Source organism: Sinomonas gamaensis (genome assembly GCF_005876955.1).
In the GTDB taxonomy this organism is placed as follows: domain Bacteria; phylum Actinomycetota; class Actinomycetes; order Actinomycetales; family Micrococcaceae; genus Sinomonas; species Sinomonas gamaensis.
Genome location: NZ_SSCL01000003.1, coordinates 1 through 230,145, shown reverse-complemented (window position 1 = coordinate 230,145; position 230,145 = coordinate 1). Strand labels below are relative to the sequence as shown.

Here is a 230,145-nt window from a genome sequence, read left to right as displayed (position 1 = left end):
GAGCTCCTCGCCGAGGCCTTCGAGAAGGTCGGGCAGGACGGCGTCATCACGATCGAGGAATCCTCGACGACGCAGACCGAGCTCGTGCTCACCGAGGGCATGCAGTTCGACAAGGGCTACCTGTCGCCGTACTTCGTGACCGATGCCGAGCGTCAGGAAGCTGTCCTCGAGGACGCGCTGATCCTCATCAACCAGGGCAAGATCTCGTCGCTGCAGGACTTCCTCCCGCTCCTCGAGAAGACGCTCCAAGCATCGAAGCCGCTCTTCATCATCGCCGAGGACATCGAGGGCGAGGCCCTGTCCACGCTGATCGTCAACAAGATTCGCGGCACGCTCAACGCGGTTGCGGTCAAGGCCCCGGGCTTCGGCGACCGCCGCAAGGCCATGCTCCAGGACATCGCGACTCTTACGGGCGCTCAGGTCATCTCCCCGGAGGTCGGGCTGAGCCTCGACCAGGTCGGCCTCGAGCAGCTGGGCACGGCGCGCCGCATCACCGTGACCAAGGACACGACGACGATCGTCGACGGCGCCGGTTCGGCCGAGGACGTTGCCGCTCGGGTTGCCCAGCTCCGCGCTGAGCTCACCCGCACCGATTCCGACTGGGATCGCGAGAAGCTCCAGGAGCGCCTCGCCAAGCTCGCCGGCGGCATCGGCGTCATCAAGGTCGGCGCGGCCACCGAGGTGGAGCTCAAGGAGAAGAAGCACCGCATCGAGGACGCCGTGTCCTCGACCCGTGCCGCTCTGGAGGAAGGCATCGTGGCCGGTGGCGGTTCCGCTCTCGTCCACGCCGTGCGCGCCCTCGACGAGGACGAGACGGTCAAGGCCCTCTCCGGCGAGTCCGCGGTCGGCGTGGGGATCGTGCGCCGCGCGCTCGTCCAGCCGCTGCGCTGGATCGCGCAGAACGCCGGCTTCGACGGCCACGTCGTGGCCGCTCGGGTCGAAGAGGCCGAGGTGAACCACGGCTTCAACGCGAAGACTGGCGAGTACGAGGACCTCATCGCCGCCGGTGTCATCGACCCGGTCAAGGTCACCCGCTCGGCTCTGCGCAACGCGGCATCCATCGCGGCTCTCGTCCTCACGACCGAGACGCTCGTGGCGGACAAGCCCTCCGACGAGGACCACGCGGGCCACAGCCACTGATCGGCTTCTGAACCCCGCATCGAGGGCCGCCCCGGGATTCCCCGGGGCGGCCCTCGTGTCTCTGCTCACTTTCCGTTCGCTCACATAGGCCCTTCACACCATTCACAAGTTCCGCACAGGTCGCAGGGCGGAAATGGAGGGCAGGCGAGGGAGACGGAGGGACCGGGAGAGCGATGACGGAGACGACGACGGAAGCGGAGTCGGCAGCCGAGCGGACGACGGCGGGCGGCCACCGCCGCGAGGGCCCTCCGGAGGGCGACGGGCGGAAGTTCCGCCCAGAGATCCAAGGTCTGCGGGCCGTGGCCGTGCTCCTCGTGGTGCTCTATCACGTGTGGCTCGGGCGCGTCTCGGGAGGCGTGGACGTCTTCCTCATGATCTCGGCGTTCCTCATGACGGGCCAGTTCGTCGCGCGGCACCGGAAGGGCCAGCGGACCAAGCTGTTCAAGCATTGGGCCCATGTCTTCCGCCGTCTGCTGCCCGCAGCGGCTGTGACGATCGCGGGGACGGTGCTCGCCACCGTCGTCTTCCTGCCGGCGACCCGATGGGCCACGGTGCTCGAGCAGGGCGTGGCGTCGCTCGTCTACGCGGAGAATTGGCTACTGCAGCGGGACGCCGTGGACTACTACGCGCAGGATCATTCGCTGGCGAGCCCGTTCCAGCATTTCTGGTCGCTCTCGATCCAGGGCCAGATCTTCGTGCTGTTCCCGATCCTGTTCGTGCTGCTCGGAGCCTTGGCGCGGCGCTTCCGGCTCCGGTACGAGCGGTTGCTCGCCCTCGCCTTCGGCATGATCTTCGCAGCTTCGCTCGTGTACTCGATCGTGGACACCGCGCTGAACCAGACGCAGGCGTACTTCTCGCTCTGGGCGAGGATCTGGGAGTTCGCATTCGGCAGCCTTCTGGCGCTCGCGATCGACCGGGTGCGCGTGCGGCCCGTCGTCGCTGTGGTGATCGGCTGGGCGGGCCTCGCCGCGATCGTCGCCTGCGGCCTCGCCCTCAACGTCGAGACGGCGTTCCCGGGGGCGATCGCCCTGTGGCCCACCCTCTCGGCTGCCGCGGTGATCCTCGCGGCCGAGCACGGCGGCGCCCTTGGGGTCCACCGGTTCCTCTCGTCCCGGCCCCTCCGCAAGCTCGGCGACATCTCGTACGGCCTCTACCTGTGGCACTGGCCTGTGCTCGTGATCGCGCTCGTGTGGCGGGACAAGGACCGCGCAGGATGGCTGCTCGGCACCGCCGCGATCGTCGTCTCCCTCGTTCTGGCGTACGTGACGATCCGCTTCGTGGACCGTCCGTGGCGGGCCTGGAAGTGGCCCGAGCGGCGGCTCCGGAACGCGGTCCTCGGCATTGCCGCCTGTGCGCTGGTGGCGGTCCTGCCGATTGCGTCGGTGCAGCTGAGCATCCAGACGAAGTCGAACGCCGCGGAGGCCAAGGCCAACGTCGACAACCCGGGGGCCGCGGCGCTCACGCCGGGCTTCACGAGCCAAGCCTCGCCGACCGCCCAGGTCCTCCCGCTCGCGCAGAACCTTCCGGACGACTGGTACGGACTGCCTTCGAAGTGCTCGTCCGATCTCCACGTGCCCTCGACGCTCACGAAGAACTGCTCGATGGACAACGCGGGGCCGGCTGCATCGAAGACGATTGTCGTGGTCGGTGATTCCCATGCCGAGCAGTGGATGTCAGCCCTCGAGCCGGTCGCCCAGCAGCACGGGTGGCGCGTGGTCGCCCTGCTCCTGGGAGGGTGCATCTACACGCCTAGCGTCCAGACTCCCAACACCCCATGCAACACCTTCAACAGTCAAGTGTCCTCGTACCTCGCGGCGAACCCGCCCACGGCGGTGTTCATGGTCGGCACGGTGGCGGCGCCGTCGTCGTCCGAGGAAACCCTCACCCCCGGTCTCGGCGCGACGGTGTCGAGCCTCACTGCCAAGGGGGTCGACGTTGTCGCAGTCCGCGACAATCCCCGCTTCACGTTCAATATGGCCGACTGCGTGGTGCGGAACGGCGGGACGAGCAGCGAGTGCAGCCCCTCGCTCGCGAGCGTCCTCGCGCCGCAGGACCCGCTGGCAGCGTTCGCGGCGCAGCACGCCGACCGCTTCACGGCGATCGACATGACGGATCTGATCTGCCCGAACGGGATCTGCGGCGGTGTGATTGGAAACACCTACGTCTATCTCGACGACAACCACCTGACCAAGACGTACGCCGCCACAATGTCCGCAATGCTGGGAGAACGGCTGCTCTCGGGCACTGGGTGGACGAGCTGAGTCCACTGAGGGAACGCTCCCACAGCACTGAAAACCGCCTCAGGGCCACGGAGATGATCGCCTAGGATTGATACCTTGCCCCGCACCTAGGAGTTCCACACCGTGACGCCCACGAGCCGCGCGACCGCGGCAAGCCCGACCGAGGCCAGCTCCCTGCCCCAGCGGAAGTTCAGGCCGGAGATCCAAGGGCTTCGGGCGGTGGCTCTCGGCCTCGTCGTGGCGTACCACGTCTGGCTTGGGCGGGTATCGGGCGGCGTTGACGTCTTCCTCCTCATCTCGGCGTTCCTCATGACCGGCCAGTTCGTGGACAGGTACCGGACGGGCGCCCGGGTGAGCCTGCCGAGACACTGGCTCCACACGTTCCGCCGGCTCCTTCCGGCGGCGGTCGTGACGATCGTGGGCACCGTGATTGCGTCCCTCGCGATCCTCCCGGGCACGCGGTGGGCCACGATCCTCGAGCAGGCGTGGGCTTCGCTGTTCTACGCCGAGAACTGGGTGCTCCAGCGCGACGCGGTGAACTACTACGCACAGGACCATTCGACGGCGAGCCCCTTCCAGCATTTCTGGTCCCTGTCGATCCAGGGGCAGGTCTTCCTCGTGTTCCCGGTGGTGTTCCTCATCGCAGCGGCGGTGTGCCGGCGGGCGCGACTCAACTACGAGCGGGTCCTGTTCTGGGCGTTCGCAGCCCTCTTCCTCGTCTCCCTCGTGTACTCGGTCTACGAGACCGCGGTGTCCCAGTCCGAGGCCTACTTCGATACCGGTGCCCGCCTGTGGGAGTTCGCGCTCGGTGCGCTGCTCGCCATCGTTTCGGGCAGGGTGAGGCTTCCAGCGCGTGCGGCCGCTGCCGCGGGCTGGGCCGGGCTTGTGCTCATCATCGCGTGCGGGCTCGTCCTGCAGGTCGACGGCGTGTTCCCCGGTTTCGCGGCGCTCTGGCCCACGCTGGCTGCCGGCGCCGTCATCCTCGCCGGGGAGGACGGCGGGACCCGGGGCGTGCATCGGCTCCTCGGCCTGGCGCCGTTCCAGCGCCTCGGCAATGTCTCCTACTCGCTCTACCTTTGGCATTGGCCGGTTCTGGTGCTCGCGACCGAGGTGCGCGGCGGGGAAAGCCCGGGCTGGCTCGCCGGGAGCGCGGTCATCCTGGCCTCGCTCGCCCTCGCGTACGTCACGACGAGATTCGTCGACAAGCCGTGGCGCGCTTGGCGCTGGCCCGAACTGCGGGTCCGGCAGGGACTCGTCGCCGTCGCGGCCTGCGTCGCCGCCGTCGCGCTTCCAGTCGGAAGCATCCAGGCCTCCATCCAGATCGCGAACCACAAGGCCATCGCCAACGCGCCGCGCAACAACCCCGGCGCGGCGGCGCTCGTCCCGGGCTACAGCGGGACGCCGGACCCGAAAGCCAGCCTCCTGCCCCTTCCGTCGAAGCTCGAGCAGGACTGGGCGAGCCTGCCGCAGCAGTGCGATGACGATCTGGGTCTCTCTGCAAAGCTCCGGGGCAACGGCTGCTCCCAAGTCGGACAGTCTGGGGCGTCGAAGACCGTGCTGGTGGTGGGAAACTCGCACGCCCAGCAGTGGCTCGGCGCGCTCCTGCCCGTGGCCGAGCAGCACGGCTGGCGGATGTACCAGCTGCTCAAGGGAGGCTGCGTCTACCAGCCGCCGTCGTCCGACGTCGGGGACGACTGCAACGAGTTCAACCAGGAAGTGTCGTCGCAGATTGCCGCCCACCGTCCCGACGCAGTCGTCCTCGTCGGCACGGCGGCGGCACCGTCGTCGTCGGATGAAACCCTGACTCCGGGGCTTGAGCAGCTGGTGGAAGGCTTCACGAAGGACGGGATCGACGTCGTCGCACTCCGCGACAACCCCCGCTTCGCCTTCAATATGTCTGAGTGCGTGGTCCAGCACGGCGAGGCCGACTCGGCGTGCCGAGCGCCGTCGTCGTCCGTCCTCGCGCCTGAGAACCCGCTCACGGCGCTCGCGAGCCGCTACCCCGACCGGTTCCACGCGATCGACATGACGGATTTCCTGTGTCCGGGAGGCGAGTGCCGCGGCGTGATCGGCAACGTATTCGTGTACTTGGACAGCAACCATCTCTCGCGCACCTACACGTCTTCGCTCTCGCCGATCCTTGAGCAGCGGATCATCGCGGCCACCGGCTGGGCGTAGCTGTGGAGTTCGTCACGCTGAGGTCATGGCGGAATACCGGCTTGCGCGCGGGAAGTTTAGGATAGAAAGCACCGCAGCAGACCACGCCCGTAAGCACTGGCTGGTCATCAGCACTTCCCGTCAGTTAGCGCCCATCCCCCTGGCGCACGGCCAAGGAGCACTCATGACCACCCCCGAGCACGATCCCTTCGGCTTCCTCGGACTCACCTACGACGACGTCCTCCTGCTGCCCGGCCCCACAGACGTCATTCCCTCGGACGCCGACACGTCCACGAGGCTCTCGCGCCGCATCCGACTAGGCATTCCGGTGCTGTCCGCCGCGATGGACACCGTCACCGAGGCGCGCATGGCCATCAGCCTCGCGCGACAGGGCGGAATCGGGATCCTCCACCGCAACCTCTCCATCCAGGATCAGGCGGACCAGGTCGATCAGGTCAAGCGCAGCGAGTCCGGCATGATCACGAAGCCGGTCACGGTGGGTCCGGACGCGACGCTCAAGGAGCTCGACGACCTCTGCGCCCACTACCGGGTCTCGGGCCTGCCCGTCGTCGACGGCGACCGCCGCCTGCTGGGCATCATCACGAACCGCGACACGCGCTTCATCCCGTACGAGGAGTTCGCCAGCCGCAAGGTCCACGAGGTCATGACCCCCATGCCCCTCGTGACCGCGAAGGTGGGCGTGGCCCGCAACGAGGTCATTGGCCTCCTCGGCAAGCACCGGATCGAGAAGCTCCCACTCGTCGACGACGAAGGCATCCTGCAGGGGCTCATCACCGTCAAGGACTTCGAGAAGGCGGATCAGTACCCCAACGCGACGAAGGACGACGCGGGGCGCCTGCGCGTGGGCGCGGCCGTGGGCTTCTTCGGCGACGGGTACGAGCGCGCCATGACGATGGTCGAGGCCGGCGTGGACGTCCTCGTCGTGGACACCGCGAACGGCCACAGCCAGGGTGTCCTCGACATGATCTCGCGGCTCAAGAAGGATCCGGCTGCGGCGCACGTCGACGTCATCGGCGGCCAGGCTGCGACGCGCGAGGGCGCTCAGGCGCTCATCGATGCGGGCGCGGACGCGATCAAGGTCGGCGTGGGTCCGGGCTCGATCTGCACGACCCGTGTGGTCGCGGGCGTCGGCGTGCCGCAGATCACCGCGATCTACGAGTCGGCAAAGGCTGCGATCCCCGCGGGCGTCCCCGTGATTGCCGACGGCGGCCTCCAGCACTCGGGCGACATCGGCAAGGCCCTGGTCGCAGGGGCCGACTCGGTGATGCTCGGCTCGCTGCTCGCGGGCACCGCCGAGGCGCCGGGCGACCTCGTCTTCATGAACGGCAAGCAGTTCAAGTCGTACCGCGGCATGGGCTCGCTCGGGGCGATGCAGACGCGCGGCAAGAACACGTCCTACTCCAAGGACCGGTACTTCCAGGCGGACGTTCCGAACGACGAGAAGCTCATCCCCGAGGGCATCGAGGGCCAGGTGCCCTACCGCGGCCCGCTCGGCGCCGTGGCGCACCAGCTCATCGGCGGCCTGCGCCAGACCATGTTCTACGTCGGCGCGCACACCATCGAGGAGCTCAAGGCGAAGGGCAAGTTCGTCCGCATCACGTCGGCCGGCCTCAAAGAGAGCCACCCGCACGACATCATGATCACGGCCGAGGCACCGAACTACCGCCGGTAGCCCGACCCGTCCCTGCGAAAGGCCTCTTGCCCGGCTCCGGGCGAGGGGCCTTTCTGCTGGGTCGACTGAGGTGTCGACTAAGGTAGAGGCCGTGACCTACGAGATCGAAATCGGCCGCGGCAAACGCGGACGGCGTGCCTACTCCCTCGACGACATCGCCATCGTTCCGACCCGGCGCACACGTGACCCCGAGGATGTCTCCGTCTCGTGGCAGATCGACGCCTACCGGTTCGAGATGCCGGTCATCGCCGCCCCGATGGACTCCGTGATGTCGCCGGCCACCGCGGTCGAACTGGGCCGCCTCGGAGGCCTCGGCGTCCTCGATCTCGAGGGCCTGTGGACGCGCTATGAGGACCCCGAGCCCGTTCTCGCGGAAATCGCCGGACTCGAGGGGGAGCCGTCGAGCCCTGCGGTCACCCGCCGTCTCCAGGAGCTCTACGAGCGGCCCGTGGATCCTGAGCTCATCACCTCGCGGCTCGCCGAGATCCGTGCATCCGGGGTCACGGTCGCGGGTGCCCTCACCCCGTCGGGGACCGTGCGCCACTACAAGACCGTGCTGGCCGCAGGCGTCGACCTCTTCGTGATCCGCGGAACCACCGTCTCTGCAGAGCACGTCTCCAAGAACCAGGAACCGCTCAACCTCAAGAAGTTCATCTATGAGCTCGACGTTCCGGTGATCGTCGGCGGGGCCGCCGGCTACACCCCTGCGCTGCACCTCATGCGGACCGGCGCCGCGGGCGTCCTCGTGGGCTTCGGCGGGGGAGCGACGACGACGACGCGCCGCGCCTTGGGCATCCATTCGCCCCTTGCGTCTGCGATCAGCGACGTGGCGGCCGCGCGCCGGGACTACATGGACGAGTCGGGCGGCCGGTACGTCCACGTCATTGCCGACGGCGGAATGGGCACCTCGGGCGACATCGTCAAGGCGATCGCCATGGGTTCCGACGCAGTCATGCTCGGTTCCGCCCTGGCGCGCGCCGCGGAGGCGCCCGGCCGCGGCTGGCACTGGGGCGCCGAGGCGCACCACCCCGACACGCCCCGTGGCGAGCGCGTGAACGTCGGGACGGTCGGCCCCATGCAGGAAGTACTGTTCGGGCCGGGACACCACGCTGACGGAACGTCGAATCTCGTGGGGATGCTGCGCCGCTCCATGGCCACGACCGGCTACTCCGACCTCAAGGAGTTCCAGCGGGTCGACGTGGTGGTCTCGCCCTACGCGGGCCTCTGATGACTGCTTGACGGTCTGCCTAGACTCGGAGGATTACACGATTCTCGCTGGCTGAGGGGGCGGATCATGGCAGGACGATTGGGTCCGGAGGGACGCAGTCAGGCGATCGGGCGGCTGCGGGAAACCGTCTCGCGGGGTGGCGAGCTGGACGTCCTCATCGTCGGGGGCGGCGTGGTGGGAGCGGGCGCCGCGCTGGATGCGGTGACGCGTGGTCTCGACGTCGGCATCGTCGAGCAGCGGGACTGGGCGTCGGGGACGTCGTCGCGCTCGTCCAAGCTCATCCACGGCGGCCTCCGCTACCTTGAGATGCTCGACTTCCGACTCGTGCAGGAGGCCCTCCAGGAACGTGGGCTCCTGCTGCAGCGCATCGCCCCGCATCTCGTCAAGCCTGTGCCGTTCCTCTATCCGCTGTCCCACCGCTGGTGGGAGCGGCCGTACGTGGGGATGGGCATGGTCCTCTACGACGGCCTGGGCCTCTCGAACGGGCACCGAACCGGCCTGCCCGTGCACAAGCACCTGTTCCGCCGTGGCACGCTCCGCGCCGCTCCGAGCCTGCGGGACGACGCGATGGTCGGTGCGATCCGCTACTACGACGCCCAGGTCGACGACGCGCGAATGGTCACTGCGATCGTCCGGACGGCGGCACATTATGGCGCGCACGCCGTGAACCGAATGCGGGTTGTGGGGTTTGTCCGCGAGGGGGAGCGGGTCGTGGGGGCCCACGTCCGAGACCTCGAGACGGGCGAAGAGTTCGACATCCGGGCAAAGCAGGTCATCAACGCGACCGGCGTGTGGACCGATGAGACGCAGAGCATGATCACTGACCGGGGACAGCTCAAGGTCCGGGCCTCGAAGGGCGTCCATCTCGTTGTCCCCAGGGACCGCTTCCAGTCGACGGTGGGGCTGATCCTGCGCACTGAGAAGTCGGTGCTGTTCGTCATCCCCTGGGGCAGGCACTGGATCATAGGGACCACCGACACCGACTGGCAGCTCGACAAGGCCCACCCGGCCGCCTCCAGCAAGGACATCGACTACATCCTCGACCACGTGAACCAAGTCCTGCGGCGCCCCCTCACGCGGGAGGATGTCGAAGGCGTGTACGCGGGCCTGCGTCCCCTGCTCGCGGGCGAGAACGACTCGACGGCGAAGCTCAGCCGGGAACACGTCGTGGCGCACCCCGTGCCGGGGATGGTGGTCATCGCCGGCGGCAAGTTCACGACGTATCGGATTATGGCCCGGGATGCCGTGGACGAGGCGGTGCGCAGCATGGACGTGCTCGTCCCCGCAAGCGTCACCGACCGGGTGCCCCTCGTCGGAGCCGACGGGTTCAAGGCGATGTGGAACCGGCGGCACCGCTTGGCCGCGGGCGCCAGCGTGCACGTGGCGCGCGTGGAACACCTGCTGAACCGCTTCGGATCCTTGGCCACGGAGGTGCTGGACCTCATCGCCGATGACCCCTCACTCGGCGAGCCGCTGCCCGGTGCCGACGACTACCTTCGGGCCGAAGTCGTCTACGCCGTTACGCACGAGGCGGCGCGCCATCTCGAGGACGTCCTCACCCGGCGTACCCGGATCTCGATCGAGGCATGGGACCGCGGCGTGTCGTCAGCCCCCGTTGTCGCCGAGCTCATGGCGCCGCTTCTGGGGTGGAGCGAGGTCCAGCGGGAGAATGAGATTGCACACTACCTCAAGCGTGTCGAGGCCGAACGGCTGAGCCAGGAACAGCCGGATGACGCGACGGCCGACGTCGCACGGCTGGGTGTCGCAGACATCATTCCGGTCAAGTAGCCGGGCCGCGGCGGCGAGGTCCGTAAAATGGCCCCATGCCCCAGCCTTTCGATCGCTATGACGCGCAGCTGACCTCGCCCGGGCTCGTAATCCTCGAGATGGAGGCTGCCGATCGCGGGGACGCTGCGCGCCAGCTCGCCGGGCGGCTTGCCGCCGAGGGCCGGGTCGACGATCTCGACGCGTTCCTCGCGGACGTGGGAGCGCGCGAGCATCAGATGGCCACGGGCCTTCCAGGCGGGATCGGCCTTCCCCATGCCCGGAGCGAGCACGTCCTCCAGCCCTCGATCGCCGTCGGCGTCGCGAGGTATGGGCACGCCGTCGATTTCGGGGCCGTCGATGGGCCGGCCTACGTCGTCCTGCTCGTTGCCACTCCCGCCTCGAGCTTCTCGGAGCATCTCGAGGTCCTCGCGACGATGGCGCGCTCGCTGTCGAAGGCGGGATTCCGCGAGTCGCTCCGCCGAGCCAACGACGCCGACATCATCGCCGAGCTCATCAATTCCTCCCTCGTGTTCGGGGACTAGCGGCTGCGCCGGGCGGCCTTGGCCGTTTCGGTTTTCTACAGCTTGTCGGAGTACCGTGGAATGGTGCTTCGGACCGCCCTCAAACCCCGCTGGATCCTCGCGCTCATCGGTGCGCTCGCGATCTCGGGCGTGTTCGTGCTCCTGAGCCAGTGGCAGTTCTCCCGATCGACCTCGGATGCCCCTCCCGTCGTCACAACCACCGAGACGCCCCAGCCGCTGACCAAGACCCTGGAGCCGGGAACGACCTTCCCGGCCACTGCTGCCGACCAGATGGTGACCGCCGCGGGCCACTTCGATCCGTCTCGCCAAGTGCTCGTGCCCAACCGGCTGCGCGATGGCGCCAGCGGCTGGTGGGTGGTCACCGCGTTCGCTGTCGACGGCGCTCCCGCCGTGGGCGCAGACCGCACCGTGATGATCCCGGTAGCGCGCGGCTGGATCTCCGATCCGGCTCAAGCCGGCCCGCCGCCGTCGGGCGCTGTCCAGCTCACCGGACGACTCCTGCCGTCCGAGGCCCCGGAGCCCATGAAGAGCCCGTCCCCCGGTCAGGCCTCGATGGTCTCCGTCGCCGAGCTCATCAACATCTGGGACACCGCGAGCTATCCGGGCTTCGTGAGTTCCACGCACGAGGTGACGACCGCCGGAGACCAGGCTGCCGCTGCCGTGGGTGGCGCACTCAAGCCGCTCGGCATCGCCGCGCAGCCGCCTTCGGCCCCGGTGAACTGGCTCAACATCTTCTACGCCGTGGAGTGGGTGGTGTTCGCCGGCTTTGCGATTTTCCTGTGGTGGCGACTGGTCCGCGATGACTACGAGCGCGAGCAGGAGGCTCTCGCTCCCTCCCACGAGACCGGTCCCGCCCACGAGCCCGACATCGACCAGCGATCCGAGACTGATCATCGATCAGAGACTGACCAGCGATCCGAGACCGGAGGAACACCGTGATCGACCCCAAGCCCGCCGCCGGGCGGACTCCTCAACGCCGTTTTGGCGGAACTGTCGCCCAGATCCGCTCGGCCCTCGGCTTCTACCGCGTCATGGCGTACGCCACCGGCAGCATGCTGCTCCTCCTCTGCGTCGAGATGATCCTGCGCTACGGATTCGGCAAGTTCCTCTTCGCCGGCGGACGAGACGCGTTCACGGGCGCTCCGTTCGGCTTCGGGCTTGCGGATGCCGAGCCCGCAGGCGTCGTCGGCGGCGTGAATGTCTCCCTCGCGATCCTCATCGTTCACGGCTGGATGTACGTCCTGTACCTCATCTCCAACTTCCGGCTGTGGTCGCTTCTGCGCTGGCCCTTCCGGCGCTTCATCCTCATGGCCCTCGGCGGCGTGGTCCCCTTCCTCTCGTTCTTCGTGGAGCGCCGCATGCACGCCGAGGCGGAGCGCGAGCTTCTCGCTCATCCAGACGCGGGGGCGCGTTACTGACCGTCCGGGGAGGGGGAGGCCGGAAGGCGCCAACACTGACTTCCGGTAGGCTTGACGGGTGACAAAAGCATCCCAGAGCACTGGCTCCCAGACAGCCCACAGGCCCGTGCTCGTGGTGGACTACGGTGCCCAGTACGCGCAGCTCATCGCGCGACGCGTCCGCGAGGCGAACGTCTATTCCGAGATCGTCCCGCACACCCTCACCACTGAGCAGATCCTCGCCAAGAATCCGGCCGCGATCATCCTCTCCGGCGGCCCCTCGAGCGTCTACGCCGAGGGAGCGCCCAGCGTGGGCGCAGACCTGTTCGAGGCTGGGGTTCCGGCGTTCGGCATCTGCTACGGGTTCCAGGCGATGGCAAACGCCCTCGGCGGCGTCGTCGCTAAGACCGGCCTGCGCGAATACGGAGCCACTCAGGTGTCCGCCGTGGGCGAGCCCCACTCGATCCTCGCGGGAACCCCGGTGCTCCAGAGCACGTGGATGAGCCACGGCGACTCGGTCCAGGAAGCGCCCGAGGGCTTCGAGGTGCTGGCGACGACTCCGGGTGCACCAGTCGCGGCCTTCGTGAACACGCAGAGGGCGCTCGGAGGCGTCCAGTGGCACCCCGAGGTCAAGCACTCGGAACACGGCCAGACAGTGCTCGAGAATTTCCTCTTCGGAGTGGCAGGCCTCGAGCGCAACTGGACCACGGGGAACATCGTGGACGAGCAGATCGGGCGCATCCGGGATCAGGTGGGCGACGCGCGGGTCATCTGCGGCCTCTCGGGCGGAGTCGATTCCGCCGTGGCGGCCGCACTCGTCCAACGAGCTGTCGGCGACCAGCTGACGTGTGTCTTCGTTGACCACGGCCTGTTGCGCGAAGGCGAGGCCGAGCAGGTTGAGCGCGACTTCGTCGCCGCCACCGGCGTCAACCTCTACGTCGCCAATGAGCAGGATCGCTTCCTCAACGCGCTCGCCGGGGTGACCGACCCCGAAGAGAAGCGGAAGATCATCGGCCGTGAGTTCATCCGAGCCTTCGAAGAGGCAGAGCGCGCCATCATCGAGAAGGCCAAGGCTGAGGGGGAGCAGATCCGCTTCCTCGTTCAGGGCACGCTGTACCCGGACGTGGTCGAGTCGGGCGGCGGCGAGGGCGCCGCGAACATCAAGAGTCACCACAACGTCGGCGGCCTGCCCGAGGATCTGCGCTTCGAGCTCGTCGAGCCGCTGCGCACCCTGTTCAAGGATGAGGTGCGGGCAGTGGGCCGGCAGCTCGGCCTGCCTGCCGAAATCGTGGGGCGCCAGCCGTTCCCCGGACCGGGTCTTGGGATCAGGATCGTCGGCGAGGTCACCCGCGAGCGTCTCGAACTCCTGCGCAAGGCCGATGCGATTGCCCGGCACGAGCTCACCGCCGCCGGTCTCGACGACGAGGTCTGGCAGATGCCGGTCGTCCTCCTCGGCGATGTCAGGAGCGTGGGCGTCCAGGGCGACGGCAGGACGTACGGGCATCCCATCGTGCTCCGCCCCGTCTCGAGTGAGGACGCGATGACGGCCGACTGGTCGCGGCTTCCGTACGATCTCGTCGCGCGGATCTCGAACCGCATCACGAACGAAGTCGACGGCGTCAACCGGGTGGTGCTCGACGTCACGAGCAAGCCGCCCGGCACCATCGAATGGGAGTGATCTCACGCTGATTTGGCCCCCGGCTGCGTTGCTGCCGGGGGCCTCGGCGTGTGAACCGCTACGCTCGAAGTTATGCCGATAAGGTCCATAGGCAAACGACGGAGCGCCCTCGACGGCGCAGAGGAGAGCAGCGACGTGCCCCACGAGCCGAGCACGCACCCTGACGAGGCACGCCTCGAGGCGTGGCTCTCGTCGCTGCCCCCCGTCACCGGCCCGGACACCATGCTCGGCTTCTTCCCCCGTCCGGAAGGCATCATCGACCTCACATCCGCGCACGCCTCCGGGCTCGCCCAGCTCCTGGCCGGACGCCGGACCAGGCTCTCCACCCTCATCCGCGAACGCCACGACTACACGACCGCCGCGCGGGCCGCGAGAAATCTTCGCGCGAAGATCTACGAACTCGCCAATGAGCGCGGCCTGGACGCGGGCCACCTGGCCGCTGGCCTCGCCACGTGGACCTCGGCAGTCGGAGGCAAGCCGCGCCGCGTCAGCGCTCCGCTCCTGTTCGCCGGAGTGGAGCTCACAGTCCGCCCGGAGCACGACGACTTCGAAATCAAGCTCACCGAGCAGGCACACCTGAACCCCGCGCTCGTGCGGCACCTGCGCAGCGTCCACCGCATGGAGATCGACGTTCCCGCGGTCGAGAGGCTTGCGTACAGCACAGCCCGTCTCGACCCGCATCCCGTCATCGAACGGTTCCGCACGCTGCTCGCAGGGATCCCGGGCGCGGCGGTCGAACCCCGGCTCCTTGTCTCGACGTTCGCGGATCTTGAACACGCGCTCGACGACCCCGCCATCACGAGTGCCGTACCGGTCATCTCGGCGCTCGCCGGGGCCTCTCGCGCCGTCCACGCGGCTCCTGCCCCGCTCGACTCTGCCAGATTCACGCCGGTCGATGAACGGGATCCGAGCGAGGAACTCCTCGTGCTCGATGCCGACCGCGATCAGCAGCTGGCCGTGGACGCGGCGCGGGCTGGCGATTCCCTCGTCGTGGACGCCCCGCCGGGGACCGGGCAGACCCAGACCGCCGTGAACGTCATCGCCAACCTCGTCGACGAGGGGCGTTCCGTGCTGGTCGTGGCGGAGCGCCGGGCCAGCCTCCTTGAGCTCAGCCGGGCCTGCGAGCACCTCGGGCTCGGGTCGATGCTCCTCCAACTGAGCGCCGGCGTCACCCCAGGACAGCTCAAGCAGCAACTCGTCCGCGCAATCGTCCGCAACGAGAAGGCCGAGCCGCCCCGTCTCGAGGGCATTCACCGCTCCCTCGTCGAGCGACGCCACCAGCTCATAGAGCACGTCGAATCGCTGCACAACGTGAGGGAGCGCTGGGGCTGCTCGCCCTACGAAGCGATGCAGTCGCTGGCGGAGCTGACCTCTATTCAGCCAGCACCCGCGACCACTGTCCGCCTCAAGCGCAGTGTCCTCGACAGCATTCGCGAACGCCGGGAACTTGCCGAGCGGCTCCGGCGCGCCGCCGAACTGGGCAGCTTCAGCCGGGAGGCCACATCGAGCCCTTGGCACGGTTCCCGCATGCTGACTCGCCGGGAGACGGAGGACGCCCAAGAGCTCGTCAGGACGCTGGTCGCCGACCTCCCTGCCCTCCGCGAGCGCATGGCTACGGTGGCCGCTCATTCGGAAATCCGAATGGGAGCGTCGGTGGAGGAATGGGGCCAGCAGATTGACATGCTTGTCGCAGTGCGGGAGAGCCTGGACAAGTTCACTCCCGACATTTTCGACCGTCCGGTCACGGATCTGATCTCTGCCACTGCAACTTCTTCCTGGCGGCGCGAGCGCGGGATCGACATTCCGACCATGCAGCGTTCTCGACTGCGGCGCGTGGCCAAGGAGTATGTGAGGCCGGGGGTTCATCTCGCCGACCTGCACACCTCGCTCATCCTGGTTCAGGAGCAGCGTGCTCTGTGGGCCAACTACGCGACGTCGCAGCGGCACCCTGTAGTGCCCTCCGGCCTCGCGGACCTGCGGGAGGACTATCGAGCTGTCCGCAAGGGCCTTGAGCGCCTCGGCGCCGTCCTCGCGTCGACGCGCGAGGGCGGCGATCTGCTCGGAGCGCCCGTTGTCTCCGTTCAGGGCCGGCTCCAAGATCTCTCGGACACCTTCGATTCCCTGCGGTCGCTGCCAGAGCGAACGCTCCTCGAGGACGAGTTGCGTGAACGCGGCCTCGGCGAGCTCCTCGCGGACTTGGCCGCACGGGAAGCGTCCCCAGAGGTTGTGGCATCGGAGCTGGAGCTGGCCTGGTGGCAGTCGGTGCTTGAGGCCATGATCAGCGGTGACGATTACCTTGCCATGTCCGACGGCGCCCAGCTCCGTCAGGCAGAGGAAGAGTTCCAACGGGCCGACCGAGCGCACATCGCGTCGGGACCTGCGAGGGTCCGCTGGCACCTTGCTGAGGAATGGCAGCGGGCTATTGCCCAGCACCCTCGCGAGGCTGAATCGTTGCGGATTCTCCTCAAGGACGGACGCGTGAGCCTTGCGGCGATCGAGTCGCAGGCACCAGACCTCCTGCGGCCGCTCGTTCCCGTCTGGACCGCCAGTCCATATGCCCTCGCTGCAGCTGCCCCCCAGAAGCGCCGCTTCGATGCCGTCGTCGTTCTTGACGCCGACTCCCTGCCACTCAAGGCAGCTCTTCCGGCCTTGGCGCGTGCCGCCCAGGTCATTGCCTTCGGCGACACCCAGGTCGCGAATCCCCGGCCCTTCACAGTAGGCGTTGGCGCCACGCCAGCCGGGACTGACCCGGAAACTCCTGTGGAGAGCGCGTTCGACGCACTTGCGCGGGTCCTGCCGACGGTTCGGCTGACCACCCTGTACCGAGGTGTAGACGAAGATCTTGGCCTGCAGCTCAGCCATCGCTTCTACGGCGGGGCGCTGCGCCGTCTGCCTGACGGGCAGTCGGTCACTGGGCTTGATCGAGCGCTGGTCGTCGAGTACTTGCCAGATGGGACTGGTCTGCCGTCGGGGCAGGACGGCAATGTCGAATCCGTCGCAGCCGAGGTGAACCGGGTCGTGGATCTCGTGTTCGAACATGCCGCCCATCGGGCAGGGTCCTCGCTTGCTGTGGTGACGGCGAGCGCCCACCACGCTGCGCGAGTCGGCGAGGCGATCAGGCTCCAGATGGCCAACCACTCCGACGTGCAGGAGTTCTTCAGCGGCGGGGAGGAGCCGTTCCGTGTGGTGCCTGTCGACCGCGCGGGGGGCCTGGTGCGGGACCACGTCATTTTCTCGCTCGGGTACGGTCGCACGCCTCACGGCCGTGCGATGCACCATTTCGGTCCGCTCAGCGAGCCGGGGGGCCGGCGCCGGTTCGCGCTCGCCATGAGCCGAGCGAGGCACACGTTGCACGTCCTCAGCTGTTTCCAGCCTGCTGAGCTCGATGGCTCGAGGCTGAGCGAAGGCGCCAAGGACTTCCACGAGCTGCTCGAGAGGGAACTGGCAGGGCGTACCGACCTCGGAACCAGGGCGACTCGGGCCGCGGCGAGTGCCGAGGCCTTGGGGGCGGATCCTCTGGTGACCGACCTTGGTGAACGGCTCGCCTCGCGCGGCGCCCGAGTGTGGCACCACTATGACGGAGCGATCGACATGGCCGCGGCCGTCGACCCGCTGGTGACCCTGGCCCGCGACGACCACGAGGTCAGCGTTCCCGTCGCCGTCGAGAGCGACGGAACCAGGCGGTACCGCGAACTGAGCGTCCGCGAGCGGACGCGCCAACGTCCTGAGCTTCTGGAACGCATGGGGTGGCGCTCCTTCACCCTCTGGACGATCGAGGTGTTCACCGACCCCGGCAGCTGCGCCGATATGATCGTCGAGCTGCTTGGGCTGGACGGCCAGACCGAGGACGGATCCGGGGCCGGATTCCTGAGCGGTGCGGTCGGCCCCGTGACCTCCTCCTTCGAGGCAGTCCTTTCGGCGTCCTATCCGTTGGCCGACGGATACCGCCAGGAGGAGGCCGCGTCTGACCTGTATCGGCATCATTCCCTGGACCCCGAGTCCCGTGAGGAGGCAACCCCCGTGGCAGCGAGAGATCACCTGAGCTCGCATCGCCGGGTCACCGCGCCGGCAACAGGAGGGCAGGAGGCGAACTCTTCGTCCGAGGAGGATTCTCAGGACGAGAGCGCCGAGGAGAACCGCACGCAGGAGCATGGCCACGAGCCGCCGCTCATCCCTGACCGGGCGGCCGAGGACGATCCGCGATCGTGGGGCGACCGGGAGCCGGACGACGAACGAGACCAGTGGCTCAGGGAGCAGCGTCCACCTCATTGGGGCTGAGCTGAACTGCGACACGTCTGACTTCCGACTCATCGGCTGTCCGTCAAGGTGAAGAAAACTTTGCCTCGCGTGGACGCCCCCGCGAGGGCTGGCGCTCGCTCGGAGCTTGTTGCTACGACTACGAGGCCCGCCGAGCCTTGGCCCTGGCCCAGCCACGAGCCCCGTTCGTTCTTCGCGTTCTCAGTCCAGAGCACGGTGACGGCTGAGGCGAGGAGGGAAGTGGCCTTCGTTCCGCCGCCCGGGGCGTCTTCCGACAGGACGAGGTCAATCGTCTGGCCCGTGCGGATGAGTTGCAGCGAGTCGGGGTCGGCAATACGTACGGGCACCGCAACCGTGCCGGTGGCTGCGCCCGCGAGGAGTCCCGGACCTACGGTTGCCGCGTCGGTGAAGACTTCTCCCCGTCGGAGCGGTCCTGCAAGGCGCTGGCCCCGGACCGCTTCGAGCGAAGTTGCGGCATGGTCGGGAACCGAGTCTGCCGGAAGTCGGGCCATCCGGAGCTGGCCTGCGTCCACCGTGGATCCTGCTGGGAGGTCGGCCGCTGCAACGACGACCGGGGAGAGAGCAGCCGTCGGCGGCGTGAGCTGGTAGACCGCGACGGCGACGGCGGCGCAGAGGAGCGCTGAAGCCACCGTCCTGCGCCGGCGCTCGAAGAACCGCATGAGCCGAGGGCGCTCGGGAGCGGCCCAGTTGCCCGCCCTCGGATCATGCCCGCGCTGAGCTGAGGGCGCGTGGCGTCTGGCGCGTGGTGCGGTAGGGCTCATGTCCTCGACGCTAAACGTGAGGACTGACAAACTGGGACGCGCTGCCCTCCCTATGTGGACGACACGCCCCAGCGATTCTTGGGGAGGAGAAGTTCCCTAGCTTGCGGCCGCCGAAGTTGCCGGAGCAGGAGCGGCTGCCGGCGCCGAAGGGGCGCTCTTGGAGGCGCTTGCGTCCGAGCCGGAGGAGCCTGAACCTGAAGCCGCACCAGAGCCGGCCGGAACGGTGCTCGAGCTACGCGAGTCGGTCCGGTAGAAGCCGCTTCCCTTGAAGACGACGCCGACGCTGTTGAACTTCTTCCGCAGGCTCCCGCCGCACTCCGGGCACACGGTGAGGGAGGCATCGCTGAAGGACTGGACGATGTCGAAGGCATGTCCGCAGTCTTTGCAGCCGTAAGCGTATGTAGGCACTGTCACTCCTTGCAGAACGAGGGGACCTTAGCAGTCCATGACCCCGAGTGCTAATTCTAACAGGGACGATCTGCAGAGTATTCCGGAATCCTATGCAGGCCGCTCGGCGTCATCACCGCGTCGACACGATGGTCGAGCGGCTCATCCGGGACCTCGCCCGGGGTGAGGAACTCGTCGTCGAACACGACCGCGGCGTTCGGCAGCGGGCGGACGGATGCTTCAAGCCGCGCGAGGAAGCGGTCATAGTAGCCGCCGCCCTGTCCGAGCCGCCGCCCGTCGCCGTCGACCGCGGTTGCCGGGAGGAGGACAGCCGCAAGGGGAGGCCGCAGGGGCGAGCCCGCCAGCAGTGCGTGAACGTCGAGTCGGGGACCCACGGGCTCTTGGAGCGGGGCATACCGACTCCGCTCGTAGCCGATGTCCGGCCGCCACTCGACCCAGGAAAGCTGCCGTTCGGGCTCGCAGACGGGCAGGATCACGTGGAACCCCTCCCGGTGCAGTTCGGAGAGCAGGCGGAGCGTAGGCGGCTCCGCTGCCACCCCTAGATATGCCGTGAGGGTTCCCCCGGGAGGCACTGTTTCCTTGACCCAGGCCAGGCCGTGGGCGGCGATGCCCTCCTCGGCGTGGGCGAGTTCCTCGACGCTTCGGGCCCTGCGATGCGCGCGGACCTTCTTGCGCAGGTCGTCCTTGCGCTCGGCTGCAGTGTGCACCCTCCTGAGCCTAGCGGCCTAGGGGCGATGGGGATCGGTAGGGCCGACGCAGTCGTATAGAGTGGCAGCGTGTCGACCACGAAGCCAGTCAGGAAAGCCGTCATCCCTGTTGCCGGGCTGGGCACCCGGTTCCTCCCGGTGACGAAGGCCATGCCCAAAGAGATGCTGCCCGTGGTGGACAAGCCAGCCATCCAGTACGTGGTCGAAGAGGCCGTCTCGGTCGGCCTCAGCGACATCCTCATGATCACCGGACGCAACAAGCGGGCTCTCGAGGACCACTTCGACCGCGTTCCCTCGCTCGAGGCGACCCTCGAGGAGAAGGGCGACGAGAAGAAGCTCGCCGCCATCCAGGAATCGAGCAACCTGGGCGATATCCATTACGTGCGCCAAGGCGATCCGAATGGCCTGGGGCATGCTGTGCTGTGCGCGGAGCGTCATGTGGGCGATGAGCCGTTCGCGGTGCTGCTGGGCGATGACCTGATCGATGAGCGCGACGAGCTGCTGGGGGAGATGATCCGGGTCCAGCAGGCCACGGGCGGGTCGGTAGTGGCGCTGATGGAGGTGCCGGCCGAGGCGATCTCGGCGTATGGGTGCGCGGATGTGACCCCGGTGGAGGGGGAGTCGTACGTGCAGGTGCACGGGCTCGTGGAGAAGCCGGCGCCGGAGGATGCGCCCTCGAACCTGGCGATCATCGGCCGGTACGTGCTGCACCCTGCGGTGTTCGAGGTGCTCAAGGAGACGGGCCCGGGCCGGGGCGGGGAGATCCAGCTCACGGACGCGCTGCAGACCCTGGCCAAGCGCGAGGGCGAGGGCGGCGGGGTGTACGGGGTCGTGTTCCGCGGGCGCCGCTACGACACCGGGGACAAGCTTAGCTACCTCAAGGCCGTCGTCACCCTCGCCTGCGGGCGGGAGGAATTCGGTGACGACCTGCGTTCCTGGCTCCGGGACTTCGTGGCGGACGGCGCGGGCGTTCCCGCATCCGCCGGCGCCTGACCAGCATGTGGGGGCCCGGCATCTGGCCGGTGACTTTGCAGTCCGGCGACATTGGGCTACGCCCCATCCGGCAGTCGGATCGGACCGAGTGGATGGGCCTTCGGGCGCGCAACGCCGATTGGCTTGCGCCGTGGGAGGCGTCGAATCCGCAGCCGGGCGGGGGATTGCCGACGTTCCGGCAGATGGTGCGTTCCCTGAATCAGCAGGCACGCGAGGGCACGGCGCTTCCGTTTGTCATTACCCTTGACGAGGGGCCGGAGCATCGCGCCCCCATCGTGGGTCAGCTCACGGTCTCGTCCATCATCTGGGGCTCGGCGCTCATGGCGACGCTGGGCTACTGGGTGGACCGCGAGCACGCGGGACGCGGGATTGCGCCCACAGCCGTTGCCCTGGCCACCGACCATTGCTTCTTCACACTCGGGCTCCACCGCATGGAGATCAACATCCGGCCCGAGAACAAGCCCAGCCTCCGGGTGGTTGAGAAGCTCGGTTTCCGGTACGAGGGCCTGCGCCCCAAATACCTTCACATTGCGGGCCAGTGGGCCGACCACGAGTCCTTCGCGTTGACTGCTGAGGAGGTTCCGGAGGGGCTCACTGCCCGCTGGCTGGCGTCTCGAGCGTGAAGTGTGGCGACACACCGACCGGAATCCGGCCGGGTGCGGCGCTGGCCTCCTACGGTTTTGTCATGGACTTCGCCCTCAGCAGCTCGACGGTGCTCGGCGCGGCCGTGCTTCTGTGGCTGTTGTGGGGTGCCCCGTATCTCCTGCGCAAGGCCCGGCCCGCTTCGGATGCCTCGGTGCTCCTGTCCGAGGAATCGACGGCTGCGCCCCGTCCTTCGCACCATTCGATGCCAGACGCGCGCACCTTCCCAGAGCCCGCCCGCCAATCCCCCGAGGAGGGGCAGCACGTGTCCAATCGGAGTTCCGGTACCGGCAGGCTCCGCATCCGCTGGGGGCGGTGCGCACTCGCCCTGGTGGGTGTTGCAGGGCTTCTCCTGGCCATCGTCGGGGGCGTGCTCGCCGCGGTTCTGGTGGTCCGTCCGGCCATTCCGCTGGCCGGTCTCGCAGCGACTGTCCTGGCCGTCGTCGTGCTCCGCCGCCTCGCGGTGCGTGACCGCCGTCGTCGGTCTCGAGCTCGCCCGCGAATGTCGACTCCAACTCAGCAGCCGGTGGCGCAACGGGCCTCGGCCCCGCGCGCGGCCACGGAGGTTTTCAACCACCAGCCGGAGCCCGAGCCCGCAGTGCCGTCTCTGAGCCGCGAAGATCTTCGGGCGGCTGCCCTCGAAGTCGCACGTGCCGCCCAAGCGGCAGCCGCGGAGGCGGCAAGTGAGAGCGGGGACGACCAGGGTTCGACGTGGGAGCCGGTCGACGTCCCGAAGCCTTCGTACATGGATGCGGCCAAGGCCGAGCGCGAGGCGCCTGAACCTATCGAGACTCCGCAGGAGCCTAAGCCGGCCGGCAAGGTCACCATCAAGCCGAAGCCGCAGCCGGGAGAGGCCTCAGGCGTTCCCACGGTCCCCGGCGCACGACCAGCGGCCCGGGGAGCTCTCGGCAACTTGGACGCGGTGCTCCAGCGGCGCCGCGCATAGCCCGCTCCAACCATCTGGGATCTGGGCGGAAACTATGACGCTCATTGTAGTGGCAGGCGGGACCGGGCAAGTCGGTTCAGCAGCCGTGCGCGATGCCGCGGGTCGCGGTCTTGGGGTGCGATCCTTCAGCCGCCGGCTTCCCAGCCCCGAGGACAGGGTCGACGGCGTGGAGTACCTCGTTGCTGACGCCTCGACAGGGGAGGGGCTCGCCGCGGCACTGGACGGAGCGGACGCGGTGATCGACGTGCTCGGCGCGAGAACCGTCAGATTCCAGACGGCGTTCCCGGAAGCTGGGCGAAGGCTGCTCGCGGCGGCTCACGGTTCCAGGGCGCGCCGGGCTGTCGCCCTCTCGATCGCTCAGTGCGACCAGGTTGGCTTCAGCTACTATCGCGCGCGCCTCGCCAAAGAGCAGTTGTACGACGGCGCCCCGTTCCCGACCGCCGTCGTCCGGGCCTCCCAATTCCATTCGCTGCTTGCCCGGATCTTCGCGTCTGGCCAGCCCCTCCGCCTGATCCCCTCGATCCGCCATGCGCGCGTGCAGCCGATCGACGTGCGGGACGTGGCACGAGCGCTCGTGGACGAGGCGCTCGTGGAGGGCAGCGGGCGCGCCCACCGGACGGTGAGCGGGCCTGAGGTTCGGTCGGTGAGAGAGTTCGCGGAGGAGTGGAAGGCTTCCGTCGGATCCTCCGCGCCTATCGTCGACCTCCCCCTCCTTGGAACCGGGACGTTCTTCTCCGAAGGCCGCAATCTGGCGCCGGAAAGCGCCTTCGGAACCATCACTTTCGGGCAGTGGCTCAGGGAGCAGAGGGGCGGCACAGCCGATTTGTCTTGACGCTCCCGGGCCAGTAAGGTTGAACCCGCATCACGCACCGCGGGGTCTTAGCTCAGTTGGTAGAGCGCTTCGTTCGCATCGAAGAGGTCAGGGGTTCAAATCCCCTAGGCTCCACTTTTTACGGGACGTCCTTTGGAGGACGTCCCGTTTTGCGTTGCCGGTCGTGATGCAGTTCGCTCACGCTTGCGGGGGATACGGTTGCTCCGGGTACGGCGGGTTCGGCGGATACGATTGCGCCGGAAAACGGTCAAAGCGCTGGCCAGCGGGGTTCGGCGGCAGGATCATCATCACGAGGAGCGCGATCCATCCGAGGACGGGGATCAGCGCCAGGAGCAGGAGCAGCGCGCTGAGGTTCGCGTCGTGCAGACGCCTTGCTCCTACGGCCAGGGAGGGGACGATTGTCGCGAGGAACCAGAGGCCGCTCAGGCCAGCCGAGGTGGCCGCCCGGCCGTCTGCGGTCGAGCCAGCGGCGTTGAGGATGCCCGACACGATGGCGGACGCCAGCGCCCACCACCAATACTCGCTGCGGCTCGCGCGACCGGCGAAGACCGCATACTTCTTCCAGAAGCGCTTCACCGCTTCCACCGGCGGTGCCCCGTAATAGGGGAGCTCGAGGGGAACCGAGCTCGGCGCTCCGTATGCGGGCTGATAGCTGCTCATGGCTCAGGCCTCTCACCGACGGTATTGGCGTCGACCACAGATCGACGTCAACCATGCTAGGAATGCCGGTTGGCGACAGCCAGAGCACAAAGCCCCACGTCGAGGCCGGGACTGTTTCAGCCGATCAGACCCAGCGAACGCACGGCTTCGCGCTCCTGTTCGAGTTCTCTCACCGAAGAGTCAATCCGTACTCGCGAAAACTCGGGGATCTCGAGCCCCTGGATGATCTCCCACCTGCCAGCCGTCGAGCGCACGGGGAATGAGCTCACCAGTCCTTCGGGGATGCCATACGAGCCGTCGGAGACGACGGCCGCCGAGGTCCAGGAAGAAGAAGTCCCGAGCACCCAGTCATGGACGTGATCGATGGCGGCGCTGGCAGCGCTGGCAGCCGACGATGCGCCCCGCACCCCGATGATCTCCGCCCCGCGCTGCGCCACTCTCGGAATGAACTCGGCTTCGACCCATTCCTGGTCGACCAGCGAGGCCACCGGCTGGCCGCCCGCCGTCGCGTGTGTGAGGTCCGGATATTGGCTCGCGGAATGGTTGCCCCAGATGGTCACCCCGTCGAGGTCCGAGGTGCGGCAGCCGAGCTTCGCCGCGAGCTGGGCGAGGGCGCGGTTGTGGTCGAGTCTGGTCATCGCAGTGAACCGCTCCGGGGGAATATCCGGGGCGTTGGCTGCGGTGATCAGGGCGTTGGTGTTGGCCGGATTGCCCACGGCGAGCACCCGGACATCATCGGCGGCGTGCTCGTTGAGGGCACGGCCCTGAGGGCCGAAGATGCCACCATTCGCTTGAAGGAGGTCGGCCCGCTCCATGCCCGCAGTCCGCGGGCGCGCGCCCACGAGAAGGGCCACGTTGGTGCCGTCGAACGCTTTTTCGGCGCGGTCGGTGACCTCGACGCTCTCGAGAAGGGGGAAGGCGCAGTCGTCGAGTTCCATGGCCGTTCCCTCGGCAGCCCTGAGAGCCGCCGGGATTTCCAGCAGGCGGAGACGGAGCGATGTCTCGGGGCCGAGCATGGCTCCGGCAGCGATGCGGAAGAGGAGTGCGTAGCCGATCTGGCCGGCCGCGCCGGTCACGGTGACAGTGGCGGTCTCAGGCATGCGCCTCAGTCTACGGTCAGAGCCATTTCCGCCATCGGAACACAAGCCACAGGATGAAGCCGGCCACGACCATGAGCGCAAGCGCGTACGGGTATCCGAGGTCCCAGTCGAGCTCTGGCATGACCTTGAAGTTCATGCCGTAGATGCCGGTGACGAGTGCCGGCGCGAAGAAGATTGCGGCCCACGAGGAGATCCTCTTGACTTGTTCGTTCTGGGCGAGGCTCGTCTCGTTCTGGCGGTTCGCCGTGAGGGTCCCATCGAGGACAAGGGCATTCTGGAGGATGTCGCGGAAGGCGTCGGCCCTCGAGATGACCTGCTCCACATGGTCCCGGACATCCCGCAGATTGCGCTGCAGCTCGAGGTCCACGTGGTATTTCTCGAAGCCACGCTCGAGTCCCTCGATGAGGGGACGGAGCGGGTGGATGGCGCGCTGGAACTGGATGACCTCGCGAGTGAGGTCGTAGATCCTCCGGGACACTGCCGACCTGCCTTCGAACAGCTGGTCTTCGATCTCGTCGATGTCGTTCTCCAGCCCGGAGATGACCGGTCCGTAGTCGTCCACAACGCGGTCGAGGAGGGCATAGAGGACAGCCTGGGGCCCGCACGCGAGGAGCTCGGGCTCGGCCTCGAGACGCTTCCGCACCTGCCCGACCCCCGCGGTCTCCGCATGCCGGATGGTGACCACGAAGTTCGGACCGGTGAAGATATGCAGCTCGCCGAACTCGACCGTCTCGCTTTCATCGACGTAGCGGGCGGGCCTGAGGACGGTGAAGAGCACCTCGCCGTACCGTTCGGCCTTGGGGCGCTGGTGCGCGTGGACAGCGTCCTCCACAGCGAGGTCGTGAAGCCGGAATTCGTGCGCCATTTGGGCCATCTCTTCCGGGGTCGGCCGGTACAGGCCGATCCACGCCATGCTGCCGCCCATGGCTTCGAGCGTTTCGAAGGTCTGCTCGAGGCTTTCGGGCTTGGCGGCCCGACGGCCGCCCACGTACACCGCGTTGTCGATGATTGTCACCGGGTCATTATGCCGGTGGCGCCTTCGACGTTCCTGAAGCTTCCTCAACAAGCAAAGAGAGCTTTGCAAAGAAACCATTGCAAAGATTTCTTTGTAACTCTATGCTCTTTCCATGCCCGAGAACGATCCGCAGCCCGTACCGCCGAGCAGAACCGTCGACGTTGCCTCGCTCAAGGGCCTCGCGCACCCGCTGCGGATCCAGATTCTGGAGACGATCTCGCGCTACGGACCCCAGACCGCCGGAACCCTTGCCGACCGTCTGGGAGAGTCGACCGGCGCCACGAGCTATCACCTCCGGCAGCTCGCAAAGCACGAGTTCGTCCGCGAAGTCGAGGGCAGGGGGACGAAGCGGGAACGCTGGTGGGATCGGCCGAAGGAAATGCTGACGATCGTCACCCGGGAGCTCGCGGACAATCCCACAACCCGCGAGGCGGCTCAGCTGGTGAGCCGCGAGTTCGAGCACAGCCGCGCGGCCGCGCTCGCGGACTTCACGGAGCACGGCTGGCTCGAGGACGAGCCTGAATGGTCCGAGGCTGCTGCCGTCGACACAACCAACATTCGCCTGACCGCCACGCAACTGGCCGAATTCTCGCACTCCGTCGAGAAGTTCATCGCGCAATCAGTGGAGCGACTCCGAGCAGCCGGCGTCCAGGAAGGCGCGCGCCCAGTCCAGATCCATTTCAACGCCTTCCCCCTTCGGGAGGACACCGCGCCCGCACCGCGAGGTCGGAGCCGGAAGCCACGAGGAGAACAGCCATGACCACATTCCATGCCGCCTTCACAGGCCCCCGCCGGACGGGGCTCTTCGACAGCCTCGTTCATCGGGTCGGCGCAGCCCTCGTCGCGTGGTCCGAGCGCCCGCGCGTCGTTGATCCACGGGTCAGCCGCCTCGAAGAGCTCGACGCGCTGCGTGAGGACGCCCGCGCCCAGCTCCGCTTCTGAACCGCAGCCCCTGCGCGAATGCGAGTTCAGTCCGGCAGCGGCCCTCGGCCCGGGATCTGCTCGAACACCAGAGTTGTCTCGGTGTGGCCGACCACGGGGTCGGTGGTGAGATTGTCGAGCACCCAGTCGCGCAGCTCTTCGGTGCTTCCCACTGCGATATGCAGCAGATAGTCCACGGCGCCGGAGGTGTGGAACGTCGCCAGCACACCAGGCAGCTGGGGGACGCGGGACGTGAAGGAGTCGATCTGGTCGCGATCGTGGGCGCGGAGGCTCACCGAGATGAGCGCCTGGACGCTGCGGCCCACGGCGCTCAGGTTGACTTTCGCCTCATAGCCCGTGATGATGCCGCGGTCTGAGAGGGCACGGGTCCGCATGAGCGCCGTCGACGGGGCGATGCCCACGAGTTCAGCGAGCTGCTTGTTGGTGATGCGGGCGTCCTCGACGAGAGCGGCGAGAATGCGGCGGTCGACCTCGTCGAGCATTTCGGCCATGGCTATGGTGGCTCCCTCCTCGGGCGATCTCCTGCGGCGATGACGACAGCCAGCCCATCCTACCGGCCAGTTGCACTCGCTTACCGAGCGGGTTGCGAGGAGTGGACGACGGCGGCAATCGCCGCGGTGAGGACGGCCAGCACCGCGATTCCCGCGGCGAGTGGGGCCCAGCCGAAGCTCTGGTACACCAGGCCGCCGAGCCATCCGATGAGGCTGGACCCGGCGTAGTAGCCGAGATTGTAGAGGGAGGCCGCCTGGGCCTTCCCCGTCGCCGCGAGCGCCCCGGTCCACCCGGAGCCCAGGCCGTGTGCCGCGAAGAAGCCTGCCGTGAGGGCGATGAGCCCGAGCAGGATCGCCGGGAGGGACTCGAGAGCTGTCAGGAGGACCCCGGCCGCCATGAGCAGCATGGACGAGACCATCACGGTCCGCCGTCCGAATCGTTCGCTCAGTCGCGCCGCGTAGCCCGAGGAGGCAGTTCCTGAGAGGTAGGCGAGGAAGAGCAGGCTCGTGATCGCGGCGGGGAGGAGGAAGGGCGCCTTCTCGAGCCGGTAGCCGAGGAAGTTGTAGACGGCCACGAAGCCGCCCATGAGCGTGAACGCCTGCAGATAGAGGGCGAGCAGCCGTGGGCTTCTGAGCTGCGCTCCGAGCAGCCGGAAAGCTTCGGAGAGAGTGCCGCGCTCGGCGTGTCCGGGCCGTTTCCGCACGGGAACGAAGCCCTTCTGGGTGGGAGCCAGGGCAACGAAGGCCGCGGCGGCGACGGCACCGAGAACCGCGACGGCGAAGATCGCCGCCCGCCAGCCCCAGACGTCCGAGAGCGGCCCCGCGACGAGCCGGCCCAGAAGGCCGCCGATCGTGGTGCCCGCCACGTAGGTGCCAGCCGCTACGGCGGCATTCGCGCGGTGGATCTCCTCGTTGAGATAGGCAACCGCGAGGGCGGGAACCGCGCCGAGCGCGGCCCCCTCAAGGCAGCGCAGCGTGAGCAGGACCACGATGCTGGGCGAGAACGGTGCGAGGAGCCCGAGGACAGTCGCGGCCGTGACCCCCGCGGTCATGGCCGGCACGCGGCCGATGCGGTCTGCGACGAAGGACCACGGAAGCACCGCCACGGCGAGGCCCAGCGTCGCCAGGGACACCGTGAGCGCAGCCTGAGCGGCGTCGACGTGCAGGTCCGCAGAGATGCGGGGGAGCAGAGCCTGAGTCGAATAGAGCTGGGCGAACGTGGCGACACCCGCACACGCGAGGGCCGCGAGAAGCCGCCGATATCCGCGGCTGCCCTTCGCATGCCCGGCCCACTCGCGAGCGATCGGCAGAGGCGTTGAGGTCACCTTTCCACGGTAGGAGCCGGAATTTCATGCGTCCAATACATTATGATACGGCTCATATGACGGATACGTATGATTCGGCTGTTCACGGGGAGCTCGCCCGCCTGCTCCCGCTTCTGCCGGTGCTCGACGCCGTGGGGCAGACGAGGCACGTCACGGCCGCCGCGGAGCTGCTCGGTGTTCCGCAGCCCACGGTGAGCCGCGCGCTCGCCCGGGCGGCCGCCGTCGTCGGCGCCGAACTCGTGCGGAAGGAGGGCCGGGGGATCCGGCTGACCCCGGCCGCCGAGCAGCTGCTGCCAGCGGTGCGCGCCGCGCTCGACGGACTGCAGAGCGCGCTCGACGAGCTGCACGAACGGCGGCAGGAGGCGCGCGGAGTCGTTCGCCTGAGCTTCCAGATGACGTTCGGCGAGGCCGCCGTGCCGGCGCTCATCCGCAGCTTCCGGCAAGGCCATCCGGACGTGCGCTTCGAGCTCATCCAGGGCTCGCGGCAGCGCTGCCTCGATGTGCTCGTCTCGGGGGACGTCGACCTGAGCATCGTCTCGCCGGCCCCAGCGCCGGGGCGGCAGCTCGATGCGGCGACGCTGTGCGTCCAGCCGCTTCGGCTCGCTGTCCCGGCCGGCCACCGGCTCGCGCGCCGGGGCCGTGTGCGCTTTGCAGAGGCCGCGGGCGAGCCGTTCGTGGCGCTCGAGCGGGGTTATGGGATGCGGAGCATCATGGATCGGCTGTTCCGGGAGGCGGGAGTGCGTCCCAACATCGCGTTCCAGGGTCAGGACTCGCGGACACTGTTGGGGCTTGTGAGCGCCGGACTCGGGATCGCGCTCGTACCCCCTTCCCGGGCGACGCATTCGGCCGTGCACGCGCGTGAACTCGGCTGGGTCGAGCTCGAGATCCAGGACTCGGACGCCGTACGCGACATCGGGCTGGTGTGGCCGAAGATCGTGGGCGAGCCCTTGCAGGTGCGCCTCTTCCGTGAGCACATCCTCAGAGAAGAGCCTGCGGACCTGCTCGACGCGTTCGGCCTCTGACGAGTCCTGCTCAGCTCGCGAAACGCGCAACGACCTCCGCCGCCGGCTCCTCCCGGGCGAACCTCCAGCCCGTGCCGGCCCAGAGATTGGTTCCGTGCGCGTCGCCCGCCGCGACCGCAGCCGCGCGCAGAGGCGCAGTCAGATAGTGGATCACGGGGTAGCCGCTCGGGGCGTCCGGGAATTCCCGCATGAACCGGTTCTCAAGCCCGCGGGCGGTCTTCCCCGAGAAGGCCCGCGTCTGCGCGGTCTGTTCGAATGCCGGATCGCCAAGCGCGGCCCTGTGGACGGGGTTCGTCCCGGCTTCGGGGGTCCGCAGGAACACCGTGCCCAGCTGGACCCCGGAGGCGCCCGCGTCACGGGCATTGAGTGCGTCGGCCGGGGTGCCGATCCCGCCGGCGGCGAGTAGCGGAAGCCCGACGACGGCGCTCACCTGTGCCACGAGCTCGGGGAGCGTCATCCCGGCAGGGGAGGAGGTTGGGCCGGAGAGGAACGCCCCCGAATGCCCTCCCGCCCCGGAGTGCTGCAGGACGACGGCGTCGACGCCCAGCTCCTCTGCTGCCTTCGCTTCGTCCGCGTTGGTCACGGTCTGAACGGTGAAGACTCCGCGCGCCCGGAGCCGCGCGACGTCGTCGGCCGGCGGAAGCGCAAACGTGAAGGACACCACGCCGGGCGCGTTCTCAAGGAGGAGCGCGAGCTTGGCCGGGTATCCGTCGTCGTCCGCCCAGCGTGGTTCGGGGAGGTCGACGGCGAGCCGGTCCGCCATCGGCCGGAGTCGCTCGCGGTAGGCGAGGATCGCCTCCCGGTCGTACTCCTCGGCCTTCGGCACGAAGAGGTTCACGCCGAAGGGGAGGCCGGTGGCAGCCATGGCCTCGAGCTCATGGGCGAACGCGTCCGGCGCCTTGTAGCCCGCGGCGATGAACCCCAGGCCGCCCGCCCGGCTCACGGCCTCGGCAAGCTGCGGGCGGCTCGGGCCGCCTGCGAGGGGCGCGGCGACAATGCCGGATCCGAACAGTTCTGCGGGAAGCGCACGGTCCATGGCCACTACTCTAAGCACGTGAGCACAGCGACGACCCGGGGCAACGCCATGATCGGCCTCGACATCGGGGGCACCAAGACGCGCGGCATCAAGGTAGTCGGCGGTGAGGTGGTCGACGACCGCGAGGCCGGGAGCGCGAACGTGCAGAACGTGTCCCGCGAGCAGGCGGCCTCACACCTCGCCGAGCTGTTCGCGGTCCTCGACGGTTCCGACGTGTCCCGGGTCTTCGTCGGATCCGGGGGCATCGACACCGAGGCGGACGCCGAGGCGCTCGCGGCACTCATCCGTCCGCACGCGCCAACGGCAGAGATCACGGTGGTCCACGATTCCCGGCTCCTCCTGGCTGCTGGCCACGCGCGCGCCGGCGTCGCCGTCATCGCCGGCACCGGGTCCGCCGCCTGGGGAACGAATGACGACGGCGATGAGGCCCGCGCCGGCGGGTGGGGGTACCTACTGGGCGACGAGGGCAGCGGGTACTGGCTGGCGCGCGAGGCGGTCCGCTATAGCCTTCACCGCATGAACCTCGGACTCGACCCCGACGCGCTCACACAGTCCCTCCTCGAGAGCACGGGCCTCTCCGAGCCCGGCGAACTGATCGCGCATTTCCATTCCGCTGAGACGGGCCGGCGGTATTGGGCCCAGAGGGCGCGGGTTGTGGTCGAGGCGGCGGACGCCGGCCACGCCGGGGCGCGGTTCATGATCGGGCAGGCGGGGCACGACCTGGCGCGCATGGCGGCCCAGGTGGCCCGCCAGCTCGGGCTCGAGGGCCCGGTGATCTTGGGCAGCGGCCTCGGCATGAATGTGGTGCCGCTCCAAGATGCGTTCCGCGCAGCGCTTGCGGAGCAGGGAATCGAGGACGTCCGGATCCTGGACCGCGACCCCGTTTTTGGAACGATCGACCTCGCCGAACGGGAATCCTGACGGTGTCATGACCCGCTGATAGGCTCGGCACAGCCAACGGAGAACAGGCCCGGAGCGAGGTTCGGAAGTGCCCGAAGCGATGATCGAGTTCCGCGAGGTCAGCAAGGCCTATGGGGCGTCGATTGCAGTGGACCGGTTGAGCCTTGACGTGCCCCGGGGGCAGATCACCGTCTTCGTGGGTCCCTCGGGCTGCGGCAAGACGACGTCCTTGCGCATGGTCAATCGCATGGTGGAACCCACGTCTGGGACGATCCTCGTCGACGGCCGTGACGTCTCGACGCTCCCCGCCGCCCGTCTGCGCCGCTCGATGGGCTATGTCCTCCAGGCCGCCGGCCTCATGCCGCATCGCACCGTCGTGGACAACATCGCCACGGTTCCACGCCTCAACGGCGTCTCGCGGCGCCAGGCGCGCGCCCGCGCGCACGAGCTGCTTGACGTCGTCGGCCTCTCCCAAGGGCTCGCAGACCGCTATCCGGCCCAGCTCTCGGGCGGCCAGCAGCAGCGAGTGGGAGTCGCGCGCGCCCTCGCGGCCGATCCGCCGATCCTGCTCATGGACGAGCCATTCAGCGCGGTGGATCCTGTGGTGCGCCAGGAGCTTCAGCGTGAGCTCCTCCGGCTGCAGCAGGACCTCGGCAAGACGATCGTCTTCGTCACCCACGACATCGACGAGGCCGTGCTCCTCGGCGACCGCATCGCCGTGTTCGCGGTCGGTGGCCGGCTCGCTCAGGTCGCGGACCCCGAAGAACTGCTCCGCGCTCCCGCGGACGAGTTCGTGGCCGGCTTCGTGGGACGGGATCGGGGATTCCGTCACCTCGGCTTCTATGACGACGGCGGCCTGTCGCTTGACGAAACGCCTACCGTAGCGCTGTCCCAGCTCGGTGCCATGGCACCCGCCGAGTGGACCGTCATCCTCGACGGTGCTGGCCGGCCCGCGGGCTGGGCGTCGCCGGTCTCTCCGGGCACCGTGGTCACGGGGGGATCGCTTCACCGCGCGGGGGGAACGCTGCGCAGTGCCCTCGACTCCGCCCTGTCCTCTCCATCCGGCCGCGGCGTGGTGGTGGACGACGACGGCCGCTTCCTGGGGACCGTCGCCGCCACGGCCGTTCTCGCAGCGGCCGAGCGACGGCGGGCAGCTGTGCCCGAGGAGGCGTAATGGAATGGGCCGCGGGCAATCTCGGCCGCATCCTCGGACTCGCGGGCCAGCACTTCGTGCTCGCTGCCGTGCCCCTTGTGCTCGGCCTTGTCATCAGCCTCCCGCTCGCCCAGCTTGTCCGACGGCACCGCGCGTGGCGCACCGCACTCCTGACGGTCAGCTCCGTCCTCTACACGGTTCCCTCGCTCGCCCTCTTCATCATCCTGCCCGTGGTCCTCGGCACGAAGATCCTCGACCCGGCGAACGTGATCGTCGCTCTGACCGTGTACGCCGTGGCGCTGCTGGTGCGCGCATCCCTCGACGCGCTCGACTCGGTCGACGCTGAGCTGACGCTCGCCGCCCAAGCGCTGGGGCACACGCCGGTGACCCGGTACTTCCTCGTAGACCTCCCACTCTCGCTGCCGGTGCTCGTCGCTGGGCTGCGGGCCGTCTCCGTGAGCAACGTCTCGCTCGTGAGCGTTGCAGCGCTCGTGGGGATGCCGAACCTCGGGATCCTGTTCACCGAAGGGCTTCAGCGGGACTTCGTGACCGAAATCGTGGTGGGCCTCGTCGGGATCCTCGTCCTCGCGCTACTCATGGACCTCGCGCTCGTGCTCGCCGGGCGGCTGCTCTCGCCGTGGGCCCGACTCGTGCCCGCGTCAGTGCCGCGGAGGAGGTCACGGGCATGAGCCTCATGGAGCTCACCTGGGCGTGGCTCGTGGATCCCGCCCACTGGACCGGCTACTCCGGAATCCCGGCCCGATTGGGGGAGCACGCCTTCTATTCCGTCCTGACGCTCGCCATCGCCTGCGCGATCGCCCTGCCCATCGGGGCCTACGTCGGCCACACGGGCAGGGGGAGAACCGTCGTCGTCGCGCTCGCCGGCGCCCTGCGGGCAGTCCCGACCCTGGGCCTCCTCGTGCTCTTCGTCCTCCTGGCCGGGATCGGCCTCATGCCGCCGATCTGGGCTCTGGTCATCCTCACGGTGCCGCCGATCCTGGCCGGCACCTACTCAGGCATCGCCGCCGTGGACCCCGTGATCGTCGATGCCGCCCGCGCCCAGGGAATGCAGGAGCATCAGGTGCTCCTCCGCGTCGAGCTGCCCAACGCGCTCCCGGTGATCTTCGGGGGCATCCGTGCCGGCGTCCTCCAGGTCATTGCCACGGCGACCGTCGTCGCCTACACCAACCTCGGCGGCCTCGGACGCTACATCTTCGACGGGCTGTCCCTCTCGGACTACCCCCAGATGCTGGGCGGGTCGGTCCTCGTCGCGGGGCTCGCCGTCGTCGTCGACCTCGCCTTGGGGACCCTGCTCAGGCGGCTCGGTCCCCGCATGCCCTCCGCCCGGGAGCTGCCCGCTCCCGAGGCGATGCACGAACTGCAACAGGAAGGACTGTCATGACACCTCTGGACACACCGATCTCCCGCCGAAGGGCGGTTGCCGCGGTCGCGGCCGGGCTCGGGCTGAGCCTCGCGCTGAGCGCGTGCGGCAGCTCGTCCAACCCGCTCAGCACGGGTGGCGGCGCGAGCTCCGGCTCGGCCTCGGGCAAGGCCCTCGTCATCGGCTCGGCCGACTTCACCGAGAGCCAGATCATCGCCGAGCTCTACGCCGGCGCCCTGAACGCGGCCGGCGTCTCCGCGACGACGAAGCCGAACATCGGGGCCCGCGAGGTCTACTACAAGGCGGTGCAGGACGGTTCTGTGGACGTGGTGCCGGACTACACGGGCAATCTCCTGCTCTACGTGGACCCGAAGGCGACCCAGGTCTCGGCCTCGGACATCGCCTCGGCCCTGCCCAACAAGCTGCCGAAGGCCCTCGCGATCCTCGACCCGGCCAAAGCCGAGGACAAGGACGCCATGGTGGTCACCAAGGCGACGGCCACGAAGTACTCGCTCTCGAGCATCGCGGACATGTCCAAGGTATGCAGCGACTTGGTCATCGGTGCCCCGGCGACCTTCGAGCAGCGCGCGTATGGTCTCCCCGGGCTCAAGGACAAGTACAACTGTGTCCCGAAGCAGTTCCAGCCGTTCAACGACGGCGGCGGCCCGGTGACGCTCAAGGCGCTGCTGTCCAACGACATCCAGGTCGCTGATATCTTCACGACCACGCCGTCCATCGCGGACAACGACCTCGTGGTGCTGGACGACCCGAAGAACAACTTCATCGCCCAGCAGGTCGTTCCGCTCGTCAACTCCGCGAACATCTCGGACGCTGCGAAGAAGGCCCTCAACGCCGTCTCGTCGAAGCTCACCACGACCGACCTCATCAACCTGAACCGGGCTGTGAGCGGGAATCAGAAGCAGAGTCCCGCCGATGCGGCGAAGGCGTGGCTCAAGGACAAGGGACTCGCCTCGTAGCCCCTCCCGGCCCTCAGAAGCACACCGCAGGGTGTGAGCGGAATCTCAAAGAGCGCGCTCACACCCTGTGGCATATTTGTTGAATGGCCGAGTTCAAGCAGTCTTCCAAGCTCCACAACGTCCTCTACGACATTCGGGGACCGATCTTGGAAGCTGCCCAGCAGATGGAGGCCGAGGGCCACAAGATCCTCAAGCTCAACATCGGCAACCCGGCGCCCTTCGGCTTCGAGGCTCCGGACGCGATCCTCGTGGACATGATCCGCCACCTCCCGCACGCGCAGGGCTACAGCGACTCGCGAGGCATCTTCTCGGCCCGGACCGCCGTCTCGCAGTACTACCAGACGCGGGGGATCCAGAACATCGGGGTGGACGACATCTACCTCGGCAACGGGGTGAGCGAGCTCATCACCATGTCCCTCATGGCGCTGCTCGAGCATGGTGACGAGATCCTCGTCCCCACCCCGGACTACCCCCTGTGGACGGCATCCGTCTCGCTCGCGGGCGGCAGCGCCGTGCACTATCTGTGCCGTGAGGAGGAGGACTGGGAGCCGGACCTCGAGGATCTCGAGTTCAAGATCACGCCTAGGACCAAGGGCATCGTGGTCATCAACCCGAACAACCCCACCGGTGCGGTCTACTCCGATTCCACGCTGCGGCAGATCGTCGCGCTCGCCGAGAAGCATGGGCTCATCATCTTCGCGGACGAGATCTACGAGAAGATCCTCTACGACGGGGTCACGCACACCAACATGGCCGCGTTCACGAACGAGGACGTGCTGTGCCTGACGTTCAGCGGCCTCTCGAAGGCGTACCGGGTGTGCGGCTACCGCGCGGGCTGGATGGCGATCTCCGGGCCGAAGAAGTCCGCCGCCGATTATCTGGAGGGCATCAACCTGCTCGCGAACATGCGCCTGTGTGCCAACGTGCCAGCGCAGCATGCCATTCAGACCGCGCTGGGCGGGTACCAGAGCATCAACGACCTCATCCTCCCCGGCGGACGTCTGCTCGAACAGCGCAACAAGGCGTACGAGATGCTCAACGCCATGCCAGGCGTCTCCACGACCCAGGCCAAGGGCGCGCTGTATCTCTTCCCTCGCCTCGATCCCGAGGTCTACCCGATCAAGGACGACGAGAAGTTCGTCCTCGACCTCCTGCGCGAGCAGAAGATCCTCCTTTCCCACGGGCGCGCCTTCAACTGGCACTCGCCCGACCACTTCCGCATGGTCACGCTCCCGGCCGTGGCGGACATCGAGGAGGCCCTGGGCCGTATGGCAGACTTCCTCAGCAGGTACGAGGGGAACTGACACCAGCGGAGGTTCGATGTCGAAGCAAACCGAAGAGAACGGCTTCACCGGCGCCCCACAGGACCTGCTCGTTGTCCGGCCGGAGTTCCGACTCGCGGACATCGATCCTGGCTCCACGCCCGGGTTCAAAGGCGGCAAGTCGGACGGCCAGGCCATTCTGGCGAAGCGCGACTCTCAGCTCGCCGACCTCCAGGAACGACTCTTCGCCGAAGGAAAGGGCGGAGGGAAGCGCTCGCTCCTCTTGGTGCTCCAAGGCATGGACACCTGCGGCAAGGGCGGAATCGTCAGCCACGTGGTTGGGGCTGTCGACGTCCAGGGCGTCCGTCATGCCGCCTTTGGTGTTCCCACCGAGGAGGAGCGGCGCCACGATTTCCTGTGGCGCATCGAGAAGCAGCTGCCGGGGCCGGGCATGCTCGGGTGCTTCGACCGGTCGCACTACGAGGATGTCCTGGTGCCGCGCGTTCACGGCCTGATCAATGATGACGAGCTCGAACGCCGCTTTTCGTCAATTCAGGATTTCGAGTCCCGCCTCTTCGAGAACGAGACCCGGATCATCAAGGTGATGCTGCACCTCAGCAAGGAGGAGCAGAAGGAGCGTCTTGCTGCCCGCCTCGACAATCCTGCGAAGCACTGGAAATACGACCCGGGCGACATTTCCGCCCGGCAGCAGTGGGACGACTACATGGCGGCGTACGAGGCGGCGATCCTGCGGACGAGCACGGCTTACGCTCCGTGGTACGTGGTGCCGGCAGACAACAAGTGGTACTCACGCATGGTCGTGCAGGAGCTCCTCGTCGCGGCGCTCGAGGGCATGGACCCGCAGTGGCCCTCCGCGTCCTTCGACGTCGACGAGGAGAAGGCCCGACTCGCCGAGAGCTGAGTCCCCTACTCGGTGACCGCCCCGCCCTCAGCGGGCTGACGACGCGCGGCATCCAGCCGCCGTCGTGCGCCCTCGAGCCACTCCTCGCACCGCTGTGCGAGGGCCTCGCCGCGCTCCCACAGCGCGAGCGACTCCTCAAGGCTCACTCCGCCGGCCTCGAGTTTGGCCACGACCGCCACGAGCTGCTCGCGAGCTTCCTCGTAGTTCAGGTGCGCGAACTCGTCCTGCAGGGACTCACTCATGTGCGGTTCCTTCCTCGCCGGTGTGGGTCTTGTGGATCTTGCCCGCGCGTGTCGCCGTGAGCTCGCCTTCCGAGCGGGCAACCAGCGCCCCGCGCGCGAGCCGGACCCGCAGGGGAGTGCCCTCCGGGGCGTCCTCGGGGGCGCGGATCACGGCGGCGGCCGGCCCGTCGAGCACTTGGACCACCGAGTAGCCCCGGTCAAGCGTCTGCTGCGGGGAGAGGGAGCGGACTTGGGCGCGGAGGTGCCGGACAGCGTCCTCGCCGCGGACGACGGCGCCGCTCACTGCGTGGTGCGCGCGGGCCACGAGCCGATCGACGTCCTGATGCCGGGCCTGCAGCATCTCCTCCGGCCGCGCCAGCACGGGCCGGGTGCGCAGGAGCGCGAGCTGCTGTTCCTCGCGGTGGACGTGCAAGGCGATCTGCCGTTCGAGCCGATCCCGGCACTGCCGGACTCGTGAGAGCTCCTCGGCCACGTCCGGCACGATGCGCTTGGCAGCGTCGGTGGGGGTCGAAGCGCGGAGGTCGGCGACGTCGTCGAGGATGGGACGGTCTGCCTCGTGCCCGATCGCACTGACCACGGGCGTCTCGGCCGCGGCGACGGCGCGGACCAGCCGCTCGTCGCTGAACGGCAGCAGGTCTTCAAGCGAGCCGCCACCTCGAGCGATCACGATGACGTCGACTTCGGGCATCGCGTCCAGCTCTCGGAGCGCCCGGATGACCTCGCCAACGGCGCCACCTCCCTGGACGGCGACCTCCCGGATCTCGAAGTGAACGGCGGGCCACCGCAGCGCGGCGTTGCGGAGCACGTCCTTCTTCGCGTCCGAATCCCGTCCGGTGATCAAGCCGATCCGATGGGGGAGGAGGGGCAGGCGCTTCTTGAGCGACTCGGAGAAAAGGCCTTCCGCGCCGAGGGCGTGCCGGAGTCGTTCGATCCTCGCCAAGAGGTCCCCGAGGCCGACCGGCCTGATGTCGCGGACCTGCATGTTCAGGCGCCCGGTCTTGAGCCACATCTCCGGCTTGACGAGGGCTACAACGCGCGAGCCGCGTTCGAGGGGCTCCTTGAGGCGCCCCATGACCTGGCTCCAGGCCGACGCCGACAACGAGATCTCGTCCTCGACGTCCCGCAGCGTGAGATAGGCGTTCGTCCCGCGGCGGTTGAGCTCGATGACTTGGCCCTCGATCCACACCTGCGGCGCACGCTCGATGTGCTCCTTGAGCTTGCGCGAGAGGAGGGCGAGGGGCCACGGATTGTCCGGCGTCGTGTCAGCGGCGCGCTCGGGCAGGCTTGCGGGGGCTGTCTCGTCCGCACTCTGCGCGGGGGTGTCCCCTGCGGCCACGGTACCCATGGCATCGATCATCTCCGCTGCGTCAGGCATGTCGTCCCCCTCTCCTGCGCGCTCGGTCATGTCTCAGATCTATCACGGCCCGCCGACAGTCCTGCCGGGAACCTGGATCCCCTCCCCTCTACGATAGGTGGGTTGCCGCCTCACCTTGGGAAGCCATGCGTACCGTCCTCTCCGCACTCTCCGTGCTGCTCGCCGTCGTCCTCGCAGCAGTGGCGGTGCCCGCGCTCTGGCTCGACCGCAACGTGGTCGACGAGTCCGGTTTCGTCCACCTGCTCGAACCGATGGGAAACGACAAGGACATCCAGTCGACCCTCGTGTCCAATCTGGACGCCGCGGTGCTGTCCTCGGCGGGGATACCGGAAGCCCTGAAGCCGATCGCGCAGCAGGCAGTCGACGCCGTCGCCAAGGGGCTCGTTTCCGACCCCGGATTCCCGCAGGCGTGGAGCGACACCCTGCGTGCGACCCACCAGGTGAATTTCAGTGCGGACCGGGCCTCGGCCAACGCCTTCGAACTCGAGCTCCGTCCCCTCGCGGACCTTCTCGCTCGGAAGCTCGGGGCCTCGCTGAACGCCAACATCGCCGGTCCTCCGTCACTGACCGTTCAGGTGGGCACTGCGCAGCAGCGTTCCTGGCTCACGAACGCTCAAGATCTCGCCCGACTGGGGCTTCCCCTCGCGTTCGGTGCCCTGCTCGCCCTCGTTCTTGGGCTGCTGTGCGCACGACGGCGGGGAGTCGCCTTGGCGTGGGCCGGACTCGGCCTGCTGGTGGTCGCCGCCTTGTTCCAAGGCGCCGACGGCCTGATTCCTGCGGCCGGTTCCGCCCAGGGGAACGCAGGATCGATGTCCTCCACTTTCGGCGCGCGCGCTGCCGAACTCGCTGCAGCGAACTTCGAGTCGTGGATTGTGGCGCTTGCGGTCTGCGGCGCAGTGCTGCTCGTCGTCGGCGCCGTCCTCGGGGCCGTTCGCCGGCGGCGGAGACGAGCAGAGGCCAGTTTCTGACTCGATAGCATAGATGCATGACCTCTTCCCCCGTCGCTCTTTCCATGCCCTCGGTTCCGCGCCGACGCCGGGCACCCGAGGATGTGGCCTCTGCTGCGCCGATCGTCGGGGAGAAGCGGGTTCTGCTCGCCGCGCCGCGCGGGTACTGCGCAGGGGTGGACCGGGCGGTCATCGCGGTCGAAAAGGCGCTCGAGCACTACGGTCCTCCCGTCTACGTCCGCAAGCAGATCGTGCACAACCGCCACGTCGTCGAGACACTCGAAGAGCGCGGCGCGATCTTCGTCGACGAAACGGACGAGGTGCCTGAGGGCGCGCTCGTCGTTTTCTCCGCGCACGGGGTGAGCCCCGCCGTCGTCCGCTCCGCCGAGGAACGCGGGCTGCGCACCATCGACGCGACCTGTCCGCTGGTGACCAAGGTGCACCGTGAGGCTGTGCGCTTCGCGAAGGGCGACTACGAGATCCTGCTCATCGGTCACGAGGGGCACGAGGAAGTCGAAGGCACCTACGGCGAAGCGCCCGAGCACACCCAGATCGTGAACTCGCCCGAGGAGGCCGACACGATCGAGGTCCGCGATCCCGACCGTCTCATCTGGCTCTCGCAGACCACGCTCTCGGTCGACGAGACGATGGAGACCGTTCGGCGCCTCCGCGAGCGGTTCCCCAACCTCCAGGACCCGCCGAGCGATGACATCTGCTATGCGACGTCCAATCGTCAGGCTGCGATCAAGAAGATCGCGCCTCAGGCGGACCTTGTGATCGTGGTGGGATCGGCGAACTCGTCGAATTCCGTTCGCCTCGTGGAGGTGGCCCTCGAGTACGGGGCGAAGAAGGCATACCGGGTGGACTTTGCGAACGAGGTCGACGAGTCCTGGTTCGAAGGCGTAGCTACCGTGGGCGTGACTTCCGGGGCATCAGTTCCCGAAGTTCTCGTGCAGGACGTTCTGAGGCTTGCAGCCGAGTACGGCTATGCGAATGTTGAGGAGGTCGTGACGGCCGAGGAGGACATTCTGTTCTCCCTCCCGAAGGAGCTCCGCGCGACCCTCAAGGACGTCGGCGACGGCAGCCGCGGCCTGGGCGGACGGGGCCAGCGCCCGCGCGGCTGACCGCCGAGATCGGGCCCTGTGGCGCCGAGGTCGGGGCGTGTGGCGGCGAGGTCGGGGCGTGTGGCGCCGACGTCGGGCCCTGTGGCGGCGAGGTCGGGCCCTGTGGCGGCGACGTCGGGCCCTGTGGCGGCGACGTCGGGTAGTAGAGCTCGCGCATCAACAACAGCGGACGACGGCGGGGCCCCCAGCGAGCGGGCATGCTCGCCGGGGGCCCGCTGTCGGCGTCAGGAGGCCCGATGTCGGTGTTGGAGGGCCCGATGTCGGCGTCAGGAGGCCCGATCTCGGCGTTGAGGGGCGACGCCGGCGGGCAGACCCGGCAGGCCGCTGTCCTCGAGCTGTTGCGCGTCAAGCAGTTCGCCCGCGCTCAGGACCCGCGGAGTGCTGGCTAGCGGCGGCATGTCGGGCAGGGTTTCCGGTGCCCCGGGGTCGAGGGCGCTGATGCGCCGAGCGGTCGGCAGCACGCGTGATTCGAGCGCCCCGACGAAGGCGTTGTATCGCTCGACGGACGACTTCAGCGAGCTGCCCAGCTTCGCGACATGTCCGCCCATCGTGCCCAGCCGGCCGTAGAGCTGCTGTGACAGCTCGAACAATTCCCGGGCGTTCTCAGTGAGGAGCTCCTGCCGCCATCCGAAGGCCACGCCCTTGAGGAGGGCGATGAGCGTTGCGGGGGACGCGAGGGCGACGTTCCGCGAGAACGCGTAGTCGAGGAGTCCGGGGTCTTCAATGAGAGCCTCCGCGAGAAATGACTCGGCGGGAAGGAAGCAGACGACGAGTTCGGGGCTGGCGCCCAGCGATTCCCAGTACTTCTTCGTTCCCAGCGCGTCCACATGAGCTCGCAATGCCCGAGCGTGGTCGGCCAGGTGGCGCTTCCTCGTCTCGACGGCGGCAGCGCTCGGGTCCTGCGCGATGCCCTGAGCCTTGAGATACGCCGCGAGTGGCACCTTCGCGTCGACGATGATCTGCTTCGCGCCCGGAAGATGGACCACGAGGTCTGGCCGCACGGCGCCGAGATCGCTCGCGGCGGTGACCTGCTCGCTGAAGTCGACCCGGTCAAGCATTCCGGCAGCTTCGACAACTCGCCGGAGCTGGACTTCGCCCCACGTGCCGCGGGAGGCGTTGTTGGCAAGGGCGGCGGTGAGGGCGTGCGTTGTCCTTAGGAGGGCAGCATCAGACTCCTGGGCCGACTGGAGCTGCTGGGCGAGCTGCCCGTACTGCTCGACCCTGTCGCGCTCGAGCAGGGCCACCTGCCGCTGGACTGCGCCCAGCTTCTCCGCGACTGGCCCGAGTGCTTGGAGCACAGCGTTCTCCTGCTCGTCGAGGCTCGTCAAAGCTTGGTTCTGACGCGCCAACAGGTTCCGCTCGGCCGTCGCGGCCGCGAGCTGCGCCTCTGTCTCCGCAAGGCGGGCTCGAAGCGCAGGGCTAGTACCGCCGTCGTCCGCGTTCTTCCTCCGCGCATAGCCGAAGCCCGCCAACGCGCCGACAAGCAGGGCGAGCGCCGCCACCAGCACCATCACGAGAAGCTGTGTTCCGTCCATGGCTCCCACGATGGCATGGGGCTCCGACAATTCTGGGCGACATTCTCGAAAGAGCGTCGACGGTATGATGGATGACCGTGGCTCTCACTATTGGCATCGTCGGACTCCCCAACGTCGGAAAGTCGACGCTCTTCAACGCGCTGACGCGCAATCAGGTGCTCGCGGCGAACTATCCGTTCGCGACGATCGAGCCGAACGTCGGCGTAGTGAGCCTCCCCGACCCCCGTCTTGGCGAGCTCGCCAAGATCTTCAACTCGGAGCGGATCCTCCCTGCCACCGTGTCGTTCGTGGACATCGCTGGCATCGTGAAGGGCGCATCCGAGGGCGAAGGACTCGGCAATCAGTTCTTGGCGAACATCCGCGAGGCCCAGGCGATCGCCCAGGTGGTCCGCGTCTTCGACGACCCGGACGTTGTGCACGTCGAGGGGCGCGTCGACCCCCGTTCTGACATCGAGACCATTCACACCGAGCTGATCCTGGCCGACCTCCAGACGGTCGAGAAGGCGCTCCCGCGCGTGGAGAAGGAAGTCAAGAACAAGAAGCGCGACGCCTCCGAGCTCGCTGCCCTCGAAGGAGCCAAGAAGGTGCTCGAGCGGGGCGACACGATCATCGCTGCGGCCGCGACCGACAAGCTGGACATGGACGCGCTCAAGGAGCTCAATCTCCTCACGGCGAAGCCGTTCATCTACGTCTTCAACTGCGACGAAGGCGTGCTTGGCAGCCCGGAGAAGCAGGCCGAGCTGCGCGAACTGGTCGCTCCCGCAGACTGCATCTTCCTCGACGCCAAGCTCGAGGCGGACCTCGTGGAGCTCTCCGAGGAGGAGGCCCGAGAGATGCTCGAGATGAACGGCCAGGACGAGTCCGGCCTTGACCAGCTCGCGCGAGTCGGCTTCCATACCCTCGGCCTCCAGACCTATCTCACGGCCGGTCCCAAGGAGGCCCGGGCCTGGACCATCCGCCAGGGCGACACTGCGCCGCAGGCCGCCGGTGTGATTCACTCCGACTTCCAGCGTGGCTTCATCAAGGCCGAGGTCGTCCACTTCGAGGACCTCGTCGACGCCGGGTCAATGAACGAGGCGAAGGCGCGCGGCAAGGTGCGGATTGAGGGCAAGGACTACGTGATGGCCGACGGCGACGTGGTCGAGTTCCGTCATGGAATCACCTCTGCAGGCCAAGGCAAGAAGTGAACGCCCCTCCCGTTGCAGATGATAACGATCGTGACCATCTGCTCGACGACATCGAGGAGATCCTCCACGGGTTTGAGGTCGAAGACCCGTCCGTGGAACCTTCCAGGCAAGCGTCTTCGCGGCTTCGAATTGACGCTGTGCGGATTCGAAACTTCAAGAAGATTGAAGACACCCGTATCGAGCTCGGCCCCATCACCTATCTTGTGGGAGGAAACAACTCTGGCAAGAGCAGCGTTCTCCAGGCGATCCATACCGCCGTCAGCTGTGCGCAAGCCTCGGTGGAACTCGGCCAGCAGGTGGTAGCTGAGGCTAGCCTCCGTTACTCCCCAGTCGCCCAGTTTTCCTTGCTCGGGCATGGTGCCCCGTATGGGAACCGAAGCCACGGCCAACGCGGCGTCGTTGACTTCGAAGGCGTTGCTGCAGATAGCGCTGTAGCCTCTGAGTACCGAATTGAGATGTACAAGGCGCGAAACCACAACAACGTGGGCGTCGACCGCTCGGGAACATCGGCCGGTTTCGGCCAGGTGGTAAGCGATCCTAAGAAGCTGTTCAGCGTATATGTTCCAGGTCTGGCGGGGGTTCCGCATCGCGAGGAGATGAGCGGCTATGCAGCGGTCTTCCGAAAGGCTGCGAGCGGGGATGCAAATCTGGTGTTTCGGAACATCATACGTTTGCTGGCCGAGCGCTCGCTTTTGGAGGAACTGGAGCGCCTTCTTGAATCAGTCCTGAAGGCGCCGGTGTCATTCCGTGTGGAGTACGACCCAGACCGCGACCTATATGTCGACGTTCGCCTCGCAACCGGCGAAGCGGGCCCCAAGGACCACTTGCCCGTGGATCTGTGGGGCACGGGTATTTTGCAGGTCACGCAGATCTTTGCGTACGTTCTTCTCTTCAAGCCGGCTCTACTCTTGGTCGATGAGCCCGACAGTCACTTGCATCCATCTCGTCAGAAGGCGCTTGGCGTGGCGCTCGAACGCGTGGCCAAAGAGTTTGAATGCAAAGTCATAGTCAGCACGCACAGTCGTCACTTGATCACCGGCGCGTCGGATAGCGTCAAGGTCGTGTGGATGAAAGACGGAAAGGTGGAGTCCGACAGCCACAAGGAACTGACGGCAATGCTCATGGACCTCGGGGCGCTAGATCAGCTCGACCTGTCGAGCCGAATTATCCTGTGCACTGAGGATGAGGATCCATGGGCTCTGCAACTTGCACTGCAGGAAGCCGGATATGCTGCAGATGACGTTAAAATTACTTCATTTAATGGGCTCAACAATGTCTTTGCAGCCGAGGCCTTTCGTGAGATGGCGGAGCTTATGGTCAACACGCCGCGAGTCATCATTCATCGAGATCGCGACTTCTTGACTAAAGAGGAGCTGGCGAAATGGTCCAAGGTTTTCTCTGACCGCGGTATCGAGGTCTTTTGTCCCACTCTGTGTGATACAGAGGCGTATCACGCGACAGTGGATCACATTGCGGCTGTCACTGGGCTTCGGGAGTCGGAGGCAGCGACCATTCGGGATCAGGTGATTGATGAGTGGCTTCCGCAGCTGCGTAACAAGCATCGCGACAAGCGGCGGACAGTGAACTGGACCTATCTCGACGGCGGTGCTCCGCGGACGGACGAGATCTGGCCCGATGACGCTAAGCCTACCGAGGAAGTACTGTACGGGAAGCTGCTGCTGACGCAGCTGGAAAGACGTCTGCGTGAGAGAGGGCACCTTTCCGGCCCCGGCTCGTTAGCAAGCCACGCAAGTGCTCGACTAGTACATGAGTTACGCGAGCAGCTGGACGGAAACCGGTGACGTAACCGCCTCATGAACATCTCCTAGATGAGACGAGACCCGTCGCCCGGCAATGCACCGGGTGAACGGGTCTCGGAATGCTGTCTCCAAAGTCTCCGGCTCAAGTGGGGGTTTACGAGACCCGGCGCCGCTACATACGTTGAACAGCAGCTGACCCATAGGGTACCTACGGCACGTACGATCGGCTCGTCACCCATCCGACACCAGGGGGAACCACCTTTCAGCTCCGCAGTACCCGAACCCGCAGTACCAGCCTCCGCAGTACCCGTCTCAGGCGCCGGCCGGCTACCAGGGCGAGCCGCCGCTGTGGGCGCCCTGGTACGGTGCACCGCCCAAGGCCGCCGTCAGCGCGTCTTCAAGAAGTACGCAGTGTTCAATGGCCGCGCCAGCCGTGCCGTGGCTGGCCTGCTTCGCGGCGATCATGTGGTTGTAGGCGTACCGGGCGGCGCCGGCCCACTGGGACAGCTTCTGGGCCTGCTGCGGTGACGGGTCAAGGGTGAGCCGGTAGGCGCGGCGAATGACAGTCGCGGTCTGGGGGTTCGCCGGCTGCATGCTCATGGAGGAGGAACCTAGCCCAACTGATACATCGCCAGGCACTCGCGCGAACCGCTCGAGCTCGTCTGCTTCCTCCCCATCGAATATCTGACAGTCGAGGCCCCGACACACTTGCTGGGCCTGCAACTCCTGCCCGTCACCGATGCAAGCATTCCAATCACGACCGCACCCTGGTTCGACTTAACGCCGCCCATCGGCAGCGTGGCCGCCGTCCCCGTTAAGGGCACGAATCTAGGAAAGATGGCTGAAAGAGCGCAGCACTCTTGGCACACGCCCTCCGCGTCGCGCGCGTTGGCCTCCGAGACCACAACGGGATCAACGACCGACAGCTTCGCTTCCGACTTGGCATCGCCTACGCATTCAGCAACAACCTGTCGGGATGGCGATCTCGAAGTGATGCTGCCTACGACCTCGGGTTGGGGGCGTCCAGCCTCGACAACCTCAGTGGCCGGCCAGTTTGGGCGATGTCAGCGACGCCCGTTACGGACATCCAGAAGAAAGCTGACCTTGCGCTGCGCTGGATGGAGCAGTCCCGGTGTCCGTACCGTGTGATGTGATGCTGGTGTGAACCGACACGACCCGTACCTTCGCGCAGCGCACGGCAAGGGGGATTCCTTCCTGTGAGTGGCGTCGATACCGTCCGCGGCATCAACTATCAACACGGCCAGGCGATTCTGATCGCTCTGGAGGTGGCTGCTGACGACTCGGTGCTCGGGATCCGCGTCGAGGGGGCCGTTGACGCCCTGGACCTGGAAGTCATCGCGGATGACCCGGGCGGGGCCGGACCATTCGTGGCTCGCGGATTGCAGATGAAGTCTCGTCTGCAGCCTTACACGTGGGCGCGGGCCGAGCTGCTCGCCATCGTTCACCGGTGGGCCGAACTGCAGGTAAGCGCGGACTCGGAATTCTCCTTGCTCACGGACGGCGCTCTCGGGCCTTCGGGGCACGCAGTTGCTGCTGCGTTGGACGAGGCTCGCGAGGGCAAGTACGACGCCGTCGCAGAGCTTCTAGGGGTCGATATTAAAGACCCCTTGTGCGCGGTGATGGGGCGAGCGCGAATTGTTTCGGAACCGGGCGCGGTCGAGGCGCTGCTCCGCTCGGCCGAGATGGAAGTTAAGGCCATGCTTGAAACTGGACCCGCTCATCCAGACGCCGAGAAGGAAGCTTCGGACCGGGTCAATGAGCTGTTCCGGGTCATCTCAACTCGCTCTGGTCTGCCGGACTCGGATGACCGCTTCATCTCCAGGGACGAAATTGTGGGTATTGTCGGTGACATCGCTCGAATCGCGGAAGTCGACCGCTGGACTGGTCCGCTGGCGGGGGAGTACCTTGCGGCGGTGGCGTCCGAGCAGATCGACGACCTCGTGGTGCCGACGTTGAGTGCCAGCTGGCAGAGGCCGCCTATTCGGTTGGAGGACCTCGCTCTTGTCACTGGCCCACTCCTGATGACCGGACGGACCGGGTCGGGCAAGTCCACTCTGTCGCGTTTGTGGCGTCGCGGTGCGGCACGTGCCGGTGGGAAGGTTATCGTTTGTCACGCTGAGGCGTATCTGGCGCGACGGCTAGACCGGTTGGTGGCTGATGCCGTGGGTACAGCCGTGGGTCGAGCGTTGTCGCGCAGGGTGGGCCGCCAGGTACTGGGGGATCCGAGTGTGACTGTGATCCTTGATGGGGTTTCGGAGATTCCGCAGCAGGAGAGGTCCGAGCTCGCCGCAGACCTTCGCGCACACCTTGCAGGGGCCCATGGGTCCCGGGTCGTCGGGGTCGCGCGCGACGAGGGGGTGGGCGCGACCGTTTTCCCGTCCTCAGTATCGGTGCAACGGCTGTATCCGCGCGCGTTTGATCTCCCGGAGAGGCTCGCGTTGACTGCGAAAGTGCTGGGCGCACCGGAGAGCGCCGTCTCTTCGCCCGTTACCGTCGACGGTATGGGGCCAGCCGCTTTGGCTGGATCCGGTGGAGGCGAGATGGAGACTTTTTCTCGTCGCTGCCATGAGGCCTTGGCGCAGGTTGAACATGCGTTGGGCGATGCCGCCGGCAACCCGATGCTGCTTGAGCTAGCGCTGCAATTGGTGGCCGGTGGAGTCCCGTTCACCGACCGCGCTTCGGTATACGAGTTGACCGTCTCGCGAATGTCTCACCGCGCCAATGCCGGCGACCTGCGTCTGGCGGTCGCTGTGCTCGGCGTCGTGTTCTCTGAGCTCCTGAATGAGGGGCGGCGGTACGCAAACCCGCTCGAGTGGGAACGTATGATCGCCGGAGCCACAGCGTTTCTTGAGGAGCGCGGCGTTGCGATCGATGTCGCCGCCATTCGCGAGGCGGTCGCTCGAAGCGGCCTGATCAACGCCGTGATCACCGGGATTGGGCACACAACGCTCCGAGTTCCTGTTCACGACTCATTCGCTGACTACTTCGCCGCTCGCGCACAGGCAGACGGACTGGTCCTCCTACCAGAGACCTTGCTCGAAAATGACGAGAACCGGGTGTGGCTATCCTCCCAGATGCGAATGCTCAGCGATTCAGAGGTAATGGCAGTGGCCAAGCACCTGCCATTTTCCTTGGTGCGGGTCAGCGAGTCGGACCACAACACCATTAGCGATCAGACCCCCGGAATGGTGGCCGCTCTGCTGAACGCTGTCCTTCCCGATGAAACGGCCGTCGACGTGACAATGTGGCGGACGGCGAACGGGGAGACGATGGCTCAGGCCGGAACTGGGGCCACGAGGTGGGTCGACCCGGCACAGGCTCCGGCCGTCTTCGCGGGTCCGACCGTGGTGGTCGAGGACAGTGATGGGCCTACAGCGGTCGCGGTGCGACTGTGGCGACTTATCCTCGGGCAGCGGCTACGACGTCGCGATCGTTGGCTGCGGCCACGAGACCCTCGGTCGCGTCAGGAAGCCTGCGACCAGCTGAGCGCACATTGCCATGAGGTGATCGCTGCAGTGAAAACAGTCCTAACTGAAGTCGCGCCAACCGGCACGATCAACCGATTGCAGGAGACCATCGGCCCACTCGGCATGACCGGCGTGGTCTACGAACGTCAGGGGCGCTTCCGTCTAGACGGGTGGCCGGTTAGGTATCGGCACACAGAAGCCGTCCACTTGGCCGCCGCGTATCACTCCTCCCCGCCGCCTGAGGAGCGAACCGGTGAATACTCCGCGTGGACCGACGTGGTGTCCCAGGTCTCAACGTCACCGGAAATCACCGCTGCCAAGGCTGTCGGTGAGGCGGTCACGAAACTGACACGAAGCCACTGGCTGTGAATCAGACAACTTGTGGAAGGCACATCACGTGAACCCTGGCGAAGACACCTCTCCTGAACTGTGGTCCGCCATCTGGAGGTTGGCCGACGCATGGTCGCAGACCCCTGTAGTACAGGAGTTCGCTGCGACGCTGCCCCGAAACCTTCCGTTGCACGAACGAGGAGACAAAGCGGTCGGCATCCCTGCGCTCGTGGAGCACCTCGAAGGTCATGCCCGCATGATGATGAAGCCCCTGATGTACGCGAGCCGTATCCCTGCGCTCCTTGATCAGCCTCTCCTCGCTGGGTTCGGGATGCCTGTGGTCGACCAGGGTGAGTTGGACAAGTGGTTACAGATGGCTGCGAAGTTGGAAGGCGCGCACTGGAGCACATTGGGTTGGTTGCGCTCTTCACTGGCGGGCTACCCGATTCTTCGTGCGCCGCAGCTGGCCCCCAGCACCCCATTGACGACCGGAGAGATGACGCTGCGGTACATCTGGCGCAAGCAGGAGTTCGCTTCCGGCCTGAACCAGAGGGCCGCGCCGCCTTCAGTGCCGGACCTGCTCGGCGCGGACTCGATGGGTGCTTCACAACTAGACCAGGCTGCCCGCGAAGTGAGCCAGGCGCTGACGAAGTCCCAGGCTTGGGTCGACTTTGACGCTGCACTGGCTGCCTTGGATGAGGACGCGAAGGCCGCGTTGCGAGCTGCTCGGCGCGAACTCAAGGAGCGCCTGTCAGCCGACGCCGTGGATGACCACGAGCCGAATCTCGCTCTACCGCGTGCCGAGTACCGCTCCCACACGATGAACGAGGTCGTCGAGTCGCTTTTGGGCCCGGCACGGGTCTACGCCGATGCGTTCGGCGAGGTGGATCGGCTGCTAGACCTCACTATGGGTGACATCTTTGGCGAACTGGTTCTGTTCGGCGAACCATGGCAGATTTCGGTGTTTAATGTCGAGACTCCGGTGCCCGGAGAACCCATCGTCGGATTCGAGACCAAACCCATCGGGCCGTTCCTGGCCACCGGTCAGATTCTTTGGCTTACCACTCAAGCAATTGCGGATGCCGCCAGGATCGAGTCGCACACAATGAACATGGACCAAGTCGAAGGCATGCAAGATCGCTTCGAAGCGCGCATCCTTGTCAATACGGGCGAGGCGTGGCCAGCGCCGACCACCCAAATATCGAGCAAAGACGACCCGCAGTAGCCGAACATCCTGCCGACTCGGCGTATCAACGAGATCGTGTGGGCAAGCGGGGGTCACGGTCCGACGCCGCCCTGCTGCGGGTCGGCACTTCGGGGTGGACTCGCAGTTCTCGCCTAATACGCAGACCCGTTGAGGCCTCTTCGCGTTCCGCGGGAACACGAAGAGCCCCTTAACCTGTGGCCCGGTTCTTCACCTCAGATCTGACACAGCTACGCGTGACAATATTCGGCTTCGTAACGTGGGGAAATTTGGGTTTGCGCTCTAACCTCCGGTAACGACGGCGGTGAAGGGCCCTTCAGGGTTGGGCTCGGTCTCGTTGTGCTGACTGAAGTTGCCAATGACGTTGCAGCCCCCTCCACTCGGAAGCGGTCGAAGGCAAGGACATGTGATAAAACGTCCAGCACGTGCTTGCTTGCTCGCGAGGGCGATGGTGCATCCTGAAGGAGGCAGTGTGGCGGGGGAGAAGCTTCCGGACATCATGGGCCCTGATCTTGACGTTGTCTTCGTTGGCACCTCCGCCGGGAAGAGGAGCGCCGAAGCCGGGCATTACTATAGCAGCGGCGGCAACCGGTTTTACCGCTGGCTGCACGAGGCCGGGTTCACCCCAAATCTGCTGAAGCCGACCGACGACCACCTACTGCCTGTCTTTGGGATCGGTCTGACCGACCTCAGCAAGACCCATGCCGGCATGGACGGCAGCGAGGAGCAAAGTGGCAGCTTTGATTGTCAGAGCCTGATTCACCGTCTGACACCCCTCCGGCCCAAAGTCGTAGCTTTCACCGGGAAGCTTGGTGTGGAAGCATCCTTCGGTCCATTCATCGGGCATTACGGCGATGTCTACTTCGGCCCGCAGGATTGGGCAGTGGGCGAAAGCCTCGTGTTTGTCCTGCCGTCAACTTCCTCAGCCAGCCCCGCTACGAGGCCCCTCAAGGGAGTGGATGGGGTCGAGCGGCTGCCTGTCGATTACTGGCATGAGCTGGCGGCGGTACTGGACCGCTAACGCCACGAACCGATCCCGGAGTGAGTCATGCAATTGACGGATAGCTGGTCAAGATGGAAGTCCGCGATCTCCATGGGAAGGCTTCTTCACCGACGCAACTAGGGGCTGCCGTTCAGATCGACGTGATTGAGGTCTACCTTGAGGTGGTCGACGGCGCGCGCACCAGAAAGACCAAGGCCAAGGCCCGCGCATTCTTTCGCGAACCCGCGGGTGTAGATATAGCGATCGAGCGCCGAGTCGACCTTGACGAAACCCAAATTTGAAATGCAAAGCGGAGCGCAGTTAGCGACGCCTGAGCGGTAGATGGGCTCCTGTTTCGTTTGGCGAGCCCACAGGCAGCAAAGTATCAGGCGGTCGTTGTGTGCTGTCCTCACTTGACAGTCGGCGCGAGCTACCCGCGCGGCACGACACGATCCAGGAAGCCCGAAAGCCTTCCTGTGTGGACGAGGCCCGCTGGCACTGTGAACTCTTCGAACTTGAGGGCATCGACCATCGTAAATTTCATGGCATTCGTATGCGTTTTGATGAAGTCACCTCTTGCAGCGTGCAGTTCCGTTCCGCGCGCGTCGAGGTTGACGAAGAATATGACCCCGCCCAGCATCATGCGATAGAAGTTGAGGCCATGGGCCTGTCGTCGCGAGGCGCACGGTACGCAAACACGTCAGCGTCATCCGCGTATCGGAGCGGACGGAGTACAAGCACGTCGAGTTCTGCTGGGCAGGGAGCGCCGGCATGGAAGAGAAAGTGTCTGAGCGATTCTTGGTACCTACCAAGTTCCACTCTCCCGTTTTCCGTGCTGGTCAACTGAACTTGTATAGAATCCCTGCGCAGAACTTTAGAATCATCGTGACGTCCACATCGGCAAGTGTCCGCTGCTGCCACGGTTTCGCATCTTCTGTCGCACGGACGCGTCTCGTTACTCCATGAGCGTAGTTCTCGTAGTTCCCGAGCACTCCGTCACACTCAGCGCACAGAATTGTATTGTCCGAAATTCCAGACTGGGTCTGCCGGTAAGTACCGCTCTCCGAGACGTTCGCCGCGAAAGATTTCCCCACCTTCACTTCGACCGCGAAAACGCGTGGGATTAGATGTGCCTTGATTAAGGAGTCGGATCCACAATTCGAACATGCCATGGCGGTGACCCCCCTCCAAGCAACCCCATTGGCGCCGCATTTCCGGATACCCTTGGGAAGAGTTCTCTCCGACCCGGTGGTAGGAGGTTAGCATAAGCGCCAGAGCGCCCCGGAACTGCAAGTGACTATGGAGACCGCAGAGGTTATTTGGTTACGAAACGTGGTCGAGTTCCGCTTCAATGTCTAGAAATGGCGTCTGACCAAGCCTCTCGACCTAGGACTCGATAAGTCCAAGAAGGGGGCTCGAAGAGTCGCCGCGCGCTCGGCCCTCAGAGCCGCTGGTCGCAGATGGAGTTGACCATCCCGTGCAGGGACGCCTCCAGGAACTGCACGATGTCGTCGGCGCTCGTCTCCCGCTCGATTGCCAAGCTGATCAGGGTCTCCTCGGCGAACGCGACCCAGGACCGCAGGGCGACGCGCAGCAGCGTGGTGTCCGCCAGGCCGAGCTCGATGAAGGATTCGTGCAGGCGCTCGGCGTTCAGGTCCCGTGACTCGTCCACGATCCTCCGCACCGCGGGGTCGCCGCTGGCAGTGCCCCTGACCAGCGAGTAGAAAGTTCCGCGGTGCTCCTGCACGAACTCGACGATTCTCAGCAGCGTGTCCCGGATCCGCTCGCGCGGCGCGAGGTCTTGGCGGGGAACGCTGGCGACGAGCAGGCTGTCCCGCGCCGTCGTGACCACTGCGCGGTGCATGCCCTGCCGGGTCTCGAAGTAGTGGAACACCAGTGGGCGCGAGACGCCTGCCCGGCGGGCGAGTTCGTCCATGGTCAGCTCGTCCAGCGCGTGATCGGTCAGGAAGTTCACCCCGACCGCGATGAGCTGCGCCCTCCGGTCCTGAGGGCTGAGGCGGGCGCGCTGCGGCTCGGACACAGCAGAAAGTCTACTGATCGGCGGGACTCCGTACCGGATGCCTATTGACTAGCAGTCAACAGGCTCGGTATCTTCGACCGAGTTCCGCCGCTCGGGGCGGGCCCTGTTCCAGGAGGATCGATGAAGTTCCCCATCTCGCAGCGTGTCCGCAGGATGCGCGCGTCCCACGCAGGCCGCATCATGCTCGTCGCCGTGCCCTCGGCCCTCGCCGCCTCACTCCTGATGGGCGGCGTCGCCGAGGGAGCGGTGCCCGTCTCCTTCGCCGTGTCCGGCAGCCAGTTCCAGATCGGCGCCTCCAAGCTCGACGGAACCGGGTTCTCCCAGTACGCGGGCGTCGCCAAGGACACCGAAGGCAAGGAGCATCCGGTGGCGATTGCCAACATCAAGAGCGCCACCCTCTCCGACCTGTGCCAGTCCGTGGTCACAGACACTCCGCTGGGCAAGGTGGGCGTGCTCATCAAGGCCGGCGGCGGCGGCAGCCCCGCATCGGCCTCCGACCTGCAGATCGGGATGACCGGGCTGAAGGGCGATGCGGCCTTCGGCAACATCCGCATCGGCGTGGACGCCTCGACGGTCAACACCGCGGCGAAGGGCTCTGCCGGCGACTTCGCGCAGGACTCCGGCAGCATCTCGATCACGAACCTGCAGCAGACGGCTTGGAGCACGCAGGCCTCGGTGTTCACCCTGACCGGGATGAGCATGCAGCTGACTGATGGGTCCATGGGATGCTTCTGAGCGGCCGCGCGTCGACGAGCAGAGAGGGCGGCATGCCCCTACAGTCTCGGAGCGCCACGGCACCCGCACGGGCCGCCGGGTTCCGCGACTGGCGCCGCAGTCGACCGTCCATCGGCGGCCTGCTGGCCGCCCTCGGGGGGATAGAGATGTTCTTCTCCGGGCAGCTCGATCTCGGCCACCTGCACGTCCAGCTCGGGATCGAAGGGCTCCAAGCCACCGTCATCCCGATCGCTTTGGTGCTGCTGGGAGTCCTCTCAGTCACCATGCCGACCCACCACGTGTTCTACGGAATCCTCACGCTCGTGGTGGCCATCTACTCCCTCGTCGGTGTGAACATGGGCGGCTTCATCATCGGCATGCTCCTCTCCGGTGTCGGCGGAGTCCTGGTCGTCGCGTGGATGGGCCCGCCGGGCACCAAGCGAGAAATGAGGGCGGAGTGAACGTACGCCGCCTCCGCGGCCCGGCCGCCGTCCTGACCGGCGCGGTCCTCGCGTTGCCCTTCACCCTCGGAGCCGCTCGGGCCCCTGAGAGCGCCCCGACGGAGCTGTGCATGCCGATCCTGGTCTCCTGCGCCGCCTCGACGCAGAGCCCCTCGGAGCCGGGGCCGGGGACTCCCATCCCGGGGCCGGCCGCCCCCGGGCCGCTCCCGACCGTCCCCGGCACGCTGCTGCCGGACCTGGGGTCCAGCCCCAGCGCCCCGGCGGTCCCGGGCGTCGGGTCGACGGCAACCCCGGACCCCACCACGACCCCCGAGCCGGCGTCCAGCGCTCCGGTGGCGGCGCCCCGGGACAGCGGGACGACGGTCTTCACCAAGACGCCGGCCTCGATGGGTTCCCAGAGCCTGTCCTTCGCGGGCCTCAGCTCGGTCAGCATCGTGACCGTGCCGACCGCCGACGGCAGCGGCCAGCGCGCCCTGAAGATCACCGCGGACTCGATCACCATCACCGGCTTCACCCTCACCGTGCGGCACGCCGACGGCCCCGGCCTCGTCACGTCGGCGGACAAGATGGTGCTCAGTGGGCACGTGAGCGTCTACCTGGGGTCGGTCACCGGCACGACCTCCGACGGGCGCACCCTGTCGCTCGGCACCGACACGCCTCCACCGCTCGACGACGTCGCGCCCGGGCTCCTCAGGGTCACCATGGGCCTCGTCGGGGCCACGGCAGACTCGATCAGCTACACGAACACCGACCAGCGAATGGTGCAGCCCTAGCCTTCCTGCCGGGATCAGCCGCGGCGCCCGGCGGGAACGGCTGCCGCTTCTCAGCAGCCGTTCCAAGGCGCACGACGGCGGCGCCACGCCTCGTGTGGGCAGCGACCGTCTCGCCGTCGCACGCCATCAGGTCCCCGAGCGCGTCGCGTAGCATCGTGCTGCTGCCCCACTGGCAGAGTGGAGCACCTCACCAGCGGGAGGTAGAAGTGGTCCGAATGGGTTTTCCGTGCCGGAGTCTGGTCGAGTTTCGCTTCAACGTCTGAGTGGGGTGCAGCGCGAGATGGACGAGCGCGGGGAGGTGCTCGCCGCCGCAAGGGCGCGGGCCGAGGCATTGGCTGCTGCTGACGGCGCTGCACTCGCCCGGCTCCTGCACCCCGCTTTCCGCTGGATCTCCCACACCGGGGAGCAGTTCGCCCGCGACGCCTACATCGTCCGGAACACTTCTGGGCGCGTGCAATGGCATCGCCAGGACCTCGGCGACCCCGAGGTCGAGCTGTTCGGCGATGTTGCCATCCTGCGGGCCGTGGTGACGGACAAGATCGTCCGGGGCGGGGAGGTCGAGTCCTTCTGCATGCCCATGACCCAGATTTGGGTCCGGACGGACGGGGTGTGGCTGTGCGCGGGTGGACATGCCGGCCCCCGCCTCTCCCCGGGCCCACCCTCTGGCTAGCCCTTCGGGCGATTGGCCTCGGTCGGCCTACCGGGGAGTACTCCCAGCAATGGCGCGGCACAACCGATTGGCATTTCCCAATCGCACGGCTCTTTCTGAGATGAATCTGAAAGATATGTTGCAGCTCGGTAACAACCTGAATCTGAAACGTCGCTTTCGTAGCCAGCGCGGCGTGGCTGTGCATAGGCTGTGTGCCATGTGAGGCGCGCCACGTCCCCTGTGTCTTGGGGGCAGGGCCGCCGCCGGATGGGTCCGGCACTGACATTCACGGAAAGAGGAGGCGGAATGCGTTTCGGGCGTATTTCGAAGGTGGTAGGGGTTGCAGCTGCGGCTGTTCTTGCCCTGAGCGCCTGCGCAACCCAAGGCGGTGGGTCCTCGTCGTCATCGTCGAGCGCCGCGGCCACCAAGCAGGGCGGCAGCGCCACCGTGGTCGAGGTGAACGCGTTCAACACGTTCAACTCGAATACGGCAGACGGCAACACGGACATCAACTCGAAGATCAGCCTGGCGACCCACTGGGGCTTCTACTACGTCGACAACCAGCTGAAAGTCGTCCACAACGAGAAGTTCGGCCACTACGAGAAGACCTCGGACAACCCGCTGACCGTCAAGTACACCCTCAATGACGGCGTGAAGTGGTCCGACGGCACCCCGGTGACGGCGTATGACATCGCCCTCAGCTGGGCGGCCAGCTCGTCGTACTTCGACGACCAGGACTCCAAGGCGAAGACCGGTACGGCTTATTTCTCGACCGCCGGGGACCCCACGGGTCTGAACAATACGAAGTTCCCCGACGTCTCCTCTGACGGCAAGACGTTCACGCTGACGTACACCAAGCCGTACGCCGACTGGGAGACCGCGATCGGCAGCAACAACGGCACGATCGACATCCCGGCACACGTTGTGGCCAAGAAGGCCGGCCTCGCTGACGCCAAGGCCCTCTACGACCTCATGAAGGGGATGAAGAAGGGCGATCCTTCGAGCCCCCAGCCGGCCAACGAGACGCTGAAGAAGGCGGCCGACTTCTACAACACGGGCTTCGACACGAAGACCCTTCCGACCGACACGAGCCTGTTCCTCTCGAACGGCCCGTACGTGGTCAAGGACATGGTCGCCGACCAGTCGATGACCCTCGTCCGGAACAAGGACTTCACCTGGGGCCCCACCCCGAACCTCGATCAGATCGTGGTCCGGTACATCGGCTCCAGCCCGGCACAGATCCAGGCGCTCAAGAACGGCGAGGCTGACATCATCGCCCCGCAGGCGTCGTCTGACACCATTCAGCAGCTCAAGGCGATCCAGGGCGTGACGGTGGACCAGGGCCACCAGCTCGCGTACGACCACATCGACTTGAACTTCTACGGTGTGTTCGCCGACAAGGACGTCCGCACGGCGTTCATGCTCACGGTTCCGCGTCAGGACATCGTGGACAAGATCATCAAGCAGATGGACCCGAACGCGAAGCCGCTCGATTCGCAGATCTTCGTGCCGGACCAGGCGCCGTACGCAGACTCGGTCAAGAACAACGGTTCGGCTGACTACCAGCAGGTCAACATCGACAAGGCGAAGCAGCTCCTGAACGGCAAGACTCCGGAGATCCGGATCATGTACAACAAGGACAACCCGAACCGTGTTGACGCCTACACGCTGATCGCAGCGAACGCGACCAAGGCTGGCTTCAAGATCGTCGACGGCGGTCTCGGCAAGTCCGACTGGGGCAAGGCGCTCGGCAAGGGTGGCTACGACGCAACCATCTTCGGCTGGATCAACCCGGGTGTCGGCGTCCAGGGCGTTCCGCAGATCTTCAAGACCGGCAACGGCTCGAACTTCAACAAGTTCTCCGACCCCTCGGCGGACCAGCTCATGGACCAGCTCATCCAGACCACGGACCAGAGCAAGCAGGTTGATCTCGAGAAGCAGATCGACCAGAAGATCTGGGCGTCGTCCTACGGCCTCCCGCTGTTCCAGTCGGTCGGCGTGGACGCCTACAGCGACCGCGTGACCGGCGTGAAGTACATGCCGAACAACAGCGGCGTGTGGTGGAACTTCTGGGAGTGGGCAGCGAAGTAGCCCCCACAGAGTTCTGATGCTGACGGAGCGCCGGGACCGAACTCCATGGTCCCGGCGCTTCTCAGCGCCAACGGCACAACCTGCCCTCCGCCGTCGGGCTTCCGCAGACCGCGGGCCACGCCCCAGGCCCCCTTTTCGGGCCGCCCACACCTATCCGGCGGCCGACCATCAGAGGTACAACGAAACATGGTGACTTACGTCGTCCGGCGCCTCATCACCGCAGCATTGATCCTCCTCGGCGCATCCTTCCTGGTGTACAACCTCACCGCGCTGTCCGGGGATCCGCTCGAAGAGTTCCGCGCCAGCAATCTCCCCAACGCCGCCGCGCTGATGCAGGCGCGCACCCAGCTTCTCGACCTGAACACCCCAGCCCCCATCAGATACTTCAAGTGGCTCGGCGGGGCCGCGGGCTGCGTTGTCGGCCAGTGCGACCTCGGCAAGACGCTCGCCGGCCAGCCCGTCACGCAGGCACTCGGCCAGGCGCTCGTCCAGACGCTCACGCTTGTCACCGGCGCGACCATCCTCGCGATCCTCGTCGGCGTCGCCCTCGGCATCGTCACCGCACTCCGCCAGTACAGCGCCCTCGACTATGGCGTGACGTTCATGGCGTTCCTCTTCTTCTCCCTGCCGATCTTCTGGATCGCCGTCCTGCTCAAGGAGTACGGCGCCATCGGCTTCAACAACTTCCTGGCCCATCCGGACATCCCGATCCCCGCCGCCCTCGGCATCGGCATCATCGCGGGCGTCATCGCCGGAGTCGTGGCCGGGGGAGCGCTACGGCGCAAGGCGATCGTGGGCGCGATCGCGTTCGCGTTCGTCACGCTGGTGCTTGTCGTGGCGAGCCTCACCCAATGGTTCCGCTACCCGGGCCTCGGTCTGGGGGTCATCCTCATCGCCGGCGTCGGCCTCGCGTTCGGGATCACGGTCCTCGCCGCAGGCCTGCAGAACCGGCGAGCCCTCTACGCCGGACTCACGACCGTCGTGATCGGGGCGGCCGTCTATTTCCCGATCCAGCCCCTCCTGGATCTCGCGACCCCGCTCATGATCGTGATCCTCGCGGTCGTCACCATCGCGGTGGGCGTCGCCGCGGGATATTTCTGGGGGGGCTACGACCGTGGCCAAGGCATGAGGGTCGGCGGAATCACGGCCTTCGTCGTGGCCGCCATGATCCTCCTCGACCGCTTCATGCAGTCGTGGCCCGCCTACTTCGACAACGGGAAGATCCGCGGCCGACCGATCGCCACCATCGGCGCAGCCACTCCGAATCTCCAGGGCGACTTCTGGCTGTCCGGGATCGACGCGTTCACGCACCTGATCCTGCCGACGATCGCCCTCGTGCTCATCTCCCTCGCGAGCTACACGCGCTATACGCGCTCGTCCATGCTCGAAGTCATGAACATGGACTACATCCGCACGGCTCGGGCGAAAGGCGTGAGCGAGCGGTCCGTCGTCATGCGCCACGCGTTCCGCAACGCACTCATCCCGATCGCCACCATCGTGGCGTTGGACATCGGGGCTCTGATCGGCGGTGCCGTCATCACCGAGACGGTCTTCTCGGTCCGCGGCATGGGCTTCATGTTCCTCGACGGCATCTCGCACGTTGACCCGAACCCCGTGATGGGCGTCTTCGTGTGCGTCGCGATCACGGCCCTCTTCTTCAATCTCGTTGCGGACCTCATCTACTCCGCACTCGATCCGCGCGTAAGGGTGAAGTGACATGAGCCAGCAGTCTCAGCAGGAAGATGTCGCAACCGGCACCCAGGCCGGAACGACGCAGTCCGCGGAGCCGGTGGCCGGCGTCGAGCCCGTGCTCGAGACGAAGGGCCTCAGCCTCGGGCAGATCGTCCGCAGGCGGTTCTTCGGGCACTCGGGCGCTCTGGCGGGCCTTGTCGTCTTCGCGATCATCTTCATCCTCGCCTTCTCCTCGGAAGGCTGGGGGCCGTTCCCGGGCTGGTGGAAATACCAGCACGATCAGGTGACGCCACTCGTCAACGAGGGCGTGCCCACGTGGACCTTTGCGCCGTTCAGCTTCGGCGATCACCCGTTCGGGCAGGATCGGATCGGCCGCGACCTGTTCGCGATGACCATGCGCGGCGCACAGCAGTCCATCGTGGTCATGATCATCATCGGCCTCGTCGCCGGCGTGATCGGCGTGGTGGTCGGCGCCCTTGCCGGCTACTTCCGCGGCTGGGTCGAGACGATCCTCATGCGCTTGACGGACATCATCATCATCATTCCCGTGCTGCTCCTTGCCGCCGTCATGTCGCAGACCGCCGGCCGGCGCGACGCGGGCACGTGGTTTGCGCAGTTCGCGGCAAGCAACGGCGTGGTGGTCCTCGGCATCTTCCTGGGCCTCGTGCTCTGGGTGTCGCTCGCCCGCCTGGTCCGCGGCGAGTTCCTGTCCCTTCGCGAGCGCGAGTTCGTCGACGCGGCACGGATCTCCGGGGCCTCGAACTTCCGCATCATCTTCAAGCACATCCTGCCGAACGCCGTCGGCGTCGTGATCGTCAACGGGACGCTCATCATGTCCTCGGCGATCCTGCTCGAGACCGCACTCAGCTACCTCGGCGTCGGCGTGAAGGCGCCCGACACCTCCCTCGGCCTGCTCATCTCGCAGAACCAGGAGGCGTTCTCGACGCGCCCGTGGCTGTTCTGGTGGCCGGGTCTCTTCATCGTGCTGATCTGCCTCAGCATCAACTTCATCGGCGACGGCCTGCGCGACGCGTTCGACCCGCGCCAGAAGAAGTTCAACGCCAAGAAGGCGAAGGATTGGCGCCATCGGAAGGCGGTTCCCGCGGTGGCAGCCCCGGGAGGGGAGGCCAAGCTCGAGGTGGACGCCACGATCATCCCGGCTATCGGCGTGGTCCCCGATCCCGAAGCGCACGGCGGGGCCGACCGGTCCGAGCGCGGGAAGCCCTGACATGGACGCCGCGCCCGCCCGCGGCCAGAGCCGCGGGCGCCTACGCGATCAGGGTGACGACGGTCGCGACGGCGAGTACCGCCGCCGCGGCCACAACGCCCCACGCGGTGCTTCGGAGCACCGGCGTCTCGGCGCTCTGGCCGCCCTCGACCGCCCCGCGCTCGACTCTCTCGGCCCAGCGCCGGCGGACCAGGAGCGCGGCCTGCCCGGACACCGTGTTCCGCAGGTCGCCGGGCCGGACGGATTGGGCGGGACCATAGCTCGTCGCGGGGAGGCCGGAGACGTGCTCGGGCCGGGCGTTGCGCGCGCCCCACACGCCGGGCGCCGGGGCGGCCCAGGCGCTGTAGCGGGCCCCGCCGGTGCCGAGGGTGAGCGCGTATTTCGTGTCGACGAAGGCGAGCGCTTCCCACGGCACGCCGATGCGGCGGACTGGATTGACGAGTTCGACGCCGGCATCGCTCACGACGACGGCGGGTCGCCAGAAGAGCGCCCAGCCGACGAACGCCATGAGCACCAGAGGGGCGGCGAAGCGCAGCCCGACGAACCCGGTCTGCACGACCGTGACGACCAGCCCGAGGGCCGCGAGCACCCACAGGAGGATCGCGAACGCCTTGTTGCTGCGGGCTTTGAAGACATCGAGGGAACCGGCGTGCTGCAGGGCATTCATGCCCTCATGATGCCGGAAGGCCCGGGATATTCGCAGACGGCGTCCGAGCGGGCCGCGAGGCAGCTTCGGACGATGATGGAAGGAACAGCAGAGGATGACTGAGAACCTCGGCATGGCGGGAAGGCCTCGTCGGCGCTCCGAGAAGGGGGCGATGGTTGCGGGCGACCTGGTCAAGGGTCAGATGGTCCTCGAGGTCAGGGACCTGAGCGTGGACTTCGGTGTCGAGAAGGAATGGGTTCCGGCCGCCATCGACCTCAACTACGAGGTGCGGGCTGGCGAGGTCCTCGCGATTGTGGGCGAATCCGGCTCGGGCAAGTCGGCGAGTTCGATGGCGCTTCTGGGCCTCCTGCCGACGAACAGCCGGGTGTCGGGCAGCGTCAAGCTCGCGGGCCAAGAACTCCTGGGCAAGGACCGCTCGGCGATCCGCCGGGTGCGCGGCAACGACGTCGCGGTGATCTTCCAGGAGCCCATGACGGCTCTCAACCCCGTCTACACGATCGGGAACCAGATTGTTGAGACGATCCGCCTGCACAATCCGATTTCCCCGGACGAGGCGAAGACCCGCGCGCTCCGCATGCTCGAGCTCGTCGAGCTCCCCGACCCTGAGAAGGCCTTCAAGTCCTACCCGCACCAGCTCTCGGGCGGCCAGCGCCAGCGCGCCATGATCGCGCAGTCGCTCTCCTGTGACCCCAAGCTGCTCATCGCGGACGAACCCACCACGGCGCTCGACGTCACGGTGCAGGCCGAGATCCTCGATCTCATGCGCCACCTCAAGGACAAGCTCAACAGCGCCGTCATCCTCATCACGCATGACATGGGCGTGGTGGCAGACCTCGCCGACCGCATCGCGGTCATGCGCCGCGGTGTCATCGTCGAAGCCGGCTCGGCGGAGCAGATCTTCCACAGTCCCCAGCACGAGTACACCCAAGCGCTGCTCGCGGCGGTGCCGCATCTCGGCCAGGGATCCGAGGAGGAGGCCGAGGTGGACATCACCGCGGCGCTCGCCGCGGCTACGGGCACCGAGCTCGAGGCAGTGGACGCGGAGGAGCTCGCCAAGCGGGAGCAGGAGAACCTCGCCGCCCTCGCGGAGGCCGCCGAGGCCGAGGCGAAGCTCCGGGGTGCGCCGGTCCTCGAGCTGAGTGGCGTGGCGATCGAATACCCCAAGCAGGGCCGCGTTCCTGCCTTCCGTGCGGTGGAGGGCGCGCAGCTGAAGGTCTATCCGGGCCAGGTGGTGGGACTCGTCGGGGAGTCTGGGTCCGGCAAGACCACCATCGGCAGGGCCGCCGTCGGGCTCCTGCCCGTGGCGGAGGGCTCGCTCAAGGTGGTGGGGCAGGAGATCTCCGGCCTCAAGAAGAACTCCAAGGAGCTCCACGAGATCCGCCGCTCCGTGGGCATGGTGTTCCAGGATCCGTCGTCGTCGCTCAACCCGCGGCTCCCGATCGGCGAGTCGATCGGCGAGCCGATGTTCCTCGCGGGAGTCGCGAAGGGTGCGGACCTGCAGAAGCGCGTCGAGACGCTCCTCGATCAGGTCGAGCTCCCGAGGTCGTACCGGAACCGGTACCCGCACGAGCTCTCGGGGGGCCAGAAGCAGCGCGTCGGCATCGCCCGGGCGCTCTCGCTCAAGCCCAAGCTCATGGTGGCGGACGAGCCGACCTCGGCGCTCGACGTCTCAGTTCAGGCGAAGGTCCTCGAGCTGTTCCAGGCGCTCCAGAAGGAGCTCGGGTTCGCGTGCCTCTTCGTCACGCACGACCTCGCCGTGATCGACGTCCTCGCCGACCACATCTGCGTCATGCAGCGCGGCAAGATCGTGGAGCAGGGTTCGCGCGACCAGATCCTGCGCAACCCGCAGGAGGCGTACACGCAGCGGCTCCTCGCGGCTGTCCCGCTACCGGATCCCGAGAAGCAGCGGGAGCGGCGAGAGCTGCGCGAGCTCCTCCTTGCCAGCGGCATCGACTGACGCGGCCTTCGCCGCGGCCCGGCACTCCGCTCGTGGGTGCCGGGCGCGGGCGGGCAGTCAGCCGAGCGCGAGTCCCCGGTCTCTGAGGGTCTGCGCGAAGGACGGGGCAAGCCGTGCGCGGCCCGCCGGCGTGAGGTGCACGCCGTCCGCCAGGTCCTGGGCCAGCCCGTAGCGGGAGATCCAGTCTCCGCATCCGATGAACGGCAGGCCCATCAAAGCCGCTGTCCGCCCCAGGAGAGCATCGACCTGCGTGCGGCGACCTCCGCCGTCGGCCGCTGATCTGGCGAGCGTGCCCACCACAAGGAATTTCGACGCCGGGTAGCTCTCCTTGAGCTCCGAGACAACAGTCTTCGCGCCGTCGACGATCGCCGCGTCAGGCGAGTTGCGCGACGCATCGTTGCCGCCGCCCTGCACCACAACGAGCGCGGGATTGCCGTAGGGAAGGAGCCAGTCGCCGAGCCGGAGCGCGTGGGCGTAGTCGTGGACCTCGGGCGTTCCGACCGAGAACCCCGTACCGCCCCAGCCGGCTACGTACACCTTGTACCCAGCCTGCTCGAGGCCCTTCCGCAGCCAGCTGTCCGTGGGCTGGGCCTGCGAGTCGCCAATGAGCACCGCAGTCTTCGCAAGGCTTCCCAGCACCAGTTCTTGGCGGCCGCTTGCAGGATTCAGGTAACGGGCCCCGAACGGGAGCTGGGCGGGGGAGACGCTCGTGTAGCCGAAAGGCGCGTGAGGGCTGTACGGCCTGATGATGCCGGCAGTGGGAGTGGCGCTCGGAGTGGGCTCGGAACCTGCGATCGGCGCCCCCGGGTCGGCGCATCCCGCCAGTGCGAGGGCGCTCAGCATCACGACGGCGGCCCGCGCCAAACGTAGGCCGTGTGGGCTGCCGTGGTCCATCCGGCCCTCCGCGCGAAACAACACTGACGCATCCATCGTAGAATAGAAACACTGGCCCTTCCGAGGGTCTGTTCCGTTGTGCCGCCAGCGCGTCGCGTCAGAGGCCGAGCCGCGGACCATCACGACCCATCGAATCGAGCCCAAACCGTATGTCTGAAACCGTGTCCACCGTCTCCCGCACCGACCTCCGCAACGTCGCCATCGTGGCGCACGTCGACCATGGCAAGACGACGCTCGTCGACGCGATGCTCAAGCAGACCAACTCGTTCGCCGCCCATGGTGAGATCGAGGACCGCGTGATGGACTCCGGCGACCTCGAGCGCGAGAAGGGCATCACGATCCTCGCGAAGAACACGACCGTGCACTACGCTGGCCCTGCCGCGGCCGAGGTGGGCGAGCCCGAGGGCATCCTCATCAACGTCATCGACACCCCGGGCCACGCCGACTTCGGCGGCGAGGTCGAGCGTGGCCTCTCGATGGTCGACGGCGTGGTGCTCCTCGTCGATGCGTCCGAGGGACCGCTCCCGCAGACCCGCTTCGTCCTGCGCAAGGCCCTCGCCGCGCACAAGCCGGTCATCCTCGTGGTCAACAAGACCGACCGTCCCGACGCCCGCATCGAGGAGGTCGTCCACGAGACCATGGATCTCCTGCTCGGCCTCGCCTCTGACCTTGCGGACGAGGTCCCGGACCTCGATCTGGACAAGGTCCTGGACGTCCCCGTCGTCTACGCGGCCGCGAAGGTCGGCGCCGCCTCCCTCGAGCAGCCCGCCGATGGCGCCGTGCCCGATAACGACAACCTCGAGCCGCTGTTCGAGACGATCGTGAAGCACATCCCGGCGCCGACGTATGACCCGGAAGGCGTCCTCCAGGCGCACGTGACGAACCTCGACGCCTCACCGTTCCTCGGCCGTCTCGCCCTCCTGCGCATCTACAACGGCACCCTGCGCAAGGGCCAGCGGGTGGCGTGGGCTCGTCACGACGGGACCATCAAGCAGGTCAAGATCACCGAGCTGCTCGCCACGAAGGCGCTTGAGCGCGTTCCCACCGAGTCGGCGGGTCCGGGCGAGATCGTCGCCGTCGCCGGCATCGAGGACATCACGATCGGCGAAACCCTCACCGATGTCGACGACCCGCGGCCGCTCCCGCTCATCAAGGTGGACGACCCCGCCATCTCGATGACGATCGGCATCAACACGTCCCCGCTGGCCGGCCGCGTCAAGGGCGCGAAGGTCACCGCGCGCCAGGTCAAGGACCGCCTCGACAAGGAGCTCATCGGCAACGTCTCGATCCGCGTCCTCCCGACCGAGCGGCCCGACGCGTGGGAGGTGCAGGGCCGTGGCGAGCTGGCCCTGGCCATCCTCGTCGAGCAGATGCGCCGCGAGGGCTTCGAGCTCACGGTCGGCAAGCCCCAGGTGGTCACGAAGAAGGTCGACGGCCAGGTCCTCGAGCCGACAGAGCACATGACCATCGACGTTCCCGAGGAGTACCTCGGCGCCGTCACACAGCTCCTTGCCGCCCGCAAGGGTCGCATGACGAACATGGCGAACCACGGCACCGGCTGGGTGCGCATGGAGTTCATCGTCCCCTCCCGTGGCCTCATCGGCTTCCGCACCAAGTTCCTCACGGACACGCGCGGCGCCGGTATCGCGTCCTCGATCGCCGAGGGCTACGAGCCGTGGGCCGGCGAGATCGAGTACCGCACGAACGGCTCGCTCGTGGCCGACCGCGCGGGCGTCGCGACGCCGTTCGCGATGATCAACCTCCAGGAGCGCGGCACGTTCTTCGTCCAGCCGACGGCTGAGGTGTACGAGGGCATGATCGTCGGCGAGAACTCGCGAGCCGACGACATGGACGTCAACATCACCAAGGAGAAGAAGCTCACCAACATGCGCTCCTCCACGGCGGACAACTTCGAGGGCCTGACCCCGCCACGCACCCTGACGCTCGAGGAGTCCCTCGAGTTCGCCCGCGAGGACGAGTGCGTCGAGATCACCCCGGAGGACATCCGGATCCGCAAGGTCATCCTCGACGCGAACGAGCGGCTCAAGGCCAACCGGGCTCGCGCCCGCGCCTGATCCTCGCCTCAGGAGGCTGAGCGTCAGCAGAGCGGACGACGGCGGGTTCCCACCCGCCGTCGTCCGCTTGTTTCTGCCCGGATGTTTCTTGCGCCGTCACGTCCGCAGGGTGTGGACCCTGCGGACGTGACGGCGCAAAGGAGGGTGTGGCGTCAGTCGGCCGTCGGGTCGGGGTGATGGGCGATCATGAGGGACGTGGCCAGGCCATCGGGATCGCTCGGCAGGGCCGCGTATTCGTCGACGACGGCGCGCAGCTTGGCGAGCAGATCGGCGCGGTGGCGGGCGTTCAGCTTGAGGCCAAGCCGCCACACCTCGATGTCTTCCGGAGGGAGCGCGGCCGTTTCCTGGACGAAGGTCTCGATGAGGACGGGCGCGACATCGTCGACCTTCTGACCCCAGGATCGCCGCGTGGCAAGGTACGGCACCTCCCGCGCACCGCGGTTTCCGCGCCGCTCGGCCTGCGGCTCGAGGAATCCCGTGGCCACGAGCGTGCGCACGTGATGCAGGGTCGACGCGGGATTGAGGCCGAGGACGTCCGCGATCTCCTTGTTCGTGCGGGCATGGTGCAGGCACAGGCGCAGGATCCGCAGGCGCAAGGGTGAGCTGAGGGCGCGGCCCTTCGCTGCGTCGTCGGAGATCGACATATGTTCACTCTACCGCCGAGTGATTGACACTTCTCAATCACTCGGCGCACACTGACCGCATGGCCTCCCACTCCGCGGCGCGCAGCACGCTCGCTCCGCTTGTCCGGCGCCCTTCCTTCCTCGCCTTCTGGGCAGGGCAGGGAGTAAGCCAGGTGGGCGTCCAACTCGGCCAGCTCGCGCTGCCGGTCCTCGCAGTCAGCCTGCTCGGCGCTCGCGAGCTGGATCTGGGCGTCCTCAATGCCGCCTCGATGGCGGCGTTCCTCGTCGTTGGGCTTCCCGCCGGAGCCTGGGTGGACCGCTGGCTCAAGCGGCGCACGATGATCAAGGCAGACGTCGTGCGGATGGCCGCCATGCTCGCCGTGCCGATCCTCTGGTGGGCGGGCGCGCTCGAGATGTGGCACCTCTTCGTGGTGGCCGCGATCGTGGGGATCGCGACCGTGTTCTTCGACGTCGCCTACCAGAGCTACATCCCGCTCCTCGTGGACCGCGAGCTCGTCGCCGACGCGAACGGCAAGCTCGAGGCCACGGCGCAGACCGCGCGCCTCGCCGGCCCGGCGCTCGGCGGCTTCCTGCTGACCGTAGTGACCGCCCCGCTTCTGTTCGCCGGCGAAGCCGCGGGCTACCTGGTCTCGGCGCTGTGCCTCGCGCGGGTCCGCGACACCGAGACGCTCCGCCAACGCGCAGCAGGAAGCAGGCTCCCGGCCGAGATCCGGGAAGGGGCTGCCTTCGTGGTCTCCCATCCGCTCATCCGCCGGATCGTGGCCAGCACGGCGGTGGGGAATCTCTTCTCGTCAGTCGTCTACGTCCTCATGCCGCTCGTGACCCTGCGGGAGCTCGGCTTGGGCCCGGTCGGACTCGGCATCATGCTCTCGGTCGGTTCTGTCGGGGGAGTCATCGGCGCGCTCGCGGCGCCCCACCTCGCGGTGCGCCTCGGCGAAGGTCCGCTTCTGCCGCTCGGGCTCATGGTGGGCGGGGCCGCCGTCGTGCTCTTCCCGCTCGCGCTCTCGGTGGGATCGGGACCGCTCGCGCTCGTCCTGCTCAGCGTGGGCGATTTCTTCATGAGCTTCGGCGTGATCGTCTACAACGTGCTTCAGGTGAGCATGCGCCAGCGCGTCTGCCCACCACGGCTGCTGGGGCGCATGAACGCCTCGATCCGCTGCGTCGTCTGGGGGGTCATGCCGATCGGAAGCCTCATCGGCGGAGGGCTCGGTGCGGAGTTGGGCATCGCTCCGACGCTGTGGATCGGCATCGTCGGGATGGTGCTCTCGTGCCTCCCCGTGGCGATCGGGCCGTTCTTCCGGATGCGGCGGCTTCCGGACGGCGAGGACGATTGAGCCGCGCCTAGACGCGGGGGCGACGGGTCGGGGGAGGGGGCGGAACCTCTTTCGCTGCCACGATGCCCGCGAGCGGGATCTTCGCCGGGCCTCGTCTCGTGGCGATCACCGCCTCTGAGTGGTCGACGGCGGTGAGCTCGCCGAGAGCGTCCGTGAAGCCCCCTGCGATGCGGTAGCGGACGACGACGCGGGTCCCCGGCGCGAGAGCGCGCAGCACGTCGGCGGGTCGCTGGGCGGGGGGAAGCATCCGAATATCCTAGACACCGGACGGCTGCCGACGCGATGCTACGGCGTGTGACGGCATATGACAGACGCACTGGGCCCCGCGGACCGTCATGCTGGCCCAGCTGGATTGGCGCCGTCGAGCGGGATGATAATAGGCTCGTTCCGCCGGGATGCGAGCCGTCCCCCATCAGCGAGTCGTCAGAAGGTGTAGCAGTGACATACGTGATCGCGCAGCCGTGCGTGGATGTGAAGGACAAGGCCTGCGTTGAGGAGTGCCCGGTCGACTGCATCTACGAAGGCGAGCGGTCCCTCTACATCCACCCGGACGAATGCGTGGACTGCGGCGCGTGCGAGCCGGTGTGCCCCGTCGAGGCCATCTACTACGAGGACGATGTTCCGGATGAGTGGGCCGACTACTACAAGGCGAATGTCGAGTTCTTCGACGACCTCGGCTCGCCCGGCGGTGCCGCGAAGCTCGGCAACACGGGCAAGGACCATCCGCTCGTCGCTGCGCTGCCCCCGCAGAACCAAGACTGAGCGTGCAGACCAGCACCTTCGGCCTCGACCTCCCCGACTATCCATGGGAGGCCATGGCGCCGTACCTCGAGAGGGCCAAGCAGCACTCGGGCGGCGTGGTGAATCTCTCCATCGGCACGCCGGTCGATCCGACGCCGCAGCTTGTCCAGGATGCGCTTCGCTCGGCCGCTGACGCCCCCGGCTATCCGACCGTGCACGGCACGAAGGCCGTCCGCGAGGCCGTTGTGGAGTGGTTTGGGCGGCGGCGAGGCGTCGAAGGGCTCGACGAGCAGGCCGTCATGCCGACCGTCGGGTCGAAGGAGCTCGTCGCGTGGCTTCCCTTCTTCCTCGGTCTGGGCCCGGGCGATGTTGTGGTCCGGCCCAAGGTCGCGTACCCGACCTATGACATCGGCGCACGCCTCGCGGGCGCAGAGGCGATCGCTGCCGACTCCCTCGACGAGATCGACGCCCCGACCCGCGCCCGCGTGCGCCTCGTCTGGCTCAACTCCCCGGGCAACCCGACGGGGGCTGTTCGCACCGCTGAGGCGATGCGCGCCGTCGTCGACGATGCTCGCAGCGTGGGTGCCGTCGTCGCCTCCGACGAGTGCTACGCCGAGCTCGGCTGGGGCGAGTGGGACGTCCAGCGGGGCGGATCCGCAGTGCCCTCGGTGTTGGATCCTCGCGTGAGCGGGGGAGACTTCACGCGCTTGCTGAGCGTGTACTCGCTCAGCAAGCAGTCCAACCTCGCCGGCTACCGCGCCGCGTTCGTGGCAGGCGCCCCTGAGCTCATGCCCAACCTCGTCAACAGCCGCAAGCACGCCGGCATGATCGTGCCTTACCCCGTGCAGGAAGCCATGCGCGTCGCGCTCGGCGACCAGGCCCATGTAGACGCCCAGAAGGACCTCTACCGGGGCCGCCGGGAGCGGCTCGTGCCCGCCCTCGAGGCGTTCGGGCTCACGATCAGCCATTCCGAGGCGGGCCTTTACCTGTGGTGCACCGCTGGCGAGGATACCTGGACCACGGTCGGCCGCTTGGCCGAGCGCGGGATCGTCGTGGGGCCCGGCGTGTTCTATGGCGACGAGGGCGCCGGCTTCGTCCGCGTGGCCCTCACCGGCAGCGACGAGCGGGTGGACGCCGCCGTCGACCGCCTTACCGCGTCCTGATCGCTGCGATGACAGGCACCGATTAGTCCGGTGCCCGCGCTCGGAGTAGTTTTGGACTGTTGCGAGCTACCCATGTAAGGGGAACCATGACTGAGAAGAACGGTGCCACCCTGCGCCATGAAGGCGGGGAGCTGACCCTTCCCCGCATCGCCGCCGTCGAAGGCAATGACGGCTACGACGTGTCGAAGCTGCTGAAGGAGACGGGCGCCGTCACCTTCGATCCGGGCTTCATGAACACCGCGGCGACCACCTCGTCGATCACGTTCATCGACGGCGACCAAGGCATCCTCCGCTACCGCGGCTACCCGATCGAGCAGCTGGCCCAGCACTCGAGCTTCCTCGAGGTCTCCTACCTGCTCATCTACGGCAACCTGCCGACACCGTCCGAGCTCGAGTCCTTCGACCAGCGGATCCGTCGCCACACCCTCCTCCACGAGGAGCTCAAGAGCTTCTTCGCGGGCTTCCCCCGTGATGCGCACCCGATGCCCGTGCTGTCGTCGGCCGTGTCCGCGCTCTCGACCTTCTACCAGGACTCGCTTGACCCGTTCAACGACGAGCAGGTGGAGCTCTCGACGATTCGCCTCATGGCGAAGCTCCCCGTGATCGCGGCCTACGCGCACAAGAAGTCGATCGGCCAGCCGCTGCTGTACCCGGACAACTCCATGAACCTCGTGGAGAACTTCCTCCGCCTCTGCTTCGGGCTCCCGGCCGAGCCGTACGAGCTCGACCCGCTCGTGGTCAAGGCCCTGGACCTTCTGCTCGTGCTCCACGCCGACCACGAGCAGAACTGCTCCACCTCGACCGTCCGCCTCGTCGGCTCGGCGAACGCGAACCTCTTCGCGTCGATCTCCGCGGGCATCAACGCGCTCTTCGGCCCGCTCCACGGCGGGGCCAACGAGGCCGTGCTGAACATGCTGCGCCGCATCCAGTCGGAGGGCATCAAGCCCGAGGACTACATGGAGAAGGTCAAGAACAAGGAAGACGGCGTCCGCCTCATGGGCTTCGGGCACCGCGTCTACAAGAACTACGACCCGCGCGCGAAGATCATCAAGGCGACCGCGCACGAGGTCCTCTCGAAGCTCGGCGGCAACGACGAGCTCCTCGACATCGCGATGCGCCTCGAGGAGAAGGCCCTCGCCGACGACTACTTCATCCAGCGGAAGCTCTACCCGAACGTCGACTTCTACACGGGCCTCATCTACAAGGCAATGGGCTTTCCCGAGAAGATGTTCACGGTGCTCTTCGCAATCGGCCGTCTGCCCGGGTGGATCGCCCAGTGGCGCGAGATGATCAAGGACCCTCAGACGAAGATCGGCCGCCCGCGGCAGCTCTACGTCGGCGAGGCGGAGCGCGACTACCCCGTCCGCTAGCCACATCTTTTCGGGTACGACGACGCCGCCCCTCGCCTACTTGGTAAGGCGAGGGGCGGCGTCGTTTTCGCTTCTCGGCGTCTTCGTTTCGGGTACAGATAATTCCTCCTGAGCGCATTTCGGGTACGACGACGCCGCCCCTCGCCTTTGGATTGGCGAGGGGCGGTCAGTTGGCGTACCTGAGACGGGGTGGAGGGTGAGTTGGTGTACCCGAAACGGTGGGGGTTAGGGGGCGGCGGCGTAACCCATGGGGTTGTTCTTCTGCCAGCGCCAGTGGTCTTCGCACATCTGTGCTACCGACTTGGTGGTCGACCAGCCGAGATCGGCGAGGGCGGCCGAGGGGTCGGCCCAGAAGGCGGGGAGGTCGCCGGCACGCCGCGGCGCGATCTCGTAGGGGAGCGGCCGCCCGACGGCTGCTTCGAAGGCGTGAAGCATCTCGAGCACCGAAGTGCCCTTCCCGGAGCCCAGGTTCCACCGGTAGACGCCGGCGTGGTCCTCGAGGTAGCGCAAGGCGGCGGCGTGGCCCTCGGCGAGGTCGACGACGTGGATGTAGTCGCGCAGGCAGGTGCCGTCAGGGGTGTCGTAGTCGCCGCCGAACACCATGAGCTTCTCGCGCCGGCCCACGGCGACCTGGGCGATGAACGGAACGAGGTTGTTCGGTATCCCCTGAGGGTCCTCGCCGATGCGGCCCGACGGATGGGCGCCCACGGGGTTGAAGTAGCGCAGGAGTGCTATGTGCCACCGCTCATCGGAGGCGCCGAGGTCGCTGAGGATGTCCTCGATCTGCTCCTTGGTGCGTCCGTAGGGGTTCATGGCCCCGATCTCCATCTTTTCGACGTACGGAGTAGGGTTGTGCTCCCCGTACACCGTCGCGGAGGAGGAGAAGACGATCGTGCGGACATCGTGCCGCTGCATCGAGCGCAGCAGGGCGATCGTTCCCGTGACGTTGTTGTAGTAGTAGTCGAGCGGAATGCTGACGGACTCACCGACCGCCTTGAGTCCGGCGAAGTGGATGACGGACTCGGGGGAGTGGTCGTCGAAGACGGCGTCGAGAGCGTCCTCGTCGGTGATATCGGCCTGGACGAATGCGGCCTTGCGTCCGGCGAGCTCCCCGACGCGGCGCAGCGCCTCCTCGCTCGAGTTCGAGAGATTGTCCACGACGACCACATCGTGCCCCGCCTCCAGGAGCGTCAGGACAGTGTGGGAGCCGATGTAGCCGGTGCCGCCGGTCACGAGGATGCGCATGGAATCCATCCTACGGGGGCGGCACGCGGCGACGCCGGGCGTCGGCCGCGGCCTGAGCAGTGTGACGCGAACCTCATCAGTGGTGGCACGGGCGCGCTCTTACCCTGTGCTAGACAGGACGGGTGCCCAGATTGGTCGATGCGGCTGCGCGCCGTCGTGACATCGTCGAGGCCGTCAAGCGGATCGTGGCCGCAGACGGTCTTGCCCGGGTGTCCCTCCGTGAAGTCGCGGCCGAGGCAGGCCTCGTGGTCGGCTCGGTCCGTCACTACTTCGAGACGGCAGAGGACCTCCGCGTCCACGCCTTCGAAGCCGTGGCTGATGACGTCGCACGCCGGATCGAGGCGGAGACCGATCTCGTAACCCAGTTGTGCCAAATGCTCCCGCTGGACCTCGAGCGCGCGGTCGACCTCTGCGTCTTCGTCGCCTTCCGCCTGGCCTCCCGCACCGACGAGGCGCTCGCCCCGGCAGCGGATGCTGCCCACGCGAGGATCGCGGCCGCCGTCGGCCGTTCTGTGGTGTCTGCGCTCCCGGGTGCGGGGCACGACGAACTCGTGGCGGAGGCGGAGCGGCTCCTGGCAACTGTCGAGGGCCTCTCGCTGCATGCCCTCGTGCATGGCCGGTGGCTCGATGCCGAGCTGTGCCTCGCCGTCGTCAGAGCACAAGTGGAGAGCTTGGGCCGGCTCCCGATCGCGTGAGCGGGAATAGACTGGAAATGCTGCTGTTGGGGCGCGAGGAGGGGCACCATGCACCAAATAGGTGGACCCGGGTGGCGCATCACGATGGACACATCCGGTCCGATGCTGCTTGCCCTCTATCTCAAGGACACGGCGGGGCTCGTGGGCGCTGGATTCCCACCGCTTGCGCCGGCCGCTCCCCGGGTCCACGAGTACGACCATCATCAGATCACGCAGCACGTGGGCGGCGTCGATGCGCTGCGCCGCCAGTGGGAGGCGTGGTGGGCGAGCCTCCTCGACCACCATCCCGCGATGGTGCCGGCGGTCGAGCCTCCTGACTTCACCGCGTTCAGTGCAGCCCCAGCACTCCAGCGCTCCCTCCAAGCCCACTTCGGCAGCGCGCTCACCTGGACTCAGGAACGCCAGCTGGACTACGAGGAACTCGAGGCCAAGCGCGAGGCCAGAGGGGACACGCAATTCCTGCAGCAGCTGGTCGCTGCCCGACAGCTCGAGGTGGGTCCCGACGCGAAGGACTTCGATCTCGCGCTCATCGAGCTCCCGCTCGCCGAGGACCGCGCCTGGCTCGTCGACTCGAACAAGGTCATCATGAGCCAGTCCCTCATGGACGATCCCGAGACCCTGCAGAGTTTCCTCGCGCCTGTCATTGAAATGCTGGTCTAGCCGCTACTGCCCGCCTGCGACAGTGATGATGACGGCGCCCGGCTGAGTCTGCGCATCCGTCCACCCCTTGTTTCCCTCGCGGATCCAGGCTTGGCCGTCGACGTCCACGCGCGAGATGGCGAGGCCTTTGGCGTTCGCGACAGCCCACTGCGCTGCCGACCACGCAAGGGTTCCCTCTGCCCGCACGGTGAGGGTGCGGCCAGCAATGACACTGGCCGCTGTCGCGCCGTAGGCGCGGAGGAAGGCGCCGCGCACCGCACTCGGGTCGCCGGCCGCGTCCGGGGTCCGCAGCGTGCAGTCCAGCGAGGCCTGGGAGTTCCCGGTCAGGGCGGAAGCGAAGGCGCGCCCCAGGTCCTCGTGCTGCGAATAGGCCTCCGGAAAAGCGGAGCGCTGAACCAGCTGGGCCGCCTCCGTGACGGAGAGCGATTCGTAGCCTGGCACCTTCGCCAGCGCGTCGTAGAAAGCGTTGGTTGAGTAGACCGGGTCCATGATCTGCGCCTCCGTGCCCCAGCCCTGGGATGGACGCTGCTGGAACAGGCCGCGCGAGTCGGGACCCGCGTGGTCGCCGTAGTTGATGTTGCGCAGCTTCGATTCCTGCATCGCGGTGGCGATGGCGATTGTCGCCGCGCGCGCGGGAAGCCCGCGGCGCACGGCGATCGCGGTGATCAGAGAAGCGTTGGCCGCCTGGTCCGTCGCCAGATTCTGCTTTCCGCCGTTCAGGAGCGCGGTGCATCCCTCGACCACGGGTGCGTCGGTCCGATTGAGGACCGTAGACGCGATGTAGATCCCTGTGCCCGCCAGCACGAGGGCAACGATGACCGTGAGCGAGCGCCGCACTGTGCGGGCCAAGGGCATGCGGTGGCTCCTTGTGGCTCGGCTCTTTTCGCTGATCGGCTCAGTTGGCGTGCAGGGCCTCGTTGAGCTCGACCTTCTGGCCGTTGCGCGGAAGGGCCTCCACCTGGCCCGTGGTGGAGTTGCGGCGGAACAGGAGATTGGGCTGGCCCGAGAGCTCGGCCGCCTTGACCACCTTTTCCGCGTTCTCGCCGAAGGCGTCCTTGAATCCGCCGATCCGCACGCGGGTCCCCGCGGTGACGTAGAGGCCCGCCTCGACGACGGAATCGTCGCCGATGGAGATGCCGACGCCCGAGTTGGCGCCGAGCAGCACCCGCTCGCCGAGCGTGATGCGCTCCTTGCCGCCACCCGAGAGAGTGCCCATGATCGAGGCGCCGCCGCCGACGTCGGTTCCGTCGCCCACCACGACGCCCGCGGAGATCCGGCCCTCGACCATCGACGCGCCGAGGGTCCCCGCGTTGAAGTTCACGAACCCCTCGTGCATCACGGTCGTGCCGTCGGCGAGGTGCGCGCCAAGGCGAACGCGGTCGGCGTCGGCGATGCGGACCCCCGAAGGGACCACGTAGTCGACCATGCGCGGGAACTTGTCCACGCCGTAGACCGTGACCGAGCCGCGGCGGCGAAGGCGAGCGCGTGTCGCCTCGAAGCCAGCAGGGAGGCAAGGCCCGAAGTTGGTCCAGACGACGTTCGGCAGCTTGCCGAAGATGCCGTCGAGGTTGACGCTGTTGGGCTTGACGAGCCGGTGGGAGAGGAGGTGGAGGCGCAAGTAGGCGTCGGCGGTGTCGGCCGGTGCCTGATCCAGATCGATTTGGACGAAGACGACCTTCGTCTGGGTGCCGCGGTCGGCGTCATCGCCGTCTTCTGCGGCGGCCACGAGCTCGGCGGGGGCGGCATCCACCACCGCCTCGTCGCTGAGGTGCTCGGCCCCGGTGCCGAGCGCGGGGGAGGGGAACCAGACGTCGAGCACGGTGGCCTCTTCGGTCCCGTCGGCCCCTCCGCCGAGAGCAATCGTGGCGAGGCCGAAGCCGTGGGCAGAGCGGGGCGCGGAGGAGGTGTGAGTCATGGGGCAAGTCTATCGAGAGGGCACGGATATGCTTGCTCGCGTGACTCCTGCGACCCTCGACCTCAGCCGTGATGTAGCCCTCCTCACCGCCGACCTGATCGACATCGAGAGCGTCTCCGGGAACGAGCGGACCATTGCGGACGGGGTCGAGGCTGCGCTCCGCGCGCTCCCCGGCCTGACGGTCACGCGGAACGGGGACGCAGTCGTCGCCCGCTCTGAGCTGGGGCTCGCCGAGCGCGTGATCCTCGCCGGACACCTCGACACCGTACCCCTCCCCGCCACCGAGGGATCGCGGGGGACCGTTCCATCCTCGTGGGAGCGCGAACCCGGCACCGGCACGCTCTGGGGACGCGGAGCCACCGACATGAAGGGCGGGGTCGCGGTGCAGCTTGCGCTGGCCGCTGCGCTCTTCGGCGGCCATCGCGCGGACGACGGCGACGCCAAGCCCACGCGCGACGTCACCTTTGTCTTCTACGACCATGAGGAAGTGGAGGCCGCGAAGAGCGGCCTCGGCCGGCTTGCACGGGAGAACCCGGAACTGCTCGCGGGCGACTTCGCGATCCTGCTCGAGCCCACAGCCGGGACGGTCGAAGGCGGCTGCAATGGCACGCTGCGGATCGAAGCCTCGACGGTCGGGGAAGCGGCCCACTCGGCGCGAGCGTGGATGGGGCGCAACGCCATCCACGCCGCTGCCCCCATTCTGGCCCGGCTCGCGGACTACGAGCCGGCGACGGTGAGCGTCGAGGGGCTCGACTACCGGGAGAGCCTCAATGCAGTCCGGATTTCAGGGGGCACCGCGGGCAACATCATTCCCGATCGCTGCACTGTGGAGATCAACTACCGCTTTGCGCCGAGCAAGACGTTGGACCAGGCCGAGGAACATGTCCGCGAGCTCCTCGCCGGATTCGAGGTGGTGCGGACGGACGGCGCCCCCGGCGCGCGCCCCGGACTCACGCACCCCGCGGCGGCCGCGTTTGTCGCCGTCGTCGGGCGGGAGCCGAAGCCCAAGTACGGGTGGACCGACGTCGCCCGCTTCAGCGAGCTGGGCGTCCCGGCGGTGAACTTCGGGCCGGGCGACGCGCTCCTCGCCCACAAGGACGACGAGCGCGTCGCGGCCGACGACGTGAGGGCCTGCTTCCGAGCCCTCCGCAGCTGGCTCTCGGCCAAATCCTAGAGCCTCGGCGAGAGGCCTAGATCGTTTCCGCGGCGCCCTGGGCGGCCTGCGTCGCCTGAAGTGGCGCGCCCTTCTTCGGGCCGGCGACCTTCTGGCTCCGGCGCAGCTGGCGTTCGGCGAGCTTCGCCAGGCCGGACAGAATGAGGCACATCCCCACGTAGAGGACACCGGCGACGATCGCGGAGGGGACGATGGGCGTTCCGTACTGGACCTGGGAACCGAAGAACTTCGCCTGGAACAGGATCTCGTTGTACGTCACGATGAACCCGAGCGCCGTGTCCTTCAGGGTCACCACGAGCTGCGAGATGATCACCGGCAGCATCGAGCGGACCGCCTGGGGAAGCAGGATGCTCTGCATCACCTGCGACTTGCGGAGGCCGATCGCCAGGCCTGCCTCGCGCTGGCCCTTCGGGAGGGCCTCGATACCCGCACGGAACACCTCGGCCAGGACGGAGCCGTTGTAGAGGATGAGCGCGACGACCACCGCGAGGTACGGCGGCCACTTGACGCCGAGCGCCGGCGGGAGCCCGTAGTACAGCAGCATCATGAGGATGAGCACCGGGATCGCGCGGAACAGCTCGGTGAACCAGTGGAATGGCCGGGAGACCCATGGGTGGTCTGACAGGCGCCCCACCGCGAGCACCAGGCCGAGGATGAGGCTGCCGACGGCGGCGACGCCGAACGCCGAGAGCGTCGCCCCGGTGGCATCGAGGAGCGTCTGCTGCACGCGGGCGAACGTGAAGATCTGCCACTTCGAGGCACTGAACTGGCCAGTCTCGATGAATCGCCAGATGACGAAGCCCACGATGGCGAGAATGACGACGACCGAGATCACCCCGAAGAGGCGATGCCGGGAACGGGCCTTCGGCCCCGGGGCGTCGTAGAGAACGGAAGTCATCGGGCCACCTTCCACTTCTTCTCGAAGTAGCGCTGGAGCTGCGCGAGGATCAGGACGAGGACCACGAAGAAGAACGCGACCCAGAGGAGCACGACAAGGGCGGGCTCGCCACGCTCCGCGAGATACGCGCGGATGGCGCCAGCCTCGTACACCGAAAAGCCGGCGGCGACCGTGGTGTTCTTGAGCAGGGCGATGAGAACGCTGAAGAGCGGCGGCAGCACCGAGCGGAAGGCCTGCGGGAGCACGACGAGCGTCAGCGTCTGCGAGAACGGCAGCCCGATGGCGCGGGCGGCCTCGGCCTGGCCAACGGGGACGGTGTTGACGCCCGAGCGGAGGACCTCCGCGACGTAGCTCGCGGTGTAGAGGCTCAGGCCCACAATGGCCGAGACGGTGAAGTCGATCTCCGGGAGGCCGAGCTTCGGGTACCCGAACGCGAAGAAGAACAGCACGAGGGTGAGCGGGGTGTTGCGGACGATGTTGACGTACAGCGTCCCGAACGCGCGGAGGGCCGGGATCGGTGAGACCCGCATGGCGCCGACGACGGTGCCGATGAGGAGCGCGAAGAACCCGGAGACGAGGAAAAGGATGATCGTCGTGCGGAAGCCCGTCGTGAAGACGTCGAGATTGTTGAGGAGAGTGCTCATGTCAGCCTTCTCTGTGGAGGGGACAGCACGATGGGCGGGGCGCTAGAGCACCCCGCCCACCGTGCCGCCTGTCAGTAGTTGTCGACGGCGGGCTGCTCGACCTTGGTGCCGGACTTGCCGAGCGTCGAGTCGTAGATCTTCTGCCAGGTGCTCTTGCCGTTCGTGAACATGTCGTTGACGAACTTGCGAAGAGCCGTGTCTCCCTTGGTGAGGCCCACGCCGTACTTCTCGGTGGTGAACGGCTGGCCGACGACCTTGAGGTTGTCCGGGTCCTGCGCGGCGTAGCCGATGAGGATGGCCTGATCGGTCGTCACCGCGTCGACCTGGCCGTTCTTGAGCGCGTCAACACACTGGGAGTACGTGTCGAACGACTGCGCCTTCGTCTGCGGGAAGTTCTTCTGGATGTTCTGCAGCGGCGTGGAGCCGGTCGCGGAGCAGACAGTCTTGCCCGCGATGTCCTTCTCGCTGTTGATCGTCGTGTTGCTCTTCTTCACGAGCAGGCCCTGCCCGGTGACGAAGTACGGACCCGCGAAGTCGACCTGCTTCTTGCGGGAGTCAGTGATCGAGTACGTGCCCACGTAGTAGTCGATGTCGCCGTTCTGGATGGCGGACTCGCGGTTGGCGGACGGGATCGGCTTGAACTCGATCTTGTCGGCGCCATAGCCCAGCGAGGCCGCGATCCACTTGGCGATCTCGATGTCGAAGCCGCTGTACTGACCGGTGGCCGCGTCCATGAAGCCGAGGCCCGGCTGGTCTTGCTTGACGCCGATGCGGACCTTGCCATTCGACTTGATCTTGTCGAAGGTGGGGCTGCCCGTGAGCGAGACGTTCGAGGCCACCGTGTAGGGTGCCGAGGCCGAGGGCTCGGAGCCGCCGCCCCCGGAACCGCCCGATCCTCCCGAACCGCCGCAAGCGCTCAGAGCGAGAGCGAGAGCAGCGGTTGCGGCAGCGAGCACGGCCTTCTTGGTGCGGAAGAGTGCCATTGCAGCATTCCTTTCTCGTGGGCCCGAGGCCCGTGGGTGCGTGATCAGTGCGTGAGCAGCTTTGAGAGGAAGTCCTTGGCTCGGCTGCTCTGGGGGTTGGTGAAGAACTCTTCGGGCGCCGCCTGCTCGACGATCTGCCCGTCCGCCATGAAGACCACCCGATCGGCGGCCTTCCTGGCGAAGCCCATCTCGTGCGTGACCACGATCATGGTCATGCCTTCCCGTGCGAGCTCGACCATGACGTCCAGCACCTCGTTGATCATCTCGGGGTCGAGGGCCGAGGTCGGCTCGTCGAAGAGCATGACCTTGGGCTTCATTGCGAGGGCGCGGGCGATGGCGACGCGCTGCTGCTGGCCGCCGGACAGCTGCGCGGGGAGCTTCGGGGCCTGGTGTTCGACGCCGACCCGCTGGAGGAGCGACATCGCCTCCTTCTCCGCCGTCGCCTTGTTCACGCCCTTGACCTTGATGGGGCCGAGCGTGACGTTCTCGAGGATCGTCTTGTGGGCGAAGAGGTTGAAGGACTGGAACACCATGCCGACGTCGGCACGCAGCCGGGCGAGTTCCTTGCCTTCCTCGGGGAGCTTCTTGCCGTCGATATAGATGGCGCCGGACTCGATCGTCTCAAGCCGGTTGATCGCCCGGCAGAGAGTCGACTTGCCCGACCCTGACGGGCCGATCACCACGACGACCTCGCCTTTGCGGACGTCGAGATTGATGTCCTTGAGAACGTGAAGCTGGCCATAGTGCTTGTTCACGCCCTGGACAGAGACGAGGGGAGCCGAGGGTGCTTCGGTTGTCATAGGGCCAATGTAACCGAGATAACGCTTCACGGTGCCGAGCAGGAACGGGGCTGCTCCAATCGTGATTCAAGCGAGACGGTTAGCCTTGAGGCATGACCACGGAATCACCGCGCCGCGACGATCGCTCCGTCCCCTCGAGGCGCAAGGGCCCGCTCGAACTCCGGCGGCGCCAAGCGCTTCAGGGCACGTCCGACCAGCACCTCCTGGACACCCATGGAGCGGGACGATTCGTCCATACTGATCCGTGGCGCGTGATGAGGATTCAGAGCGAGTTCGTGGAAGGCTTCGGCGCCCTGGCGGAGCTCGGGCCGGCCATCAGCATCTTCGGCTCGGCCCGCACCCTTCCCGGCAGCGACTACTACGAGACGGGGGTCCAGATCGGGCGCCTGCTCGCCCGCGAGGGCGTTGCCGTCATCACGGGCGGGGGGCCCGGCTCCATGGAGGCCGCCAACCGCGGAGCGGTGGATGGCTCCGGGACTTCGGTCGGGCTGGGGATCGAGCTTCCGTTCGAGACGGGCTTCAATCCGTGGGTGGACCTCGGCATCAACTTCCGGTATTTCTTCGCCCGGAAGACGATGTTCGTGAAGTACGCGCACGGCTTCGTGGTGCTCCCCGGGGGCCTGGGCACGCTGGACGAGCTCTTCGAGGCCATGGTCCTCGTCCAGACGGGAAAGGTCACGTCCTTCCCCATCGTCCTCGTGGGTTCCAAGTTCTGGGGGCCCCTCGTCGATTGGCTCAAGGAAACGCTCCTCAACGAGGGGATGATCTCGCCGGAGGACCTCGAGCTCATCCAGATCACCGACACCGCGGAGGACGCCGTGGACCTTGCCCTGGCCGGCCTGCGGGGCGAGATTCAGGAGCGGCGCGGAGGGATGTTCGGCTCTGCGGAGGAGGAAGAAGAAGACGTGTGGTCGCCTGAGAAGGCTGACGGCGAGTGAGCCTCTTCCTCGTCTTCCTCGCCATCGTCATCGCCGGTGCGCTCGTGTGGCTCGGCGTGGCGGTGGCGCGCGGCCGACCGCTTCCCGCCGAGCTCGACGGCGGCCTCGAGGAGCCCGCGTCCGGGCTTCCTCCCGTCGTGCTCCCCGAATGGCCGACGGCGGACGACGTCGACCGGGTGCGCTTCTCATTGGCCTTCCGCGGCTACCGCATGGATCAGGTGGATGAAGTCCTCGAACGCCTGCGGAACCGGATCGCCGATCAGGACAGGGAGATCGCCAGACTCAAGGACCTCGAACGCCCCGAGGTCGAGGCGTCGGAATGAGCAAGGGCCTCGACGCGCGCCCCGGGGCGGTGTCGTCCACGGGTGCTTCCCGGGGGGTGCATGCCGCGCTGGCCGCAGGCACGCGGAAGGCCGGCTTCTGGTTTGGGCGCCGTCCCTGGTGGGCCCAGGTGGTCATGGTCTTCGCCGCCTCGCGTGTTGTCTCGTTCGCGATCTTCGCGGCGGCCGCCCTCCAGCAGGGCGCCAACCCGTGGTTCCCACCGCAGCCTGACTACTTCCATTTCCTGCAGATCTGGGATTCCGAGTGGTACGGGCGCATTGTTCAGCACGGCTATCCGAGCGTCCTGCCGAGGTCGTCGTCCGGCACCGTGACGGAGAACGCCTGGGCCTTCTACCCGGTGTTCCCCTATCTGGTCCGGGCGCTGTCGGCGATCAGCACGGTGCCGTGGCAGATCGTTGCCCAGCTGGTGGCTCTCGCGTCGGGCTTCGCGGCCGCTCTCCTCATCTTCAGGCTCTTCAGGCACTTCTTCGGCCACGGTGACGCGCTGTGGGGAGTCGCTTTCTTCGCGTTCTTCCCCGTCTCGGCGATCCTGCAGGTCCCGTATGCCGAGTCCCTCGGGACCGCTTTCCTTGCGTGGGCTCTCCTCTGGATCGTCGAGAGACGATACCTGGCTGCAATTCCCGTCGTCGCCGTCGCCTGCCTGACCCGCCCCATCGGCGTCCCGCTAGCGGCGGCGCTCGCGGTGCTGTTCCTCGTTCGATGGGCCCCGTGGCGACGGCAGTCTTCCCGTGCCGGAGAGCTGCAGCTGGTCCGTTTGGGTGTGCTCACGCTCGCCTCGGGCCTGTCAGCCCTCGCCTGGCCCGCGATTGCGTGGGCCGCCACTGGAGTCATGACGGCGTACACCGACACCGAGGCCGTCTGGCGGGGCAGCGACTTGGTGCCCTTCATGCCATGGTTCGACACCGGCCGCTTCCTCTTCGGGCCCATCCTCGGCGTGCTCGCCCCGTTCGCGCTCGTGGCCGTCGTCGTCCTCTATCTCACAAGCGCCCGGGTGAGGCTCATCGGCGTCGAGCTGAGGCTCTGGTGCGCCGCCTACGCCCTGTACCTCCTGGCCTTCCTGTATCCGCAGTCGAGCACCTTCCGCATGATGCTGCCGTTCTTCCCCCTGGCCGTCGCGGGTGCTGTGCTGTCGCGCTCCCGCGCCTACCGCGGGACCGTGCTCATCATGTTCGTCCTGCTGCAGATCGTGTGGGTCGTGTGGCTCTGGGACTGGTCGGAGCTGCCGGGAGGCGGCGACTGGCCCCCGTGACCGGCGTGCTTGGCTACCCCTCGGTATGCCGACTGATAATGTAAAGGTCAAGACAAGGTGGCGAGGCCGCGAACCACTCTGGTGAGCGGCGGTGCGTCCGACAGCCCGCAGATTCGTGCGGGCACACTACTGGAGGGGAAAGTTCAGATGGCAGCCATGAAACCGCGTACCGGCGACGGCCCGATGGAGGTCACCAAGGAGGGCCGCAGCCTCATCATGCGGGTTCCCCTCGAAGGTGGCGGGCGCCTCGTGGTCGAGCTCAATGCGGAGGAGGCTGCTCAGCTCAAGGAGTGCCTCGTCGGCGTGACCGAGTGACCTGACGTCACCCAATCCAGCCTGAAAGAGAGGCCGGTACCCGCATAGGGTACCGGCCTCTCAGCGCCTCGAGGAGAGAAGGAGACCCTCGCCCGTCGGCACGAGTGCGGTGGCAAGCCTCTCGTCCTCGAGCATCCTGCGGTGCAGCGCCCGCAGGCGGACCGCGGCCGGCTCGCGGTGAACGGGATTCGTCACGCCGTCATGGTCGAGGGCGTCGTTGATGACCAGCAGTCCGCCGGGCCGCAGGAGCCGAACCGCCTCGTCCGCGTAGACGAGGGTTCCGGCCTTGTCGGCATCGATGAAGACGAGGTCGTAGGAGGAGTCGTTCAGTCGGGGCAGGACTGCGTGAGCCCGGCCTGGGATGGTGCGGACGCGGCTCGAGGGGACTCCGGCCTCCGTGAAGGCCTGCCGGGCGGCTTTGAGGTGCTCGACGTCCGTGTCGATGGTCGTGAACGTGGAGCGGCCGGGAAGCCCCCGCAGGAGGCATACTCCGGAGACGCCGGCGCCGGTTCCAACCTCGACGACGGCCTGTGCCTTCGATGTCGCGGCGAGTACCGTCAGGACGGCGCCGACGCCGGGGGATACGGGGGCCACGCCCAGCTCGAGGGAGCGCTCGCGCGCGCGGGCCACGACGGTGTCCTCAGCGGCAAGCCCCTCGGCGTAGGACCAGCTCGCGGACTTGTCGGTCATGGAGAAACGCTTTCGGTTCGGGGATGCCTCAAGCCTATAGCCTCGGAGGGTACGCGCCGCGCTACGCTCTTGGCTGAATGATCAGCGAACGCCCAGAAATGCCTGTCAGACTGATGGTCCGCAGCGGCTGCGTCGTGGATCAGAGTTCCACAGCACAGGTGCGGCCGCCGATGCAGTGAAGGTGAGGTGTGTGGACGTGCTGACGCAACGTGCTGCGAACCCCCAGACACCCTCCGAGCCGGCCCCCGCAGACTGGGTTCCTCCTACTTGGGAAGACGTCGTCTCCCAGCATTCCGCGAAGGTGTATCGACTTGCCTATCGCCTGACCGGAAACCAGCACGACGCGGAAGACCTCACGCAGGAGGTCTTCGTCCGCGTCTTCCGCTCGCTTGAGAACTTCAAGCCGGGCACGCTCGACGGTTGGCTGCACCGCATCACCACGAATCTCTTCCTCGATCAGGCGCGCCGCAAGAACCGCATCCGCTTCGACGCCCTTGCGGACGACGCCGAGGCGCGCATTCCGGGCCGGGAGCCCGGCCCGGAGCGCAGCTACGAGATGAACAACCTCGATCTGGACGTCCAAGCCGCTCTGGAGGAGCTCCCGCCGGACTTCCGTGCCGCCGTCGTCCTCTGCGACCTCGAAGGCCTCTCGTACGACGAGGTGGCCGCCGCGCTCGGCGTCAAGCTCGGCACCGTCCGCTCCCGCATCCACCGCGGGCGCACGCTTCTGCGCGAGAAGCTCGCGCATCGTGATCCCCGCCGGGGTGCGGGGAAGCCACGCCTGTCCCTTCCCCGCGTCGCGGGCTTGCGCTGAGGCGGAGCATGGGCTCACGACGGCCAGGAGGCGCGTTCGGGGGTGTGGGGGAGCACCCCGGCGACTCCGCGCATCTCAGCATCTGCCCGGAGTGCCGGGGCGCGCTGGAGACTGAAAGGCGGTATCTGGCCGCGCTGAGAGGCGCCCCTGTGCCGAGCGCGAGCCCGTCCTTGACGCAGCGCCTCATGGAGCAGACGCGCCAGTTGGCCCTCGAGGCCGAACTGGCTGAGGCGGCCGAACCGCGTGGCCGCTTCCTCCGAACCGCGGGAGTTGCCGTTGCCGGTGCCGCGACGGCGCTCGCCGCCCTCGCCGTGACGGCCTACGCCGTGGCCGGTGACCCGTCGTCGGTGTCGCCGACTGCGAGCTGGCCGAGCGCCATCGGGAACGACGGTGTGGGGCGCACCCTCACCGCCGACGACCTCCATGCCCTGGCCGCTGCCGGCTGGAACTGTCCCGAACTCAAGCGGGGCGGCCTCCGCGTCGAGTCCGCCGAGGGCTACATCCTCAATGGCGTGCCGACGCTCGTGCTGCGCCTCGGGGACGGAGCTCACCAGATCTCGCTCATGGAGCAACGTCCCTCGGGCACCGGCGGAACGCCGCCGCGCACCACGGTCCTCGCGTCGGATTTCCCGACGTCCGAGACTGCCGAGCTCGTCGGCCCGCCGTCGCCGGCTTCCACTCCGGCGCCCAACGCCTCCGAAAGTCCTGTCGACCGGCTGGCCCGCGGCCTCCATCTGGTGCTCAACGCTGCTGGCCGTCCCTAGTCACGGCACAGGACGGGAGATCGAATCGTCCGTGCATGCAGGAGGAAGGTAATCTTCGATCGTGCCCGGAATGAATGAGCTCTTCATCCTGCTGGTCATCGCTGTCCTGGTGATCGGCCCCAAGCGTCTGCCCGAATACACGCAGAAGCTGACCAACATCGTCCGGGAAATCCGCCGCATGGCCTCTGGGGCTCGCGAGCAGCTCAGGGAGGAGACCGGCGTCGACCTCAACGAGGTCGACTGGCGCAAGTATGATCCGCGGCAGTACGACCCGCGCAAGATCATTCGTGACGCGCTGCTCGAAGACGAGCCGGGCACTCAGGCGGCGGCGCCAACGCAGACTTCGACCCCGAGTGCAGAATCGCCGGCCGAAGCCGCGACTGGCTCCCCAGCGGCTGCTCCTGCGCCGCGAGTGGTCGAACGCCTCGCGCCAGGTCAGGCAGCGCCCTTCGACTCCGACGCGACCTAGTCTTCCGGCTAGCGCGGCGAGACGCCGAGGCTCCGGCCGGCGAGGCCTCGCGGCGCCGAGGCGAGCTGGGCGGCAACGGCCTTGAGTGCGACCGCCGACGGCGATCGGGGGTCCCGCAGAACGATGGGGACTCCGGAGTCGCCTCCTTCGCGGAGGCCTACGTCGAGTGGGACCCGGCCGAGCAGCGGGACCGACGAGCCGAGGGTCTCGGACAGCCGTTCTGCGACGCGCTGTCCTCCGCCGCTTCCGAAGACCTCGAGTACCGTCCCGTCCGGGAGCGTCATCCCGGACATGTTCTCGACGACCCCGGCCACACTCTGCCCGGTCTGGGAAGACACCGATCCGGCGCGCTCGGCGACGTCTGCGGCTGCCGCCTGAGGAGTCGTCACGATCAGCAGCTGCGCGTTCGGCAGGAGCTGGGACACCGAGATCGCGATGTCGCCCGTCCCGGGCGGCAGGTCGAGGAACAGCACGTCGAGGTCCCCGAAGTAGACGTCGGTGAGGAACTGCTCGAGGGCGCGGTGGAGCATGGGCCCCCGCCACGCGACGGGCTGGTTGCCCGTGACGAACATGCCGATCGAGATGACCTTCACCCCCTGCGCGACGGGCGGCAGGATCATGTCGTCCACCTGGGTGGGCGCCTGCGTGATCCCGAGGAGGGCTGGCACCGAGAAGCCGTGCACATCGGCGTCGACGATCCCGACCCGCAACCCCTGCGACGCGAGTTCGCAGGCCAAATTGACGGTCACCGAGGACTTCCCGACTCCGCCCTTCCCACTCGCGACGGCGTACACCTTGGTGAGGGATTCGGGGCGGCTGAACGGGATGCCCCGCTCGGGCCGGAGCCGGTCCCTGAGGGCCTGCCGCTGCTCAGGCGTCATGACGTCCAGATCGACGACGACCTCCCGGACCCCCGGCACGGCCCGCAGCGCGCGGCGAACATCGGTATCGATCGTGCCGCGGAGGGGGCATCCGGAAATGGTGAGCAGCACCCGCGCGGTGACGGTGCCGCCGTCGACCTCGACGCCGGCGAGCATGCCCAGCTCATCGATGGGGCGCCGCAGCTCGGGGTCGATCACGGTCGACAGCGCAGCGCGCACGGCTGCTTCGTCGGGGAGCGTCACTTCTGCTCGGTCCTCTCGGCTCTCGCCGGCTTGGCGTCCGCGGTCTCGAGCGCCCCGGCCTCCCCGGCTTCGACGCGGGTGCCGCGTTCCTTCTTGTCCTTGCGCCGGCGCTGCGGGATATCGGCGACCGAGTCACGCTCGGCCAGTTCCTCGATGATCGCCCGCAGCTCCGCGCGGAGCTCGGAACGCACGAAATCACGCGTCGCCACCTCCCGCATCGCGAGGCGCAGCGACGCGAGCTCCCGCGTGAGGTACTCGGTGTCCGCGAGATTGCGCTCATTGCGCGAGCGGTCCTGTTCGATCTGCACGCGGTCACGGTCGTCCTGACGGTTCTGCGCGAGCAGGATGAGCGGCGCGGCGTACGAGGCTTGGAGCGAGAGGAGAAGCGTCAGGAGCGTGTAGTTGAGCGACTTGGGGTCGAACTGCAGCTGCTCGGGAGCGAACGTGTTCCATCCGAGCCACAGGACGCAGAAGAGCGTCATGTAGACGAGGAACTGCGGGGTACCCATGTAACGCGCGAAGCGCTCCGCGAACCGCCCGAAGGCGTCCGGGTTCGGAGTGAAGGCCGGGAAGAGGCGGGCGCGGCTCTCGAGGGGAGTGTCGAGGCCCGGGAGCAGTTTGCGGGGCTCAGCCAAAGCTTCCTCCCACTTTCTTCAGGGGTGCACCGTCGTCATGCGCACGCCAATCATCCGGCAGGAGATGGTCCAGCAGGTCGTCGACCGTGACGGCCCCCACCAGCCGGCCATCCGCGTTGACGACGGCGAGCGAGTTGAGGTTGTACTGCGCCATGGAGTGGGCCACGTCGTTGAGGGGCGCGAGGTCGGAGACCGGCTCGAGCCCCTTGTCCACGATGGATCCCAGCTGTTCGGGCGGAGCGCTGCGCAGGAGCTGCTGGATGTGGACGGTGCCGAGGTAGCGGCCCGTGGGCGTTTCGAGCGGAGGGCGGCAGATGAACACCGCCGACGCGAGCGCTGGGCTCAGCTCCTCGCGGCGCACGTGGGCCAGCGCGTCCGCGACAGTCGCCTCCGGCGGCAGGACGACCGGGACCGGCGTCATGATCGAGCCCGCTGTGCCCTCGTCGTACTGCAGGAGCCGCCTGACGTCGTCGGCCTCGTCGGGCTCCATGAGCTGGAGCAGCTCTTCGGCCTTGTCCGCGGGAAGGTCGGCAAGGAGATCTGCCGCGTCATCAGGATCCATCTCCTCGAGGACGTCTGCTGCGCGCTCATTGTCGAGGGAGGAGAGGATCTCGACCTGGTCGTCCTCGGGGAGCTCCTGCAGGACGTCGGCGAGGCGCTCGTCCTGGAGTTCCGCCACGACCTCGAAGCGGCGCCTGTCACTCATCTCCTGGATCGCGTCCGCGAAATCCGCAGGGCGGAGGTCTTCGTGGCTCGCGAGGAAGTGCGTTGCCGCGCGCGTCCCGGCGCGGGTGTCGAGGCGCACCTCATCCCACTCCACGAGCAGGGTCTCGCCTCGGCGAAGGGTGCGGAGCCCCCGGCCCGGCAATTCCTTCCGCACGAAGAGCTTGCTGACGAGCCAGTCCCCGTTGCGCTGCTGATCCATCGCGACGTCTTCGACAATGCCCTGGGACCCATCGTCGAGAATGCTCACTCGGTGGTCGAACAGGTCTCCCAGCACGAGCATCTCGGCCCCGCGCTGTTCGAAGCGGCGCAGATTGACCAGCCCGGTGGTGATGACCTGGAACTGGTCCATGGACGTGACGCGCGTCATGGGGACGAAGACCCGTCGCTTTCCCGGGACCTCGACGACGATGCCGACCGCCTGCGGTGCGCGCTGCCCGCGGGCGATCACGACGACGTCCCGGAGGCGGCCCACCCGGTCCCCGAGGGGGTCGAAGACGTCGAGGCCCAGCAGCCTGGCAACGAACACACGGGTGGGAATGGGGCTCACGCCCCTAGGCTACTCCAGAGGCAGTCGGTGCTCACTCTGAGCGGAAACACAGGCCGTGCGGGCCTTCTCGGGTAAGAATAAAGGCATGTCGAACATCTTCGGGTCGCCCGGCCCCATCGATCAGGCACGGTCCCTGCCCCAGGGAGACGTCATCGGATCCTACACGTCCTATCTCGATGCCCAGAAGGCGGTCGACTACCTCGCGGATCAGCAGTTCCCGGTGGAGGTCGTGGCCATCGTCGGCAACGATCTCAAGCTCGTCGAACGGGTCACCGGCCGACTGAGCTACCCGCGGGTCGCGCTCAACAGCGCCCTCAGCGGCATGTGGTTCGGCCTCTTCGTCGGGGTGCTGCTCTCCTTCTTCTCTTCCGGGGCGGGCTACTTCTCCATCATCACGTCGGTGCTCATGGGCGCTGCGTTCTTCATGCTGTTCGGCATCGTCACCTACGCGATGCAGCGCGGCAAGCGGGACTTCACGTCGACGAGCCAGGTCGTGCCCACCAGCTATGACGTCGTCGTCGCGTTCGAGGCCTCGGCCGAGGCCCGGCGGCTCCTGCACCAGCTTCCGATGGGCCAGAGCCAGACCGGCTGGGGCGGCCAGCAGCCGTGGCAGGACCCGTCGGCCCATCAGGGCCCGCATGGCCATGACACCCAGAGCTGGGGCCAGAACCAGCCGCAGTGGCACGACCCGCAGCAGCATGAGCCCCAGCGTCCCTCCGGGTGGACCGATCCCTACGGCGTCCACCACCCCGCCCAAGAGCCGGGGCAGCCGCGTGACGAGGAGCAGCAGGCGCAGGCGCCGCGTACTGGGTCCGGCTATCAGGACCTGCCCGACGGCCGCCCCCAGTACGGAGTCCGCATCGACCCGAATCACCCTCAGCAGCCGGAGTATCCCGCGCAGCCCCAGGGTGAGGAGGCGGAGCAGGCACACGAAGGCGGCGCCAACCAGAACGACGACGGCGACGCCACCTCGCGCGACCGCTGAGTCGGCCGGGCCTTGCTCAGGTGCTAGCGGCGATCAGCCCCTGAGCAGTGCGGCCATCCACGACTCGACCTCGTCCGGTGTGCGGGGGAGCGCTGCGCTCAGGCTTACAGGGCCGTCGTCGGTCATGAGGATGTCGTCCTCGATGCGCACTCCGATGCCGCGGTACTCCTCCGGGACCGCGAGGTCTTCAGCCTTGAAGTAGAGGCCGGGCTCGATGGTGAAGACCATGCCTGGGGTGAGCTCACCGTCCAAGTAGAGCTCGGCCCGGGCTTGGGCGCAGTCGTGCACGTCGAGCCCCAAGTGGTGGCTGGTCCCGTGCGGCATCCAGCGCCGGTGCTGCTGGCCCTCGGGCGAGAGCGCTTCCTCCGCGCTGACGGGGAGGATGCCCCATTCCTCGAGCCGTGCGGCGAGGACCTTCATGGCTGCAGCGTGCACCTCGCGGAATTTGACGCCCGGGCGGGCGGCGGCGAAGGCGGCGTCGGCCGCGTCCAGGACGGCTTGGTAGACCTTCCGCTGAACCTCGCTGAACCGGCCGTTCACCGGCACGGTCCGGGTCACGTCGGCTGTGTACAGGGACTCGGCCTCCACCCCGGCGTCGACGAGCAGGAGCTCCCCATCTTCGACCGGACCGTTGTTGGTGATCCAGTGGAGGATGGTCGCGTGGTTGCCGGCGGCCGCGATGGTCTCGTACCCGAGGTCGTTGCCCTCCTCGCGGGCCTTCGCAAAGAAGGCCGCCTCGACGACGCGCTCGCCCCGCCGGTGGCCAACGGCCCGCGGGAGCGCGCGGATGATCTCCTCGAAGCCCTCCGCGGTGGCCGCGACGGCCGCCTTCAGCTGTTCGACCTCCCATTCGTCCTTCGTCAGGCGCAGCTCAGAGAGGGCCTCTTTGAGCTGGTCGTCGAGCGCGTCGAGCTCACTCAGGTCGAGGCTGTCAGGGTCCTGCGCAGTGTTGTAGCGGGCAGTGTCGATGAGCGCGTCGAGATTCTCGTCGACCTTCCGGACCAGGCGGACCGAGATCCCGCCGATCTCACGGGCACCGACGCCCTTCGTCAGGGCGACCTCGAGCTCGTCGAGGTGGGCGGTCTCGATCCCGAGCCGGGCTTTGAGCTCCGCCAGCGTGGGGCGGGGGCCCACCCAGAACTCGCCCGAGCGCGCATTCGCGTAGAACTGCTCGGTATCGCGCCCGGCGAGCGGACGGAAGTAGAGCGTCGCGCTGTGGTGACCGCCGTCGTCGCCGGTCCCCTCCTCGACAGGCTCGAGCACGAGCACAGCGTCGGGCTCATGGTCGGTACCAAGGCCCGTGAGGTGCGCGAAGGCGGAGTGCGGGCGGAAGCGGTAGTCGGTGTCGTTGGAGCGGACCTTCGGCGGACCGGCCGGGATGACGAGCCGCTCGCCCGGGAAACGATCCGAGATGGCACGGCGGCGGCGGGCGGCGAAGGCCGCTACCGGATCCTGCTGGGGGAGGGTCTGATCGGCGGGGGCCCATTGCGACGCCATGAACGTCTTGAAGGCGTCCGACGTGGGCCGCTGCGATCGGTTGTTCACGCGGTCCTCCATCGGCTGAGCGGGCTGCAGGGGTTCTGAAGCATTCACCCTGCCATTCTCCACCCATGGGGCCGCTATCGTTGTCGGGTGAGGATCGATTTGCATGCTCATTCGAGCGTCTCGGACGGCACCGATGCCCCGGCCGGACTCGTCGCTGCTGCGCACGCAGCCGGACTGGATGCCGTGGCTATCACGGATCATGATTCGACCGGCGGATGGGCGGAGGCGATGGAGGCGGCCCGGGCGCTCGGCGTGGTCCTCGTCCCCGGGATGGAGGTCTCCTGCCGGACGCCCGAGGGGATCAGCGTGCATGTGCTCAGCTACTTGCACGACCCGACGCACCCCGGCCTCCTCGAGGAGATCACGAAGTCCAAGGACGCCCGCCTCAGCCGTGCGGAGCACATGGTCTCCCTCCTCGCCGAGGACTACCCGCTCTCATGGGATGACGTGACCCACCACGTGGCGCCCGGAGCGACGGTCGGCAGGCCCCACATCGCGGATGCGCTCGTTGCCGCCGGAATCGTCGGCGACCGCTCCGAGGCGTTCGCGACGATCCTCTCGTCCCGCTCCCGCTACTTCGTCCAGCACTACGCGCCCGAGCCCGCGCTCGCCGTCGAGCTGGTCCGGGCCGCGGGCGGCGTGCCCGTCTTCGCCCACCCCGTCGCCGAGGCCCGTGGGCGCACGGTCGGGGAGGCGACGTACCACGCCATGATCGACGCCGGCCTCGCCGGCCTCGAGGTGTACCACCGGGACAATCCCGAGGCGCGGCGCCCGTTCCTCCTTGACCTTGCGCGGCGTTACGGCCTCTTGGTCACCGGCTCGTCTGACTACCATGGCAGCGGCAAGGTCAATCGCCTGGGGGAGAACACCACTCCCATGGAGGCGCTCGAGGAGATCGAGCGTCAGGGGACCGGCGTCGCCGTCGTCCGCTCCTGATCCCGCCCCCTCAGGCGGGGCGGACCACCTCGGCGGAAGCGAGCCGGCCCGCCATGATCTCCACCGCCTGAGGATTCGCGTCCACGCACACGAAGCGTCGCCCCAGCTCGTGGGCCGCCGCGCCGAGCGTGCCGGACCCCGCGAAGAAGTCGAGGACCCAGTCGCCTCGACGTGAGCTCGCCGCGACCATACGCCGCACGAGCCCCACGGGTTTCTGGGTCGGATAGCCCGTCTTCTCGCGCCCAGTGGGGGAGACGATCGTGTGCCACCACACATCGGTGGGGAGCTTGCCCAGCTCGCGCTTTTCAGGTGTCACGAGTCCGGGCGCCATGTAGGGCTCCCGGTCCACCTCTTCGCTGTCGAAGTGGTACTTCGAGGGGTCCTTGACGTAGACGAGGATCGTGTCGTGCTTAGTGGGCCAGCGCCGCCGGGCGCGCGCGCCGAAGTCGTAGGCCCACACGATCTCGTTGAGGAAGGACTCCCGTCCGAAGACGATGTCCAGCATGACCTTCGCGTAGTGCACCTCGCGGTAGTCGAGGTGCAGGTACAGCGTCCCGTCGTCGGCAAGGAGCCGCCACGCCTCGAGGAGGCGTGGCTCAAGGAACGCCCAGTAGTCGCCGAACGCGTCGTCGTAGCGGTGCAGGGCACCCTTGATCGTCTCGTAGCGCTGGCCGCCGAAGCCCACGCGGTCGCCGTCGGCACTGCGGACCATCGTGGTGGACTGCCGGCGCTGCGGCCGGCCCGTGTTGAACGGCGGGTCGATGTAGACCATCGTGAAGGCACCGTCGGGCAGAGTCGGCAGGAAATCCGCGTTGTCTGCCTCGACGATCAGATCCGGTCCGTCCGGACGCCACACGCCGGGAGCCGGCACCCGAGGCCTACTCGGCCTGCGTGCGGCTCACGACCTCGCCCTCGACACGGCGGGTCCGCGAACGACGACGGCGCGCAGCCAGCGTGCCGCGATCCACGCCCTCCGCCGCCTCGCCCTGAAGGAAGACGACGGCGGCGGCCGCCGCCGGGCTCTGCTCGCCTTCGCCCTTGGCGGAGTCCTTCGCAGGACGCCCGGCCGCTTCGTGGCCATCGCCCTGGACTGTACGCCGACGACGGCGCCCGCCCTCGCCGCGCGTCTCCGAGCGGGCCTGGCGGTCCGAGCGCCCGCGCCCGTGCCCGTGCTTGCCTTCGCCCGCAGCGCGCTCGGCCTTGGCCTCGCCCTCGCCCTCAGGCTGCTGATCAGTGCTGGCGCGATTCTCCCGTGGAGCACGCTTCTCGCGCTTCTCGCCTGCTTCTCTCCCGCGGCCCTTGCCGGCGCGGTTCCGCGGCTTCTTGCCGGGGCCGCCGAGCTCTTCGAGCTCCTCAGCCTCGACCCCCTCGAGGACGCGCTTGTGCCGCGGGAGGCGGCCCTTTGTGCCCTCGGGAATATCCAGATCGGAGAACAGGTGCGGCGACGACGAGTACGTCTCGACAGGCTCGGGCACATCCAGCCCGAGCGCCTTGTTGATGAGGCCCCAGCGGGGGACGTCCTCCCAGTCCACGAAGGTCACGGCGGTGCCCTTGTGCCCGGCGCGACCAGTGCGGCCCACGCGGTGGAGGTATGCCTTCTCGTCCTCAGGGCACTGGAAGTTGATGACGTGGGTCACGTCTTCAACGTCGATGCCGCGCGCTGCGACATCCGTAGCGACCAGGACGTCCACTTTGTTGTTGCGGAAGGCTCGAAGAGCCTGCTCGCGAGCGCCCTGGCCGAGGTCGCCGTGAAGGGCCGCGGCAGCGAAGCCCCGGTCCACAAGCTCCTCGGCGAGCTTCGCCGCAGTGCGCTTGGTCTTCGTGAAGATGATCGTCCGGCCCCGGCCCTCGGCTTGGAGGATGCGGGCCACGACCTCGTCCTTGTCGAGATGGTGCGCCCGGTAGATGACCTGGCGGATGTCCTTCTTGGTGATCGAATCGTCGTTCGGATCTGTGGCGCGGATGTGGGTGGGGCGGCTCATGTAGCGCCGTGCCATGGCCACGACCGGCCCGGGCATCGTCGCAGAGAACAGGAGCGTCTGGCGGACCGCCGGAACCGCGCCGAGGAGGGTCTCGACGTCGGGGAGGAAGCCGAGGTCCAGCATCTCGTCGGCCTCGTCGAGCACCACGATGCGGACGTTCTTGAGGTTCAGGTGCCGCTGGCGGTGCAGGTCGATCAGGCGGCCCGGCGTGCCGACGATCACGTCGACGCCGCGCTGGAGCGACTCGATCTGCGGCTCGTAGGCACGGCCGCCGTAGATGACCTCGACGCGCAGGCTGGTGCGCTTTGCTGCGGTCTTGAGGTCTTGGGAGACCTGGACGGCGAGCTCGCGGGTGGGGACGACGATGAGTGCCTGAGGAGCGCCCGGGACCGGGAGCTTCGCGTAGTCGGGGTCGTCTTGGGCAAGGGTTCGCTGGAGGCTCGGAATGCCGAAGCCCAGCGTCTTGCCCGTTCCCGTCTTTGCCTGCCCGATGATGTCGTGGCCGCTCAGCGCGACGCCGAGGGTCATCGACTGGATGGGGAACGGGTGCAGGATCCCGGCGTCGGCCAGCGACTGGGCGATCTCCGGGGCAACGCCGTAGTCGCTGAAGGTCTTCTGGGCCTCCTGGCGCACGGGGGCGTCGTTGGTGATGGTTTCTTCTGTCTCGAGCACCTCGGCGCCCGAGTCGTCCACGAGGACTTCGTGGGTGATGACTTCGTTCAAAGGGGTCGGATCCCTCTCCAATTGGGCCCGGGCGGGCCGCTCAACAAACGTCGGGGGCGAGCGGCACGATAGAGATCATCGCCCTCGCGGTCACCGGAGACGTTCGGAGCAGCCGCGCACGGCGGCCATCCAGCGGAAGCCGATCGCGGGCTATCAGGGCGCCAGCACCAAGGGCCAGCAGAGCAAGAACAGATCGCAAAAATACGACCGGGCATCCAATAACCTCTCAAGGATACCGTGAAGGCCCGGAATTCCGGGAATCGTGGCCTGCGACACACAGCGGCCGGGCACGTTTTCGCCGGATCCCACGGCTAGATGCGCTCGAACAGGACCGTTCTCTTGTGGATGTCCGCCTCGACGAGCCGCACGCGAATCGTGGTGCCCGACTCCATCTCGCCTTCGCACCGGGCGGTGACGGGAGGGTCGGCGAGCTGGACGGTCCCGAAGGGCCGAGCCGTGCCCGGCGGAGAACCATTCTGCGAGCTCGCAATCCGGTCGAGGGGCTGGAAGGGCCGCCCGTTCGCGCCGCTGCCCGCGCCGTTGCTCGCAGCCGGGTTCGAACCCGAGACGACCACCGCGTCGAATTCCTGGCCCACGCTGTGCACGAGCAGCGCCGCCTCGACCAGGTCCAGCGAGGCCCGTTGGACTTGCCCGGCAATGCGGTCCGAGGCCGCCATGAGCACGGGGAGCTCCGGCAAGGCCGCCCTCAGCCAGTCGGGCACATCGCCGTCGTTCGCAAGGGCCTCGCAGATCACGAGGACGAAGCGGTCAACGAGCCGACGCAGGGGCGCGGTGGTGTGAGCATAGGGCGCAGCGATGGCGGCCTGGATCGGATTGTCGGGGACTTCTCCGTCGAAAGGCGTGTATGTCGCGCCGCGGAACAGGGCGGCGGCCGCGTGGAGGATGGCGAGCTGTCGCGGCTCCGAGGCGTCGAGGCTCCGGAGGTACTCGCCGTACGGCATCGAGTCGTCCCACGGCCGGCCCAGGGCTTGAGTCTGGCGACGGAAGTGGCGGAGCGACTTCTCGTCGGGCGACGGCATGGTCCGGAGGATCCCAATGCGCCCGGCCATCATGAGCTTCGCGGCCGCCATGCCGGTCATGAGCGAGATCTGGGCGTTCCAGTCCTCGACGGGACGCTCGGCGGCGATCTCGATCCGATACCTGCCGTCGTCGGTCGCCACGATCTCCTGGTCCGGCAGGTTGAGGCTCGCCCCGCCCCGCTGCCGTTCGAGGGCGACCCGCTTGAGGCCCACCTCCTTCAGGAGCATGAGGGATTCGACGGCGTTCCCGGAGTCGATCTGCTCCTGGACCTCCGCATAGGCGAGCTTCGCCCGGCTGAGGATGCGCGCGCGCTCAAGCCCGACGCTGGAGACTTCCCCGTCCTCGTCGAGCGTGAAGTCCCAGACGAACGCACCCCGGACCGAGCCCGCGAGGAGGCTCCCGGCGTCGTCCGAAATGTCCCGCGGATGCAGGGGCACCTTCACGTCTGGCGCGTAGATCGTCTGGCCGCGGCGGCGCGTCTCAGCGTCGAGCTCCCCGTGCGGCCGAACGAACGAGGGAACGTCGGCGATGGCGTAGCGGACCCTGTAGCCGCTGCCCTTGCGCTCGAGGTGGAGGGCTTGATCCAGATCGGTGGACTCGGGCGGGTCGATCGTCACGAATTCGATGTGCGTCTGATCCGCCGACGGGAGCTCGAGCGCAGCGATCGCCGCGGCGGCGTCCGCGAGGGCAGGCGCCGGATATTCCGTCGCGAGCTGGAACTCCTCCCGAAGGGCCGTGAACGCCGCCGCGAGCGCCGCGCTCCCGGCCCGCCCGCCCGGAGTCGCGGCAGAGCGCGCCTTCGGGGTGAGGTGTGCATGGCCCACGAGCGCCAGCCTAGACCCGCGCGGCTCCGACGGACAGCAGGCTAGGGGGCGTCCTGTCCGAAGCGGCGGGGGTGGGCGGGGAACACGCCGAGGATCCGGAGCTCCGTCGAGAAGAACGCGAGCTCCTCGAGCGCTCGGGCGAGAGGGGGCTCGTCCGGGTGGCCCTCGACGTCCACCATGAACATCGTCGCCGCGAACTTCCCGTCCACCATGTAGCTCTCGAGCCGGGTCATGTTCACGCCGTTCGTCGCGAAGCCTCCGAGGGCCTTGTAGAGCGCGGCGGGGATGTTCCGTACGCGGAACACGAAGCTCGTCACAAACGGCTCTCCGCCGGCGGCCGGAAAGTCGCGCGGGGGAGCGAGGATCACGAAGCGCGTGGTGTTGTGCTGGTGGTCCTCGATGTCGGAGGCGAGGATCTCCAAGCCGTAGCGCTCCGCCGCGAGCGGCGGGGCGATCGAGAGCTTGGCGGGGTCAGCCCATTCCGCGACTTCCCGCGCGGATCCTGCTGTGTCGCCCGCGACCACTGGTGTGAGCCCGTGCGCCCGAATGAAGCCCCGGCACTGCGCGAGGGCATGGACGTGGCTGTGGACTTCGCGCGCTCCGTCGAGCGTGGCTCCGGGCACGCCCATGAGGCTGAATCGGATCCGCAGGAAATGCTCCCCGATGATCTGCAGGTTCGTGGTGGGCAGGAGCAGATGGATGTCGGCGACGCGGCCGGCGACCGTATTGTCGATCGGGATCATGGCCAGCTGGGCTTCGCCGCCGTCCACGGCGGCAAACGCGTCCTCGAAGGTCGCACACGGCAGCGCGTCAGCGCCGGGGAAGGCCTCGAGGGCAGCCATGTGGGAATTGGCGCCCGGTTCCCCCTGATAGGCGACGACCGTCATGCGCGCACGGAGGCGAGGGCAGGAAGCTCTGCGCGGAGCCGCGACGCGGCATCGGCCGGGTCATCGGCGTCCGTGACGGCGCGGACGACGACGACGCGGCTCGCCCCGGCTTCGATGACCTGGGCGATATTGCCGTGGTCGATCCCGCCGATAGCGAACCAGGGGAGCGTCGTCCTGTTGGCGGCTGCGGCCTCGCGGGTCCGGCGTGCGGCGTATTCGACGAGGCCGAGGCCGACGGCGGCTCGGCCGGGCTTCGTCGGCGTGGCCCACAGAGGGCCGGTGCAGAAGTAGTCGAGCGTCGCCGAGGACGCGAGAGCCGCCTCGACCTGTTCGGCGGAGTGGGTCGAGAGGCCGACGGCGGGGGCGTCCCCCAGCACGCGGCGAGCCGCTTGGAGCGGGAGGTCGCGCTGCCCGACGTGGAACACCGGCGCGCCGGAGAGGAGCGCGATGTCCGCACGATCGTTGACTGCCCACAGCTTCCCGTGACGCTCTGCCGCAGTCTTGAGGACCTCGAGGAGCTCGAGCTCCTCCGCCGCTTCGAGGTGCTTGTCGCGGAGCTGGATGATGTCGACGCCTCCCGTGAACGCGGCGTCCACAAAGGACGCGAAGTCGCCGCGGTCGCGCCGGGCGTCGGTGCACACGTAGAGCTGGGCATCGGTCAGGAGCATGGAACTAGACTAGTGCTCGCGAACTGCGGGAGCCCGCGTATGACAGCCGCACCGAGGTGGCTGACGAGCCGGGCTGAGAGGGCCGAGAGCCGACCGTGTGAACCTGATCCGGGTCGTACCGGCGTAGGGAAGGACGAGAATTTCGTGGACGAATACAGCCCCAGGGCGCCACTGCCCGGCTCCGGGGCCGACGTCGCCGTCGTGGGCGGCGGGGTGGTGGGGCTCGGCATCGCCTGGGAGGCGGCGCGCGCGGGGCGCCACGTCGTCGTCATCGACCCTGCTCCCGGCACGGGTGCGAGCTTCGCCGCGGCGGGCATGCTCGCCGCGGTCAGCGAGTACCACTATCAGGAAGAGGCGCTGCTCGGTCTCATGCTCGAATCGGCGACGCTCTGGCCTGCGTTCGCCCAGCCGCTCGCTGCCGAGGCGGGCTATCTCCGAACCCCCACTCTCTGCATTGCCGGCGACGGCGCGGACCGTCAGGCGCTCGCCGATCTCCGCGCGGTGCAGGAGGCCCACGGTCTTGAGGTGACCTCCCTGACTGTGCGTGAGGCGCGCGCTCGGGAGCCGATGCTCTCGCCAGGAATCGCCGGAGCGTTCGAGATCGCGGCGGACCACCAGGTCGATCCGCGCAGGCTCATCGCGGCCCTTCTCGCGCGCCTCGGATCCGAACGCCTCGTTCGACGGCGCGCCGAGTCGCTTCTGTGGGACGGCGCGCGGGTCGCCGGCGTCCGCCTTGACGACGGGAGCGAGCTGCTCGCGCAGGAGACCATCGTGGCGAACGGGCTCGGTGCCCGCGACCTCGCCGGCCTGCCCGTCCAGCTCCCGCTCCGCCCGGTCTATGGCGATATCCTCCGGCTGCGCATTCCGCAGCGCCTCCGCCCGCTCGTCACGGCCACCGTGCGCGGCCTCGTCCGCGGCCGCCCCGTCTATCTCGTGCCCCGGGAGGACGGGACCGTGGTGATCGGGGCAACGCAGCGCGAGGACGGGTCCGATGCCGTTTCGGCCGGCGGGGTCTACGAGCTCCTGAGAGATGCACAGGCGCTCGTCCCAGCGGTTGCGGAACTCGAACTGTACGAGACCGTCGCGCGGGCCCGGCCTGGCACACCCGACAACGCACCGCTTCTGGGTCGTGTCTCCGCGCCTGAAGGCGGCGACGTGGAGGGGCTGATTGTCGCCACCGGATTCTTCCGGCATGGCGTACTGCTGACTCCTGCGGCCGCCCGCGTGTGCCGCGAGGTCCTCGAAGGCGGGAACGGTGGCGCGTGGAAGCCGTTCCGCCCCGACCGATTCGCCGGGCTCGGCAACGGTCGGCCCATCAGCCACCCTCTCCATGGAAGGTCCTCATGAGTACAACCAGCACCTTGGCGCTCACCGTCAACGGCGAGCGCCGGGACCTCGCCGCGGGCTCGTCAGTCCTCGACCTCGTCTCGTCTGCCCTGGGGCGGGACCTGGGCCCCGACGGCAGGCCTGCCGACGGCGGCCGGCTCGGTGTCGCCGTCGCCCTCAATTCCGAGGTAGTGCCCCGCATCCGCTGGGCCTCCACACCGCTCGCGGCGGGTGACGCCGTCGAGCTCGTCACAGCCATGCAAGGAGGCTGACATGGGACTTCCCACCGATCACCGCGGGGCGGACGCGCTCGCAGTCGAGGATCCGTTCGTCGTCGACGGCGTGGCCCTCGGCTCGCGGCTCATCATGGGCACCGGCGGGGCCCCGAGCCTCGACGGACTCGGCGACGCGCTCGATGCCTCCGGGACCGAGCTCACGACCGTCGCGATGCGGCGCTTCTCCGCCGCGGAGCAGGGCTCCCTGTTCCAGCTGCTCCTGGACAAGGGCATTCGCGTCCTGCCGAACACCGCAGGGTGCTTCACGGCCAGGGATGCCGTCCTCACGGCCGAACTGGCGCGCGAGGCACTCGAGACGGACTGGGTCAAGCTCGAGGTGATCGCGGACGAGACGACGCTGCTGCCGGATCCGATCGAGCTCGCCGATGCGACCGAGCAGCTCGTGTCCCGCGGCTTCAAGGTCTTCGCCTACACCAATGACGACCCCGTCCTTGCCCGCAGGCTCGAGCAGCTGGGCGCCGTGGCCGTCATGCCGCTCGGAGCCCCGATCGGCACGGGGCTCGGGATTCTGAACCCGCACAACATCGAGCTGATCGTGGCCCGTGCCGGAGTTCCCGTGGTGCTCGATGCGGGCATCGGGACGGCGTCGGATGCGGCCCTCGCCATGGAACTCGGCTGTGACGCGGTGCTTCTCGCCTCCGCTGTGACCCGCGCGCAGGATCCCGTTCGCATGGCCGCGGCCTTCCGCCACGCTGTCGTAGCCGGACGGCTGGCGGCACATGCCGGGCGGATCCCGCGGCGCGAGCACGCCTTGGCGTCGAGCCCCATGGAAGGCCGCGCGCAGTTCCTCTAGAAACACGTTGCGCCGTCACCTCCGCGGGGTCATGACCCTGCGGAGGTGACGGCGCAACTGGATTCAGCCTCGCAGCACGCGCGTGAGGTCCGCGACGTCGCGCTTCTCGCGCCGTCGCTCCACGAGCTTGGTGACCGCGACGGACACGGCCACGCCGAGAACCATCGGGACGATCCAGGGCACCCAGATGAGCCCTGTGAGATAGCCCGTGCCCGACGCGACGGCGACGATCCAGGCCAAGCACGCGATCACGACGCCCAGCGCAACCGGAAGCATGATGCCGTACTTGCCGTGGCGGCGGTCGGCCGCCCATAGCGCAAACCCGGCGCCGCCAGTGACAATCACGTCGATGACGAGGGACCAGACGGTCTCCACCCGCGCCTCCGGATCAGAGAGCGCCGAAGCCCACGCGGCGCTGCTCCTGGGCTCCGAGCTCGACGTAGCCGATGACCCCGGCCGGGACAATCACCTGACGGCCCTTCTCGTCCTGGAGGCGCAGCTCCTTCTGGCCCGCGATGGCCTCGGCGACGAGCTGTGCTACCGCGTCGGCGTCCTGCGAGGACTCGAGCACGATCTCGCGGCCGACGTTCTGGATGCCGATCTTGATTTCCACCTGGATCTCCCTTGCTGGGTCAGAAGAATGCAGCGCGCCTTCGCGGCGCGCCTGCCCCAAACGTACCTTAGGCCTCTTTGGGGAATCGGGAGATTCCGCGCCAAGCCAAACGCGAGACGAGATCGCTCGCCACGTCGATCGGCAGGTCCCCCGAGGTCTCGAGCCAGTACCGGGCGCTCACCTGCGCCATGCCGGCCAACGAGCGGCCGAGGAGCTGGGCCTCGACCATGGGCAGCTTGGTGTCAGCCGCGATGACGCGGGCGATGGCCTCGGCGAACCCCCGGTTGAAGTTCTCGAGCCGAGAGGCCACATCCGGGTCGTTCACGAGGTCCGATTCGAAGACGAGCCGGTGCGCCTTGTCATCCTTCGCGATGAACTCGTAGTAGGCGCGCATCACGGCGCGCACGCGCTCCCGGTTGTCGCTCGTGGACCCAAGGGCCGTCTTCATGAGCTCCTCGAGAGTTGCCAGATGGCTGTCGAGGAGGGCCAGGTACAGCTCCCGCTTCGAGGGGAAGTGCTGGTACAGCACGGGCTTCGAGACCTGGGCCGTCTCCGCGATATCGTCCATCGCAGCCCCGTGGTAGCCGTTCGCGGCGAAGACCTCGAGTGCTGCGCTCAGCAGCTGCGCGCGACGCTCGTCCCGTGGAAGGCGCGGCGAGCGTACAGACGCCGCGCGGGGTTCGGTGCTCACTGCCCCACCTTTCTCCATGGGCACACAGGTTCGGCTCGCAGGCCAAGCCACAGTCTTACTCTACCCGTGGGTCACGTGGCCGACGCAGAAGCACGGCGCGCGGCATAGGCTGGTTTCATGTCGTCTACGCAGGATTCCGTCCAGCTTCCACCGCTCGTCGAGCCGGGCGGCCCGCTGACCCCGGAGGAGGTGCAGCGGTACTCGAGGCACGTCATCATCCCCGAGATCGGAGACCTCGGACAGCGGCGGCTCAAGAACGCGAGGGTGCTCGTCATCGGTGCCGGCGGACTCGGTTCCCCGGCGCTCCTCTACCTTGCCGCCGCGGGCGTGGGAACGCTCGGAGTCGTAGACGATGACGCCGTCGAGCTCAGCAATCTCCAGCGGCAGGTCATCCACCGCGTGAGCGACGTCGGCCGGCCGAAGGCGCAATCGGCGCGGGACGCGGTCCGCGAGCTCAATCCCCTCGTCGAGGTTCGGCTCCACGAGGTACACCTCGACTCCTCGAACGCTCTCGAGATCTTCGCAGGCTATGACCTGATCCTGGACGGCACCGACAACTTCGCCACCCGGTACCTGGTCAACGACGCCGCAGCGATCCTCGGCAAGCCGTACGTCTGGGGATCGATTTACCGCTTCGACGGCCAGGTCAGCGTGTTCTGGGAGAAGTACGGGCCGACCTATCGCGACCTGTACCCCGAGGCGCCTCCCGCGGGTTCGGTTCCTTCCTGCGGGGAGGGCGGCGTCTACGGAATGCTGTGCGCCGCCATCGGCGCGTCCATGGTCACCGAGGCCGTCAAGCTCATCACCGGGGTCGGGAGAACGCTCCTCGGACGGGTACAGCTGTACGACGCGCTGCGCGCGACGTGGCGCGAGCTCAAGGTGTCCAAGGACCCCGAAGCAGTGCCGATCACCGAGCTCGTCGACTACGAGGCCTTCTGCGGGATCGCTCCCGTCGAAGCGGCTCCCTCGGGCCGCACCGTCACCGCGCGCGAGCTGGCGGACCTCCTTGCCGCCCGTGAGGCGGGGGAGACGGAGTTCGAACTCGTCGACGTGCGCGAGGCCGGGGAGCACGCGATGGTGAGCATTCCCGGCTCCCGGCTCATCCCGCAGGGCCGACTCCTCTCGGGCGAGGCCTGGTCTGAGCTGCCCCGAGACAGGGACATCGTCTTCCACTGCAAGTCGGGTGTGCGGTCCGCCAACGTGCTCGCGGCGGCTGAGCAGGCGGGCTTCACCGCCGTGAGCCATCTTGAGGGCGGTGTCTTGGCGTGGGTCCGCGATGTGGAGCCGGAGAAGCCGACCTACTGAGAAGTCGTCAGCCGGCGCGGGAGTGGTCCACGGGGCAGTCCTCACCGCTCTGCGAGCCGTCCGCGGTCTCCTGAGCGGGCTCCTCGCCGAGGGTCTCCGCGACGACGGAGGGCAATTCGACGCTGATTCCGTAGAGGGCGTCGAGCGCGGCGAGGTACTCGGCCTCACGCCCCTGCGCGGCCAGTTCGCGGGCCCGGACGGTGGGGGTGTGGAGGAGCTGCTTGACCATGCGGCGCATGGCGAACTCCACCTCCTCGGCGGCGGCCGTGCAGCCGTGGCGCGCCCGGACTTTCTCAATCTCCGAGTCCAAGACCGCCATTGTGTGGCGGCGCAGGGCCACGATCGCTGCGTCGGCCTGGCGTGCTTGGCGCTGTGCTTCGAAGTCCTCCGCGGCCGAGTCCACGATCCGGCTTGCCTGGGCCAGCGCCTCAGCCTGCTCCTGCGGGGCGGCGAGTCGCACGGATTCGAGCGTGACGAGCTCGACGTTCTCGAGCGAGCCGACGGCGGGATCGAAGTCGTGGGTGAGCGCGAGGTCGATCACGATGAGCTGCTGGGGCGAGTCGGAGCGGATCGCCGCGAGTTCCACAGCCTCCATCGGCGTCGTGGACCCGCTGCAGCCGATCAGGACATCCGCTTCGGCGATCGCCCCGGGAAGCTGCTCAGGGGCAAGGGCGACGCCGCCGCGCGCGGCGGCGAACTCCTCGGCCCGCCCTGAAGAGGAGAACACCGCAACGTTGGTACATCCGCGTTCCCGCAGGAGCGCCATTGTCGCGCCCGCATAGGCGCCGGTGCCGAAGAGGACCGCCCGCTTGGAGGACCAATCCGGGTTGTCCGTCAGATCGGTCGCGAGATCGAGCGCCACCGAGACGATCGACAGGCCCCGGCTGCCCAGCGCGGTCTGCGTCCCCACGTCCTTGGCTGTGCGGGAGGCCGCCTGGAAGAGGCGGACGAGCGATGGGCTTGCCGTTCCCTCCTCTTGGGCGGAGATGAGTGCCCGGCGCACCTGGCCGGCGATCTCGCGTTCGCCGACGACGGCGGAATCCAGCCCCGAGCTCACGGCGAAGAGGTGCCGAGCGACGTCGGAGCCGTCCTTGGTGCGGAAGATGTCGGAGACCGTGTGCTCGGGCAGCCCACTGCGCCGGCTGATCTCCGCCACGAGGGCCGATCGGGCAGCCTCGCGGTCCTCGGGCGCAGGGGCCTCGGCGTAGATCTCGTACCGGTTGCAGGTCGAGAGCACCACGGCTCCCGAGACGGCGGGGGACTCGGAGGCGGAAGAAGCCACGGTCGCAGCACCGTTGCTCAGGAGGGCAACGGTTTCCAGGTTCAGATCGGCGTGAGTCGCCACCATCGAGAAAACAACCACAGCCCGACCATCATAGCTTTTCGATCCGGTGTAGAACACGACACTCGTGAGAGATGACTCGGTCACGGCTGTGACAGCCTGTCAGCATCTGCTCTTGCCCCCTCTGAGAGAATCGCCGTATGACCCTCAGCCCTGACCACCCCCTCAAGGACGGCCGGACGGCGCAGTCGCCACTGATCACCGCGTATCGAGGAGGGCGTCCGAGCAGCCGGCCCGTGTGGTTCATGCGGCAGGCCGGCCGCTCGTTGCCCGAATACCGAAAGGCCCGCGAGGGCACGGGGATGCTCGAGGCGTGCCTCAAGCCCGAGCTCGCCGCAGAGCTCACGATCCAGCCCGTCCGCCGACACGGCGTCGACGCCGGGATCTTCTTCTCAGACATCGTGGTGCCCCTCAAGCTCGCCGGAATCGCCGTCGACATCGTGCCGGGGGTGGGGCCGGTGCTCGAGCGCCCCATCCGTCGCGCCGAGGACGTCGCTGCGTTGCCGCGCCTCGACGACTCGGTGTTCGCGCCGATCCGGGAGGCGGTCCGCCTGACCGTCGACGAGCTCGGCACCACGCCGCTCATCGGCTTCGCGGGCGCGCCCTTCACGGTCGCCGCGTACATGGTCGAGGGGCAGCCGTCCCGTGACCATCTCGGCCCGCGCACCATGATGCATGGCGATCCTGCGACCTGGCAGGCGCTCATGGAATGGACGGCGGATGCGTGCGGCCGCTTCCTGAGGGCGCAGATCGAGTCCGGCGCCTCGGCAGGCCAGCTGTTCGATTCGTGGGCCGGATCCCTCGGGCTCGAGGACTACCGGCGCAGCGCGGCGCCGTTCTCCTCCCGGGCCCTCGACCACGTGCGTGACCTTGGCGCGCCGCTCGTGCACTTCGGGACGGGAACCTCGGAGCTGCTCGGCGCGATGTACGAGGTGGGCGTGGACGCCGTCGGCGTGGACTACCGCCTCCCGATCCACGAGGCGAACCGGCGGCTTGGCGGGCGCGTGGTGCTGCAGGGCAACATCGATCCTGCGCTGCTGTCCGCGCCGTGGAACGTGCTCGAAGCGCACGTGCGGGACATCATCCGCAACGGCGCGTCGGCCCCGGGCCACGTCCTCAACCTGGGCCACGGGGTTCCGCCGGAGACCGACCCCGACGTGCTCACGCGCCTCGTCGAGCTCATCCACTCGGACTACTAGGCGCCGCATGCCCTCGACACAGCCCGAAGGGGGCCGCCGCAACTCTGGGCGGAGCGCCCTCGTCGTCGGCGGTGGCATCTCGGGTCTCTGCGCTGCCCTCGAACTCCGGCGGCAAGGCCTCGATGTGACGGTCCTGGAGGCTACGGGGCGATGGGGCGGCTGCGTGGGGATCCATGAGGTGGGCGGCCTCACGCTCGACAGCGGCGCCGAATCGTTCGCCACGCGCACGGACGCTGTCAAGGCGCTATTGGACGAGCTCGGGCTCGCGGACGAGGTTGTCGTCCCGCATCCCTCGGGAGCATGGGTCCAGCTTCCCGAGCGGGCTGAGGAACTCCCGAAGGCAGGGGTTCTCGGTATTCCCTCGAACCCGTGGGATCCCGAGGTGCGTTCCGCCGTCGGCTGGTGGGGTGCAATGCGCGCGAGCCTTGACCGTTATCTTCCCGTCCGCAACTCCCAGGAGAAGGCGAGCGTGGCCGCGGTGGTCCGCGCCCGCATGGGCCGACGGGTGCTCGAGAGGCTCGTGACCCCCGTTGTGGGCGGCGTGCACTCGGCGGACCCGGCGCTGCTCGACATCGACATGGTCGCGCCCGGGCTCCGCCAGCTCATGGCGGAGCGCGGTTCGCTCTCCGCCGCAGTCGCGGCCCAACGCGAGCGCATCGCGTCGAAGGCGGGTGCGGGCACGAAGGCCGGCTCCGCCGTCGCCGGGATCCGGGGCGGCATGAACCGCATGATCACGGCCCTCGTCGCGCGCTTGACGGACGACGGCGTCCACCTCCTGAGCGGCATGCGCGCCGAGCGCCTCGATCGGCTCTGGGGAGGGTGGCGCGTCGGGGCGATAGCACAGGACGGCTCCCGGGAGTCGTACGACGCGGAACTCGTCGTCGTCGCCCTCGGGGGGCCAGCCGCCGTCGAACTCCTCTCGGACGCCGTGACCGAGCTTGCGGGCCACGAGCCGGTGCCAGGGCCGGAGGTCAAGCTCGTGACCCTCGTCCTCGACAAGCCCGAGCTCGACGCCCGCCCGCGCGGCACCGGCGTCCTCGTGGCACCGCAGGCGCCGGGGATCAGCGCGAAGGCGCTCACCCACGCCACCGGGAAGTGGCCCTGGCTCGCCGACGAGGCCGGTCCTGGCACGCACGTGGTGCGGCTCTCCTACGGGCGCGCCGAGGACGATGCCCAGCCGCCGCGGGTGTCGGAGCCGGAGACCGACGATGAGCTGTTCCGCGCTGCGCTCGCGGACGCCTCGACTTTGCTGACGGTCACGATCACGCCGGAGGACGTGCTCGGGTGGGACGTGGTGCGGTGGGAGGGCGCCCTCCCGTTCGCCATGGTGGGCCACCGTGAGCGGGTCGCGGAGATTCGCCGCCTTGTCGCGGCTCAGCCAGGCCTCGCGGTGGTCGGCGGCTGGGCGGCGGGGAACGGTTTGGCGTCGGTGGTGCCGGACGCTCGGGCCCAGGCCATCGAGCTCGCGGCCCGCGCCCTATGACGTTGATCACTTCTGCGGCTCTACAGACCGTAGAAGAGGTTTTGAATTCGATTTTGGCCTGAACGAAGGAGCACACTGGAAGCCATGAGCCACACTTTTGACGAATCTGTCACCAAAACTCGGCCGGAGGGTGACGCCACCCCCGAGGCTCCCGAGCAGCTCTTCTTCACCCTCTGGACTGTCTTCGGCCGCGTCCCGGGCACCGACGCCCCCTCGGCCAGCGCCGTCTCCGATTTCGAGTCGCTCGTGGCGCGCCTCGGCGAGAAGGGCGTGACGGTCCGCGGCCTGTACGACGTCTCCGGCCTCCGCGCGGGAGCCGACGTCATGGTGTGGGTCCACGGCCCGAAGGCGGAGGACCTCCAGCAGGCCGTCCGCGACATCCGCCGCACCGAGCTCTTCGCCGGCACCGAGCAGACGTGGAGCGCGATGGGCGTGCACCGCGAGGCCGAGTTCGCGAAGAGCCACACCCCGGCCTTCTCCCGCGGCGTCGAGCCCAGCACGTGGCTCACGGTCTACCCGTTCGTGCGTTCCTACGAGTGGTACCTGCTCCCCGCCGACGAGCGGTCGCGCATGCTCCGCGACCACGGGCTCCTGGGCCGCGACTTCCCGCAGGTCATTTCGAACACGGTGTCCGCGTTCGCCCTCGGCGACTGGGAATGGATCCTCGCCCTCGAGGCGCCCGAGCTCGTGGATCTCGTGGACATGATGCGCCACCTCCGCTACACCGACGCGCGCAACCATGTGCGCGAGGAGATCCCGTTCCACACGGGACGCCGTGTCTCCGCGGCCGAGGTCGCCGAGGTCCTCTCGTGAGCATGCCCGCCGGACTTCCCGAGGTGCTCGAGGTCTCCACCGCCATCAATCCGGTCACGGAGGCCGGGCGGATGGAGCCGAAGCAGTACGACGCCGTCCTCCTTGCCTCGTTCGGCGGCCCTGAAGGCCAGGACGACGTGATCCCGTTCCTCCGCAACGTCACCCGTGGGCGCGGCATCCCGGACGAGCGGCTCGAAGAGGTGAGCCATCACTACCGGGCCTTCGGCGGCGTGAGCCCCATCAACGCCCAGAACCGCGAGCTCAAGGCCGCCCTCGAAGCGGAGCTCGCCGCGCGGGGGATCGAGATCCCCGTCTACTGGGGCAACCGCAACTGGGACCCCTACATCCCCGAGACGCTTCAGAAGATGTACGACGACGGCCATCGCCGCGTCCTCATGGTCACCACGAGCGTCTACTCGTGCTATTCGAGCTGCCGCCAGTACCGTGAGGACATCGGCGTCGCGCTCGAGGAGACCGGGCTCGCCGGCCGCCTCGAGGTGGACAAGGTCCGCCAGTACTTCGACCACCCCGGTTTCGTGGAGCCCTTCGTCGAGGGGACGACGGCGGGACTCAACCAGGTGCGCGAGGCCCTCGGCGCTGCTGACGGGTCACGGGACGGGGAGATCCGCGTCCTGTTCTCGACGCATTCGATTCCCACCCGTGACGCCGAGGCCGCGGGCCGTTCCGGGGCGGAGCCGCGCGAGTTCGAGGGCGGGTCGGCGTACGTGGCCCAGCACCTCGCCAACGCCCGCGCGATCGTGCGGGCCGTTGCGCCCGATGTGAAATGGGACCTGGTCTACCAGTCACGGTCCGGTGCACCGCACATCCCGTGGCTCGAGCCCGACATCAACGACCACCTCGAGGCGATCGCCGCAGGCGACGGCGATGAGCCGTCCGTCAAGGGCGTCGTCATCGTGCCGCTGGGCTTCGTGAGCGACCACATGGAAGTCGCCTGGGACCTCGACACGGAGGCCCTCGAGACGTGCGAGAAGCTGGGCGTCGCCGCCGTCCGCGTCCCGACCCCCGGCGTGCACGGCAAGTTCGTGGCCGGCCTCGTGGACCTCATCTGCGAGCGGACGAGCCAGGACACCATCGCGGACCGCCCGCACGTGACCGATCTCGGCCCCTGGTACGACGTGTGCCGGCCGGGGTGCTGCGAGAACTTCAGGGGAGCGAAGCCGGTAATAGCAGAAGCGGGAACAGCGGCGGGAACAGCGGCGGGAACAGCGGCGGGAACAGCTGCCGGCCCTGGGACGGAGCGCTGACCATGTCCGTCCGCATCGGGACGCGTGGAAGCGCACTCGCCCTCACCCAGACGCAGCAAACTGCCGACATGCTCGCCGCCGTCGGCGGCTTCGAGACCGAGCTCGTCCGAATCAAGACCGAAGGGGACGTCCGGACCGGCTCGCTGGCACAGCTCGGCGGGACCGGGGTCTTCGTGGCGGCCCTGCGTGAGGCGCTGCTCGCCGATCGCTGCGACGTCGCGATTCACTCGCTCAAGGACCTTCCCACCGGTGGAACTCCCGGCCTCGCGCTCGGCGCGATTCCCGAGCGGGCAGACGTCCGCGACGTGCTGTGCGCCCGCGATGGCCTCACGCTCGCGCAGCTTCCCGAAGGGGCCAAGGTCGGCACGGGCTCGCCGCGCCGGGCGGCTCAGCTGAGGGCGGCGCGCCCGGATCTCGAGGTCCTCGACATCCGCGGCAACGTCGACACCCGGCTCGGTCGCGTTCCCGGCCTCCCGGGCAACTCGGCTGGTTCTGTCGGTGGCACGACTGGCGACCTCGACGCCGTCGTCCTCGCCGCGGCCGGCCTCAGCCGCCTTGGGCGCACCGAGGTGGTCAGCGAGTACTTCGAGCCCGACGTCATGCTGCCCGCGCCGGGGCAGGGCGCGCTCGCCGTCGAATGCCGGCTCGACGACGCACCCGCGCGCGAGAACGGGGTGCTGGTGAAGGATGCCATCCAGGGCGTGCTCGCCCAGGCCCTTGCCGCGATCGACGACGCAGACACTCGCCTCGCGGTGAGCGCCGAGCGGGCACTCCTTGCCAGGCTCGAGGCCGGCTGTGCCGCCCCTGTCGGCGCGCTGGCCCGCCGGAAGGGAAGCCTCCTCTACCTCGACGCCGTCGTGTGCTCGCCCGACGGAACCCGAAGCGTCCGGCTCAACAAGGCAACCGACGGCCTGACGGACGTCGGCGCCCACCTTCTGGGCATCGAGCTCGCGGAGGAGCTGTTGGCGCAGGGCGTCGCCGAGTTCGCGGAGCTGGGCGCCTGAGCATGACGATCGAGGATCCGCGGTCCGACGCCCCGCTCGCCGGGCGGCGGGTGCTTCTCACCCGGAGCCCGGATCGGGCCGGCGCGATGGCATCCGCGCTTGCCCGCGCGGGGGCCGAACCCCTGCTGCTTCCCCTCATCGACTTCGAGCGCGCGCCCGAGGCCCAGCCGCTCGCTGAGGCATTGGAGCGCTTGGCCGCGGGGGAGTACTCATGGCTCGTGGTCAGCAGCATCACGACCGTGCGGGCGCTCAAGGAAGTCGCTGCAGAGCGCGGAACGAGCCTGAGCGAGCTGGTCCCGGTTGGGACTCGGGTGGCCACGATCGGGCCGAGCTCGCGGCGAGTGCTCGAGGCGGAGGGGCTGCGCGTGGACCTCGCGCCCGAGGGCAGGCAATCCGCCGAAGGCCTCCTCGAGATGTGGGCCTACTCCGACGACGGCGGAGCGGCGGGTTCCGCCGGAGCCAGCGCCGTGCGGATCCTCCTCCCGCAGAGCGACCTCGCCGCGCCGACCCTTGCCGAGGGACTCGAGGAACGCGGTTGGGCCGTCGAACCCGTCATCGCCTACCGCACCGTCGACTATCCGGCGGACCCCGGGCGGCGACTCACCGCGGAACTAGCCGTCGGCGCCGAGCCGAGCTCCGCCGTCGTCCTCTCGCCCCAGGATGCGAACGCCGAGCTTGCCGAAGGACGGCTGAGCGCCGTCGTCGCAGCATCGCCGAGTGCCGCCCGCCGTATCCACGAGACGCTGAACCCCCTGGACGCCACTCTGCTTGTGGCGATCGGGCAGCCCACGGCCGAGGAACTGCGTGCGCTCGGCCTCGGCGTGGCGGCGACAGCGGCACAGCCGACGCCCGAGGGGATCGTCGACGCCGTCGTGCACGCTCTCTTGCTGACCCCTGGAATCTCTCCTTGGAAGGACACACCGTGAGCTTCCCGATCCACCGCCCGCGCCGCCTCCGCCAGACCCCGGCTCTGCGCCGCCTCGTCGCGGAGACCCGTCTCCACCCCGCGGAGCTGATCCTGCCGGTGTTCATCCGGGAGGGGCTGACCGAGCCGGCCCCCCTGCAGTCGATGCCGGGCATCGTGCAGCACACGACCGATACTCTCAAGCGCGCTGCGGTCGAGGCCGCGGAGCTCGGGCTGGGCGGCATCATGCTGTTCGGCGTGCCGGAGACCCGGGACGCCGTGGGCTCGGCCTCGCTCGATCCCGAGGGCGTCCTCAACGCCGCCATCCGCAGCGTGCGCGCCGAAGTCGGGGACGACCTCGTGGTGATGAGCGACGTGTGCCTCGACGAGTTCACGGACCACGGACACTGCGGGGTGCTCGACGCGCAGGGTCGCGTCGACAACGACGCGACTCTCGAGATCTATGCGCAGATGGCCGTCGCCCAGGCCGAGGCCGGCGCTCACGTCCTCGGGCCCAGCGGAATGATGGACGGCCAGGTCGCGGTGATCCGCCAGGCGCTCGACGCCGCCGGGCAGCAGGACGTCTCGATCGTCGCCTACGCCGCGAAGTATGCCTCGGCGTTCTATGGCCCGTTCCGCGAGGCCGTCGACTCTCAGCTCAAGGGCGACCGCCGCACCTATCAGATGGACGCGGCCAACCGTCGGGAGGCGATCCTCGAGGTGGAGCTCGACCTCGAGGAGGGTGCGGACATGATCATGGTCAAGCCCGCCATGAGCTACCTCGACATCCTCGCCGACGTCGCCTCGATGAGCCCGGTGCCTGTTGCGGCCTACCAGATCTCCGGCGAGTACGCGATGATCGAGGCGGCGGCGGCGAACGGCTGGATCGACCGGAAGGCATCGATCCTTGAGTCCGTGCTCGGGATCCGCCGGGCAGGCGCGAATCTGGTGCTCACGTACTGGGCTCCCGAGATCGCGGGCTGGCTCCGCGAGGGGTAGCCGCGAGTCGCGCGGGAATGAAGCGGCAGAGGAGGCGGTTTGCATGCATATGCATGGAACAAGTGAGCAGTCGTCCACCGTTCTCCTTGGCCTCAACACGTTCGGCGACGTCGGCACGAGTGCCGACGGCTCGCCGAAGCCCCACGCTCAGGTGATCCGCGAGGTCGTCGAGGAGGGCAAGCTCGCGGATCAGGTGGGGCTGCACGCCTTCGGCGTGGGGGAGCACCACCGCAAGGACTTCGCGGTCTCGGCGCCCGAGGTCCTCCTGGCCGCAGTCGCCGCCGAGACCCAGAACATCCGGCTCGCTTCCGCGGTCACGGTCCTCTCCTCCGACGACCCCGTCCGCGTGTTCCAGCGCTTCTCGACGCTCGACGCCATCTCGCAGGGCCGCGCCGAGGTGATCCTCGGGCGCGGATCGTTCATCGAGTCCTTCCCGCTGTTCGGCCTGGACCTCGAGGACTACGAGGTGCTCTTCGAGGAGAAGCTTGAGCTCTTCGACCGGGTGCGATCCCAGAAGCCCGTCCACTGGGAGGGCCGCACGCGTGGTCCCATCCGAGGCCTGACCGCGTATCCGCACCTCGAGGAGGGGCTCCTCGACACGTGGATCGGCGTGGGCGGAACGCCGCAGTCCGTGGTTCGGGCCGCGCACTACGGCTACCCGGTGAGCTTCGCCATCATCGGCGGGGAGCCTGCCCGCTTCGCGCCGTTCGTCGAGCTGTACAAGCGCTCGCTCGAGAAGTTCGACAAGCCCTACACCCAGCTCGCGACGCATTCGCCCGGGCACGTCTCGGACACGGATGAGCAGGCCCGCGAGGAGCTTTTCCCGCACTGGCTCGCGATGCGCAACCGGCTCGGCGCCGAGCGCGGGTGGGGCCCCGGCAGCAGGACCGAGTTCAATGCGCAGGCCTCCCGGGCCGGTGCCCTCTACGTCGGCTCGCCGGAGACCGTGGCCCGCAAGATCGCCGACACCCATCGCGCCCTCGGCACGGAGCGATTCGACCTCAAGTACTCCAACGGGACGCTCCCGCACGACGCCATGATGAAGAGCATCGAGCTCTTCGGCACCAAGGTGGCCCCGCTCGTCGCCGACATGCTGGCGTAACCACTGCGCTCCAGTCCGCTTCTTCGGCCCGCGGATCGTGTCGCCCAGCAACGCGCCGCGGGCCGAACTGGTTGGGAAGTCTCAAGCGGACAGGAACGCATGGACGGTGCCGCGGGAGGCGCGGGAACCATAGGAGAGAATGGACCCATGACCACCTCCGAGGACCTCTACAGCCGTGCCCGCTCGCTCATGCCCGGAGGGGTGAACTCTCCCGTCCGCGCCTTCGGGTCCGTGGGCGGCACGCCCCGCTTCATCGTCTCGGCCAAGGGCGCCTACGTCACCGACGCCGACGGGCGCGACTACGCCGACCTCGTGTGCTCATGGGGTCCGGCGCTCCTTGGCCACGCGGTGCCGGAGGTCCTCGACGCCGTCCACGCCGCAGTCGACCGGGGCCTTTCCTTCGGCGCGTCGACGCCGGACGAGGCGGCTCTCGCGCAGCTGGTAGTGGGGCGCGTGCCCGCCGTCGAGCGGCTGCGGATGGTGTCCACCGGCACCGAGGCCACCATGACGGCGATCAGACTGGCGCGCGGCTTCACGGGCCGCGATCTCGTGGTGAAGTTCGCGGGCTGCTACCACGGTCACGTGGACGGCCTGCTCGCCTCGGCCGGTTCCGGCGTGGCGACGCTTGCGCTTCCCGGATCCGCCGGGGTCACGGCCGCGACGGCCGCCGAGACCCTGGTGCTGCCGTACAACGACCTCGACGCCGTGGAGGCCGCCTTTGCCGAGCACGGGGGCCGGATTGCCGCCGTCATCACCGAGGCGGCGCCGGCGAACATGGGCGTGGTGCCGCCGGCCGAGGGCTTCAACGCCGGGCTCCGCCGCATCACTGCTGAGCACGGGGCGCTGTTCATCATGGATGAGGTGCTCACAGGCTTCCGCGTGGGACCCGCGGGCTACTGGGGCCTGACCGGCCAGGGCGAGGGCTGGGCGCCCGATCTCTTCACGTTCGGCAAAGTGATCGGCGGAGGAATGCCGGTCGCCGCGCTCGGCGGCCGTGCCGACGTCATGGAGTTCCTGGCGCCTCTCGGGCCGGTGTACCAGGCGGGCACGCTCTCGGGGAACCCCGTGGCGATGGCCGCCGGCGTGGCCACCCTCTCCCTCGCGACCGACGAGGTCTATGCCCACATCGATGCGCGCTCGCAGGAGCTCTCCGCCGCGCTCTCCGACGCGCTTTCAGCCGAGGGCGTGGACCACTCGATCCAGCGCGCGGGGAACCTCTTCTCCGTCGCCTTCGGCACCTCCGAGCGCGGCGTGCACAATTACGCCGACGCCCAGGCGCAGGAGGCGTTCCGGTACGCGCCCTTCTTCCACTCGATGCTCGATTCCGGCGTGTACCTGCCGCCGAGCGTGTTCGAGGCGTGGTTCCTGTCGGCAGCCCACGACGACGACGCCATGCAGCGCATCTACGACGCCTTGCCAGGCGCGGCGCGAGCCGCAGCGGCCGCGACGCCGGGCGACGCCGTCGTCCACGGCGACTCGCCTGCCGAATCGGACCCGTCGCTCACGGCGAACTGAGGCGCCTCCTACACCGCCTTGACGATCGCCGGCACCTGCTCGGCGAGCAGGGCCACGCCGATGCCCAGCATGACCACGCCGCTTGCGAGCGTCACGATCTGGGCTCGGCGTGGTGCCGAGCGGAGCAGGCGGCGTGCCCCGACGGCCACGAGGCCATAGACGATGACGGTGATCGCCACGTGGGTGAGGCCCATCGCCACGGTCTGGACGGGAACCGGGACCGACGAGCCCGCACGCACGAACTGCGGCATGACGCCAGGAAGAGCAGCAGGCCCTTCGGGTTGATGCCGCTCGTTCCCGCGCCCCGCAGGAAGTCGGCGAACGCTCCGCCGGCCGCCCCGCCGGTCGGCGCGTCCGCCGCGCGGTAGCCCGCTCCGCGCCAGCTGCGCGCCGTCGTGACCCCCAGCCACAGGAGGTACAGCGCCCCGGCGACTGAGAGCCAGGCCACGATATCCGCACGGGCGGCGAGGAGGACTCCGAGGCCCGCGGCGACGAGCGCCGTGTGGGCCACGTATCCCGTGCACAGCCCCGCGATCGAGGGCGCAGCGGAGCGCTCCCGAAGCCCGGCCGAGATCGTGTAGGCCCAATCCGCGCCGGGGGTGAGGGCGAGCGTGAGGGAGACGGCGGCGAATCCCAGGAGGGGCGTGAAGTCCATGCGGCAAGAGTAGGAAAATTGACGCGAAAAGTGCTCACCTCTTCTCGCCCGGCATCGAGTATCTGGGATAGATTCTCTCCGTGATCGACCAACTCGACCGAAGTATCTTGCGCGTCCTCCAGATGGACGGAAGGATCACCGCGACGGCGCTCGCCGCGGAGGTGGGCCTGACCCTCGCTCCGTGCCATCGCAGGCTCAAGGATCTCGAGGCCGACGGGGTCATCCGCGGGTATCGCGCCGAGGTCGATCCCGCCAAAGTCGGCTTGGGCTTCGGGACCATGGTGTTCGCGACCCTGCGCGAGACGTCCAGAGAGGCGATCAAGGCCTTTGAGGCGGCGGTCGTCGAGGAGCCGCAGGTCGTCGAGGCGTACCGCCTGTTCGGCGACCCTGACTATCTGCTCAAGTGCGTTGCCGAGGACCTGCCCGGCTACCAGCGGCTCTATGACGAGCGGCTCGCGGCGCTCCCTGGCTTGGCCAAGCTCACCTCGACCATCGTGATGCGAGATCTGAAAGGAGTCGGCGGGCTGCCGCTCTGAGGCGCCTGGAGGGCTGGACGGAAAAGGGCGACGGCGGCACCCCGGTGAGTGCCGCCGTCGCCCTTTCCTGTGGGACGCCTCGGATCTTTGGGGCGCCTCAGAGCACGTCGCTGAGGAAGCGCTGGAGGCGATCCGTCCGCGGATCGTCGAAGATCTGTCCCGGCGCGCCGCTCTCAACCACGACGCCGCCGTCCATGAACGTGACAGTGTCGGAGACGTTCCGGGAGAAGCCCATCTCGTGGGTCACCACGACCATGGTCATTCCGCCCTTTGCAAGGTCGGCCATGAGCGCGAGCACCCCCTTGACGAGCTCGGGGTCGAGAGCTGAGGTCGCCTCGTCGAAGAACATGACCTCGGGCTTCATCGCGAGCGCTCGGGCGATCGCAACGCGCTGCTGCTGGCCGCCCGAGAGCGTCGCCGGACGCACATCGGCCTTGTGCTTGAGCCCCACGAGGTCGAGCTGCTCGAGTGCCTCGTCGCGGGCCTGGTCCTTGGGCAGCTTGCGCAGCTTGCGGAGCGCGAACGCCACGTTGTCGCCCACCGTCATGTGCGGGAAGAGGTTGAACTGCTGGAATACCATGCCGATCCTGCGGCGCAGCTCGTCAGGGTTGTCCTTCAGCACTGACTTTCCGTCGAGCAGGATGTCGCCCTGGTCCGGCTCGATGAGCCGGTTCATGACGCGCAGGAGGGTCGACTTTCCCGAGCCGGACGGGCCGATGACCGAGGCCGTGGTGCCGGCTGGCACGTTGAGGTCGATCCCGCGGAGCACTTTGTTGCTGCCGAAGGCGAGGTGGATGGCCTTTGCCTCGAGCGATCCAGACGAGAACTGGCTCATTCGTGGGCTCCCTTCCCGACGACGGCCGCGACCTCGTCCGGTTCCTGCTTCTCCGCGCGGCTCTGCGCCCGGCCCGTGCGCAGCCGGGCATCGATCCAGTTGACGAGGTGCGTGAGCGGGACAGTCATCGCGAGGTAGAAGATCGCCGCTGCCACGAGCCCCGACAAGTTGCCGCTCTGGGCGGCCTTGTCCTGACCGATCTGGAATAGCTCGCGCTCAGAGGCCAAGAGTCCGAGGGTGAAGACGAGGGACGAGTCCTTGATCAGCGCGATGAACTGGTTCACGAGCGCTGGCAGCACACGGCGCACCCCTTGGGGGACGACGACGAGTCGCATGGACGGGCCGTAGCCGAAGCCGAGCGCGCGCGCCGCCTCGAGTTGGCCCTTCTCGACGCTCTGGATGCCGGAGCGGAAGATCTCGCCGATGTAGGCAGACGAGATGAGCGAGAGTGCCGCAACGCCCATGGGGTACGGGCTCGTCACCCCCGTGAGCTCGCGGAAGGCAGGTCCGAAGCCGAGGCCGACCGCGAGGATGGTGAGGATCGCCGGGAGTCCACGGAAGACATCCGTGTACACCCGGGCGATCCACCGTGCCACAGGATTCCGGGAGATGCCCATCAGGGCAAGGATCATTCCGAGCACCGTGCCGATGATCCCGGACGAGAGAGCCAACACGATGGTGTTCGGCAGCCCGACCGTGAACATGGCCGGCAGGACCTCGCCGATGACCCTCCAGTCGAAGAAGGTCTCGCCGAGATTGTTCAGGTAATCCATGTGGCGCCTATCTGTTGACTACTTGGCTGCAGTGACCTGAGCGGCCTTGCTGCCGGGCTTCCAGCCCTCGGGGGTCTGTTCCTTGAGGGTCGGGCGGTCGGGGTACCACTGGGCCGTGAGCTTGGACCAGGTGCCGTCGGCGATCACTGCGTCAAGCGCCGAGTTGAGGGCCTCCGTCAGGGCCGGATTGTCCTTGGCCACGGCATAGGCCGTGAAGTTCTGAGTGTTGACCTTCTTCTGGGCGATCGTGGTCCCGTCACCCGGCTTGACCTGGCCCTCGGCCTGCTGCGAAGGGGCAACCCAGGTGTCGATCTGGCCGCTCTTCACGTTCGCGTACACGGTGTTGTAGTCCGGGAAGCGAACGGGCTCGAGCTTGAGGGTGTTCGTCACGAAGTCGTCCTGGACCGTACCCTGCACGACGCCGATGCGGACGCCCTGCTTGAGATCGTCGAAGGTCTTCACCTTTGCGTTCTCCTTCGTCACGATCGCCATGTAGCCGTAGTCATAGCCGTTCGTGAAGGCCACCGTGTCGCGGCGCGCGTCCGTGGTGGAGATCGAGGAGGAGCCCATGTCGAACTGCTTGGTCTTGACCTGCGCGAGAAGGCTCTGGAACTTCGTCGAGACGAACTCGACCTTGAGGCCGAGCTTCGCCGCCATCGCCTTGAGCAGTTCGTTGTCGTAGCCCGTGAACTGACCAGTGGCGTTGTCGAGGTAGATGTTGGGCGGAGCGTCCGAGAGAGTTCCGACCTTGATCGTGCCCGGGGTGATCAGGTTGAGCTTCGACTTGTCGATCTTGTCCAGAGGCGTCACCGAAGCGGTCGTGTACTTGTCGGTGGACTGCTGGTCCGCGCCCTTGAGGGCGTCGGTGGGGCTACCGGACGACGTCGAACCGCCCGCGCCGCACGCAGCGAGCGTGAGGGCGACGACGGCGGCGACCGGGGCGGTCACAAGCCACTTGGGGGACTTGAGCTTCATGGAGCCTTCGCTTTCGTGTGGTGAATGCAGGGCGCGCGAAGAGTGCGCGGGGTGCGCGGCTCGCGCGACTGGGCTGCATACCATTATGTGCGGGGCCCGTGAAACATTCTTTTTCAGAACATATTCCGCAACACTCCTGATCCTCCCGAAGAAAATTCGGTCTCTGGTCTCCTTGCCTCGTTGGAAAAAGCTCAGCGCCGTTCAGCGTGAATGAATGCGAGGCGTCAGGCCGCCGAGTGCGCCGAAATAAGACTGTGAGTTGTGTCTCAAATGCCGGACATGTGCCCGATGGCGGCTGAGAATCGCGGCGCTAGAAGCCGCCGCGGCTCGCGTCCACAGGGGCGAGCACCGGCCATTCGCCTTCGACCACTGCGGCTGGCTTGGTGCGCCTGAGGTAGGTCTGGAAGTCCGCCGCCTGCTCGAGTGACCAGCCGACCTGACTGCGATGGAGCGCTTCGGCGGGCCTGTCCAGCTCGGGGAACTTGACCACCATTGCCTCGAGCAGCTGGGCGGCGGCGAGAGCATCGGCTGCGGAAGTGTGAGCCTCGTCGAGGACGATCCCGTAGTCGTCGCACAGGGCTCCGAGGGTCCTCTTGCCTTTCCGATAGCGCTCGACCTGCTTGTTGATGACGTAGGGGTCGAGCACTGGGAAGCGCGTGAGCTGGGGCAGGCCGTGGCGGGCGCATTCGGCGGCCATGACCGTGAAGTCGTACGAGGCATTGAACGCGACGACAGGAACATCCTGATCGAAGAGCTCCTGAAGCACTTTCGACACCTCTGCGACGACGTCCCGGGCGGGCCGGCCCTCCGAGCGTGCGCGCTCCGTGGTCACTCCGTGGACCTGGGCGGCCTCTGCTGGAATTTCGACGCCGGGGTCGGCGAGCCATTCGTGGTGGGCCTCCACCGATCCCTCGGCGCCCAGCACCACGATGCTGGCCGTGACGATCCTCGCGGCGCGGGCGTTGCGCCCGGTCGTTTCGAGGTCGAACGCCGCCCTGGACTTCGTCTTCCACGTCATGACCCACACGGTATCGACGGGCACCGACATTCCCGGGAGAGGCTCGCCGAGCCCCTAGGCTGGGAACCATGCGGGACGAGTTTGTGGAGGCGGTGCTGGCCGTCGTCGAGCTCGTCCCTCCGGGCACCGTGCTTGCCTACGGAGACGTGGCCGAGCTGCTCGGCATGGGTGGCCCTCGCCAAGTCGGCACCGTCCTCTCCCGGCACGGCGGCGGAGTCCCCTGGTGGCGCGTGATCAAAGCGGCCGGCGGCGCGCCGGAAGGCCATGAGACGGCCGCGCTGGCCAAGTACATCGACGAAGGCACTCCGCTGCGAGGCGACCTGCGGTCGGGGACCTGGAGGGTCGATATGCAGCGCGCCCGTTGGGCACCGGACGATGCCGAGCTGGATGCGGTGGACTCCATCGCGGACGCGTTGTGGGAACGGGTCCACGGTCCGCGCGGAAGAATGTCGGACCCGGATGGTGAGCTACGGCCATGACGGATTCGACAGTCCAGGGGATGCGCCTCCTGCCCCCGCGGGAGCGCTCCTCGGCTGGCCCCTGGGCGCCGTCGCCCGACCAGCAGGCGATCCTCGAGCTCCGCCAGGGGTGCGGCCCCGTGCTGGTCTGGGGTGCTCCGGGGACCGGGAAGAGCCGGGTCCTCGTGGAGGCGGCGGTCACCCGGGTGGAGCGGGATGGGGTGGACCCTTCCCATGTCCTGATCCTCGCTCCCTCCCGCGCAGCGTCCGCCCGGCTGCGGGACGCCTTCACGGCGCGGTTGAACCGCAGCCTGAGCGCTCCGCCCGCTCGGACGTGGCAGTCCTATGCGTTCGACCTCATCCGGCGCGCGCGGGCCGAAGGCCGTCTGGAGTGGCTGCCTCGCGCTCCACGCCTCCTCTCCGGCGCCGAGCAGGATCTCATCGTGAAGGAACTGCTCGAAGGCCACCGCTCTATGGGCCGCGGCCCCGAGTGGCCGGCGAGCCTGACAGGCGCCCTCGCCACCCGGGGCTTCCGGCATGAGGTCCGCGAGCTCTTCGACCGCGTGACCGAATACGGCGCGACCGCCCGCGATCTTGCGGTGCTGGGACGCCGAACAGGAAAAGGCGAATGGGAAGCTGCAGCCCAGCTGTACCGGGAATACCGGGACGTCCTCGAACTCCGCATGCCGGAGGCCTTCGATCCTGCGGGCATCATCACCGCGGCGCGGCAGATCCTGCTCGATGATCCGGAACTCCTCGAGGCCGAGCGTTCCCGATTGTCGGTCCTCGTCATGGATGACGTGCAGGAGTCGAATCCCGCAGTGCTCGAGCTCCTCGCCGTGATCGGCGCAGGGCGGGACGTGATCGCGGCAGCGGCGCCCGACGTCGTCGTGCAAGGGTTCCGAGGCGCGCGTCCCGACCTCGTCCCGCGGCTGCGGGATCTCCTCGGGCACGTCACCGAGAGGAGCCTCAGCACTTCGCACCGTCTGCCGCCGGACATCGCGACGGCCTGGCAGTCAGTGGCGTCGCGCATCTCGGCGGTGCCGGGGGGCCAAGCGGCGCGCCAGCTCGACCACGCCGCCCTGTTCGAGCCGGCGAGTTCTGTCGAGGCGCACGTGTTCCACTCGCCCATGCACGAACTCCGGTACCTCGCGCACCGCATTCAGGACGCACGTCTCCTCCGTGACGTGGGCTATGGCGACATGGCGATCATGCTTCGCTCCGGGACCAAACTGGCGCAGGTCCAGAGATTCCTGGCAGCTCAGGGGATCCCCGTGAAGGTGCCTGTTGCCGAGACCGCAGTGCGCGACGAGGCGGCCGTGCGGCCGCTCCTGACCGCTTACCGCATCGCGCTCGAACCCGGAGAACTCACGCCAGAGGCCGCCGTCGAGCTGCTCTCGTCCCGCATCGGCGGGGCATCGGCGCTCGAGCTCCGGCGGCTGCGCCAAGCGCTGCGGCAGCTCGAACTCGCCAGCGGAGGTGGGCGCGCCAGCGACGCGCTCCTCGTCGAAGCGCTCGTGGCTCCCGGAGTCTTGGCTGAGCTGGGCGTCGAAGGTCAAGCGGCTCGGCGGATCGGGCGGATGCTCGAGCAGGGTCGGAGGGCCGCCGCGGAGCCAGGAGCAACCGCTGAGACCGTCCTCTGGGCGCTCTGGGAGGCTGCCGGGCTGTCCGAGCGGTGGTACAGGCTCGCGGTCGAGGGAGGCCAGCTCGGACTGCGGGCAGATCGGGACCTCGACGCCCTCATGGCCCTCTTCCACACCGCCGAGCGCTACGTGGACCGATTGCCCGGCGCCTCTCCGGCCCAGTTCCTGGACTACCTCGTCGAGCAGGAAATCCCCATGGACACCTTGGCGCCCCGCGCTCAGGCGGACGACGCCGTGGAGCTCCTCACGCCGGCAAGCGCGGCGGGGCGGGAGTGGCAGCTCCTGTTCGTCGCTGGCCTTCAGGATGGGGTCTGGCCCAACAACCGGCTGCGTGGCGAACTCCTCGGCAGCACGATGTTCACGGACTGCCTCGAGCTGGGGCCGGTCGACGCGATGCTCGTGACGCCGCGGAGCCGGCTGCGGGACATCCGCTACGACGAGCTCAGGATGTTCTCCGCCGCCATCTCGCGCGCTTCGGAACGGCTGGTCTGCACGGGTGTTCGCTCCGAGGATGAGGTGCCCTCGCCGTTCCTCGATCTCGTGGATCCTCTGCCCGACGGCCAGTCCCTGCGCCCCTTCACGGATGTGCCTCGCGCGCTCGGCCTGCGACCGCTCGTGGCCGAGCTGCGCCAAGCGGCGGAGGAGGGCGGACGGGACGCTTCGCACGCCGTCGACCTTCTCGCCCGCTTGGCCCGTGCAGGAGCTCCCGGCGCGCACCCCGAAGACTGGTATGGCCTCGCGGCGATGACGGGACCGGGCCCCGTGGTTCCGGACGGACAGACCGTCTTCGTTTCCCCGTCCAAGGTGGAGACCGCCACGAAGAATCCGCTGGACTGGTTCGTAGCGGCGGCGGGCGGCGAACCGGCCACAGATTTCGCGCGCAGCCTGGGAACGCTGGTGCACGCCATCGCCCAGGAGCTGCCGCATGGAACCGCCGCGGAGTATCTCGGCGAGCTCGAACGGAGGTGGCCGAGCCTCGGCCAGGACGACTCCTGGGAAGCGCAGCGTGACTACGAACGGGCGCGGGCCATGCTCACCAAGCTCTCCGCGTACGTGCGGACGAGCGGCCGCGAGCTGCTTGCGGTGGAAGCGGATTTCGAGGCCCCTCTCGCGGCCGTGGGGTCCTCGGAGATCGCCCAGCGCACGGTGATCAGAGGGCAAGTTGACCGGCTTGAGGTCGACGACGACGGACGTCTCGTCGTCGTCGACCTGAAGACCGGCAAGAGCAAGCCGAAGTCGGCCGATGTCCCGCGCCACGCGCAGCTCGCCGCCTATCAGGTTGCCGTCGCCGCAGGAGCCTTCGGAGACGAGGCGACCGATAGCCGGCCCGGTGGCGCGGAGCTGGTCCAACTCGGAGACTCCGCCAAAAACGTGTCGGTTCAGCAGCAGCCTCCGCTCGACGAACCTCAGTGGGCGGTCGAACTGGTGGAGAGGGCCGCGGAGACGATGTCAGGAGAGGTGTTCGCTGCACGTCATGACGCCGCAAACAGCTTCGCCGGCGGCTGCCGCCTGCCCGAGATCTGCCCACTCTGCTCTCGGGGAAAGCAGGTGACTGAGTGACAATCGGTCTCGACGCCGAACTGGTGGAGGGCATCGACGGCCCTCCCGAATCCGGGCTTCCCGAGCCGCGATTCACGCCAGAGGAACTCTCCGAGCTGCTAGGCCAGCACCGGCCGACCCCTCAGCAGTCCGAGATCATCTCGTCCCCGCTCGCGCCGAGGCTCGTCGTCGCGGGCGCTGGTTCCGGCAAGACGGCGACGATGGCTGACCGCGTCGTCTGGCTGGTGGCCAACGGCTGGGTACGCCCGGACGAGATCCTCGGAGTGACGTTCACCCGGAAGGCCGCAGGTGAACTGTCGGCCCGAATCCGCGCTCAGCTCGCCAAGCTCGCTCGGGCAGCCAGGCAGCGAGGGCTCACCCTTGCGCCCGGGGTCCTGGACCAGGAGGCCTTGGATCCGACCGTCTCCACCTACCACTCGTTCGCCAACGGCATCGTCCAGGACCACGGCCTGCGCATCGGAGTGGAAAGGGACGCCGTGCTCCTTGGAGCAGCCCAGTCGTGGCAGCTCGCCTCGACCGTGGTGGAGGCTTACGACGGCGCGATCTGGGAGGGCTTTCCGGCAAGGAGCACGCTCGTGGGGGCCGTGATGGCGTTCGCCTCCGAATGCGCCGAGCATCTGGCCGATCCAGAGCAGGTCCGGGCGTGGCTGAACGACGAGGCCGAGCGACTGTCCTGCCTTCCGCCTGTCCTCGCCGGAGGTCGGGGGCCAGCCGCCGCTGCAGCCAAGCTGGTCTCGACGCTGCGATCCCGCGCCGCCGTCGCCGGTCTCGTGGTGCGCTTCGGCGAGGCGAAGCGCCGCCGCGGTGCCCTGGATTACGGGGATCTCGTCGCCCTCGCCGCTCGGATCGCGCGGGATGTGCCGGAAACCGGTCGACTCCTCAGAGCCCAATACCGTACCGTCCTCCTCGACGAGTTCCAGGACACGTCCCACGCGCAGACCGTCCTGTTCTCGCAGCTGTTCGGCCACGGACACTCGGTCATGGCCGTGGGGGACCCCAACCAGTCGATCTACGGCTTCCGGGGCGCCTCGGCGGGCCAGCTCGCCTCGTTCCCCGAAACGTTCTCGGAGCTCCTCCCCGACGGGAGGCGAGGGCGGGCGGCAGTGAGCCATCTCACCACCGCTTGGCGCAACAGCGTGTCCGTGCTTGCCACGGCCAACGTCGTCGCTGGCCCACTGCGCCGCCCCGCCCCCTACGCGCCGACGGCGGCTCGGGCGGAAGTCCGCACGCTCGAACCCAGCCCGTTCGCCGGGCAGGGCACGGTTCGCCTCGGTTGGTTCCGGGACGAGCTCGAGGAGGCGGCAGCCGTGGCCGACGAGCTTCAGGCCTGGTCTCGTGAGCACGGCGCGAACGCTCCCACCATGGCCGTCCTCTGCCGGAAGCGGGCTCAGTTCGCGTCCATCCAGCGTGAGTTCGACCGTCGTCGCATGCCCTACGAGGTCGTCGGGCTGGGTGGCCTGCTGGACACGCCGGAAGTCGTCGACGTGGTCAGCACCCTCCGCGTCATCGCGGATCCGGGACGCTCCGACGCCCTCATGCGCCTGATGGCCGGCGCCCGCTGGCGCATCGGACCGGCGGACCTGATGGCGCTCGCAGACTGGTCACGCCATCTGGCGGCGAGGCGGGCGCGCGCGGCGCGGCCGGGCGAGCAGGATCTCGACGCGCCGGGAACGGCGGAGGAGGTGCTTGTCGAGGGCGACCTCGCAGAAGCCGCGAGCTTGGTCGAAGCGCTCGATCGCCTTCCGCGCCCGGATTGGGTCTCCGGGGCAGGGCGGTCGATCAGCGAAGAGGGGCTTCACCGTCTGGGCCGTCTGCGGGACGAGCTCCGGACCCTTCGGATGCTCAGCTCCGACGACCTCGGCACCCTCGTCGCCCACGTTGAGCGCTCACTGCTCCTCGACATCGAACTTGCGGCCCGTCCGGGGGTGTCGCTCCATCAGGCGCGTCGCAACCTCGATGCCTTCCAAGAAGCCGCAGCCTCGTTCCTCGCGCAGTCCACCTCATCCGAACTGCTGGCCTTCCTAGCATGGCTCGAGGCCGCGGCGCAGGAGGAATCGGGGCTGGACATGGCGCCTAGCGAGCCCACGCCCGGGGCCATCCAGCTGCTGACTGTTCACGCCTCGAAGGGGCTTGAGTGGGACGCCGTCGTCGTGGCCGGTCTGAATCATGGTGCCTTCCCCAGCGGCGGCAACGACCGTTGGACCAGCGGGCACGAGGCGCTTCCGTGGCCTCTGCGAGGCGACAGGAGAGAGCTGCCCCAGTGGGACGCCGACCAGGCGGACCTGAAAGGATGCGTCGAGGCGGAGAAGGCTTTCGCTGAGGACGCGACGGAGCACTCCGAACGGGAGGAGCGCCGCCTTGCCTACGTCGCCTTGACGCGCGCCAAGAGCCTGCTCGTGGTCACGGGCTCTGCGTGGTCCGCGAGTCGCGCTAAGCCGGCAGGCCCGTCCGTGTTCCTGTCCGAGTTGCGGGACGCCGCCGAGGAGCAGGGATTCGAGGTCCTCTCGTGGATCGACGACGCAGAGTTGCCAGCCGAGAACCCCCTGACCGCGGAACCCGAGACTGCGCTATGGCCCTACGATCCGCTCGAGGGGCCCCTCGATGCGGCAACGGGACAGCGGCGCAGTCTCGCTCCAGGGCGGCGGGAGGCGCTCGAGCGCTCGGCCGCCGCGGTTCTCACCGCGCTCCATGGACCTCCCGCTGAGCAGCTCCCGGCACCCTCGGCGAGGGTGCGGTCATGGCTGCGCGAAGAACAGCTGCTGCTCGCGGACCGCGCCAAGGCCGACGACGGCGGGGGAGTGCGTCTTCCAGAGCATCTGTCCGCGTCGGCGCTCGTCGCGCTCGGTGAGGATGCCGAGGCGGTGATCCGCCAGCTCCGTCGGCCTGTGCCCCGACGTCCGGGCATGGCGGCACGCCGCGGAACCGCCTTCCACGCATGGGTCGAGGAGTACTTCGCGCAGAGCGCCATGCTCGAGCTCGAGGGCCTCGACCATGCCGACGAATTCGTGGACGAGGCCTACGATCTGCCGTCCTTCGTGGACGCGTTCAAGGCGTCGGAATGGGCGCACCGGAGCCCCGCGTTCGTAGAAGTCCCCATCGAAACCCGGGTGGGACCGGTCGTGGTGCGCGGGCGCGTCGATGCCGTCTTCCGCAACGCGGACGGGACGTGGGAGCTCGTGGACTGGAAGACCGGCCGGGCGCCCACCGGTCGCGACGCAGCCGCCCGCTCGGTCCAGCTCGCGGTCTACCGCCTCGCCTGGTCGCGCCTGCACGCCCTGCCGCTGGATCAGGTCACCGCGGCGTTCTTCTACCTCGGGGATGGTCAGGTCGTGCGCCCCGACCGGCTTGCGGGGGAGGCCGAGCTCGAAGGGATCATCACCCGCGCGCTCGGATAGTCCTCAGTCGTGACCGGCGGTGCTCCGGGCGCCCGGAGCAAGGCCCTCGACCAAGGGAATCGCATCCGTGGCGGGCGCGCTGGCGGAGGGGTTCACTGGGGCGTCGGAAGTGTCGGCGGCCAGTTCGGAAGGCTCGCGGGCGGCCTCTTCGGCCGGGGCCTCGACGGCCTCCTGCTCCTCGATGTCCGCCGCAAGCTGGCGGAGCATGTCCTGGCCGTCTCGGGCGGCCTCGGCGTCGCCGAGCGCGAGTGCCTTCACGAGGTACTGCGCGAGCGCGAACTCGGCGGCGAGCGACGCACGGCGCAGGAGGTGCGGGTCCACCGGTTCCTGCCTAGCCTCGTGGTAGGCGGCGACGACGGCGTCGACGAACTGGGGCTCGTTCGACGCCACGAGCCAGGCAAGGTCGTCGGCAGGATCCCCGACCCTCAGGTCGGTCCACCCAATGACCGCGCTGACCCGCCCGTCGTCGACCAGCAAGTTGTCCTCGTGCAGGTCACCGTGGACCACGGTCGGGTTGAAGCGCCACAGGCTCACGTCCTCGAGCGCGTTCTCCCAGCGGCGGAGCAGCACCGGCGGGATCTGGCCGGTTGTGGCCGCCTGATCGAGCTCGTTGAGCCGGCGCTGACGAAACTGATTTGCGGTGTAGGCGGGGAGATCAGCCCCGTCCACCAGCGAATGCGGCAGGGCATGGATGGCGGCAAGCGCGGCGCCGATGTCCTTCACGAGCCGCGGCCCTCCTTGCGCGAGCTCGGAGAGTTCCCGGACCGTGCCGGCGAGGTGGGTGTAGACGCACGTGGTGAGATCCCCGAGGCTCACGGTCCCGGCCACGGCCGGCATCTGGAACGGCAGTTCCGCGCGGACCGCAGGGCCGAAGGCCCGCAGAACCAGCATTTCCGTCTCCAGCCGGGCGCTCGCCTCAGTGCCTCTCGGGGAGCGGACGCGCCATCGACGGCGGTCGGCCCCTTGGATGAGGGCCGAATCGAAGTCTGTTGCGTCGTCGGGCGATGGTCCGACCGCCACGGGCTCGAGACCGGGGACGGCAGCGGTCGCGAGGGCAGCCAGCTCCATGGGGGTACGTCTCACCCTGTCCACGGTAGCCCGCCAGACCGGGCGTTCCGTGGCGCATTGCGGCGTGTCCCCGCACCGAGCACCGTCCACAGGCCCGCGTCCCGCGTGTGCGGCTGTCGGCAAGGGTCAGTACGGTAGGACTATGACGTCTCGCCCCACCCCGCTGAGCTCTGCTTCATCCGTCGCTCCCGTGGCTGGGGCCCTCTCGCCGACGCTGCTTCCCATTCAGGCCGCCGCACTGGATCGAAGGAGCGAAGAGCGTGCGGATCCCGCGTTCCTCGATGGACTCCTGCGCGCGCCGGGCACGCTGGCGGTGCTGATGGCGCAGCGGCGCAGCGCGATGGAGGGGGAGGGGCTCGTGGTGCTTCCCACGTCGACGCTTCCGTCGGAGTGGCTCGAGCACCTCGTCGTCTATCTCGGCAGGGTTCCGGAAGGGGCACCCGAGGCCTATCCCGTGGGTGCCGAAGTCGTCCTCGTGGTGCTGCCGGAGCCTGTCGAACCGGTTGCCGGCGTCATGTCCGAGCCCGCCGCCGCGGGAGCAGGGCTTCTCCCGTCCGCCGTCCATTGGTCCGGCTTCCGCGAGGTCGGCGCCTCGATGCATCCGTTCGAGGCCGGACTGGTCCTCGAGGCCTACGCGATCGCCAACTGGCACGAATCGCATCCCCGCTGCCCTCGCTGCGGCGCGCTGACGCTCGTGACCATGAGCGGATGGGTCCGCGTCTGTCCGGAGGACGGTTCGGAGCATTTCCCGCGAACGGACCCTGCGATCATCGTCACCGTTGTGGGTCCTGATGACCGAGTCCTGCTGGGACGCGGCGCCCGAATGCGCTCCACCATGTTCTCCACCCTGGCGGGCTTCGTGGAGCCCGGGGAGTCCCTCGAGCAGGCGGTGGTGCGCGAGATCGCCGAGGAGGTCGGCGTTCGCGTGACCGAATGCCAGTACCTCGGTTCCCAGCCGTGGCCCTTCCCGGCATCCCTCATGCTGGGGTTCACGGCCCGCACAGAGGACACCGAGGCGCGCGTGGATGGCGAAGAGGTTATCTTGGCGCGGTGGTTCGACAGGGACGAGCTCCGTGCGGTCGTCGCCTCAGGGGAAATCACGCTCCCGACGCGGGCGTCCATTTCGCGCGCCCTGATCGAGCACTGGAACGGAGGCCCCATCGACGAGCCCTCCGTCGCCCGGGCTTCCTCATGACAGCGGAAACACTGTCGCTGGAGGAACGCCTCCTCAGCGGGCTCGACGAGGAGCAGAGGGAGGTCGCCACCACCCTGCACGGGCCACTGTGCGTCCTTGCAGGGGCCGGAACCGGAAAGACGAGGGCGATCACGCACCGCATCGCCTACGGCGTGCATTCCGGCGTCTACCAGCCTCAACGCCTCCTCGCCGTGACGTTCACCGCACGCGCGGCCGCCGAGATGCGGAGCCGTCTCCGGGATCTTGGCGCCGGCGGGGTGCAGACCCGGACCTTCCATGCCGCGGCGCTGCGCCAGCTCCAGTACTTCTGGCCCCAGGCCGTGGGTGGGCAGCTCCCCGGTCTCCTCGAACACAAGGCCCAAGCGATCGCGGAGGCGGCGCGCCGCCTGCGCGTCACGCTGGATCGCGCAGCGATCCGGGATCTTGCCTCGGAACTCGAATGGGCGAAGGTGTCCATGATCACTCCCTCGACGTACCTCGAGGCGGCGAAGGGCCGGGGCGAGCCGGGCGGGCTCCAGCCAACTGCCGTAGCCCGGCTGTTCCAGGCGTACGAGGACGTCAAGCTGGACAGGAACCTCATCGACTTCGAGGACGTCCTGCTGATCACGGTCGGCATTCTGCAGGAGGACCCGAAGGTCGCCGCAGAGGTCCGCGAACAGTACCGGCACTTCGTCGTCGACGAGTATCAGGACGTGTCTCCGCTGCAGCAGCGGCTCCTCGAGCTCTGGCTCGGCGGCCGCGAGGAGCTATGCGTTGTGGGCGACGCCAGCCAGACCATCTACTCGTTCACCGGCGCGACCTCGGCCCACCTCCTTGAGTTCGGGCAGCGCTTCCCGGACGCGAAGATCGTGAAGCTCGTGCGCGATTATCGTTCGACTCCTCAGGTTGTGGACCTGGCCAACAGGCTGCTTGCTGCGCGGCGCAGCGGGGGCCCCGCCGCAGACCGCCTCTGGGCCGAGCCGCTCCAGCTCACCGCGCAGCAGCCAGCTGGCCCCGAGCCGGAATTCACCGAATGCAGCGACGACGAGGCTGAGGCGGCCGCCGTCGCGCGCCGCATCGGTCAGCTGGTAGCAGCCGGGACAGAACCCAAGGACATCGCGGTGCTGTTCAGGACGAACGGCCAGTCTGAGGCGTTCGAACAGGCTCTCGCTTCGGCCGGCATCGGGTACCAGCTGCGTGGCGGGGAAAGGTTCTTCAATCGGCGTGAGGTGCGGGACGCCGTCGCGCAGCTGCGCACGGCGGCGCGGAGCCAACCTGCGGGAGTTCCCCTGGGACAGGCCGTGCGGGACGTGCTCTCGTCGCTGGGCTACGCCGACGAGGCGCCCTCGGGCAGCGGCGCGACGCGTGAGCGCTGGGAATCACTGTCTGCCCTCGTCGCTCTCGCCGACGAGCTCTCGGCGGCGCGTGGCGAGGACTTCGGCATGCCCGAATTCGTGCTCGAGCTTCACGAGCGCGCCTCGGCCCAGCACGCTCCATCTGTTCAGGGGGTCACCCTCGCCTCGCTCCACGCGGCGAAGGGCCTCGAATGGGATGCGGTGTTCCTCGTGGGGCTCAGCGAGGGGCTCGTGCCGATCTCGTTCGCCGACACCCCCGTGACCGTCGACGAAGAGCGCCGCCTCTTCTACGTGGGCATCACCCGGGCTCGGCAGTTCCTGCATCTCTCATGGTCCCTTTCCCGAACCCCGGGCGGCCGAGCTCACCGGCGCCCGTCGCGCTTCCTCGACGGGCTGCGGCCTGGGAGCGTGCGGACGACGGCGGGAATCGAGGGCGGCTCGGGATCTCGCCGCCGGCGTGAGTACCGAGGCCCAGCCGTCTGCCGGGTCTGTGGCTCGGTCCTCGAGACCGGGGCAGAGCGGAAGGTGGGGCGGTGCGCCGACTGCCCTCCGTCCTACGACGAGGCGACCTTCGAGTCGCTGCGCGGCTGGCGCCTCGAACAGGCTAGGGCCGCCGATGTGCCTGCGTTTGTCATCTTCACGGACGCCACCCTGACAGCCATCGCCGAGGCCAAGCCTGCGAGCCTGGCCGAATTGGCCAACGTCGCGGGCGTGGGCAAGGCCAAGCTCGAGCGCTACGGCGAGGCCGTCCTGGAGCTCCTCCGTGGCGAGTGAAGGGACACCTCCTCCGGTTGAAGTGAGGCGCTCGGCCCGTCGCCGCAAGACGGTGAGCGCGTTCTGGGAGGGCGGGACTGCCGTCGTCGCCATCCCCGCACGCTTCACGAAGGCACAGGAGGAGCATTGGGTCAGCCGTATGGTGGAGCGGCTCCAGCGGGATGATGCGCGGCGACGGGGCCCGCGAAGCGACGCTGACCTTGCCGCACGCGCAGCGGAGCTCTCGCGCGAGTACCTCGGCGGGAAGGCGGAGCCGGCCAGCGTCCGCTGGGTGTCTAATCAGTCCACGAGGTGGGGTTCGTGCACGCCGGGGGAGCGGAGCATCAGGCTCTCGCACCAGCTGCAGGGAATGCCCCAGTGGGTCGTGGACTACGTGCTCGTCCACGAACTGGCCCACCTGCTCGTGAGCGGCCACACGCCGCGGTTCTGGGCACTCGTCGATCGCTACCCCCGCATGGCCGAGGCGAAGGCCTTCCTCGCCGGCGTTTCCTTCGCGGCCTCGCGAGGTCTTACGCCCGAAGGGCCTCCCGCCTAGAATCTGGGGCCATGAGCGAGCTCCCAGCCAGCTACCGCAAGTACCTCGAGGGCCGGACCAGAGATTTCATCGAGACGGTTCGGCCGGTCCTTCAGCAATCCGCGGCGGAGGCCGAGCATGGCGTTCGCGTCGTTCTGAATGAGCCGCACACCCTGCAGGCGCTCATCGACGACAGCATTCCCTTCGGCGAGGTCGTCGAGGACGTCGACTAGCCCGCGCTCGGTTTCCCGCCGTCGTCGTCCGTCTCCTCCTCGCCCTCCTGCGAAGGCTCGCCGCCGGTTTCGGCGGGGCCGCCCTCGGCAGGCGCGTCAAAGCCGCCCGCCAGGAGCTTGGCGAGCGCGGCGTCCACCTCGTTCTCCTGTGCCTCGGCTGCCGAGCGCCGGGCGCTGAAGCCGGTGGGATCGTCGAGGTCCTCGGCGTTCGGCAGCAGATCGGGGTGCCGCCAGATGGCGTCGCGGCCATCGGCGCCGCGCTCCTCGGTGAGGGAAGCCCAGAGCTGTGCCGCGTCGCGCAGGCGGCGCGGCCGGAGCTCAAGGCCGACGAGCGATGCGAAGGCATGCTCGGCGGGCCCGCCCGTCGCACGACGGCGCCGAACCGCCTCGCGAAGGGCCGGCGCGGACGGAAGGACCCCATCTGTGGCCGCAGCGGTCAGCTCGTCGACCCAGCCCTCGACGAGCGCCAGCGCTGTCTCGAGCTTGCTGAGGGCGGCGTCCTGTTGCGGAGTCCGCTCCGGAGTGAAGACGCCTCCCTGGAGGGCCTCCTGGAGTGACTCGGGGTTGCGGGGATCCACGTCGCGCGCGACCTCTTCGATCTTCGAGATATCGATGTGGATCCCGCGGGCGTAATCCTCGATCGTTCCGAGGAGGTGCGCGCGGAGCCAGGGGACGTGCATGAACAGGCGCGCGTGCGCGGCCTCGCGCACCGCAAGGTAGAGGCGCACGTCGCTTTCGGGCAGCCCGAGGCCCTCGCCGAACTTCGCGACGTTGGCGGGCAGGAGCGCCATCTCGAGGTCGACGAGGGGCACCCCGATATCGGAGGCACTCACGACTTCTCCGGACAGCGCACCGATCGCCGCCCCAAGCTGCATGCCGAAGATCGCCCCGCCCATGTTCTGCAGCATGGACGTCGCGCCGCCCAGCATGCCCTTCATCTCCTCCGGCAGCTGCTCGCTGATCGCGGTCGACAGCGCCGTGGAGACGCTGTTGGCAACGGGCTCTGTGAGCCGCCGCCACGTGGCCATCGTCGCTTCAATCCACTCGGCGCGCGACCAGCCGCGGCCGATGAGGCCCGTCGAGGGGAAATCGGTCACGTTGTCCAGCCAGAGCTCGGCAAGGCGCAGGGCTTCGTCGACCTCACGGTTCTGGGTGGCGGACACCGAAGGGTCGGATGTGGAGGCTGCAGTGCGCCGAGCATGGTCGTGTGCGAGCTGCCAGTTCACGGGCCCGTCCCCGGCAGAGGACATCATCATCGACTGAACCTGCTGGAACATCTGCTGGAGCAGCGCGGGATCCTCGGGAAGGCCGGCGGCCTTGGCGATCTCGGCCGGGTCGACACCTTCGAGGCCCTCGCCGCCCATGAGCTTCGCAAAGAGCTCGGCCAAGGGGTCCTGAGGCTCCTCGCCGTTGCCGTGTGGCTTGTCCGGAGTGGTCATGATGCCGCCGATCACTGGGAGGGAACAGTCATCCTCACGGTACCGCGTGCGGCCACGCGTGTCTTCGCACCAAGGCGCCTTTCGCTCAGGGCACAGGCGAGCGCGCCGGGAGCTTCCCCACAGCTACGCACACTACTCTGGTGCCGAGCGATCCATCGAGAACAAGCGGACCCGTGCCGCGGAAAGGTGCCGCGTGAGCAGCAGCGTCCCCCCGACCGTCGGGATTCCTGCGGACGACGGCGGCCCGCGGCTTGCGCGTCCGCGGCATCGACGCGGGCTGGTCGCCGCGGTGTCCGGCGTCGCGACGCTGCTGCTCGCGGGCATCGTGTGGGCGGTGCCGGTTCCCTATGTCGTGGAGATTCCCGGTCCCGTCTACAACACGCTCGGCACGGACAACGGCAAGGACATCATCAGCATCAAGGGCCGCGAGACCTACGCGGCGAAGGGGGCGCTCGACCTCACGACCGTCTACCTCGAGGGCGGACCCAATTCGACCGTGAACCTCCTGGGCCTGATCCGATCGGCCCTCGACCCGTCGCTGTCGATCATGCCCGTCGATGCCCTGTACCCCAAGGGCACGTCGAAGCAGACCGTGAGCCAGGAGAACACGGCGGAGATGCAGAGCTCGCAGGACAACGCCGTCGCCGCTGCGCTGAAGAGCCTCTCGATCCCGTTCGGGCAGCAGGTGAAGATCGCCTCGCTCATCTCCGGCTCGGCCTCGGAGGGCAAGCTCCAGCCGGGGGACACCATCCTGACCGTTGCGGGCCAGAAGGCTGATTCCCTCGCGACCGTCCAGAAGCTCGTGGCGGCTTCCCAGGGCAAGCCTCTCGCGGTGGGCTTCCAGCGCGGCGGCGTGGACCAGACGGTTGAGATCACGCCGAAGGATGCCGGCCAAGGCCGCTATCTCCTCGGCTTCACGGTCACGTATGCGTTCACGTTCCCGTTCACGGTCGACTTCGCCCTCGACGCCGTGGGCGGCCCCAGCGCGGGCATGATGTTCGCGCTCGGCATCATCGACAAGCTGACGCCGGGAGACCTGACGCAGGGACGGCAGATTGCTGGAACGGGGACAATCGAGCCCGACGGGACGGTGGGGGCGATCGGCGGCATTGTGCAGAAGATGGAGGGCGCCAAAGGGCATGGGGCCACACTGTTCCTCGCCCCCGCGGGGAACTGCGGCGAGGTGGTCGGGCACATCCCGGACGGTCTCGCCGTCGTCCGGGTCGACACCCTCGACACGGCGCGCCGCGCCGTCGAGGCCTATGCGCAGGGAACGGACCCCGGGAAGCTGCCGCAATGCACGAAGTGATGCCCTGCGACCGACGCCGAATCGTTACCCCGATCCGCGCGATGACTGGGAACTACGCACCGGTCCGGTCCGTGCTTGACTTAGGCGGGAAGCAGAGCGCGCCCGGTGCCTATTGCTCATCGCACACCACCCGATGAAGCCGCCGACTCGATGAACTCGATGAAGGGGAGAACGTGACAGCCCGTCCTGAAGGCACCAGCCCGCGACCGCTGAGGAAGAGGCGGGGCCCCCTCATCCCCACGATCATCATCGCCGTTGTCCTCGTGGTCGGCTTCGTGTTCTTCACGCAGATCTGGTCCGACGTGCTCTGGTACCAGCAGCTCGGCTTCATCCAGGTCTTCCTGACCCAGAACCTCGCCCGGGGGATCGTGTTCCTGGTCGCCGCGCTCGGTATGGGCATCGGCGTCTATGCGGCGATCAAGCTTGCCTACCGCGCACGGCCCGTCTACGCGCCCGACGGCGGCCCGCAGGATGCGCTCAGCCGCTACCAGGCGCAGCTCGAGCCGGTGCGACGAGTTGTCATGGCGGGCGTGCCCATCGTCTTCGGCCTCTTTGCCGGGGCCGCCGCGGGAAGCCAGTGGCAGAAGGTCGCCCTGTTCTTCAACCAGGTGCCGTTCGGGGAGAACGACCCGCAGTTCGGGCTTGATCTGAGCTTCTACCTGTTCACGCTGCCGTTCCTCGGCATGCTCATCGGATTCCTCCTCAGCGTGGTGGTCATTGCCGGCATCGCCGGACTCCTCACGCATTACCTCTACGGCTCCATCCGGATCAGCGAGCGCGGGCTGTACACGTCGCGGGCAGCTCAGCTCCACCTCGCGGTGAGCGGCGCCCTCCTCCTCATCCTCGTCGCGCTGAACTTCTGGCTCGACCGGTATGGCACGCTCCAGAACAGCGGCACCCGGTGGTCGGGCGCCATGTACACGGACGTCAACGCGGTCATCCCCACGAAGGCGATCCTCGCCATCGCCGCGGCGATCGTTGCCATCCTGTTCATCGTGGCCGCGGTCATCGGGCGCTGGCGCCTGCCGCTGATCGGCACGGCGATGCTGGTGATCACCGGGATCTTCGCCGGCGGCATCTATCCGTGGGTGATCCAACAGTTTCAGGTGACCCCCTCGGAGAAGACCCTCGAGGGCCCCTACATCGACCGCAACATCAACCTGACCCGCCAGGCCTACGGCCTCGACAAGGTGGAGGTCAGCCCCTACAACGCGACGACCAACGCGGCGCCCGGCGCACTGTCCCCGGACGCCCAGACGACGGCCAACATCAGGCTCCTCGACCCGACGCTCGTCTCGTCGACGTTCCAGCAGCTTGAGCAGTACCGCCCGTACTACCAGTTCTCGCCGACCCTCAACGTCGACCGCTATTCGGTGAACGGCGGGACGCAGGACACGGTGATCGCCGTGCGCGAGCTGAATCTGGGTGGCCTGAGCCCGAACCAGCAGTCCTGGTACAACACCCACATCGTCTACACGCACGGCTATGGCGTGGTAGCCGCCTACGGGAACAAGACGACCTCGGACGGCAAGCCGGCTTTCCTCCAGTCCGGGATCCCGTCCACGGGAGTGCTCGGCTCGGAGGACACCTACCAGCCGCGCATCTACTTCGGCCAGTACTCGCCCGATTACTCTGTCGTGGGCGCGGCGAGCGGCTCGCAGCCGCGCGAGCAGGACAAGCCCCAGGGCAACACGGGGGATACGCTCTACACCTACAACGGCAACGGCGGCCCGAACGTCGGCAACTTGTTCAACCGCCTCGTCTACGCCGTCAAGTTCCAAAGCACGGACCTGCTCTTCTCCGACGGCGTCAACGACAAGTCCCAGATCCTCTACGACCGCGATCCCCGGCAGCGCGTCCAGAAGGTGGCGCCCTACCTGACTATGGACGGCACGGTGTACCCCGCCATCGTCGACGGCAGGGTCAAGTGGATCGTCGACGGCTACACGACCAGCCAGTACTTCCCGTACTCGCAGCAGCAGCAGCTCCAGCAGATCACCGCGGACTCGCAGACCGCCTCCGGCCGCAATACGGCCCTTCCGGCCTCGACGGTCAACTACATCCGCAACTCGGTCAAGGCCACCGTGGACGCGTTCGACGGCTCCGTCTCGCTCTACGCGTGGGACGACCAGGACCCCATCCTGAAGACCTGGGAGAAAGTCTTCCCGGCCACCGTCAAGCCGCTGAGCCAGATGAGCGGTTCGCTGATGAGTCATGTGCGCTACCCGGAGGACCTCTTCAAAGTCCAACGGGAGCTGCTGTCCCGGTATCACGTCACCGATCCGGCGAGCTTCTACCAGAACGACGACGTCTGGAGCGTCCCGAACGACCCGACACCGGGGCAGGGCGGAGGCAAGCAGCCGCCGTACTACATGTCGCTGCAGATGCCGGATCAGAAGACTCCGGCCTTCCAGCTCACCTCGAGCTTCATTCCCCAGACCGTCGAGGCCGGGAAGTCCCGTGACGTCATGTACGGCTTCCTGGCGGCGGACTCGGATGCGGGGAACAAGGCCGGCGTCAAGGGCTCGGAATACGGCAAGCTGCGCCTCCTGCGGCTGCCGACCGACACGAACGTCCCCGGTCCCGGACAGGTCCAGTCTCGATTCGACTCCGACCCCAGCGTGTCGACGGCGCTGAACCTCCTGAGACAGGGTGCGTCAAAGGTCCAGAACGGCAACCTCCTGACGCTTCCCGTCGGCGGCGGCCTCCTGTATGTGGAACCCGTCTACGTCCAGTCGACCGGCTCGACGTCGTACCCCACACTCCAACGCGTGCTGGTGGCGTTCGGCGACAAGGTCGGCTTTGCCCCCACGCTCGATGAAGCGCTGAAGAGCTTGTTCGGCGGGAATGCGGGCGCATCTGCCGGCGACGCTGGCAACACGGGGAGCCAGCCGAGCCAGCCGAGCCAGCCCAGCGGGTCGACGGCGGCCACGGACGCGAATGCTCAGCTCAATCAGGCGCTCCAGGACGCGAAGAAGGCCCTCACGGATAGCCAGAGTGCGTTGCAGGCGGGCAATTTCTCGGACTACGGCGCGGCACAGCAGCGACTCTCCGACGCAGTCCAGCGTGCGCTCAGCGCGGAGGCGAAGCTTCAGGCCGCCGAGGGCAGCGGCTCCTCGACGGGTTCGGCGAGCCCCTCGCCGAGCGCAGCAGCCTCGCCGTCTCCCAAGGCGAGCCGCTGACACCCTGCGCCGGCACCTGCCGCGGAATCGTCCCGATTTGGCCGAGGGTTCACCGGTTGGTAACGTAGTCCGTGCGCCGCGGGGTGGAGCAGTTCGGTAGCTCGCTGGGCTCATAACCCAGAGGTCGCAGGTTCAAATCCTGTCCCCGCAACCACGTGATGTCGGTGAACATCGAAGAAGGCCCCCGGTCCTCGGACCGGGGGCCTTCTTGTTCTGATCTCAGAGGGTCTGGTTCAGAGCTTGTCGAAGTCGGCTTCGTCGACGACTGGCACGTCGGCGGCCTCCGTCGTGCCACCCTTGCCTGCCGAGAGCGCAGCGGGAGGGGTGCCCTGCTTGAGCGCGGCGAGGCGTGCCTCGACTTCTGTCTGCTCCCCGAGGTCCTCGAGCTGGTTGAACTGCGCGTCCAGGCTGCTCGCGGCGAGCTCCTGCTGGCCCCGGACACGGGCTTCTTCGCGACGGACCTTTTCCTCGAAGCGGCCCACCTCGCTCGTGGGGTCCATGATGTCGATGCTCTTCAGTGCATCGTTGACCTGGGTCTGGGCGGCGGCGGTGCGGCTCCTCGCCACGAGCTCGTTCCGCTTGGTGGTGAGCTGGTTGAGCTTGCCCTTCATCTGCTCGAGCCCGGACTTGAGCCGCTCTACGACCTCACTCTGGGCGGCGATCGTCGGTTCGGCCGCCCGGGCCTCGTTCTCGGAGGACATCTGGCGCTGAATCGCGACCTTCGCGAGATTGTCGAACTTCTGGGCATCGGCGACGTTTCCGGCGGCACGGAACTCATCGGCCTTGCGGGACGCAGCCAGCGCCTTGTTGCCCCAGTCCTGGGCCGCCCGCACGTCTTCCGCGTGGTCGTCTTGGAGCATGCGGAGGTTGCCGATCGTCTGGGCGATCGCAGACTCGGCCTCGGAGATGTTGTTGCTGTAGTCGCGGACCATCTGGTCCAGCATCTTCTGCGGGTCCTCGGCCTGATCGAGGATCGCGTTGATGTTCGCCTTCGCCAGCTGGGCGATACGCCCGAAGATCGACTGCTTGGTCATGGGGTGTGCCTCCTTCTCTCGCCCGGCCTAGGCGCCGTGGCTCTGGTCCTTCGTTCGTTCTGGTCCTGATGGGTCAGAAGCTTCCGCCGTCACCCCCGAAGCCCCCGCCGTCACCGCCGCCGAAGCCGCCGCCGTCGCCTCCCCAGCCTCCGCCGTCGCCGCCCCAGCCGCCGCCGAAGCCGCCACCGCCCCATGTATCACCCTGGTGGTGGCCGCCATGGAGGATGCTGTCGATGAGGATCCCACCGAGAATGGCACCCCCGATCCCGCCGCCGTAGTTCCGGCCGCCGCCCATGCCGTAGCCGCCGAAGCCAGAGAACTGGTCGACATCCTGTTGGGCGATCTGAGCTGCCTGCTGGGCGAGCGAGGTCGCCTGTTGCGCGTAGGCGAGGGCCGAGGACGGATCACTCGCGGCGATGCTGAGGGCGTAGTCGAGATTCCGCTGCGCCTCGGCGAGACGAGTCCGGGCTTCCGTTCCGACGCCGCCGCGGCGCGCCTCGATGTAGTCGCTGGTGGCGCCGATCGTGTCCTGCGCCGTTCGGATGGCTTGTTGGAGAGAGGCCGCCGCCCGTTGGGCCTGCTGCTCCTTGTCGCGGACTCCGGTCAGCACCTCATCGAGCTGCTGATGCGCCTTCTCGACGCGGCCCAGGAGGGAGACGGGATCGATCCGGGGGCCTGCAAGCTCCTGCTTGGCCTGGGCGAGAACGGATTCGACGGCGGCGATCGGGCCGGCAAGTTCGGAATGCTGCCCGCCCTGCGTCAGGGCTTTCGCCTGGGCGAGGTCTGACTCGGTGTCGGCCAAGGCCCCGTCGAGGCTGGTGCGGGCGGTACCCAGCGCGGTGGAGGCCTTGTCAATGGCGTCGAGCAGCACGGTGCTCTGGTGGAGCGCCTCCTCGGCGGCGCGGACCGAGACGGCGGCGAGTCCGGTGTCGTTGGCGGAGAGCTGGTCGCGGGCCTGCTTCGAGGCAGACTCGACGAAGGCCAGCCGGTCCTTGGCCTGGGCGATGTTGTCCGAGACCTGGGCGACGGCGGATTCGGCGTAGGCGGCGCGGAGTGTGGTGAGCGTCTGCTCGGCGGTGGCGAGGCGAGCCGTAGCCTGTGCCACCCCCGAAGCGACGTTGTCGAGAGCGGCTGGGGCGTTGCGCTCGAGCTCGCGGAGCGCGTCGAAGTCCGCCTTCTGGTCCGCGAGGGACTGGATTGCCGCCTCCGAGCGGTGGATGATCTCGGTGAGCCAGGCGCGCTGCTGCTGTTCGGTGTCCGGGATGTGGTCGTCGAGCTGCTGCTGCAGCTTGAAGGACTCGCTCAGATGCGCCTTCGCGTCCTGCAACGCCTTGGTGAAGTTGCCGACCGCATCGGTGCCGTAGGACGCCTCGGCGAAACCGAGTTCCTGTTCGCTCGACTTGATGGAATCGTCGGCGCGCACGAGGAGGGCTCCGGCCTGTCTGCGCAGTTCGTCGACGGTCAGCCCGGCGAGCGGATCCCCATTCTCGGTCCCGGCCGGCTCGAGCATCCGATTCTTCCGGCGACGCGAGATCGCGTAGGCGCCAGCCGCCCCGGCGGCAACGACCACCCCCGCCCCCACGAGCAGAGGAGTGGCGTCCAGCCCGGACGACACGCTGCCGCTGCCTCCGCCGGCTGCGTCACCAACCGCCTTGGCAGTGTCCACCGCGGCCTGAGCGTAGTCCTTCTTGCCGTTGGCGAGGTTGGGGGTGATGGCGTTCTGCGAAATGGTGGTGATCTTCGGGTAGACGTTCTTGTTCGTCGAGCTGGCGATCAGCTGGTACTGACCCGATGTGGCGATGGCCAACAGGACGTCCGAGCCGCCCATTCCCTTGTTCTTCGCGACGGCCTGAGCCCAAGCGGTGCGGTCGGTCGGGTTCGTGAACGAATCGACGACGACGACGTAGAGGTTCGTCCGGTGCTGCGACAGCAGGTCCGAGATGGCCTTCTGAACATCGCCCTTGCGCCCGCCGAGCGCGTTGCCGGGATCGACGATGTTCGTGCCCGACGGGATGGTGACCGGGTCCGTGGCCCACGCGGGGGAAGCGGCTGGAAGCAGCGCGAGAATCAGCGCGCCGACGGCCGTCAACAGTGTCTTCAGCGTGGTTTGCATGCACAGCCCTTCACTCGGCTCCGGGGCGATTCCCCGGAACGCCTCAGCGCCCCCAGCACAGGCGTCACGCCGCGGCGGCGCTGGGCGTGTCGCTTCCGATTCTAGGGGTGCCCAATGCCACTGACTACGGCGCTGCTGTGCGCCGCCAGCGAACAGCAACAATGGACGACGGCGCCTGATCGTTGGGCATTCAGACGGGACACCGCTTTCGGCTCGCTTCCAGATACCTCTCAGAAAAGACCTGAGCCGTGCACAGCATTGCGGTCCATAGTTGATGGCAGATCACGAAAGGATGAGGAGCATGAGCGAAACCCCAGAGAGGCCGGAACCGGACCGCAGTCAGACGTCGGCAGGGCCCACGCCGGAGCGGCCGACCGTCGGCCCTGGCGGCACCGCGCCCGCGGCACCCGACCATCGGCCGTCAGCAGACGCCGCGCCCACGGCGCCCATCCACGGCCCGGGCCCAGTTCCCCCGGGCCAGAATCAGCCCCAGGGCCAGAACCAGCCCCAAGGCCAGAACCAGCCCCAAGGCCAGAACCAGCCCCAAGGCCAGAATCCGGGTCAGCAGCAGTCGAACGCTCCTCGGTACGGCCAGTACGGACAGCCGGCCCAGCCCGGCCGCCCGGCACAGTATGGCCAGCCGGGCCCTTACGGCCAGCCCCAGGGGCAGCCTTACGGGCAGCAGGCGCCGTATGGCCAGACCTACGGTCATTCCCAGGCCTACGGCCCACATCCCTATGGACAGCCGGGCCAGGGCGGTTCGTCCTTCGCGCCGCCGACTTCCGTTCGCCGTGGCGAGCCGCGGCGGTGGGGCACGGGGGTCCTGGTGGGCGGGATGCTCGTCGCCGGGCTCATCGGCGGGGGTGTGGCCGCGGGCGGCTACTCCCTGATGGGTCCTCGCGCCACGACCGTGGGCACCACCCAGAACAGCCCGGTCATCGTCAACAATCAGGACAGCGTCAATGCCGTGACGGCTGCGGCCGCCAAGGCTGCCCCGAGCGTGGTGACGATCGGCGTGAGCGCCGGGAACTCCTCCGGAACGGGATCCGGGATTGTGCTGGACGGGAACGGCCACATCCTGACGAACACCCACGTGGTGACGCTCGACGGCTCCGTCGCGAATCCGACGATCCAGGTCAGGACCAACGACGGCAACGTGTACAACGCAACCGTCGTCGGAACCGACCCGCTCTCCGACCTCGCCGTCGTGCAGGTGAAGGGCGCGAACCTGACGCCGATCACCTTCGGCGACTCGGGCAAGATCAACGTCGGGGACACTGTGGTGGCGATCGGAGCGCCCCTGGGCTTGGACAACACCGTGACGGACGGCATCGTCTCGACGCTCAACCGGACGATCTCCGTGGCCTCGTCCGCCGCCCCGCAGGGCGGGGATCAGCAGCAGGGCGATGGCGGGCAGGGTTTCCAGTTCGCGCCTCCCAACGGCCAGTCGCAGCGCCCTCAAGCCCAGAGCACCATCAGCCTGAACGTCATCCAGACGGACGCCGCGATCAACCCCGGGAACTCCGGCGGTGCGCTCGTGGATACCAAGGGTGAGCTCGTGGGCGTGAACGTGGCTATTGCCTCGACCGGCAGCTCGAGCAGCAGCACGAGCCAAAGCGGGAACATCGGCGTGGGCTTCAGCATCCCGGCGAACTACGCGAAGCGCATCGGCCAGGAGATCATCGCGAACGGAAAGGCCAAGCACGGGCAGCTGGGAGTCTCCGTGCAGCCGGCCGCCCCGAACGGGGACACGAACTCGGCGTTCTCGGTGGGCGCGCAGGTTGCACAGGTGACCGGTGGCTCCCCGGCCGACAAGGCCGGCATCAAGGCCAATGACGTGATCACCCACTTCGGCGACCGTGCGATCACCGATGCGAGCGAGCTCACGGCGGCAGTGCGGGAGCAGGCGCCTGGGTCGACGGTCAAGGTGACGCTGACGCGGAACGGCCAGAGCATGAGCGTGGACGTGACGGTCGGCTCAGCGTCGTCGTAGTCGGCTCAGCGTCGTCGTAGTCGGCTCAGCGTCGTCGTAATCGGCTCAGCATCAGCGCCCGTGGCCCCGCAGCTGGGGTCACGGGCGCTGCTGTCCCTTGACGTTTACGTTTATGACTTTTCGTGGCGATCCATGACGCGGAGGCCACTGTCCGGGCGAGTCCGCCGCGGCCCCTCCGCGAAGGCACCGCGTATGGTTAGCTTGGATTCCCGGCGCATCGCGCCCCACGCGCTACGCCGTCACGCGACGGATGCAAGACTACGGAAGGTCCTCAACCGTGGGAGACACCCTCAAGATCGTCGTGCTCGTCAAGCACGTGCCCGACGCGCAGTTCGATCGCCACATCGGGCCGGACAAGACGCTCGAACGCTCCGAGAGCATCCTCTCCGAGCTCGACGAGTACGCCTTGGAAGCGGCCCTTCAAGTCAGTGAGGCACGGGGCGGCGACAAGGCCGGCAATCAGGTCATCGCGCTCACGATGGGCGGTCCAGACGCCGCCAACGCCCTCAAGAAGGCGCTCCAGATCGGCGCCTCTTCCGGTGTGCACGTCGCCGACGACGCCCTGGCCGCTTCCGATGCCTGGGCGACGTCGCTCGTGCTCGCGGCCGCCATCCGGAACATCGGGGACGTGGACCTCGTCCTGACGGGGATGGCCTCGACCGACGGCGAGACGTCCCTCGTTCCCGCCCAGCTCGCCGAGCGGCTCGGACTCCCGCAGCTGACCTTCGCCTCGAGCCTCGAGGTCACAGGACGCTCGGTCGCGGTGCGCCGCGACAGCGAGACCACCTCGGACGTTGTCGAAGCCGAGCTGCCGGCCGTTGTCTCGGTCACGGATCAGATCAACGAGCCGCGCTACCCGAACTTCAAGGGCATCCTCGCGGCCAAGAAGAAGAAGATCGCCACGTTCGGCCTCGCTGACCTCGGGATCGATCCGGCGCAGGTCGGAGCGGCCGGTTCCCTCACGCGGGTTGAACAGGCTGATCCGCGCCCGCCGCGCTCGGCGGGCACCATCATCACCGACGAGGGCGATGCCGGCATCAAGCTCGTCGACTTCCTGGCCGCCCAGAAGCTTATCTAAGCGGGAGAGTTGACCATGACTGCATCCTCTGTCCTCGTCTGCCTCGAGACCGTTCCCGAGGGCGGCCTCCGCAAGGCCCAGATCGAGCTCGTTGCCGCAGGCCGAGTCCTCGGACCGGTGTCGGTGGCCCTCGCGGGCCAAGCTCCCGACACGCTCGTACGCGAGCTGGGCGAGCTCGGCGTCTCCACCGTGTACACGCCCGGCGACGCCGACCTCTCAAGCCACCTCGTCGCGCCCAAGGCCGCGTGGATCGCCGCCGTCGTCGCGGCGGACCAGCCCTCCGCCGTCGTACTGGACAACTCGTTCGAAGGCAAGGAGATCGCCGCCCGGCTGGGCGTCAAGCTCGACGCCGGCGTTGTGACGGATGTCGTTGCGCTCGAGCCGGACGGCACGGCGCACAAGTCGGTGCTCGCTGGGTCCTACGAGGTTCGTGCGCGGGCCACGAGTGCAACGGCGGTCTTCACCGTCAAGGCCGGAGCCGGCGAAGGTGCGCCCGCGCCTGCAGCGACGACCGCCGCTGTGAAGACCATCGAGGTCCCTGCGGACGCCTTTGAACGCGCTGCGCGGGTGACGTCCCGGACGGAGCGGCCCAAGTCGGGCCGGCCAGATCTCGCGGAGGCGAGCATCGTGGTTGCGGGGGGCCGCGGCACGGATGGGGACTTCGGGCCGATCGAGCAGCTCGCAGATGTGCTCGGTGCCGCCGTGGGCGCTTCGCGTGCGGCGACGGACGCGGGGTGGATCGGGCATGACTTCCAGGTCGGGCAGACGGGCAAGACCGTTTCGCCGCAGCTCTACATCTCGGCGGGCATTTCGGGGGCGATCCAGCAGAAGGCTGGGATGCAGACCTCGAAGGTCATTGTCGCGGTGAACTCCGACCCGGAGTCGCCGGTCTTCGAAATCGCGGACTTCGGTGTCGTCGGCGATCTCTTCAAGGTGCTCCCGCAGGCCGCCGAGGAGATCAAGCGGCGCCGCGAATCGTGACTGAAGGGTTGAGCGGTTCGCCCGACGGGGTGCGTCGCGTCCTCGCGTTCGCGGCGCATCCCGATGATCTCGACTTCGGCGCCGCCGGCACGATTGCCGCATGGACCTCCGCAGGCGCCGAGGTGCAGTACGCCATCATGACCGACGGCGATGCGGGCGGTTTCGATCCCGCGCATCGTGACGAGATTGTCGCGATGCGCCACGAGGAGCAGCGGGCCGCGGCGGCGCGAGTGGGAGTCAAGGAACTGCATTTCCTCGGCTACCGGGACGGCTATCTCGAGCCCTCGCACGAGGTCCAGCGGGATGTGGTCCGGCTCGTGCGGCAGGTGCGTCCCGACGTCGTCCTCGCCATGCATCCCGAACGCAATTGGTCGAGCCTGCAGATGTCGCACCCCGACCACCTTGCGTGCGGGGAGGCCGTGACTCGCGCGGTCTATCCGGCAGCGGAGAACCCCTTCGCGTACCCGGAACTGGAGGCGTCCGGCCTCGCCGCCTACCGAGTGCCGTGGCTGTGGCTCTACGGCTGCCCCGAGGAGCGCGTCAACCACGTGGTGGACATCACGGGACACGTAGACACGAAGCTCGAAGCAATCCGCGTCCACCTCAGCCAGCACCCGGACATCGAGGCCACCGAACGCTACGTCCGGGCGAGGCTCGAAGCCACGGCCGCGCGCGCAGGCCTCCCCGAGGGAGCTTCGGGGGAGGCCTTCCACGTGGTGGCCGTCAACGCGAAGGAAACCATCGCGGGGTTCTGAGAACTAGCGACCGCAGCTCACAGCTGGGCGCCCGCGTACCCGTTCTGCCGCCACGCCTCATAGAGGGCGATCGAGGCCGAGTTCGCCAGGTTGAGCGACCGCCGCGACGGAACCATGGGCAGCCTCACCCGGGCGGTCACACGCGGGTCGGCGAGCACGTCCTCGGGAAGGCCCACGGATTCCGGGCCGAAGAACAGCACGTCCCCGGCTTCGTAGGCGACCTCGGCGAACGGTGTGTCCCCATGCGAGGTGAACGCGAAGACCCGCGCGGGGAGGAGGGCAGAGAACGCATCCTCAAGCGTCTTGTGGACGGTGACGACGGCGAGGTCATGGTAGTCGAGCCCCGCCCGCCGCAGTTTCGCGTCCTCGAAGTCGAAGCCGAGAGGCTCCACGAGGTGCAGCTCGGAACCGGTGACGGCGGCGAGGCGGATGGCGTTTCCCGTGTTGCCAGGGATCTCGGGCGTGTAGAAGAGGATGCGGAACACGCCCTCCATCCTAGGCGTGCAGTCCGGTGAGGAGCCTCGCGAAGGCGGGGAGGAAGACGACGTTGGGCTGGGGCCCCGAGGCGAGGAAGAACTTGAGTTCGCGGGTGAACTTGGACGCGTTGAGAGGTTCGATACCGCCGGTCACGCCGCGATGGACGTCGATGACCGGCTGATGCAGGCCCGGGTCTGGCGTCTGCACGAGGACGAAGCCCTGGACGTTGAGCTCGGGGAACAGCTCCTGGAACATGCGCACCTGTCCGCCGAGGAGCGGCGGGGTCGCTCCTCGGCCCCCGTGCAGGAGCTGCTCGCCGTTCCACGCGTAATTGCCCACGGGGACGAGCATCGAGTCCACGAGGGCGAGCCGATAGCCCGCGAGCACGGCATGGGCGATGTAGGTCGAACCGTCGGGAGACCGCAGGCCGTTCAGGAGCCTTGCCGACGGGATGTCGGCGAGCACGTACTTGCGGATCAGTGCGGCCGTGCGCTGCTCGCGCTCGATGCGTGCGGCGGCGCCGAAGATTCCCCGACGGCGCGGTTCGCCGTGCTCACGGCGCGCCGCGAGCTCCCTTGGGATGAGCGGGACGGCGCCTTCGGCGAACGGCGGCTCGTAGACGGCCGGCTCGCCGGCTTGGTTGCGTTGGGGGCGGGGAGACCTGCGCTGCGCGGAGAAAGTCTCGCCGGGGAACCGCTCGCCTGCGCGCGCGGACGACGGCGGGCGCGTGCCGCCGTCGTCCGTTCCACCGGTGCCCGGGCTCCAGGGGGCGCCGGTGGGCTCCCTCTGAGGGGACGTTGCGAAATAGCTGCTGTCGTAGGCCTTCCTGCGCTGGGGATCCGAGAGGACTTCGTAGGCGACCGTCACCCGGTGGAACTCCTTGGGGTCCCCGCCGTGATCAGGGTGGTGTTCCCGCGCCGCCCGGCGGTACGCCGCCTTGATCTCCTTGAGGGAGGCCGTGATGGAGACGCCGAGCACCTCGTAGTGGGAGGGGAGGCGCGGCGTCATGGGTTACATCTTAGGAGGAGCCGCGCCGCCCCTCGGCGCCCACTGGGGACGCTCGATCACGCGCGCCGTGTGGCGAGCCGGTTGAGGGCGAGCGCGCCGATCAGGAGGCCGAAGTCGCGCAGTGCGACGTCGTAGAAGCTGCCGAGGACGATGAGATTGACGATGATGCCGAGGAGCCAGAGCGCGACGACGAGGGCACCCCACCGTGGCTGCCACGCGACGATGAGTCCCGCGACGATCTCGATCACGCCGACGCCGTACATGAAGGCCTGCGGGCTGACGGGTACGACCTGCGTCGCCACCGGGGCCAGATAGTGCGGCCAGAACGTGAGGAGGTTGAAGAACTTGTCGAGGCCGAACAGGATCGGGGCGACCGTGTAGATGGTGCGCAGCATCGTGAAGGCCTGGTCCGCTCCGCTCATCGCGGAGGCTGCGGAGCGCCTGGTGGGGAGGTGCAGGCGTCCATGGGTCGAAGCAGATGACATGACGAGCTCCTTTCCAAGATTGGTGTATCCAATTTTAGTACTGGTGCTTGTCTAAAACAACGGTAGAGTGTTTTGGATCTACACTGGAAGCATGCCTCGCAGTCCGTGGTCCCGCCGCCTTGCTGCCGTCTCCTCGCTGGGCGAGGAGACTCGCCGCGCGCTCTTCGACTACATCCGGTCTGCGGGCCGCCCTGTCGGCCGCGACGAGGCAGCCCAGGCCGTCGGGCTGACCCGGGGCGCCGCCGCCGCGCAGCTCGACCGGCTGGCGGATGAAGGGGTCCTCGCCGTGACCTTCGCCAAGGCGGGGGCCGGCGGGCCGGGCACCGGGCGGCCGTCCAAGTTCTATTCACCGTCACGAACCGAATTCGTGGCGTCCGTCCCGGAGAGGAACTACGAGCTCGTCGGGGAGCTCATGGCGTCGGCCGCGGAGCGCTCCATGACGGAGGGAACTCCCATAGAGGAAAGCCTCGAGGCCGCGGGGCGCCGGGAGGGCCAGAAGCTCGGGCGCGAGCACGCGAGCATCCACGCGGTCCTCGATGTCGCGGGCTACCACCCTGTGGCAGCTCCCGAGGGCTTCGAGCTGGGCAATTGCCCGTTCCACCAACTCGCACAGGGGCATCGCGGAGTCGTGTGCAGCCTGAGTGCCGCGCTGCTCGAGGGCGCGCTTGACGGTTGCGGGGACGCAGCGCACAGGGTCGAGCCGATCGATCCGGACGTCGGGCCGGGGGAGTGCTGCGCGAGGATCGTGCGCGCCGAGCGATAATCTGATCGGCGGCATCTGAACGGGGCAAGGTCAGAGCGCACGGGCCGGGGTGCACCGGCTCAGCGGGCCTACAGTGGAAGGGTGCCCGTGTATCTCGACCATGCCGCCACGACCCCGGTCACGCCCCACGCCCTGGCCGCCTTCACCGAGCAGGCCGCGCGGGGCGGGAATCCCTCCTCTCTTCACTCCGCGGGCCAACGCGCACGGCGCGCCCTGGAAGACGCCCGCGAATCCCTCGCGGCGTCCCTCGGCGCCCACCCCTCCGAGGTCGTGCTCACCTCGGGCGGCACCGAGGCAGACAATCTCGCCGTCAAGGGCCTCTTCTGGGGGCGCCGCGACGCCGACCCGCGCCGCACCCGAATCCTCTGCTCGAGCATCGAGCACCATGCCGTGATGGATGCGGTCGAATGGCTCGAACGGCATGAGGGCGCCGAAGTCGTGTGGCTTCCGTGCGGGTCCGACGGCGTGACGCGGCTCGAGGCCGTGCGCTCGGAGCTCGAGCACGACCCCTCCTCTATCGCCCTGATCGCCGTCATGTGGGCCAACAACGAAGTCGGCGCCCTCCAGCCCATCGCGGACATCGCGGCGCTCGCCGCGGAGCACGGCGTCCCCGTCCACTCGGACGCCGTCCAGGCCTTCGGGCATGTGCCCGTCAACTTCGCGGCCTCAGGTCTCGCAACGATGGCCGTCAGCGGTCACAAGGTGGGCGCGCCGGTAGGCACAGGTGCGCTCGTGGTGCGCCGGAATGCAGTCCTGACTCCCGTCCAGCACGGCGGGGGCCAGCAGCGCGGCCTGCGTTCCGGAACCCTCGACGCCGCGGGAGCGGCCGCTTTCGCCGCTGCCGCAGCTGACGCCGTCGCGCGCCTCCCCGAGGAGGCCGCGCGCCTCGAGGCGCTGCGCCATCGACTGGTCGACGGCGTCCTCCGCGAGGTCCCCGAGGCGCGCCTGAGCGGCCCCGCGGATCCAGCGGAGAGACTGCCGGGGATCGCGCACTTCACGTTCCCGGGCTGCGAGGGGGATTCCCTGCTCTTCCTCCTCGACATGATGGGCGTCGAAGCCTCCACGGGCTCGGCGTGCACGGCCGGAGTCCCGCGCCCGTCCCACGTCCTCCTCGCGATGGGGCTCACCGAGGAGCAGGCGCGGGGTGCCCAGCGCTTCAGCCTCGGCTGGTCATCGGGCGAGGACGACGTCGACGCGCTGCTCGCCGTCGTCGGACGTGCCTTCCAGCAGGCGCGCCAGGCGGGCATGGCAGGTCACGCGAGCAGCATCAGGACGGCATCGAGCCGCTAAGTCCCCCAGCGCTCAGCCCGCGGGCACGAGCTCCGCGAGCGGCACCGCGGGGTCGGAGAGCCGAGCCTCGTCGACGACCGCTCGGGAGGCGATGAGGGCCTTGAGCGCCTTCTGCGACTTCGGCGTGTTGACGTTCATGGCCGCGACGACCGCGCGGTCGCGGAGCCAGAACGCGACAAAGCCGTCCAGCCCGGACTCGACCGTCTCGATCGATCCGCGGAGCACGAGCTTTGCCCCGCGCGCCCGCTGCCAGTACCCCGAGTATTCGAGGCTGAGCGAGTATTGGTCTGTGTAGAAGTAGGGGGCGATCTCGAGCTTGGCATCCTGGCCGAGCATCGACTTGGCGGCGACCTTTCCCCCGTTCAGCGCGTTCGACCAGTGCTCGCTGCGCACATGGTCGCCGGTGAACGGCTGCAGCGAGTTGGCCACGTCACCTGCGGCATAGATGCCCTCGGCCGAGGTCCTGAGGGACGCGTCGACCACGATCCCGTTGCCGGTGAGAAGGCCTGCGCGCTGGGCCAGCCCCGCCTCGGGGACCACCCCGACGGCCACGACCACGAGATCGGCGCCCAGCCGCTCGCCGTCGTTCGTCACCACGCAGGTGACGCACTCGGCCTCCTGTGCGCCCACCCGATCCTCGGTCGCCTTGAACTCGACCGGGTGCGCGCCGAGCCGGAACTGGACTCCCTCGGACTCGTGGAGGCGCCGGAAGTAGTCGCCGAGCTCGGGCTCGAGCTGCGTCAAGGGAGTGCGCTCGCGGCCGACGACGGTCACCTCGTTGCCGTAGGTGCGCGCGGCGGCGGCGACCTCCATGCCGATCCAGCCCGAGCCCACGATCACCACGCGCTGCCCGCCTTCGGACAGCTGCGCGCGCAGGGCGAGCGAATCCTCGAACCGACGCAGCGTCACAATGCCCTCGAGGTGTGCCCCTGGAATGTCGAGGGTGCGCGGGGAGGCTCCGGTCGCAAGCAGGACGGCTCGGTAGGGCAGGAGCGCCCCGCTCTCGAGAGTGACGACCCGCGAGGCAGGCACCAGCTGGGTGACGCGCTCGCCGAGCCGCAGGTCGACACCATTCTCCGCGTACCACCCCGGCGGGTTCACGGCGAGCTCCTCCTCAGGGGCCTTCCCGAGCAGGAACTCCTTGGAGAGCGGCGGGCGCAGATAGGGTTCCCGATGCTCAGCCCCAATGACGGTGATGGAGCCTTCCCAGCCCTCGGCGCGCAACGTCTTCGCCGCTGTCCCGGCAGCAAGGCCGCCGCCCACGATGACCATCCCGTGTTCGTCCATGACGCATCCCTTCGCCGCGATGCCAATCAGCGCGATGCCTACCAGACGACTGCGGACCACCGCTGGTTCAGCCGCCCGCCGCTAGAATAGACCGGTGCGTGTTCTGGCAGCCATGAGTGGGGGAGTTGATTCCGCCGTCGCCGCGGCCCGTGCGGTGGAGGCGGGGCACGACGTCGTCGGGGTGCATCTTGCGCTGTCCCGCATGCCGGGGACGCTCCGCACTGGCAGCCGGGGCTGCTGCACCATCGAGGACTCCAACGACGCATGGCGAGCGTGCGACAAGTTGGGCATCCCCTTCTACGTCTGGGACTTCTCGGAGCGCTTCAAGGCCGATGTCGTGGATGACTTCGTGGCGGAGTATGCCGCCGGACGCACACCGAATCCGTGCATGCGCTGCAACGAGCGCATCAAGTTCGCCGCCTTGCTCGAGAAGGCGCTCGCCCTCGGCTTCGATGCCGTGTGCACGGGCCATTACGCGAAGGTCGTCCGCGATGCCCAGGGCAATCCGGAGCTGCACCGCGCCGCCGACTGGGCCAAGGACCAGTCGTACGTGCTCGGCGTGCTGACGGGGGAGCAGCTCGAGCACTGCCTCTTCCCGCTCGCGGACACTCCCTCCAAGGCTGAGGTCCGGGCCGAGGCCGAACGGCGCGGCCTCTCCGTGGCGAAGAAGCCGGACAGCCATGACATCTGCTTCATCTCCGACGGCGACACGCGAGGTTGGCTCGCGGACAAGATCGAGATGGCACCGGGCGACATCCTCGACGAGACCGGCGAGAAGGTCGGCGAACATGCCGGCGCGAATGCGTTCACCGTGGGCCAGCGGCGGGGCCTCCGGCTCGGGCGGCCCGCATCAGATGGCAAGCCGCGCTTCGTCCTCGAGGTGCGGCCGAAGGACAACACGGTCGTCGTCGGGCCGGAGCGGCTGCTCGCCGTCGACGAGATCCGCGGGATCCGCCTGTCGTGGGCAGGGGAGCCGCTGCCCGAAGCAGCTGCGGGCGAGGAGTTCGAGTGCTCTGCGCAGGTCCGCGCGCACGGCGACGCGCTGCCGGCGAGGGCCCGCGTCTTCCGCGAGCCAACGGACGACGGCGAGCTTGTCGTCACGCTCGAATCGCCCCTCCGCGGGGTCGCGCCCGGGCAGACCGTCGTGCTGTACCAGGGGTCGCGCGTCCTGGGTCAGGCGACGATCGACGCGGCGCGCTCGCTCTCGCGCCCCGCGGTCTGATCGCAGGCTCATCCCCTTCGGGACCCGTTCTTCAGCCGTACACGTCCACGTCGCCTGACCGACGCCGAGCGCCCCTAACCTGCGGGATGCCAGCTACGCATCCCGCAGGAGGAACTTTGGCTCCCCATCCCGTCCGTCTAGCTCACCATCCCATCCGTCGCCTTGCCGCCGGGAGCGCCGCTGCCGTTCTCGCGGTCGGGACCGCCGTCGTCGGCCTCTCCGCTCCCGCCTCAGCCCAGCCTGTTCAGCCAAGCCCCGCCTTCAGCTTCGGCGTCATCGGCGACACGCCCTACGGTGCGGCCGCCGTGCAGGAGTTCCCGCAGCACGTCGCGGCCCTGAACGCGGACCCCTCGCTCGACTTCGTGGTGCACGTCGGGGACATCAAGAACGGCTCAACGGTCTGCTCGGACGCGTACTTCGCCCAGATTCGCGCCGACTTCGACCAGTTCACGCACCCCCTCGTCTATACACCGGGGGACAACGAATGGACTGACTGCCACCGGGCCAACAACGGCTCCTACAATCCCCTCGAGCGCCTCGCGAAGCTGCGGGAGGACTTCTTCCCGGCGCCGGGCAAGACCCTCGGTGCCACCATGCCGGTGTCGAGCCAGGCTGATCTGGGCCTGCCCGAGAACGTCTCCTTCGAGCGGAACCGCGTCGCGTTCACTGCCGTCAACGTGCCGGGGAGCAACAACTCGACCCTCCCGTGGACGGGCCTCGGGCTGAACGCCCCCACGCCCGAACAGCTCGCCGAGGTCCAGCACCGCACCGACGCCGTCGTCGCAGAGCTCAAGGACACGTTTGCGAAGGCGCGCCAGCGCCACGACCGCACTGTGGTCGTGTTCCAGCAGGCGGACATGTTCGATCCGACCTACAACGTTCAATGGGGCGATATCAGCGCGTTCAAGCCCATTGTGCAGACCCTCGTCGATGAAGCCTCGTCGTTCGACGGCGATGTCCACCTCTTCGACGGCGACAGCCACGTCTACAACGCCGACCGCCCGCTCGCCGACGGTTCGTCCTGGCTGGGGAAGTACGGCGTGGCGGGCCACGCGGACAATCTCCAGCGGATCACGGTGGATGGTGCCGCCAACGCCTCCGACTACCTGCGGGTCAGCGTCGCGCCGAACGGGGCCGCCGGGGCGGGCCAGCCGGTGCTGAGCTGGGAGCGGGTCCCCTTCGCCGGCTGACGCTCTGCGTTGCGCCGTCACGTCCGCAGGGTTCACACCCGGCGGACGTGACGGCGCAAGCTTTTTGGTGCACCGAAATGTCAAGGTTTCGTTTCAATCTCGTCAAGCGAGGCTTTCACGTCTCCCGAAACGTGATTGAATGCTGGTGCACTCGGCCCTGTGTGCTGTATCACAGCATGCGTGGCCAGAACTCGAAGAGAAGGTCACCCCATGCGAAAGACCACCACGGCCGTTCGGAGCACCATCGCGCTCCTCGGCATCTCTGCCCTAGCCCTCACGGGCTGCACCGGCCCGTCCGGGGGCGGTTCAGCGCAGAGCGCATCCTCCGGCGGCGGCCCGGTCACGGTCGGGACGACGGACAAGGTCACGTTCCTCGATCCGGCCGGCTCGTACGACAACGGCTCCTTCATGGTCATGAACCAGATCTATCCGTTCGTGATGAATTCCAAGCCCGGAAGCGCAGATCCCCAGCCGGACATCGCGACCTCGGCGTCGTTCACGTCCCCCACCGACTACACGGTGAAGCTCAAGAGCGGCCTGAAGTGGGCCAACGGCGACGCCCTCGACTCGGCCGACGTCAAGTTCTCCTTCGATCGCCAGCTCAAGATCAACGACCCCAACGGGCCGGCCTCGCTCCTCGACAACCTCGCGAGCGTCGACGCTACAGATCCGACCACCGTCGTCTTCCACCTCAAGAAGGGCAACGACCAGACGTTCCCGCAGGTGCTCTCGAGCCCGGCCGGCCCCATCGTGGACCACAACGTGTTCCCCGCGGACAAGGTCATGAATGACGACGACATCGTCTCGAAGAAGGCCTTCGCCGGCCCGTACTCGATCACGACGTACCAGAAGAACCAGCTCGTCTCCTTCAAGGCCAACCCGGACTACCAAGGCCTTCTCGGCAAGCCCGCGACCGACACGGTCAACCTGAAGTACTACGCGAACTCGAACAACCTCAAGCTCGACGTCCAGCAGGGCAACATCGACGTGGCCTGGCGCTCGCTCACGGCAACCGATGTGGACAGCCTCTCGAAGGACTCGAAGGTCAAGGTCCTCAAGGGCCCCGGTGGCGAAATCCGCTACATCGTGTTCAACTTCAACACGATGCCGTACGGCGCGAAGACCCCGGAGGCCGATCCGGCGAAGGCGCTCGCCGTCCGCCAGGCGATGGCCGATCTCGTTGATCGCGACGCCATCGCACAGCAGGTCTACAAGGGCACCTACACCGCCCTCTACTCCTTCGTGGCGAGCGGCTTCCCCGGCGCGTCCACCCCGCTCAAGTCGATGTACGGCGACGGCAGCGGCAAGCCGAGCGCGGACAAGGCGAAGCAGGTCCTCTCGGCCGCCGGCATCCAGACGCCGCTGGCCATCAACCTGCAGTACAACCCGGACCACTACGGCCCCTCTTCCGGCGACGAGTACGGCATGGTCAAGCAGCAGCTCGAGGCCTCGGGCCTGTTCAAGGTCAACCTGCAGTCCACCGAGTGGGTGACCTACCAGAAGGACCGGACGAAGGACGTCTATCCGATGTACCAGCTCGGGTGGTTCCCGGACTTCTCCGACCCGGACAACTACCTCACGCCGTTCTTCACGGCGAACACGTTCCTCAAGAACCACTACGACAACCCGACCGTGGCTGACCTCATCGCGAAGGAGGCCACGAACCCGGACAAGTCGTCGCGCGAGCAGCAGCTCGGCCAGATCCAGGACGCCGTGGCGAAGGACCTCCCCACGCTGCCGCTGCTCCAGGGCTCCCAGGTCGCGGTGGCGGGAACGAACGTCAAGGGAGTCGAGACCACCCTCGATCCCTCGTTCAAGTTCCGCCTCGGCGTGATCAGCAAGTAACCGGCCAGTCCGGAACAGCCCCACCACCTGTAGCAGCGGCGGGATGCCACAGCGTCCCGCCGCTGCTGTGCGGGAACATCACCCCGCCCAGGAACCACCCCCAAAGGAACCCCCTTCCGATGACTGCACTGACTGAGACGCCCGAGGCCGCCAGCACCCCCGCGGTCCCGGCCGCCAAGCGGGCGGGCGGCGGACTCGCCACCTACCTCGTCATCCGCTTCCTGTTGATCTTCCCGACCATCCTCATCCTGGTGACGCTCGTCTTCTTCCTGATGAGGATCACGGGCGACCCCATCACTGCGGCCCTCGGGGGCCGCCTCCCACCCGACCAGCTCGCGCAGCGCATCCATGACGCCGGCTACGACCGGCCGCTCATCGTCCAGTACTTCGAATACCTCGGCCAGATCTTCACCGGGAACTTCGGCCGGACGATCTCGGACAACAGGGCCGTGACCGAGATGCTCGCAACCTTCGGCACTGCCACCCTCGAACTCGCGGTCAACGCCGTCGTCGTGGCCCTCATCGTCGGCATCCCGCTCGGGATGATCGCCGCGCACCGCCGCGACAAGACCGCGGACGCGATCCTGCGGATCTTCGCGATCCTGAGCTACGCGACCCCGGTGTTCTTCGCCGGGCTCCTGCTCAAGCTCATCTTCTCGGTATGGCTTGGGGTGCTGCCGGTCGCGGGCCGGGCGTCGACCTCGACGGAGATCGCGCTCAGCGGACTCGCGGCGCCCACCGGCATCTATTGGCTCGACGCGCTCCGCAGCGGCAACATCCCCGCCTTCTGGGACGTCGAATCGCACGCCGTCCTGCCCGCCACCGCCCTCGGCCTCCTGACCGCCGGCGTGTTCCTCAGACTCGTGCGCACCAACCTCATCGGGACGCTCGGGCGGGACTACCTCGAGGCCGGCCGCTCGCGTGGCGTGAGCGAGTTCCGGCTCGTCACGCGCCACGCCTACAAGCCGGCCCTGATTCCGATCATCACCGTCATGGGCCTCCAGATCGCCCTGCTGTTGGGCGGCGCCGTCCTGACGGAGACCACGTTCGAGTGGAAGGGCCTCGGGTTCCAGCTCGCCCAGTACCTCACGGCACGTGACTTCGTGGCCGTGCAGGGCATCGTGGTGCTCCTTGCCGTGATCGTCGCCGTGACCAACTTCATCGTGGACGTCATCGCCGCGCTGATCGACCCGAGGGTGAGGTACTGATGACCGCCCAGACACTGCCAGAGATCGAGCGCCACGACCCGCTGTGGACACGGCTGCCCGTCGTGTCCCACGTCCGCGCTAGCGTCGGCGTCCAGCGCGGCATGCTCATCGTGGGCCTCGTGCTGACGCTCGTGTTCCTCCTGCTCGCCCTGCTCGCTCCCGTCATCGCACCGTACGGCTTCTCCCAGATCTCGGACGCGAGCGGCGACTTCCCCACCCAGGAGCCGCCTAGCTCCAAGCACATCTGGGGCACCACCGTCGGCGGCTTCGACGTCTTCTCTCGGGTCGTGTGGGGCGCGCAGACCGCAGTCCTCGTGATCGTCGTCGCGGTGGCCCTGTCGATCTTCGCCGGCGTGGCGCTCGGCCTCGCCTCCGGCTACATCGGCGGGTGGCTCGATCGCGTCCTCGTGGTCATCGCGGACGCGATCTACGCCTTCCCGTCGCTGCTCGTGGCGATCGTCATGTCGATCGTCATCAGCCACGGCCAGTCGAGCCTGTGGGGCGGCGTCCTCGCGGCCGCGATCTCCATCACGGTCGTGTTCATCCCGCAGTATTTCCGTGTGGTGCGCGCCGAGGCCATCCGGCTGAAGGCCGAGCCCTTCGTCGAGTCGGCGAAGGTCATCGGTGCTTCGAGCTGGCGGATCATGGCCCGTCACATCTTCCGCAACGCAACCCGGAGCATCCCGCTCATCTTCACGCTCAACGCGTCGGAGGCCATCCTCACCCTGGCCGGCCTCGGCTTCCTCGGCTTCGGCATCGAGCCGACGAGCGCGTCGGAATGGGGCTTCGATCTCAACAAGGCGCTCAGCGACGTGACAGCGGGCATCTGGTGGACGGGAATCTTCCCTGGTCTCGCGATCGTGCTGACGGTCCTCGGGCTCACGCTCGTGGGCGAGAGCATGAACGACCTCGCCGATGCCCGCCTCCGCACCCGCCGCCACGGCGGGAAGAACCGTGGCAAGAAGCGCCCGGAAGGAAGCAAGGCATGAGCGAGGAGCTTGACGTACGGCCGGCGGGTCCGGCTGAAATCGTGCTCGACATCGACGACCTCGAGGTGTCGTTTGCCACCGACGCCGGGGAGGTCCACGCCGTCCGCGGCGTGAGCCTCGACGTCAAGGCGGGCGAGGTCGTCGCCGTCGTCGGCGAATCCGGTTCCGGCAAGACAGTGACGGCCAAGACGATCCTCGGCCTCCTGCCGGAGACGGCCACCAGCTCGGGCGCAGTGGTGATCAAGGGGCAGAACGTCATCTCCCTGAGTCCGGCCAAGCTCCGCGAGCTGCGTGGCCGCGATGTGGCGATGGTCTTCCAGGAGCCCTCGACGGCCCTCAACCCCGTGTTCACCGTGGGCTGGCAGATCTGCGAGGGCATCCGGGCGCACCGGGCCCGTACGGGGAACCACCGCATCAGCCGCAAGGAGGCCCGCGAGCGCGCCATCGAGTCGCTCCGCAAGGTCGGCATCCCCGACCCGGAGAAGCGCGTCGACTACTACCCGCACCAGTTCTCGGGCGGGCAGAAGCAGCGCGTGGTGATCGCCGCCGCGCTAGCGCTCGACCCCGAGCTCATCGTTGCGGACGAGCCGACCACCGCGCTCGACGTGACCGTCCAGGCGGAGATCCTCGAACTCCTCCGCGATCTCCGCGACCTCTACGGCACGTCGATCGTGCTCATCACCCACAACATGGGCGTTGTTGCGGACCTCGCGGACCGCGTCGTCGTCATGTACCAGGGCGAGGTGGTCGAGGAGGCGCCGGTGCGCCGGCTCTTCGCGGAGCCGCGCGAAGACTACACGCGCCGCCTCCTCGCAGCGGTTCCGCACCTCGGGCGCGAGTCGGCCTCCGAGGGCGCCACGCAGCGCCTGCGTCAGGGCGGGGAGGTTCTCGTCGCGGCAGAGGGCCTCGAGATCGTGTATCCGGGGCGGCTCGGCTCGCCGCCTTTCCGCGCGGTGGAGGGCGTCTCGTTCACCGTCTCGGCGGGTGAAGTGTTTGGCCTCGTGGGGGAGTCCGGCTCGGGCAAGACCACGATCGGCCGGGCGATCGCCGGGCTCAACCGCGCGACGGGGGGCAGCCTCAAGGTTCTCGGGCACGAGATGGTCGGGTTCCGCGAACGTGCGTTCCGTCCGCTGCGCAAGGAGATCGGGTTCGTGTTCCAGGACCCTGCCGCCTCGTTCAACCCGCAGCTGACCGTCGGGGAGTGCGTCGCGGAGCCGCTCATCGTGCACCTCGACCTGCAGACGGCCCAGGTACGCCGGCGGGTCGGCGAGCTGCTCGAGTCCGTCCAGCTCCCGGCCTCGTACGCGTCGCGGTATCCGCACGAGCTCTCCGGGGGCCAGCGTCAGCGGGCCTCGCTTGCTCGGGCGCTCGCACTCGAGCCGCGTCTCCTGATCGCGGACGAACCCACTTCCGCCCTCGACGTCTCGGTCCAGGCGAAGGTGCTCGAGCTGTTCCGGGAGATCCAGGCAGAACTCGGCTTCGCTGCCCTGTTCATCAGCCATGACCTCGCTGTGGTGGACCAGCTGAGCCACTGGGTGGGCGTGCTCTACAAGGGCCGGCTCGTGGAGCAGGGGGTCAGCAGCCGCGTGATGGGCGATCCACAGGACGAGTACACCAAGCGGCTCATCGCCTCGCTGCCCGTGCCGGACCCGGTCGAGCAGGCCGAACGCCGCAAGGCGCATCGGGCGCTGCTGGGCGGCTGATCGGCAGCCTAACGTTTATCCGTACGACTAAGGCATATCTTGCCTAAGGACGACGACGGCGGCAGGCGCCCTGCCGCCGTCGTCGTTCGTTTGCCGTCAGCTGGCTTGCTGCTACTCAGTGCCGACGATCCGGACGTTGAACTGCGCCGTGCCGAGCGTTCCCATGAGCCGGAGCCACAGCGGCATGTACATCTCGAGAGCCCTGGCTCCGTCGAGCCCGCCGAGGTCGCGGACTCTCTCCGCCCGCCACCCCATCGCCTCGATCAGGGCGCGCACCTGGGCCTTGGCGCCGTCGTCGTTGCCGGCGAGGAAGACGTCGTGCTCCCCGCCGCCCACTTTCTCCGGCGCCACCATCACCGTGACGGTCACGGTATTGAACGCCTTGACGATGCGAACCGCAGGGAAGGCCCTCTGAAGCTGCTCGGCGAGGCTGTCCTGATTGGCGACGGAGAGGAACGGCGGGAAGCCGCGCGAGAAGTCGAGGGGGTTGGAGAGGTCCCACAGGATCTTGCCGTCAAGCCTCTCGGCGCCGATCTCCGTGAGGACGTCGAGCGAGACGGTGCCCGGGGTTGCGTTGACGAGCAGTTCGCCGTCCTCCGCCGCGCCCGCGAAGTCCGTGGCCCGCCCGCCGGTCGCGTCCGCCCACTGGACCGCCTCCGGCTTGGCCGCGTCCCGCGAGCCGATTGTCACATCGTGGCCGAGGTCCCGGAAGCGGGCCCCTAGAGTCCGGCCGACGAACCCGCTTCCGATCATGCCGATCTTCATGAGACTGACCTACAGCGCCGACCGCGGCCGGGTCAACGGGCCGCGGCCCCTAGACTGAAACCCATGACCGAGCAGCACCGTGATGACGCCCGCCCCGATGCCGAGGCGGCCCACCCCGAACAGGCCTACGACCCCACCGCGAGCTCCCTCAAGGGCGAGGTGGATCCGGAGGTCATGGCGGAGCTGCTGTCCATCCGTTCGAGCATCGACAACTTCGACGCCACCCTCGTCTATCTCCTGGCCGAGCGCTTCAAGGTGACCCAGCGGGTGGGCTGGCTCAAGGCGAAGCACCATCTCCCGCCGGCTGACCCCACCCGCGAAGCAGCCCAGATTGCGCGCCTCCGCCGCCTCGCAGAGGAGGCCCAGCTCGATCCGGCGTTCGCGGAGAAGTTCCTTAACTTCATCATCAGCGAAGTCATCCGGCATCATCAGGCGATCTCCGAGGATCATCACGCGCGCCAGAACGGCGACGCGGGTCAGGCGTAGCGCGATGCCCTACCAAGTCACCGCAACCGCCCTCGGGGAGTGGCCCGGAACTGACGCGGTCGAGGCGGAGAAGGCGATCCGGGGCGAGCTGGGCAGTCCGCATCTCCCGTTCCTCGCGGAGCTTCCGGACCGCGGCGTCGGCTCGGATGCGGTAGGGCGTACCGCCACGCTCCTCGTCGACCTCCACGCGGACGTCCAGCCTCACGGCTGGCGCATCGTGGACCGTCCCGGGCGCGACGCGGCCCGCGCCGCCTCCGCCCTCTCAGCGGACCTCAACGTGCTCGCGGACGTCGTGGGCTCCGAGGAGAGGAGCGCGGAGGAGCTCCAGGTCCGCCTCCTCGGACCCCTCAGCCTCATGGCGGGCCTCTACCTCCACAACGGCGAGCGTGCGCTCGCCGACGCCGGCGCCCGCCGGGACATCGCCCAGTCGTTCGCAGCGGGGGTGGCGGAATTCGTCGCGCGGGTGCGTGTGGCGGCGCCGGGGGCACGACTCGCCGTGCAGCTGGCCGAGCCGGATGCCGCTCGGGTGCTCGCCGGGCTCCTGCCGACAGCGAGCGGCTATCGGACGATTCGATCCCTCCCCGCGGCCGAGGCGAGGACCGCCTGGGAAAGTGTGATCGACGCGCTCCGGGAGGCGGGGGCCGAGCAGGTCCTCGTTCACCTCGACGCGTGGGAGGCACCGATAGACGGAGTGCTCGAGGCGGGGGCCGACGGCGTCGCCCTCCCGGCGCCGTCACTGACCGTCCCGCAGTGGGAACGGCTCGCGGAGGCCGTGGAGTCCGGGAAGCACCTCTGGCTCGGCGTCGTACCGCTCGCGCCGCCCCCGTCGATGCGCACCGCGGACATCGCGGAATCGCTCCTTCGCCCGTGGCGCCAGCTCGGGCTGCCAGAGCGTCAGCTCGGCGCGGTGCGCGTCACCCCCGCTGAGAGCCTCGCCTCCCTCACGCCGGAGCGGGCGACGGCGGCCCTCGCCCGGACGGTCAAGCTCGCCGACGCGGTGAACCAGCTCGCCTTCGGCTGACCGCCCAACCGCTCATTCCCCCCGCTGCCGGAGGTGGGCGCGGGTGAGGGCGTCCATCTCCTCGTCGCTGAGCTCGTCGAATCCGCGAGCTTCGTGCCGATCGCTCCGGCTGAAGCGCACGAACATGAGAATGATGAGTGGCAGGTCCACGATTTCGGCGATGAACCACAGGATGTCGCCGGCGAGCTGCTGGTCCCGGAGGGGTGACGGGAACCAGGCCGGCACTCCAGAGGGCCACGAGGTGGAACCGTCGAGCACGGTCCCGTTGAGCCGGAGCGCGATCCCGGGAACGGCGTCGGCGAGCAGCTCGATGAACACGTACACGAACTCGAGCAGGATGAAGCTCGAGGTCCGCTGGAATCCCTCTGCCTCCACCATGGGAAGCGCCAGGAGAAGCCCCACGAGGGGGACCGCGATGCTCAGGATCCCGCTCACGACGGGATTCGCGCGGTACACGGCGAGCAGGGGCGTGAGGAACGTTCCGAAGAACACGAGCCCGAGGATGGGGGCCACGAAGGCGTTCCCGAGGATCCGGACGGCCCGGCTCTCCATGACCCGGTCCAGCCGGAGCCGGTGGTGGTCTGCGAGGGCTGCCCTCGCGAGGCCGAGCGGGCGCCCGAGCCCGGCGAGGAGCGGGACCACGAAGAACAGGAGTGCCGTCTTGAGCGTGAAGGCCCACCTCAGCTGGTCCCCGAAGGCACCCGTGAAGCCGCAGGTGAGAGCCACGTAGGGTGCGAGGCCGAGGAGGTAGAAGCAGAGGGCGCGCCAGACTGGCCAGCGTGTCCCGCGGCGGCGGGAGGCGACGAGACCGACGGCGTACAGCAGGGCCGCGGCCACCGTCAGGGCGAGGGCTGCGGGGTCGGGGCGGAAGGTGCCCAGAAGGACGGAAAAGGGCGGCACCCGGCGCAGTCTAGGCCCATCGGCTGGGAGCAGCCCGAAAGCATGCGGCGACTAGAATGGAACAACGCACGGGCGGGCGTGCCGCGAACGCCTCGCGGCCCAACGTGCGGGAGAGTGGAAGGCATGAAGGCACGCATTCTGGTAGTGGACGACGACGAGGCTCTCGCCGAGATGATCGGCATTGTGCTCCGCAATGACGGATTCGAACCGGTCTTCTGCGCCGATGGGGCGCAGGCCCTGGACATCTACCGTTCCCAGAAGCCGGATCTCGTTCTGCTCGACCTCATGCTGCCCGGCCTCGACGGCATCGAGGTCTGCCGACGGATCCGTTCCGAATCGGACGTCCCGATCGTGATGCTCACGGCAAAGTCGGACACCTCGGATGTGGTGAGGGGCCTCGAATCCGGAGCTGACGACTACGTGCCGAAGCCTTTCAAGCCCGCTGAGCTCGTCGCCCGCGTTCGCGCCCGGCTTCGTCCAGGCGAAGCGAAGACCCCTGAGACGCTGCGGATCGGCGACGTGACGATCGACGTCGCGGGCCATACGGTCAAGCGCGGGGAGGCCCCGATCGCCCTGACGCCCCTCGAGTTCGACCTTCTGGTGGCGCTCGCCCGCAAGCCCTGGCAGGTCTTCACCCGTGAGCTCCTCCTCGAACAGGTCTGGGGATATCGGCACGCCGCCGATACACGGCTCGTCAACGTCCACGTCCAGCGGCTCAGGTCCAAGATCGAAAGGGATCCCGAGGCTCCCGAGATCGTCCTGACGGTCCGCGGCGTGGGCTACAAGGCCGGGAGCTAACCAGACCGAGGACGTGATGGACCAGCAAGAGGGCAGTACGGCGCAGCGGATGCGGGTCGTCGCCCGGGAAACTGCCCGCCGTGCGCGGCGATTCGTGAGGCGCGCCGGCATCGCCGGGGCGAAGCTTCGGCGCGCCTCGCGTCGAGGCCTCAGGACTGGCCTGCGTGTGCCGCGCAGGGTCCAGCGTGCCTTCGCGCGGCGCTGGCGGCGCTCCCTCCAGTTCCGTACGGTCCTCGTCACTCTCGTCCTCGCGTGCGTCTCAATTCTCGGCGTCGGCGTCTACCTGTCGAATCAGATGGCCAACAGCCTGTTCCAGGAGAGGCTGACCCAAGCCGAGGTCCAGACCCGCCAGAGCGTGAATCAGGTCCAGGAGACGTTCGACGGCGCGCAGGTCACGGACCAGCAGGGCGTCCTCAAGCTCGTCAACGACACGCTCGCAACGCTTGAGGCGCGGGACTCGGGCACCCCGCGCCAGTACGTGTTCCTCGCCGTCCCGAACCAGGACCAGCCGCGCAACCGGTGGGTAGACAGCCGGGCGTCCTACTTGCGCACAGAGAACGACATACCGCAGACGCTTCGCGAGGCGGTCGAAAGATCGCAGCAGTCACAGCAGTTCTGGCAGTCCATCCCGCTGACCGTGGACAATACGACCCATCCGGCCATCGCCGTCGGGAACAAAGTCACGTTCGGCGGCACGGTCTACGAGCTGTACCTCCTCTACGACATCCAGTCCGCACAGGAGACGCTGGATGAGATGCAGAGCGTCCTCTGGTTCGGCGGCGTCTTCCTCATCCTCCTCATCGGTGCCATTGTGTGGATCGTCACGCGCAGCGTGGTGAGCCCGGTGAGCCACGCGGCCTCAGTGTCCGAGAAGCTGGCCGCGGGCCAGCTCGAGGAGCGCATGGCGGTCGAGGGAGAAGACGAGGTCGCAAGGCTCGCCAAGTCGTTCAACCACATGGCGGCGAGCCTCCAGGAGCAGATCACCCAGCTCGCCACGCTGTCCCAGATGCAGCAGCGCTTCGTCTCGGATGTCTCCCACGAGCTGCGGACACCGCTGACGACCGTCCGGATGGCCGCCGAAGTCCTCTATGAGGCGAGGGGCCAGTTCGATCCGGTCAACAAGCGGTCCGCCGAGCTGCTCTACAACCAGGTCGAGCGTTTCCAGGCGCTGCTCAATGACCTCCTGGAGATCTCCCGCTTCGATGCGGGAGCGGCACGGCTGGACGTCGAGCCTCAGGACATGGTCGCCGTCGTCCGCAGCGTTATCGACACAGCCGCGCCCATCGCGGCCTCCTGCGGCTCGGAAGTGCGATTGTATTCGCGCACCAGCAGCATCGTGGTGGACATGGATGCACGTCGCATCGAGCGCGTGCTGAGGAATCTCCTGCTGAACGCCCTCGAGCACGGAGAGGGCAGGCCGGTGGAGATCTTCGTCGCGGCGAACGCGGACGCCGTCGGCGTCGCAGTCCGCGACCACGGCATCGGGATGTCGCCCTCGGAGGCTGCGCGCGTGTTCGACCGCTTCTGGAGGGCGGACCCCGCCCGCGCCCGCACGACCGGCGGCTCCGGGCTCGGGCTCTCCATCGCAACGGAGGACGTCAAGCTCCACAACGGGTGGCTCCAGGCCTGGGGGCGGCGCGGAGAGGGCTCCTGCTTCCGCCTGACGCTCCCGCTCCATGCAGGCGGGGCCATCGCCGAGTCCCCAGTTGCCCTCGAGCCCGGTGCCGCCGGCCTTCCGCTGGCAGAGGGCGGGACACGGGGAATTGTCGTGGGCATGTCGTCTCTGCTCAAGGAGACCCCGTGAGCGGGGTTCGCGCGCGGCAGCGCTGGTTCCGTCCGGCGTTGCGGCTGGCCACCGCTGCGATCGCGATCCTGCTCGTCGTGGCGGCCTGTGCGCAGATCCCGACGGCGGGACCTGTCGGCACGAGCAAGGACGGCGGCTCCGCGATCGGCAATGCCCCCCAGTACATCCCGCCGGGCCCCCAGAACGGAGCCACCCCGCAATCGATCATCGAGGGCTTCTTCAACGCAGGCTCGGGGTATCAGAACGACTTCACGGTGGCCCGCCAGTTCCTCGCCCCCGCCAACGCCGTGTCGTGGAAGCCCAGCCAGCGGACACTCGTCTACCGCGGCAGCCCGTCGGTGGTTTCGGCGGGGCGCCCCAACGCCTACCGCTATGAGCTCGACGTCGCGTATTCGGTGGATCAGGACGGAACCATGACGCAGTACCCGCCGGGCACGCGGCAGGCGATCGAGGTCGAGGTGACCCAGGTCGACGGTCAGTGGCGGCTCTCGAAGCTTCCCGATGGGACGGTGATCCCCGAGGAGACGTTCAAGGTCCTCTACCGCCCGTTCTCGGTCTACTTCTTCGATCCCGCGTTCAGCGTCCTCGTCCCGGACATGAGGTGGTTCATCGACAATTCGGGAATCGCGAAGTCGCTCGTGAGCGCGCTCATCGCCGGTCCGGCCGGCTATCTCAAGTCCGCCGTCGCGAGCGCATTTCCGCCCGGCATCAAGCTTGAGCGGGAGTCCGTGCCGATCGTCGGGAACGTTGCCCAGGTGGACCTGACTCCCGAGCTCCGCGATGCCTCCTTCACCGATCGCCAGCGGATGCACAGCCAACTCGTGCGCACGCTGTCGGCACTGCCGTCAGTCGGGGCCGTCGCGCTGCGCACGAATCAAACCGAGGTCGCGATCGAGGACCCGTCGGCCCCGCGTCAGGCGCAACCGCTCGTGGATCCCAAGGTTCCCTCGTGGCAGGTGGGCATCGCCGACGGCCAGATCGTGCAGTACGGCTCGAAGCAGACCTCCAAGATCGATGGCATCCCGTCTGTCTCCTCGCTCGATCCGTCGGCCCCCGCCGCCGCCGCGTCGCAGCACGTCTACGCGTTCCTCGGCGACGGGGAGAGGGCGCTGCACTCGATCGTTCCGGGTCAGCCCGAGCGGCTCCTCGATTCGGCCCAGCACTTCACGCCGCCATCGATCGGTCCGAGCGAATGGGTATGGTCGGCCGCCCAGCGATCCACCGGGGCAACCGAGGTCATGGCCTACAGGCCGGTGGGAACTGCGCAGAACGCTGCCGTTCCGCACACTGTGGTGGCGGCTCCATGGCTGGCGGGGAGGAACGTGACGTCATTGCGGATCTCCCGCGATGGCGTGCGCGCCCTCGTCCTCTCTGAAGCGGATGGCCAGTCCCTGTTGCAGGTTGCCGGCGTTGTGCGCGGACAGGACGGCGCGCCGCAATCTCTCACGACCCCGATCACCCTTCCCCTCACCGCGAAGAATCCGGAGCTCGCGCTGTGGGTCGACGAGTCGACAGTGGTTGTCTCCGGCACGTCTCCCACCGATGTCGTCACGCCGGAGCTCGTGAGCCTCCAAGGGGGCGAGCCGCGGCAGCTTGCCTCGCTGACCGGGATCCAGTGGATCTCCGCCGGCAACGGGGACCAGTCGATCTATGCCGTGGCGCGCGACGGGATCTATCTCCTCGTCCGCACTTCGTGGACCGAACAGGGCAAGGGGGCCGTCCAGCTCGGGTTCGCCGGCTGAGCTCGTTGGTCCTCCACACTTTTTCATTGGGCGTGTCGTCCACATGGAAGAGGCTGGGAGAGGCCCACGAGTGCTCTGAGGTGCAGTCTGAAGAGCATGGATTCAGCGTCCACGTCTCGTCACGTCGCCAGGCTCCGCGGATGGCGGCGGCTTCTCTCGGAGGCCGGTGCGGCGCTCTCGGGGGTCCTCTCGCTCATCGTCCCTGTCGAGTGCGCGTCGTGCGGGCTGCCGGATTCCGTGCTGTGTCCCCGCTGCGCAGGGGCCTTGCGCGGCGCGACTGCGCAGCCCGCGCGCTGCGAGCAGCGCGCTCCCGCGCTCGTCGAGCACGACGGCGGCGTCCTCCTTGCCGCTGTGGCGGCGGGAACGTATGGGGCCGAGCTCTCGCAGGCACTGCTCGCCTACAAAAGGCACGGTGCTCCGCGGCTTCGCGTGGAACTGGGCTGCGCGCTAGGGCGCTCGCTCCGTTCCGCCGTCGGTAGTCCCCGGAGGGGGGAGCGGGAGGTGCTTCTCGTCCCCGTCCCCACGAGCTCTGCAGCCTACGTGCGGCGCGGGTTCGATCCCCTCGCCGACCTCCTCCGCTGGCTCGTGCGCCACCGCCTGTCTCCGCCGGGCACCCGAGTCTTCCATGGTCTTGTGAAGAGGCGGCGCGGATGGTCACGGGTGCTACCGGGGCTTGCTCTGGCGGCTTCCGGGAGCGGTGGGCAGAAGGGACTCGGTCGGGGAGAGCGCCGGGCAAGGCTCGCCGGGAGCCTCGTCGCACGGGAGAGGGGAAGCCCTTGGAGCCGGCAGCATAGATGCACCCTGCGTGGTCGGCCCGTCGTCCTCGTCGACGACGTCCTCACCACCGGTTCCACACTGCGCGAGGCGGCGAGGGCGCTCGAGGAGGCGGGCGCCGTCGTCCTTGGAGCAGCCGTGATCGCAGCAGTACAGGCACCCGCCGCTGAGCATGCCGAGGAACAAAAGGCCGACATCAAGTGAATTGAAGGACAAGAAGGGGTGTGCATTCGATGACGATCAACTAACGTCGGTAGTGGGTTCCAGGATGAGGGGAACCTCTCGATAGCGGCTCAGGAAAGGGGCTCGACTGTCATGCAGTAGCCCCTTTGAGTCTCAGTCGAGCTGACCGAAGTAGTCTCTGGAGGGCACCATGGAGTTCAAGATCAGCGGGCGCAACCTGACTGTGTCGGACCGGTTCCGCGAGTACGCCACCGAGAAGATCGAGAAGATCGAGAATCTCGCTGACAAGGTGCAGAGGGTTGACGCCAAGTGCTCCAAGCAGACCAGCACCCGGTCGGGAGGCGATCAGCTCACTGTCGAACTGACGGTGACAGGGCGCGGGCCCGTCATCCGCGCCGAGGCGACGGCCCCGGACAAGTTCGCGGCCTTCGACCTCGCCTATGGAAAGCTCCTTGAACGGCTGAGGAGGGCAAAGGACAGGCGGAAGGTCCATCACGGCAAGCACGCTCCGGTTGCAGTCAAGACGGCCACGGCGTCTCTCCCTGTTGTCAGCGGGGCCACGCCGATCTACGCGGAGCACGCGCTCGAGGCGTCGAACCACTCCTCGGAGCCAGAAACCACATCACCCTATGAGATCGAAAACGACATTCCAGCAGGCGATTCGCCCGTGCTGATCCGCCGCAAGGTGTTTCCAGCGGCGACTCTGACGCTCGACGACGCCGTCGACAACATGGAGCTCCTCGGCCACGATTTCTACCTGTTCATCGATGCGGAGACGAACACCCCGTCTGTGGTGTACCGTCGCCGCGGATGGACCTATGGCGTCATCAGTCTCGATCAGGCCTGCGAACCAGGCAACGCAGCGGTTGAGGACCGCATCCTGGCCTACCGTTCCAACGATGAAGGGGCCGTCGTCTCCTGACGGCCCCGACGGGAACCTCCCCCCGCGGGGAGAAAGGGAGAGAAGCAGTGGGCGCTGCCCTGAGCCTCGCGCAGGCCCGACGCATCGCCCTCTCAGCACAAGGACTCATTGGCCCACGGCCCGCCGCCCCCGCCACAGCGAGGGCGGTGGGCCGCGTCTTTGACCAGCTCCAGCTGGTTCAGATCGACTCGGTCAACGTGCTCGTGAGGAGCCACTACCTTCCGTTCTTCTCGCGCCTCGGAGCGTACGATCGGGACATTCTCGACCGGATGTCGTCTCGGAGCCCACGGCGAATGGTCGAGTATTGGGCCCACGAGGCGAGCTTCATCAAGCCCGAGCACTTCGAGGCCCTCCGACTGTGGCAGAAGCGGAGCTGGGTCGGCGCTGCCGGGCTCGATCCTGAGGTACGCGACGACCTGGCGGAGCGCATCCTTCACGTCCTCTCATCGAGCCGTCCTCTCACCGCGGCGCAGCTGACCCAGCGCCTGGGCCACGTCGAAGAGCGCCGCAACGACAATTGGGGCTGGAACTGGAACGCCGTGAAGCGCGTGGTCGGCGACCTCTTCGAACAGGGCATCGTCAGTTCGGCGAGCCGCACGCCGTCCTTCGAGCGGCGCTACGCCCTCACCGCCGACGTCATGCCCCAGCGCGTCATTGCCGCCGCGGCGGGCGAGGAACCGCTAGATCGGGAGTCAGCCGCGCTTCTGCTGACCCGGGCTGCCCTGCAGGCGCACGGAATCGGCACCGTCCGCTGCTTCGCCGACTATTTCCGCCTCCCGATGAAGGCGACGGAGTCGGCGCTCGCCGAGCTTGTCCGGCTCGGCGACGCTGAGCCTGTGCAGGTCCACCATTGGTCGGGGACGGCCTACCTGCATGCGGGCACCCGAATCCCTCGCGCTGCACGGGGACGCGCATTGCTGAGCCCCTTCGATTCACTCGTGTTCGAGCGGCGGCGGCTCGAGCGCCTCTTCGGGTTCCACTATCGCCTGGAGATCTACACACCCTCGGAGCGGCGTCGATACGGGTATTACGTGCTTCCCTTCCTCCTCGGCGACGCCATGGTGGCACGCGTCGACCTCAAGGCCGATCGCGCCGGCGGTGCGCTGCTCGTGCATGCGATCCATGCTGAACCCGACGCACCGCTCGGCACCCCGGTCGAGCTCGCCGACGAGCTGCGGCTGCTCGCGGACTGGCTCGAGCTCGACGACGTCCGGATCGCCGACGACGGAGGGCTCGCCGGCGCCGTCGCCCGCTCTCTGAGGCCCCGCCGGCTGGGGAACCCGGATACGCCGCCGCGCGTGTCTCCCGTAGACTGAAAGCCGCCCGCTGCAGCACTCGCGCTGCTGCGTACGCCATTGACAAGGGAGCGAAAGCCACGTGGCAAACCTTCTCGAGAAACTCCTCCGGACCGGCGACCGCCGGATCCTGAAGCAGCTGCGCGTCTATGTCGATGCGACGAATGCGCTCGAAGAGGAGTTCAAGGGGTTCACGGACGCAGAGCTGCGCGAGGAAACCGACCGGCTCAGGGCACGCCACGGGGATGGCGAGAAGCTGGACGATCTCCTCCCGGAAGCCTTCGCCGCCGTCCGCGAGGCAGCGGGACGCACTTTGGGCATGCGCCACTTCGACGTGCAGCTCATGGGCGGCGCGGCCCTGCACCTCGGCAACATCGCCGAGATGAAGACCGGCGAGGGCAAGACGCTCGTCGCGACCGCGCCCGCGTACCTGAACGCCTTGGGCGGCAAAGGCGTGCACGTGGTCACGGTCAACGACTACCTCGCCGAGTACCAGTCCGAGCTCATGGGCCGGGTCTTCCGCTTCCTCGGCGTGTCCAGCGGCTGCATCCTCTCGAGCATGGATCCCGCGGCGCGCAAAAAGCAGTACGACGCCGACATCACCTACGGGACGAACAACGAGTTCGGCTTTGACTACCTCCGCGACAACATGGCGTGGGACAAGAATGAGCTGGTCCAGCGCGGCCACCACTTCGCGATCGTGGACGAGGTCGACTCGATTCTGATCGACGAGGCCCGCACGCCGCTCATCATCTCGGGTCCTGCTCAGGGCGATGCCAACCGGTGGTACTCCGAGTTCGCCAAGATCGCGCTGCGCCTCGGCGAGGGCGACTACGAGGTGGACGAGAAGAAGCGCACCGTCGGCGTCCTCGAGCCGGGCATCGAGAAGGTCGAGGACTACCTCGGCATCCACAACCTCTACGAGTCTGCGAACACGCCCCTCATCGGCTTCCTCAACAACGCCATCAAGGCCAAGGAGCTGTTCAAGCGGGACAAGGACTACGTCGTCCTCGACGGCGAGGTGCTGATCGTCGACGAGCACACGGGGCGCATCCTCCCCGGACGGCGCTACAACGAGGGCATGCACCAGGCGATCGAAGCCAAGGAAGGCGTGGAGATCAAGGCCGAGAATCAGACTCTCGCCACGATCACGCTCCAGAACTACTTCCGCCTTTACGAAAAGCTCTCCGGCATGACCGGCACGGCCGAGACCGAGGCGGCCGAGTTCATGAGCACCTACAAGCTCGGCGTCGTCCCGATTCCGACCAACAAGCCCATGGCGCGTGAGGATCAGCCGGACCTCGTCTACAAGAACGAGGTAGTGAAGTTCGAGGCGGTCGTGAAGGACATCTCACGCCGCAACGCCAAGGGCCAGCCGGTGCTCGTGGGCACGACGAGCGTCGAGAAGAGCGAATACCTCTCCCAGGCGCTGGCGAAGGCGGGCGTCCGGCACGAGGTGCTCAACGCCAAGAACCACGCGCGCGAGGCTGCGATCGTGGCCCAGGCCGGTCGCAAGGGAGCCGTCACGGTGGCCACCAACATGGCTGGCCGTGGCACCGACATCATGCTCGGCGGGAACGCGGAGTTCATGGCCGTTGCAGACCTCGCCGCGCGGGGCCTTGATCCAGAACAGGATTCGGAAGCCTACGAGACCGCGTGGCCGGCAGCGCTCGCAGCCGCCCAGGAGGCGGTCAAGGCCGAGCACGAGGAGGTCCTCGAGCTTGGTGGCCTCTACGTCCTCGGAACGGAGCGGCACGAATCCCGCCGCATCGACAACCAGCTGCGTGGTCGCTCCGGCCGCCAGGGCGATCCGGGCGAGTCTCGCTTCTACCTCTCGCTGACCGACGATCTGATGCGCCTCTTTGGCACGGGCGGGGCCGAGCGCCTCATGGCGAGCAGCCTGCCCGACGAGACCCCGCTCGAGTCGAAGCTTGTCTCCCGCGCTATCCAGTCTGCCCAGGCGCAGGTGGAGAGCCGGAACGCCGAGCAACGTAAGAACGTGCTCAAGTATGACGACGTCCTCAACCGCCAGCGCGAGGCCATCTACGGCGATCGGCGGCGGATTCTCGAGGGAGATGACCTCCACGAGAAGGTCCAGTTCTTCATCGAGGACACCCTCACCGCGATGATCGATTCCGCCACAGCAGAGGGGAATGGCGACGACTGGGACTTCCACGGGCTGTGGAACAACCTCCGCACGCTGTACCCCACCACGATCACCCCCCAGGACATCATCGAAGAGGCCGGCGGCAAGTCGCGGGTGACTGTGGAGATGCTGAAGGAGGAGATCCTCTCCGACGCCAAGCTTGTGTACCAGCGGCGTGAGGAGCAGATCGGTTCGGAGACGATGCGAGAACTCGAACGGCGCGTCGTCCTCTCGGTCATCGGCCGCAAGTGGCAGGAACACCTCTACGAGATGGACTATCTCAAGGAGGGCATTGGCCTTCGGGCGATGGCCCAGCGCGATCCTCTTGTCGAATACCAGCGTGAGGGCTACGGCATGTTCCAGGCGATGATGGAGGGCATTCGGGAGGAGTCCGTCGCCTTCCTGTACAACCTTGAGGTGCAGCCTGCGGAGGCGACCGTCGAAGCCGGCCAACCGCCGGCGCCTGGCCTCGAGGCCCCGGCGCAGCCCACCCAGCTCCAATACACCGCGCCCGCCGAGGACGGGAGCACGGAGACACACATCGAGCAGGCGAGGTCCGCCAAGACCGCGCAGAATGGTTCGCGGGGTACGCGCAAGGACGCCACGGGTCCGGCTGGCAACGGGCAGCAGCAGGCGCCCCGTCGGGCCAAGAACCGTCGCCGCTGAGAAGGACTCAGCCGATTTCGAGTGCCGTCACTCGCCACCCGGAGTCGCGGACCTGCTCGAGGCGGAGCGCTACGGCCCGGCAGCGCACCCGGTCGGAGACGACGGCCGAAGCCTCGTAGATACCGGGCTGGACCATCATGGCTCGTGATGAGACGAGACTCGCTCCGCGGTGAACGAGTGCCAACTTTCCGGAACGGCCGGCCCCTTCGGCGCGACTGAGCCGAGCGCGCAGCTGAAGCGTCGCAAGGACGTCTCTGTCGAGCCAGCGGGCGAGCTGTTGGACTGGGCGGCGGCCTGCGAGGACCTCGATCGCGGCACTCGTGATGCGTCCTGCGAGCTGCGCGACCCACTTCTGCTCCGCCGCAGACCCGATGCTGTGCAGTTGCAGTGGTTCGGCGGCTTCGACGGGGAGCGCGAGTGCCGACGAGCCTTCAACTCCCAGGGCGCCGGCCTCGGAGAGCGATCCGCGGTGAAGGACGAGACGTGGATTTTCGTTCATGGCTGTGATCCTTCTGTTTAAGGCGGGAACTGAGCCGTGGGGTCCAGAGGTGAGTCAGCGGTGGGGTGCGACGAGGAGCTGACCCGGACGGATCACATCCGGGTTGTCACCGATCACGGACCGGTTGGCTTCGAACCAGTCGGGCCAGGCTTCTGCGATATCCCTCGCGCTCGCTCCCGGGCCGAGATACCGGGCAGCCACGCTCCAGAGGGAGTCGCCGGGCCGCACCTCGACCATGCTCGGAGGTGTCACTGAGTCCCTGGTTACCGGTCTTGTGAGCGGGCCGCTCGGGGATTGTTCAGGCTGTGGTGTCCATGCCTCGGGAAGAGCGGTCTCCGCCGAACGGGGGAGAATCGTCTCTGGCGCAGCCGCCTGAGCAGGTTTGGCCTGTTCCTGCAGCGGCTCGGCCACGATCTCCGGGTGTTCGCCCACCACTGGTAAGGGTTGTTCGTCCCGTTTCTGCGGAGTGGCTTCGTTCTCGTTCTGCGAAGGCACCGGGTTCTCTGTGGCAGCGGCGGTCGTCTCGACTGCACTCACCCGCCATGCGGGATCCAGAGGCTCCGACACGGCGTAGGCCGATGGCGCGGCGACGAGACTGAGCCCAAGAACGCCCAGTGCGAGGCGGCGCATGAAAGCCGGAGCGAGGGCGCCCGTCCAACGGGCCCACCGGTAACTGCCCGCCGCTGCGAGGAGCGCGGAAACGATCGCGAGACATGTGGAGCCCAACCACCACGCCGCGAGTCCCACCCCGGCTGTGCTGGCGCAGAGTCCAAGGAGCGCGTCAATGCCCTGATGTGGACCGCTTGGGAGAAGGCTGCCGATGCCGGCGAGCCCGGCCGCGAGCACAAGGACGAGAACGGCCAGCAGGCCGTCCGCGCTGAGTTCGTGTTTGTTCATGGGTCCCCCAGTTGTTGGAGCCTTGGTTAGCAAGGCCGTATGCGGTTTGGTGGCATTTGGTGTTGTTTGACCAAGTCTGAATCGGTTTCACAACCGATGTCCAGCGGAAGTGCATCTTCGCGTTGCCCGCAAGGCAAGTGATACCTAGGGTGAGGGGATGCGCTGGGGGGCTCTTTTCGACGACTTTGAATCACAACTGACTGCTGCCGAACGCGCTCTGGTCGAGGATCAGGCGGGAGATCTGGCGCGGGCGGAGCAGGCACTGCTCACGCTGGCGGATCGGCTGCGCCCACATCACGGGGCGGTTGAGCTCCTCCTGGCCTGCGGAGTTCGGGTCAAGGGGCGGCCCGTTGAGGTGGCCATGGACTGGCTTGCCCTCGACGCACGGCCGAGGAGCTTTCTCGTCCCTCTGCCAAGCATCGTCACTGTCGTGGGACTGAATCGTGATGCTCGGCTGGAGGTGTCGAGGGTCCGGAGGGAACTGACCCTGGGATCGGCCCTCCGAGCGCTCGCGCGAGGCAGGGCGGCGGTCACGTGTCACGTGGACGCTGGGCGCGCGGAGGCTCTGCTTGTATCCGGAGTGATCGATGTGGTCGGGCGAGACTATGTCGAGATCGCCCGCGCTAGCGATGGCTGGGGACGACGGCAAGTCGAGGGAACGACCGTGATTCCGCTGGCCGCGCTCATCGCGGTCAGTTCTCTGGGGTGAGCGACGCCCCTCAGCGAGGCTTCTGCAGGGAACGGCTCTCCGCGAGCATCCGTTCGGTCTTGGCGTAGCTGGCTTGGATGTATTCCTCGAGCTTGACGTCTTCGACCCGCCACTGCCCACGCCCGCCCACTTGGATCGCCTTGAGTTCGCCGCTGCGAACCAAGGCATAGGCCTGGGCGGTGCTGATCTGGAGCTGTTCGCACACGTCCGCGAGCGTCAGGAAGCGAGGCATGCCCCCATTGTGCCAGTCTCGGGGTGTCGATGGCCTTTGTGCATATCGTTTGGCGTGTTTTGTCCCCCTTGGTTCGTCTTCGTCGAGGATTGATCCAGACTGGCGGCGGAGCTGCTCGACCAGTGAGCGGACCGAAGTGGGGGAGTGGTCATGGAATCGCTGAGTACGGCCGAAAGCGGACGATTGAGGCGACCATCGTGGAGGGATCCGCGATTGCTCGTCGGAGTTCTGTTGGTCCTGCTCTCCATCTCAGGCGTTGTAGCCTTGGTCCGCGCGGCCGAGATCAAGACGATCGTGTATGCGGCGCGAGAGAACATCGGGGTCGGAGACGCGGTGGGCAGTGATGATCTCATCGCGGTCGAGGTGCATTTGGGAGATGCCGAGGGTCGCTATCTGGGCGAACCGTTGGAAGTTGCGGGCCGAGTCGCCGTGCAGCGCATTCCGAAGGGAGACCTGGTCCCGGTGTCCAGCTTGGGCTCTGCTGATCGGCTCGGCCGTCGGCCCGTTTCGATCAACCTCACGGAAGCGCTACCGGCAGCGATTGTCGCGGGGGTGCGCGTGGACGTATGGGTCGCCCTCTCGGATGGCCGCAATGGCTACGCAGAGCCGAAGCTGCTCGTGCCGGCCGCCGAGGTGGCCCACGTGGAGACTTCTGCGTCCGCCCTCGGCGGGCAGCGCGAGACGGTGGTCCATGTCCTCGTCGACCCCCAGCAGCTCCCCGCGCTCCTTGGGGCACAGGCGAACAAGGCGAAGGTCAGTGTCGTCTGGAATCCTTCAGGCCGCGGATCATGAGCATTCCAGTCGTTGCGATCGGTTCCCATCAGGATGACCCCCTTGTCGCCCTCGAATCGCGGAGCGGCGTCGTTGCGGTGGTGCGACGTTGCGAAGAATTAGCGGAGCTCATTGCGGCATGCCAGAGCGGTCTCGCGCGGGTCGCCGTCGTCGTAGGTGCGACTGCCGACGTGACGCTGACTCTTGCCGACCGGCTTGCCACATCTGGGGTGGGCTTGGTCTGTCTCACGGACGACGACGGCGAACGGCGTCGCCTTGAGGCTCTCGGATTGATGACGGCGTCCGAATCAGCGGATGTACAGCATATTGGCGCCGTCATTGCTGATGCCGCACAGGCTGCAGGGATGCCAACCGACAATTCGCCGTCGCCGTCCTTCTCCCTCCCTGGAGCCCGGCCATCTGTGTTCGCCAAGCCGGTCCCCGGCGAGCAGGCCCCGGCGGGCGACGAGGGGAAGGCCCGCGGCCAAGTCCTTGCCTTCTGGGGGCCGATCGGGTCGCCCGGACGGACCACCCTTGCGCTCAACGTCGCGGCCGAGATGGCGGCGTCGGGCAGAGGGGTCACGGTCGTCGACGCAGATACATACGGACCCTCTGTAGCAGCACATCTTGGTCTGCTCGATGAGTCAGCAGGCCTGGCTCAGGCCTGTCGCCTCGCGGATCAGGGAATGCTCACGGCTGAGAACTTGGAACGGCTCGCCCCGGCCGTGGTTGCAGGAACGGGCGAACTTCGGGTGCTCACGGGAATCACTCGCTCGGACAGGTGGGCGGAACTGCGCGCCGCGGCGTTCGGCGTTGTGCTCGACGGGTGCCGCGCCCTCAGCGACGTCGTGGTCGTCGATGCGGGATTCTCGGTGGAGGCTGACGAGGAGATGGCCTTCGACACTGTGGCGCCCCGGCGGAACGCCACGACGCTCCTCGCGCTTGAGGTCGCGGATCGCGTCGTAGCGGTGGGGGCAGCGGATGCCATCGGGATGCCCCGGCTCGTCCGCGCCTTGAACGACCTCGAGAGAAGCCTGCCCCGCGTAACTCCCGACGTGGTGTTCAACAAGGTTCGACGCGCCTCCCTTGGACGCTTTCCCGAGCGGTCGCTGCGGGAAGCGTGGGATCGCTTCGGGCCTTCGCGCCCGATCGCCGCCCTCGTTCCCTTCGAGCCGGAAACGGCGGACGCGGCTCTTTTCGGCGGCCAGATGCTGCTCGAATCAGCCCCCGACAGCAGCCTGAGGAGCGCTATCCGGGAATTCGCTTGTCCTTCACGACAGCGAAATCGAAGAAGTGCTGTGTGAAGTGACAGGGCAGGAGCGATCCTGCCGCGCTAGGCTCGTTTCAACGCTGCAACGCTGCAGTGGACAGTCCGCTCCCTGGAGGCGATTTTCACCGTGTCGACCGGAACTGCGCAGCAGACCCCGTTCCCTACAGCCGAGCAGGAAGCCCGCTTCCTCGCCGACTACTACGAACATCTCGCAGAAGAGGACCGGCAGTCCTACCCGGCTGAGGCGTTGGCGGAGCGGGCGCGGCACCACCGCGTCCTGGCGGATGAGCGCCGCGCGGGTACCTCGAAGATCGATATTGTCGACGAAGGCAGCCGGAGCATCGTCTACATCGTCACGGACGATATGCCGTTCCTCGTCGACTCTGTGAGCGCCGAGCTCATCCGTCAGCGCTCCGCCATCCATCTTGTGGTGCACCCCATGTTCGTGGTGACACGACGCCGTGCCGACGACGTCCTCGTCGAAGTGGAGCGGGTGCCGGCCCAATGGGGCCTCACGAGCGGCGACACGGCAGCGTTGCCGAAGCTCGGCCGGCTCGTGGCCAACGGAGATCTGACCACCCACATGGAATCCTGGATCGCCATCGAGATCGACCGCGCGTCCTCGAGCCGGAAGCCCGAGATCGTCGAAGGAATCCGCCGAGTCCTCGGAGATGTGCGAGCGGCCGTTGACGACTGGCAGGCCATGCGTGCCAAGGCTATCCAGATCGCGAACGATCTCGACGGAGTCGTCGGTGCCCGCGACATCCCCGACCTGAGGTCGACGCAGGAACTCCTCCGCTGGGTCGAGGATGGGAACTTCACCTTCCTCGGATACCGGGAATACGACCTCAAGACAGAGAACGGTGAGGATGTTCTCGAACTCGTCGAGGGGAGCGGCCTAGGGCTCCTCCGTGGGGACGGAGCCCATGCGCTCCAGCACCTCACCGCCGAGGGACAGGCGCACGCCCGCGAGCGTCGAGCGCTGGTCATCACCAAGGCCAATTCGCGCAGCACGGTCCACCGGCCCGCCTATCTGGACTACATCGGCATCAAGAGATTCGATGCCCAGGGCCAGGTCGACGGCGAGCGCCGCTTCATCGGTCTCTTCGCATCGTCCGCCTACACTCAGTCGGCGAGAAGCGTCCCGATCGTGAAGGACAAGATCGAAGCCGTCATGCGTCGCTCCGGCTTCCCTGCCGATTCGCATTCGGGCAAGGACCTCCTCGCGATCCTCGAGACCTATCCTCGTGACGAACTCTTCCAGATTGACGCCGACCTCCTCTTCGAGACGGTCACGCGAATCCAGCTTTTGCAGGAGCGCCGCCGAACTCGGCTCTTCCTCCGGCCGGACGTGTATGGGCGGTTCATGAACGCGGTGGTCTACCTGCCGAAGGATCGCTACAACACGGCGGTTCGGCGGCGCATCGAGGTCGAGCTCGAGAAGGAGTTCCATTCGGACCAGATCGACTACGACGCGCACCTGAGCGACTCGGCCCTCGCCCGCCTCTACTTCCGGATCCGTCTTCCCAAGGACGCGGACATCAAGTCTGCGGATGGCGCGGCCCTCGAGCAGCGGCTCGTTACCGCCACGAGGTCGTGGGCAGAAGGGATCGCCGAGATTCTGCACGGGAATCGGCCGCTCGAGGAGGCCGAACACCTTGCCGCCGTGTGGCAGGACGCCTTCCCCGCGTCCTACCGCGTGGACTACAGCATTGAGGACGCGCTCGAGGACATCGAGCGCTTCGAGGAGTACGCAGCCGAGCGGGCGGAGGCGGAGAAGGCTGAGGGTGAAGAGCTGCCCGAGCGCCCATCCGTCCGTGTCTACGTCCCAGCAGGGGTCGGGGACGAGCTCGAGGAGGACGCGCGCGTCAAGCTGTACCTGCTCGAGCCCAAGAGCCTCAGCCAGATCCTCCCGTACTTCCACAACCTCGGACTCGAGGTCCTGGACGAGAAGCCCTTCGAGATTGAGACTGCGGACGCGCGCGACTTCTTCCTCTACGACCTCGGCCTGAAGTACCCAGCCGGCGTCGATCCGCTCGCGACGGGCGATCTTCTCGCTGACGCCTTTGGGGCGGCCCTCTCGGGCGAGACGGAGTCCGATACCCTCGACCGGCTCGTCCTCCGAGAAGGGATGACGTCTCGTCAGGTGGTCATCCTCAGGAGCTACGCGAAGTACATGCGTCAGACGGGGAACACCAACTCGCTCGGCTTCATCGCAGACACGCTTCTCGCGAACTCGGCCGTCACGCGCAGGCTGGTGGCGCTCTTCGAAGCCCGCTTCGACCCGAGCCTTGATTCCGAGCGGCGCTCGCAGACCATGGACCGACTGCGTACCGAGCTCACGGAGCAGCTCGAGCAGGTGCCTACTCTCGACGCGGACCGTCTGCTTCGCACCTACATCAACCTCATCGACGCCTCGCTGCGCACCAACTACTACCTCGACAAGTCCTACCTCAGCATCAAGCTCCGGCCTTCTGAGATCGAAGGGCTGCCCTCGCCCAAACCGATGTTCGAGATCTGGGTGTACTCGCCCAGGGTCGAGGGCGTTCACCTGCGTTTCGGCAAAGTCGCTCGCGGCGGTCTCCGCTGGTCCGACCGGCGTGAGGACTTCCGGACCGAGATCCTCGGCCTGGTCAAGGCTCAGGTCGTGAAGAATGCAGTCATCGTCCCGACCGGCGCCAAGGGAGGCTTCTTCGCCAAGCGGCTTCCGAGTCCTTCCGTGGATCGGGCAGCATGGCTAGCTGAAGGGATCGAGAGCTACAAGACGTTCATCAGGGGACTTCTCGATCTCACAGACAATCGCGTCTCGACCGCCGAACAGGGTGAAACGGTCGTTCCTCCCGCGGGCATCGTGAGGCACGACGATGACGATCCGTACCTGGTGGTCGCGGCCGACAAGGGAACTGCGAGCTTCTCCGACATTGCGAACGGCCTCTCGTCGGAATACGGCTTCTGGCTCGGGGACGCGTTCGCGTCGGGCGGTTCCGTCGGCTATGACCACAAGGCGATGGGCATCACGGCCCGCGGCGCGTGGGAATCCGTCAAGAGGCATTTCAGCGAGCTCGACGTCGATACCCAGACGGAGGACTTCACCGTCGTTGGCGTTGGCGATATGTCGGGCGACGTCTTCGGCAATGGGATGCTGCTCTCGGAGCACATCAAATTGGTTGCGGCTTTTGACCACCGCCACCTGTTCCTCGATCCGAACCCTGACCCCGCAACCTCGTTCGCCGAGCGACGCAGGCTCTTCCAGCTTCCGCGTTCGTCCTGGGACGACTATGACAAGGAACTCATCAGCGCCGGCGGTGGCGTCTACCCCCGAACAGCCAAATGGATTCCGGTGTCGGAGGAAGTGCGAGCAGCTCTGGGCCTGCCTGCCGGGACCACCCAGCTCAGCGTGAACGAGATGCTCCGCTCGATCTTGCTTGCCCCCGTCGACCTGCTCTACAACGGTGGCATCGGGACGTACGTCAAGGCCAGCACCGAGACTCAGGCCCAAGTCGGCGACAAGGCGAACGACGCGATCCGCGTGGACGGACGGGACCTGCGGGTCAAGGTCGTGGGCGAGGGCGGAAACCTGGGCTTCACCCAGCGAGGGCGCATCGAGGCCGCGCTCCAGGGCGTCATCCTGAACACCGACGCGATCGACAATTCGGCTGGAGTGGACTGCTCTGACCACGAGGTCAACATCAAGATCTTCGTGGATCGCATGGTCGCGGCCGGGAAGCTCTCCGCTGATGAACGAGCGGCTTTCCTCGCATCGATGACCGACGAAGTGGCGCGTCTCGTTCTGGACGACAACATCGACCAGAACATCCTCCTCGTGAACGATCGGGCGCGGGTTGCGGAATGGAGCCCGAGCTTCGAGCGCATGATGGATTGGCTCGAGCAGCACGCGGACCTCAACCGCGACCTCGAAGCCCTCCCGACGACCGAGCAGCTGCACCGCCGCCTCGAGCAGGGGCAGGGCCTCACCTCCCCGGAGCTTTCGGTTCTGGCCGCCTACGCCAAGATCGAGCTTGCCGAGTCGCTCGGCCAGAGTGATCTTGCCGACGATCCCTGGTTCAAGGAGACGCTGCAGCGGTACTTCCCGAAGCAGCTTCGCGAACGGTTCGGGGAAGAGCTGGACACTCATCCGCTGCGACGGGAGATTATCGCGACCGTCGTGGCCAATGACATGGTCAACATGGGCGGGATCGCCTTCGCCTTCCGCGCCATCGAGGAGACGAGCGCAACGGATTCCGCTGTCGCGAAGGCCTTCGTGGCGCTCCGCGAGCTGTATCAGCTCGATGAGATGATCGCGGTCGTCAACTCCCTCCCGGCCTCATTCCCAACCGAACACTGGACCACGGTCCACCATGACATCCGTCGTCTGCTCGACCGCGCCCTGCGATGGCTCATCCATCAGGGGACCGGAAGCCGGACGATCGGAGAGGTCGTGGACCTCTACTCCAAGCCGATGTCCGCCCTGCAGTCGCGCCTTCTGCAGTACCTGCGGGGCCAGGACGCGGAGCGCGTTCGCGGATGGCTCGAACGGGGCAGGGCCTGGGGCCTCCCGGAGGAGTTCGCCCAGCGGTGGGCGGAACTGTTCGAGAGCTTCGCGCTGCTCGACATCGCGCGCATCGCGCAGACCTCCTCGGAGGGTGTCGAGGAGATCGCGGGGGTCTACTACACAGTGTTCGACCGCTTCAACGTCGACGCCCTCCTCGAGCGCATCACGGCGCTTCCGCGCAATGACAGGTGGCAGGCGCTGGCACGTGCGGCGCTCAGGGACGATCTCTACAGCACGGTGGCGGACATCACCCGTTCCGTCATGGAGGTTGCTCCTGCTGGGACGAAGCCCGAGGAACGGCTCGCCGTCTGGGAATCCCAGAATGCGGAGTCGCTGAGCCGGGCGGCAACGATGTTCAAGGAGGTCAACGCGCTCGAGAGCGACGACATGGCCTCGCTGTCGGTAGCATTGAGGCTGCTCCGGTCGATCGTCCGTCATTAGGTCTTCGTTCTCGTTACGAGGCGCGCCGGCTGGAGGCCGCGTGGGCTGTGCCCCCGCGGCCAAGTGCTTTCTATCGACAAGCAAGTGCTTTCTATCGACAAGGCGGTGCGGTGGCCCTCTTCACGGACACCATCAGGGAACAAGCCGACTTCGGGCCGGGCGATGCCGAGTGGCTCCATCTGCTCGTCGGCGACTGGCAACTCGTTGCGGACCTGGCGTTCGCCGATTTGGCCCTGTGGTTCCCGGACCCCGAGGGCGGGTACACCGCCCTCGCGCACGTGCGGCCGTCCACGACTCACACTGTGTTCCATGAGGACATCGTGGGCGAGAAGGTGCGAGGTGATCTGCGGCCCCTCGTCGACAGGGCATGGGTGAGCCAGAGCATCGAGCGAAGTCATGAGACGAGCTTCAACGCAGAGATGGCTCTGAGGGTGGAGGCCGTTCCCTTCGTCCGAAATGGCCGGACGCTCGCGGTCGTCACATCGCACATGGATCTCTCGAGTTCGCGGATGCCCTCCCGTCTCGAACTGACGTACCGGCAGTGTGCCTACGATCTGCTCAGGATGGGCACCCTGGGACTCTGGCCCGACTTCGCCTCGCCGACCGGATCGAGGCGGGGCGCCCCGCGTGTGGGCGATGGGCTGATTCGCCTCGACGCCGAAGGCATCGTCCAATACGCGAGTCCGAACGGCGTCTCCGCCTTCCGAAGGTTGGGCGGCTTCGATTCGCTCGAGGGCAGATCGCTCGCCGAGCTGACGACGAACCTCCTGAAGGATCGGCGGCTGGTGGACGAGACTCTCCCGCTTGTCGTCACGGGCCGGATGCCGTGGCGCAGCGAGATCGAATCACGGGGCGTGAGCCTTTCGCTGCGCGCCATTCCGCTTCGCGACGAGCGCGAACGGTTTGGGGCGCTGGTGCTGTGCCGCGACGTTTCAGAACTCCGGCGACGGGAAATGGAGCTCGTGACCAAAGACGCCACGATCCGCGAGATCCATCACCGGGTCAAGAACAATCTCCAGACCGTGGCTGCGCTCCTGCGGATGCAATCCCGCCGCATGAAGAGCGAGGAGGGCAGGCAGGGCCTCGAACAGGCGATGAGGCGAGTCGCAACGATTGCCCTGGTCCACGAGACGCTGTCCCAAGGACTCACCCAGAACGTCGACTTCGACGAGCTCATCGAGAGGCAGTTCCGTCTCTCCGCCGAGGTAGCTGCGGGCAATCAGCACGTCACCACGGAGCGCGAAGGCGAGTTCGGCGGACTTCCGAGCGACCTCGCGACCCCGCTGGCGCTCGTCATCAACGAGCTGGTGACAAACGCCGTCGAACACGGCCTTGAGGATCGTTCGGGGACCGTCTGGCTCATTGCGCGCCGCGGGCGGGAAGAATCTGGCGAGGAGACGCTCGAGGTCACCGTGGCGGACGACGGCGTGGGCATGCCTGAGCACGGAATCCGCCACGAGGGTCTTGGGCTCCAGATTGTGAGGACTTTGGTGACGAGCGAACTCGGAGGGTCCATTCAGTGGGGCCCGCGGTCCGGGGGCGGAACCGAGGTGACAATCCATCTTCGTCCGGGCCGCAGGTGAACCCTGAGCGAGTTCTAGGGTTCTGGCCCGGACACGACGCCGCCCGCCGCGCGAGGCGCAGCGGGCGGAGTGGTTCCCCCTGGGGAAGGGATCGGTTTAGGAGGCGCGACGCGCGCGGGCCGCGCGGCGCTTGAGAGCGCGGCGTTCGTCTTCGCTCATTCCGCCCCACACCCCAGCGTCCTGACCGCTTTCAAGCGCCCATTGGAGACAGGTGTCGATGACGGGGCAGCGGCGGCAGACGCTCTTCGCTTCCTCGATCTGGAGCAGTGCCGGGCCAGTGTTCCCCACGGGGAAGAAGAGCTCGGGATCCTTGTCCAGGCAGGCAGCACGATCACGCCAGTCCATAGTTCTTGAAGTACTCCGTTTCCGGGGGATGCGCTTGTGAAGATTTTCACGAGGCGTCCCAAAGCAAAGGGGCCTACTTGGGGCCCCGCGGTCAACTTCATTAAGGTTGTCACGTTAACTGGGTGTAAACAAGGGGGAAGGCCGAGGATTTGAGCCGCTGAGGCGAGGGATGCGTCACATCTGAGCCACTCGCCTCTCGGGCATTCGGGGAGACCCCGAGCCTTCGGTAATCTCAGCCTGTGCAGTCTTCCACGCCGTCCTCCCCGGGACAGGCAAGGCCCGTCCAACTTGTCGTCCTCGTCGCTATTGTGTGGCTTGAGGCCTTGGTGCTTCTAGCGCTTGCTGTCTTGTATGGGATTGAGCTCGCCAACGGCCAAGCGCAGGTCTCGCCTGGTGGCGCGATCTTCACCATGGTGCTGCTGGCGCTCTTCGGGGTGGGCATCGCCTTCGCGGGGCTTCTCCTCGCCCGGGGATATCGCTGGACGCGGTCAGCGGTTCTTGTGGTCCAGCTCTTTGCCGCGACGATCGGTCTTCCGACCATGACCGGCGGCTATGTTCTCTACGGCCTTCTGATTCTCGTCCCGGCGGCGGCCGCCCTGGTTCTGCTCTTCACCAAGCCGGTGTTCGCCGCCACCCAGCGCGCCGTGCGCAGTTCTGCCGACTGATCCTTATCCCAGTGTGCCGAGCTGGACCTCGGTGAGCTCGCCCTCCGCAATTGCCACACCACGCCCGGGTGGAACTCGCCCGAGCGGCTCGAGACGAGCCCCGAACGCCTCTCCGTCAGCGGGTGATTGAGGCGCGAGGACGATTCCCGAGCGAACAACAGTTCCTGGCATGACCAAGGGACACCGCGAGAGGAGGCCGGGGCGGAGGTCCGCCGTGGCGACGACGACCGCGCCGGCGCGCACCGCCGAGGCCAATGCGTGGCTCTCGGCCGCGCTGAGTTGGTCCGCGTCGTCGACGAGCAGGATGGGCGACTCTGCTTGCGGCTCCTGCCTCAGGTCTGCTTCGGCAGGGGCAGACCCAGCCAGCCATTCGCGTGTCACGTGGTGCCAGACGAGGTGCGGGTTCATTGCGGGCAGGGCAGCAAGGAGTGATGTCTTTCCCGTTCGACGCCTGCCGAGGGCCATGAGCACCTCCCCTGGCTTCAGCGGAAGGACCACGGGCTCGGAATCGCAGCCGAGACCTACGGCGAGGCTGCGCGTCGGTGCCCGTCGGAATCGCCGGCCCTGCTGAATCCGGTGGCCGACGTCTGCGGCCATGACGACCGTCGGGAGAGGCTCGACCCGGATCGGCGGCGGCACCGCTGACGAATGCTCGTCGAGTGGTGCGGGCTCCTCAGCGTCTGGCGGGAGGAAGCACTGGGCGGCGATTGGGCCTCCCGGGCTCAGGGGTCCTGTAGCTATGGCTCTGAGCGGAACTGCTGCCCCTGAGGGAAGGGCCGGCCAGCCAAGCTGGGCTTCAGCTGTCACGCCGAGAGGGAAGAACAGCCGGCACGGCAAGGCCCCGAAAGCGCGTGAGGCCGCGAGCTCTCGTTCACCCGAGAGCACCAGGGTGATGTTGCGTGGAGCCGCCCGCAGGACATCCAGAAGGCGGTCCTCAGCCGAGGCCTGAGCGCTCTGGCGAAAGGCGGCGATCCAGTTGCCCCAGGCGGAGACGACGAGGATGAGAGGGATTCCCTCGGCCGCTGCTGTATCAGCAACCCGGTCGATGATCCTGGCCGCGAGCCGAAGGTCGGAGGGGTCGGCATAAGCCCCGACTCTTCTGCGACCCGAGAGGTGGGTCAGTGAGCCGTCGCCGTCGAGGAGATACAGGTGGCGTTCCTTTTCGGCGCCTGCGAGCTGGCCGACGACAGCGGCAGTGGCGACATCAACACCTCCAGCCCGCGTTCCCAGCAACGCAAGGTGACCTTGTTCTTCGGGAGCCCAGGAAAGCACCGCGGTCTCCTGGCTGTCTGGATAGTCCCCGATGGCCAAGGGGATCCACAGACCTCCTGTCGCCGTCGGCCCGGCCTCGAGAGGCAGCGGAGGCGCAACCGGTTTTCTCAACGATCCGCCTCCCATACGTTCCCACGCCATCCTCGTCATGCGGACAAAGCGTTCGGCCGCCAGAGCCGCCGTCATGCTGGATTCGCCGCGAGGAAGTCGAGCGCCGCTGAGCCAGTCTTCGACAGAAGTGAGCTCCACGCGCTCGGAGTCTGGTGGCATGGGCGCAGACGTTAAGGATCCTGTCTGGAACTCGAACGGCTCACGGCCGTTCACGGCCAGTACGGCCCGTCCAGGAATATCTGTAGAGATTCTCGCGGCGTCGGGAGAGCCGAGGATGTCCCGAGACTCTTCCTCCGACGCGACGCGCAGGGCGATCACTGACCCGATGTTTGCGCGGATATCGGCCGTGACGGCTCCTCGGGGTCGTTGGGTCGCAAGGACGAGGTGTATGCCAAGGGATCGGCCGATTGTCGCCACGCGGAGGAGTTCGGCGAGCGACTCGGGCGCGTCTTCCACGAGCATGCGGAACTCGTCGACAACAATCGCCAGATGGGGGAGGGCTTCTCCCGACGACTGCTGCGCGTAGTCGTCGATATCGGCGCAGCGAAGGTCAGCGAGCAGCCTCTCCCGACGCTTCAGTTCCGCGCGAAGCGACGCGAGAGCGCGATGCATGTCGTCTTCGAGGTCCGTCAGAAGGCCCACGCAATGTGGAAGCCCGGCAAGCGGCTCCAACCCCGCGCCTCCCTTGAAGTCGATCAGGAGGAACGTGAGGCGGGCCGGGGAGTGGGCTGCAGCTCCGCTAACGACGAGGGTGCGAAGCAGCTCAGATTTCCCAGACCCCGTGGTCCCGGCGATCAGGACATGCGGCCCGTCGGAGACGAGGTTGATCTCGGCCGGTCCGTGGAGGGCCCGCCCCACAGGAACGCGGAGACCGCCGTTGGCGTTTGCGTTCTTGCTCCAGGCCGCACAGAGGCTCCCGACGGTGTTCGGGATGATATCGGCGAGCCCGAGCCGCCCGGGGAGGCTGGATGGCTCCGCAGCGAAAGCCCGGCGCCCCAGAGCCCGCGCACCGGCTTCGAAAGATCGTGCTGGGACCAGATCCGGTTGGAAGGGCTGTCGTGACGCTCCTCTGAGGACCGCTCCCTGGAATTCGTCAACGTCGACCACAATATTTGGCGGCCGGACCGCTCGCGTTGCGTCCACAACGCAGTAGCCGCGTGCAGCCGCCGCTTCCGCGCAGGCTCGAACGGCATCCTCCTCGATCCCCATGCTGGAGTCGGGCACAACAACGACGACAACGCGTTCAGCAGAGAACCGCGCAAACGTCCGGGCGGCATCAGCCAGCTCCGCCTCGGAGAGCACGGTGATTCGGGGTGCGAAGCGGGCGTCGGTACGGAGAGCCCGACTTCCTCCGGCGAGGACGACCGTCACTTCAGAGCAGCTTGGGAAGGCCGCCAGTTGCAGCAGCAGGAACCGCGCGAGGCCTTCGATGGCACGAGGACTGCCGCGAAGGGCGATGACTCCTCCGAGGGGCACAGTCAGCGGCACCGCCGCGTGTGCTGGCTTGGACGGAGGCTCAGGGTCGATCTGAAGGTCGGCAGGGAGAGCCGCGACGCCGAGGCGAACTACGAGGTCGCGGGGGCGGGCAGCATTCGTTCGCGCCGTCGCCTCGCCGGCCAAGCCCAGCTCGGCCGCGTCAGGCGCCGCCGCGAAGCGTCTCGCAAGATCCTCGGCGAGCGCTTCGCTGATCCGCCGCGCGAAGGCCCCGCGGCATCTGATCGCCTCGGCGAGTGGAAGGAGCAGGGTGAGGGCCGAGACACCCGAAAAGGCGAGGAACATCCACTGGCCGGTGAGGATCGCCATGCCGAGGCCGAACAGAAGCGGCAGGGCCGCGGCGGCGAGCATCGCCGTCGTCCTCTGGAAAGGAGCATCCCGAACAACTCGCAGCGGTTGGCCATAACCCAGGCCCGCTGTCGAATCGAGGAGGACGTCGTCCGGAAACTCCAGACTCAGTTCGGACGACCCCATCCGAACCCTCTGCCCGGCAACGAGGTGAGCCGTGCGGACCCTGCGTCCCTCCACCCAGATCCCGTTCGTGCTGCCGCGGTCAATGATCTCCACGCTGGTGTCGCTTACCCGGAGTTCTGCGTGGAACCGGGACAACTGCGGGTCGGATATCGCTATCACGCCCGGCAGAGGCGCCCGCTCGCCATCGCCCCTGCCAACCCTGTAGACGCCGCGTAGGAGGGGCCGGAGCAAGCCGGCGCTCGGGCCTGAACGGACAGCGAGACAGAGACGAGGCCAGCTTGTGCTGTCGCGCAGCTCTCCCGCCTGGCCGGCCACGAGCGTGGCGCCATCGCTGAGTGGAGGCTCACCCATCGTGAGGGAGCTCAGCGCCCGGCCCCCCAAGGTGATTCCGCTCACGCCCTTGGCCTGTTCGATGGCCGTTTCGAGTTCGCTTCCGGCCGTGCCAGCTCGCGCGTACGCCACCAGCTCATGACGCACCGGTGTGCGCGCGGCGTCGGCGCCCGCCACAAGAGTGAAATGCAATTCCACAGGTGCCCCCAACCTTCCTTCATTCGAGGCTACGGAAGCCGCGTGATCCGTGGAGGCGGTGAGGGCTCCTATGTGGATAACCTCGGGGCTGGAAAGGCGCTTCAGCGTCGTCCGGTAGTCTTGGACCGCAGGAAGGCCAGTGCCCGCGGCACTGGCGTGCCCCTAATACAGGAGAATTTGTGGACGCTGATCTCGTCGTCGTCGGATCCGGCTTCTTTGGCCTCACGGTTGCAGAGCGGGCAGCCAAGGAGCTCGGACTCAAGGTCACGGTGATCGACCGCCGCCATCACATCGGGGGCAATGCCTACAGCGAGAATGATGCCCAGACGGGCATCGAAGTGCACCGCTACGGCGCTCATCTCTTCCACACGTCCAACAAGCGCGTGTGGGACTACGTGAACCAGTTCACGACCTTCACCAACTACGTCCACCGTGTCTACGGCGTGCACAAGGGCGAAGTCTTCCCCCTTCCGATCAACTTGGGCACGATCAACCAGTTCTTCCGTGCGAACTACTCGCCGACCGAGGCGCGTGCCCTGATCGAGGAGCAGGCCGGGGAACTGGCGGGTACGGATCCGCAGAACCTCAATGACAAGGGCATCCAGCTCATCGGGCGGCCGCTCTACGAGGCCTTCATCAAGCACTACACCGGCAAGCAGTGGCAGACGGATCCCAAGGACCTGCCCGCCGGTATCATCTCCCGCCTTCCCGTGCGGTACACCTACGACAACCGCTACTTCAACGACACCTACGAGGGCCTCCCGACCAACGGGTACACGGCCTGGATCGAGCGGATGGCTGACCACCCGAACATCTCGGTGCAGCTCAACACCGATTTCTTCGACGAGTCGCAGCCCATCAGCAAGGGCAATGTCGTGGGCAATGTGCCGGTCGTCTACACCGGCGCCGTGGACCGCTACTTCGAGTACAAAGAGGGTGACCTCTCGTGGCGGACCATCGATTTCGAGGAGGAAGTCCTCGACGTCGGAGACTTCCAGGGCACCTCAGTCGTCAACTACAACGACGACGACGTGCCGTTCACGCGTATCATCGAACCGCGTCATTTCCATCCGGAGCGCAACTACCAGACCGAGAAGACGCTGATCATGCGCGAGTTCTCCCGGTTCGCGGAGAAGGGCGATGAGCCCTACTACCCGGTGAACACGGAAGCGGACCGCGCCAAGCTTCTCGCCTACCGCGACCTCGCCAAGGATGAGAAGTCCGTCCTGTTCGGGGGGCGCCTCGGGACCTACAAGTACCTCGACATGCACATGGCCATCGGCTCGGCCCTCAGCATGTTCGACAACAAGATCAAGCCTCATTTCGCGGGCGGCGAGGCGCTCGTGAGCGGAGGGGTGGACGAGTGACGGCGGTCGACATGACGCAGACCCTCGACGATCAGTCCCAGAACGAATGGCAGACGCTTCAGCGCGTCATCCTCCCGCCCCAGGCGCAGATGGACACCGTGCCCCTCTACGTGGACATGGGCACCGCCGCGGGCGTCCAAATTCCGACGACGGGCGAGTCCACCAAGCGCGACAAGCGGCCCCGGACGATCAGCAGCCCGGCCAGGGAAGCACACGCAGAGGACTTCCTGTCCCGGGTCTCGATGATGGTCCGTCCGGGGGAGCGCGTCTCCTTCGGCACCTACTTCAACGCGTTTCCGGCGAGCTATTGGCGGCGCTGGACAACGATTGACTCCGTTCGGCTGAGCGTCACGACCTCCGGTGCGGGCGCCGTCGTCGTGTACAAGTCCAATGCGCGCGGTTCTCTGCAGCGGGTGGATTCGCAGCGGGTGGAAGGGGACGTCACCACCGCGTTCGATCTCTCGCTCAAGCCGTTCGGCGACGGCGGCTGGTATTGGTTCGACGTTGTGGCGGCGGCAGAGCCGGTCGCGATCCGCCGCGCGGAATGGCAGGCCTCGGGCGAAGCCCCGAAGCGAGGCAGCGTCACTCTCCAGATCACCACCCTGAACAAGACCGATTTCTGTCTCGACAACCTTCGCCTGCTCGCGCAGGACGCCGACGCCCTCGATGTCCTCCAGGAGATCCTCATCGTGGATCAGGGCACGCAGAAGGTGTCGGAGGCGGACGGCTTCGCCGAGGTCAAGGCGCAGCTGGGCAGCCGGCTCCGGGTCATCGAGCAGGCGAATCTGGGCGGTTCCGGCGGCTTCTCGCGAGGAATGTACGAGGCTGTTGCCAACGGCAGTGACTACGCCCTGCTGATGGACGACGACATCGTGGTCGAAACGGAGAGCATCCTCCGGCTTGTCACCTTCGCCGACCGCTGCAAGACGCCGACGATTGTCGGCGGCCACATGTTCGACCTCTACAACCGGACCGTGCTCCACACCTTCGGCGAAGTGGTCAACCCGTACCGTATCCAGCCCGCTCTGCCGAGCGAGGAGATGGAACTCGGCCACGACTTCATGGTGTCCAACCTGCGTCAGACTCCGTGGCTCCATCGACGCTGCGACGTCGACTACAACGGCTGGTGGATGTGCCTCATCCCGACCTCGGTGATCCGCGAGATCGGCCTCTCGCTCCCGATCTTCATCAAGTGGGATGACTCGGAGTACGGGCTGAGGGCGAAGTCGCGCGGCTTCCCCACCGTCTCGATGCCCGGGGCAGCAGTGTGGCACGTTTCGTGGATCGACAAGGACGACCTCGTCGGTTGGCAGGCCTACTTCCACACGCGGAACCGCGCCATCACGGCACTTCTGCACAGCCCCTATGAGCTGGGCGGGCGCGTGATCCGCGAGCTCCAGCAGGACGACGTCAAGCACCTCGTGTCGATGCAGTACGCGACCGCTCAAGGTCGAGCCTGGGCCATCGAGGACCTCCTCAAGGGTCCGGAGGAGCTTCGTGGCCTTCTGAACACCAAGCTGCCGGAGATCCGAAAGATGCTCTCCGAGCACACGGATTCCGTGTTCAGGCCTGACCCGGATGACTTTCCCGCCCCCGGAATGGCCAAGCCACCCCGGCACGGCCAGGGGTTCAGCCGTCCGAACAAGGTCATGCTCGTGCCGTGGGCCCTCAAGACCGTTGCGAAGCAGCTGGTCAAGCCCGTTGTCGATTCGAGCAGGGAGCGACCGCAGGCGAATATCCCCCACATGGACAACAAATGGTGGCGCATGTCCCAGTACGATTCGGCGGTCGTGTCGAACGCGGAGGGCACGGGAGCATCCTGGTACCAGCGGGACCCCCGCGTCCTGCGACGCATGCTGGCCGACAGCGCGAAGCTTCATGGGGAGCTCGTAGCCCGTTGGCGTTCCCTGAGCACTGAATACAAGAATGCACTGCACGACCTCACGTCCATCGAGGCGTGGAAGAAGACCTTCGACGAGCATACGGTGAGCGATTCTCGGTGAGCACAAGCCAGCAGTTGGTCAGGCCCGGCGTCGGCTCGGGTCTGGCCGACACCATCCGTGCGCGGTTTCTCCTCAAGCTCCTAGTCCGCAAGGAACTTAAGGTCAGATACCGAGGATCGGTTCTCGGGCTCCTTTGGTCCTACGTCAAGCCCGGCGTCCAGTTCATCGTGTTCTACTTGGCGTTGGGCGTATTCCTCGGGCTCAACAAGGGGACAGAGAACTACGCCGTCTACCTCTTCTCGGGCATCATCCTGATCAACTTCTTCACCGAGGCTCTCGGCAACGCCGCACGCTCGATCGTCGGCAACGGGAGCCTGATCAAGAAGATCTACCTTCCGCGTGAACTCTTCCCGGTGGCATCTGTCTGGGTCTCGGGAGTTCACTTCTTCCCGCAGCTGCTCGTTCTGATCGTTGCCTGCGTGTTCTCGGGCTGGCACCCGTCCCTGCTCCAGCTTGCTGCCGCCGTCGCTGGCTTCGTGGTCGTCGCGCTCTTGGCCACGGGACTCGGTCTGTTCTTCGGTGCTGTCAACGTCTACTTCCGGGACTTCGAGAATATCGTCGACCTGCTGCTCATGGTGGTCACGTGGGCTTCGCCGGTGCTCTACGTGTGGACGATGGTCAGGAACACCCTGGGTGCCGGCTTCTTTGCTGTCTATCAGGCCAATCCGATCACCATTGCGGTCGAGATCTTCCACTACGCCTTCTGGTATCCGACCACGAGTGGGACCGCCGAGCTTCCGCCTCAGCTGATGACCCTGTGGCTTCCCGTCGGCCTCGTCGTGTCCCTCATCGTCACGGTGATCGGCCAATTCACTTTCAGGCGGCTCGAGGGCCGCTTTGCGCAGGAGCTTTAGCGGTGGCCACGGCAATCGAAGTCAGCAATATCAGCAAGCAGTTCGTTCTGCGCCATACTCGGTCGCTCAAGGAGGCTCTGGTCTGGCTTCTGAGGGGACGCAAAGGGGATCTCAGCCAGAAGTTCTACGCGCTCAACGACGTGTCGCTGACCGTCGAGCAGGGTGAGAGCGTGGCACTTCTCGGCTTCAACGGTTCCGGCAAGTCGACTTTGCTCAAGCACATCTCGGGGGTCATGACGCCCGATAGCGGCTCGGTCCTGACCCGTGGCCGAGTTGCCGGACTCATCGAAGTGGGGGCCGGCTTCCATCACGACCTCACGGGCCGCGACAACGTCTACCTCAACGGGGCGATCCTCGGCATGAGCGAGCAGCAGATCAAGGAACGGTTCGACTCGATCGTCGAGTTCTCCGAGATCGGCGAGTTCATCGATACCGAAGTGAAGTTCTATTCCTCTGGAATGTATCTCCGTCTCGCGTTCTCAGTGGCCGTGCACACCGATCCCGAGGTGTTTCTGGTCGATGAGATCCTCGCGGTGGGCGACGAGCCCTTCCAGCGCAAATGCATCGCGAAGATCAAGGAGCTCGCGGCCGAGGGTAAAACCCTTGTAGTTGTGAGCCACGATTTGAATCTGATTCCGGAGATCTGCGAACGCGGGGTGCTCTTGGAGAAAGGGCGGGTCGCGTTCGACGGCAGGGTGGAAGAGGCGATTCACATGCTGAGAGCAGAAAGATCCTGAAGCCCTCAAGGGCGCTGGCAGCGGCTGGCTCTGAAGCACAACGAAAAGGAGAGAGATTGTGGGCTGGCTGGAGGCTCTACCAGCAATAGGCATTGCGGCCCTTCTGCTGGTGGTTCCCGGCATTCTTGCCAGCATCAGCTTTGGCTTCAAGGGGTTCGCCGCGGTCGGACTCGCGCCAGCCTTTTCGATGTCGTTCATCGCGATTGCATCAACCGTGGCTCCCTTCATCCACGTCAGGTGGGGAGCCCTTCCGCTTGTCGGTACGGCACTGGTCGGGGTCCTGATCGTGTGGGGCTTGAGCTGGGCATTCAAGTGGCCGCGACCGCGCTTGACCTGGGTGCTGGGCTCAAGGGGGGAGTCCCGCCTCGCGTGGCTCTATCCTGCTGCGCTCGCAGCAGGTCTGATCGGGGCAATCGCCCTCCTTGGCCGGGATCTGCTGATCGCCTTTGTTTCCCCGAACAGTTTTTCCCAGACGTTCGACAACGTCTTTCACCTCAATGCCATCCGCTGGATTCAAGAGACGGGCTCAGCATCGTCGCTCGACGTCGGACGCATGAGCGGTATCCCGTTCTATCCGGCTGGATGGCATGCTCTGGCCTCCTTGGTCCAGCTGGCTTCCGGCGCCCCGATCCCGGTCGCGGTGAACGCGGCCAATCTCGTGATCGGTGCTTTCGTGTGGCCGCTCTCAGTGCTCTTCCTCGTGAGAACGGTGTTCGGACGCAACCCACTTGCTGTCTTTTCCGGCGCGCTTCTGTCCGCAGCCTTTGCCGCGTTCCCCTTGCTTCTCCTCGACTTTGGCGTGCTCTACCCGAATTATCTGGGTCTCGCATTGCTTCCCGCCTGCACCGCCCAGCTTCTTCGAGCCATGAGGCTAGGCGTAGGTAGCGGCCCTCTTCTGCGCGAATGGATGGCCCTCGGGGCGTCAGCAATCGGAGTGGCGATCGCCCACCCCAACGCTTTCATGGCGCTGCTGGCCTTCGCTTTCGTCCTCTCAGCGGGGGTCTACGCGCGTTACCTGTCCAGGAGTTTCAGCGGCGGGCTGGGGACGTTCAGACGGACGGGATGGAAGCATGTTCTCGCGGCCACTCTCGGGTTCGCGGCCTTCCTCGTGGTGACGATCCTGGCGTGGAAGCTTGTTCGGCCACCAGCGGATGCGGCGTTCTGGCCGCCCACCCAGACCTTTGCTCAGGCCGTCGGTGAGGCTGTTCTCGGAGCACCGATGCGAGTGCTGGCAACGTGGAGTGTTGCCATCTTCATTCTCATCGGTGTCTATTCTCTCGTTCGTCGTCGCGCGGCCTGGTCGGTGTTGGCGCTCTTCGCAGCAGGCGTGGCGCTCTATGCCGTCGTTTCGGGCTGGCCTGCAGGGTCATTCCGGAACTATGTCACCGGGGTTTGGTACAACGACGCTTTCCGATTGGCAGCTCTCCTGCCCATGGTTCTCATCCCGGTCGCCGTCGCCGGGGTCTTGGAGACGGCTCGATGGTGGGCTGGGTTCGCTTCGAAATTTGAATCCTCAGCACAGTCCGCGCCCGCGAGCCAAAGGCGACCCGAGCCTTTGACGGCTCGAGGCCAGAGCCGCGCAGGGTTCCTCCTTTCGGCGGCGGGAGCGGCCTTGTTGGGAGTCGTCCTCGTACTGGCGGCGCAGTACGGCCAGGTTGCAACGGAGCGGGTTAACGCTCGAGGTCTCTACACCCTGACGCCGGACTCGCCCCTCGTCGATTCCGATGAGATGGCGCTCATCGACCGCCTCGACCAGATTGTGCCCCCCGATGCGGAGATTGCGGCCAACCCTTGGACGGGAACGCCCCTTGCCTATGCCTTCGCAGACCGAAAGACGCTCCAGCTGCACATCCTCACGAGCGGGACTCCTGAGATGCAGGAGGTCGAGAATGGCCTTCGCGACGCGGCGAGCGATGCGCAGGTGTGCCGGGCGATTCAGGACCTCCGGGTGTCATACGTCCTCGACTTCGGATCGAAAGAAGTCAACGGCGGAAGCCATGCGTATCCCGGACTCGAGAACCTGCAGAACTCTCCTGCGGTGACACTCGTCGCAGAGCAGGGCCACGCAAAGCTCTTCAAGGTGCTGCCCTGCCACAGTTAGCGGGGCGGGGCAGCCTGAAGCTGGGATAGGCGGTCCCTCAGCCGACGGGCCATCGCGCCATATTGGTAGACGAGCACGGCGAGTTCCGAGACGGCGAGCGCCCAAGCGACCCCGACAGAGCCGGTAGTAACGGCACCGACAACGATCAGCGGGAGACCGCACAGGGCTCCCACGAGCGTTGATCGGGCAAGAGCACGAGTCGCGTGCAGCTGGACTAGACAGGCCAGGCCGATGACTTGGGTGATAGCCACTGCAGAGAAAGCGATTCCGAAGGGCACCGAGAGCGAGAGGCCGAAGTCGATTCGGTGTGCAGAAAGGAAACTTGCGGCCCAAGGCCCGAGCAGCGCAATGGCCGCCCCTCCAGCTAGGGCGATCACTGGGGTCAGCCGGGCGGCTTGGATGATCCTGTGCCGAAGATTCTCGGGACCGCCTTCGGGCAGCCACCCCTGGATGAGCTGAAGGATAGGGGCGAATGCCGTCAGACCGAAGCGGAAGAGCTTGTCGCCCATCGCATAGAGACTCAGCGTGGACGGTGTGACGGCGTTGAGGATGAGCAGGGGCATCGACACGTAGAGTCCGGCAGTTGCCGAAGTCGCAACGGCGTGGCGCTGATGCCTCAGCCGCCGGAACGCTTCTCGCACGCCCAGATCCACATGTAGTCCCTTCGCGCTCGTCCTGATGATGTGCCTCGCCGACGCAACCACCGCGCATGCGTTGAAGATGAGTTGGGTGGCCAGGACAGCTACCAAGTCACGGCTAAGGAGCATCACACCTACGCTGACGGCGATGCCGAGCGTCTGGGGAAAGCCGTCGAGCCAGAAGAGCCGGGCCGGGCGAGCCTCACCGATGAAGTACCACGAGGCTCCGACGAACGGCATCAGGAAGGCCGCCGAGCCGACGGCGACGAGGACGAGATGCTGCGGATTGAGAGCACCCATCACCACGACCATGACTGGGTACACAAGCACGAGGAGATACGCCCTGCTCACAAGGGAATTGAGGTACTCTTGCGGGCGGCGATCAGGGGTCAGCCCTGCGATCTCCGCGGCCCCCGTTGTTCCCCAGCCAAACGCAACGAACACGCCGAAAAGGGTGGCAGCCGTCTGAACGGCCGCCTGGATGCCCCACAGCTCTGGGCCGGCGCCCGCAATGATGATCGGCACGGCGACGAGGCCGACGACGGTTGAGAGCCCAGTCGTTAGCGCAAAGCTCATCAGCCGCTTGACCATCGCAAACCGTGGGCCCACTCAGTCCACTCCTCTCGCTGGATACGTGCGGCGGAATGTGGCCACAACGTGGGCCCGACGGGGCCAGAACCCAGTCTACCGATCGCTTCTGAGGCTCCTTCCTGCCCTTGGTAGGCTGTCTTGAGGAGCCGTGCGAGTCGACGGGCGGACAAGAAGCTGGTTTGGGGCGCGGGCCCCAGCATTGAGAGGGAGACCGCGTTGAGCGTTGCTGCTGTCATCGTTTCCTACAATCGCAAGGAGTTGCTGCGTAGGTGTTTGACGTCAGTCGCCGCTCAAGTGCCAGCCCCGGACGAGATCATTGTGGTGGACAACGGATCCACAGACGGAAGCGTTGAGTTGGTTCGGTCGGAATTTCCCTCCGCCACTCTCTTCGAAACCGGCTCGAATATCGGCGGTGCCGGCGGGTTCGCGTGGGGTGTGGAGCTCGCCATTTCCAAGGGGCACGAGTATGCGTGGCTCATGGACGACGACGCCGAGCCAGCCCCCGACAGTCTGGCACCCCTGCTTGAGGTCGCTGCGCACGCCGATGTTGCCCCAGGATTTCTCGCGTCTGCGGTGAAGGATGAAGACGGGGACGAGCTCAATCCGGGCCATCTCCCCGCGGTGGACCCGAGTCCGGAGAAACAGCTGAGGGCCCGTGCTCTAGGGTGCATCGCCATCACGCACGCAACCTTTGTCGGCGTGCTGGTGAACCTCCGGATGGCGGCAACCATGCCGCTGCCGCACCGGGACTTCTTCATCTGGCTCGACGACGCCGAGTACACGAGGCGGCTGGCTCGGAGATCGGTCGGCTTGTTCGTTCCCGAGAGCGTTGTGAAGCATCCCGTAAAGGCAGCCAATCCTGACATGGCTGGCCGACTCTTCTACTACGTCCGAAATCATCTCTGGCTGACGAAGCTCGATACCGAGGCAACGGGGCTGGCTGGCAGCGTCTCCGCAAAGGCCGCGGATCTGGTCCGCTTCGCTGCGACTATTCTTCCTGCCTCGCGATCGAAGAAGCTCTGGCTGACATCCCTCAGCAGAGGATTGTGGCAGGGGCTCACCACCTCCCCGAAGCCCGTGATGCCAGGGGAGCTTCTGGCATCCAAGGAGTAGACCTGAGGGTGGTCCCAAGCGGGGTGGGCAAGGTCGACGCGCCGATGCCGCCGAGTGGCTCGCCCCCCAGACTTCTCCTACTTCAGTCCCACAGACTCGTCATCATGGGGTGACGGGGAGACCGTGAGCTTGGCCGCGAGGCTATCGTCAATTCGTCCGAGGTGGCCGCGCAAGCCGTCGCGGACCCCATTGAGAAATGCTCTGAGATGCTGACGGCGGTGCGGTCCGTACACGAGTCGCACGATGTGCTGGATGATTTCGGTGTAGAGACGTTTGGCAACCCACACCGGATCGGACAGCAAATATCGCTTGACGAGGATCACGCCATTCCGCGCGATGTAATAGACCCTGAACGGCGCGTGGTAATGCACATAATTCTTCTTGCCGCGAAGCGTGACATGCCAGCCCAAGATCGTCATCGGACGTGCCTCCCCGACGGTATGGGTCAGGTCGCACCCCTTGCCCATGAGGACTCGCAGGCCTTGCTGCCTCACCCGCATGGTGAAGTCCGAGTCCACTGCATCAATGAACAGATCTTCATCAAGCAGACCGACCCGACGGAAGGTTTCCGCGGGGATGACGCATCCCGATTGCAGTGGATCGAAGGCCTCGGGGAAATCGGCGCCAGGATCGCGCACCAGACCGATATGCCCGTTGATGGATTCAGCAGCGATGAAGCCCACCTCAATTCCCGCTGACCGCGCACGATCTGCCGTTGCCAGGGCCGCCTCCACATACCCCTGACTCATCTCTGAGTCCTGATCCAGCGTGACAAACCAGTCGGGCGAAGCATGGTGGATGGCGTGGTTTATTCCCGCGTTCAATGCCGCGGCGATCCCTGCATTGAAAGGCAGGCGAATTGCTTTGCCGCCCTTCGCCTCGATGCGTTGGAGAACATCGCTCGGATCCTTGGGAGAGCCGTCATCGACGACAATGACAAGGTCGACCTGCTGCGCGACATTGGCGATCCTGTCAGGGAGATCATGAGGTGGATTGAAGGTGGACACTATCGCTGCAATCCGATGTTCACGGGGCACTGTGGATGGCTCTCCTCAAACTTGATCAGGCTGTCGATTTCACCCTTGCTCTTGCGGGCCGGCGAACCCGCTGGAGCGCGATGACGAACGCGCGAAGCAGCATCCATCGGGCACTGAGGATGCGGCCTGCGCTTCGCATGGCCTTGGGGGTTGTGTTGGTCTCATGAAGGCGTCGCGCTACGGTGAATTGCTCGAGGTGGACCATCGACCTCATGACGTTCCCACACATGGCAATCCATTGGTCGTGGGTCTCACGGAGGAAAGCCGGGAACGGCAGGATTATTCTGAGCGCATCACGGTTGACCCCCATGGTGCAGCCGTAATAGGGGCGCACGCCAACCCACAGCAAGAAGAGGTTGGACAGATAACGGGTTGAATCGGCCGATTTGAGACGGAGCCCTTGGAACCAGTTTGGCTCCCCGCCAAACACCGTGAAATTGCTGGCCACCACGGCGTGGTCGTTGAGGGCAGCCAGCATGGCGTCGACTCGGCCGGGCGTCCACAGATCATCCTGGTCGGAGAGCAGAAGGTACTTGCCGTTCGCCGAATTCAGCGCACGCTCGAACGTCCGCACGTATCCGAGATTCGTGGTGTTCCGCAGGAGGCGGATCCGCCCATCGCCCAACGACTCGACGATGTCCGCCGTGCCATCCTTGCTGCAATCGTCGACGACGATCACCTCGTCCTGGGGCGACAGCTGCTCCAAGATCGACGCCAGCTGTTGGCTAATGTACTCCGCCCCGTTGTAGGCGGCCATGCAGACGCTGACCCGAGCAGTCGGCTCCATCATCACCGGTTGATCCTCTTCTCGGTCCCGGCGGGGATACGTCCCTTGCGTCCGCGAAGCCCATCCGCCGTCCCGCTGAGGAACGCCAGCAGAAGCTTGCGCCGATTCGGACCGAAGACGAAACGGATGCCGTGGAACGCGGTCTCGAGCATCAGACGTTTCGCGATCCAGCCAGGCTGACTCAGAAGGTACTTTCGGGTGAGGCGAATGCTGTTCCTCGAGATGTAGTAGACCCTGAAAGGCGAGTGGTAATACACATTCAGGTCGTTGCCCCCGATCCGAACTTGTCGACCGAGAACTCGCATCGGCCGTGATTGCCCGACGCTGTGGGTGATATTGCAGCCCTCACCCGCGATGACCCTATATCCGGCCCGTCGCAGTCGCGCGGTGTACTCCGAGTCAACGGCGTCAATGAAGAGGCCTTCCTCGAGAAGCCCGATGTGTTCGGCGGCCACGTTGCTGATGAGCGTTCCTGATTGCATGGGATCGAATCCGTCGTGGAATTCGTCCTTGGCGCGCAGCATGTCGATCCGCCGCCCGTTGTGGGATTCCGGTGTCACGGCGCCAACCCGCAGTCCGGCCGACTCGGCTCTCCTGGCCGTCTCGAGGGCTTTTGCGACAAAGCCCTCGTCGAGTTCGGAATCCTGATCAAGAGTGAGGAGCCAGTCTGGCTCGATAGCCGCTCGCACATGGGCGATGCCTGCGTTGAGGGCAGCGGCAATTCCGCTGTTTGCTGGCAGCCGCACGAGCGTAGCCACGCGGGACAGTCCCTCGATGACGGTAGGGTCCGCCTGGGGAGAGCCGTCATCGACTGCGACGACGAGGTCGACTTGTCCGGCAAGCCGCGCGACACGATCAGGCAGGTCGTGCGGTGGATTGAATACCGAAATGACGGCCGCGACCCTATCTCCAGCAGACAAAAAGGTCCCTTCCGTAGGCTCGCAACTCTCGCCCCTCAGTCTACAAGGGGGCGGGCGTTCGTCCGGTACGATGCTCGGGTACCCCCGACGCACACGCAGGATGTGATTGGAGCTCATGACCTTTGTCGATGTGATGCTGCCCTACTACGGCGACGTCGAGCAGATGAAGCTCGCCGCCCGCAGCGTGATGAGCCAGCACTACGGAGACTGGAAGCTCCACGTGTTCGACGACGGCTACCCGAGTGACGAGCCCGCAGCTTTCTTCGCCGAGATCACTGATCCCCGCGTCTCCTATGAGAAGAATGACGTCAATCTTGGCGCGAACGGCAACTATCGCAAGGCGCTAGCGCGCGCCGAGGCGCCGATCGTGGTCATCATGGGAGCTGACGACGTGATGCTCCCGAACTACCTCGACGTGGTCGTGCGCAACTTCAAGGCACACCCCGAGGCAGACGTGGTCCAACCGGGCGTCCAGGTGATCGATGAATTGGGGATCGCCCGGCTTCCCCTCGTGGACGCGGTCAAGTGGGCGTACGCGCCGAAGACCAGAGTTCCGATCGTTCTCTCGGGAGAGCGTATGGCTACGAGTCTGGTCCGGGCAGATTGGGCGTACTTCCCGTCCCTCGCCTGGAAGACGGAGACCATCCAGCGCATCGGCTTCACTCAGGGGCTCGATGTGGTGCAGGACCTCGCCTTGCTTCTCGACATCGCAACCGAGGGCGGGGCAATGGTCGTCGACCCCGAGCTCGCGTTCCTCTACCGTCGGCACTCGGCGTCGGACTCATCGGTTCGGGCTCTAGACGGGCGCCGATTCGATGAGGAGCGCCGCTTCTTCGAGAGCCAGGCAGAGCGTTTCCGCGCACTCGGTTGGAGCCACGCTGCGCGGGCCGCCTCGAATCACCTGACGAGCCGGCTCAATGCCGGCTCGCTGGTGCTCAAAGCGCTCGCGAAGCGGAAGACTGATTCGCTGCCGCGGCTGATCAAGCACATCGTCAGTTGAGCTGCACGTGATCCATAGAAGAACGGCGGCCGCGCACTAGCGCGGCCGCCGTTCTTCGTTCCGGAGGAGCTCAAGGTCTCGGTCGAGGCTCACGCTCGGCTGGAAGCTGGCCTTGAACATCCCGCAAGTCGGCTCGCAGAATGGCTACTTCTTCGGCGAGGGAGCGTATCTCATCCTCGCTCGAGGAGACTTCTCGCGAGAGGTGGAGGGTGACTCCCAGAAGCAGGATGAGCGCGATGGCAAAAAGCAGGTTGGAGGGCACCTGAACCCCGATGACCCTCGCGGCCCAGAACAGCAGATCTGGGAATGCCGCGAGAACGAGGGTGCCAATGCCGATGACGATCCAGAGAACCGCGTATTTCTCACGGATTTTCTGGCGGCGCAGCATCTCGATGACGAACACGAGCACGACGACGACGAACAGGACGGCAACGATAGTCACGATGGCTCCTAATCGCCGACGGGCGACGACTTCTTTCGGGTGAGGGCGAAGACGAGGGCGAGACCGCTGCGCACGAGGTAGACGGCGGCCTTGACCGGGTGGTGGCTGGGAGTCCCGCCCTGACGGGCACGCATGTTGACCGGAACCTGTGCGACTGTGCATCCCGACCGCACGGCGACCACGAGCGAATCGATGGTGTCACCGAGATATTCAGCGGGGTAGTGGGCGACGTACTGGCGGATCGCCCTCCGGTTGGCCGCACGGAAGCCAGAGGTCACATCGGTAAGCCGGGTGCCACTGATGCGGGACAGGACGCCCCCGAGAACCACCATGGCCCACTTGCGTGGCCCCTTGACCTCGTATTCCTTCCGGTCCTCGAATCGGGAGCCGATCACGATGTCCGCGTTGGCCAGCCCGTCGAGCACGCGCTGGATTTCACGCGGATCATGCTGTCCATCGGCGTCGACTTGAATTGCCTGCTCGTAGCCATGCTGAAGGGCATATTTGAATCCGGTACGCATGGCTCCGCCGACGCCCATGTTGAAGGGGAGCCGAATAACGCGAGCACCGGCCTCGGCGGCCAACCGCGCAGTAGCGTCAGTCGACCCATCATCGACGACGAGGACGTCGCAGTCCGGACCGTGTTCGAGGACTTCTTGGACTGTCGAGAAGACGGACTCAGCCTCGTTCCATGCGGGCATGATGACGAGGGTTTTTGAGCGTGGAGTCAAAGTCACGGCGTCGGCACCTCCTGGCCGAGGTAATCTTCAAGGCGCACCCGCCCCGACGGAGCGGTGAATCCGGTCGCACGGAGCTTGGAAAGATCCAGCACACTGTGGGCGGGGCGCGGGGCCGCGTCTTTGTCCTTGAAGTACTCCTCCGAGGTGACGCCCGTGACGTCATCGCCGTTATGCCCAGTGAGGGAGTACACCGACGATGCTACATCCGCCCATGACTCGGGGTCGCCGTCGTTCGTGAGGTTGTAGACGCCAAACGGTGCCTCGGCCTCCAGGAGATGGCGGATTCCGGCCGCGATGTCCTCGGTGAAGGACAGCCGTCCGAACTGGTCGTTCACGACGGATGGTTTGACGCCTCGCTCAGCGAGGCTGGCCATAGTGCGTACGAAATTGCTGCCCTCGCCGATGACCCACGAAGTCCGCACGATGTAGTGGCGTGGAACCACTGAGACGACGGCGTCGCCCGCGGCCTTCGTCTGGCCGTACACACCAAGCGGGGAAAACGGCTCGTCCTCGGAATGAACCTCGACGCTGCCGTCGAAGACGTAGTCGCTGGAGATATGGACCAGAGTGAGTCGATGCTCGACGGCGACACGGGCGAGTTGTGCGACTGCGCTCACGTTGATCGACCAGGCGGCTCGCCGGCCCTCCGGCGTCTCGGCCTTGTCAACAGCGGTGTAGGCCGCCGCGTTGATGATGGCCGAGTAGTTCTTCCAGTTGCGGGCGGAGTATGAGGCCGGATTGGCGAGGTCAAACTCTCGGCGACCTGCGAACTCAACGCGCGGGTCGCCGTCGTACGTGGCTTTCAGCGCCCTGCCGAGCTGGCCGTCGGCTCCGAGCACCAGGATCTTCCGGGGTGACATCGGCACCACGTCAGCGAGGCGCGGGTGGGCCCGGTCCTTGTCGGAAAGCTCGGCCTGCTCGAGCGGGATGGGCCACGGAATGGACACCGTCTCGTCGGCAAGGTTGAGGAAGGTGTACTGGCTCTGAGCGTCCGCCGACCAATGGTCGTTCACCAGATAGGTGTAAGCGGTCCCGTCCTCGAGCGTCTGGAACGCATTGCCCACGCCGCGCGGGATGAAGATTGCCTTCGACGGGTCGAGTTCGGTGGTGAACACCGTGCCGAAGGACGGTCCTTCGCGGAGGTCCACCCATGCCCCGAAGATCCGCCCCGTCGCCACGGAAATGTACTTGTCCCACGGCTCAGCATGGATACCGCGGGTTGTTCCGGCCTTCTCGTTGAAGGAGATGTTGTTCTGCACCGGGCCGAAGTCAGGCAGGCCGAGGGAGAGCATCTTCTCGCGCTGCCAGTTCTCCTTGAACCACCCGCGGTTGTCGCCGTGAACAGGCAGGTCGTACAGGACAACTCCGGGGATCGGCGTCTCGTGCGCTGCGAGTGGCTTGGAGAATTGGATGCCGTGGCTCTCGTTTGCCGCGCTCACTGGCCCTGCTCCTTGTACTTTGCCTCGGTCTCGGCCTTCTGCGGGCGCCACCATGCCTCGTTCTCCCGGTACCACTCCACCGTTGCCTCAAGCCCCGCCTCGAAATCCTGATACTGAGGCTTCCAGCCGAGCTCGGTACGCAGCTTGGTGGAGTCGATCGCGTAACGGAGATCGTGGCCGGGGCGGTCGATGACGTGGTCGTAGGCGTCCGCCGGCTGGCCCATCGCCTTCAGAATGAGCTCGACGACGGACTTGTTGTCCTTCTCGCCGTCGGCACCGATGAGGTAGGTCTCCCCAATCCGACCCTTGTCCAGGATCGTGAGGACAGCCGAAGAGTGGTCGTCCGCGTGGATCCAGTCACGCACGTTTTCACCCTTGCCGTAGAGCTTCGGGCGAATTCCATCGATCACGTTCGTGATCTGGCGCGGGATGAACTTCTCAACATGCTGATACGGGCCGTAGTTGTTGGAGCAGTTGCTGATCGTCGCCTGAAGGCCGAAGGAGCGCACCCACGCGCGGACCAGAAGGTCCGATCCAGCCTTGGTCGACGAGTACGGGCTCGATGGGTTGTACGGAGTCTGTTCCGTGAAGCGAGCTGGATCGTCGAGTTCGAGGTCGCCGTAGACCTCGTCAGTGGAGATGTGGTGAAAACGGGTGCCGTGCCGTCGTGCCGCTTCGATCAGCGTGTAGGTGCCGATGATGTTCGTGTCGAGGAACGGGCGCGGATTCTGCAGCGAGTTGTCATTGTGGCTTTCCGCCGCGTAATGCACGACCGCGTCGGCCGCGCCGACGAGCTCGTCCACGAGGGCCGAGTCCGCGATGTCGCCCTTGACGAAGCGGAACCGCTGTCCCGGGAGCCCCTTGAGCGACTCGAGGTTGCCCGCGTAGGTCAGCTTGTCGAGCACAGTGACGTGGTGGTCCGTGTGGCTCAGGACATAGCGGACGAAGTTCGAGCCGATGAACCCGGCGCCGCCGGTGACAAGGAGTCGGTGCATGCGTTCTAAAATACCGGATTTGGCATGGGTGCTCGGGCCTAGCGATCATGGACACCATGCGTGGAATCATCTTGGCAGGCGGCACAGGGTCCCGGCTTCACCCCATCACACTGGGGGTGAGCAAGCAGCTGGTTCCGGTGTACGACAAGCCGATGATCTACTATCCGCTCTCCACCCTGATCCTCGCGGGCATCCGCGACATCCTTGTGATTACGACTCCGCATGACGCGGATTCGTTCGAGAGGCTTCTTGGGGACGGGTCTCGATTCGGGATCAACATCACCTACGTCCAGCAGCCTTCCCCGGACGGTCTCGCCCAAGCGTTCATCCTCGGCCAAGAGCACATCGGCACGGAGACGGTGGCGCTCGTCCTGGGAGACAACATCTTCTACGGGCCCGGCATGGGTACCCAGCTTCGGCGCCACCAGAACATCGACGGCGCGGCGGTCTTCGGCTACTGGGTCAAAGATCCGACGGCGTACGGCGTGGTGGAGTTCGACACAGAAGGCCGCGCAATCTCCCTTGAGGAGAAGCCGGCGAAGCCCAAGAGCAACTACGCCGTTCCGGGGCTCTACTTCTACGACAACGACGTGGTGGAGATCGCCAAGGGCCTCAAGCCTTCGCCCCGCGGCGAGCTCGAGATCACCGACGTGAATCGGACCTATCTCGAAACCGGGAAGCTCCAGGTCGAAGTTCTTCCGCGCGGCACCGCGTGGCTCGACACCGGAACGTTCAGCGATCTCAACGACGCCTCGAACTTCATCCGCACTGTCGAGAACCGGCAAGGGCTCAAGATCGGCGCGCCTGAGGAGATTGCGTGGAGACTCGGTTTCCTCACCGACGATGAGCTGCGGGAACGTGCCGAGCCCCTCGTCAAGAGCGGGTATGGCCGTTACCTGCTGGAGCTTCTGGGCTGATCCTGTGCGAATGTAAAGAGGCCCTCCACCGATTGCGGTGGAGGGCCTCTTCTTCCAATGCTGGCCTAACCAGTGATGCCGGATGTGCTGTTCCAGGAGATGGTGCCCCCTTGGAATGACTGCGAACAGCTGGTCTTGGTGCTGTTGCAGCTCTGTCCGGAGGTCGGATACCCGTATCGGCCTCGCTCGGCTCCCGAATTGAGCCAGTAAGTGCGGATGGGGCCGGCCTGGGAGAGCTGGGCTCCACTCGACTGGGACCAGATGATCGCCCCGTTCTGGAAGTTCTGGTAAGAACCACCGTTGACGAGCCCGGTGACCACACCGGACGTGGGGTAGGCGAGAACACCGTTCTCTGCCCCCGAATTGAGCCATGCTGTCCGAATCGGACCGCTCGGGGAGACTTGAGCTCCTGTGGCCTGAGACCAGATGATGGCTCCGTTCTGGAAGTTCTGGTAGCACCCGCCGTTCGCAAGGCCGCACACTTGGCCGGATGTCGGGTAGCCAAGGGGGCCCCGTTCCGCCCCGGAATTGAGCCAGTACGTGCGGATGGGTCCGGCCGGGGAGAGCTGGGCACCTGTGGCCTGAGACCAGATGATGGCGCCGTTCTGGAAGTTCTGATACGAGCCACCGTTGACGAGACCGGGGACGACGCCGGTGGTCGGGTAGGCGAGCGAGCCGTTCTCGGCGCCCGAGTTGAGCCATGCCGTGCGAATGGGCCCGGCGGGGGAGAGCTGAGCTCCCGTGGCCTGAGACCAGATGACGGCACCCTTCTGGTAGTTCTGATAGGAGCCACCGTTGACGAGACCCGAGACGACGCCGGTGGTCGGGTAGGCGAGGGCACCATTCTCCGCCCCCGCATTGAGCCATGCCGTGCGGATGGGCCCGGCGGGGGAGAGCTGGGCTCCTGTGGCCTGTGACCAGATGATGGCGCCATTTTGGTAGTTCTGATATGACCCGCCGTCGACGAGGCCGGTCACAACGCCGGTGGTCGGATAGGCCAGGGGACCGTTCTCCGCCCCGGACGTCAGCCAAGCGGTACGGATGGGGCCGGTGGGCGACGGCTGAACGCCAGAGGCCTGAGACCAGAGCAGCGCTCCGTTTTGGAAGTTCTGGTAGCAGCCATCGTTCTTCAAGCCGCAAATTTGTCCCGACGTCGGGTAGCCCAGAGGGCCCTGTTCAGCACCCGAGTTGAGCCAGTAGCTGCGAATGGGGCCGCTGGGGGAGAGTTGGGCTCCGGTGGCCTGAGACGAGATGATCGCGCCGTTCTGGAAGTTCTGGTACGAGCCGCCGCCCGTGAGCCCCGTTACGACGCCCGTGGTCGGGTATCCGAGGGGACCTCGTTCAGAGCCGGAATTAAGCCAGGCGGTGCGGAGGGCGCCATTTGGCGATAGCTGAGCCCCCGTGGCGGGGGACCAAATGATGGCCCCGTTCTGGAAGTTCTGGTAGCTGCCCCCATTGACGAGGCCGGTGACGACTCCGCTGGTTGGGTATGCCAGCGAGCCGGTCTCGAAGCCCGAGGCCTGCCACGCGCTGCGGATGGGCCCGTTGGGTGACAGCTGGGCTCCGGTGGCGGGGGACCAGATGATGGCCCCGTTCTGGAAGTTCTGGTAATTGCCACCGTTGACGAGCCCGCCGATGACGCCTGTTGTGGGGTAGGCGAGGGGGCCGCTTTCGAAGCCGGAGGCTTGCCATGCGCTCCGAATGGGGCCGTTCGGCGAGGTCTGCGCCCCCGAGGCCGGCGACCAGATGATGGCACCGTTCTGGAAATTCTGGAATGCTCCGCCATTGACGAGGCCTCCGACGACCCCGCTTGTCTGCGACCCGAGGTTTGCCCCTCCGGCTACCGCGCCAATTGCGGCGCTGGGATTTGTGTCCCCGTAGGTCGCGAATCGCTGGAGGCTGGCGTAGTCACCGTTCCATGCATTCGAGTCGCCGACGAAAGGTCCGTCCGAGCTGTATTGCCAAATGCTAAAGGTGGGCCATCCTGCTGGGAGCGGCGGGCCAGATTGGTTGTAGGCCGCGATCCACAGCGGATTGTTTCCGAAGCCCCCGTAGTTGCCTGTGCAGCGGCTCCACCAGTCCGCGGTCGTGTAGATGACTGGCATCCGCCCCGTCAGAGACAGCATGGTGTTGCTGAAGTCCGCGATCCAATTGACCATGGCACCGCCGGCCATGCTGTAGCAGGTATCGCCCATGTAGACGCCATTGATGGTCTGACCGGCGTAGGGGTTGTACTCGATGTCCAGCACAGGGGGCAGCGTGATGCCATCCGAGGACCAGCCGCCGCCATTCTGGACGAAGTAGTTGGCCTGATTGGATCCGCTCGACCAGTTCGGGATGCCAAAGTGGTAGGCCCCGCGGATCATCCCGGTATTGCCAGAATTCGTGTACTGCTGGGAGAACGCCTGATTGGTGTAGTAGTTGCCTTCAGAAGCCTTGACGTAGGCAAAACGCACACCCTGATTCCACTGCCCGCTCCAGTCGATCGTATCGATCCACTGGCCGCCAGAATAGGTTGCTTGGTAGGCGCTCACGTCGACGCCGGCGACGCCCCAGCCCGGCTGCCAGGACGCGGCCAGGATATTCAGCGCGCTGCCTTTGGCCGGCGATCCCAGCTTCTTCGGGTTTTGTGGGTTGACCTGCCCCATTTTGGCCCCGAGTCCTACGGCCTGCCTCATGGCATCACGCAGCCTTGAGTTGGCTCCGGGATCCGAAGTCGCCGCCGCAATCGCCCCTGGGGGCGGCGTCGGCTGCGAGGCCATTGCTGAAGACGTGGGAGATTCCGACGGCACAGAGGGGCTGGTCGGGCCAGCGGTCGCGGGAGTTGATGCAGTGGGTGTCGGTTTCGGCGCTGGGGACGCGAAAGCCGGAGGCGCAGCCAAGCCGCTCACCAGCCCCACCGCGAAAAGGGACAGTCCCACCGTGTGTGTCAGAGATGTGAGTTTCATAGCCTTGCCCGCATAGACGATCCGATCCTCAGGACATGAGGGAGCGGAACCACCATAGCAACAGTGTTAAAGATGTGAACAGTGTGGTTGAGGTGAATTCGCGTTCTTGTGGAAATTCTGAGCCACTCTTGCGTTATCGGCGCCCACGGGACTCCCGTAAGCTACGTGCATGCCCGCGACTACTCCCATTACGAAAGCCGTCATTCCTGCGGCTGGCCTCGGCACGCGCTTCCTCCCGGCGACAAAGGCGATGCCGAAGGAGATGCTGCCGGTGGTGGATCGTCCGGCTATTCAATACGTGGTGGCCGAAGCCGCGCGCGCTGGACTGGACAATGTCCTCGTCATCACGGGCCGGAGCAAGCGCGCTCTCGAGGACCACTTCGACCGTGTCCCTACGCTGGAGGCTGCTCTTGAGGAGAAGGGCGACGAGAAGAAGCTCTCGGCGGTACGGGAAGCGAGCTGCCTCGGCGATATCCACTACGTGCGGCAGCGGGATCCGAAGGGTCTGGGGCATGCTGTGCTGTGCGCGGAGCGTCATGTGGGCGATGAGCCGTTCGCGGTGCTGCTGGGCGATGACCTGATCGATGAGCGCGATGAGCTGCTGGGGGAGATGATCCGGGTCCAGCAGGCCACGGGCGGGTCGGTAGTGGCGCTGATGGAGGTGCCGGCCGAGGCGATCTCGGCGTATGGGTGCGCGGATGTGACCCCGGTGGAGGGGGAGTCGTACGTGCAGGTGCACGGGCTCGTGGAGAAGCCGGCGCCGGAGGATGCGCCCTCGAACCTGGCGATCATCGGCCGGTACGTGCTGCACCCTGCGGTGTTCGAGGTGCTCAAGGAGACGGGCCCGGGCCGGGGCGGGGAGATCCAGCTCACGGACGCGCTGCAGACCCTGGCCAAGCGCGAGGGCGAGGGCGGCGGGGTGTACGGGGTCGTGTTCCGCGGGCGCCGCTACGACACCGGGGACAAGCTCAGCTACCTCAAGGCCGTCGTCACCCTCGCCTCGGAGCGCGATGACCTGGGACCGGAGCTGCGATCGTGGCTGGGAGAGTTCGTGGCCGAGTTCTGACAGACGCCGCGGCACGCGTTTGGTGTCTAGTAGAGTTGCACAGTGCGTCCCAGAACACCCCGTCTTTCTTTTCCTCTGACTGCTCGCCGCGTGTTCGTGGTCGCATGGGTGTACTTCTTGGCGCTGTCGTCCCTCTGGGCCCTGGCCTCCCCGATCATGTCGGCCCCTGATGAGCCGGCCCATGCCGTAAAAGCTGCTGCTGTGGTTCGCGGGCAGTGGCTTGGTCAATCGTCAGGCGTTCAGGGCGAGTGGCTGAAGGTAGAGGTGCCAGAGTACATTGCTGGTCTCCACGCAGTTCCGACCTGCTATGCGCACAAGCCGGATCAGAGTGCTGGCTGTGCACCGAGTATTCGGAATCTCGGCACATCTCCCACCGAGTCTTCTACAAGTGCCGGGAACTATAACCCCCTGTATTACAGCGTCGTCGGCGTATCGACTCTGATCACGAGCGGGCAGAAGGCAATCTACGGGATGAGGCTCATTACAGCCCTTTGGTGCTCGCTGTTCTTCGCCTTGGCTCTCGCATTCGCTCATATGCTCTGGCCTCGGCGTCTTCCTCTGATCGTGATGGGTGCTGGCGTGACGCCCATGTGCTTGTTTCTGGCAGGCTCAATCAATCCGAATCCGGTGGAAATCGCGACGACCCTCTGTGCCTTCGTGTGTGCGTACGCCATGCTTGAATGCGGTTTTGCACATGCTCGCCTTGCCTCGCTGGTTTTCGGGGTGAGCGCCTTCATCCTGGCGAATCTGCGAGGGCTGTCAGTCGCTTGGCTGGCGGTGGTGCTTGTTGGGGCCGTGATGCTCCAGTGGCGCCCCGACCTTCTGGCAAAGGCTCCGCGAACTGTGTGGATTGGGCTCACTCTGGCGGCAATCGGGGTCGGACTTGGAGTGGCCTGGCAGTTCGTCTCCAATTCATTTGAGAGTCTGGGCGGCTCCGCTGTTAAGGACACCCCCGCTCAGGTCGTGTCCGTCATGCTTGAACGCTCCTTTGATTACGCCAAAGAGTACGTCGGAGTGATGGGATGGCTGGACACGGCCCTGCCCAATGTCACGTACGCGGTGTGGGATGGGGCTGCCGCGGTCCTCCTCGTGGGGTGCGTCGCGATCTGGCGCGGTCGGCGCAGACTCGCTGTGCTGCTTCTGATGGCCGTCATCCTCGTTCTGCCCGCTGTGGTCCAGGTGCCGGCTGCTCCTCAGGTGGGGTACATCTGGCAGGGGCGGTACATCCTTCCACTTGTTGTTGTCCTCTTCGCCGCTGGCGGGATCGCCCTCGAGGCGGTGGACGTCAGGCACGGCGTCGGACGGAATGTGCTCAAGCTCGCTCTTGGCTCCCTCGTAGTCGCCAATGCCTACGGGTTTCTCTGGGTGCTCCGTCGCTATGTCACGGGACTTCGCCCGGATCTGTTCTGGGAGAACCTCTTCGCTTCGCCGCTGTGGCAGCCTCCGGGCGGGTGGCCCATCATTGCTGGCCTGTATGCACTGGTGACGCTGGCCGCGGCCCTTGTCTCCATCAAGTATGTGAGTTCATCGACGGAAGGCCGCAAGCCGGGCCGAGCCATAGAGCCAGTGCTCGACGGTGCAGCCAGACCAGTCGTTCATGCCGACGCAGGGGAGACAAGATGATGGAAGGTCGAATCGCCCTCCGGAGCCGTCTCGCGCGTCTGGGCCGCACACTTGGTTATGGTCACATGGCGAAGTTCCTTGTGATTGGAATTCTCAGCTTTGCGATTGATCTTGGAACGCTGACGCTGCTCAAGGAGGTCTTTCACGTAGATCTCTGGATCGCGACGCCGATCGCTTTCATCGTCAGCCTCCTCTTCAACTTCTGGGCGCAACGTGTTTTTACGTTCAAGGCGTCGAATAGCACCTCCGCGAGCTTTCTCAAGTACGCCGCGTTGGTGGTCTTCAACGTCTTCGCGACGGACGTCATCGTCAACGTGATCAATGCAGCCGGTCTCGGTTACGCCTTCGGGAAGGTCTGCGCCACGGTTGCCACCATGGCTTGGAACTTCCTCCTGTACAAGTATTGGATCTTCCGCTCGTCTCGGCCTGTGGCGGAGCCAGTGGCAGACGAGAGGTGAATTCGTCTGGCGCTCCCGGTCCGCTTCAGGCCGGCTCCTGAATAGGCACTATTCGCTGGCGCCAGGGCCGATCGCACGTCCGCGGGCGCCATGGTCCGCCATCTCGGTTCGCTGAGGGAGCCTACGCGTTCGCCAGCGGCTTTCGCAGCCGCCTCTCCAACAAGCTGTAGTCAGCCTGCCGCCGCCGCGACCTGCTCTGGTGAATTAGGCGGATCGCGGACGCGTGCGCAAGACGCTGCAGCATCTGATGGCTGAGCGATCCACCTTCCTCTACGTGGTCCACGGAGGCTGCTTTAACCCTCGGTTAGGCTGGCGACCATCGGCTGGGGAGCCGACGTCGCCATGGGCACCGGATGGCGGCTTGGGGGAGCAGCCTCGTGCTGTGTTGGGGGGATTGCAGTGGACGCTGTCCGAATCGTCGAAGACGAGGTACGCGAACTCATCCGTGTCCGCGGATTCGATCCACTGGATCAGGCGCCAGAGGTGCGTCGCCTCGTTGACGCCGCGATAGCCGACTATGACGACCGTGCGCTGCTCGGCGCTGTTCCCGCGCTCGGGGCACCTGACGACGTCCGACGCCGGATCTTTGACTCAGTCGTGGGCTTCGGTCCACTCCAGCCGCTCCTCGACGACGCCTCGGTGGAGGAGATCTGGATCAACGCGCCGCACGAGGTGTTTGCAGCGCGCAATGGCGAATCCGAACTGGCGTCGGTCACCCTGACCGAGCAACAGGTGCGGGACCTCGTTGAGCGAATGCTCAAGTCCTCAGGCCGTCGGCTTGACCTCTCGAGTCCTTTCGTCGATGCGGCACTCCCGGACGGTTCGCGGCTGCATGTGGCGATCCCGGACGTGACTCGCCGGCACTGGGCCGTAAACATCCGGAAGTTTGTGGCCCGGGCATCCCGTCTCGAGCATCTTGTGGAGCTTGGCTCTCTCACGCCGCTCGCGGCAAGGTTTCTCGCGGCGGCCGTCTCGGGCGGGCTAAATGTTCTTATCTCCGGTGCAACGCAGGCTGGGAAGACGACCATGCTGAACTGCCTCGCTGCGTCGATAGGCCAGCGGGAACGGGTCATCACTGTCGAGGAGATCTTCGAGCTCCGCTTTGCGCTTCGCGATGTCGTCGGGCTTCAATGCCGCCAGTCGAACCTTGAGGGCTCAGGCGAGATTCCCCTTCGCCGGCTGGTCAAAGAGGCACTACGCATGCGCCCCGATCGCCTGATCGTCGGCGAAGTGCGAGAGGCCGAGAGTCTGGACATGCTGATTGCCCTCAATTCAGGGCTGCCGGGGATTACTTAGACACCATACAAGCATCGAGCCTTCACACCACTCTGCGGTGCGACCACTGCAAGACGCTCGAGCAGCCCGAACAGGGACCACGGCGCCCAGACTTACGGCAGGGTGCGGACTGGTGGTGGCCCGCGGTATCCGCGCGGCTGGCATCCCCATGATCCACGAAGCGAAGGACGACGAGGCCCGCGCCGCCCTGTTCGCTGCCTGCCGGACGGCACCGTGTCGGTGCTTGTGGTCTGCGGCGAGTCCGACAGCAGCGAGTGGAACTGCGCTCGGGAGCTGGCATCGGCATCGTTAGCCCCGACCAGTTCGCAAGATGGTTCGAGCGAGGCTGTTGGCAGGCGACCAAGGGCGGGGAGAGGCCCGCCGGGTCCGCGCACGGCCGGCCGCCAAGGAGGATTACGCATCGGCCGAGTGGAACGAGTGCGGCTACCCGCACCGCATGCCGGACCGGGTCCGTGTCGCTCGCGTCGTCCACGATCACCTCTCAGCCAGCCGTGCGGCCCCAACGTGCAGGACCCGACGCTGGACCCACGGGATGGACACACGCAGGTCAGTCGAGGCCACCGAGGAGTGGGGCCCTCAGACGCTCGCTCCTCAGTCTTTCAGGCTCTTCGTGGTGTGCTTCGCGTCCTTGTAGTGGCCGGCGATCACCTGTTGGCCCATCTTCTCGGCCATGGACTCGTGCTCGTAGCCTTGACCGCCGTCGGTGGCGATGACGTGGCCGTTGTCGGAGATGAGGCGCCATCCCCAGTTGTGGTCGGGACGCTGGTACACGTTGAGTTCAGCCATGCCGGATCCCTTCCCGTCGAACTGGTATGGCAAACGGCAAATCCGGTGCCTGGGAATACATCCGGTCTCTGGGCCAGCGTCACCGCAACCACCGCTGACTCGACAGTGCCGGCGCTTCCCCAGGGACGAGGACTCGGCGAGAATTCGGCTCTAAATGGCGAGTCGAGATCAGCGCCGACCGTCGAAGGGTCCCGACCGCCCGATGGTAGGCAACAGTTGCCTGCAACGATTCAGCATGAGAGCCGCTAGTTGCTCCACGTTCAGATCTACGCCGAGAGTGCGGCGCTGGAGGCCGCGTCCCAGATCGAGTACTGCGTCACGGACCAGACGACCCGGCCGACGGAGGCGGGCTGGTTCGCCGCCTACATCTTCGACGGCAAGGCCGGGATCCTCGTCGAGCCTGGCCAGTTCGCCTCCGGCCAACATGTGGTCTGGTACCGGGTGGAGTGAGCTCCCGCGGAGCTGCCCGTGACGCTGGCCGGCAACTTCAGCGTCGCCTAACAAGTCGGCGGGAGAGGTCTACTGAGGTATGTCGAGAAGCACGTCGACTAGCTCACGGACCTCATCAACGATGGAGCCGCATCCTGGGTCCACTCTCGGGCTTGGGCTGTGGATAACCCAGTGGATCATTCTGTGAATTCCAGTACCCACAGGGATATTCACACCAAGAACAACCGGAGTCCCAAGGATTTCCGGGGCGGAATCTGGCGGCTTCTGCGGTCAGATGTGGGACAAGGATGCAGGGAGTGTCCCTTCGGTATCGATCCAGATTGCTAGAGTTTGAGATACACCAAGGGGCCCGCGCCAACGGGCCCCTGGTGCCATCAAAAAAAGATGCAGAACCGACGCGCTGCCGGATTCGACTACAAGACCCAGCGTAGCGGAAATCTGCCGAGCCGTGGATCGCCACGGGGAAGGGAGAGTCCTCATGCTCCGCTATCTTGCGGTCGTAGAGAAACTCCTGAACATCGGTCTGCTCCTCGCCGGAATCTGGAACGGCCTCCACCGGTAGCAGGCGGCGCCCCCTCTCAATCCTCGCGGATCTGCGAGGGGGCCTTTGCTTACCCGCAAACTCGGCCAGAAGATCATGATCGGCAACGACATCGTCATCACCGTCCTCGAGGACAAGGGCGAAGCAGGCATCCGCATCGGCATCGACGCCCCGCGGGACGTGACGATCAAGCGCGAGGAGATCTTCGCCGCGGTCTCGGACGCCAACCGCGCTGCCGCTGAGGCGACCGTCGATGACCTGCTCAATGGACTCGAAATTCCGTGACATAGCTATACCGGAAGCGGAATACTGAAGGCATGCCGCTCAGTGTGGTCGACGCAGCCGCTCGCCTTGGCGTGACAGAGCGGCGCGTGCGCGCGATGCTCGAGAGCGGCAGACTCGACGGACAAAAGGTCGGCGGCCGCTGGCTCGTCGAGCTCGACGAAGGCAAGATGTCCTCGCCTCGTCTCGGCATCAGACCCCTGTCCGCACGATCATGCTGGTCCCTTATCCTCGCCGCCGAGCCACCACGGCTCGCACAGGCAGGCTTCGCCCCGACACCGGCCGAGAGGTATCGGCTCAAGGCCCGCCTCCAGCGGCTGTGCGAGGCAGACGACCCAGTGCCACTGCTGAAGGCATGGCTGCCGAACCGCGCCGTGAGGATCCGCCTCCACGCGAACCCGACCGACGTCGCGGACCTACGCGCCGACAGGCGGATAGCCCTGTCGGGGGTGTCGCACCCGGCTGCCGGGCTGCTCTCCGGCCACGAACTCGAAGCCTACGTCGCCTCCGACGACGCCGGACCAATCCGTGCCGACTACCTTCTCGTCGAGCCGAGGCCAGACAGCCCTGCCAACGTAATCCTGCGTGTAGTCCCGGAATCGCTCCGAGTGATCAATGGCACCGTGCCGCTGTTGGCCGCAGCCGCCGACCTCGCCGAACATGCCGGAAGTCGCGAAGAGGGCGCCGCCCGCGGCCTTGTGCAGACCGCGCTTGCCGTCCGCCGCCCGCTCGAGAGACGGGAGGAACGGGTCTCGTGGGAGCTCCACCGTGCAGTCGCTGACAAACTGCTCAGGGACCCGAACCCCATCCTGGCGATCGCCAGAGAGAACATCGCGCGCATGAACGAGCAACCGCGCAGCCCCTACGCCCAGGGGTGGGTCGACGAATGGGAACGCCTTGTGGCCGGGCCCGTCCCGAAGCTGATCGCACGAATGCTCGATTCTGATGAGCGGGCCATCGACCTTCGGCAGATGGGGCCGTTCGCAGGAGTTCTCACTCAGGAGGAACGGCTCGCAGCGATCCACAGGGCGTCAGGCAGGAATGCTGACTCCGTCGATCAGAGCCCTAGCGAGGAGTAGTCCTCGAACAGGGGCGCCGGGGCCACGGTCCATTCGCGGCGCTCGACATCGATCGAGTGTTCCACTCCCGTGCCCTTGTGCCGGTAGGTGACCTGCCGCTGGCGGAGCTCGCGCTTCACGAGGGTGCCCTGGCGCAGGTGCTGGGGGAGCTCGTTCCAGTCCACGCCGCGTTCTTCGAGGAGCAGCTGCTTCCGACCGGACACGGAGACGCCTTGGAGCTGGCGGTGGGAGAAGTGGTGGGAGGCGAGCATGCCGACGCTGTTCTTCATTGCGTCCTCCTGCCGCCACCGCAGGTAGCCGGCCACGGCGTCGTGCCCGGCGAGATGGTGGGTGCGCCCGTCGAAGACCGCGAGTTGCCCGGACTCGGGGCGCAGGGAGTTGAACTTGGCGGTGGCCAGGGCCGCGGCGACCGAGACGACCTTCTGAACCTGCCCGCCGAACCAGAACTCGGCCTCAGGGGAGGACAGATCGGAGAGCACCACGCTGATCTCATCGGACTGCGTGTACACCGCCACCGCCCCTTGGATCTGCTCGGCCAGGAACAGCGCGGTGGCCTGCATGTCCGAGGAGAACTTCGCATCAAACGGCCGCTCCAGCCCGCGCGTGTACTTCGAGAAACCCTTCCCGTCGACCCTGACCACGGCGAAGCCGTTGCGGGGCAGGCGGCCTCGGTACTCGTGCTCGAGGCGCTTGAATACGACGGAGGCTGGCTCGGTGCCGACAGAGGTGGTCATGGAAGGCCATTTGTGCGGTCACCTGTCTGGCCCTGTTCACTTCCGTGGCTGACGAGTAATAGGCGAGGATGCCGAGGATAAGCGGGCGGTTCCCCTCAAGCTTCAGGCAGTCATCCGCCTGACTGACCTCCCGCGTCTCCGGGGCTGGTCCGGTTCCTCGCCTCGATCGCCGCGCCGAGCCGCTCCACCTCCGCGACGAGGGCACGCATCTGCTGTTCGAGCGGCAGGTCCGCAGCCTCGACCGCTTCCCCCACGACTTCGGCGGTGCGTTCGGCGGTCTCCTTCGCGACCGCCTCCACGAGCCACGAAGCGATGGACGCGGTCACGACGCCGAGCACAGCGATCCCGGCGAGCATGAGGACAATGGCTGCGGCCCGACCGACGTCAGTCACGGGGTAGCGGTCTCCGTACCCGACGGTCGTCACCGTCGTAAACGCCCACCAGAGGGCGTCCGGAAACGATCGGATATTCGCGCCCGCGGTATTCTCCTCGGCGTCCAGCACCGCGAGGGCCCCGCAGTACAGCAGCATTGTGGCGGAGCCCACGACGTAAGCGAGGAGCCTCCCGCGCAGCGCAGCGCCCGCCCGAGTGCGGAAAACGTTCAGGACGGTCACGAGCCGAAGCAGCCGCAGCGGCCTCAGCGCGGGCAGGGTGAGGATCACGAGCTCGTGCAGGTGCCAGAGGAACCATCGTCCGCGGCTCGGCGCCAACCAGAGCTTCACGACGTAGTCGATGATGAACACGCCCCACGTCACCCAGATCAAGTCCTCGGGCAGATCGCCCGCGCCCTCGGGGACGTTCGCGATGACCTGCCACGAGTATGCAGCAAGGAACACCAGGGCCGCCCCGATCATGGGCCATTCGGACACACGCTCCCAACGTTCAAGAGTCATCCGCCGAACGTACCCCGGCGGACACCGTAGACCGCTCTTCTGCAACGACTTGAACGCGTCGTTGGGCAATGCCGGCTACCCTGCTCCGCAACACGCAGGGTGTCTCATGAGCTCTAGTTCTGGGAGAACTTCCCAAGACCCCCGAAATCCTGTCGGTATATGGCCTTAATGTGTCTCGCAGACCCTGTCTCACCGCAGTGTCTTGAGACTCCTTAAGGGCTTATGAGACGAGACGGCAGGCGATCGGAGGGCAACACATGCGGCTGGGGTACGCACGGACGTCGACTCAGGACCAGAAGGCGGCGATGCAGATCGCCGCGCTCATCGAAGCCGGGGTGGCGGAGGACAAGATCTTCGTGGACCAGATGTCCGGGGCGAAGACGGCACGGGAGCGGCCGGCCATGGCCGAGCTGCTCAGGTACGCACGCGAGGGCGACGAGATCTTCGTCTGGCGCATCGATCGCCTAGGGCGTTCCCTGGTGGACGTCGTCAACACTGTCAACGAGATCCAGGGCCAGGGGATCAGCCTCTACTCGATCATGGACGGCGTCGACCCCTCCACCCCGCACGGCCGCCTCCAGTTGGCCCTCTTCGCATCCCTGGCCGAGTACGAGCGCGAGCTCATCAACGAGCGCGTCCGGGCCGGCGTGATGGCCGCGAGGGAGCGGGGGGTGAAGTTCGGCAAGCAGCCGCCCAAGCTGGAGACCGTCGAGACCAAGGTCAGGGTGGCCCGGCGCCTCATCTCGGAGGAGGGGCTCAGCGCCGCGGAGGCGGCCGAAGCGGTGGGCTGGTCGCGAGCCACCCTGTACAGGTACCTCAAGCAGTACGGGACCGAGCCCCCTGCTGCCGAAGGGGCTGCTGTCACCCGGGCGTCGCGTGGCCGGTCCCGCTACGGTCAGCCCAAGGCCCTCGCACCCAGGCCATAGGGAAGAGACATCCGCATGTCCGAGGGAAGGCACATCTGGCATTGGCGGGACAAGCCGGCGCCGGCGCTCGAGCAGGTGCTCCTGCCCGAGCGGCACGAGTTCCGGGTCGCCGTCCCCGAGGGCGTCATCGTGCACGGCTACGTGCCCAGCTACGAGCTCTGGGACGTCTTCGTCAGGGTCAACATTGCGCTGATTGACGTCCAGCTCCGAGGGATCCACGACCGTCCAGCCCTGCAACTGTCGGACGGGTCCTTCGCCCGGATGATTCAAGGGAGCGGCGGCGGGGGAGAGCGGTTCGGCAGCTGGTCGACGGCCTTCGTCCGGCCTGCTCCGGGCACCGTGACGCTCGGGCTCGGCGGCGGGCACCTCGGCAAGCCTGAGAGGGGCGTGCGATTCACCCCGATCATGGATTTCGAGATTCCATAGCCGCACGGAGCGGAGCCGCCCAGATCAAGAGCCTTTGGTCCTGAGACTGGCGGAAGTGCTGCGCTGAGAATGTGACTGGTGCGGGCTCGCCTGGGCGCCGGGCAAGTAGCGGGGCCCAACCCCCAGTGGCGAGCCCGCACCCGCTCAGGCCCCGGGACGGGGCTGCATGCCCCTCGGCAAACGCAAGAAAAACGCGCCGCGGACCAAGCAGCGCCTGATCCTACGTTCTGGGCAAGGCTTTCCGCAGCAAAGGCCGAAATCGGGGCCTCGCGCCATATCTGGCGCCTACTTTTGAAGTGTCGGGATCGCACCCCAGTCGACGCTCCAGCAGATGGGCGGGCTCAGGGACGCGGCCAAGGTTCGGGGGGACCTTCTCTCTTACACACATCCGCAGGCCAGCGCCCGACGACACCTAATGAGCCAGCACACCTGGCACCACCCTGCCCGGGCACGACCATGCCCGGACGACCCGAAAGAGAAACAAGCACCTATGCGCAAGTCTCAGAAGATCATGCTCGCCGTCGGCCTCGGTGCCGCCGCCCTCGCCAGCGGCACCGCGTTCACCGGCACTGGCCTGGCCAACACCGCTCCCGCCACCCAGTTCCTCGGCGGCACGGTGGGCCAGACCGTCACCGGCGCGACCCTGGCCGGGGTGAGCTACGCGTTCGCCGACGCCCCCGCGAACACCGAGGTCAACACGATCAACCTGACCTTCGCCAACACCGCCGACGGCCGCACCGTCGCCGTGACCCCCTCCGGCGGCACCGGAAGCTTCACCTGCACTGCTGTGGCCAGCAACGCCTCCACCTGCACCTTCACCGGAACCGGCGGCTACACCGGCCTGACCAGCATCGACATCACCGTCAGCTAGTCCCGGCCCATGGGCGGCCCGCCCCTTGGGTAGGGGCCGGGCCGCCCGCCAGCCGTTTCGAACGCCAAAGCCACCAAAGGAGGACAAGCCGTGAAGGGACCGCTCCGGCGCCTCCTGTCCGCCCTGTCCGCCCTCGTGGCGGCCGGCGCCGCCCTGCTGGGCATCCTCCTGGCCAGCGGCCAGGCCGCAGTCGTGGTCACCCACGGGGTGAGCATGAACCCCGTCTACTACCAAGGCGATCTCGTCGTCGTCGCCCGCGGCGGCGCCTACGGAGCGGGGGACATCGTCGCCTACCACGTCCACGGCGGGACGGAGATCGCCCTCCACCGGATCATCGGCGGCGACGCCACCGGCTTCACGATCAAGGGCGACAACAACCAGTCCACCGACGTCGACCACCCCGCCGACGCCCAGATCATCGGCCGCGCCGTCCTCCATATCCCACAGGGCGGAACCGTCCTGAAGACCCTCACCAGCCCGCCCATGCTCGCGCTGGCCGCCTTCGCCCTCCTCGGCGGCGGCACCACCGCACTGACCCGTCGCCGGCGCCGACGCGCCCGAAGGAGAACCAACCCCATGTCCCGGCACCTCGAGAACGGCACTCCCGCCAGCCAGCGCCCGTTCACCGGTCTGCTCCAACGGCCGCTGCGCGCCTGGACGGCGGCCGCAGGAGCCGCGCTGGCGCTCTCCGCGGCCCTCGGCGCCTGGGCCTGGCCCGGGCCCACCGAGACCGCGGCTCCTGCAGCGCAGGCTGTCCAGGGCAAGAGCATGGACTTCTCCTACACCGCACCGGTGAGGGCCAGCGCAGCCTACGAGGGCACCACCGCTTCCTCCCCCGACCCGGTCTTCCGCCGGGTGCTGGCCGGGAACGTCGCCGTCGCCTACACCTACCACGGACCCTCCGGCACCATCACGGTCTCCGCCGAGCTGTCCACCCCGGGCGGCTGGCACGCCACCGTCCCGCTGAAGGACACCGCCGCGTTCACCGGCGGCTCCTACAGCGGCACCGTCGACCTTGACCTGCAGGCCCTGGAAGCCAAGGTCCAGGCCGCCGCCCAGGCAACCGGCGCACCCTCCACCCCGGTCAGCATCGCAGTCGTGCCCACCGTGCACGCCGAGGGCAGCGACTATGCCCCGGCCCTGAAGCTGGCCCTCACCCCGCTGCAGCTGAACCTCGCCGACTCCGCAGGCCTCACCGCCGCCCAGAAGGCAACCGCCGCCGCTCCAGCGCCGCGCGCACTGACCCTGGGCGTCTGGTCGCTCACCGCGGCCCTGGCACGTCCCCTCTCCGCCGCCGGCCTGGCCGCCGCGCTCCTGGCGCTGGCAGCCCTCGCCCTCGCCTCCCGCCGCCACCGGCCTTTGGACGAGGCGACCCAGATCCGCCGCCGGTGGGGGAGCCTGCTCGTCCCCGTGCACCCCAGCCCCACCCCGCCGGGGAAGACGGTCGTCGACGTGTCCGACTTCGCCACCTTGGCCAGGCTCGCCGAACGATACGGCCTGCTGATCCTGCACTGGTCCCGCAGCGGGGTCGAGACCTACCTCGTCAACGACGAGAGCACCGCCTACCGCTACCGCAGTGGCGACGCTGAGCCCATCCAGAGCGAGATCGCAGACACCGGCAACCGCGAAATCACGGCGACCCCGTGAGCGACCTGAGGACGCTGCCCCTCCCGCTACCGCGCCCTGAGGAGAAGACCCTGCGCGACCAGCTCCGCGGCATCCTTGCCGACGCCCTCGAAGGCCCCCGCCTGCCGGAGGAATCCAAGGACCGGCTCCGTCGCCTCATTGCCGCGCATCCTGACCGCCCCGAGCTGGCGTTCATCGAGCACCTCCGATCACTGCGCACTCCCGCAGAAGAGGACCGCAGGCTGCTGGCCGGCTGAGGGCTGGTGCCCGGAGCGTCGAAGCGGGTTGACACGATTCGGGTTCGCCGTTGAACAATGATCGAATCAGTCACGTTGGGGGGATTGACATGGTCGACAGACGTGCAGCGGAAACGCAGCGGACCCGGATCGAGAACTTGGCGCGGGGACTCGGCCCGGACGAACGGCTCTGGTTCGAGGTCCACCCCGCCGGGCACAAGCGTCGGGGCAGGCGCTGGAAAGCGGCGGTCTGCAGGCCAGAAAGAGTCACCTCGGTCCTGGCCGGGGCAGAAGGCGACGGGGCCGTGTGCGAGGTCGACCACCCTAGCCAGCTGCCCGAATGGCTCGACCTCCTCCGCCTTCACCCCGTCCAGCCGCTCCCGGCAGATTGGCAGCACATGATGTTCTTCGGGTGCGACGTCGAGGTCCACCCCCCCGACGACCTGAATGCTTGATAACGGGCGACGCCTTGTCGCCGCGTCGAGGGGGCGACATCGGCTTGGGATCTCCCCGTCACCCAGCGAAGCGCCCGCGTCATCGTGGCCCACAGCACGGGTGGCGCGATCACCGGAATTCTCCAGGGGTCAGGAGACGACGATCTCCTCGCTGTCGAAGAGCCCGTCCTCTTCGTCCCAGGCCTTCTCCTCCGGGCCGAAGTGGAAGTCTTGAGACAGGTCCTCCCTGCTCGGGTGGTGGGCAGCATTGCGGTGGTCTCCGTTGACCATGGCACTCCTTAGTAGGGGGGGAGCGACCACGCCGTGAGGGGTGGCCGGGCGGCTTTCACATGGGGCGCTGAAGGGACACCAGCGCAGGAATGAGATTACCTCTCTCACCTCTTGCCGTGCGTGTACGAGCCGAACGTGTCGGGCGGTGGCCTCGCTCGTTGACTGAGACCAGCCCTCCCTTTCCTCCGGTTCACGACGCGACTCGGCCGGGGAGGAAGGCTTCCTCGGGCGCGTCCCGGGCATGCAGCGTGCTGTCCTGTGGCAGTGTCGGTCGGGGGAGCATCAATGGAGATGGGGGACGGCGATGATCGACAAGCGCGAGGCCAAGAACCTGCGGGCCCGCCTCGAACGGGTGGCGAAGGGCCTGGGGCCGGACGAGAAGTTCTGGCTCGAAGTCCACTCGCTCAGGCACCGGCGACGCGGCGGCAGGTGGAAGGCGGCAATCTGCCGCCACCGGGACGCCGGCGAGGCGTTCTCCGGGACGAGCGCCGACCGAGTCGTCTTCAGTCTCGACTACCCCAGCCAGCTCCCCGACTGGCTCGAGGCCCTCGGGGTGCGCCCCGTGCAGCCGATGCCAGAGGACTGGAACGACATCACGGTCTTCGGATGCGACGTCGAGGCCCACGAGAAGGAAACAGCCAGGCCCTGAGCTCGACGACGGCGTCGGTCCTGGTCACAGGATGCGCTGGTGCATCCGGTGGTCCTCCCACGAGCCGGCGATCTGGATGTACTTGTGCGCGAGCCCGTAGAACTCGAAGCCGTTCTTCTCCAGCACCCGCTGGGAGGGCACATTCTGGGGCAGCGTCGCGGCCTCGATGCGGTGCAGCCCGAGGCCGTCTCTGGCTATCTCCACGAGGACCCCGATCGTCTGGGTCATGATCCCCTGGTTCTGGGCGTGTTCGGCGATCCAGTACCCCAGATGGGCGTTCTGGAACGCGCCGCGCACGACCGATGAGAGGGTGGCCCGCCCGATGATCGAGCCGTCCTGGACGAGGACGAGCGGTAGCGCGGTTCCCCTGAAGAGCTCCTCGAGGGAATGGCGGATCGCCTGCTCCTGCCCTTCCTCGGTGTACCACTCCTCGGGGCGCACCGGCTCCCACGGGGCGAGGTACTCGCGGTTCTGGGCGTACGCACGCGCGAGCGGTTCGGCGTCCTCGGCCCTGAGGAGGCGCAGCAGGGTGCCGTGGGCGAGCGTCCTGTCCGTCTCCATCGAAAGGAGCCTAGCCGTCGCACCTCCCGCAGCCTCGAACGAAGTCCAAGAGCACCGCTTGTCGTGTTGCGTGACTTCAACTGTCATGTGCGGTCGGGACCAAAGTCCCTCCAGCTGCTTTCAAGACGCTGGATAAATTGGGGCCTCGTACACCGCTGGGGGCAGCGCCTCCGCATTGGAGATAACTCGGGGGAGGTCTTTGCGTGGCACAGGAGGAAAGCGCCGGGACGGGCGCACTGTTCGATGTGGGGGAGCGGGTACGGTTCCGCCGCGAGGTGAAGGACCCTGCAATGGCGCAGGTGAGGGCGGCAATGGGCGACCTCGGCGTGGTGGTCCATGTCCTTTCGGGCCTGAGCCCGGCGGCGGTCGTGGTGAGGCTCGACCGGGCACGGGTGTCGGAGTTCGCCCGGCTGGTCGTGCCCGCGGAACAGCTCGAGCTCGCCTTCCCCTCGGGCATGGAGGCGACAGAGGTGGTGGCGGCCGCGGAGGCCATCACCCGCACAGCATGGGCGGTCCCGCGCCCTCCGGCGACGGATCGGGGTGCGGGCCGGGCCAGACCCCGATGATGATCGCCGAGCACAGTGGAGAGCTCCGCGCAGCACCGTCCCGGCGGCTCTGAGGACCGGGGCCCCTGGGATGAGACCGGGCTGCCGTGCCGCGTCATCGCCGTCACTCAGCACGGCGAGATCCACGGCTACCTGATCAGCAGGACCGATGACAGGGGCAGGGTCGCCTGGCGCACTGCCTCGGGCCGGGTCCGCTACCTCCTCGCCCGCCCCGCCGACCTCCAGCCGCCCAGCGGAGAGCGGCCCTGGGAGGGGCTGGAGATCCCTTGGCTGCTCACGAGCAGGCCTACAGCACGCCCCCGGTCCGCCTGATCCGAAAACAGCAGCCGCCGCATTGGGTGTCTGGCGGGCACGACAAGGGACAGAACGAGGAACCCGCGCGCCGGCCCCTCCGGCAGTCCGGACGGAGGGCCAGACGCCGCCCTGTCGGTGCGACCGCACGGACCGTTCTGTCTACCCGAGAGTAGTAAGTAACATGCGGGAATGACCATCGGCGAAGCAACGGGGAAACCGCTCACGCGTCCGGCGGTACCCGCCCGACAGCGGGTCCTGGATGCCTCCTATGAGCTTTTCGCCCGACGTGGCATCCGGGCTGTCGGGGTCGACGAACTGATAGAGACCTCCGGTGTGGCGAAGGCCACCTTCTACAAGCACTTCAAGTCCAAGGACGATGTCGTGCTCGCGTTCCTCCAACGCTGGTACGAAGAGCGCACCGCTGCCATCGAGCAGGCAGTCGCCCGGTACGGGAACCGGGACGGGGGCGCCGTCCTGACCATCTTCGACCTGTTCGACGACTGGTTCCGGCACGGGGCCGTGCAGGTCACTTCCTTCCTCCACGTGATGATGGAAATGGGCCCCCAGCACCCTCTCGGCAGGGCGAGCATCAGCTATCTCGAGAAGACCCGGCAGCAGATCGCGGACCTGGCCCAATCTGCAGGTCTCGCCGATCCCGACGACTTCGCCTGGTCGATCCACATCCTCCTCAAGGGGGCCATGGTGGCCGATGCCGAGGGCGACGAGAATGCAGCCCAGAGGGCGAAACAAATGGCCCGAATCCTGATGGAGCACCACCGGCCATAAGGAAGGGCGGTACCGGCTGCCTTCTCGAGGCGCCCGCGGTCGAGCTCGTGGCCTCCCCCGCGCCCGCTACGACAATGAGGAACGGCCAGAGCAGCTTCCTCGAAACGACGCTCCAGGGGATGGCCGATGCCAGCCTCACCGCGGCCCACGCCCTTCGGCGACGGCACCCAGCCTTCACACAATGGACAGTGGCTTCGGCGCGCCTCTAGCCTCTAATCGAGTGAAGAAGCCGGCTCATCCCCCAACAGTGAAGCCCTTCGTGGGCGCCGCCAGGGCCCCAGTAGCGCCTTGATGGGAGGGAGTCAGTGTGGACGACACAACCCTTGTGGCAAACCTCGCGTACGGGGGCACCTTCGTGGTCGGCAGTCTCGTGCTGTTCATCCTGGCAGCCCTTCTGATCGGCATGATGCTCCTTGCAGGGGCGGCCAAGGCAGTCCTGTCCCTCGCCGGCAGGGCCCGGCGCCCGTTCCTTTGGCAGGCGCAGCACTCGGCGGCAGCCGAAGCTGCAGTACCCTCGGACCCGCGGAATGCGGCGTTGCTTGAAAAGGCCAACGCGATCCTGGCCGCATTGCACGCCGGTGAGCCAGAGGAGCAGGACGACGGGGCGGAGAACGGCCCCGCCACCGAAACTGCAGCGGTGCAGCACGAGCGGCCAAGTGCTGACCCGGACACCGCCGTCTCGGTCACCACCGCTTGGAGGCAGTGAGCGCGGACACATAGGGTGGCAGGGAAGGACTGGCGTGAGAAGACCGGCCGCGAAGACTGCGGCCACGGCGCCAGCGGGGAAGGCAGCACCAATGGCTACAGGCACCGTGAAGTGGTTCAACTCGGAGAAGGGGTACGGCTTCATCGCCCCCGATGACGGGTCGGCTGACCTCTTCGCCCACTATTCGGAGATCGACGGGCGCGGCTTCAAGAGCCTAGACGAGGGCCAGAAGGTCGAGTACGAGGTCGGCCAGGGCCAGAAGGGCCCGCAGGCCCAGAAGATCCGCCCCCTCTGAACGGGCGGCGCATCTAAACCCGGAACGGGGCTTCCCAGTGGGAGGCCCCGTTCCGCTGTCTGAGGGCTCGGTTCAGCGCCGGCCGCTGGAGCTCGAGGTGCGGTGCGAGTTCTGGCCGTGCTGCTCGGCTTGCTGGCGCCCTATCCGGCCCTCGGGGCTCGCAACTGCAGGAGCTCATCGGGCCCGGTTGGGCCAGCATGCACTGAGGAGGGCGCGTCGACCCCGGCTTGTCGGGCTGCCATGGCATGCTGGTCGGGCGCCGCGCCGGGCTTGTCCCTTGTCCCGGCGCGGACGCGCCAGCCTTTGACGAGCGTAGGGTCTTTCGCCGAAGGTATGCCCCGAGGGTGGCTTCGTCCGTCGTGCTTACCTCGAGTATTTGGGCGGCTTCCTTGACCGTCATGCGCTGGTTGCCGTGCAAGGAGAGCGACGCCCAGTCCATGCTCCCGAGCGTGCTCGACGGTCGGTTCGATGCTGGCGCAGCAGCGTGTCGGCCGAGGGCAGTCGGCCCGTCCACGCAGCAGCGCCGAGGACGCCTGAGAGGGCGGCCGCCGTAAACAGGAGCGGTTGGGCCAGAGCATGAAGCGAAGGTGCGAATGCCCACACGGTGTCTGGGAGGAGTGGCAACCCGACGATGGCGAGGACGGCGAGGGCCAGAGCGACCGGCAGGCCAGCCCAGGCGCGGTGCCTGGTGTGCGGGAAGACGGTCTGGGTTTCGAGGTCGAACCCGGGCAGCCCGGCGGCGACCTGCGCGAGCAGGGCCTCGACTTCGGCTTCGCCGGGGCCGCCGGCGGTGATGGTGGCGACCATGGCGTTCGCGCCGACGGAGTGGTGGGTGGGGACGGCGGTGCCGAGCCGGTGGGCCAGCCACGCCGAGTGCCGCTTGCGCTCCTTGTTCGAGGGGGCGCGCATGGTCACAGCCACCCACGACCCCTCCGGCATGGCGTTGGCCAGCAGCCGGGGGAGCTCGCCCGGGTCGATCCCCGCCTGGGTCTCGCGCAGCACCACGGAGGGCCGGTGGACGAGCTGCCCGATCGCAGCGACGTCGGCCAGATCCATCGGGAGGTCGCCGGGTTCGGCGCGGGCGCCGACGGTGTGCGCCAGGTGCAGGGGAGCGTTGGCGTGATCGCCTTCCCGTCCAACAGGACTGCCCGTGCATGCCGGAGGAGTCCCGGCGGGTCAGCAGGGTCGCGGCCCCGCCGCGGGCGACGGCGGAGGCGAAGGTGTTGGCCCGCTGCGTGAACGCCGCGGGGTTCGTCTCGAGGGTTCCGGTGCGCAGGAGCCGGATCAGCTGGATGTCCACGCCACCGGCCATGCGTAGAGGCAGGCCCATACCCCCATGCGACACGAGACCGTGAGTAAACGCGGTCCTCGACCCCGCCTCACCCCGCCCAGACGGGCCAGAAACCCACAGAACCGGGAACTGGGACCCCGGTGGGGCTTACTGTCCCTCCAGCTGTTGCCATCTTCTGGGCGGGTGCCCGCCGCGCAGCGGACCTTCCCTTGTGCTGAGGATGTGTGCGGCGTGGCCGCAATGGGGTGGTGTGTTGGCGTGTCGTTTGGGCCGGGCGTGTCGTGGGCCAGAGGGGCCGCGCGTCGCGGGCGTATGCCCCTGGCACTGGTGTTGTGTGCGGCGGTGGCGCGGGACGCGCGCCGGATGAGTGGGGTGCCGCGCCGCGGCTTTGGGTGGGTGCCTGGGCCCAAAGAGTCTTCCACGGGGCTGCTGTCAACGACTTCTGAATTTTGACCCCCTGGCGACGTCTGAATTTTGACCCCTCGCGAGGCTTAGCTGTTGGATGCGCGGTTCTCCTTGGCGAGGAGTTCTCGGCGCTGGCGGGTGCGGTAGGAGTC

General features: G+C 67.3%; 208 protein-coding genes, 2 tRNA genes, 1 pseudogene and 1 riboswitch (1 of these 212 only partly in view). Of the genes and pseudogenes, 137 read left to right on the top strand and 74 right to left on the bottom strand.

Translation table 11 applies throughout. The annotated features are described in order from the left end of the window. The 11 genes from groL to E5679_RS05780 form a co-directional block, all read left to right on the top strand. Nucleotides 1-1,140, top strand: the 3' portion of a protein-coding gene (gene groL, locus E5679_RS05830; protein WP_138414130.1) for a chaperonin GroEL. 468 nt of this gene lie to the left of the window's left edge; the window shows 1,140 of its 1,608 coding nt (coding positions 469-1,608); its start codon lies beyond the left edge, outside the window; the stop codon is at nt 1,138-1,140. A 173-nt stretch (nt 1,141-1,313) separates the two neighbouring features. Further along, complete coding sequence (locus E5679_RS05825) at nt 1,314-3,401, top strand: acyltransferase family protein (protein ID WP_138414129.1); 2,088 nt, start codon at nt 1,314-1,316, stop codon at nt 3,399-3,401. Nucleotides 3,402-3,503: 102 nt separating this feature from the next. After that, nucleotides 3,504-5,558: an acyltransferase family protein gene (locus tag E5679_RS05820; protein ID WP_138414128.1), complete on the top strand. Its 2,055-nt coding sequence runs from the start codon at nt 3,504-3,506 to the stop codon at nt 5,556-5,558. A 163-nt stretch (nt 5,559-5,721) separates the two neighbouring features. Then, nucleotides 5,722-7,230, top strand: coding sequence for an IMP dehydrogenase (gene guaB / locus E5679_RS05815; RefSeq protein WP_138414127.1), 1,509 nt, complete (start codon nt 5,722-5,724; stop codon nt 7,228-7,230). A gap of 91 nt (nt 7,231-7,321) precedes the next feature. Next, nucleotides 7,322-8,458 (top strand): GuaB3 family IMP dehydrogenase-related protein, encoded by a 1,137-nt coding sequence (locus E5679_RS05810; RefSeq protein WP_138414126.1) that lies wholly within the window; start codon nt 7,322-7,324, stop codon nt 8,456-8,458. A 66-nt stretch (nt 8,459-8,524) separates the two neighbouring features. After that, complete coding sequence (locus E5679_RS05805; protein WP_138414125.1) at nt 8,525-10,246, top strand: glycerol-3-phosphate dehydrogenase/oxidase; 1,722 nt, start codon at nt 8,525-8,527, stop codon at nt 10,244-10,246. 35 nt (nt 10,247-10,281) lie between these two features. Further along, the gene (locus tag E5679_RS05800; protein WP_138414124.1) at nt 10,282-10,767 is read left to right on the top strand and encodes a PTS sugar transporter subunit IIA; all 486 of its coding nucleotides are present in this window, start codon (nt 10,282-10,284) and stop codon (nt 10,765-10,767) included. 60 nt (nt 10,768-10,827) lie between these two features. Further along, nucleotides 10,828-11,706 (top strand): SURF1 family protein, encoded by an 879-nt coding sequence (locus E5679_RS05795; RefSeq protein ID WP_338055888.1) that lies wholly within the window; start codon nt 10,828-10,830, stop codon nt 11,704-11,706. Beyond that, the gene (locus tag E5679_RS05790; protein ID WP_138414122.1) at nt 11,703-12,185 is read left to right on the top strand and encodes a DUF3817 domain-containing protein; all 483 of its coding nucleotides are present in this window, start codon (nt 11,703-11,705) and stop codon (nt 12,183-12,185) included. Before E5679_RS05795 ends, E5679_RS05790 begins: the two co-directional genes overlap by 4 nt. Nucleotides 12,186-12,291: 106 nt before the next feature. Further along, on the top strand, nt 12,292-13,842 hold the full coding sequence (gene guaA, locus E5679_RS05785; protein ID WP_138414324.1) for a glutamine-hydrolyzing GMP synthase: 1,551 nt from the start codon (nt 12,292-12,294) through the stop codon (nt 13,840-13,842). A 222-nt stretch (nt 13,843-14,064) separates the two neighbouring features. Continuing rightward, a complete protein-coding gene (locus tag E5679_RS05780) occupies nt 14,065-18,120 on the top strand; it encodes a DUF4011 domain-containing protein (RefSeq protein WP_249335999.1) in 4,056 nt (1,351 codons plus the stop codon). A 29-nt stretch (nt 18,121-18,149) separates the two neighbouring features. On the opposite strand, the gene cpaB is transcribed toward E5679_RS05780, so the two are convergent. The 3 genes from cpaB to E5679_RS05765 all read right to left on the bottom strand — a co-directional run bounded on the left by cpaB (nt 18,150) and on the right by E5679_RS05765 (nt 19,996). Next, a complete protein-coding gene (cpaB, locus tag E5679_RS05775) occupies nt 18,150-18,881 on the bottom strand; it encodes a Flp pilus assembly protein CpaB (RefSeq protein WP_138414120.1) in 732 nt (243 codons plus the stop codon). Nucleotides 18,882-18,977: 96 nt separating this feature from the next. Next, nucleotides 18,978-19,289, bottom strand: coding sequence for an FmdB family zinc ribbon protein (locus E5679_RS05770; RefSeq protein WP_138414119.1), 312 nt, complete (start codon nt 19,287-19,289; stop codon nt 18,978-18,980). A gap of 56 nt (nt 19,290-19,345) precedes the next feature. Beyond that, nucleotides 19,346-19,996 (bottom strand): 5-formyltetrahydrofolate cyclo-ligase, encoded by a 651-nt coding sequence (locus E5679_RS05765; protein ID WP_138414118.1) that lies wholly within the window; start codon nt 19,994-19,996, stop codon nt 19,346-19,348. A gap of 69 nt (nt 19,997-20,065) precedes the next feature. On the opposite strand from E5679_RS05765, the gene galU (E5679_RS05760) reads away from it, so the two are divergent. The 5 genes from galU (E5679_RS05760) (at nt 20,066) to E5679_RS05745 (ending at nt 23,523) form a co-directional block, all read left to right on the top strand. Then, nucleotides 20,066-20,989, top strand: a complete 924-nt coding sequence (gene galU, locus E5679_RS05760) for a UTP--glucose-1-phosphate uridylyltransferase GalU (RefSeq protein ID WP_138414117.1) — start codon at nt 20,066-20,068, stop codon at nt 20,987-20,989. A 5-nt stretch (nt 20,990-20,994) separates the two neighbouring features. After that, nucleotides 20,995-21,612: a GNAT family N-acetyltransferase gene (locus E5679_RS05755; protein WP_138414116.1), complete on the top strand. Its 618-nt coding sequence runs from the start codon at nt 20,995-20,997 to the stop codon at nt 21,610-21,612. A gap of 62 nt (nt 21,613-21,674) precedes the next feature. Further along, nucleotides 21,675-22,577 carry a hypothetical protein gene (locus E5679_RS20785; RefSeq protein WP_171042256.1) on the top strand — a complete coding sequence of 301 codons (903 nt, stop codon included), beginning with the start codon at nt 21,675-21,677 and terminating at the stop codon, nt 22,575-22,577. 34 nt (nt 22,578-22,611) lie between these two features. Next, nucleotides 22,612-23,409 (top strand): SDR family oxidoreductase, encoded by a 798-nt coding sequence (locus E5679_RS05750; RefSeq protein WP_171042255.1) that lies wholly within the window; start codon nt 22,612-22,614, stop codon nt 23,407-23,409. Nucleotides 23,410-23,450: 41 nt separating this feature from the next. Then, nucleotides 23,451-23,523 (top strand) — tRNA-Ala (locus E5679_RS05745). A 63-nt stretch (nt 23,524-23,586) separates the two neighbouring features. Here E5679_RS05745 and E5679_RS05740 read toward each other — a convergent pair. The 3 genes from E5679_RS05740 to corA all read right to left on the bottom strand — a co-directional run bounded on the left by E5679_RS05740 (nt 23,587) and on the right by corA (nt 26,184). Next, nucleotides 23,587-24,069, bottom strand: a complete 483-nt coding sequence (locus E5679_RS05740; RefSeq protein WP_138414114.1) for a DUF805 domain-containing protein — start codon at nt 24,067-24,069, stop codon at nt 23,587-23,589. Nucleotides 24,070-24,185: 116 nt separating this feature from the next. Further along, a complete protein-coding gene (locus E5679_RS05735) occupies nt 24,186-25,169 on the bottom strand; it encodes a malate dehydrogenase (protein WP_138414113.1) in 984 nt (327 codons plus the stop codon). A gap of 16 nt (nt 25,170-25,185) precedes the next feature. Next, nucleotides 25,186-26,184 carry a magnesium/cobalt transporter CorA gene (corA, locus tag E5679_RS05730; protein WP_138414112.1) on the bottom strand — a complete coding sequence of 333 codons (999 nt, stop codon included), beginning with the start codon at nt 26,182-26,184 and terminating at the stop codon, nt 25,186-25,188. Nucleotides 26,185-26,296: 112 nt separating this feature from the next. Here corA and E5679_RS05725 point away from each other — a divergent pair, with 112 nt between their 5' ends. Both E5679_RS05725 and E5679_RS05720 read left to right on the top strand, forming a co-directional pair. After that, nucleotides 26,297-26,944 carry an ArsR/SmtB family transcription factor gene (locus E5679_RS05725; protein WP_138414111.1) on the top strand — a complete coding sequence of 216 codons (648 nt, stop codon included), beginning with the start codon at nt 26,297-26,299 and terminating at the stop codon, nt 26,942-26,944. Continuing rightward, nucleotides 26,941-27,126, top strand: coding sequence for a hypothetical protein (locus E5679_RS05720; RefSeq protein ID WP_138414110.1), 186 nt, complete (start codon nt 26,941-26,943; stop codon nt 27,124-27,126). The genes E5679_RS05725 and E5679_RS05720 overlap by 4 nt, the downstream gene beginning before the upstream one ends. A gap of 26 nt (nt 27,127-27,152) precedes the next feature. On the opposite strand, the gene E5679_RS05715 is transcribed toward E5679_RS05720, so the two are convergent. Both E5679_RS05715 and E5679_RS05710 read right to left on the bottom strand, forming a co-directional pair. Then, nucleotides 27,153-27,617: an Lrp/AsnC family transcriptional regulator gene (locus E5679_RS05715; protein ID WP_138414109.1), complete on the bottom strand. Its 465-nt coding sequence runs from the start codon at nt 27,615-27,617 to the stop codon at nt 27,153-27,155. An 80-nt stretch (nt 27,618-27,697) separates the two neighbouring features. Then, entirely contained in the window at nt 27,698-28,942 is a 1,245-nt protein-coding gene (locus E5679_RS05710) for an MFS transporter (protein ID WP_138414108.1), read from the bottom strand. 56 nt (nt 28,943-28,998) lie between these two features. On the opposite strand from E5679_RS05710, the gene E5679_RS05705 reads away from it, so the two are divergent. Then, on the top strand, nt 28,999-29,964 hold the full coding sequence (locus E5679_RS05705; RefSeq protein WP_138414107.1) for a LysR substrate-binding domain-containing protein: 966 nt from the start codon (nt 28,999-29,001) through the stop codon (nt 29,962-29,964). A gap of 10 nt (nt 29,965-29,974) precedes the next feature. Here E5679_RS05705 and E5679_RS05700 read toward each other — a convergent pair whose 3' ends face one another. Further along, entirely contained in the window at nt 29,975-31,000 is a 1,026-nt protein-coding gene (locus tag E5679_RS05700) for an NAD(P)H-dependent flavin oxidoreductase (protein ID WP_138414106.1), read from the bottom strand. A gap of 48 nt (nt 31,001-31,048) precedes the next feature. Here E5679_RS05700 and E5679_RS05695 point away from each other — a divergent pair, with 48 nt between their 5' ends. From E5679_RS05695 to E5679_RS05665, 7 genes are all read left to right on the top strand, one after another. After that, complete coding sequence (locus E5679_RS05695; RefSeq protein WP_138414323.1) at nt 31,049-31,921, top strand: N-acetylglucosamine kinase; 873 nt, start codon at nt 31,049-31,051, stop codon at nt 31,919-31,921. Between the two features lie 67 nt (nt 31,922-31,988). Then, nucleotides 31,989-33,074, top strand: coding sequence for an ABC transporter ATP-binding protein (locus E5679_RS05690; protein ID WP_275092543.1), 1,086 nt, complete (start codon nt 31,989-31,991; stop codon nt 33,072-33,074). Beyond that, nucleotides 33,074-33,742, top strand: a complete 669-nt coding sequence (locus E5679_RS05685) for an ABC transporter permease (RefSeq protein ID WP_138414105.1) — start codon at nt 33,074-33,076, stop codon at nt 33,740-33,742. Before E5679_RS05690 ends, E5679_RS05685 begins: the two co-directional genes overlap by 1 nt. Then, entirely contained in the window at nt 33,739-34,455 is a 717-nt protein-coding gene (locus E5679_RS05680; protein WP_138414104.1) for an ABC transporter permease, read from the top strand. Before E5679_RS05685 ends, E5679_RS05680 begins: the two co-directional genes overlap by 4 nt. Then, on the top strand, nt 34,452-35,411 hold the full coding sequence (locus E5679_RS05675) for an ABC transporter substrate-binding protein (protein WP_138414103.1): 960 nt from the start codon (nt 34,452-34,454) through the stop codon (nt 35,409-35,411). The genes E5679_RS05680 and E5679_RS05675 overlap by 4 nt, the downstream gene beginning before the upstream one ends. 83 nt (nt 35,412-35,494) lie before the next feature. Then, a complete protein-coding gene (locus E5679_RS05670; RefSeq protein ID WP_138414102.1) occupies nt 35,495-36,715 on the top strand; it encodes a pyridoxal phosphate-dependent aminotransferase in 1,221 nt (406 codons plus the stop codon). Between the two features lie 16 nt (nt 36,716-36,731). Beyond that, complete coding sequence (locus E5679_RS05665) at nt 36,732-37,595, top strand: polyphosphate kinase 2 family protein (protein ID WP_138414101.1); 864 nt, start codon at nt 36,732-36,734, stop codon at nt 37,593-37,595. A gap of 5 nt (nt 37,596-37,600) precedes the next feature. On the opposite strand, the gene E5679_RS05660 is transcribed toward E5679_RS05665, so the two are convergent. Then, complete coding sequence (locus tag E5679_RS05660) at nt 37,601-37,837, bottom strand: exodeoxyribonuclease VII small subunit (protein WP_138414100.1); 237 nt, start codon at nt 37,835-37,837, stop codon at nt 37,601-37,603. Continuing rightward, the gene (gene xseA, locus E5679_RS05655; RefSeq protein WP_138414321.1) at nt 37,830-39,182 is read right to left on the bottom strand and encodes an exodeoxyribonuclease VII large subunit; all 1,353 of its coding nucleotides are present in this window, start codon (nt 39,180-39,182) and stop codon (nt 37,830-37,832) included. Before xseA ends, E5679_RS05660 begins: the two co-directional genes overlap by 8 nt. Before the next feature lie 155 nt (nt 39,183-39,337). On the opposite strand from xseA, the gene E5679_RS05650 reads away from it, so the two are divergent. Together E5679_RS05650 and E5679_RS05645 are read left to right on the top strand one after the other, a co-directional pair. Then, nucleotides 39,338-40,180: a hypothetical protein gene (locus E5679_RS05650; RefSeq protein WP_138414099.1), complete on the top strand. Its 843-nt coding sequence runs from the start codon at nt 39,338-39,340 to the stop codon at nt 40,178-40,180. A gap of 17 nt (nt 40,181-40,197) precedes the next feature. Next, the gene (locus E5679_RS05645; RefSeq protein WP_138414098.1) at nt 40,198-41,283 is read left to right on the top strand and encodes a 4-hydroxy-3-methylbut-2-enyl diphosphate reductase; all 1,086 of its coding nucleotides are present in this window, start codon (nt 40,198-40,200) and stop codon (nt 41,281-41,283) included. A 266-nt stretch (nt 41,284-41,549) separates the two neighbouring features. On the opposite strand, the gene E5679_RS05640 is transcribed toward E5679_RS05645, so the two are convergent. After that, nucleotides 41,550-42,848: a DNA recombination protein RmuC gene (locus E5679_RS05640; RefSeq protein WP_338055886.1), complete on the bottom strand. Its 1,299-nt coding sequence runs from the start codon at nt 42,846-42,848 to the stop codon at nt 41,550-41,552. 47 nt (nt 42,849-42,895) lie between these two features. Here E5679_RS05640 and ychF point away from each other — a divergent pair, with 47 nt between their 5' ends. Together ychF and E5679_RS05630 are read left to right on the top strand one after the other, a co-directional pair. After that, a complete protein-coding gene (ychF, locus tag E5679_RS05635; protein ID WP_138414096.1) occupies nt 42,896-44,005 on the top strand; it encodes a redox-regulated ATPase YchF in 1,110 nt (369 codons plus the stop codon). Continuing rightward, on the top strand, nt 44,002-45,807 hold the full coding sequence (locus tag E5679_RS05630; RefSeq protein WP_138414095.1) for an ATP-dependent nuclease: 1,806 nt from the start codon (nt 44,002-44,004) through the stop codon (nt 45,805-45,807). The genes ychF and E5679_RS05630 overlap by 4 nt, the downstream gene beginning before the upstream one ends. A gap of 285 nt (nt 45,808-46,092) precedes the next feature. Here the strand turns inward: E5679_RS05630 and E5679_RS21515 are convergent, their stop codons facing one another. Further along, nucleotides 46,093-46,365 (bottom strand): helix-turn-helix domain-containing protein, encoded by a 273-nt coding sequence (locus E5679_RS21515; RefSeq protein ID WP_138414094.1) that lies wholly within the window; start codon nt 46,363-46,365, stop codon nt 46,093-46,095. Between the two features lie 617 nt (nt 46,366-46,982). On the opposite strand from E5679_RS21515, the gene E5679_RS05620 reads away from it, so the two are divergent. The 4 genes from E5679_RS05620 (at nt 46,983) to E5679_RS05605 (ending at nt 52,071) form a co-directional block, all read left to right on the top strand. Then, nucleotides 46,983-49,622: an NACHT domain-containing protein gene (locus E5679_RS05620; RefSeq protein WP_138414093.1), complete on the top strand. Its 2,640-nt coding sequence runs from the start codon at nt 46,983-46,985 to the stop codon at nt 49,620-49,622. Nucleotides 49,623-49,650: 28 nt separating this feature from the next. Further along, complete coding sequence (locus E5679_RS05615; RefSeq protein WP_138414092.1) at nt 49,651-50,808, top strand: hypothetical protein; 1,158 nt, start codon at nt 49,651-49,653, stop codon at nt 50,806-50,808. Between the two features lie 451 nt (nt 50,809-51,259). Further along, a complete protein-coding gene (locus E5679_RS05610) occupies nt 51,260-51,808 on the top strand; it encodes a mismatch-specific DNA-glycosylase (protein WP_171042253.1) in 549 nt (182 codons plus the stop codon). Between the two features lie 53 nt (nt 51,809-51,861). Further along, entirely contained in the window at nt 51,862-52,071 is a 210-nt protein-coding gene (locus E5679_RS05605) for a hypothetical protein (protein ID WP_138414090.1), read from the top strand. Between the two features lie 1,139 nt (nt 52,072-53,210). Here E5679_RS05605 and E5679_RS05595 read toward each other — a convergent pair. After that, nucleotides 53,211-53,810 (bottom strand): TetR/AcrR family transcriptional regulator, encoded by a 600-nt coding sequence (locus tag E5679_RS05595; protein ID WP_138414088.1) that lies wholly within the window; start codon nt 53,808-53,810, stop codon nt 53,211-53,213. Nucleotides 53,811-53,930: 120 nt separating this feature from the next. Here E5679_RS05595 and E5679_RS05590 point away from each other — a divergent pair, with 120 nt between their 5' ends. The 7 genes from E5679_RS05590 to E5679_RS05560 all read left to right on the top strand — a co-directional run bounded on the left by E5679_RS05590 (nt 53,931) and on the right by E5679_RS05560 (nt 61,418). Then, nucleotides 53,931-54,545, top strand: coding sequence for a DUF6230 family protein (locus tag E5679_RS05590; protein ID WP_138414087.1), 615 nt, complete (start codon nt 53,931-53,933; stop codon nt 54,543-54,545). A 32-nt stretch (nt 54,546-54,577) separates the two neighbouring features. Continuing rightward, nucleotides 54,578-54,985: a DUF6114 domain-containing protein gene (locus tag E5679_RS05585; protein WP_249335976.1), complete on the top strand. Its 408-nt coding sequence runs from the start codon at nt 54,578-54,580 to the stop codon at nt 54,983-54,985. After that, a complete protein-coding gene (locus E5679_RS20780) occupies nt 54,982-55,758 on the top strand; it encodes a hypothetical protein (RefSeq protein WP_171042252.1) in 777 nt (258 codons plus the stop codon). Before E5679_RS05585 ends, E5679_RS20780 begins: the two co-directional genes overlap by 4 nt. 280 nt (nt 55,759-56,038) lie before the next feature. Next, entirely contained in the window at nt 56,039-56,428 is a 390-nt protein-coding gene (locus tag E5679_RS05575; RefSeq protein ID WP_171042251.1) for a nuclear transport factor 2 family protein, read from the top strand. A 285-nt stretch (nt 56,429-56,713) separates the two neighbouring features. Further along, nucleotides 56,714-58,498 (top strand): ABC transporter family substrate-binding protein, encoded by a 1,785-nt coding sequence (locus E5679_RS05570; protein WP_138414085.1) that lies wholly within the window; start codon nt 56,714-56,716, stop codon nt 58,496-58,498. 186 nt (nt 58,499-58,684) lie between these two features. Continuing rightward, a complete protein-coding gene (locus E5679_RS05565) occupies nt 58,685-60,214 on the top strand; it encodes an ABC transporter permease (protein WP_138414084.1) in 1,530 nt (509 codons plus the stop codon). Nucleotide 60,215: 1 nt separating this feature from the next. Beyond that, entirely contained in the window at nt 60,216-61,418 is a 1,203-nt protein-coding gene (locus E5679_RS05560; protein WP_138414083.1) for an ABC transporter permease, read from the top strand. 40 nt (nt 61,419-61,458) lie between these two features. Here the strand turns inward: E5679_RS05560 and E5679_RS05555 are convergent, their stop codons facing one another. After that, nucleotides 61,459-62,085 (bottom strand): PH domain-containing protein, encoded by a 627-nt coding sequence (locus E5679_RS05555; protein WP_138414082.1) that lies wholly within the window; start codon nt 62,083-62,085, stop codon nt 61,459-61,461. A 151-nt stretch (nt 62,086-62,236) separates the two neighbouring features. On the opposite strand from E5679_RS05555, the gene E5679_RS05550 reads away from it, so the two are divergent. Next, entirely contained in the window at nt 62,237-64,042 is a 1,806-nt protein-coding gene (locus E5679_RS05550; RefSeq protein WP_249335998.1) for an ABC transporter ATP-binding protein, read from the top strand. A gap of 57 nt (nt 64,043-64,099) precedes the next feature. On the opposite strand, the gene E5679_RS05545 is transcribed toward E5679_RS05550, so the two are convergent. Beyond that, nucleotides 64,100-64,960, bottom strand: a complete 861-nt coding sequence (locus tag E5679_RS05545) for an SGNH/GDSL hydrolase family protein (RefSeq protein WP_171042250.1) — start codon at nt 64,958-64,960, stop codon at nt 64,100-64,102. Between the two features lie 125 nt (nt 64,961-65,085). Here E5679_RS05545 and typA point away from each other — a divergent pair, with 125 nt between their 5' ends. Further along, the gene (typA, locus tag E5679_RS05540) at nt 65,086-67,011 is read left to right on the top strand and encodes a translational GTPase TypA (RefSeq protein WP_138414080.1); all 1,926 of its coding nucleotides are present in this window, start codon (nt 65,086-65,088) and stop codon (nt 67,009-67,011) included. A gap of 152 nt (nt 67,012-67,163) precedes the next feature. Here the strand turns inward: typA and E5679_RS05535 are convergent, their stop codons facing one another. Beyond that, nucleotides 67,164-67,655, bottom strand: coding sequence for a helix-turn-helix domain-containing protein (locus tag E5679_RS05535; RefSeq protein WP_138414079.1), 492 nt, complete (start codon nt 67,653-67,655; stop codon nt 67,164-67,166). A gap of 59 nt (nt 67,656-67,714) precedes the next feature. On the opposite strand from E5679_RS05535, the gene E5679_RS05530 reads away from it, so the two are divergent. After that, nucleotides 67,715-68,989, top strand: coding sequence for an MFS transporter (locus E5679_RS05530; protein WP_138414078.1), 1,275 nt, complete (start codon nt 67,715-67,717; stop codon nt 68,987-68,989). Nucleotides 68,990-68,996: 7 nt separating this feature from the next. On the opposite strand, the gene E5679_RS05525 is transcribed toward E5679_RS05530, so the two are convergent. Beyond that, complete coding sequence (locus tag E5679_RS05525) at nt 68,997-69,236, bottom strand: putative acetyltransferase (protein WP_138414077.1); 240 nt, start codon at nt 69,234-69,236, stop codon at nt 68,997-68,999. A 191-nt stretch (nt 69,237-69,427) separates the two neighbouring features. On the opposite strand from E5679_RS05525, the gene fdxA reads away from it, so the two are divergent. From fdxA to E5679_RS05510, 3 genes are all read left to right on the top strand, one after another. Further along, the gene (gene fdxA / locus E5679_RS05520) at nt 69,428-69,751 is read left to right on the top strand and encodes a ferredoxin (protein ID WP_138414076.1); all 324 of its coding nucleotides are present in this window, start codon (nt 69,428-69,430) and stop codon (nt 69,749-69,751) included. 2 nt (nt 69,752-69,753) lie between these two features. Further along, a complete protein-coding gene (dapC, locus tag E5679_RS05515; RefSeq protein WP_420821050.1) occupies nt 69,754-70,893 on the top strand; it encodes a succinyldiaminopimelate transaminase in 1,140 nt (379 codons plus the stop codon). Between the two features lie 86 nt (nt 70,894-70,979). Continuing rightward, nucleotides 70,980-72,263, top strand: coding sequence for a citrate synthase (locus E5679_RS05510; RefSeq protein WP_138414075.1), 1,284 nt, complete (start codon nt 70,980-70,982; stop codon nt 72,261-72,263). Between the two features lie 225 nt (nt 72,264-72,488). Here E5679_RS05510 and galE read toward each other — a convergent pair whose 3' ends face one another. Further along, nucleotides 72,489-73,508: a UDP-glucose 4-epimerase GalE gene (gene galE / locus E5679_RS05505; RefSeq protein ID WP_138414074.1), complete on the bottom strand. Its 1,020-nt coding sequence runs from the start codon at nt 73,506-73,508 to the stop codon at nt 72,489-72,491. 122 nt (nt 73,509-73,630) lie between these two features. Between galE and E5679_RS05500 the strand changes: the two genes are divergently transcribed. After that, entirely contained in the window at nt 73,631-74,203 is a 573-nt protein-coding gene (locus E5679_RS05500) for a TetR/AcrR family transcriptional regulator (protein ID WP_138414073.1), read from the top strand. A 48-nt stretch (nt 74,204-74,251) separates the two neighbouring features. After that, complete coding sequence (locus E5679_RS05495; RefSeq protein ID WP_138414072.1) at nt 74,252-74,863, top strand: hypothetical protein; 612 nt, start codon at nt 74,252-74,254, stop codon at nt 74,861-74,863. A gap of 3 nt (nt 74,864-74,866) precedes the next feature. Here the strand turns inward: E5679_RS05495 and E5679_RS05490 are convergent, their stop codons facing one another. Beyond that, nucleotides 74,867-75,718, bottom strand: coding sequence for a hypothetical protein (locus E5679_RS05490; RefSeq protein ID WP_138414071.1), 852 nt, complete (start codon nt 75,716-75,718; stop codon nt 74,867-74,869). Nucleotides 75,719-75,758: 40 nt separating this feature from the next. Then, nucleotides 75,759-76,778 carry a 2,3,4,5-tetrahydropyridine-2,6-dicarboxylate N-succinyltransferase gene (dapD, locus tag E5679_RS05485; RefSeq protein WP_138414070.1) on the bottom strand — a complete coding sequence of 340 codons (1,020 nt, stop codon included), beginning with the start codon at nt 76,776-76,778 and terminating at the stop codon, nt 75,759-75,761. Between the two features lie 28 nt (nt 76,779-76,806). On the opposite strand from dapD, the gene dapE reads away from it, so the two are divergent. Further along, a complete protein-coding gene (gene dapE / locus E5679_RS05480) occupies nt 76,807-77,952 on the top strand; it encodes a succinyl-diaminopimelate desuccinylase (RefSeq protein ID WP_138414317.1) in 1,146 nt (381 codons plus the stop codon). Between the two features lie 16 nt (nt 77,953-77,968). On the opposite strand, the gene E5679_RS05475 is transcribed toward dapE, so the two are convergent. The 4 genes from E5679_RS05475 to E5679_RS05460 form a co-directional block, all read right to left on the bottom strand. Then, entirely contained in the window at nt 77,969-78,850 is an 882-nt protein-coding gene (locus tag E5679_RS05475) for an amino acid ABC transporter permease (protein ID WP_138414069.1), read from the bottom strand. Next, nucleotides 78,847-79,494 carry an amino acid ABC transporter permease gene (locus E5679_RS05470; protein ID WP_138414068.1) on the bottom strand — a complete coding sequence of 216 codons (648 nt, stop codon included), beginning with the start codon at nt 79,492-79,494 and terminating at the stop codon, nt 78,847-78,849. Before E5679_RS05470 ends, E5679_RS05475 begins: the two co-directional genes overlap by 4 nt. A 71-nt stretch (nt 79,495-79,565) precedes the next feature. After that, nucleotides 79,566-80,477, bottom strand: a complete 912-nt coding sequence (locus E5679_RS05465) for a glutamate ABC transporter substrate-binding protein (RefSeq protein ID WP_138414067.1) — start codon at nt 80,475-80,477, stop codon at nt 79,566-79,568. A gap of 44 nt (nt 80,478-80,521) precedes the next feature. Continuing rightward, entirely contained in the window at nt 80,522-81,277 is a 756-nt protein-coding gene (locus tag E5679_RS05460) for an amino acid ABC transporter ATP-binding protein (protein ID WP_138414066.1), read from the bottom strand. Nucleotides 81,278-81,369: 92 nt separating this feature from the next. Between E5679_RS05460 and E5679_RS05455 the strand changes: the two genes are divergently transcribed. The 4 genes from E5679_RS05455 to E5679_RS05440 all read left to right on the top strand — a co-directional run bounded on the left by E5679_RS05455 (nt 81,370) and on the right by E5679_RS05440 (nt 84,121). Then, nucleotides 81,370-82,215, top strand: coding sequence for an LOG family protein (locus E5679_RS05455; protein ID WP_138414065.1), 846 nt, complete (start codon nt 81,370-81,372; stop codon nt 82,213-82,215). Beyond that, nucleotides 82,212-82,538 carry a DivIVA domain-containing protein gene (locus E5679_RS05450; protein WP_138414064.1) on the top strand — a complete coding sequence of 109 codons (327 nt, stop codon included), beginning with the start codon at nt 82,212-82,214 and terminating at the stop codon, nt 82,536-82,538. Before E5679_RS05455 ends, E5679_RS05450 begins: the two co-directional genes overlap by 4 nt. Continuing rightward, the gene (locus E5679_RS05445) at nt 82,535-83,806 is read left to right on the top strand and encodes a hypothetical protein (protein WP_249335975.1); all 1,272 of its coding nucleotides are present in this window, start codon (nt 82,535-82,537) and stop codon (nt 83,804-83,806) included. The genes E5679_RS05450 and E5679_RS05445 overlap by 4 nt, the downstream gene beginning before the upstream one ends. A 147-nt stretch (nt 83,807-83,953) precedes the next feature. After that, on the top strand, nt 83,954-84,121 hold the full coding sequence (locus tag E5679_RS05440) for a DUF3117 domain-containing protein (protein WP_138414063.1): 168 nt from the start codon (nt 83,954-83,956) through the stop codon (nt 84,119-84,121). 60 nt (nt 84,122-84,181) lie between these two features. Here the strand turns inward: E5679_RS05440 and E5679_RS05435 are convergent, their stop codons facing one another. Then, entirely contained in the window at nt 84,182-84,811 is a 630-nt protein-coding gene (locus E5679_RS05435; RefSeq protein ID WP_138414062.1) for an O-methyltransferase, read from the bottom strand. 199 nt (nt 84,812-85,010) lie between these two features. Here E5679_RS05435 and sigE point away from each other — a divergent pair, with 199 nt between their 5' ends. From sigE to E5679_RS05420, 3 genes are all read left to right on the top strand, one after another. Continuing rightward, the gene (gene sigE / locus E5679_RS05430; protein WP_138414315.1) at nt 85,011-85,625 is read left to right on the top strand and encodes an RNA polymerase sigma factor SigE; all 615 of its coding nucleotides are present in this window, start codon (nt 85,011-85,013) and stop codon (nt 85,623-85,625) included. Between the two features lie 149 nt (nt 85,626-85,774). After that, nucleotides 85,775-86,389 carry a hypothetical protein gene (locus tag E5679_RS05425; protein ID WP_138414061.1) on the top strand — a complete coding sequence of 205 codons (615 nt, stop codon included), beginning with the start codon at nt 85,775-85,777 and terminating at the stop codon, nt 86,387-86,389. A gap of 70 nt (nt 86,390-86,459) precedes the next feature. Then, entirely contained in the window at nt 86,460-86,858 is a 399-nt protein-coding gene (locus E5679_RS05420; RefSeq protein ID WP_420821049.1) for a twin-arginine translocase TatA/TatE family subunit, read from the top strand. Between the two features lie 8 nt (nt 86,859-86,866). On the opposite strand, the gene E5679_RS05415 is transcribed toward E5679_RS05420, so the two are convergent. The 3 genes from E5679_RS05415 to E5679_RS05405 are packed head-to-tail and all read right to left on the bottom strand — an operon-like array spanning nt 86,867 to nt 89,890. Beyond that, on the bottom strand, nt 86,867-87,982 hold the full coding sequence (locus E5679_RS05415) for an Mrp/NBP35 family ATP-binding protein (RefSeq protein ID WP_138414059.1): 1,116 nt from the start codon (nt 87,980-87,982) through the stop codon (nt 86,867-86,869). After that, nucleotides 87,979-88,617, bottom strand: coding sequence for a DUF1003 domain-containing protein (locus E5679_RS05410; protein WP_138414058.1), 639 nt, complete (start codon nt 88,615-88,617; stop codon nt 87,979-87,981). Before E5679_RS05410 ends, E5679_RS05415 begins: the two co-directional genes overlap by 4 nt. After that, complete coding sequence (locus tag E5679_RS05405; RefSeq protein WP_138414057.1) at nt 88,610-89,890, bottom strand: magnesium transporter MgtE N-terminal domain-containing protein; 1,281 nt, start codon at nt 89,888-89,890, stop codon at nt 88,610-88,612. Before E5679_RS05405 ends, E5679_RS05410 begins: the two co-directional genes overlap by 8 nt. 85 nt (nt 89,891-89,975) lie before the next feature. On the opposite strand from E5679_RS05405, the gene E5679_RS05400 reads away from it, so the two are divergent. After that, complete coding sequence (locus tag E5679_RS05400; RefSeq protein WP_138414056.1) at nt 89,976-90,875, top strand: general stress protein; 900 nt, start codon at nt 89,976-89,978, stop codon at nt 90,873-90,875. Between the two features lie 33 nt (nt 90,876-90,908). On the opposite strand, the gene E5679_RS05395 is transcribed toward E5679_RS05400, so the two are convergent. Next, entirely contained in the window at nt 90,909-92,432 is a 1,524-nt protein-coding gene (locus E5679_RS05395; protein WP_249335996.1) for an aminopeptidase P family protein, read from the bottom strand. 75 nt (nt 92,433-92,507) lie between these two features. Between E5679_RS05395 and E5679_RS05390 the strand changes: the two genes are divergently transcribed. Next, a complete protein-coding gene (locus tag E5679_RS05390) occupies nt 92,508-93,356 on the top strand; it encodes a PHP domain-containing protein (protein WP_138414055.1) in 849 nt (282 codons plus the stop codon). 10 nt (nt 93,357-93,366) lie between these two features. On the opposite strand, the gene E5679_RS05385 is transcribed toward E5679_RS05390, so the two are convergent. From E5679_RS05385 to thiE, 5 genes are all read right to left on the bottom strand, one after another. Continuing rightward, nucleotides 93,367-94,227 carry a DNA-methyltransferase gene (locus tag E5679_RS05385; RefSeq protein ID WP_249335974.1) on the bottom strand — a complete coding sequence of 287 codons (861 nt, stop codon included), beginning with the start codon at nt 94,225-94,227 and terminating at the stop codon, nt 93,367-93,369. Between the two features lie 7 nt (nt 94,228-94,234). Further along, complete coding sequence (locus E5679_RS05380; RefSeq protein ID WP_138414054.1) at nt 94,235-96,061, bottom strand: DEAD/DEAH box helicase; 1,827 nt, start codon at nt 96,059-96,061, stop codon at nt 94,235-94,237. Between the two features lie 311 nt (nt 96,062-96,372). After that, complete coding sequence (locus E5679_RS05375; protein WP_138414053.1) at nt 96,373-97,926, bottom strand: RNB domain-containing ribonuclease; 1,554 nt, start codon at nt 97,924-97,926, stop codon at nt 96,373-96,375. 41 nt (nt 97,927-97,967) lie between these two features. Next, nucleotides 97,968-98,813 (bottom strand): prephenate dehydratase, encoded by an 846-nt coding sequence (locus tag E5679_RS05370; RefSeq protein WP_138414052.1) that lies wholly within the window; start codon nt 98,811-98,813, stop codon nt 97,968-97,970. Further along, nucleotides 98,810-99,481, bottom strand: a complete 672-nt coding sequence (thiE, locus tag E5679_RS05365; RefSeq protein WP_138414051.1) for a thiamine phosphate synthase — start codon at nt 99,479-99,481, stop codon at nt 98,810-98,812. Before thiE ends, E5679_RS05370 begins: the two co-directional genes overlap by 4 nt. Before the next feature lie 15 nt (nt 99,482-99,496). Next, nucleotides 99,497-99,628, top strand: a riboswitch (TPP riboswitch). Here thiE and thiO point away from each other — a divergent pair. From thiO to E5679_RS05350, 3 genes are all read left to right on the top strand, one after another. Next, nucleotides 99,626-100,828 carry a glycine oxidase ThiO gene (gene thiO, locus E5679_RS05360; RefSeq protein ID WP_171042249.1) on the top strand — a complete coding sequence of 401 codons (1,203 nt, stop codon included), beginning with the start codon at nt 99,626-99,628 and terminating at the stop codon, nt 100,826-100,828. (Overlaps the previous riboswitch by 3 nt.) After that, on the top strand, nt 100,825-101,079 hold the full coding sequence (gene thiS, locus E5679_RS05355) for a sulfur carrier protein ThiS (protein WP_138414050.1): 255 nt from the start codon (nt 100,825-100,827) through the stop codon (nt 101,077-101,079). The genes thiO and thiS overlap by 4 nt, the downstream gene beginning before the upstream one ends. Nucleotide 101,080: 1 nt before the next feature. Continuing rightward, a complete protein-coding gene (locus E5679_RS05350) occupies nt 101,081-101,896 on the top strand; it encodes a thiazole synthase (protein WP_138414049.1) in 816 nt (271 codons plus the stop codon). A 63-nt stretch (nt 101,897-101,959) separates the two neighbouring features. Here the strand turns inward: E5679_RS05350 and E5679_RS05345 are convergent, their stop codons facing one another. The 3 genes from E5679_RS05345 to E5679_RS05335 form a co-directional block, all read right to left on the bottom strand. After that, nucleotides 101,960-102,271 carry a hypothetical protein gene (locus tag E5679_RS05345; protein WP_138414048.1) on the bottom strand — a complete coding sequence of 104 codons (312 nt, stop codon included), beginning with the start codon at nt 102,269-102,271 and terminating at the stop codon, nt 101,960-101,962. 13 nt (nt 102,272-102,284) lie between these two features. Further along, the gene (locus E5679_RS05340; protein WP_138414047.1) at nt 102,285-102,509 is read right to left on the bottom strand and encodes a DUF3107 domain-containing protein; all 225 of its coding nucleotides are present in this window, start codon (nt 102,507-102,509) and stop codon (nt 102,285-102,287) included. 67 nt (nt 102,510-102,576) lie between these two features. Continuing rightward, nucleotides 102,577-103,218, bottom strand: coding sequence for a TetR/AcrR family transcriptional regulator (locus tag E5679_RS05335; protein ID WP_138414046.1), 642 nt, complete (start codon nt 103,216-103,218; stop codon nt 102,577-102,579). A gap of 99 nt (nt 103,219-103,317) precedes the next feature. Here E5679_RS05335 and moeB point away from each other — a divergent pair, with 99 nt between their 5' ends. Then, on the top strand, nt 103,318-104,505 hold the full coding sequence (gene moeB, locus E5679_RS05330; RefSeq protein WP_138414045.1) for a molybdopterin-synthase adenylyltransferase MoeB: 1,188 nt from the start codon (nt 103,318-103,320) through the stop codon (nt 104,503-104,505). 7 nt (nt 104,506-104,512) lie between these two features. Here the strand turns inward: moeB and E5679_RS05325 are convergent, their stop codons facing one another. Beyond that, the gene (locus E5679_RS05325) at nt 104,513-105,868 is read right to left on the bottom strand and encodes a glutamyl-tRNA reductase (protein ID WP_138414311.1); all 1,356 of its coding nucleotides are present in this window, start codon (nt 105,866-105,868) and stop codon (nt 104,513-104,515) included. Between the two features lie 119 nt (nt 105,869-105,987). On the opposite strand from E5679_RS05325, the gene hemE reads away from it, so the two are divergent. The 9 genes from hemE (at nt 105,988) to hemL (ending at nt 116,131) form a co-directional block, all read left to right on the top strand. Continuing rightward, nucleotides 105,988-107,046, top strand: coding sequence for a uroporphyrinogen decarboxylase (hemE, locus tag E5679_RS05320; RefSeq protein WP_138414044.1), 1,059 nt, complete (start codon nt 105,988-105,990; stop codon nt 107,044-107,046). A gap of 7 nt (nt 107,047-107,053) precedes the next feature. Then, nucleotides 107,054-108,529: a protoporphyrinogen oxidase gene (hemG, locus tag E5679_RS05315; RefSeq protein WP_138414043.1), complete on the top strand. Its 1,476-nt coding sequence runs from the start codon at nt 107,054-107,056 to the stop codon at nt 108,527-108,529. A gap of 84 nt (nt 108,530-108,613) precedes the next feature. Further along, nucleotides 108,614-109,342, top strand: coding sequence for a hydrogen peroxide-dependent heme synthase (hemQ, locus tag E5679_RS05310; RefSeq protein WP_138414042.1), 729 nt, complete (start codon nt 108,614-108,616; stop codon nt 109,340-109,342). Between the two features lie 2 nt (nt 109,343-109,344). Next, a complete protein-coding gene (locus E5679_RS05305) occupies nt 109,345-110,607 on the top strand; it encodes a ferrochelatase (protein ID WP_138414310.1) in 1,263 nt (420 codons plus the stop codon). 2 nt (nt 110,608-110,609) lie between these two features. Further along, entirely contained in the window at nt 110,610-111,611 is a 1,002-nt protein-coding gene (gene hemC / locus E5679_RS05300) for a hydroxymethylbilane synthase (protein WP_138414041.1), read from the top strand. A 2-nt stretch (nt 111,612-111,613) separates the two neighbouring features. Continuing rightward, the gene (locus E5679_RS05295) at nt 111,614-112,537 is read left to right on the top strand and encodes a uroporphyrinogen-III synthase (RefSeq protein ID WP_138414040.1); all 924 of its coding nucleotides are present in this window, start codon (nt 111,614-111,616) and stop codon (nt 112,535-112,537) included. Then, nucleotides 112,534-113,514, top strand: coding sequence for a porphobilinogen synthase (gene hemB, locus E5679_RS05290; RefSeq protein WP_138414039.1), 981 nt, complete (start codon nt 112,534-112,536; stop codon nt 113,512-113,514). Before E5679_RS05295 ends, hemB begins: the two co-directional genes overlap by 4 nt. Nucleotides 113,515-113,557: 43 nt before the next feature. Further along, entirely contained in the window at nt 113,558-114,616 is a 1,059-nt protein-coding gene (locus E5679_RS05285) for an LLM class flavin-dependent oxidoreductase (protein WP_138414038.1), read from the top strand. A 147-nt stretch (nt 114,617-114,763) separates the two neighbouring features. Further along, nucleotides 114,764-116,131, top strand: coding sequence for a glutamate-1-semialdehyde 2,1-aminomutase (hemL, locus tag E5679_RS05280; protein ID WP_138414037.1), 1,368 nt, complete (start codon nt 114,764-114,766; stop codon nt 116,129-116,131). 91 nt (nt 116,132-116,222) lie between these two features. Here the strand turns inward: hemL and E5679_RS05275 are convergent, their stop codons facing one another. Then, nucleotides 116,223-116,786 (bottom strand): LysE family translocator, encoded by a 564-nt coding sequence (locus E5679_RS05275; protein ID WP_338055884.1) that lies wholly within the window; start codon nt 116,784-116,786, stop codon nt 116,223-116,225. 80 nt (nt 116,787-116,866) lie between these two features. On the opposite strand from E5679_RS05275, the gene E5679_RS05270 reads away from it, so the two are divergent. Next, nucleotides 116,867-117,322: an Lrp/AsnC family transcriptional regulator gene (locus tag E5679_RS05270; protein WP_138414036.1), complete on the top strand. Its 456-nt coding sequence runs from the start codon at nt 116,867-116,869 to the stop codon at nt 117,320-117,322. A gap of 97 nt (nt 117,323-117,419) precedes the next feature. Here the strand turns inward: E5679_RS05270 and E5679_RS05265 are convergent, their stop codons facing one another. From E5679_RS05265 to E5679_RS05250, 4 genes are all read right to left on the bottom strand, one after another. Beyond that, entirely contained in the window at nt 117,420-118,157 is a 738-nt protein-coding gene (locus E5679_RS05265; RefSeq protein WP_138414035.1) for an amino acid ABC transporter ATP-binding protein, read from the bottom strand. Then, nucleotides 118,154-118,930 (bottom strand): amino acid ABC transporter permease, encoded by a 777-nt coding sequence (locus E5679_RS05260; RefSeq protein WP_138414034.1) that lies wholly within the window; start codon nt 118,928-118,930, stop codon nt 118,154-118,156. The genes E5679_RS05265 and E5679_RS05260 overlap by 4 nt, the downstream gene beginning before the upstream one ends. An 18-nt stretch (nt 118,931-118,948) precedes the next feature. Further along, nucleotides 118,949-119,905, bottom strand: coding sequence for a substrate-binding periplasmic protein (locus tag E5679_RS05255; RefSeq protein ID WP_138414033.1), 957 nt, complete (start codon nt 119,903-119,905; stop codon nt 118,949-118,951). A gap of 310 nt (nt 119,906-120,215) precedes the next feature. Next, on the bottom strand, nt 120,216-120,953 hold the full coding sequence (locus E5679_RS05250; RefSeq protein WP_138414032.1) for a 3'-5' exonuclease: 738 nt from the start codon (nt 120,951-120,953) through the stop codon (nt 120,216-120,218). Between the two features lie 38 nt (nt 120,954-120,991). Here E5679_RS05250 and E5679_RS05245 point away from each other — a divergent pair, with 38 nt between their 5' ends. Genes E5679_RS05245 through E5679_RS05235 form a run of 3 tightly spaced genes read left to right on the top strand, consistent with a single transcriptional unit; the run spans nt 120,992 to nt 127,979 of the window. Continuing rightward, on the top strand, nt 120,992-121,402 hold the full coding sequence (locus tag E5679_RS05245) for an MGMT family protein (protein WP_138414031.1): 411 nt from the start codon (nt 120,992-120,994) through the stop codon (nt 121,400-121,402). After that, the gene (locus E5679_RS05240; RefSeq protein WP_249335972.1) at nt 121,399-124,584 is read left to right on the top strand and encodes an ATP-dependent helicase; all 3,186 of its coding nucleotides are present in this window, start codon (nt 121,399-121,401) and stop codon (nt 124,582-124,584) included. Before E5679_RS05245 ends, E5679_RS05240 begins: the two co-directional genes overlap by 4 nt. Continuing rightward, entirely contained in the window at nt 124,581-127,979 is a 3,399-nt protein-coding gene (locus E5679_RS05235; RefSeq protein WP_249335971.1) for an ATP-dependent DNA helicase, read from the top strand. The genes E5679_RS05240 and E5679_RS05235 overlap by 4 nt, the downstream gene beginning before the upstream one ends. A gap of 3 nt (nt 127,980-127,982) precedes the next feature. Here E5679_RS05235 and E5679_RS05230 read toward each other — a convergent pair whose 3' ends face one another. Then, nucleotides 127,983-129,047 carry a phosphotransferase gene (locus E5679_RS05230; RefSeq protein WP_420821048.1) on the bottom strand — a complete coding sequence of 355 codons (1,065 nt, stop codon included), beginning with the start codon at nt 129,045-129,047 and terminating at the stop codon, nt 127,983-127,985. Nucleotides 129,048-129,189: 142 nt separating this feature from the next. On the opposite strand from E5679_RS05230, the gene nudC reads away from it, so the two are divergent. Genes nudC through E5679_RS05210 form a run of 4 tightly spaced genes read left to right on the top strand, consistent with a single transcriptional unit; the run spans nt 129,190 to nt 133,097 of the window. Then, nucleotides 129,190-130,242, top strand: a complete 1,053-nt coding sequence (gene nudC, locus E5679_RS05225; protein ID WP_138414029.1) for an NAD(+) diphosphatase — start codon at nt 129,190-129,192, stop codon at nt 130,240-130,242. Further along, the gene (locus E5679_RS05220) at nt 130,239-132,350 is read left to right on the top strand and encodes an ATP-dependent DNA helicase UvrD2 (RefSeq protein WP_138414028.1); all 2,112 of its coding nucleotides are present in this window, start codon (nt 130,239-130,241) and stop codon (nt 132,348-132,350) included. The genes nudC and E5679_RS05220 overlap by 4 nt, the downstream gene beginning before the upstream one ends. A 22-nt stretch (nt 132,351-132,372) precedes the next feature. Next, nucleotides 132,373-132,885, top strand: coding sequence for a M48 metallopeptidase family protein (locus E5679_RS05215; protein WP_420821047.1), 513 nt, complete (start codon nt 132,373-132,375; stop codon nt 132,883-132,885). Between the two features lie 11 nt (nt 132,886-132,896). Beyond that, complete coding sequence (locus E5679_RS05210) at nt 132,897-133,097, top strand: choline/carnitine O-acyltransferase (protein ID WP_138414026.1); 201 nt, start codon at nt 132,897-132,899, stop codon at nt 133,095-133,097. On the opposite strand, the gene E5679_RS05205 is transcribed toward E5679_RS05210, so the two are convergent. Further along, nucleotides 133,094-134,536, bottom strand: coding sequence for a zinc-dependent metalloprotease (locus E5679_RS05205; RefSeq protein ID WP_138414025.1), 1,443 nt, complete (start codon nt 134,534-134,536; stop codon nt 133,094-133,096). The two genes, E5679_RS05210 and E5679_RS05205, sit on opposite strands and share 4 nt — an antisense overlap. A 193-nt stretch (nt 134,537-134,729) precedes the next feature. Here E5679_RS05205 and E5679_RS05200 point away from each other — a divergent pair, with 193 nt between their 5' ends. The 3 genes from E5679_RS05200 to E5679_RS05190 all read left to right on the top strand — a co-directional run bounded on the left by E5679_RS05200 (nt 134,730) and on the right by E5679_RS05190 (nt 139,181). Then, nucleotides 134,730-135,845, top strand: a complete 1,116-nt coding sequence (locus E5679_RS05200; protein ID WP_249335970.1) for a YlbL family protein — start codon at nt 134,730-134,732, stop codon at nt 135,843-135,845. A 173-nt stretch (nt 135,846-136,018) separates the two neighbouring features. Then, nucleotides 136,019-139,027, top strand: coding sequence for a UPF0182 family membrane protein (locus E5679_RS05195; RefSeq protein ID WP_138414024.1), 3,009 nt, complete (start codon nt 136,019-136,021; stop codon nt 139,025-139,027). Between the two features lie 77 nt (nt 139,028-139,104). Further along, nucleotides 139,105-139,181, top strand: a tRNA-Met gene (locus E5679_RS05190). Between the two features lie 79 nt (nt 139,182-139,260). On the opposite strand, the gene E5679_RS05185 is transcribed toward E5679_RS05190, so the two are convergent. Continuing rightward, the gene (locus E5679_RS05185; RefSeq protein WP_138414023.1) at nt 139,261-140,061 is read right to left on the bottom strand and encodes a PspA/IM30 family protein; all 801 of its coding nucleotides are present in this window, start codon (nt 140,059-140,061) and stop codon (nt 139,261-139,263) included. A gap of 73 nt (nt 140,062-140,134) precedes the next feature. Continuing rightward, complete coding sequence (locus E5679_RS05180) at nt 140,135-142,174, bottom strand: TPM domain-containing protein (RefSeq protein ID WP_138414022.1); 2,040 nt, start codon at nt 142,172-142,174, stop codon at nt 140,135-140,137. 301 nt (nt 142,175-142,475) lie between these two features. On the opposite strand from E5679_RS05180, the gene E5679_RS05175 reads away from it, so the two are divergent. From E5679_RS05175 to E5679_RS05160, 4 genes are all read left to right on the top strand, one after another. Further along, on the top strand, nt 142,476-144,167 hold the full coding sequence (locus E5679_RS05175) for a S1C family serine protease (protein ID WP_138414021.1): 1,692 nt from the start codon (nt 142,476-142,478) through the stop codon (nt 144,165-144,167). A 250-nt stretch (nt 144,168-144,417) separates the two neighbouring features. Next, nucleotides 144,418-145,245 (top strand): electron transfer flavoprotein subunit beta/FixA family protein, encoded by an 828-nt coding sequence (locus E5679_RS05170; protein ID WP_138414020.1) that lies wholly within the window; start codon nt 144,418-144,420, stop codon nt 145,243-145,245. 15 nt (nt 145,246-145,260) lie between these two features. Continuing rightward, nucleotides 145,261-146,226, top strand: coding sequence for an electron transfer flavoprotein subunit alpha/FixB family protein (locus E5679_RS05165; RefSeq protein WP_138414019.1), 966 nt, complete (start codon nt 145,261-145,263; stop codon nt 146,224-146,226). Further along, complete coding sequence (locus tag E5679_RS05160) at nt 146,223-146,981, top strand: PIG-L deacetylase family protein (protein ID WP_249335968.1); 759 nt, start codon at nt 146,223-146,225, stop codon at nt 146,979-146,981. Before E5679_RS05165 ends, E5679_RS05160 begins: the two co-directional genes overlap by 4 nt. A 17-nt stretch (nt 146,982-146,998) precedes the next feature. Here E5679_RS05160 and E5679_RS05155 read toward each other — a convergent pair whose 3' ends face one another. From E5679_RS05155 to E5679_RS05145, 3 genes are read right to left on the bottom strand one after another with little or no spacing between them, the layout of a single operon-like run. Beyond that, on the bottom strand, nt 146,999-147,466 hold the full coding sequence (locus tag E5679_RS05155; RefSeq protein WP_138414017.1) for a tRNA (cytidine(34)-2'-O)-methyltransferase: 468 nt from the start codon (nt 147,464-147,466) through the stop codon (nt 146,999-147,001). 10 nt (nt 147,467-147,476) lie between these two features. Continuing rightward, the gene (locus E5679_RS05150; protein WP_138414016.1) at nt 147,477-148,466 is read right to left on the bottom strand and encodes a J domain-containing protein; all 990 of its coding nucleotides are present in this window, start codon (nt 148,464-148,466) and stop codon (nt 147,477-147,479) included. A 56-nt stretch (nt 148,467-148,522) separates the two neighbouring features. Next, a complete protein-coding gene (locus tag E5679_RS05145; RefSeq protein ID WP_420821046.1) occupies nt 148,523-148,951 on the bottom strand; it encodes a hypothetical protein in 429 nt (142 codons plus the stop codon). Between the two features lie 91 nt (nt 148,952-149,042). On the opposite strand from E5679_RS05145, the gene E5679_RS05140 reads away from it, so the two are divergent. Beyond that, nucleotides 149,043-149,714: a helix-turn-helix transcriptional regulator gene (locus tag E5679_RS05140; protein WP_138414015.1), complete on the top strand. Its 672-nt coding sequence runs from the start codon at nt 149,043-149,045 to the stop codon at nt 149,712-149,714. Nucleotides 149,715-149,795: 81 nt separating this feature from the next. Beyond that, the gene (locus E5679_RS05135) at nt 149,796-151,004 is read left to right on the top strand and encodes a cysteine desulfurase family protein (protein WP_138414014.1); all 1,209 of its coding nucleotides are present in this window, start codon (nt 149,796-149,798) and stop codon (nt 151,002-151,004) included. 12 nt (nt 151,005-151,016) lie between these two features. On the opposite strand, the gene E5679_RS05130 is transcribed toward E5679_RS05135, so the two are convergent. Beyond that, a complete protein-coding gene (locus E5679_RS05130) occupies nt 151,017-152,291 on the bottom strand; it encodes an NAD(P)/FAD-dependent oxidoreductase (RefSeq protein WP_138414013.1) in 1,275 nt (424 codons plus the stop codon). A 94-nt stretch (nt 152,292-152,385) separates the two neighbouring features. Between E5679_RS05130 and mnmA the strand changes: the two genes are divergently transcribed. The 6 genes from mnmA (at nt 152,386) to E5679_RS05100 (ending at nt 160,448) form a co-directional block, all read left to right on the top strand. Beyond that, nucleotides 152,386-153,513 carry a tRNA 2-thiouridine(34) synthase MnmA gene (mnmA, locus tag E5679_RS05125; RefSeq protein ID WP_138414012.1) on the top strand — a complete coding sequence of 376 codons (1,128 nt, stop codon included), beginning with the start codon at nt 152,386-152,388 and terminating at the stop codon, nt 153,511-153,513. Nucleotides 153,514-153,629: 116 nt separating this feature from the next. Beyond that, nucleotides 153,630-154,703, top strand: a complete 1,074-nt coding sequence (locus E5679_RS05120; RefSeq protein WP_249335967.1) for a metallophosphoesterase family protein — start codon at nt 153,630-153,632, stop codon at nt 154,701-154,703. A 210-nt stretch (nt 154,704-154,913) separates the two neighbouring features. Next, on the top strand, nt 154,914-156,548 hold the full coding sequence (locus tag E5679_RS05115; protein ID WP_138414011.1) for an ABC transporter substrate-binding protein: 1,635 nt from the start codon (nt 154,914-154,916) through the stop codon (nt 156,546-156,548). A gap of 119 nt (nt 156,549-156,667) precedes the next feature. Continuing rightward, entirely contained in the window at nt 156,668-157,756 is a 1,089-nt protein-coding gene (locus E5679_RS05110) for an ABC transporter permease (RefSeq protein WP_138414010.1), read from the top strand. Beyond that, complete coding sequence (locus tag E5679_RS05105) at nt 157,756-158,745, top strand: ABC transporter permease (protein ID WP_138414009.1); 990 nt, start codon at nt 157,756-157,758, stop codon at nt 158,743-158,745. Before E5679_RS05110 ends, E5679_RS05105 begins: the two co-directional genes overlap by 1 nt. Beyond that, the gene (locus E5679_RS05100) at nt 158,742-160,448 is read left to right on the top strand and encodes a dipeptide ABC transporter ATP-binding protein (protein ID WP_138414008.1); all 1,707 of its coding nucleotides are present in this window, start codon (nt 158,742-158,744) and stop codon (nt 160,446-160,448) included. The genes E5679_RS05105 and E5679_RS05100 overlap by 4 nt, the downstream gene beginning before the upstream one ends. 111 nt (nt 160,449-160,559) lie before the next feature. Here the strand turns inward: E5679_RS05100 and E5679_RS05095 are convergent, their stop codons facing one another. Continuing rightward, complete coding sequence (locus tag E5679_RS05095; protein WP_138414007.1) at nt 160,560-161,213, bottom strand: NADPH-dependent F420 reductase; 654 nt, start codon at nt 161,211-161,213, stop codon at nt 160,560-160,562. A gap of 63 nt (nt 161,214-161,276) precedes the next feature. On the opposite strand from E5679_RS05095, the gene E5679_RS05090 reads away from it, so the two are divergent. Beyond that, nucleotides 161,277-161,699 carry a chorismate mutase gene (locus E5679_RS05090; RefSeq protein ID WP_138414006.1) on the top strand — a complete coding sequence of 141 codons (423 nt, stop codon included), beginning with the start codon at nt 161,277-161,279 and terminating at the stop codon, nt 161,697-161,699. Nucleotides 161,700-161,703: 4 nt separating this feature from the next. Continuing rightward, a complete protein-coding gene (locus E5679_RS05085; RefSeq protein ID WP_138414005.1) occupies nt 161,704-162,720 on the top strand; it encodes a uroporphyrinogen decarboxylase/cobalamine-independent methonine synthase family protein in 1,017 nt (338 codons plus the stop codon). 12 nt (nt 162,721-162,732) lie between these two features. Here E5679_RS05085 and E5679_RS05080 read toward each other — a convergent pair whose 3' ends face one another. After that, nucleotides 162,733-163,620 carry a cytochrome c oxidase assembly protein gene (locus E5679_RS05080; protein ID WP_138414004.1) on the bottom strand — a complete coding sequence of 296 codons (888 nt, stop codon included), beginning with the start codon at nt 163,618-163,620 and terminating at the stop codon, nt 162,733-162,735. Between the two features lie 123 nt (nt 163,621-163,743). On the opposite strand from E5679_RS05080, the gene mtrA reads away from it, so the two are divergent. The 7 genes from mtrA to secA all read left to right on the top strand — a co-directional run bounded on the left by mtrA (nt 163,744) and on the right by secA (nt 173,950). Continuing rightward, nucleotides 163,744-164,418, top strand: a complete 675-nt coding sequence (mtrA, locus tag E5679_RS05075) for an MtrAB system response regulator MtrA (RefSeq protein WP_138414003.1) — start codon at nt 163,744-163,746, stop codon at nt 164,416-164,418. Nucleotides 164,419-164,434: 16 nt separating this feature from the next. Continuing rightward, nucleotides 164,435-166,222, top strand: a complete 1,788-nt coding sequence (gene mtrB / locus E5679_RS05070; protein ID WP_249335966.1) for an MtrAB system histidine kinase MtrB — start codon at nt 164,435-164,437, stop codon at nt 166,220-166,222. Further along, nucleotides 166,219-167,964 carry an LpqB family beta-propeller domain-containing protein gene (locus E5679_RS05065; protein WP_138414002.1) on the top strand — a complete coding sequence of 582 codons (1,746 nt, stop codon included), beginning with the start codon at nt 166,219-166,221 and terminating at the stop codon, nt 167,962-167,964. The genes mtrB and E5679_RS05065 overlap by 4 nt, the downstream gene beginning before the upstream one ends. Before the next feature lie 96 nt (nt 167,965-168,060). Further along, nucleotides 168,061-168,942 carry a ComF family protein gene (locus E5679_RS05060; protein ID WP_138414001.1) on the top strand — a complete coding sequence of 294 codons (882 nt, stop codon included), beginning with the start codon at nt 168,061-168,063 and terminating at the stop codon, nt 168,940-168,942. A 169-nt stretch (nt 168,943-169,111) separates the two neighbouring features. Beyond that, entirely contained in the window at nt 169,112-169,843 is a 732-nt protein-coding gene (gene hpf / locus E5679_RS05055; RefSeq protein ID WP_138414000.1) for a ribosome hibernation-promoting factor, HPF/YfiA family, read from the top strand. 47 nt (nt 169,844-169,890) lie between these two features. Next, a complete protein-coding gene (locus tag E5679_RS05050; protein ID WP_138413999.1) occupies nt 169,891-171,159 on the top strand; it encodes a winged helix-turn-helix domain-containing protein in 1,269 nt (422 codons plus the stop codon). A 61-nt stretch (nt 171,160-171,220) separates the two neighbouring features. Beyond that, nucleotides 171,221-173,950, top strand: a complete 2,730-nt coding sequence (gene secA / locus E5679_RS05045; protein WP_138413998.1) for a preprotein translocase subunit SecA — start codon at nt 171,221-171,223, stop codon at nt 173,948-173,950. Between the two features lie 7 nt (nt 173,951-173,957). Here secA and E5679_RS21170 read toward each other — a convergent pair whose 3' ends face one another. Continuing rightward, entirely contained in the window at nt 173,958-174,449 is a 492-nt protein-coding gene (locus tag E5679_RS21170) for an Rv3235 family protein (protein WP_249335965.1), read from the bottom strand. A gap of 54 nt (nt 174,450-174,503) precedes the next feature. Then, entirely contained in the window at nt 174,504-175,346 is an 843-nt protein-coding gene (locus E5679_RS05035; RefSeq protein WP_138413997.1) for a LysM peptidoglycan-binding domain-containing protein, read from the bottom strand. Between the two features lie 157 nt (nt 175,347-175,503). Between E5679_RS05035 and E5679_RS05030 the strand changes: the two genes are divergently transcribed. Further along, nucleotides 175,504-176,055: a hypothetical protein gene (locus tag E5679_RS05030; RefSeq protein ID WP_138413996.1), complete on the top strand. Its 552-nt coding sequence runs from the start codon at nt 175,504-175,506 to the stop codon at nt 176,053-176,055. A gap of 10 nt (nt 176,056-176,065) precedes the next feature. Here the strand turns inward: E5679_RS05030 and E5679_RS05025 are convergent, their stop codons facing one another. Beyond that, a complete protein-coding gene (locus E5679_RS05025; protein ID WP_138413995.1) occupies nt 176,066-176,287 on the bottom strand; it encodes a helix-turn-helix domain-containing protein in 222 nt (73 codons plus the stop codon). Nucleotides 176,288-176,500: 213 nt separating this feature from the next. Between E5679_RS05025 and E5679_RS05020 the strand changes: the two genes are divergently transcribed. The 4 genes from E5679_RS05020 (at nt 176,501) to E5679_RS05005 (ending at nt 184,904) form a co-directional block, all read left to right on the top strand. Further along, nucleotides 176,501-177,079 carry a CpaB family protein gene (locus E5679_RS05020; RefSeq protein ID WP_338055883.1) on the top strand — a complete coding sequence of 193 codons (579 nt, stop codon included), beginning with the start codon at nt 176,501-176,503 and terminating at the stop codon, nt 177,077-177,079. Continuing rightward, nucleotides 177,076-178,362, top strand: a complete 1,287-nt coding sequence (locus tag E5679_RS05015) for a CpaE/TadZ family protein (protein WP_138413993.1) — start codon at nt 177,076-177,078, stop codon at nt 178,360-178,362. Before E5679_RS05020 ends, E5679_RS05015 begins: the two co-directional genes overlap by 4 nt. A gap of 93 nt (nt 178,363-178,455) precedes the next feature. Then, nucleotides 178,456-183,321 (top strand): NAD-glutamate dehydrogenase, encoded by a 4,866-nt coding sequence (locus E5679_RS05010; RefSeq protein WP_138413992.1) that lies wholly within the window; start codon nt 178,456-178,458, stop codon nt 183,319-183,321. A 110-nt stretch (nt 183,322-183,431) separates the two neighbouring features. After that, nucleotides 183,432-184,904 carry a sensor histidine kinase gene (locus tag E5679_RS05005; RefSeq protein ID WP_138413991.1) on the top strand — a complete coding sequence of 491 codons (1,473 nt, stop codon included), beginning with the start codon at nt 183,432-183,434 and terminating at the stop codon, nt 184,902-184,904. A 96-nt stretch (nt 184,905-185,000) separates the two neighbouring features. Here E5679_RS05005 and E5679_RS05000 read toward each other — a convergent pair whose 3' ends face one another. Then, the gene (locus tag E5679_RS05000) at nt 185,001-185,249 is read right to left on the bottom strand and encodes a WhiB family transcriptional regulator (protein ID WP_043127419.1); all 249 of its coding nucleotides are present in this window, start codon (nt 185,247-185,249) and stop codon (nt 185,001-185,003) included. Between the two features lie 239 nt (nt 185,250-185,488). Between E5679_RS05000 and E5679_RS04995 the strand changes: the two genes are divergently transcribed. Continuing rightward, on the top strand, nt 185,489-185,914 hold the full coding sequence (locus E5679_RS04995; protein WP_138413990.1) for a hypothetical protein: 426 nt from the start codon (nt 185,489-185,491) through the stop codon (nt 185,912-185,914). 3 nt (nt 185,915-185,917) lie between these two features. On the opposite strand, the gene E5679_RS04990 is transcribed toward E5679_RS04995, so the two are convergent. Continuing rightward, a complete protein-coding gene (locus E5679_RS04990) occupies nt 185,918-189,616 on the bottom strand; it encodes an FtsK/SpoIIIE domain-containing protein (RefSeq protein ID WP_249335994.1) in 3,699 nt (1,232 codons plus the stop codon). Nucleotides 189,617-189,972: 356 nt separating this feature from the next. Between E5679_RS04990 and glf the strand changes: the two genes are divergently transcribed. From glf to E5679_RS04965, 5 genes are read left to right on the top strand one after another with little or no spacing between them, the layout of a single operon-like run. Beyond that, nucleotides 189,973-191,160, top strand: a complete 1,188-nt coding sequence (gene glf, locus E5679_RS04985; protein WP_138413988.1) for a UDP-galactopyranose mutase — start codon at nt 189,973-189,975, stop codon at nt 191,158-191,160. 11 nt (nt 191,161-191,171) lie between these two features. Then, entirely contained in the window at nt 191,172-193,163 is a 1,992-nt protein-coding gene (locus E5679_RS04980) for a glycosyltransferase (protein ID WP_138414302.1), read from the top strand. Then, nucleotides 193,160-194,017, top strand: coding sequence for an ABC transporter permease (locus E5679_RS04975; protein ID WP_138413987.1), 858 nt, complete (start codon nt 193,160-193,162; stop codon nt 194,015-194,017). Before E5679_RS04980 ends, E5679_RS04975 begins: the two co-directional genes overlap by 4 nt. Before the next feature lie 2 nt (nt 194,018-194,019). After that, on the top strand, nt 194,020-194,754 hold the full coding sequence (locus E5679_RS04970; protein ID WP_138413986.1) for an ABC transporter ATP-binding protein: 735 nt from the start codon (nt 194,020-194,022) through the stop codon (nt 194,752-194,754). A 58-nt stretch (nt 194,755-194,812) separates the two neighbouring features. Next, a complete protein-coding gene (locus E5679_RS04965; RefSeq protein ID WP_138413985.1) occupies nt 194,813-196,855 on the top strand; it encodes a DUF6541 family protein in 2,043 nt (680 codons plus the stop codon). On the opposite strand, the gene E5679_RS04960 is transcribed toward E5679_RS04965, so the two are convergent. Then, the gene (locus E5679_RS04960) at nt 196,852-198,069 is read right to left on the bottom strand and encodes a lipopolysaccharide biosynthesis protein (protein WP_171042248.1); all 1,218 of its coding nucleotides are present in this window, start codon (nt 198,067-198,069) and stop codon (nt 196,852-196,854) included. The two genes, E5679_RS04965 and E5679_RS04960, sit on opposite strands and share 4 nt — an antisense overlap. A 153-nt stretch (nt 198,070-198,222) precedes the next feature. Here E5679_RS04960 and E5679_RS04955 point away from each other — a divergent pair, with 153 nt between their 5' ends. Then, complete coding sequence (locus tag E5679_RS04955; protein ID WP_138413983.1) at nt 198,223-199,197, top strand: glycosyltransferase family 2 protein; 975 nt, start codon at nt 198,223-198,225, stop codon at nt 199,195-199,197. Nucleotides 199,198-199,274: 77 nt separating this feature from the next. Here E5679_RS04955 and E5679_RS04950 read toward each other — a convergent pair whose 3' ends face one another. From E5679_RS04950 to E5679_RS04940, 3 genes are read right to left on the bottom strand one after another with little or no spacing between them, the layout of a single operon-like run. Further along, complete coding sequence (locus tag E5679_RS04950) at nt 199,275-200,204, bottom strand: glycosyltransferase (RefSeq protein ID WP_171042247.1); 930 nt, start codon at nt 200,202-200,204, stop codon at nt 199,275-199,277. Between the two features lie 55 nt (nt 200,205-200,259). Then, the gene (locus E5679_RS04945) at nt 200,260-201,024 is read right to left on the bottom strand and encodes a glycosyltransferase (RefSeq protein WP_249335964.1); all 765 of its coding nucleotides are present in this window, start codon (nt 201,022-201,024) and stop codon (nt 200,260-200,262) included. Continuing rightward, complete coding sequence (locus E5679_RS04940; RefSeq protein WP_171042246.1) at nt 201,024-201,941, bottom strand: glycosyltransferase; 918 nt, start codon at nt 201,939-201,941, stop codon at nt 201,024-201,026. Before E5679_RS04940 ends, E5679_RS04945 begins: the two co-directional genes overlap by 1 nt. 115 nt (nt 201,942-202,056) lie before the next feature. Between E5679_RS04940 and E5679_RS04935 the strand changes: the two genes are divergently transcribed. Continuing rightward, nucleotides 202,057-202,941, top strand: coding sequence for a glycosyltransferase family 2 protein (locus E5679_RS04935; protein WP_138413980.1), 885 nt, complete (start codon nt 202,057-202,059; stop codon nt 202,939-202,941). A gap of 70 nt (nt 202,942-203,011) precedes the next feature. On the opposite strand, the gene E5679_RS04930 is transcribed toward E5679_RS04935, so the two are convergent. The 4 genes from E5679_RS04930 to rfbB are packed head-to-tail and all read right to left on the bottom strand — an operon-like array spanning nt 203,012 to nt 206,557. Then, a complete protein-coding gene (locus E5679_RS04930; protein ID WP_338055882.1) occupies nt 203,012-203,383 on the bottom strand; it encodes a DUF2304 domain-containing protein in 372 nt (123 codons plus the stop codon). 8 nt (nt 203,384-203,391) lie between these two features. Continuing rightward, nucleotides 203,392-204,084: a glycosyltransferase family 2 protein gene (locus E5679_RS04925; protein WP_138413979.1), complete on the bottom strand. Its 693-nt coding sequence runs from the start codon at nt 204,082-204,084 to the stop codon at nt 203,392-203,394. Between the two features lie 32 nt (nt 204,085-204,116). Then, nucleotides 204,117-205,562 (bottom strand): sugar nucleotide-binding protein, encoded by a 1,446-nt coding sequence (locus E5679_RS04920; RefSeq protein WP_249335963.1) that lies wholly within the window; start codon nt 205,560-205,562, stop codon nt 204,117-204,119. Then, nucleotides 205,559-206,557 (bottom strand): dTDP-glucose 4,6-dehydratase, encoded by a 999-nt coding sequence (gene rfbB, locus E5679_RS04915; RefSeq protein ID WP_138413977.1) that lies wholly within the window; start codon nt 206,555-206,557, stop codon nt 205,559-205,561. The genes E5679_RS04920 and rfbB overlap by 4 nt, the downstream gene beginning before the upstream one ends. Before the next feature lie 56 nt (nt 206,558-206,613). Between rfbB and rfbA the strand changes: the two genes are divergently transcribed. Further along, nucleotides 206,614-207,474: a glucose-1-phosphate thymidylyltransferase RfbA gene (gene rfbA, locus E5679_RS04910; protein ID WP_138413976.1), complete on the top strand. Its 861-nt coding sequence runs from the start codon at nt 206,614-206,616 to the stop codon at nt 207,472-207,474. Nucleotides 207,475-207,539: 65 nt separating this feature from the next. Here rfbA and E5679_RS04905 read toward each other — a convergent pair whose 3' ends face one another. Further along, entirely contained in the window at nt 207,540-210,152 is a 2,613-nt protein-coding gene (locus tag E5679_RS04905) for a GH25 family lysozyme (RefSeq protein ID WP_249335962.1), read from the bottom strand. Between the two features lie 439 nt (nt 210,153-210,591). Between E5679_RS04905 and galU (E5679_RS04900) the strand changes: the two genes are divergently transcribed. The 4 genes and pseudogenes from galU (E5679_RS04900) to E5679_RS04885 all read left to right on the top strand — a co-directional run. Continuing rightward, nucleotides 210,592-211,488 carry a UTP--glucose-1-phosphate uridylyltransferase GalU gene (gene galU / locus E5679_RS04900; protein ID WP_138413975.1) on the top strand — a complete coding sequence of 299 codons (897 nt, stop codon included), beginning with the start codon at nt 210,592-210,594 and terminating at the stop codon, nt 211,486-211,488. 42 nt (nt 211,489-211,530) lie between these two features. Continuing rightward, nucleotides 211,531-213,111: a DUF2142 domain-containing protein gene (locus E5679_RS04895; protein ID WP_138413974.1), complete on the top strand. Its 1,581-nt coding sequence runs from the start codon at nt 211,531-211,533 to the stop codon at nt 213,109-213,111. 65 nt (nt 213,112-213,176) lie between these two features. Further along, nucleotides 213,177-213,569, top strand: coding sequence for a GtrA family protein (locus tag E5679_RS04890; RefSeq protein WP_138413973.1), 393 nt, complete (start codon nt 213,177-213,179; stop codon nt 213,567-213,569). A gap of 399 nt (nt 213,570-213,968) precedes the next feature. Then, nucleotides 213,969-214,859: pseudogene (locus tag E5679_RS04885) on the top strand (CpaF family protein); the annotation flags it as partial. Nucleotides 214,860-215,456: 597 nt separating this feature from the next. On the opposite strand, the gene E5679_RS04880 reads toward E5679_RS04885, so the two are convergent. After that, nucleotides 215,457-215,651, bottom strand: coding sequence for a DUF1508 domain-containing protein (locus E5679_RS04880; RefSeq protein WP_138413972.1), 195 nt, complete (start codon nt 215,649-215,651; stop codon nt 215,457-215,459). A 249-nt stretch (nt 215,652-215,900) separates the two neighbouring features. Here E5679_RS04880 and E5679_RS04875 point away from each other — a divergent pair, with 249 nt between their 5' ends. From E5679_RS04875 to E5679_RS21030, 3 genes are all read left to right on the top strand, one after another. Further along, nucleotides 215,901-216,101: a hypothetical protein gene (locus E5679_RS04875; RefSeq protein WP_138413971.1), complete on the top strand. Its 201-nt coding sequence runs from the start codon at nt 215,901-215,903 to the stop codon at nt 216,099-216,101. A 607-nt stretch (nt 216,102-216,708) separates the two neighbouring features. After that, nucleotides 216,709-216,927 carry a carbon storage regulator gene (locus E5679_RS04870; RefSeq protein WP_249335961.1) on the top strand — a complete coding sequence of 73 codons (219 nt, stop codon included), beginning with the start codon at nt 216,709-216,711 and terminating at the stop codon, nt 216,925-216,927. Nucleotides 216,928-216,959: 32 nt separating this feature from the next. Beyond that, nucleotides 216,960-218,003, top strand: coding sequence for a helix-turn-helix domain-containing protein (locus E5679_RS21030; protein WP_212746908.1), 1,044 nt, complete (start codon nt 216,960-216,962; stop codon nt 218,001-218,003). On the opposite strand, the gene E5679_RS04860 is transcribed toward E5679_RS21030, so the two are convergent. Both E5679_RS04860 and E5679_RS04855 read right to left on the bottom strand, forming a co-directional pair. Further along, nucleotides 217,982-218,737, bottom strand: coding sequence for a tRNA(His) guanylyltransferase Thg1 family protein (locus E5679_RS04860; RefSeq protein WP_138413970.1), 756 nt, complete (start codon nt 218,735-218,737; stop codon nt 217,982-217,984). The genes E5679_RS21030 and E5679_RS04860 overlap by 22 nt on opposite strands. Nucleotides 218,738-218,847: 110 nt before the next feature. Further along, a complete protein-coding gene (locus tag E5679_RS04855) occupies nt 218,848-219,630 on the bottom strand; it encodes a potassium channel family protein (RefSeq protein ID WP_138413969.1) in 783 nt (260 codons plus the stop codon). A 257-nt stretch (nt 219,631-219,887) separates the two neighbouring features. On the opposite strand from E5679_RS04855, the gene E5679_RS04850 reads away from it, so the two are divergent. The 6 genes from E5679_RS04850 (at nt 219,888) to E5679_RS04825 (ending at nt 224,170) form a co-directional block, all read left to right on the top strand. Further along, on the top strand, nt 219,888-220,556 hold the full coding sequence (locus E5679_RS04850; RefSeq protein WP_138413968.1) for a recombinase family protein: 669 nt from the start codon (nt 219,888-219,890) through the stop codon (nt 220,554-220,556). Nucleotides 220,557-220,571: 15 nt separating this feature from the next. After that, on the top strand, nt 220,572-220,982 hold the full coding sequence (locus E5679_RS04845) for a hypothetical protein (protein ID WP_138413967.1): 411 nt from the start codon (nt 220,572-220,574) through the stop codon (nt 220,980-220,982). Nucleotides 220,983-221,472: 490 nt separating this feature from the next. Then, nucleotides 221,473-221,853 (top strand): hypothetical protein, encoded by a 381-nt coding sequence (locus tag E5679_RS04840; RefSeq protein WP_138413966.1) that lies wholly within the window; start codon nt 221,473-221,475, stop codon nt 221,851-221,853. A 90-nt stretch (nt 221,854-221,943) separates the two neighbouring features. Next, nucleotides 221,944-223,500: a signal peptidase I gene (locus tag E5679_RS04835; RefSeq protein WP_138413965.1), complete on the top strand. Its 1,557-nt coding sequence runs from the start codon at nt 221,944-221,946 to the stop codon at nt 223,498-223,500. Further along, the gene (locus E5679_RS04830) at nt 223,497-223,736 is read left to right on the top strand and encodes a hypothetical protein (protein ID WP_138413964.1); all 240 of its coding nucleotides are present in this window, start codon (nt 223,497-223,499) and stop codon (nt 223,734-223,736) included. Before E5679_RS04835 ends, E5679_RS04830 begins: the two co-directional genes overlap by 4 nt. Nucleotides 223,737-223,825: 89 nt before the next feature. Next, entirely contained in the window at nt 223,826-224,170 is a 345-nt protein-coding gene (locus E5679_RS04825) for a hypothetical protein (protein WP_138413963.1), read from the top strand. 129 nt (nt 224,171-224,299) lie between these two features. Here the strand turns inward: E5679_RS04825 and E5679_RS20775 are convergent, their stop codons facing one another. Next, nucleotides 224,300-224,440 (bottom strand): hypothetical protein, encoded by a 141-nt coding sequence (locus tag E5679_RS20775; RefSeq protein WP_171042245.1) that lies wholly within the window; start codon nt 224,438-224,440, stop codon nt 224,300-224,302. 304 nt (nt 224,441-224,744) lie between these two features. Between E5679_RS20775 and E5679_RS04820 the strand changes: the two genes are divergently transcribed. Beyond that, nucleotides 224,745-225,089 (top strand): hypothetical protein, encoded by a 345-nt coding sequence (locus E5679_RS04820; protein WP_138413962.1) that lies wholly within the window; start codon nt 224,745-224,747, stop codon nt 225,087-225,089. 24 nt (nt 225,090-225,113) lie between these two features. Here the strand turns inward: E5679_RS04820 and E5679_RS04815 are convergent, their stop codons facing one another. After that, the gene (locus E5679_RS04815) at nt 225,114-225,650 is read right to left on the bottom strand and encodes a GNAT family N-acetyltransferase (RefSeq protein ID WP_138413961.1); all 537 of its coding nucleotides are present in this window, start codon (nt 225,648-225,650) and stop codon (nt 225,114-225,116) included. A 203-nt stretch (nt 225,651-225,853) separates the two neighbouring features. On the opposite strand from E5679_RS04815, the gene E5679_RS04810 reads away from it, so the two are divergent. From E5679_RS04810 to E5679_RS04790, 5 genes are all read left to right on the top strand, one after another. Beyond that, nucleotides 225,854-226,216, top strand: coding sequence for a hypothetical protein (locus E5679_RS04810; RefSeq protein ID WP_138413960.1), 363 nt, complete (start codon nt 225,854-225,856; stop codon nt 226,214-226,216). 15 nt (nt 226,217-226,231) lie between these two features. Next, on the top strand, nt 226,232-226,528 hold the full coding sequence (locus tag E5679_RS04805; protein WP_138413959.1) for a hypothetical protein: 297 nt from the start codon (nt 226,232-226,234) through the stop codon (nt 226,526-226,528). Nucleotides 226,529-226,699: 171 nt separating this feature from the next. Continuing rightward, nucleotides 226,700-227,296: a TetR/AcrR family transcriptional regulator gene (locus E5679_RS04800; RefSeq protein ID WP_138413958.1), complete on the top strand. Its 597-nt coding sequence runs from the start codon at nt 226,700-226,702 to the stop codon at nt 227,294-227,296. A 307-nt stretch (nt 227,297-227,603) separates the two neighbouring features. Then, nucleotides 227,604-228,002, top strand: coding sequence for a hypothetical protein (locus tag E5679_RS04795; RefSeq protein WP_138413957.1), 399 nt, complete (start codon nt 227,604-227,606; stop codon nt 228,000-228,002). Between the two features lie 91 nt (nt 228,003-228,093). Next, a complete protein-coding gene (locus E5679_RS04790) occupies nt 228,094-228,297 on the top strand; it encodes a cold-shock protein (protein ID WP_138413956.1) in 204 nt (67 codons plus the stop codon). A 396-nt stretch (nt 228,298-228,693) separates the two neighbouring features. On the opposite strand, the gene E5679_RS04785 is transcribed toward E5679_RS04790, so the two are convergent. Continuing rightward, on the bottom strand, nt 228,694-229,353 hold the full coding sequence (locus E5679_RS04785; protein WP_138413955.1) for a hypothetical protein: 660 nt from the start codon (nt 229,351-229,353) through the stop codon (nt 228,694-228,696). Nucleotides 229,354-230,145: the final 792 nt, after the last annotated feature.

Coding starts and splice junctions, on each gene's coding strand:
- moeB (WP_138414045.1), top strand. CDS start 103,318: ATGTCGTCTACGCAGGATTCCGTCCAGCTTCCACCGCTCGTCGAGCCG.
- E5679_RS05445 (WP_249335975.1), top strand. CDS start 82,535: ATGAGCAAGGGCCTCGACGCGCGCCCCGGGGCGGTGTCGTCCACGGGT.
- E5679_RS05245 (WP_138414031.1), top strand. CDS start 120,992: ATGCGGGACGAGTTTGTGGAGGCGGTGCTGGCCGTCGTCGAGCTCGTC.
- E5679_RS05395 (WP_249335996.1), bottom strand. CDS start 92,432: ATGGAGGACCGCGTGAACAACCGATCGCAGCGGCCCACGTCGGACGCC.
- E5679_RS04935 (WP_138413980.1), top strand. CDS start 202,057: ATGACCTTTGTCGATGTGATGCTGCCCTACTACGGCGACGTCGAGCAG.
- E5679_RS05670 (WP_138414102.1), top strand. CDS start 35,495: ATGGCCGAGTTCAAGCAGTCTTCCAAGCTCCACAACGTCCTCTACGAC.
- galU (WP_138413975.1), top strand. CDS start 210,592: ATGCCCGCGACTACTCCCATTACGAAAGCCGTCATTCCTGCGGCTGGC.
- E5679_RS05285 (WP_138414038.1), top strand. CDS start 113,558: ATGCATATGCATGGAACAAGTGAGCAGTCGTCCACCGTTCTCCTTGGC.
- E5679_RS05570 (WP_138414085.1), top strand. CDS start 56,714: ATGCGTTTCGGGCGTATTTCGAAGGTGGTAGGGGTTGCAGCTGCGGCT.
- E5679_RS05700 (WP_138414106.1), bottom strand. CDS start 31,000: ATGGACCGTGCGCTTCCCGCAGAACTGTTCGGATCCGGCATTGTCGCC.
- E5679_RS04890 (WP_138413973.1), top strand. CDS start 213,177: ATGGCGAAGTTCCTTGTGATTGGAATTCTCAGCTTTGCGATTGATCTT.
- E5679_RS05750 (WP_171042255.1), top strand. CDS start 22,612: ATGACGCTCATTGTAGTGGCAGGCGGGACCGGGCAAGTCGGTTCAGCA.
- galE (WP_138414074.1), bottom strand. CDS start 73,508: ATGCGCATCCTCGTGACCGGCGGCACCGGCTACATCGGCTCCCACACT.
- dapD (WP_138414070.1), bottom strand. CDS start 76,778: ATGACTCACACCTCCTCCGCGCCCCGCTCTGCCCACGGCTTCGGCCTC.
- E5679_RS05510 (WP_138414075.1), top strand. CDS start 70,980: ATGACTGAGAAGAACGGTGCCACCCTGCGCCATGAAGGCGGGGAGCTG.
- E5679_RS05740 (WP_138414114.1), bottom strand. CDS start 24,069: ATGAGCAGCTATCAGCCCGCATACGGAGCGCCGAGCTCGGTTCCCCTC.
- E5679_RS05555 (WP_138414082.1), bottom strand. CDS start 62,085: ATGAATGCCCTGCAGCACGCCGGTTCCCTCGATGTCTTCAAAGCCCGC.
- E5679_RS05145 (WP_420821046.1), bottom strand. CDS start 148,951: ATGTCATCTGCTTCGACCCATGGACGCCTGCACCTCCCCACCAGGCGC.
- E5679_RS21030 (WP_212746908.1), top strand. CDS start 216,960: ATGCCGCTCAGTGTGGTCGACGCAGCCGCTCGCCTTGGCGTGACAGAG.
- E5679_RS05275 (WP_338055884.1), bottom strand. CDS start 116,786: ATGGACTTCACGCCCCTCCTGGGATTCGCCGCCGTCTCCCTCACGCTC.
- E5679_RS05645 (WP_138414098.1), top strand. CDS start 40,198: ATGACCTCTTCCCCCGTCGCTCTTTCCATGCCCTCGGTTCCGCGCCGA.
- E5679_RS05585 (WP_249335976.1), top strand. CDS start 54,578: ATGCCCCTACAGTCTCGGAGCGCCACGGCACCCGCACGGGCCGCCGGG.
- E5679_RS05420 (WP_420821049.1), top strand. CDS start 86,460: ATGAATGAGCTCTTCATCCTGCTGGTCATCGCTGTCCTGGTGATCGGC.
- E5679_RS05175 (WP_138414021.1), top strand. CDS start 142,476: ATGAGCGAAACCCCAGAGAGGCCGGAACCGGACCGCAGTCAGACGTCG.
- E5679_RS05590 (WP_138414087.1), top strand. CDS start 53,931: ATGAAGTTCCCCATCTCGCAGCGTGTCCGCAGGATGCGCGCGTCCCAC.
- E5679_RS05100 (WP_138414008.1), top strand. CDS start 158,742: ATGAGCGAGGAGCTTGACGTACGGCCGGCGGGTCCGGCTGAAATCGTG.
- E5679_RS05085 (WP_138414005.1), top strand. CDS start 161,704: ATGCCCTACCAAGTCACCGCAACCGCCCTCGGGGAGTGGCCCGGAACT.
- E5679_RS05250 (WP_138414032.1), bottom strand. CDS start 120,953: ATGTCGGTGCCCGTCGATACCGTGTGGGTCATGACGTGGAAGACGAAG.
- E5679_RS05675 (WP_138414103.1), top strand. CDS start 34,452: ATGACACCTCTGGACACACCGATCTCCCGCCGAAGGGCGGTTGCCGCG.
- E5679_RS04855 (WP_138413969.1), bottom strand. CDS start 219,630: ATGACTCTTGAACGTTGGGAGCGTGTGTCCGAATGGCCCATGATCGGG.
- rfbA (WP_138413976.1), top strand. CDS start 206,614: ATGCGTGGAATCATCTTGGCAGGCGGCACAGGGTCCCGGCTTCACCCC.
- E5679_RS05030 (WP_138413996.1), top strand. CDS start 175,504: ATGCGCTGGGGGGCTCTTTTCGACGACTTTGAATCACAACTGACTGCT.
- E5679_RS05305 (WP_138414310.1), top strand. CDS start 109,345: ATGCCCGCCGGACTTCCCGAGGTGCTCGAGGTCTCCACCGCCATCAAT.
- E5679_RS05755 (WP_138414116.1), top strand. CDS start 20,995: ATGTGGGGGCCCGGCATCTGGCCGGTGACTTTGCAGTCCGGCGACATT.
- E5679_RS05435 (WP_138414062.1), bottom strand. CDS start 84,811: ATGACCGACAAGTCCGCGAGCTGGTCCTACGCCGAGGGGCTTGCCGCT.
- E5679_RS05680 (WP_138414104.1), top strand. CDS start 33,739: ATGAGCCTCATGGAGCTCACCTGGGCGTGGCTCGTGGATCCCGCCCAC.
- E5679_RS05460 (WP_138414066.1), bottom strand. CDS start 81,277: ATGACAACCGAAGCACCCTCGGCTCCCCTCGTCTCTGTCCAGGGCGTG.
- E5679_RS05530 (WP_138414078.1), top strand. CDS start 67,715: ATGGCCTCCCACTCCGCGGCGCGCAGCACGCTCGCTCCGCTTGTCCGG.
- E5679_RS05140 (WP_138414015.1), top strand. CDS start 149,043: ATGCCTCGCAGTCCGTGGTCCCGCCGCCTTGCTGCCGTCTCCTCGCTG.
- E5679_RS05400 (WP_138414056.1), top strand. CDS start 89,976: ATGTCGAACATCTTCGGGTCGCCCGGCCCCATCGATCAGGCACGGTCC.
- E5679_RS05000 (WP_043127419.1), bottom strand. CDS start 185,249: ATGGACTGGCGTGATCGTGCTGCCTGCCTGGACAAGGATCCCGAGCTC.
- E5679_RS04980 (WP_138414302.1), top strand. CDS start 191,172: ATGACGCAGACCCTCGACGATCAGTCCCAGAACGAATGGCAGACGCTT.
- E5679_RS05715 (WP_138414109.1), bottom strand. CDS start 27,617: ATGGCCGAAATGCTCGACGAGGTCGACCGCCGCATTCTCGCCGCTCTC.
- E5679_RS05115 (WP_138414011.1), top strand. CDS start 154,914: ATGCGAAAGACCACCACGGCCGTTCGGAGCACCATCGCGCTCCTCGGC.
- rfbB (WP_138413977.1), bottom strand. CDS start 206,557: ATGCACCGACTCCTTGTCACCGGCGGCGCCGGGTTCATCGGCTCGAAC.
- E5679_RS05575 (WP_171042251.1), top strand. CDS start 56,039: ATGGACGAGCGCGGGGAGGTGCTCGCCGCCGCAAGGGCGCGGGCCGAG.
- E5679_RS05800 (WP_138414124.1), top strand. CDS start 10,282: ATGCCCCAGCCTTTCGATCGCTATGACGCGCAGCTGACCTCGCCCGGG.
- E5679_RS05825 (WP_138414129.1), top strand. CDS start 1,314: ATGACGGAGACGACGACGGAAGCGGAGTCGGCAGCCGAGCGGACGACG.
- E5679_RS05465 (WP_138414067.1), bottom strand. CDS start 80,477: ATGGCACTCTTCCGCACCAAGAAGGCCGTGCTCGCTGCCGCAACCGCT.
- E5679_RS05170 (WP_138414020.1), top strand. CDS start 144,418: ATGCAAGACTACGGAAGGTCCTCAACCGTGGGAGACACCCTCAAGATC.
- xseA (WP_138414321.1), bottom strand. CDS start 39,182: ATGGGTACCGTGGCCGCAGGGGACACCCCCGCGCAGAGTGCGGACGAG.
- E5679_RS04960 (WP_171042248.1), bottom strand. CDS start 198,069: ATGAGCTTTGCGCTAACGACTGGGCTCTCAACCGTCGTCGGCCTCGTC.
- E5679_RS04990 (WP_249335994.1), bottom strand. CDS start 189,616: ATGGGTGAGCCTCCACTCAGCGATGGCGCCACGCTCGTGGCCGGCCAG.
- cpaB (WP_138414120.1), bottom strand. CDS start 18,881: ATGAGCCCTACCGCACCACGCGCCAGACGCCACGCGCCCTCAGCTCAG.
- E5679_RS21170 (WP_249335965.1), bottom strand. CDS start 174,449: ATGAACGAAAATCCACGTCTCGTCCTTCACCGCGGATCGCTCTCCGAG.
- E5679_RS05795 (WP_338055888.1), top strand. CDS start 10,828: ATGGTGCTTCGGACCGCCCTCAAACCCCGCTGGATCCTCGCGCTCATC.
- nudC (WP_138414029.1), top strand. CDS start 129,190: ATGACGTCTCGCCCCACCCCGCTGAGCTCTGCTTCATCCGTCGCTCCC.
- hemQ (WP_138414042.1), top strand. CDS start 108,614: ATGAGCCACACTTTTGACGAATCTGTCACCAAAACTCGGCCGGAGGGT.
- E5679_RS05210 (WP_138414026.1), top strand. CDS start 132,897: ATGAGCGAGCTCCCAGCCAGCTACCGCAAGTACCTCGAGGGCCGGACC.
- E5679_RS04860 (WP_138413970.1), bottom strand. CDS start 218,737: ATGACCACCTCTGTCGGCACCGAGCCAGCCTCCGTCGTATTCAAGCGC.
- E5679_RS05035 (WP_138413997.1), bottom strand. CDS start 175,346: ATGAACAAACACGAACTCAGCGCGGACGGCCTGCTGGCCGTTCTCGTC.
- E5679_RS04850 (WP_138413968.1), top strand. CDS start 219,888: ATGCGGCTGGGGTACGCACGGACGTCGACTCAGGACCAGAAGGCGGCG.
- E5679_RS05470 (WP_138414068.1), bottom strand. CDS start 79,494: ATGAGCACTCTCCTCAACAATCTCGACGTCTTCACGACGGGCTTCCGC.
- E5679_RS05440 (WP_138414063.1), top strand. CDS start 83,954: ATGGCAGCCATGAAACCGCGTACCGGCGACGGCCCGATGGAGGTCACC.
- E5679_RS21515 (WP_138414094.1), bottom strand. CDS start 46,365: ATGAGCATGCAGCCGGCGAACCCCCAGACCGCGACTGTCATTCGCCGC.
- E5679_RS04815 (WP_138413961.1), bottom strand. CDS start 225,650: ATGGAGACGGACAGGACGCTCGCCCACGGCACCCTGCTGCGCCTCCTC.
- E5679_RS05495 (WP_138414072.1), top strand. CDS start 74,252: ATGCACCAAATAGGTGGACCCGGGTGGCGCATCACGATGGACACATCC.
- E5679_RS05350 (WP_138414049.1), top strand. CDS start 101,081: ATGGGACTTCCCACCGATCACCGCGGGGCGGACGCGCTCGCAGTCGAG.
- E5679_RS04820 (WP_138413962.1), top strand. CDS start 224,745: ATGATCGACAAGCGCGAGGCCAAGAACCTGCGGGCCCGCCTCGAACGG.
- typA (WP_138414080.1), top strand. CDS start 65,086: ATGTCTGAAACCGTGTCCACCGTCTCCCGCACCGACCTCCGCAACGTC.
- E5679_RS05705 (WP_138414107.1), top strand. CDS start 28,999: ATGACGGATACGTATGATTCGGCTGTTCACGGGGAGCTCGCCCGCCTG.
- E5679_RS05605 (WP_138414090.1), top strand. CDS start 51,862: ATGGAAGTCCGCGATCTCCATGGGAAGGCTTCTTCACCGACGCAACTA.
- E5679_RS05720 (WP_138414110.1), top strand. CDS start 26,941: ATGACCACATTCCATGCCGCCTTCACAGGCCCCCGCCGGACGGGGCTC.
- hemL (WP_138414037.1), top strand. CDS start 114,764: ATGACCACCTCCGAGGACCTCTACAGCCGTGCCCGCTCGCTCATGCCC.
- E5679_RS05560 (WP_138414083.1), top strand. CDS start 60,216: ATGAGCCAGCAGTCTCAGCAGGAAGATGTCGCAACCGGCACCCAGGCC.
- E5679_RS05455 (WP_138414065.1), top strand. CDS start 81,370: ATGACCACGGAATCACCGCGCCGCGACGATCGCTCCGTCCCCTCGAGG.
- E5679_RS04925 (WP_138413979.1), bottom strand. CDS start 204,084: ATGCCCGCATGGAACGAGGCTGAGTCCGTCTTCTCGACAGTCCAAGAA.
- E5679_RS04790 (WP_138413956.1), top strand. CDS start 228,094: ATGGCTACAGGCACCGTGAAGTGGTTCAACTCGGAGAAGGGGTACGGC.
- hemC (WP_138414041.1), top strand. CDS start 110,610: ATGTCCGTCCGCATCGGGACGCGTGGAAGCGCACTCGCCCTCACCCAG.
- mtrB (WP_249335966.1), top strand. CDS start 164,435: ATGGACCAGCAAGAGGGCAGTACGGCGCAGCGGATGCGGGTCGTCGCC.
- E5679_RS05725 (WP_138414111.1), top strand. CDS start 26,297: ATGCCCGAGAACGATCCGCAGCCCGTACCGCCGAGCAGAACCGTCGAC.
- E5679_RS04905 (WP_249335962.1), bottom strand. CDS start 210,152: ATGAGGCAGGCCGTAGGACTCGGGGCCAAAATGGGGCAGGTCAACCCA.
- E5679_RS05060 (WP_138414001.1), top strand. CDS start 168,061: ATGGATTCAGCGTCCACGTCTCGTCACGTCGCCAGGCTCCGCGGATGG.
- mtrA (WP_138414003.1), top strand. CDS start 163,744: ATGAAGGCACGCATTCTGGTAGTGGACGACGACGAGGCTCTCGCCGAG.
- guaB (WP_138414127.1), top strand. CDS start 5,722: ATGACCACCCCCGAGCACGATCCCTTCGGCTTCCTCGGACTCACCTAC.
- E5679_RS20785 (WP_171042256.1), top strand. CDS start 21,675: ATGGACTTCGCCCTCAGCAGCTCGACGGTGCTCGGCGCGGCCGTGCTT.
- E5679_RS05240 (WP_249335972.1), top strand. CDS start 121,399: ATGACGGATTCGACAGTCCAGGGGATGCGCCTCCTGCCCCCGCGGGAG.
- E5679_RS05015 (WP_138413993.1), top strand. CDS start 177,076: ATGAGCATTCCAGTCGTTGCGATCGGTTCCCATCAGGATGACCCCCTT.
- hemG (WP_138414043.1), top strand. CDS start 107,054: ATGCCCTCGACACAGCCCGAAGGGGGCCGCCGCAACTCTGGGCGGAGC.
- E5679_RS05735 (WP_138414113.1), bottom strand. CDS start 25,169: ATGCCTGAGACCGCCACTGTCACCGTGACCGGCGCGGCCGGCCAGATC.
- E5679_RS05230 (WP_420821048.1), bottom strand. CDS start 129,047: ATGGAGCTGGCTGCCCTCGCGACCGCTGCCGTCCCCGGTCTCGAGCCC.
- E5679_RS05650 (WP_138414099.1), top strand. CDS start 39,338: ATGCGTACCGTCCTCTCCGCACTCTCCGTGCTGCTCGCCGTCGTCCTC.
- E5679_RS05220 (WP_138414028.1), top strand. CDS start 130,239: ATGACAGCGGAAACACTGTCGCTGGAGGAACGCCTCCTCAGCGGGCTC.
- E5679_RS05805 (WP_138414125.1), top strand. CDS start 8,525: ATGGCAGGACGATTGGGTCCGGAGGGACGCAGTCAGGCGATCGGGCGG.
- E5679_RS05185 (WP_138414023.1), bottom strand. CDS start 140,061: ATGACCAAGCAGTCGATCTTCGGGCGTATCGCCCAGCTGGCGAAGGCG.
- E5679_RS05105 (WP_138414009.1), top strand. CDS start 157,756: ATGACCGCCCAGACACTGCCAGAGATCGAGCGCCACGACCCGCTGTGG.
- E5679_RS05110 (WP_138414010.1), top strand. CDS start 156,668: ATGACTGCACTGACTGAGACGCCCGAGGCCGCCAGCACCCCCGCGGTC.
- E5679_RS05490 (WP_138414071.1), bottom strand. CDS start 75,718: ATGCCCTTGGCCCGCACAGTGCGGCGCTCGCTCACGGTCATCGTTGCC.
- E5679_RS04785 (WP_138413955.1), bottom strand. CDS start 229,353: ATGGATCTGGCCGACGTCGCTGCGATCGGGCAGCTCGTCCACCGGCCC.
- E5679_RS05370 (WP_138414052.1), bottom strand. CDS start 98,813: ATGACGGTCGTCGCCTATCAGGGGGAACCGGGCGCCAATTCCCACATG.
- E5679_RS05255 (WP_138414033.1), bottom strand. CDS start 119,905: ATGAAGCTCAAGTCCCCCAAGTGGCTTGTGACCGCCCCGGTCGCCGCC.
- E5679_RS05025 (WP_138413995.1), bottom strand. CDS start 176,287: ATGCCTCGCTTCCTGACGCTCGCGGACGTGTGCGAACAGCTCCAGATC.
- E5679_RS05685 (WP_138414105.1), top strand. CDS start 33,074: ATGGAATGGGCCGCGGGCAATCTCGGCCGCATCCTCGGACTCGCGGGC.
- E5679_RS05780 (WP_249335999.1), top strand. CDS start 14,065: ATGCTCGGCTTCTTCCCCCGTCCGGAAGGCATCATCGACCTCACATCC.
- E5679_RS05260 (WP_138414034.1), bottom strand. CDS start 118,930: ATGGATTACCTGAACAATCTCGGCGAGACCTTCTTCGACTGGAGGGTC.
- E5679_RS05660 (WP_138414100.1), bottom strand. CDS start 37,837: ATGAGTGAGTCCCTGCAGGACGAGTTCGCGCACCTGAACTACGAGGAA.
- E5679_RS05165 (WP_138414019.1), top strand. CDS start 145,261: ATGACTGCATCCTCTGTCCTCGTCTGCCTCGAGACCGTTCCCGAGGGC.
- E5679_RS05205 (WP_138414025.1), bottom strand. CDS start 134,536: ATGACCACTCCGGACAAGCCACACGGCAACGGCGAGGAGCCTCAGGAC.
- E5679_RS05550 (WP_249335998.1), top strand. CDS start 62,237: ATGGTTGCGGGCGACCTGGTCAAGGGTCAGATGGTCCTCGAGGTCAGG.
- E5679_RS05295 (WP_138414040.1), top strand. CDS start 111,614: ATGACGATCGAGGATCCGCGGTCCGACGCCCCGCTCGCCGGGCGGCGG.
- hemE (WP_138414044.1), top strand. CDS start 105,988: ATGACCCTCAGCCCTGACCACCCCCTCAAGGACGGCCGGACGGCGCAG.
- E5679_RS05150 (WP_138414016.1), bottom strand. CDS start 148,466: ATGACGCCGCGCCTCCCCTCCCACTACGAGGTGCTCGGCGTCTCCATC.
- E5679_RS20775 (WP_171042245.1), bottom strand. CDS start 224,440: ATGGTCAACGGAGACCACCGCAATGCTGCCCACCACCCGAGCAGGGAG.
- thiS (WP_138414050.1), top strand. CDS start 100,825: ATGAGTACAACCAGCACCTTGGCGCTCACCGTCAACGGCGAGCGCCGG.
- E5679_RS04880 (WP_138413972.1), bottom strand. CDS start 215,651: ATGGCTGAACTCAACGTGTACCAGCGTCCCGACCACAACTGGGGATGG.
- thiE (WP_138414051.1), bottom strand. CDS start 99,481: ATGCTCCTGACCGATGCCCAGCTCTACGTGTGCACCGACGCCCGGCGC.
- E5679_RS04945 (WP_249335964.1), bottom strand. CDS start 201,024: ATGATGGAGCCGACTGCTCGGGTCAGCGTCTGCATGGCCGCCTACAAC.
- E5679_RS05525 (WP_138414077.1), bottom strand. CDS start 69,236: ATGCTTCCCCCCGCCCAGCGACCCGCCGACGTGCTGCGCGCTCTCGCG.
- E5679_RS05475 (WP_138414069.1), bottom strand. CDS start 78,850: ATGACTTCCGTTCTCTACGACGCCCCGGGGCCGAAGGCCCGTTCCCGG.
- E5679_RS05335 (WP_138414046.1), bottom strand. CDS start 103,218: ATGGAGAAAGGTGGGGCAGTGAGCACCGAACCCCGCGCGGCGTCTGTA.
- E5679_RS04840 (WP_138413966.1), top strand. CDS start 221,473: ATGCGCAAGTCTCAGAAGATCATGCTCGCCGTCGGCCTCGGTGCCGCC.
- E5679_RS04800 (WP_138413958.1), top strand. CDS start 226,700: ATGACCATCGGCGAAGCAACGGGGAAACCGCTCACGCGTCCGGCGGTA.
- E5679_RS05665 (WP_138414101.1), top strand. CDS start 36,732: ATGTCGAAGCAAACCGAAGAGAACGGCTTCACCGGCGCCCCACAGGAC.
- E5679_RS05095 (WP_138414007.1), bottom strand. CDS start 161,213: ATGAAGATCGGCATGATCGGAAGCGGGTTCGTCGGCCGGACTCTAGGG.
- E5679_RS05180 (WP_138414022.1), bottom strand. CDS start 142,174: ATGCAAACCACGCTGAAGACACTGTTGACGGCCGTCGGCGCGCTGATT.
- E5679_RS04845 (WP_138413967.1), top strand. CDS start 220,572: ATGTCCGAGGGAAGGCACATCTGGCATTGGCGGGACAAGCCGGCGCCG.
- E5679_RS05565 (WP_138414084.1), top strand. CDS start 58,685: ATGGTGACTTACGTCGTCCGGCGCCTCATCACCGCAGCATTGATCCTC.
- E5679_RS05265 (WP_138414035.1), bottom strand. CDS start 118,157: ATGAGCCAGTTCTCGTCTGGATCGCTCGAGGCAAAGGCCATCCACCTC.
- E5679_RS05130 (WP_138414013.1), bottom strand. CDS start 152,291: ATGGACGAACACGGGATGGTCATCGTGGGCGGCGGCCTTGCTGCCGGG.
- E5679_RS04825 (WP_138413963.1), top strand. CDS start 223,826: ATGGTCGACAGACGTGCAGCGGAAACGCAGCGGACCCGGATCGAGAAC.
- dapE (WP_138414317.1), top strand. CDS start 76,807: ATGCTTGCTCGCGTGACTCCTGCGACCCTCGACCTCAGCCGTGATGTA.
- E5679_RS05695 (WP_138414323.1), top strand. CDS start 31,049: ATGATCGGCCTCGACATCGGGGGCACCAAGACGCGCGGCATCAAGGTA.
- hpf (WP_138414000.1), top strand. CDS start 169,112: ATGGAGTTCAAGATCAGCGGGCGCAACCTGACTGTGTCGGACCGGTTC.
- E5679_RS05090 (WP_138414006.1), top strand. CDS start 161,277: ATGACCGAGCAGCACCGTGATGACGCCCGCCCCGATGCCGAGGCGGCC.
- E5679_RS05535 (WP_138414079.1), bottom strand. CDS start 67,655: ATGTCGATCTCCGACGACGCAGCGAAGGGCCGCGCCCTCAGCTCACCC.